At 37.4% G+C, this 230,686-nt stretch carries 240 protein-coding genes, 5 tRNA genes and 1 other RNA gene (2 of these 246 cut by a window edge); 106 read left to right on the plus strand and 140 right to left on the minus strand.

From position 1 onward, the window contains the following. The 13 genes from mog to galE all read left to right on the plus strand — a co-directional run. A protein-coding gene (mog, locus tag FIT79_RS05130) for a molybdopterin adenylyltransferase (protein ID WP_139875857.1) crosses the window boundary here: on the plus strand, window positions 1–107 show its 3' portion. The gene continues 469 nt to the left of window position 1, outside the view; the window shows 107 of its 576 coding nt (coding positions 470–576); the start codon falls outside the window, past its left edge; its stop codon occupies window positions 105–107. 2 nt (window positions 108–109) lie between these two features. Next, complete coding sequence (gene thiL / locus FIT79_RS05135; RefSeq protein ID WP_139875858.1) at window positions 110–1,054, plus strand: thiamine-phosphate kinase; 945 nt, start codon at window positions 110–112, stop codon at window positions 1,052–1,054. Beyond that, complete coding sequence (locus FIT79_RS05140) at window positions 1,047–1,514, plus strand: phosphatidylglycerophosphatase A family protein (RefSeq protein ID WP_223259625.1); 468 nt, start codon at window positions 1,047–1,049, stop codon at window positions 1,512–1,514. The genes thiL and FIT79_RS05140 overlap by 8 nt, the downstream gene beginning before the upstream one ends. After that, window positions 1,511–2,011 carry a CinA family protein gene (locus FIT79_RS05145; protein WP_139875860.1) on the plus strand — a complete coding sequence of 167 codons (501 nt, stop codon included), beginning with the start codon at window positions 1,511–1,513 and terminating at the stop codon, window positions 2,009–2,011. Before FIT79_RS05140 ends, FIT79_RS05145 begins: the two co-directional genes overlap by 4 nt. Window positions 2,012–2,056: 45 nt before the next feature. Continuing rightward, the gene (gene recA, locus FIT79_RS05150; protein ID WP_028818204.1) at window positions 2,057–3,091 is read left to right on the plus strand and encodes a recombinase RecA; all 1,035 of its coding nucleotides are present in this window, start codon (window positions 2,057–2,059) and stop codon (window positions 3,089–3,091) included. A 79-nt stretch (window positions 3,092–3,170) separates the two neighbouring features. Continuing rightward, window positions 3,171–3,554 (plus strand): regulatory protein RecX, encoded by a 384-nt coding sequence (locus FIT79_RS05155; RefSeq protein ID WP_223258071.1) that lies wholly within the window; start codon window positions 3,171–3,173, stop codon window positions 3,552–3,554. Window positions 3,555–3,561: 7 nt separating this feature from the next. Continuing rightward, window positions 3,562–6,216, plus strand: coding sequence for an alanine--tRNA ligase (gene alaS / locus FIT79_RS05160; protein WP_139875861.1), 2,655 nt, complete (start codon window positions 3,562–3,564; stop codon window positions 6,214–6,216). Between the two features lie 6 nt (window positions 6,217–6,222). Continuing rightward, a complete protein-coding gene (locus FIT79_RS05165; protein WP_139868253.1) occupies window positions 6,223–7,446 on the plus strand; it encodes an aspartate kinase in 1,224 nt (407 codons plus the stop codon). A gap of 49 nt (window positions 7,447–7,495) precedes the next feature. Then, a tRNA-Ser gene (locus FIT79_RS05170) sits at window positions 7,496–7,589 on the plus strand. 33 nt (window positions 7,590–7,622) lie between these two features. Next, window positions 7,623–7,699, plus strand: a tRNA-Arg gene (locus tag FIT79_RS05175). A gap of 27 nt (window positions 7,700–7,726) precedes the next feature. Then, window positions 7,727–7,803: transfer RNA gene (locus FIT79_RS05180), tRNA-Arg, on the plus strand. A 107-nt stretch (window positions 7,804–7,910) separates the two neighbouring features. Next, window positions 7,911–8,714: a glycosyltransferase family 2 protein gene (locus FIT79_RS05185; protein WP_139875862.1), complete on the plus strand. Its 804-nt coding sequence runs from the start codon at window positions 7,911–7,913 to the stop codon at window positions 8,712–8,714. Continuing rightward, on the plus strand, window positions 8,715–9,677 hold the full coding sequence (galE, locus tag FIT79_RS05190; RefSeq protein WP_139875863.1) for a UDP-glucose 4-epimerase GalE: 963 nt from the start codon (window positions 8,715–8,717) through the stop codon (window positions 9,675–9,677). It abuts the gene before it with no gap. 11 nt (window positions 9,678–9,688) lie between these two features. Here the strand turns inward: galE and FIT79_RS05195 are convergent. Then, window positions 9,689–9,764 (minus strand) — tRNA-Lys (locus tag FIT79_RS05195). Window positions 9,765–9,829: 65 nt separating this feature from the next. Further along, entirely contained in the window at window positions 9,830–11,185 is a 1,356-nt protein-coding gene (gene ffh, locus FIT79_RS05200) for a signal recognition particle protein (RefSeq protein WP_028818181.1), read from the minus strand. A gap of 74 nt (window positions 11,186–11,259) precedes the next feature. On the opposite strand from ffh, the gene FIT79_RS05205 reads away from it, so the two are divergent. Next, complete coding sequence (locus FIT79_RS05205) at window positions 11,260–12,063, plus strand: cytochrome C assembly family protein (RefSeq protein ID WP_139875864.1); 804 nt, start codon at window positions 11,260–11,262, stop codon at window positions 12,061–12,063. A 4-nt stretch (window positions 12,064–12,067) separates the two neighbouring features. Here FIT79_RS05205 and FIT79_RS05210 read toward each other — a convergent pair whose 3' ends face one another. The 3 genes from FIT79_RS05210 to pssA are packed head-to-tail and all read right to left on the minus strand — an operon-like array spanning window position 12,068 to window position 15,079. Continuing rightward, complete coding sequence (locus FIT79_RS05210; protein ID WP_139875865.1) at window positions 12,068–12,730, minus strand: histidinol-phosphatase; 663 nt, start codon at window positions 12,728–12,730, stop codon at window positions 12,068–12,070. Window positions 12,731–12,738: 8 nt separating this feature from the next. After that, window positions 12,739–14,289: a 2-isopropylmalate synthase gene (locus tag FIT79_RS05215; protein WP_139875866.1), complete on the minus strand. Its 1,551-nt coding sequence runs from the start codon at window positions 14,287–14,289 to the stop codon at window positions 12,739–12,741. Next, complete coding sequence (gene pssA, locus FIT79_RS05220; RefSeq protein ID WP_028818177.1) at window positions 14,267–15,079, minus strand: CDP-diacylglycerol--serine O-phosphatidyltransferase; 813 nt, start codon at window positions 15,077–15,079, stop codon at window positions 14,267–14,269. Before pssA ends, FIT79_RS05215 begins: the two co-directional genes overlap by 23 nt. Window positions 15,080–15,190: 111 nt before the next feature. Here pssA and tgt point away from each other — a divergent pair, with 111 nt between their 5' ends. From tgt to clpA, 7 genes are all read left to right on the plus strand, one after another. Further along, window positions 15,191–16,312 (plus strand): tRNA guanosine(34) transglycosylase Tgt, encoded by a 1,122-nt coding sequence (tgt, locus tag FIT79_RS05225; RefSeq protein WP_139875867.1) that lies wholly within the window; start codon window positions 15,191–15,193, stop codon window positions 16,310–16,312. Window positions 16,313–16,348: 36 nt separating this feature from the next. Next, window positions 16,349–16,663, plus strand: a complete 315-nt coding sequence (gene yajC / locus FIT79_RS05230) for a preprotein translocase subunit YajC (RefSeq protein ID WP_139875868.1) — start codon at window positions 16,349–16,351, stop codon at window positions 16,661–16,663. 27 nt (window positions 16,664–16,690) lie between these two features. Continuing rightward, entirely contained in the window at window positions 16,691–18,544 is a 1,854-nt protein-coding gene (gene secD / locus FIT79_RS05235) for a protein translocase subunit SecD (RefSeq protein WP_139875869.1), read from the plus strand. A gap of 2 nt (window positions 18,545–18,546) precedes the next feature. Next, on the plus strand, window positions 18,547–19,485 hold the full coding sequence (gene secF / locus FIT79_RS05240) for a protein translocase subunit SecF (RefSeq protein WP_139875870.1): 939 nt from the start codon (window positions 18,547–18,549) through the stop codon (window positions 19,483–19,485). 13 nt (window positions 19,486–19,498) lie between these two features. Beyond that, window positions 19,499–20,776 carry an HlyC/CorC family transporter gene (locus FIT79_RS05245; protein WP_139868266.1) on the plus strand — a complete coding sequence of 426 codons (1,278 nt, stop codon included), beginning with the start codon at window positions 19,499–19,501 and terminating at the stop codon, window positions 20,774–20,776. Window positions 20,777–20,851: 75 nt separating this feature from the next. Next, window positions 20,852–21,166: an ATP-dependent Clp protease adapter ClpS gene (gene clpS, locus FIT79_RS05250; protein ID WP_028818171.1), complete on the plus strand. Its 315-nt coding sequence runs from the start codon at window positions 20,852–20,854 to the stop codon at window positions 21,164–21,166. Window positions 21,167–21,175: 9 nt separating this feature from the next. Further along, window positions 21,176–23,443 (plus strand): ATP-dependent Clp protease ATP-binding subunit ClpA, encoded by a 2,268-nt coding sequence (gene clpA, locus FIT79_RS05255; RefSeq protein WP_139875871.1) that lies wholly within the window; start codon window positions 21,176–21,178, stop codon window positions 23,441–23,443. Here the strand turns inward: clpA and FIT79_RS05260 are convergent. Both FIT79_RS05260 and FIT79_RS05265 read right to left on the minus strand, forming a co-directional pair. Then, window positions 23,440–24,042 (minus strand): glutathione S-transferase, encoded by a 603-nt coding sequence (locus tag FIT79_RS05260; RefSeq protein ID WP_317615541.1) that lies wholly within the window; start codon window positions 24,040–24,042, stop codon window positions 23,440–23,442. The genes clpA and FIT79_RS05260 overlap by 4 nt on opposite strands. Then, window positions 24,042–25,055 carry a quinone-dependent dihydroorotate dehydrogenase gene (locus FIT79_RS05265; protein ID WP_139875872.1) on the minus strand — a complete coding sequence of 338 codons (1,014 nt, stop codon included), beginning with the start codon at window positions 25,053–25,055 and terminating at the stop codon, window positions 24,042–24,044. The genes FIT79_RS05260 and FIT79_RS05265 overlap by 1 nt, the downstream gene beginning before the upstream one ends. A gap of 46 nt (window positions 25,056–25,101) precedes the next feature. On the opposite strand from FIT79_RS05265, the gene FIT79_RS05270 reads away from it, so the two are divergent. Then, entirely contained in the window at window positions 25,102–26,253 is a 1,152-nt protein-coding gene (locus FIT79_RS05270; protein ID WP_139875873.1) for a JmjC domain-containing protein, read from the plus strand. 89 nt (window positions 26,254–26,342) lie between these two features. Further along, window positions 26,343–26,474: a hypothetical protein gene (locus FIT79_RS06760; protein WP_262981973.1), complete on the plus strand. Its 132-nt coding sequence runs from the start codon at window positions 26,343–26,345 to the stop codon at window positions 26,472–26,474. Window positions 26,475–26,527: 53 nt separating this feature from the next. Here the strand turns inward: FIT79_RS06760 and FIT79_RS05275 are convergent, their stop codons facing one another. Genes FIT79_RS05275 through dapA form a run of 3 tightly spaced genes read right to left on the minus strand, consistent with a single transcriptional unit; the run spans window position 26,528 to window position 29,453 of the window. Next, complete coding sequence (locus tag FIT79_RS05275) at window positions 26,528–27,298, minus strand: MBL fold metallo-hydrolase (RefSeq protein ID WP_139875874.1); 771 nt, start codon at window positions 27,296–27,298, stop codon at window positions 26,528–26,530. 2 nt (window positions 27,299–27,300) lie between these two features. Beyond that, on the minus strand, window positions 27,301–28,578 hold the full coding sequence (bamC, locus tag FIT79_RS05280; RefSeq protein WP_139875875.1) for an outer membrane protein assembly factor BamC: 1,278 nt from the start codon (window positions 28,576–28,578) through the stop codon (window positions 27,301–27,303). Next, window positions 28,575–29,453, minus strand: a complete 879-nt coding sequence (dapA, locus tag FIT79_RS05285; protein ID WP_139868278.1) for a 4-hydroxy-tetrahydrodipicolinate synthase — start codon at window positions 29,451–29,453, stop codon at window positions 28,575–28,577. The genes bamC and dapA overlap by 4 nt, the downstream gene beginning before the upstream one ends. 238 nt (window positions 29,454–29,691) lie before the next feature. Here dapA and rsxA point away from each other — a divergent pair, with 238 nt between their 5' ends. From rsxA to nth, 7 genes are read left to right on the plus strand one after another with little or no spacing between them, the layout of a single operon-like run. Beyond that, complete coding sequence (rsxA, locus tag FIT79_RS05290; protein ID WP_139875876.1) at window positions 29,692–30,273, plus strand: electron transport complex subunit RsxA; 582 nt, start codon at window positions 29,692–29,694, stop codon at window positions 30,271–30,273. Then, entirely contained in the window at window positions 30,273–30,830 is a 558-nt protein-coding gene (gene rsxB / locus FIT79_RS05295) for an electron transport complex subunit RsxB (protein ID WP_139868282.1), read from the plus strand. The genes rsxA and rsxB overlap by 1 nt, the downstream gene beginning before the upstream one ends. Window positions 30,831–30,840: 10 nt before the next feature. Continuing rightward, window positions 30,841–32,364: an electron transport complex subunit RsxC gene (rsxC, locus tag FIT79_RS05300; protein ID WP_139870600.1), complete on the plus strand. Its 1,524-nt coding sequence runs from the start codon at window positions 30,841–30,843 to the stop codon at window positions 32,362–32,364. A 1-nt stretch (window position 32,365) separates the two neighbouring features. After that, window positions 32,366–33,385, plus strand: a complete 1,020-nt coding sequence (locus tag FIT79_RS05305) for an RnfABCDGE type electron transport complex subunit D (RefSeq protein WP_139875877.1) — start codon at window positions 32,366–32,368, stop codon at window positions 33,383–33,385. Window positions 33,386–33,389: 4 nt separating this feature from the next. After that, complete coding sequence (gene rsxG / locus FIT79_RS05310; RefSeq protein ID WP_139875878.1) at window positions 33,390–34,013, plus strand: electron transport complex subunit RsxG; 624 nt, start codon at window positions 33,390–33,392, stop codon at window positions 34,011–34,013. Beyond that, entirely contained in the window at window positions 34,010–34,639 is a 630-nt protein-coding gene (locus FIT79_RS05315) for an electron transport complex subunit E (RefSeq protein ID WP_139875879.1), read from the plus strand. The genes rsxG and FIT79_RS05315 overlap by 4 nt, the downstream gene beginning before the upstream one ends. A gap of 10 nt (window positions 34,640–34,649) precedes the next feature. Beyond that, entirely contained in the window at window positions 34,650–35,285 is a 636-nt protein-coding gene (gene nth / locus FIT79_RS05320; protein ID WP_139875880.1) for an endonuclease III, read from the plus strand. Here the strand turns inward: nth and FIT79_RS05325 are convergent. The 3 genes from FIT79_RS05325 to FIT79_RS05335 are packed head-to-tail and all read right to left on the minus strand — an operon-like array spanning window position 35,282 to window position 39,071. Next, the gene (locus tag FIT79_RS05325; protein WP_223255703.1) at window positions 35,282–35,455 is read right to left on the minus strand and encodes a DUF1289 domain-containing protein; all 174 of its coding nucleotides are present in this window, start codon (window positions 35,453–35,455) and stop codon (window positions 35,282–35,284) included. The genes nth and FIT79_RS05325 overlap by 4 nt on opposite strands. A 19-nt stretch (window positions 35,456–35,474) precedes the next feature. Continuing rightward, window positions 35,475–38,144 carry a preprotein translocase subunit SecA gene (gene secA / locus FIT79_RS05330; RefSeq protein WP_139875881.1) on the minus strand — a complete coding sequence of 890 codons (2,670 nt, stop codon included), beginning with the start codon at window positions 38,142–38,144 and terminating at the stop codon, window positions 35,475–35,477. Window positions 38,145–38,180: 36 nt separating this feature from the next. Continuing rightward, window positions 38,181–39,071: a M23 family metallopeptidase gene (locus FIT79_RS05335; RefSeq protein ID WP_139868296.1), complete on the minus strand. Its 891-nt coding sequence runs from the start codon at window positions 39,069–39,071 to the stop codon at window positions 38,181–38,183. A 42-nt stretch (window positions 39,072–39,113) separates the two neighbouring features. Between FIT79_RS05335 and FIT79_RS05340 the strand changes: the two genes are divergently transcribed. The 3 genes from FIT79_RS05340 to FIT79_RS05350 all read left to right on the plus strand — a co-directional run bounded on the left by FIT79_RS05340 (window position 39,114) and on the right by FIT79_RS05350 (window position 42,471). Continuing rightward, the gene (locus tag FIT79_RS05340) at window positions 39,114–39,557 is read left to right on the plus strand and encodes a DciA family protein (protein ID WP_139870607.1); all 444 of its coding nucleotides are present in this window, start codon (window positions 39,114–39,116) and stop codon (window positions 39,555–39,557) included. Further along, window positions 39,547–40,344, plus strand: a complete 798-nt coding sequence (locus FIT79_RS05345) for a sulfite exporter TauE/SafE family protein (protein ID WP_139875882.1) — start codon at window positions 39,547–39,549, stop codon at window positions 40,342–40,344. Before FIT79_RS05340 ends, FIT79_RS05345 begins: the two co-directional genes overlap by 11 nt. A gap of 102 nt (window positions 40,345–40,446) precedes the next feature. Further along, the gene (locus FIT79_RS05350; RefSeq protein ID WP_139875883.1) at window positions 40,447–42,471 is read left to right on the plus strand and encodes a sodium-translocating pyrophosphatase; all 2,025 of its coding nucleotides are present in this window, start codon (window positions 40,447–40,449) and stop codon (window positions 42,469–42,471) included. Between the two features lie 54 nt (window positions 42,472–42,525). Here the strand turns inward: FIT79_RS05350 and FIT79_RS05355 are convergent, their stop codons facing one another. From FIT79_RS05355 to FIT79_RS05375, 5 genes are all read right to left on the minus strand, one after another. Next, on the minus strand, window positions 42,526–43,425 hold the full coding sequence (locus tag FIT79_RS05355) for a phosphoribosylaminoimidazolesuccinocarboxamide synthase (protein WP_139871993.1): 900 nt from the start codon (window positions 43,423–43,425) through the stop codon (window positions 42,526–42,528). Next, entirely contained in the window at window positions 43,426–44,601 is a 1,176-nt protein-coding gene (locus tag FIT79_RS05360; RefSeq protein ID WP_139875884.1) for a phosphoglycerate kinase, read from the minus strand. Window positions 44,602–44,611: 10 nt separating this feature from the next. Then, window positions 44,612–45,631 carry a type I glyceraldehyde-3-phosphate dehydrogenase gene (gene gap / locus FIT79_RS05365; RefSeq protein ID WP_139871996.1) on the minus strand — a complete coding sequence of 340 codons (1,020 nt, stop codon included), beginning with the start codon at window positions 45,629–45,631 and terminating at the stop codon, window positions 44,612–44,614. Between the two features lie 69 nt (window positions 45,632–45,700). Beyond that, window positions 45,701–47,692: a transketolase gene (gene tkt, locus FIT79_RS05370; RefSeq protein ID WP_139871998.1), complete on the minus strand. Its 1,992-nt coding sequence runs from the start codon at window positions 47,690–47,692 to the stop codon at window positions 45,701–45,703. Window positions 47,693–47,860: 168 nt separating this feature from the next. After that, entirely contained in the window at window positions 47,861–48,415 is a 555-nt protein-coding gene (locus tag FIT79_RS05375; protein ID WP_139875885.1) for a thioredoxin family protein, read from the minus strand. Window positions 48,416–48,458: 43 nt separating this feature from the next. On the opposite strand from FIT79_RS05375, the gene FIT79_RS05380 reads away from it, so the two are divergent. The 4 genes from FIT79_RS05380 (at window position 48,459) to FIT79_RS05395 (ending at window position 52,360) form a co-directional block, all read left to right on the plus strand. Continuing rightward, a complete protein-coding gene (locus tag FIT79_RS05380) occupies window positions 48,459–49,199 on the plus strand; it encodes a 16S rRNA (uracil(1498)-N(3))-methyltransferase (RefSeq protein ID WP_139874794.1) in 741 nt (246 codons plus the stop codon). Between the two features lie 68 nt (window positions 49,200–49,267). Beyond that, window positions 49,268–50,821 (plus strand): amino-acid N-acetyltransferase, encoded by a 1,554-nt coding sequence (gene argA / locus FIT79_RS05385; RefSeq protein ID WP_139875886.1) that lies wholly within the window; start codon window positions 49,268–49,270, stop codon window positions 50,819–50,821. A 27-nt stretch (window positions 50,822–50,848) separates the two neighbouring features. After that, window positions 50,849–51,733 (plus strand): acetylglutamate kinase, encoded by an 885-nt coding sequence (gene argB / locus FIT79_RS05390; protein ID WP_139868318.1) that lies wholly within the window; start codon window positions 50,849–50,851, stop codon window positions 51,731–51,733. Next, window positions 51,734–52,360, plus strand: a complete 627-nt coding sequence (locus FIT79_RS05395; protein WP_139875887.1) for a pyrimidine 5'-nucleotidase — start codon at window positions 51,734–51,736, stop codon at window positions 52,358–52,360. Here FIT79_RS05395 and FIT79_RS05400 read toward each other — a convergent pair. From FIT79_RS05400 to rnpB, 20 genes are all read right to left on the minus strand, one after another. Next, window positions 52,357–53,481: a tRNA nucleotidyltransferase/poly(A) polymerase-related protein gene (locus FIT79_RS05400; RefSeq protein WP_139875888.1), complete on the minus strand. Its 1,125-nt coding sequence runs from the start codon at window positions 53,479–53,481 to the stop codon at window positions 52,357–52,359. The genes FIT79_RS05395 and FIT79_RS05400 overlap by 4 nt on opposite strands. Then, on the minus strand, window positions 53,482–54,432 hold the full coding sequence (locus FIT79_RS05405) for a complex I NDUFA9 subunit family protein (protein WP_139868324.1): 951 nt from the start codon (window positions 54,430–54,432) through the stop codon (window positions 53,482–53,484). It lies immediately after the preceding gene. A gap of 165 nt (window positions 54,433–54,597) precedes the next feature. Continuing rightward, window positions 54,598–55,551 (minus strand): UDP-3-O-acyl-N-acetylglucosamine deacetylase, encoded by a 954-nt coding sequence (gene lpxC, locus FIT79_RS05410; protein ID WP_139875889.1) that lies wholly within the window; start codon window positions 55,549–55,551, stop codon window positions 54,598–54,600. 7 nt (window positions 55,552–55,558) lie between these two features. Then, entirely contained in the window at window positions 55,559–56,710 is a 1,152-nt protein-coding gene (gene ftsZ, locus FIT79_RS05415; protein WP_139870621.1) for a cell division protein FtsZ, read from the minus strand. Between the two features lie 16 nt (window positions 56,711–56,726). Next, window positions 56,727–57,965, minus strand: a complete 1,239-nt coding sequence (ftsA, locus tag FIT79_RS05420) for a cell division protein FtsA (RefSeq protein ID WP_139870622.1) — start codon at window positions 57,963–57,965, stop codon at window positions 56,727–56,729. Further along, window positions 57,962–58,696, minus strand: coding sequence for a cell division protein FtsQ/DivIB (locus tag FIT79_RS05425; RefSeq protein ID WP_139868332.1), 735 nt, complete (start codon window positions 58,694–58,696; stop codon window positions 57,962–57,964). Before FIT79_RS05425 ends, ftsA begins: the two co-directional genes overlap by 4 nt. Next, a complete protein-coding gene (locus FIT79_RS05430; protein ID WP_139870623.1) occupies window positions 58,686–59,591 on the minus strand; it encodes a D-alanine--D-alanine ligase in 906 nt (301 codons plus the stop codon). The genes FIT79_RS05425 and FIT79_RS05430 overlap by 11 nt, the downstream gene beginning before the upstream one ends. Beyond that, complete coding sequence (gene murB / locus FIT79_RS05435; RefSeq protein ID WP_262982042.1) at window positions 59,591–60,457, minus strand: UDP-N-acetylmuramate dehydrogenase; 867 nt, start codon at window positions 60,455–60,457, stop codon at window positions 59,591–59,593. Before murB ends, FIT79_RS05430 begins: the two co-directional genes overlap by 1 nt. A gap of 8 nt (window positions 60,458–60,465) precedes the next feature. Then, on the minus strand, window positions 60,466–61,857 hold the full coding sequence (gene murC / locus FIT79_RS05440) for a UDP-N-acetylmuramate--L-alanine ligase (protein WP_139875891.1): 1,392 nt from the start codon (window positions 61,855–61,857) through the stop codon (window positions 60,466–60,468). Next, window positions 61,854–62,927 carry an undecaprenyldiphospho-muramoylpentapeptide beta-N-acetylglucosaminyltransferase gene (gene murG / locus FIT79_RS05445; RefSeq protein ID WP_139868340.1) on the minus strand — a complete coding sequence of 358 codons (1,074 nt, stop codon included), beginning with the start codon at window positions 62,925–62,927 and terminating at the stop codon, window positions 61,854–61,856. Before murG ends, murC begins: the two co-directional genes overlap by 4 nt. A gap of 4 nt (window positions 62,928–62,931) precedes the next feature. Further along, a complete protein-coding gene (gene ftsW / locus FIT79_RS05450; RefSeq protein ID WP_139868342.1) occupies window positions 62,932–64,089 on the minus strand; it encodes a putative lipid II flippase FtsW in 1,158 nt (385 codons plus the stop codon). Continuing rightward, on the minus strand, window positions 64,086–65,435 hold the full coding sequence (gene murD / locus FIT79_RS05455; protein ID WP_139868344.1) for a UDP-N-acetylmuramoyl-L-alanine--D-glutamate ligase: 1,350 nt from the start codon (window positions 65,433–65,435) through the stop codon (window positions 64,086–64,088). Before murD ends, ftsW begins: the two co-directional genes overlap by 4 nt. Then, complete coding sequence (gene mraY, locus FIT79_RS05460; RefSeq protein ID WP_139870629.1) at window positions 65,432–66,535, minus strand: phospho-N-acetylmuramoyl-pentapeptide-transferase; 1,104 nt, start codon at window positions 66,533–66,535, stop codon at window positions 65,432–65,434. Before mraY ends, murD begins: the two co-directional genes overlap by 4 nt. 23 nt (window positions 66,536–66,558) lie before the next feature. Then, window positions 66,559–67,905 carry a UDP-N-acetylmuramoyl-tripeptide--D-alanyl-D-alanine ligase gene (locus FIT79_RS05465; protein WP_139875892.1) on the minus strand — a complete coding sequence of 449 codons (1,347 nt, stop codon included), beginning with the start codon at window positions 67,903–67,905 and terminating at the stop codon, window positions 66,559–66,561. After that, window positions 67,906–69,336 (minus strand): UDP-N-acetylmuramoyl-L-alanyl-D-glutamate--2,6-diaminopimelate ligase, encoded by a 1,431-nt coding sequence (locus tag FIT79_RS05470; RefSeq protein WP_139875893.1) that lies wholly within the window; start codon window positions 69,334–69,336, stop codon window positions 67,906–67,908. Then, window positions 69,333–71,078, minus strand: coding sequence for a peptidoglycan D,D-transpeptidase FtsI family protein (locus FIT79_RS05475; protein WP_223259388.1), 1,746 nt, complete (start codon window positions 71,076–71,078; stop codon window positions 69,333–69,335). The genes FIT79_RS05470 and FIT79_RS05475 overlap by 4 nt, the downstream gene beginning before the upstream one ends. After that, a complete protein-coding gene (gene ftsL / locus FIT79_RS05480) occupies window positions 71,075–71,338 on the minus strand; it encodes a cell division protein FtsL (protein WP_139868350.1) in 264 nt (87 codons plus the stop codon). Before ftsL ends, FIT79_RS05475 begins: the two co-directional genes overlap by 4 nt. Then, window positions 71,339–72,289: a 16S rRNA (cytosine(1402)-N(4))-methyltransferase RsmH gene (gene rsmH / locus FIT79_RS05485; protein WP_139872018.1), complete on the minus strand. Its 951-nt coding sequence runs from the start codon at window positions 72,287–72,289 to the stop codon at window positions 71,339–71,341. Window positions 72,290–72,313: 24 nt separating this feature from the next. Further along, window positions 72,314–72,760: a division/cell wall cluster transcriptional repressor MraZ gene (mraZ, locus tag FIT79_RS05490; protein WP_139875894.1), complete on the minus strand. Its 447-nt coding sequence runs from the start codon at window positions 72,758–72,760 to the stop codon at window positions 72,314–72,316. A 204-nt stretch (window positions 72,761–72,964) separates the two neighbouring features. Next, window positions 72,965–73,255, minus strand: an RNA gene (gene rnpB / locus FIT79_RS05495) — RNase P RNA component class A. A 263-nt stretch (window positions 73,256–73,518) separates the two neighbouring features. Between rnpB and FIT79_RS06785 the strand changes: the two genes are divergently transcribed. Next, a complete protein-coding gene (locus FIT79_RS06785; RefSeq protein WP_223259626.1) occupies window positions 73,519–73,674 on the plus strand; it encodes a helix-turn-helix domain-containing protein in 156 nt (51 codons plus the stop codon). 10 nt (window positions 73,675–73,684) lie between these two features. Here the strand turns inward: FIT79_RS06785 and pyrC are convergent, their stop codons facing one another. Then, window positions 73,685–74,722 (minus strand): dihydroorotase, encoded by a 1,038-nt coding sequence (gene pyrC / locus FIT79_RS05505; protein ID WP_139875895.1) that lies wholly within the window; start codon window positions 74,720–74,722, stop codon window positions 73,685–73,687. Further along, window positions 74,715–75,560: a 16S rRNA (cytidine(1402)-2'-O)-methyltransferase gene (gene rsmI / locus FIT79_RS05510; protein ID WP_139875896.1), complete on the minus strand. Its 846-nt coding sequence runs from the start codon at window positions 75,558–75,560 to the stop codon at window positions 74,715–74,717. Before rsmI ends, pyrC begins: the two co-directional genes overlap by 8 nt. Window positions 75,561–75,687: 127 nt before the next feature. Between rsmI and FIT79_RS05515 the strand changes: the two genes are divergently transcribed. The 5 genes from FIT79_RS05515 to FIT79_RS05535 all read left to right on the plus strand — a co-directional run bounded on the left by FIT79_RS05515 (window position 75,688) and on the right by FIT79_RS05535 (window position 80,077). Beyond that, entirely contained in the window at window positions 75,688–76,257 is a 570-nt protein-coding gene (locus FIT79_RS05515) for a BON domain-containing protein (RefSeq protein WP_139872024.1), read from the plus strand. A gap of 219 nt (window positions 76,258–76,476) precedes the next feature. Continuing rightward, window positions 76,477–76,803 carry a thioredoxin TrxA gene (gene trxA / locus FIT79_RS05520; protein WP_139872026.1) on the plus strand — a complete coding sequence of 109 codons (327 nt, stop codon included), beginning with the start codon at window positions 76,477–76,479 and terminating at the stop codon, window positions 76,801–76,803. Window positions 76,804–76,861: 58 nt separating this feature from the next. After that, the gene (gene rho / locus FIT79_RS05525) at window positions 76,862–78,121 is read left to right on the plus strand and encodes a transcription termination factor Rho (protein ID WP_139868366.1); all 1,260 of its coding nucleotides are present in this window, start codon (window positions 76,862–76,864) and stop codon (window positions 78,119–78,121) included. 73 nt (window positions 78,122–78,194) lie between these two features. Next, window positions 78,195–78,395, plus strand: coding sequence for a 50S ribosomal protein L31 (gene rpmE / locus FIT79_RS05530; protein ID WP_139868368.1), 201 nt, complete (start codon window positions 78,195–78,197; stop codon window positions 78,393–78,395). Window positions 78,396–78,445: 50 nt separating this feature from the next. Further along, the gene (locus FIT79_RS05535; protein ID WP_139875897.1) at window positions 78,446–80,077 is read left to right on the plus strand and encodes an ArnT family glycosyltransferase; all 1,632 of its coding nucleotides are present in this window, start codon (window positions 78,446–78,448) and stop codon (window positions 80,075–80,077) included. Window positions 80,078–80,081: 4 nt separating this feature from the next. Here FIT79_RS05535 and FIT79_RS05540 read toward each other — a convergent pair whose 3' ends face one another. From FIT79_RS05540 to FIT79_RS05560, 5 genes are read right to left on the minus strand one after another with little or no spacing between them, the layout of a single operon-like run. After that, window positions 80,082–80,294, minus strand: a complete 213-nt coding sequence (locus FIT79_RS05540) for a formate dehydrogenase subunit delta (protein WP_139875898.1) — start codon at window positions 80,292–80,294, stop codon at window positions 80,082–80,084. A 2-nt stretch (window positions 80,295–80,296) separates the two neighbouring features. Next, window positions 80,297–81,115: a formate dehydrogenase accessory sulfurtransferase FdhD gene (gene fdhD, locus FIT79_RS05545; protein WP_139875899.1), complete on the minus strand. Its 819-nt coding sequence runs from the start codon at window positions 81,113–81,115 to the stop codon at window positions 80,297–80,299. A 9-nt stretch (window positions 81,116–81,124) separates the two neighbouring features. Further along, entirely contained in the window at window positions 81,125–83,971 is a 2,847-nt protein-coding gene (gene fdhF / locus FIT79_RS05550; RefSeq protein ID WP_139875900.1) for a formate dehydrogenase subunit alpha, read from the minus strand. 39 nt (window positions 83,972–84,010) lie between these two features. Further along, window positions 84,011–85,564 carry a formate dehydrogenase beta subunit gene (locus tag FIT79_RS05555; RefSeq protein WP_139875901.1) on the minus strand — a complete coding sequence of 518 codons (1,554 nt, stop codon included), beginning with the start codon at window positions 85,562–85,564 and terminating at the stop codon, window positions 84,011–84,013. Next, complete coding sequence (locus FIT79_RS05560; protein ID WP_420886682.1) at window positions 85,561–85,977, minus strand: formate dehydrogenase subunit gamma; 417 nt, start codon at window positions 85,975–85,977, stop codon at window positions 85,561–85,563. The genes FIT79_RS05555 and FIT79_RS05560 overlap by 4 nt, the downstream gene beginning before the upstream one ends. A gap of 183 nt (window positions 85,978–86,160) precedes the next feature. Here FIT79_RS05560 and FIT79_RS05565 point away from each other — a divergent pair, with 183 nt between their 5' ends. The 7 genes from FIT79_RS05565 to lplT all read left to right on the plus strand — a co-directional run bounded on the left by FIT79_RS05565 (window position 86,161) and on the right by lplT (window position 94,292). Next, window positions 86,161–88,284 (plus strand): molybdopterin-containing oxidoreductase family protein, encoded by a 2,124-nt coding sequence (locus FIT79_RS05565; protein ID WP_139868382.1) that lies wholly within the window; start codon window positions 86,161–86,163, stop codon window positions 88,282–88,284. A gap of 11 nt (window positions 88,285–88,295) precedes the next feature. Beyond that, window positions 88,296–89,300 carry a GTP 3',8-cyclase MoaA gene (gene moaA / locus FIT79_RS05570; RefSeq protein ID WP_139868384.1) on the plus strand — a complete coding sequence of 335 codons (1,005 nt, stop codon included), beginning with the start codon at window positions 88,296–88,298 and terminating at the stop codon, window positions 89,298–89,300. 6 nt (window positions 89,301–89,306) lie between these two features. Continuing rightward, window positions 89,307–89,882 (plus strand): molybdenum cofactor guanylyltransferase MobA, encoded by a 576-nt coding sequence (gene mobA / locus FIT79_RS05575; protein WP_139868386.1) that lies wholly within the window; start codon window positions 89,307–89,309, stop codon window positions 89,880–89,882. Continuing rightward, the gene (moeA, locus tag FIT79_RS05580) at window positions 89,879–91,156 is read left to right on the plus strand and encodes a molybdopterin molybdotransferase MoeA (protein ID WP_139875902.1); all 1,278 of its coding nucleotides are present in this window, start codon (window positions 89,879–89,881) and stop codon (window positions 91,154–91,156) included. Before mobA ends, moeA begins: the two co-directional genes overlap by 4 nt. A gap of 103 nt (window positions 91,157–91,259) precedes the next feature. Continuing rightward, window positions 91,260–91,727, plus strand: a complete 468-nt coding sequence (locus FIT79_RS05585) for a peroxiredoxin (protein WP_028818053.1) — start codon at window positions 91,260–91,262, stop codon at window positions 91,725–91,727. A gap of 2 nt (window positions 91,728–91,729) precedes the next feature. After that, complete coding sequence (locus FIT79_RS05590; protein WP_139868390.1) at window positions 91,730–93,124, plus strand: PhoH family protein; 1,395 nt, start codon at window positions 91,730–91,732, stop codon at window positions 93,122–93,124. Beyond that, a complete protein-coding gene (gene lplT / locus FIT79_RS05595; protein WP_139868392.1) occupies window positions 93,105–94,292 on the plus strand; it encodes a lysophospholipid transporter LplT in 1,188 nt (395 codons plus the stop codon). The genes FIT79_RS05590 and lplT overlap by 20 nt, the downstream gene beginning before the upstream one ends. Here lplT and FIT79_RS05600 read toward each other — a convergent pair. The 4 genes from FIT79_RS05600 to FIT79_RS05615 all read right to left on the minus strand — a co-directional run bounded on the left by FIT79_RS05600 (window position 94,289) and on the right by FIT79_RS05615 (window position 99,210). Then, window positions 94,289–95,596 (minus strand): NAD(P)/FAD-dependent oxidoreductase, encoded by a 1,308-nt coding sequence (locus FIT79_RS05600; protein ID WP_139868394.1) that lies wholly within the window; start codon window positions 95,594–95,596, stop codon window positions 94,289–94,291. The genes lplT and FIT79_RS05600 overlap by 4 nt on opposite strands. A gap of 97 nt (window positions 95,597–95,693) precedes the next feature. Beyond that, entirely contained in the window at window positions 95,694–96,188 is a 495-nt protein-coding gene (locus tag FIT79_RS05605; RefSeq protein WP_139868396.1) for a c-type cytochrome, read from the minus strand. Window positions 96,189–96,345: 157 nt separating this feature from the next. Continuing rightward, on the minus strand, window positions 96,346–97,218 hold the full coding sequence (locus FIT79_RS05610) for a quinoprotein dehydrogenase-associated putative ABC transporter substrate-binding protein (RefSeq protein WP_223254716.1): 873 nt from the start codon (window positions 97,216–97,218) through the stop codon (window positions 96,346–96,348). A 117-nt stretch (window positions 97,219–97,335) separates the two neighbouring features. Next, the gene (locus FIT79_RS05615) at window positions 97,336–99,210 is read right to left on the minus strand and encodes a PQQ-dependent dehydrogenase, methanol/ethanol family (RefSeq protein ID WP_139868398.1); all 1,875 of its coding nucleotides are present in this window, start codon (window positions 99,208–99,210) and stop codon (window positions 97,336–97,338) included. A gap of 285 nt (window positions 99,211–99,495) precedes the next feature. Between FIT79_RS05615 and pip the strand changes: the two genes are divergently transcribed. Continuing rightward, window positions 99,496–100,461 carry a prolyl aminopeptidase gene (gene pip, locus FIT79_RS05620; RefSeq protein WP_139868400.1) on the plus strand — a complete coding sequence of 322 codons (966 nt, stop codon included), beginning with the start codon at window positions 99,496–99,498 and terminating at the stop codon, window positions 100,459–100,461. Beyond that, window positions 100,461–101,699, plus strand: a complete 1,239-nt coding sequence (locus FIT79_RS05625) for a YhjD/YihY/BrkB family envelope integrity protein (RefSeq protein WP_049814300.1) — start codon at window positions 100,461–100,463, stop codon at window positions 101,697–101,699. Before pip ends, FIT79_RS05625 begins: the two co-directional genes overlap by 1 nt. Here FIT79_RS05625 and FIT79_RS05630 read toward each other — a convergent pair. Both FIT79_RS05630 and FIT79_RS05635 read right to left on the minus strand, forming a co-directional pair. After that, window positions 101,696–103,279, minus strand: a complete 1,584-nt coding sequence (locus FIT79_RS05630; RefSeq protein ID WP_139868402.1) for a tetratricopeptide repeat protein — start codon at window positions 103,277–103,279, stop codon at window positions 101,696–101,698. The genes FIT79_RS05625 and FIT79_RS05630 overlap by 4 nt on opposite strands. Before the next feature lie 11 nt (window positions 103,280–103,290). Beyond that, window positions 103,291–103,809 carry a TIGR00645 family protein gene (locus FIT79_RS05635; protein ID WP_139875903.1) on the minus strand — a complete coding sequence of 173 codons (519 nt, stop codon included), beginning with the start codon at window positions 103,807–103,809 and terminating at the stop codon, window positions 103,291–103,293. A 127-nt stretch (window positions 103,810–103,936) separates the two neighbouring features. On the opposite strand from FIT79_RS05635, the gene FIT79_RS05640 reads away from it, so the two are divergent. Then, on the plus strand, window positions 103,937–104,869 hold the full coding sequence (locus FIT79_RS05640; RefSeq protein ID WP_139875904.1) for a helix-turn-helix domain-containing protein: 933 nt from the start codon (window positions 103,937–103,939) through the stop codon (window positions 104,867–104,869). 7 nt (window positions 104,870–104,876) lie between these two features. Here FIT79_RS05640 and FIT79_RS05645 read toward each other — a convergent pair whose 3' ends face one another. Beyond that, a complete protein-coding gene (locus FIT79_RS05645; RefSeq protein WP_139870653.1) occupies window positions 104,877–105,479 on the minus strand; it encodes a LexA family protein in 603 nt (200 codons plus the stop codon). Window positions 105,480–105,679: 200 nt separating this feature from the next. Here FIT79_RS05645 and FIT79_RS05650 point away from each other — a divergent pair, with 200 nt between their 5' ends. Continuing rightward, window positions 105,680–105,952 carry an HU family DNA-binding protein gene (locus FIT79_RS05650; RefSeq protein ID WP_028818039.1) on the plus strand — a complete coding sequence of 91 codons (273 nt, stop codon included), beginning with the start codon at window positions 105,680–105,682 and terminating at the stop codon, window positions 105,950–105,952. A 77-nt stretch (window positions 105,953–106,029) separates the two neighbouring features. Next, a complete protein-coding gene (gene clsB, locus FIT79_RS05655) occupies window positions 106,030–107,172 on the plus strand; it encodes a cardiolipin synthase ClsB (RefSeq protein WP_139875905.1) in 1,143 nt (380 codons plus the stop codon). Here the strand turns inward: clsB and FIT79_RS05660 are convergent. Further along, window positions 107,169–108,161, minus strand: a complete 993-nt coding sequence (locus FIT79_RS05660; RefSeq protein ID WP_139875906.1) for a pentapeptide repeat-containing protein — start codon at window positions 108,159–108,161, stop codon at window positions 107,169–107,171. The genes clsB and FIT79_RS05660 overlap by 4 nt on opposite strands. Before the next feature lie 15 nt (window positions 108,162–108,176). Between FIT79_RS05660 and FIT79_RS05665 the strand changes: the two genes are divergently transcribed. Further along, window positions 108,177–108,872: an SDR family oxidoreductase gene (locus tag FIT79_RS05665; RefSeq protein ID WP_139875907.1), complete on the plus strand. Its 696-nt coding sequence runs from the start codon at window positions 108,177–108,179 to the stop codon at window positions 108,870–108,872. Next, the gene (locus FIT79_RS05670; RefSeq protein ID WP_139875908.1) at window positions 108,866–109,492 is read left to right on the plus strand and encodes a DNA-3-methyladenine glycosylase family protein; all 627 of its coding nucleotides are present in this window, start codon (window positions 108,866–108,868) and stop codon (window positions 109,490–109,492) included. Before FIT79_RS05665 ends, FIT79_RS05670 begins: the two co-directional genes overlap by 7 nt. Here the strand turns inward: FIT79_RS05670 and FIT79_RS05675 are convergent. The 12 genes from FIT79_RS05675 to FIT79_RS05730 form a co-directional block, all read right to left on the minus strand. Next, window positions 109,489–111,108: an ArnT family glycosyltransferase gene (locus FIT79_RS05675; protein WP_139875909.1), complete on the minus strand. Its 1,620-nt coding sequence runs from the start codon at window positions 111,106–111,108 to the stop codon at window positions 109,489–109,491. The two genes, FIT79_RS05670 and FIT79_RS05675, sit on opposite strands and share 4 nt — an antisense overlap. 70 nt (window positions 111,109–111,178) lie before the next feature. After that, window positions 111,179–111,496, minus strand: a complete 318-nt coding sequence (locus FIT79_RS05680; RefSeq protein WP_139875910.1) for a PepSY domain-containing protein — start codon at window positions 111,494–111,496, stop codon at window positions 111,179–111,181. Between the two features lie 91 nt (window positions 111,497–111,587). Then, entirely contained in the window at window positions 111,588–112,346 is a 759-nt protein-coding gene (locus FIT79_RS05685) for a thiosulfate oxidation carrier protein SoxY (RefSeq protein WP_139875911.1), read from the minus strand. An 88-nt stretch (window positions 112,347–112,434) separates the two neighbouring features. Continuing rightward, window positions 112,435–113,634 carry an SAM-dependent methyltransferase gene (locus FIT79_RS05690; protein WP_139875912.1) on the minus strand — a complete coding sequence of 400 codons (1,200 nt, stop codon included), beginning with the start codon at window positions 113,632–113,634 and terminating at the stop codon, window positions 112,435–112,437. A gap of 16 nt (window positions 113,635–113,650) precedes the next feature. Further along, window positions 113,651–114,382: a DUF1365 domain-containing protein gene (locus tag FIT79_RS05695; RefSeq protein WP_139875913.1), complete on the minus strand. Its 732-nt coding sequence runs from the start codon at window positions 114,380–114,382 to the stop codon at window positions 113,651–113,653. Between the two features lie 2 nt (window positions 114,383–114,384). Then, a complete protein-coding gene (locus FIT79_RS05700; RefSeq protein WP_139875914.1) occupies window positions 114,385–115,629 on the minus strand; it encodes an NAD(P)/FAD-dependent oxidoreductase in 1,245 nt (414 codons plus the stop codon). Window positions 115,630–115,631: 2 nt separating this feature from the next. After that, complete coding sequence (locus tag FIT79_RS05705) at window positions 115,632–116,573, minus strand: acyl-CoA desaturase (RefSeq protein ID WP_139875915.1); 942 nt, start codon at window positions 116,571–116,573, stop codon at window positions 115,632–115,634. Between the two features lie 2 nt (window positions 116,574–116,575). Beyond that, a complete protein-coding gene (locus FIT79_RS05710) occupies window positions 116,576–117,043 on the minus strand; it encodes a lipocalin family protein (protein ID WP_223254718.1) in 468 nt (155 codons plus the stop codon). Between the two features lie 55 nt (window positions 117,044–117,098). Continuing rightward, entirely contained in the window at window positions 117,099–117,857 is a 759-nt protein-coding gene (locus FIT79_RS05715; RefSeq protein ID WP_139875917.1) for a DUF1295 domain-containing protein, read from the minus strand. Then, complete coding sequence (locus FIT79_RS05720) at window positions 117,854–118,360, minus strand: DUF2878 domain-containing protein (RefSeq protein ID WP_139875918.1); 507 nt, start codon at window positions 118,358–118,360, stop codon at window positions 117,854–117,856. The genes FIT79_RS05715 and FIT79_RS05720 overlap by 4 nt, the downstream gene beginning before the upstream one ends. Then, window positions 118,361–119,416, minus strand: coding sequence for an SAM-dependent methyltransferase (locus FIT79_RS05725; protein WP_139875919.1), 1,056 nt, complete (start codon window positions 119,414–119,416; stop codon window positions 118,361–118,363). Between the two features lie 37 nt (window positions 119,417–119,453). Next, window positions 119,454–120,458, minus strand: a complete 1,005-nt coding sequence (locus FIT79_RS05730) for a S1 family peptidase (RefSeq protein ID WP_139875920.1) — start codon at window positions 120,456–120,458, stop codon at window positions 119,454–119,456. A 51-nt stretch (window positions 120,459–120,509) separates the two neighbouring features. Here FIT79_RS05730 and FIT79_RS05735 point away from each other — a divergent pair, with 51 nt between their 5' ends. Together FIT79_RS05735 and FIT79_RS05740 are read left to right on the plus strand one after the other, a co-directional pair. Further along, on the plus strand, window positions 120,510–120,872 hold the full coding sequence (locus FIT79_RS05735) for a DUF2237 family protein (RefSeq protein ID WP_139875921.1): 363 nt from the start codon (window positions 120,510–120,512) through the stop codon (window positions 120,870–120,872). Between the two features lie 3 nt (window positions 120,873–120,875). Next, a complete protein-coding gene (locus tag FIT79_RS05740; RefSeq protein WP_139875922.1) occupies window positions 120,876–121,160 on the plus strand; it encodes a 4a-hydroxytetrahydrobiopterin dehydratase in 285 nt (94 codons plus the stop codon). A gap of 6 nt (window positions 121,161–121,166) precedes the next feature. On the opposite strand, the gene FIT79_RS05745 is transcribed toward FIT79_RS05740, so the two are convergent. Continuing rightward, window positions 121,167–121,691: a peroxiredoxin gene (locus tag FIT79_RS05745; RefSeq protein ID WP_139875923.1), complete on the minus strand. Its 525-nt coding sequence runs from the start codon at window positions 121,689–121,691 to the stop codon at window positions 121,167–121,169. Window positions 121,692–121,711: 20 nt separating this feature from the next. Then, on the minus strand, window positions 121,712–122,143 hold the full coding sequence (locus FIT79_RS05750; protein ID WP_139875924.1) for a hypothetical protein: 432 nt from the start codon (window positions 122,141–122,143) through the stop codon (window positions 121,712–121,714). A 69-nt stretch (window positions 122,144–122,212) separates the two neighbouring features. Here FIT79_RS05750 and FIT79_RS05755 point away from each other — a divergent pair, with 69 nt between their 5' ends. After that, the gene (locus FIT79_RS05755) at window positions 122,213–122,461 is read left to right on the plus strand and encodes a helix-turn-helix domain-containing protein (RefSeq protein WP_139875925.1); all 249 of its coding nucleotides are present in this window, start codon (window positions 122,213–122,215) and stop codon (window positions 122,459–122,461) included. A gap of 6 nt (window positions 122,462–122,467) precedes the next feature. On the opposite strand, the gene FIT79_RS05760 is transcribed toward FIT79_RS05755, so the two are convergent. From FIT79_RS05760 to rpsU, 6 genes are all read right to left on the minus strand, one after another. After that, on the minus strand, window positions 122,468–122,728 hold the full coding sequence (locus FIT79_RS05760) for a transcription initiation factor IIE subunit alpha family protein (RefSeq protein WP_028818020.1): 261 nt from the start codon (window positions 122,726–122,728) through the stop codon (window positions 122,468–122,470). Between the two features lie 39 nt (window positions 122,729–122,767). Beyond that, a tRNA-Ile gene (locus FIT79_RS05765) sits at window positions 122,768–122,844 on the minus strand. 14 nt (window positions 122,845–122,858) lie between these two features. Beyond that, the gene (gene rpoD, locus FIT79_RS05770) at window positions 122,859–124,754 is read right to left on the minus strand and encodes an RNA polymerase sigma factor RpoD (RefSeq protein ID WP_223259628.1); all 1,896 of its coding nucleotides are present in this window, start codon (window positions 124,752–124,754) and stop codon (window positions 122,859–122,861) included. Between the two features lie 154 nt (window positions 124,755–124,908). After that, window positions 124,909–126,660 (minus strand): DNA primase, encoded by a 1,752-nt coding sequence (dnaG, locus tag FIT79_RS05775; protein WP_139875927.1) that lies wholly within the window; start codon window positions 126,658–126,660, stop codon window positions 124,909–124,911. A 90-nt stretch (window positions 126,661–126,750) separates the two neighbouring features. Then, a complete protein-coding gene (locus FIT79_RS05780; RefSeq protein ID WP_139875928.1) occupies window positions 126,751–127,194 on the minus strand; it encodes a GatB/YqeY domain-containing protein in 444 nt (147 codons plus the stop codon). 9 nt (window positions 127,195–127,203) lie between these two features. Next, complete coding sequence (rpsU, locus tag FIT79_RS05785) at window positions 127,204–127,416, minus strand: 30S ribosomal protein S21 (RefSeq protein WP_028818016.1); 213 nt, start codon at window positions 127,414–127,416, stop codon at window positions 127,204–127,206. Between the two features lie 119 nt (window positions 127,417–127,535). On the opposite strand from rpsU, the gene tsaD reads away from it, so the two are divergent. After that, entirely contained in the window at window positions 127,536–128,534 is a 999-nt protein-coding gene (gene tsaD, locus FIT79_RS05790) for a tRNA (adenosine(37)-N6)-threonylcarbamoyltransferase complex transferase subunit TsaD (protein ID WP_139875929.1), read from the plus strand. A gap of 4 nt (window positions 128,535–128,538) precedes the next feature. On the opposite strand, the gene plsY is transcribed toward tsaD, so the two are convergent. Beyond that, window positions 128,539–129,129, minus strand: coding sequence for a glycerol-3-phosphate 1-O-acyltransferase PlsY (gene plsY / locus FIT79_RS05795; RefSeq protein ID WP_139875930.1), 591 nt, complete (start codon window positions 129,127–129,129; stop codon window positions 128,539–128,541). 52 nt (window positions 129,130–129,181) lie between these two features. Here plsY and FIT79_RS05800 point away from each other — a divergent pair, with 52 nt between their 5' ends. Next, window positions 129,182–129,544, plus strand: coding sequence for a dihydroneopterin aldolase (locus tag FIT79_RS05800; protein ID WP_139875931.1), 363 nt, complete (start codon window positions 129,182–129,184; stop codon window positions 129,542–129,544). On the opposite strand, the gene xerD is transcribed toward FIT79_RS05800, so the two are convergent. The 19 genes from xerD to FIT79_RS05895 all read right to left on the minus strand — a co-directional run bounded on the left by xerD (window position 129,541) and on the right by FIT79_RS05895 (window position 142,996). Further along, on the minus strand, window positions 129,541–130,467 hold the full coding sequence (gene xerD / locus FIT79_RS05805) for a site-specific tyrosine recombinase XerD (RefSeq protein WP_139875932.1): 927 nt from the start codon (window positions 130,465–130,467) through the stop codon (window positions 129,541–129,543). The genes FIT79_RS05800 and xerD overlap by 4 nt on opposite strands. Before the next feature lie 52 nt (window positions 130,468–130,519). Then, the gene (rplS, locus tag FIT79_RS05810) at window positions 130,520–130,966 is read right to left on the minus strand and encodes a 50S ribosomal protein L19 (RefSeq protein ID WP_223259629.1); all 447 of its coding nucleotides are present in this window, start codon (window positions 130,964–130,966) and stop codon (window positions 130,520–130,522) included. 16 nt (window positions 130,967–130,982) lie between these two features. After that, a complete protein-coding gene (gene trmD / locus FIT79_RS05815) occupies window positions 130,983–131,750 on the minus strand; it encodes a tRNA (guanosine(37)-N1)-methyltransferase TrmD (protein WP_139875933.1) in 768 nt (255 codons plus the stop codon). Then, window positions 131,751–132,230: a ribosome maturation factor RimM gene (gene rimM / locus FIT79_RS05820; RefSeq protein ID WP_189644852.1), complete on the minus strand. Its 480-nt coding sequence runs from the start codon at window positions 132,228–132,230 to the stop codon at window positions 131,751–131,753. 54 nt (window positions 132,231–132,284) lie between these two features. Beyond that, complete coding sequence (gene rpsP, locus FIT79_RS05825) at window positions 132,285–132,815, minus strand: 30S ribosomal protein S16 (protein ID WP_139875935.1); 531 nt, start codon at window positions 132,813–132,815, stop codon at window positions 132,285–132,287. A gap of 119 nt (window positions 132,816–132,934) precedes the next feature. Beyond that, window positions 132,935–133,606, minus strand: coding sequence for a 7-cyano-7-deazaguanine synthase QueC (gene queC, locus FIT79_RS05830; protein WP_139876101.1), 672 nt, complete (start codon window positions 133,604–133,606; stop codon window positions 132,935–132,937). After that, window positions 133,596–134,180, minus strand: coding sequence for a 7-carboxy-7-deazaguanine synthase QueE (gene queE / locus FIT79_RS05835; RefSeq protein WP_338140505.1), 585 nt, complete (start codon window positions 134,178–134,180; stop codon window positions 133,596–133,598). The genes queC and queE overlap by 11 nt, the downstream gene beginning before the upstream one ends. Before the next feature lie 97 nt (window positions 134,181–134,277). Then, window positions 134,278–135,054 (minus strand): tol-pal system protein YbgF, encoded by a 777-nt coding sequence (ybgF, locus tag FIT79_RS05840; RefSeq protein WP_139875937.1) that lies wholly within the window; start codon window positions 135,052–135,054, stop codon window positions 134,278–134,280. Between the two features lie 14 nt (window positions 135,055–135,068). Next, complete coding sequence (locus FIT79_RS05845) at window positions 135,069–135,560, minus strand: OmpA family protein (RefSeq protein WP_139875938.1); 492 nt, start codon at window positions 135,558–135,560, stop codon at window positions 135,069–135,071. Window positions 135,561–135,585: 25 nt separating this feature from the next. Then, a complete protein-coding gene (tolB, locus tag FIT79_RS05850) occupies window positions 135,586–136,890 on the minus strand; it encodes a Tol-Pal system beta propeller repeat protein TolB (RefSeq protein WP_189644853.1) in 1,305 nt (434 codons plus the stop codon). Beyond that, window positions 136,877–137,668, minus strand: a complete 792-nt coding sequence (locus tag FIT79_RS05855) for a TonB C-terminal domain-containing protein (RefSeq protein WP_223259630.1) — start codon at window positions 137,666–137,668, stop codon at window positions 136,877–136,879. Before FIT79_RS05855 ends, tolB begins: the two co-directional genes overlap by 14 nt. 8 nt (window positions 137,669–137,676) lie before the next feature. After that, on the minus strand, window positions 137,677–138,063 hold the full coding sequence (locus FIT79_RS05860) for a biopolymer transporter ExbD (protein ID WP_223259631.1): 387 nt from the start codon (window positions 138,061–138,063) through the stop codon (window positions 137,677–137,679). Between the two features lie 3 nt (window positions 138,064–138,066). Beyond that, the gene (gene tolQ / locus FIT79_RS05865) at window positions 138,067–138,738 is read right to left on the minus strand and encodes a protein TolQ (protein ID WP_028818002.1); all 672 of its coding nucleotides are present in this window, start codon (window positions 138,736–138,738) and stop codon (window positions 138,067–138,069) included. Continuing rightward, on the minus strand, window positions 138,735–139,145 hold the full coding sequence (gene ybgC, locus FIT79_RS05870; RefSeq protein WP_139875939.1) for a tol-pal system-associated acyl-CoA thioesterase: 411 nt from the start codon (window positions 139,143–139,145) through the stop codon (window positions 138,735–138,737). The genes tolQ and ybgC overlap by 4 nt, the downstream gene beginning before the upstream one ends. After that, window positions 139,133–140,170, minus strand: a complete 1,038-nt coding sequence (gene ruvB, locus FIT79_RS05875; protein WP_139875940.1) for a Holliday junction branch migration DNA helicase RuvB — start codon at window positions 140,168–140,170, stop codon at window positions 139,133–139,135. The genes ybgC and ruvB overlap by 13 nt, the downstream gene beginning before the upstream one ends. Before the next feature lie 9 nt (window positions 140,171–140,179). Beyond that, window positions 140,180–140,761: a Holliday junction branch migration protein RuvA gene (gene ruvA / locus FIT79_RS05880; RefSeq protein WP_139875941.1), complete on the minus strand. Its 582-nt coding sequence runs from the start codon at window positions 140,759–140,761 to the stop codon at window positions 140,180–140,182. Further along, the gene (ruvC, locus tag FIT79_RS05885) at window positions 140,758–141,306 is read right to left on the minus strand and encodes a crossover junction endodeoxyribonuclease RuvC (protein WP_420898283.1); all 549 of its coding nucleotides are present in this window, start codon (window positions 141,304–141,306) and stop codon (window positions 140,758–140,760) included. Before ruvC ends, ruvA begins: the two co-directional genes overlap by 4 nt. Before the next feature lie 8 nt (window positions 141,307–141,314). Beyond that, entirely contained in the window at window positions 141,315–142,040 is a 726-nt protein-coding gene (locus tag FIT79_RS05890) for a YebC/PmpR family DNA-binding transcriptional regulator (RefSeq protein WP_139875942.1), read from the minus strand. A gap of 2 nt (window positions 142,041–142,042) precedes the next feature. Continuing rightward, window positions 142,043–142,996: a DMT family transporter gene (locus tag FIT79_RS05895; protein ID WP_139875943.1), complete on the minus strand. Its 954-nt coding sequence runs from the start codon at window positions 142,994–142,996 to the stop codon at window positions 142,043–142,045. Between the two features lie 77 nt (window positions 142,997–143,073). Between FIT79_RS05895 and FIT79_RS05900 the strand changes: the two genes are divergently transcribed. After that, window positions 143,074–143,505, plus strand: a complete 432-nt coding sequence (locus tag FIT79_RS05900) for a CBS domain-containing protein (protein ID WP_139875944.1) — start codon at window positions 143,074–143,076, stop codon at window positions 143,503–143,505. A 190-nt stretch (window positions 143,506–143,695) separates the two neighbouring features. Here FIT79_RS05900 and FIT79_RS05905 read toward each other — a convergent pair whose 3' ends face one another. The 7 genes from FIT79_RS05905 to FIT79_RS05935 are packed head-to-tail and all read right to left on the minus strand — an operon-like array spanning window position 143,696 to window position 149,117. Next, window positions 143,696–144,115 carry a secondary thiamine-phosphate synthase enzyme YjbQ gene (locus FIT79_RS05905; RefSeq protein ID WP_139875945.1) on the minus strand — a complete coding sequence of 140 codons (420 nt, stop codon included), beginning with the start codon at window positions 144,113–144,115 and terminating at the stop codon, window positions 143,696–143,698. 26 nt (window positions 144,116–144,141) lie between these two features. Continuing rightward, a complete protein-coding gene (locus FIT79_RS05910; protein WP_139875946.1) occupies window positions 144,142–144,525 on the minus strand; it encodes a VOC family protein in 384 nt (127 codons plus the stop codon). A gap of 11 nt (window positions 144,526–144,536) precedes the next feature. Next, window positions 144,537–146,324 carry an aspartate--tRNA ligase gene (aspS, locus tag FIT79_RS05915; RefSeq protein WP_139876106.1) on the minus strand — a complete coding sequence of 596 codons (1,788 nt, stop codon included), beginning with the start codon at window positions 146,322–146,324 and terminating at the stop codon, window positions 144,537–144,539. A gap of 25 nt (window positions 146,325–146,349) precedes the next feature. Next, a complete protein-coding gene (locus FIT79_RS05920) occupies window positions 146,350–146,961 on the minus strand; it encodes a DUF502 domain-containing protein (RefSeq protein WP_139875947.1) in 612 nt (203 codons plus the stop codon). Between the two features lie 16 nt (window positions 146,962–146,977). Continuing rightward, window positions 146,978–147,232, minus strand: a complete 255-nt coding sequence (locus tag FIT79_RS05925) for an FmdB family zinc ribbon protein (RefSeq protein ID WP_139875948.1) — start codon at window positions 147,230–147,232, stop codon at window positions 146,978–146,980. 3 nt (window positions 147,233–147,235) lie between these two features. Continuing rightward, the gene (locus FIT79_RS05930) at window positions 147,236–147,727 is read right to left on the minus strand and encodes a single-stranded DNA-binding protein (protein ID WP_139875949.1); all 492 of its coding nucleotides are present in this window, start codon (window positions 147,725–147,727) and stop codon (window positions 147,236–147,238) included. After that, complete coding sequence (locus FIT79_RS05935) at window positions 147,714–149,117, minus strand: MFS transporter (RefSeq protein ID WP_223259632.1); 1,404 nt, start codon at window positions 149,115–149,117, stop codon at window positions 147,714–147,716. Before FIT79_RS05935 ends, FIT79_RS05930 begins: the two co-directional genes overlap by 14 nt. A 75-nt stretch (window positions 149,118–149,192) precedes the next feature. Here FIT79_RS05935 and uvrA point away from each other — a divergent pair, with 75 nt between their 5' ends. Further along, window positions 149,193–152,009, plus strand: coding sequence for an excinuclease ABC subunit UvrA (gene uvrA / locus FIT79_RS05940; protein WP_139875950.1), 2,817 nt, complete (start codon window positions 149,193–149,195; stop codon window positions 152,007–152,009). A 1-nt stretch (window position 152,010) separates the two neighbouring features. Here uvrA and mtgA read toward each other — a convergent pair whose 3' ends face one another. Then, window positions 152,011–152,730 carry a monofunctional biosynthetic peptidoglycan transglycosylase gene (mtgA, locus tag FIT79_RS05945; RefSeq protein WP_139875951.1) on the minus strand — a complete coding sequence of 240 codons (720 nt, stop codon included), beginning with the start codon at window positions 152,728–152,730 and terminating at the stop codon, window positions 152,011–152,013. Next, the gene (gene aroE, locus FIT79_RS05950) at window positions 152,731–153,564 is read right to left on the minus strand and encodes a shikimate dehydrogenase (RefSeq protein ID WP_139875952.1); all 834 of its coding nucleotides are present in this window, start codon (window positions 153,562–153,564) and stop codon (window positions 152,731–152,733) included. A 270-nt stretch (window positions 153,565–153,834) separates the two neighbouring features. Here aroE and glnA point away from each other — a divergent pair, with 270 nt between their 5' ends. The 3 genes from glnA (at window position 153,835) to ntrC (ending at window position 157,963) form a co-directional block, all read left to right on the plus strand. Next, entirely contained in the window at window positions 153,835–155,244 is a 1,410-nt protein-coding gene (glnA, locus tag FIT79_RS05955; RefSeq protein ID WP_139875953.1) for a type I glutamate--ammonia ligase, read from the plus strand. Window positions 155,245–155,465: 221 nt separating this feature from the next. Beyond that, a complete protein-coding gene (glnL, locus tag FIT79_RS05960) occupies window positions 155,466–156,578 on the plus strand; it encodes a nitrogen regulation protein NR(II) (RefSeq protein ID WP_139876108.1) in 1,113 nt (370 codons plus the stop codon). Further along, complete coding sequence (ntrC, locus tag FIT79_RS05965) at window positions 156,575–157,963, plus strand: nitrogen regulation protein NR(I) (protein ID WP_139875954.1); 1,389 nt, start codon at window positions 156,575–156,577, stop codon at window positions 157,961–157,963. Before glnL ends, ntrC begins: the two co-directional genes overlap by 4 nt. A 2-nt stretch (window positions 157,964–157,965) precedes the next feature. On the opposite strand, the gene FIT79_RS05970 is transcribed toward ntrC, so the two are convergent. The 7 genes from FIT79_RS05970 to FIT79_RS06000 form a co-directional block, all read right to left on the minus strand. Further along, entirely contained in the window at window positions 157,966–158,427 is a 462-nt protein-coding gene (locus FIT79_RS05970) for a hypothetical protein (protein ID WP_139875955.1), read from the minus strand. Window position 158,428: 1 nt separating this feature from the next. Further along, on the minus strand, window positions 158,429–159,109 hold the full coding sequence (locus tag FIT79_RS05975; RefSeq protein WP_139875956.1) for a glycosyltransferase: 681 nt from the start codon (window positions 159,107–159,109) through the stop codon (window positions 158,429–158,431). Continuing rightward, entirely contained in the window at window positions 159,102–161,429 is a 2,328-nt protein-coding gene (locus tag FIT79_RS05980; RefSeq protein ID WP_139875957.1) for a tetratricopeptide repeat protein, read from the minus strand. The genes FIT79_RS05975 and FIT79_RS05980 overlap by 8 nt, the downstream gene beginning before the upstream one ends. 70 nt (window positions 161,430–161,499) lie before the next feature. Beyond that, window positions 161,500–162,804, minus strand: coding sequence for a porin (locus tag FIT79_RS05985; RefSeq protein WP_223259633.1), 1,305 nt, complete (start codon window positions 162,802–162,804; stop codon window positions 161,500–161,502). A gap of 224 nt (window positions 162,805–163,028) precedes the next feature. Then, on the minus strand, window positions 163,029–164,144 hold the full coding sequence (locus FIT79_RS05990; RefSeq protein ID WP_139875959.1) for a deoxyguanosinetriphosphate triphosphohydrolase: 1,116 nt from the start codon (window positions 164,142–164,144) through the stop codon (window positions 163,029–163,031). After that, window positions 164,141–165,229, minus strand: coding sequence for a 3-dehydroquinate synthase (gene aroB / locus FIT79_RS05995; RefSeq protein WP_139875960.1), 1,089 nt, complete (start codon window positions 165,227–165,229; stop codon window positions 164,141–164,143). The genes FIT79_RS05990 and aroB overlap by 4 nt, the downstream gene beginning before the upstream one ends. A 4-nt stretch (window positions 165,230–165,233) precedes the next feature. After that, window positions 165,234–165,749 carry a shikimate kinase gene (locus FIT79_RS06000; RefSeq protein WP_139868534.1) on the minus strand — a complete coding sequence of 172 codons (516 nt, stop codon included), beginning with the start codon at window positions 165,747–165,749 and terminating at the stop codon, window positions 165,234–165,236. Window positions 165,750–165,886: 137 nt separating this feature from the next. Here FIT79_RS06000 and FIT79_RS06005 point away from each other — a divergent pair, with 137 nt between their 5' ends. From FIT79_RS06005 to FIT79_RS06025, 5 genes are read left to right on the plus strand one after another with little or no spacing between them, the layout of a single operon-like run. After that, complete coding sequence (locus FIT79_RS06005) at window positions 165,887–168,169, plus strand: penicillin-binding protein 1A (protein ID WP_139875961.1); 2,283 nt, start codon at window positions 165,887–165,889, stop codon at window positions 168,167–168,169. A 21-nt stretch (window positions 168,170–168,190) separates the two neighbouring features. Beyond that, on the plus strand, window positions 168,191–168,739 hold the full coding sequence (locus FIT79_RS06010; protein WP_139875962.1) for a hypothetical protein: 549 nt from the start codon (window positions 168,191–168,193) through the stop codon (window positions 168,737–168,739). Beyond that, window positions 168,736–169,287 carry a class I SAM-dependent methyltransferase gene (locus tag FIT79_RS06015; RefSeq protein ID WP_139875963.1) on the plus strand — a complete coding sequence of 184 codons (552 nt, stop codon included), beginning with the start codon at window positions 168,736–168,738 and terminating at the stop codon, window positions 169,285–169,287. Before FIT79_RS06010 ends, FIT79_RS06015 begins: the two co-directional genes overlap by 4 nt. Before the next feature lie 7 nt (window positions 169,288–169,294). Then, window positions 169,295–169,978 carry a class I SAM-dependent methyltransferase gene (locus tag FIT79_RS06020; RefSeq protein ID WP_139875964.1) on the plus strand — a complete coding sequence of 228 codons (684 nt, stop codon included), beginning with the start codon at window positions 169,295–169,297 and terminating at the stop codon, window positions 169,976–169,978. Beyond that, entirely contained in the window at window positions 169,978–170,961 is a 984-nt protein-coding gene (locus FIT79_RS06025) for a hypothetical protein (RefSeq protein WP_139875965.1), read from the plus strand. Before FIT79_RS06020 ends, FIT79_RS06025 begins: the two co-directional genes overlap by 1 nt. Here FIT79_RS06025 and hemB read toward each other — a convergent pair. The 6 genes from hemB to rpe are packed head-to-tail and all read right to left on the minus strand — an operon-like array spanning window position 170,958 to window position 176,495. Next, a complete protein-coding gene (hemB, locus tag FIT79_RS06030; protein ID WP_420898284.1) occupies window positions 170,958–171,917 on the minus strand; it encodes a porphobilinogen synthase in 960 nt (319 codons plus the stop codon). The two genes, FIT79_RS06025 and hemB, sit on opposite strands and share 4 nt — an antisense overlap. Window positions 171,918–171,949: 32 nt before the next feature. Next, window positions 171,950–172,741 carry an indole-3-glycerol phosphate synthase TrpC gene (gene trpC, locus FIT79_RS06035; RefSeq protein WP_139875967.1) on the minus strand — a complete coding sequence of 264 codons (792 nt, stop codon included), beginning with the start codon at window positions 172,739–172,741 and terminating at the stop codon, window positions 171,950–171,952. Next, window positions 172,734–173,711: an anthranilate phosphoribosyltransferase gene (gene trpD, locus FIT79_RS06040; RefSeq protein WP_223259663.1), complete on the minus strand. Its 978-nt coding sequence runs from the start codon at window positions 173,709–173,711 to the stop codon at window positions 172,734–172,736. Before trpD ends, trpC begins: the two co-directional genes overlap by 8 nt. A gap of 1 nt (window position 173,712) precedes the next feature. Then, window positions 173,713–174,282 carry an anthranilate synthase component II gene (locus FIT79_RS06045; protein WP_139875969.1) on the minus strand — a complete coding sequence of 190 codons (570 nt, stop codon included), beginning with the start codon at window positions 174,280–174,282 and terminating at the stop codon, window positions 173,713–173,715. A gap of 3 nt (window positions 174,283–174,285) precedes the next feature. Beyond that, the gene (trpE, locus tag FIT79_RS06050) at window positions 174,286–175,758 is read right to left on the minus strand and encodes an anthranilate synthase component I (protein WP_139875970.1); all 1,473 of its coding nucleotides are present in this window, start codon (window positions 175,756–175,758) and stop codon (window positions 174,286–174,288) included. Between the two features lie 38 nt (window positions 175,759–175,796). Beyond that, window positions 175,797–176,495 carry a ribulose-phosphate 3-epimerase gene (gene rpe, locus FIT79_RS06055; RefSeq protein ID WP_139868550.1) on the minus strand — a complete coding sequence of 233 codons (699 nt, stop codon included), beginning with the start codon at window positions 176,493–176,495 and terminating at the stop codon, window positions 175,797–175,799. A 101-nt stretch (window positions 176,496–176,596) separates the two neighbouring features. Here rpe and hemA point away from each other — a divergent pair, with 101 nt between their 5' ends. From hemA to prmC, 3 genes are read left to right on the plus strand one after another with little or no spacing between them, the layout of a single operon-like run. Continuing rightward, the gene (gene hemA, locus FIT79_RS06060) at window positions 176,597–177,841 is read left to right on the plus strand and encodes a glutamyl-tRNA reductase (RefSeq protein ID WP_139875971.1); all 1,245 of its coding nucleotides are present in this window, start codon (window positions 176,597–176,599) and stop codon (window positions 177,839–177,841) included. A gap of 5 nt (window positions 177,842–177,846) precedes the next feature. After that, window positions 177,847–178,926: a peptide chain release factor 1 gene (prfA, locus tag FIT79_RS06065; protein ID WP_139875972.1), complete on the plus strand. Its 1,080-nt coding sequence runs from the start codon at window positions 177,847–177,849 to the stop codon at window positions 178,924–178,926. Between the two features lie 3 nt (window positions 178,927–178,929). Beyond that, complete coding sequence (gene prmC / locus FIT79_RS06070; protein ID WP_139875973.1) at window positions 178,930–179,778, plus strand: peptide chain release factor N(5)-glutamine methyltransferase; 849 nt, start codon at window positions 178,930–178,932, stop codon at window positions 179,776–179,778. A gap of 34 nt (window positions 179,779–179,812) precedes the next feature. Here the strand turns inward: prmC and FIT79_RS06075 are convergent, their stop codons facing one another. Genes FIT79_RS06075 through FIT79_RS06085 form a run of 3 tightly spaced genes read right to left on the minus strand, consistent with a single transcriptional unit; the run spans window position 179,813 to window position 183,088 of the window. After that, window positions 179,813–180,808, minus strand: a complete 996-nt coding sequence (locus tag FIT79_RS06075; protein WP_139875974.1) for a tetratricopeptide repeat protein — start codon at window positions 180,806–180,808, stop codon at window positions 179,813–179,815. Beyond that, complete coding sequence (locus FIT79_RS06080) at window positions 180,792–181,517, minus strand: glycosyltransferase family protein (protein WP_139875975.1); 726 nt, start codon at window positions 181,515–181,517, stop codon at window positions 180,792–180,794. The genes FIT79_RS06075 and FIT79_RS06080 overlap by 17 nt, the downstream gene beginning before the upstream one ends. Beyond that, entirely contained in the window at window positions 181,514–183,088 is a 1,575-nt protein-coding gene (locus FIT79_RS06085; RefSeq protein ID WP_139875976.1) for an aminoglycoside phosphotransferase family protein, read from the minus strand. The genes FIT79_RS06080 and FIT79_RS06085 overlap by 4 nt, the downstream gene beginning before the upstream one ends. A gap of 107 nt (window positions 183,089–183,195) precedes the next feature. On the opposite strand from FIT79_RS06085, the gene metX reads away from it, so the two are divergent. The 3 genes from metX to FIT79_RS06100 are packed head-to-tail and all read left to right on the plus strand — an operon-like array spanning window position 183,196 to window position 186,149. Beyond that, window positions 183,196–184,326, plus strand: a complete 1,131-nt coding sequence (gene metX / locus FIT79_RS06090; RefSeq protein WP_139875977.1) for a homoserine O-succinyltransferase MetX — start codon at window positions 183,196–183,198, stop codon at window positions 184,324–184,326. Further along, window positions 184,323–184,913 carry a methionine biosynthesis protein MetW gene (metW, locus tag FIT79_RS06095; RefSeq protein ID WP_139875978.1) on the plus strand — a complete coding sequence of 197 codons (591 nt, stop codon included), beginning with the start codon at window positions 184,323–184,325 and terminating at the stop codon, window positions 184,911–184,913. Before metX ends, metW begins: the two co-directional genes overlap by 4 nt. A gap of 6 nt (window positions 184,914–184,919) precedes the next feature. Continuing rightward, the gene (locus tag FIT79_RS06100) at window positions 184,920–186,149 is read left to right on the plus strand and encodes an AmpG family muropeptide MFS transporter (protein ID WP_139875979.1); all 1,230 of its coding nucleotides are present in this window, start codon (window positions 184,920–184,922) and stop codon (window positions 186,147–186,149) included. Here the strand turns inward: FIT79_RS06100 and FIT79_RS06105 are convergent. Beyond that, on the minus strand, window positions 186,146–186,919 hold the full coding sequence (locus FIT79_RS06105) for an exodeoxyribonuclease III (RefSeq protein ID WP_139875980.1): 774 nt from the start codon (window positions 186,917–186,919) through the stop codon (window positions 186,146–186,148). The genes FIT79_RS06100 and FIT79_RS06105 overlap by 4 nt on opposite strands. 23 nt (window positions 186,920–186,942) lie before the next feature. Between FIT79_RS06105 and pyrE the strand changes: the two genes are divergently transcribed. Beyond that, on the plus strand, window positions 186,943–187,587 hold the full coding sequence (pyrE, locus tag FIT79_RS06110) for an orotate phosphoribosyltransferase (RefSeq protein WP_139875981.1): 645 nt from the start codon (window positions 186,943–186,945) through the stop codon (window positions 187,585–187,587). Here the strand turns inward: pyrE and gatB are convergent. From gatB to gatC, 3 genes are read right to left on the minus strand one after another with little or no spacing between them, the layout of a single operon-like run. Further along, window positions 187,584–189,014 (minus strand): Asp-tRNA(Asn)/Glu-tRNA(Gln) amidotransferase subunit GatB, encoded by a 1,431-nt coding sequence (gatB, locus tag FIT79_RS06115; protein ID WP_139875982.1) that lies wholly within the window; start codon window positions 189,012–189,014, stop codon window positions 187,584–187,586. The two genes, pyrE and gatB, sit on opposite strands and share 4 nt — an antisense overlap. Next, window positions 189,011–190,468 (minus strand): Asp-tRNA(Asn)/Glu-tRNA(Gln) amidotransferase subunit GatA, encoded by a 1,458-nt coding sequence (gene gatA / locus FIT79_RS06120; protein WP_139875983.1) that lies wholly within the window; start codon window positions 190,466–190,468, stop codon window positions 189,011–189,013. Before gatA ends, gatB begins: the two co-directional genes overlap by 4 nt. 2 nt (window positions 190,469–190,470) lie before the next feature. Next, on the minus strand, window positions 190,471–190,758 hold the full coding sequence (gene gatC, locus FIT79_RS06125) for an Asp-tRNA(Asn)/Glu-tRNA(Gln) amidotransferase subunit GatC (protein WP_139868572.1): 288 nt from the start codon (window positions 190,756–190,758) through the stop codon (window positions 190,471–190,473). Window positions 190,759–190,889: 131 nt separating this feature from the next. On the opposite strand from gatC, the gene FIT79_RS06130 reads away from it, so the two are divergent. From FIT79_RS06130 to lysA, 16 genes are read left to right on the plus strand one after another with little or no spacing between them, the layout of a single operon-like run. Next, window positions 190,890–191,951 carry a rod shape-determining protein gene (locus FIT79_RS06130; RefSeq protein ID WP_139868574.1) on the plus strand — a complete coding sequence of 354 codons (1,062 nt, stop codon included), beginning with the start codon at window positions 190,890–190,892 and terminating at the stop codon, window positions 191,949–191,951. Window positions 191,952–191,989: 38 nt separating this feature from the next. Further along, window positions 191,990–192,877, plus strand: a complete 888-nt coding sequence (gene mreC, locus FIT79_RS06135; protein ID WP_139875984.1) for a rod shape-determining protein MreC — start codon at window positions 191,990–191,992, stop codon at window positions 192,875–192,877. A gap of 10 nt (window positions 192,878–192,887) precedes the next feature. Then, window positions 192,888–193,325, plus strand: a complete 438-nt coding sequence (gene mreD / locus FIT79_RS06140; protein ID WP_190243286.1) for a rod shape-determining protein MreD — start codon at window positions 192,888–192,890, stop codon at window positions 193,323–193,325. A gap of 20 nt (window positions 193,326–193,345) precedes the next feature. Then, on the plus strand, window positions 193,346–195,253 hold the full coding sequence (gene mrdA / locus FIT79_RS06145) for a penicillin-binding protein 2 (RefSeq protein ID WP_139868579.1): 1,908 nt from the start codon (window positions 193,346–193,348) through the stop codon (window positions 195,251–195,253). Between the two features lie 12 nt (window positions 195,254–195,265). Next, on the plus strand, window positions 195,266–196,363 hold the full coding sequence (rodA, locus tag FIT79_RS06150; RefSeq protein WP_139868581.1) for a rod shape-determining protein RodA: 1,098 nt from the start codon (window positions 195,266–195,268) through the stop codon (window positions 196,361–196,363). After that, complete coding sequence (locus tag FIT79_RS06155) at window positions 196,363–197,268, plus strand: septal ring lytic transglycosylase RlpA family protein (protein ID WP_139875986.1); 906 nt, start codon at window positions 196,363–196,365, stop codon at window positions 197,266–197,268. The genes rodA and FIT79_RS06155 overlap by 1 nt, the downstream gene beginning before the upstream one ends. Beyond that, entirely contained in the window at window positions 197,269–197,547 is a 279-nt protein-coding gene (locus FIT79_RS06160) for an HP0495 family protein (RefSeq protein WP_139875987.1), read from the plus strand. A 4-nt stretch (window positions 197,548–197,551) separates the two neighbouring features. Then, window positions 197,552–198,166, plus strand: coding sequence for a lipoyl(octanoyl) transferase LipB (gene lipB, locus FIT79_RS06165; protein ID WP_139875988.1), 615 nt, complete (start codon window positions 197,552–197,554; stop codon window positions 198,164–198,166). Further along, entirely contained in the window at window positions 198,163–199,116 is a 954-nt protein-coding gene (gene lipA, locus FIT79_RS06170; protein ID WP_139875989.1) for a lipoyl synthase, read from the plus strand. The genes lipB and lipA overlap by 4 nt, the downstream gene beginning before the upstream one ends. Next, window positions 199,117–200,412, plus strand: a complete 1,296-nt coding sequence (gene gshA / locus FIT79_RS06175; protein ID WP_139868591.1) for a glutamate--cysteine ligase — start codon at window positions 199,117–199,119, stop codon at window positions 200,410–200,412. Between the two features lie 2 nt (window positions 200,413–200,414). Continuing rightward, complete coding sequence (gene gshB, locus FIT79_RS06180; protein WP_139875990.1) at window positions 200,415–201,335, plus strand: glutathione synthase; 921 nt, start codon at window positions 200,415–200,417, stop codon at window positions 201,333–201,335. Then, the gene (locus FIT79_RS06185) at window positions 201,322–202,371 is read left to right on the plus strand and encodes an FAD:protein FMN transferase (RefSeq protein ID WP_139875991.1); all 1,050 of its coding nucleotides are present in this window, start codon (window positions 201,322–201,324) and stop codon (window positions 202,369–202,371) included. The genes gshB and FIT79_RS06185 overlap by 14 nt, the downstream gene beginning before the upstream one ends. A gap of 28 nt (window positions 202,372–202,399) precedes the next feature. Next, window positions 202,400–202,729, plus strand: coding sequence for a NusG domain II-containing protein (locus tag FIT79_RS06190; RefSeq protein ID WP_223260787.1), 330 nt, complete (start codon window positions 202,400–202,402; stop codon window positions 202,727–202,729). Next, window positions 202,710–203,231 (plus strand): Gx transporter family protein, encoded by a 522-nt coding sequence (locus FIT79_RS06195; protein WP_139875993.1) that lies wholly within the window; start codon window positions 202,710–202,712, stop codon window positions 203,229–203,231. The genes FIT79_RS06190 and FIT79_RS06195 overlap by 20 nt, the downstream gene beginning before the upstream one ends. A 50-nt stretch (window positions 203,232–203,281) precedes the next feature. After that, complete coding sequence (lptM, locus tag FIT79_RS06750) at window positions 203,282–203,410, plus strand: LPS translocon maturation chaperone LptM (RefSeq protein ID WP_223254723.1); 129 nt, start codon at window positions 203,282–203,284, stop codon at window positions 203,408–203,410. A gap of 3 nt (window positions 203,411–203,413) precedes the next feature. Beyond that, a complete protein-coding gene (gene lysA / locus FIT79_RS06200) occupies window positions 203,414–204,670 on the plus strand; it encodes a diaminopimelate decarboxylase (protein WP_139875994.1) in 1,257 nt (418 codons plus the stop codon). On the opposite strand, the gene purU is transcribed toward lysA, so the two are convergent. Continuing rightward, window positions 204,667–205,521: a formyltetrahydrofolate deformylase gene (purU, locus tag FIT79_RS06205; RefSeq protein WP_139875995.1), complete on the minus strand. Its 855-nt coding sequence runs from the start codon at window positions 205,519–205,521 to the stop codon at window positions 204,667–204,669. The two genes, lysA and purU, sit on opposite strands and share 4 nt — an antisense overlap. A gap of 97 nt (window positions 205,522–205,618) precedes the next feature. On the opposite strand from purU, the gene ispH reads away from it, so the two are divergent. Genes ispH through FIT79_RS06225 form a run of 4 tightly spaced genes read left to right on the plus strand, consistent with a single transcriptional unit; the run spans window position 205,619 to window position 208,536 of the window. Continuing rightward, complete coding sequence (gene ispH, locus FIT79_RS06210; RefSeq protein ID WP_139875996.1) at window positions 205,619–206,560, plus strand: 4-hydroxy-3-methylbut-2-enyl diphosphate reductase; 942 nt, start codon at window positions 205,619–205,621, stop codon at window positions 206,558–206,560. A 2-nt stretch (window positions 206,561–206,562) separates the two neighbouring features. Beyond that, the gene (gene nudB, locus FIT79_RS06215; protein ID WP_139875997.1) at window positions 206,563–207,012 is read left to right on the plus strand and encodes a dihydroneopterin triphosphate diphosphatase; all 450 of its coding nucleotides are present in this window, start codon (window positions 206,563–206,565) and stop codon (window positions 207,010–207,012) included. A gap of 12 nt (window positions 207,013–207,024) precedes the next feature. Further along, window positions 207,025–208,122: a quinolinate synthase NadA gene (gene nadA, locus FIT79_RS06220; protein ID WP_139875998.1), complete on the plus strand. Its 1,098-nt coding sequence runs from the start codon at window positions 207,025–207,027 to the stop codon at window positions 208,120–208,122. After that, entirely contained in the window at window positions 208,123–208,536 is a 414-nt protein-coding gene (locus FIT79_RS06225; RefSeq protein WP_139875999.1) for an HIT family protein, read from the plus strand. Here the strand turns inward: FIT79_RS06225 and FIT79_RS06230 are convergent. The 5 genes from FIT79_RS06230 to FIT79_RS06250 form a co-directional block, all read right to left on the minus strand. Continuing rightward, the gene (locus FIT79_RS06230; RefSeq protein ID WP_139876000.1) at window positions 208,528–208,836 is read right to left on the minus strand and encodes a (2Fe-2S) ferredoxin domain-containing protein; all 309 of its coding nucleotides are present in this window, start codon (window positions 208,834–208,836) and stop codon (window positions 208,528–208,530) included. The genes FIT79_RS06225 and FIT79_RS06230 overlap by 9 nt on opposite strands. After that, a complete protein-coding gene (locus FIT79_RS06235) occupies window positions 208,837–209,706 on the minus strand; it encodes an energy transducer TonB (RefSeq protein WP_189644855.1) in 870 nt (289 codons plus the stop codon). Window positions 209,707–209,715: 9 nt separating this feature from the next. Continuing rightward, complete coding sequence (gene mpl, locus FIT79_RS06240; RefSeq protein ID WP_139876002.1) at window positions 209,716–211,080, minus strand: UDP-N-acetylmuramate:L-alanyl-gamma-D-glutamyl-meso-diaminopimelate ligase; 1,365 nt, start codon at window positions 211,078–211,080, stop codon at window positions 209,716–209,718. Window positions 211,081–211,087: 7 nt separating this feature from the next. After that, window positions 211,088–214,852, minus strand: coding sequence for a methionine synthase (gene metH, locus FIT79_RS06245; RefSeq protein ID WP_420898285.1), 3,765 nt, complete (start codon window positions 214,850–214,852; stop codon window positions 211,088–211,090). Window positions 214,853–214,932: 80 nt separating this feature from the next. Then, the gene (locus FIT79_RS06250) at window positions 214,933–215,169 is read right to left on the minus strand and encodes an accessory factor UbiK family protein (RefSeq protein WP_139868619.1); all 237 of its coding nucleotides are present in this window, start codon (window positions 215,167–215,169) and stop codon (window positions 214,933–214,935) included. Window positions 215,170–215,376: 207 nt separating this feature from the next. Between FIT79_RS06250 and FIT79_RS06255 the strand changes: the two genes are divergently transcribed. The 5 genes from FIT79_RS06255 (at window position 215,377) to pqqA (ending at window position 219,610) form a co-directional block, all read left to right on the plus strand. Next, complete coding sequence (locus tag FIT79_RS06255) at window positions 215,377–216,216, plus strand: TorF family putative porin (protein ID WP_139876004.1); 840 nt, start codon at window positions 215,377–215,379, stop codon at window positions 216,214–216,216. Window positions 216,217–216,288: 72 nt separating this feature from the next. After that, window positions 216,289–216,627, plus strand: a complete 339-nt coding sequence (locus FIT79_RS06260; protein ID WP_139876005.1) for a P-II family nitrogen regulator — start codon at window positions 216,289–216,291, stop codon at window positions 216,625–216,627. 16 nt (window positions 216,628–216,643) lie between these two features. Further along, window positions 216,644–218,134, plus strand: a complete 1,491-nt coding sequence (locus tag FIT79_RS06265; protein ID WP_139876006.1) for an ammonium transporter — start codon at window positions 216,644–216,646, stop codon at window positions 218,132–218,134. A gap of 92 nt (window positions 218,135–218,226) precedes the next feature. Next, a complete protein-coding gene (locus tag FIT79_RS06270; RefSeq protein WP_139876007.1) occupies window positions 218,227–219,426 on the plus strand; it encodes a hypothetical protein in 1,200 nt (399 codons plus the stop codon). A gap of 112 nt (window positions 219,427–219,538) precedes the next feature. Beyond that, window positions 219,539–219,610 (plus strand): pyrroloquinoline quinone precursor peptide PqqA, encoded by a 72-nt coding sequence (pqqA, locus tag FIT79_RS06275; RefSeq protein ID WP_012777389.1) that lies wholly within the window; start codon window positions 219,539–219,541, stop codon window positions 219,608–219,610. A 52-nt stretch (window positions 219,611–219,662) separates the two neighbouring features. Here pqqA and mltA read toward each other — a convergent pair whose 3' ends face one another. From mltA to thiS, 4 genes are read right to left on the minus strand one after another with little or no spacing between them, the layout of a single operon-like run. After that, window positions 219,663–220,916, minus strand: coding sequence for a murein transglycosylase A (gene mltA, locus FIT79_RS06280; protein ID WP_139876008.1), 1,254 nt, complete (start codon window positions 220,914–220,916; stop codon window positions 219,663–219,665). Continuing rightward, window positions 220,917–221,300: a Co2+/Mg2+ efflux protein ApaG gene (apaG, locus tag FIT79_RS06285; protein WP_139876009.1), complete on the minus strand. Its 384-nt coding sequence runs from the start codon at window positions 221,298–221,300 to the stop codon at window positions 220,917–220,919. A gap of 2 nt (window positions 221,301–221,302) precedes the next feature. Then, window positions 221,303–222,094, minus strand: coding sequence for a thiazole synthase (locus tag FIT79_RS06290; RefSeq protein WP_139876010.1), 792 nt, complete (start codon window positions 222,092–222,094; stop codon window positions 221,303–221,305). 1 nt (window position 222,095) lies between these two features. Continuing rightward, window positions 222,096–222,299, minus strand: coding sequence for a sulfur carrier protein ThiS (thiS, locus tag FIT79_RS06295; RefSeq protein ID WP_139868633.1), 204 nt, complete (start codon window positions 222,297–222,299; stop codon window positions 222,096–222,098). A gap of 108 nt (window positions 222,300–222,407) precedes the next feature. On the opposite strand from thiS, the gene FIT79_RS06730 reads away from it, so the two are divergent. Beyond that, the gene (locus tag FIT79_RS06730) at window positions 222,408–222,569 is read left to right on the plus strand and encodes a hypothetical protein (RefSeq protein WP_189644856.1); all 162 of its coding nucleotides are present in this window, start codon (window positions 222,408–222,410) and stop codon (window positions 222,567–222,569) included. Here the strand turns inward: FIT79_RS06730 and FIT79_RS06300 are convergent. From FIT79_RS06300 to FIT79_RS06325, 6 genes are all read right to left on the minus strand, one after another. Then, on the minus strand, window positions 222,566–223,303 hold the full coding sequence (locus FIT79_RS06300) for a dienelactone hydrolase family protein (RefSeq protein WP_139876011.1): 738 nt from the start codon (window positions 223,301–223,303) through the stop codon (window positions 222,566–222,568). The two genes, FIT79_RS06730 and FIT79_RS06300, sit on opposite strands and share 4 nt — an antisense overlap. An 83-nt stretch (window positions 223,304–223,386) precedes the next feature. Beyond that, window positions 223,387–223,590 (minus strand): hypothetical protein, encoded by a 204-nt coding sequence (locus tag FIT79_RS06305; RefSeq protein ID WP_139868637.1) that lies wholly within the window; start codon window positions 223,588–223,590, stop codon window positions 223,387–223,389. Between the two features lie 72 nt (window positions 223,591–223,662). Next, window positions 223,663–224,034, minus strand: coding sequence for a hypothetical protein (locus tag FIT79_RS06310; protein ID WP_139876012.1), 372 nt, complete (start codon window positions 224,032–224,034; stop codon window positions 223,663–223,665). After that, window positions 224,031–225,014, minus strand: a complete 984-nt coding sequence (locus FIT79_RS06315) for a S1 family peptidase (protein WP_139876013.1) — start codon at window positions 225,012–225,014, stop codon at window positions 224,031–224,033. Before FIT79_RS06315 ends, FIT79_RS06310 begins: the two co-directional genes overlap by 4 nt. Window positions 225,015–225,087: 73 nt before the next feature. Next, window positions 225,088–225,768, minus strand: coding sequence for a TSCPD domain-containing protein (locus tag FIT79_RS06320; protein WP_139876014.1), 681 nt, complete (start codon window positions 225,766–225,768; stop codon window positions 225,088–225,090). 24 nt (window positions 225,769–225,792) lie between these two features. Next, entirely contained in the window at window positions 225,793–227,955 is a 2,163-nt protein-coding gene (locus FIT79_RS06325; protein ID WP_139876015.1) for an adenosylcobalamin-dependent ribonucleoside-diphosphate reductase, read from the minus strand. Between the two features lie 254 nt (window positions 227,956–228,209). Here FIT79_RS06325 and FIT79_RS06330 point away from each other — a divergent pair, with 254 nt between their 5' ends. Further along, window positions 228,210–229,475, plus strand: a complete 1,266-nt coding sequence (locus FIT79_RS06330) for a 3-deoxy-D-manno-octulosonic acid transferase (RefSeq protein WP_139876016.1) — start codon at window positions 228,210–228,212, stop codon at window positions 229,473–229,475. Here FIT79_RS06330 and FIT79_RS06335 read toward each other — a convergent pair. Together FIT79_RS06335 and FIT79_RS06340 are read right to left on the minus strand one after the other, a co-directional pair. After that, window positions 229,465–230,010: an isochorismatase family protein gene (locus FIT79_RS06335; RefSeq protein WP_139876017.1), complete on the minus strand. Its 546-nt coding sequence runs from the start codon at window positions 230,008–230,010 to the stop codon at window positions 229,465–229,467. The two genes, FIT79_RS06330 and FIT79_RS06335, sit on opposite strands and share 11 nt — an antisense overlap. A 6-nt stretch (window positions 230,011–230,016) precedes the next feature. Next, window positions 230,017–230,686, minus strand: partial view of a protein-L-isoaspartate O-methyltransferase family protein gene (locus FIT79_RS06340; protein ID WP_223259634.1) — the 3' portion only. Its footprint extends 56 nt past the window's final position; 670 of the gene's 726 nt are visible here — the last part of the coding sequence; the start codon falls outside the window, past its right edge; it ends in the stop codon at window positions 230,017–230,019.

The raw sequence follows: 230,686 nt of genomic DNA on the forward strand, positions 1-230,686 counted from the left end.
TGCATGGCATTTTTGCGTCCGTGCCTTATTGTATTGATCTTTTAAATGGCTCTTTTATTGAAACACATCAAGATATCGTGAAGGCTTTTAGGCCTAAAACTAAATAATTATGTCCTCAGAGTTCGAAATTATTGATCAATACTTTAAGAAAAAAATGAAACAAACATTGCTGGGTGTGGGTGATGATGCAGCAATTATTCATATAAAAAAAAATCGTGAAATAGTTATTTCTTCGGACATGCTTGTAGAAAATGTTCACTTTCTAAAAAATACAAATCCAGCTCACTTAGGCTGGAAATCTCTTGCAGTTAATTTATCTGATATTGCAGCGATGGGCGCTATGCCTAAATGGGTGACTTTATCGATTTCGCTTCCAAAAATAAATCATGGCTGGCTGCAAGAATTCTCAAAAGGCTTTTTTAAATGCGCTGATCAATTTGGTATTGATCTTATTGGTGGTGATACTACAAAAGGTCCTCTTACAATTTCAATCACGATCATGGGCGAAGTTAAAAAAAATAAAAGTCTATTAAGGTCTGGTGCAAAAATAAATGACGATATATGGGTGACCGGCCAATTAGGGATGGCCTCCATGGGCTTGGCTAGTCTCCAGGGGAAGTTAAAGCTTGCTCCTTCTTTAAAAGTGAAATGTATAAAAGCGCTTGAAACGCCTTCACCTAAAGTTTTAATTGGCTCCCATTTATCTCGCTATGCGAATAGCTGTATTGATATTTCTGATGGCCTCATTCAAGACTTAAGCCATATCTTAAAAGCTTCAACTGTTGGCGCTAGTCTTTTACTTAATGAAATTCCATGTGATCAATTTATTCATTCATCAAAAAAATATCAATTTGCATTAAATGGTGGTGATGATTATGAATTACTATTTACAGCATCGAAAAAGCATAGGCTCTCTATAGAAAAAATTGCAAAAAAAACGAGTACAGCTATTAGCGTCATTGGTGTTATCACTCAGAACAAAACACTAAAAATCATGGATCAAAAAGCCAAATCTATATCATTCAATAAAAAAGGATTTGATCATTTTGCCTAATCTTAAATTTCTAATAAAGCATCCGTCATATTTTTTAGCTCTAGGTTTTGGTGCGGGACTTTCAAAAAGAGCGCCGGGCACGCTGGGGACGCTTGTAGGAATTCCTATTTATTTATGGGCATCGTCGTATAGCTTTTCCATACAGATGATGATGGCTTTCGTGTTTACAATTTTAGGCGTCTTTATTTGTAATCAAACAGCACTTGCACTTAAAGTTAAAGATCCAAGCGCTATTGTGTGGGATGAAATCTCCGCTTTCTTTTTAATGTTAATCATTGCGCAACCCCTTTTAAATGCTTTCAAAATTTTTGAGTTATTTGTGCTCTTTAGAATCTTTGATATTTGGAAGCCTTTTCCAATCAATTATCTAGATAAGCATGTGGGGGGCGGATTTGGTATCATGCTTGACGATTATGTTGCTGCATTTTTTGCACTACTTATTTATTTCTCAATTCAATGACGCAAACAATGATTCAAGATATCTGCCTTGAGCTTGGCAATGCGCTCACGAAAAAAAAATTTCGGATAGCGCTTGCTGAGTCATGCACCGGGGGGTTAGTTTGTCAGCACCTCACAAATATTCCTGGTAGCTCTGTCTGGTTTGACCGAGGATTCGTTACATATAGTAATGAATCAAAAATTGAATTACTTAAAGTCAGTCAAGATACGCTTTTAAAATTTGGTGCAGTCAGTAAAGAAGTTGCTTCCGAAATGGCATTAGGCGCTCTTAACGAGAGCCATGCTCAAATAGCTTTATCAATTACAGGCATTGCAGGTCCTTCAGGAGGGTCTATTGAGAAGCCTGTCGGTACTGTTTTCTTTGCTATCGCCCATCAAAATAAGATTATTTTTAATGCTTCAAAAGTCTTCCCTGGATCAAGGGAAAATATACGTGAATCTTCTTGTCTATTTGCCCTAAATCAGGTCTTAGCGCTTACTTTAAACCCCCAAGTATGAAATAATTATTAGTGATAAAAACATTTTAATTAAAGGCAAATTTAGATGGATGACAATAAAAGTAAGGCACTCGCTGCCGCATTAGCGCAGATCGAAAAACAATTCGGAAAAGGCTCCGTCATGAGGATGGATGATTCCGATGTTATCCAGGACATTCAATCCGTTTCAACAGGTTCCTTAGGTCTTGATATTGCGCTCGGCATAGGTGGCCTTCCTCGAGGACGTGTAGTTGAAATATACGGCCCAGAATCCTCAGGAAAGACGTCTTTAACACTCTCCGTCATTGCACAAATGCAAAAGCTTGGTGGTGTGGCTGCCTTTATTGATGCTGAACATGCACTTGATCCTCAATATGCTGCCAAATTAGGTGTCGTGGTTCCGGACTTACTCATATCCCAACCAGACACAGGCGAACAAGCCCTTGAAATTGCAGACATGCTTGTCCGCAGCGGTTCCGTGGATATTGTCGTCATTGACTCTGTAGCAGCATTAACACCACGTGCCGAAATTGAAGGTGAAATGGGCGACTCTCATATGGGTCTTCAAGCGCGTCTTATGTCACAAGCCTTAAGAAAATTAACCGGCAACATTAAAAAAACAAATACGCTTGTCATATTCATTAACCAAATTCGTATGAAGATTGGTGTAATGTTTGGCAACCCAGAAACGACGACGGGCGGTAATGCTTTGAAATTCTACGCATCTGTGAGGCTTGATATTCGTCGTATTGGTGCAATCAAAAAAGGCGATGAAGTCGTGGGCGCTGAAACAAGAGTTAAAGTGGTTAAAAATAAGGTGGCGCCTCCATTTAAACAGGCTGAATTTGATGTGCTTTATGGTGAAGGCATTTCAAGAGAAGGTGAAATTATTGAAATTGGTGCCCAATTAAATTTCATTGAAAAAGCAGGGTCATGGTATAGCTATAACGGTGAGAAAATTGGCCAAGGCAAAGACAACGCAAGAGAATTTTTAAAAGAAAATCCAAAAATTGCTCAAGAAATTGAAGATAAGATTAGGGCAAACTCATCAGCCCTCAACGAGGCGATGACTGCGCCGCAGGAAACAGACGAAACTGAGTAACACAAAAAACAATCCATTAGTTTTACTTAAAAAAAGAGCGCTGTATTACCTAGCAAAAAGAGAGTATTCACATCTCGAATTGAAATTGAAATTAAGTGAGTACGCTCATACGCTCGAATTTGATGAAGACGCACTAGATCTTTTTATATCATCTCTAGTGTCAGATGGATGGCTGTCTAATGAGCGGTATTGTGAACAATTTATTCATGCAAAAAAAAATAAATTCGGACGATATAAGATCATTCGAGAACTTGAAGAAAAAGGAATAGAGCAGGCACTGATAGAACAGTTCATAGGCCCTCTTAAAAACCAAGAATTATTATATGCAAAACAAGTGTGGCAAAAGAAATTTAAACTCCTCCCATCTTCTAAAGAAGAATGGTCAAAACAGGCTCGCTTTTTACAAAGTCGCGGGTTTGATGTTTCGCTTATAAAAAAAATATTGAATGCCAAGGAAGAATAGCTAGCGTATGTCAACTGCATCAAATCATCCATTTATTTCTAGCGAAGAAATTAGAAATACTTTCTTAGATTTTTTCAAGAACAAACAACATCAAATTGTAGCTTCAAGCTCATTAGTACCTGGAGAAGATCCTACTTTATTATTTACAAACGCAGGTATGAATCAATTCAAAGACGTGTTCTTAGGATTTGATAAACGTACATATGCCAGAGCGACTTCAAACCAAAAGTGTGTCAGAGCGGGCGGCAAACATAACGACTTAGAAAATGTAGGCTATACCGCGAGGCATCATACTTTTTTTGAAATGCTCGGCAATTTCAGCTTTGGTGATTACTTCAAAAAAGATGCGATCCAATATGCCTGGGAACTTCTCACGGAAATTTATAAAATCCCCAAAGAGAAACTCCTTGTAACTGTCTATAGTGAAGATGATGAAGCATACGATATCTGGGCTAAATCAATCGGCATTCATCCAGACAAAATCATTCGTATTGGTGATAACAAGGGCGCTAAGTATGCATCAGATAATTTTTGGATGATGGGTGATACGGGCCCATGTGGTCCATGTACTGAAATTTTTTATGACCACGGAAGCCATATCCCAGGTGGTCCGCCTGGATCTAAGGATGAAGACGGCGATCGATTCATTGAAATTTGGAATATTGTTTTTATGCAATATAACCGTGATGAAAAAGGTGTCATGCATGCATTACCAAAACCTTCAGTCGATACAGGTATGGGCTTAGAGAGAATATGCGCAGTCCTTCAGGGCGTTCATGCAAACTATGAAACCGATTTATTTGTGCCGTTGATTCAATCAGCTGCAACTATTACAAAAACTTCAGACATCCATCACCCCTCATTAAAAGTATTATCAGACCATATTCGCGCTTGCACATTTTTAATTTCAGATGGTGTGATTCCCGGTAACGAGGGTCGTGGCTACGTTCTAAGAAGAATTATCCGTAGAGCTATAAGACACGGCTACAAACTAGGTTGCAGACAGCCTTTCTTTCATAAATTAGTTGATGATGTGGTCCGCATGTTAGGTAAAGCATATCCTGATATCGAAAAAAATAAAAAAAATATTTCGTTGTCTCTCAAGCAAGAAGAAGAACGATTCTTTGAAACGATTGAAAATGGCATGAATATATTAGAAGAATCTATTCAAACGCTTGTTAAAAAAAATCAAAAAACTTTTGATGGTCAAATTGCTTTTAAGCTTCACGATACTTTTGGATTCCCTCTCGATCTAACCGCCGACATTTGTCGAGAGAAAAATATCTCCATCGATCAAAAAGGTTTTGATCAAGCGATGGAAGCCCAAAAGTCTTTGGCTCGATCTTCTAATAAATTCAAAATGAAGATAGATGTTGACTATAACGGTGACGCTACAAAATTTACTGGTTACGAAGCGATAGAGTGCAAGGCAAAAGTATTGGCTTTATTTAAAGATGATGAATCTAAGACAGAGCTTCTTAAAGGTGAATCTGGCATTGTCATACTTGATACCACACCCTTCTATGCAGAATCCGGTGGCCAAGTTGGCGATAAAGGTTTTATTAAAACCTCGAGTAGCTCTTTTAAAGTTGAAGGCACACTAAAAATTAAAGCCAAAATTTTTGTGCATTATGGTCTAGTTGAAACAAACAGCTTAAAAGTTTCTGATGAAGTCATAGCATCCGTTGAGAATGATTCAAGAAAAAATATTATGCGAAATCACTCAGCGACTCATTTGTTGCATAAAGGGCTTAAGAACACATTGGGCTCACATGTAGAACAAAAAGGTTCGCTTGTTGATGAATCGAAAACACGTTTTGACTTTTTACACCCCAAGGCTTTAACTTCTGATGAAATTAAATCTGTTGAGATGTTTGTGAACCAAGAAATACTAAACAATACAGATACGGAAGCCAAAACCATGCATCTCGATGATGCTAAAAAAAGTGGTGCCATGATGCTTTTTGGTGAAAAGTATGCTGACGAAGTCAGGGTGCTTAGTATTGGATCAAGTAAAGAACTTTGCGGCGGCACCCATGTAAAAAGAACTGGGGATATTGGTGCTTTCAAAATTATCTCTGAGACAGGTATTTCCTCTGGCATTCGACGCATTGAAGCGACTACAGGATTTAATGTGATTCATTATATGAATGAATATGTTTCAATCATTGATCGTTTAGCACACGATCTAAAAGTCCCCTCCTCCGAACTTCTCGGCAAAATTGATCAAATCCAAGATCTGATGAAAGAGCAAGAAAAAAGTATTCAACAACTCAAATCAAAAATTGCTTCTTCTGAAAGCGGTAACTTATCTAAAAAAGCTATCTCTGTAGGTGAAGTTAAAGTTGTGATGGAAAAACTAGGCGCTTCCGATGCACAAGCATTAAGAGAGACCATTGATAAACTTAAATCAGAACTCAAAAGTGCAGTTATAATTTTAAGTGGCGTTGATGAGGGCAAAGTAACCCTTGCAGTTGGCGTGACTCAGGATCTTGTGAACAAAATAAAAGCAGGCGAAATTGCAAGTGAGCTAGCCATTGCAATTGGTGGTAAAGGTGGCGGTAAGCCTGATCTTGCAATGGCTGGCGGATCAAAACCAGAACTGCTTGATCAAGCCTTTAATGATTGCTTAATTAAAATAAAGAAAATAATACTTATCTAAATATCTATGAGTTTAATTGTACAAAAATATGGTGGCACATCAGTTGGAACGCCAGAAAGAATTCGGGCTGTTGCAAGACGTGTCGCTCGATATAAATCGCTCGGACATCAAATCGTTGTCGTGGTATCTGCCATGTCTGGTGAAACGAATCGACTCATTGGCCTTGCTAAAGAAATTATGGCAGAACCTGATCCACGTGAGTTGGATGTCATGGTGTCTACAGGCGAGCAGGTCACTATTGGTATGACAACACTTGCTTTAATAGATCTTGGCATTAAAGCTAAAAGCTATACCGGTTCTCAAGTAAAAATTCTGACTGATGACGCTCATACGAAAGCTAGAATTTTGAAAATTGACCATCACAATATTCAAGAAGATTTAGATCAGGGTTATGTTGTGGTTGTTGCTGGATTCCAAGGTGTGGATGAACAAGGTAACATCACCACCCTCGGGCGCGGCGGTTCGGATACAACGGGTGTTGCGCTAGCCGCAGCTCTTAAAGCGGATGAATGCCAAATTTATACCGATGTGGATGGTATTTATACAACCGATCCTAGAGTTGTGCCTGAAGCTAAGAAATTAGATTCAATTACTTTTGAAGAGATGTTAGAAATGGCAAGTCTAGGATCAAAAGTACTTCAAATTAGATCAGTCGAATTTGCAGGTAAATACAAAGTTAAATTAAGAGTGTTATCAAGCTTTGAAGAAGAAGGTGACGGCACTTTAATTACATTTGAGGAAAAAAATAATATGGAAGATCCCATTATTTCAGGTATTGCTTTTAATCGCGATGAAGCCAAGGTAAGTATTCTTGGTGTGCCAGATAAGCCAGGTATTGCTTATCAAATATTAGGCCCTATTGCAGATGCCAATATCGATGTCGATATGATTATTCAAAATGTAGGCGCTGTTGGAACAACTGACTTTACATTTACAGTAAATAGAATTGATTTAAGCAAAGCCTTGGGTATTCTTAATGAAAAAGTTAAGGGTCACGTGGGCGCTAGAGAAGTAAATGGAAACGATAAAATTGCAAAGGTATCTATTGTAGGTGTTGGTATGCGCTCACACGTAGGTGTTGCAAGCCAAATGTTTAGAACATTGTCCGAAGAGGGCATTAATATCGACATGATCTCAACAAGCGAAATTAAAATTTCAGTGCTTATTGACGAGAAATATCTAGAGCTTGCAGTAAGGGCCCTTCACAAAGCATTTGGACTTGACGCATAAGTCCTAGAAATTGATTTTTAAAGCAATTTAGCGTATCGTTCGCGCTTCTGGAGAGCTGGCCGAGTGGTCGAAGGCACTTCCCTGCTAAGGAAGCATACGGGCTTAAACCTGTATCGAGGGTTCGAATCCCTCGCTCTCCGCCATTATTCAATATCATTAAGTTATAATGTCACCACGCGCCCGTAGCTCAGCTGGATAGAGTACTTGGCTACGAACCAAGGGGTCAGGAGTTCGAATCTCTTCGGGCGCGCCACTTTTATTTATCACTTTTACTATTTATGCGCCCGTAGCTCAGCTGGATAGAGTACTTGGCTTCGAACCAAGGGGTCAGGAGTTCGAATCTCTTCGGGCGCGCCAATTAAATATAGGAATATTTATACTAATAAATTAGCTATATAATTGAAAATCTAAAAAAGTGCATTTGGCTCAAAAAAAATCCCAATAGAATCTAAAAATCTATCGAAATGCAGAAATTAAAAGTTAGTTTAATTATTACAACCTATAATTGGCCAGAAGCGCTATTTCTTGTTTTAAAGTCTGTTAAAAACCAATTTATACTCCCAGACGAAATCATAGTCGCAGATGATGGGAGCTCCAAAGAAACGGCAAATGTTATTAAAGAATTTTCAAATAAATTTAAATTGAAAATAATCCATTCTTGGCAAGAAGATAAAGGATTTAGAGCAGCTATGTCTAGAAATAAAGCTATTGCTAAAGCCAAGAATGAATACATCATTATGATCGATGGCGATATGATCCTTCATCCAAATTTTATAAAAGATCACGTTTGCTTCGCAAGACATAACTCTTACGTTCAAGGTATGAGAGCAAAATTATCCGAAAAAAAATCAAATGACATTATGAAAACAAAAGATATTTATTTTGAAAATTTTGATAAAGGCCTGAAGAGTAAAAGATATAGTATTAGCAATAAATTTCTCTCATTTATATTTTCTGGCACTTGCTATTTTCATAAATTAAACATGCTTCAAACTTGTAATATGGCTTTTTATAGAAATGACGCCCTTAAGATTAATGGATTCAATGAAGATTTCACTGGCTGGGGTAGAGAAGATTCTGAATTTGGTGCACGCATGCTTCATGCACAAATTATTAGAAGAGATCTAAGATATGCTGCCGTGGCATACCATATTCACCATGAAGGAAATTCAAGAAAAATGTTAAATAAAAATCATGCAATTTATTTGAATACTTTACAAAAAAAATTAATTCGCTGCAAAAATGGTATTGATAAATACCTAAATTAAATGAAAAAAATATTAATTACTGGTGGCGCTGGCTATATAGGATCGCATACCTGCAAGCTTATTGCAAAAGCTGGCTATGAGCCTATATGCTTTGATAATTTATCAACTGGATATAAAGAGTTCGTAAAGTGGGGTCCATTTATTTTAGGAGATCTAAAAAACACCACTTTACTAAAGGAAACTTTTAAAAGATTTAAACCTAATGCGGTTATTCATTTTGCTGGCAGCTCCCTTGTTGGCGAGTCAGTTATCAATCCGCTTAAATACTTCGACAACAACGTAGGTAGCACCTTATCACTTTTGAATGCTATGAAGGATTTAAGCGTTAAAAATATTATTTTTTCTAGCACTTGCGCAACTTATGGAGCGGACAGCTTGGCACCGATAGACGAGTCTTTTCCACAAATTCCAATTAACCCTTATGGTATGAGTAAATTAATGATTGAAAGAATTCTAAAAAATCTTTCAGATACAAAAGAAATTTCACATATTTCTCTTCGTTACTTTAACGCAGCTGGAGCAGATAAAGATAGTGAAATTGGAGAGAGTCATAATCCTGAAACACACCTTATACCTTTAGCAATAAATTCTGCGCTCGGAGGTAAAGTGTTAAAAGTTTTTGGAAATGATTTTCCAACAAAAGATGGAACAGCAATTAGAGATTATATTCACGTAGAAGATTTAGCCTCCGCGCATATAAAAGCACTTGAATGTATTATCGATAGCGGTAAATCTGATTTTATTAATCTTGGAACTGGCAAGGGCCATTCAATTAAGGAGATTATATTGGGATTAAAAGATTTAGGCTTAAATCCCCATACAATTGACTCTCCAAGACGAGAAGGAGATCCAGCAGTTCTTGTAGCGAACGCAACCAAAGCAAAGCAAATTTTAAATTGGGAGCCTAGTTACAACATAAAAGAAATATTAGCGTCTGCCAAAGCTTGGCATTCTAGGAGTTAACTTAAATAAGATGGTGGGTCGGGCGGGATTCGAACCCACGACCAACGGATTAAAAGTCCGCTGCTCTACCGACTGAGCTACCGACCCAGAAGAAACAAAACACGTGATTATCCTTTATTGAGCCTAAATGGTCAACAATGGTTCATGGAAGATTAAGGTCTGAGGCCAGGTATTTTGCCAGCCATACCGCGCATCAGCTTACCCAAGCCGCCTTTTGAGAACATTTTCATCATCTTTTGCATCTCTTCAAACTGATTGAGGACTCGATTCACATCTTGGACTTGCACACCAGATCCCAAAGCAATTCTTTTCTTTCTTGTAGCTTTAATCAATTCCGGCTTTCTTCTTTCAAGAGGCGTCATTGAGCTAATAATGGCTTCTATTTGACGAAGAGATTTGTCGCCATCTTCAGGATTAATTTTAGATGCAGCGCTCGTAAATTGAGCGGGCATCTTATCCATTAATGCGCCTACGCCACCCATTTTTTTCATTTGTCCTATTTGATTTTTGAAATCTTCTAAATCGAAATTTTTCCCTGATTTAACTTTTTCTGCTAACTTCTCAGCTTCTTTAACATCTAATGTCTTCTGTGCATCTTCGACAAGACTTACAATGTCACCCATGCCAAGAATTCTTGATGCCATTCTTTCGGGGTGAAAAGGCTCAAGGCCATTAATTTTTTCGCTTGTCCCAATATATTTGATTGGCTTGCCAGTAACTTGACGCACAGATAAGGCTGCACCACCGCGTGTATCACTATCTAACTTCGTTAAAATTACACCTGTTAAAGGAAGTGCGTCACCAAAAGCTTTTGCAGTATTCACTGCATCCTGTCCCTGCATGGCATCGACCACAAATAAAGTTTCTATTGGATTTAATTTTTTATGCAGCGCTTTGATTTCATCCATCATTTCAACATCAATGCCTAAGCGCCCTGCTGTGTCAAAAATCACTACATCAAAGAAATGTTTTTTTGCGTAATCGATCGTCTCTGATGCAATCTTTAGTGGTTTCTGGGAGGGGTTTGAATCAAAACATTCAATATTTAAGCTTTTGGCAAGTGTTTTAAGTTGATCTATCGCTGCAGGACGATACACGTCAGCACTTGCAAGCAATACCTTTTTCTTTTTTTCGATAAGAAGCTTAGCAAGCTTGGCAGAAGTGGTTGTTTTGCCAGAACCCTGAAGACCTGCCATTAAAATAATAGCTGGGGGAGCAACATTTAGATCCAAGGAAACATTTTGATCGCCCATAAGGATCGTGAGTTCATCTTGGACAATTTTAATAATTGCTTGTCCTGGAGATAGGCTTTGCAATACTTCAACACCGAGGGCTTTTGTTTTAACGCGATCGATAAAATCTTTTACGACAGCCAAAGCAACGTCTGCTTCAATTAAAGCGATTCTAACTTCGCGCATCGCATCACTGATATTCTGCTCAGTAAATCTGGCTTGCCCGCGAATTGTTTTAATGACACTTTGTAGTCGGTCGGTTAGATTTTCTAACATGTGTTGATCCTGTTTTAAGTTAACTCTTCTTTATGTACATGGTATATTAAACTTTTAATTACGAATTAAAAATTATGGAAATTTGGCTACCTATTTTAATTGCTTGTGCGTGTTATCTCACGCCAAGTTTCTTACTATTTAAAAAACAAACGCCGGATAAAAAGCTTACTAATTTTAATGCGCTATTAATTGGTATTGGCTTATTAGCTCATTTTACAATTCTTAAAGCGAGTATTTCTTTTAATCCAATCAATCTAGGGTTTTCTAACGCCCTTATTGCAACCTCATTCTTTAGTATTTTGATTTTTTGGTTACTTAATTTTAATAAAAATTTTAATTATCTGCAGCCGTTTTTGCTTGTCCCATCAGCTTTTTTACTGATCATACATCCTTTATTTTTATCAAATCACTTTCTAACAACTGATTTATCACCATTATTTATTACACATATCGCGATCGCTTTATTGGCATATAGCCTATTTACATTTTCAGCTTATTTAGCCATATTCATTTTAATTTTCGAAAAAAAATTGCATCAAAAAAAGAAAATAGACATGCTCTTAAGTGGCTCCCAGCCATTAATTGAAATGGAAAATTTCCTTTTTAATATTAATAAAATTGGGTTTCTTTTATTGACCATAACACTTATAAGCGGAATTCTATTTTCGGAGCAAGTTTTTGGGACGCCACTTCAGTTTAACCACAAAACAGTTTTCTCAATATTAGCTTGGCTTATTTATGGACTTCTTTTGGCAGGTAAAAAGCTTTATGGATGGCGTGGAAGAAATTCTATCTACATTTCGCTAACAGCTTTTTTATTTCTTTTATTGTCTTATCTTGGAAGTAAATTCGTTTTAGAAATTATCCTTCATAGATAGCGAATCATCTCAATGAAATTTGAGGCCAGCCCTTAGATTTCGCATATACACTTAAAACATCATCTGAATCAACAGCCACAGGGTGTGTAACTTTTTGCATGAGCGGTAAGTCATTATGAGAGTCGCTATAGAAGTATGACTTTTCAAAGCTAGCTAATGATAAATTTTTGTTTTTAAGCCAGGCTTCTAGACGAGTCACCTTCCCTTCTTTAAAAGAAGGAAGCCCCGAGACTTTACCAGTAAATTCACCTTCTTTTTCTTCGGGATCAGTGCCTATCAAATTTTCAATGCCAAATAATTCAGCGATAGGTTTTGTAATAAAGCTGTTAGTGGCTGTAATAACAATGATCAGGTCACCCTCGTCCTGATGTCTTTTGACAAGTGCACGGGCCTTTTCAGTGATCATAGGTTTAATCACCTCTTCAACATATTTTTTTAGAAGTTGGTTAAGAACTGTCCTAGGATTCCTCGCAAGCGGCTTAAATTGAAACTCAACGAATGCGTATATATCTAGTGTGCCAGCTCTATAATCTGCGTAGAATTTCTCATTTTTTTCAGCATGAATCGCGCCATCAAGATAGCCTTCTTGAATAAGAAATCGACTCCAGTTGTAATCACTGTCTCCAGCTAAAATCGTATTGTCTAAATCGAAGAGTGCTAGATTCAAATTAACCTCTAAACCTGAGGATGGGCACGTTCTAATTTGGATTGGAGTTTATTTAATCCATTGATATAAGCTTTTGCAGATGCAATCACAATGTCTGTATCAGCACCTTGACCATTCACAATTCGACCGCCTTTTGCCAATCTCACGGTCACTTCACCTTGAGCATCCGTTCCGCTTGTGATGTTATTCACAGAATAAAGTTGAAGTTCTGAACCTGAGTTTGCAATTTTTTCGATAGCTTTAAATGTAGCATCCACAGGACCGCCGCCAGAAGATTCAGCCATCACCTCTTTGCCATTTTCGGAAATTTTAATGACCGCGTGAGGGGTTGTGCCTGTTTCTGACATTGTTTTTAAATGAATTAACTTATAATGCTCTATCGCTTCAGAGGTGTATTCTTCGCTCACAAGGGCATGAAGGTCTTCATCAAAAATTTCGGATTTTTTATCTGCTAAATCTTTAAATCTTGCAAATGCGGCATTAATAATATCTTCTGATTGAATGTCGATGCCCAATTCTTGGAGTCTTGTTTTAAATGCATTACGACCAGACAACTTTCCAAGTGAGATCTTATTTGCTCCCCAACCTACATCTTGCGCACGCATAATTTCATAGGTTTCTCTATGTTTTAAAACGCCGTCTTGATGGATGCCAGATTCATGCGCAAAAGCATTTGCACCTACAATCGCCTTATTGGGCTGAACAGGGTAGCCTGTAATTGTTGAAACCAATCTCGAAGTCGGCACAATTTGTGTGGTATCGATACTCGTAGTTAAATTAAATAGATCTTTTCTGGTTTTAACCGCCATCACGATTTCTTCTAGACTTGCATTGCCCGCTCTTTCGCCCAATCCATTAATCGTACATTCAACTTGTCTCGCGCCATTCATCACTGCTGCAAGTGAATTTGCAACTGCCATACCTAGATCATTATGACAATGGGTGGACCATATAACTTTTGAAGAGTTTTCAACTTGTTGAATGAGGGCCTTCATACGCTCGCCCCAAACACCTGGGATTGAATACCCAACCGTATCGGGCACGTTGATTGTTTTAGCGCCAACTTTAATCACAGCATTAAACACTTTAACAAGAAAATCCATTTCAGATCGCACCGCATCTTCAGCAGAAAACTCGACATCGTCGGTATATTCCAAAGACCATTTCACAGCCTGAACCGCCCGATCTAAGACTTCATCTTCTGACATACGGAGTTTATTTTCCATATGAATTTTGCTAGTCGCAATGAAGGTATGGATACGTCCTTTTTTTGCATGTTGAATAGCTTCGCCAGCTTTGCGAATATCATTTTCAACAGCGCGAGCTAATGAGCATACAGTCGACTCTTTAATGTTTTTTGCAACAGCGCTTATAGAGTTAAAGTCTCCAGGGCTTGCAGCTGCGAAGCCCGCCTCAATGACATCGACACCAAGTTTCTCAAGCTGCCTTGCAATACGCAACTTTTCTTCCTGTGTCATCGATGCACCAGGGCTCTGCTCCCCGTCCCTTAAGGTGGTATCAAAAATGATGAGTTTGTTATTTTGTATTTCTTGTTGCATTCACTATTGCCTTATTCTTAAATTTAAAATTTCTAATGAAATTGAAATAGCCTGACAAGAAGTAACAACCCACTATAATAAAAATAGCTTCAGGTGGGCTATAAGAAACTAATACAAATGCCAAAATGACCAATAGAATAGCGACGAATGGAACGCTATTTCTAAGATTAATATCTTTGCCACTATAGAATCTAATTTCACTTACCATGGAAAGTGCAATCACTATGGTGAGTGACCAAGAAACCCATTTCATTTTAATCATATTAAAAAAAATCTCGTTTCCACTAAAGCCATTTTCATTAGATACCCAGACAAAACTTACTAACAATGCTGCTGCTGCCGGGCTTGGTAATCCAAAAAAATATTTTTTTTCATCTCGGTCTAGTTTAACGTTGAAGCGCGCAAGTCTAAATGCTGCACAACAGCAATAAATAAAAGCTGCAATCCAGCCTAACTTACCTAACGGCTTTAATGTCCATACATATAAGATAAGTGCAGGTGCTACGCCAAATGACACCATGTCGGACAGACTATCGTATTCGGCTCCAAAAGCACTTTCAGTATGAGTGAGTCGCGCAATACGTCCATCTAAACCATCCATAATAATGGCAATAAATATCGCAATAGCAGCGAGCTCATATTTCCCATTCATCGCTTGAACGATAGAATAAAATCCGGAGAATAAAGCAGCCGTTGTAATAAAATTAGGAAGCAAATAAAAAGTGTGCTTACTTATTTTATTTCTTAATAAATCTTCTTTATTTTTTCCGATACTTTTTAACTTTTTCATGTGTTATTTTTAATTGGAAACTCAATCTTTTAGTATAACAAAGCTTTAACGATTTCATTAATTCTAATTTATACTCATTGACTTACCGCTATCGAGAACTACAAATTAAAGATGCAATTTAAGCTCATAAAAAAAGATGGTGAAGCTAGACGAGGTGAACTCAAGCTTCAACATGGCACCGTGCAAACACCGGTATTTATGCCTGTGGGTACCTATGGTGCTGTGAAATCTTTAAGCCCTCAAGATCTAGAATCCATTGGTTTTGAAATTATCCTAGGAAATACTTTTCATCTATGGCTTCGTCCAGGATTAGAAACAATTTCAGCCTTTAAAGGTTTGCATGATTTTATTCAATGGCATCGATCAATGCTGACAGATTCTGGTGGTTTTCAGGTGTGGAGTCTTGGCAAAATGAGAAAAATTACCGAGGAAGGTGTTGAGTTTAAATCGCCCATTAACGGTGATACTTGTTTCCTGAGTCCTGAAGAATCCATGCGAATTCAAAAAACACTTAACTCAGATATCGTCATGATCTTTGATGAGTGCACCCCCTATCCAGCATCACATGAGGAAGCAAAAGCATCTATGGAGCTAAGTTTAAAATGGGCCTATAGAAGTAAAGTAGCTCACGAAACAAATAAGAATGCTTTATTCGGCATCATTCAAGGAGGGATGTTCGAGGATCTTCGAGAGCACTCACTGGATGAGTTAAAAAAAATCAATTTCGATGGCTATGCCATTGGTGGATTATCCGTAGGCGAGCCTAAAGAAGAAATGCGCAAAGTGATTTCTTTTATCGCGCCTAAGATGCCAGAAGAAAAGCCACGCTATTTAATGGGGGTGGGTACCCCGGAAGATATTATCGAGGCCATTGCGCATGGTATTGATATGTTTGATTGTGTGATGCCAACAAGGAATGCCAGGAATGGCTGGCTCTTTACGAAGTATGGTGATTTAAAGCTTAAAAATACACAGTATAAAAATGATACGAATCCAATTGACAGTGATTGTGGGTGCTATACATGCCAAAACTATTCTCGCGCATACCTTCACCATCTTTTTAGAATTGGTGAAATGCTGGGTTCTCGCTTGAATACGATCCATAACCTGTCCTATTATCAAAAAATAATACAAGAAGCTAGGGTGGCTATTGAAAATGGAACATTTGAAACTTATAGAAAAATATTCCATCAAAACCGTCAGCAGGCATTCAATAAATGCCTGCTGTGTTAAAATTAACCTTTAAAATTAATTACCTGTAGGAATAAAATGTTTATAAGTTACGCATATGCCGCTGATGCGGCTCCCACTGATCTCATGAGCTTTTTGCCATTTATCATCATTTTTGTACTTTTTTACTTCATGTTAATTCGCCCACAAATGAAACAAGCAAAAGCCCATAAGCTTATGATTGATTCGCTCAAAAAAGACGATGAGATTGTGACCAATGGCGGCCTGCTTGGTAAAGTAGTCAAAATCAAAGATCAGTATGTCACTGTAGAAATTGCGGCGGGCACTCAAATTCATATCCAAAAGCAATCTGTCATCACCTTGCTGCCTAAAGGCACCATAAAATCTATCTAAATTCTGAAGTGATAGCTTAAGTTAAAAATGAATCAATACCCTAAATGGAAGTATGGCCTTGTCTTAATTGCAATTTTTATTGGCCTTATTTACTCCGTCCCTAATTTTTTTGGGGAATCGCCTGCAGTTCAAATCATGCCTCCTAAAACATCAGATAAATTAGATTTATCTATATTAGCTACGATTGAAGGTAGTTTAAAGCAAGCAAATCTTCCTGTTGAAGGCATTATCCAAGAACCCAATGGCATTAAAATTAAATTTGCAAATCCTGATAACCAGCTAAAAGCTAAAGATATTCTTCAAAATGCTCTAGGTACCAACTATGTGATTGCGCTTAACTTAGTATCTAAATCACCTTCATGGCTATCTAAAATTGGGGCTATCCCAATGTATTTAGGTTTGGATTTAAGAGGTGGCGTGCACTTTCTTCTTCAGGTCGACATGAAAGCTGCATCCGAGCAAGCGGCTGAAAGTAACCTAAATGATTTCCGCATGACTTTGAGAAAAGAACGTATTTCTTATATTGGTGCTTCAAGATTAAACGAAATTGTAAAGCTTGAATTCGACAATCAAGAAGATCGCGAAAAAGCTAAAAAACTTATCAAAGTGAATTATCCAAATTTAGTGGTCAATGAATCTTCATCGGGAAAAGATAAAGTGCTTGATATTAGTATGAGCGAAATGGGCAAGAAAAAAATTCAAGAATTTGCGCTCAAACAAAACTTACAAACACTTCATAACCGCATTAACGAACTTGGTGTTGCAGAACCTATTATTCAACAACAAGGTTTAGATCGAATCGTTGTGCAACTTCCGGGCGTTCAAGACACAGCAAAAGCTAAAGAAATTCTTGGCCGAACAGCGACACTCGAAATTAGATTAGTCGACGAAGATAAAACAGATATTGCTTCATTAGAAAGCGCACAAAAAGGAAATGCACCTTTTGGAGACGATCTTTTTAAAGATAGAGATGGCAGATCCATTCTTGTTAAGAAAAACGTATTGCTTACAGGTGAGAGAATTACTGATGCTGGGCCTGGCGTAGATCAACAATCAGGAAGGTCTGTTGTTCATGTCACACTGGACGGAAGAGGCTCAAATATATTTAAACAAGTCACACGAGAAAATGTAGGGAAGCGTTTAGCAATTCTTCTGGTCGAAAAAGGACAAACGGAAGTTGTAACAGCGCCAGTAATTCAACAAGAAATCGGTGGTGGTCGAGTACAAATTTCTGGCATGAATAGCCCGCAAGAGGCCACGGATATATCTCTTTTATTAAGAGCTGGGGCTCTGGCAGCGCCTATGCAAATTATTGAAGAGCGAACCGTAGGTCCAAGCATGGGTGAAGAAAATATTAAACGCGGTGTGCACTCTACCTTATGGGGTTTTGCAGCCATCTCTATCATGATGATCATTTACTACATGGCCTTTGGTGGTGTTTCTATTTTCGCGCTTGCTGTGAATTTATTATTACTAGTCGCTTTATTATCAATAATGCAAGCCACCCTAACACTTCCTGGACTAGCAGCGATTGCGTTGGCATTAGGTATGGCAATTGATGCAAACGTTCTCATTAATGAAAGAATCAGGGAAGAGCTTAGAAATGGCAACACGCCACAAGCAAGTATTCATGCTGGTTATGATCGAGCTTTTGATACTATCCTTGACTCTAATGTCACTACTTTAATTGCAGGTCTTGCCTTATTTATGTTTGGCACAGGTCCGATTAAAGGATTTGCGGTTGTTCACGTGTTAGGCATCTTAACTTCTATGTTCAGTGCCATTTTAGTTTCACGAGCGTTAGTAAATATTATTTATGGTTATCGTCGCAAAATTGACAAATTGTCTATTGGTCAAATTTACAAGCCACAAGAAGATTAATTATGGAATTATTTAGAATAAAAAAAGATATCCCCTTTATGAGTTACGGCCGACTAACCACGACCATTTCTCTCATTACATTTATTATCTCTATTGTCTTTCTGAGTTTTAAAGGTCTTAATCTTGGTGTAGATTTTACTGGTGGCACGCTTATGGAAGTAAGTTATAGCCATCCAGCCGATATCGATAAGATTCGTCAAGTCATGGATAAAATTGACCTTAAAGATACGACGGTACAAAATTTCGGCACAAGTAAAGATGTATTGATTCGCTTACCTATTCTGCAAGATCTATCTATCGCTCAATTGTCAGAAAAAGTATCCGCGGCACTTATTGAGAGTGATAAAGATACAAAAATACAAAGAGTAGAGTCTGTGGGATCACAAGTTGGGGAAGAGCTTTATGCAAATGGAGCACTTGCTCTCCTTCTCGTGTGCTTTGGAATTATTGCTTATCTCGCATTAAGATTTGAATGGCGTTTTGCAGTTGCTGCTGTGATTGCCAATATGCATGATGTCATTATTATTTTAGGCTTTTTTGCATTTTTCCAATGGGAATTTAACCTCACAGTCCTCGCGGCTATCCTTGCTGTCTTAGGCTATTCTGTGAATGAATCGGTTGTGGTTTTTGATCGCGTCAGAGAAAACTTTAAAAAGATGAGAAAAGCGAATGTAGTTGAAGTGATTGATAATGCAATCACAAGAACAATGTCTCGCACTGTGATTACCCATTTGATGACTCAAACGATGGTGTGCTCGATGTTATTTTTTGGCGGGGAAACACTTCATAATTTCGCTCTAGCATTAACTATAGGTATTTTATTCGGCATCTATTCATCAGTACTTGTCGCATGTCCAGTTGCAATGTGGCTTGGCGTATCTCAACGCAATCTCGGTCAAGTTCAACCTAAAGAAGATACGTCACAAGAAATCAATCCCTAAGTTTTTTTAAACTTTGAATACCCTTTCTATTAGTTACCAATTTGTCATTCTTGTAGCCTTACTCGCTATAGCTGCTTTTTTCTCGCTTGCTGAAACAAGCTTAATGACTCTCAACCGCTATCGATTAAAACACTTGGTGTCTCAAGGGGATCGTGCGGCCAAGCTCACACATAAACTACTCTCTTCCCCTGCAAAGCTTTTAGGCGTTATTCTGCTTTGTAAAGAATTTGCAAGCGCTGCATCTGCAATGATTGTCACTATTATTACAGTGCGCCTCTACGGAGAAGGACAAATAGCTCTTATGGCTGGAACTCTAGTGACCACATTCTTAATTCTTATTTTTGGTGAAGTATCTCCAAAGGTTATTGCAGCTTCCAAACCAGAAAGATTTGCATTTTTTAGTAGCTATATACTCTTCCCTCTTTTAAAAATTCTCTATCCGATAGTTGCTCTAGTTAACTTTTTTGTATTAAGTTTTGTAAAACTATTTAATGTGAAAATTGATTTGAATAATAATCTTCATGCAATATCGATGGATGAGTTAAGAAGTATTATTTCAGAAGCAGGTCAATTTATTCCGAATCAACATAGAAAAATCCTGCTGAATGTGTTTGAGCTTGAGCGCATTACAGTCGACGATATTATGATTCCGCATACTTCCGTTGAAACTATTGATTTTGACTTAATGGATGAAGAAATTATTCAGAAATTAGTCACTTTCCAACACAGCAGAATATTGGTAAAAACAAATTCACCTGACAGTATCATAGGACTGCTTAATACTCAGAAAATTATTAAACAACTTAATATTCATGATGCATTAAGTAAAATTACAAAGGATGATTTAAAGGCGCTCATTTCAGAACCATACTTCATTCCATCTGGCACACCTTTATATACTCAAATGCAGCACTTTCAAGATAAGCAAGAAAGAGTGGGTTTAATTGTAAATGAACATGGTGAATTTATTGGGCTAATAAGCCTTGAAGATATTCTAGAAGAAATTGTTGGCGAATTTAACCTAGATTTTCTTTCAAAATCATCTAAATTTAGTCAAGATGATGATGGGGGTTGGATTGTAGATGGTAGTGTAACAATTCGAACACTAAACAAAAAATTGAATCTTCAGTTTCCAATTGACGGCCCTAAGACATTAAATGGCTTGGTGTTAGAATACTTTGAAGATATCCCAGAACCGAATACAAGTTTCAAAATTGCAAACCATACTATGGAAGTTCTTCAGTCTCACGACCGAATTGTAAAGAGCATAAAAATCTATCCTCTGTCGTAATTTTTTAAAAATTCTCCTGAAGAATTGCTTGAGTTTTTATTTTTTTTAATCACAATAATAAATAGGGTTTAGCTCATGCCAAAAGTAAATGCAACTGAAGACCTAAAGCTTAGTCCAAAGAAAGCTAAGACTAAACTTCCAAGCATGTATAAAGTTATTATACTGAACGATGACTTTACGCCCATGGAATTCGTTGTGAATACAATTCAGCGTTTTTTTAATAAAAGTGTTGATGAGGCTACTCGTATAATGTTAAAAATACATACAGAGGGCTTGGGTGTTTGTGGAATATTCCCCGTAGATATTGCGGAAACAAAAATGAATCAGGTGCTAAACTATGCAAAAGAACACCAGCACCCTTTGCAATGTATTATTGAAAGAATTGATTAAATTTAAATTATGATAGCTCAAGAACTCGAAGTTAGCCTGCATATGGCATTTATGGATGCGAGACAAAAGCGTCATGAGCTTATTACGGTTGAGCATTTGCTTCTTGCTATGCTTGATAACCCTTCTGCAGCAGAAGTGCTTAAAGCCTGCGGTTCAAATATTGAAACACTCAGAAATGAATTAACCCAATATATCGACGATCATACGCCAACTATTTCTGGTGATGATGAAGTTGATACTCAGCCCACACTTGGATTTCAAAGAGTTATTCAAAGAGCAATGCTTCATGTTCAATCCTCTGGCAAAAAAGAAGTTAATGGAGCAAATGTATTAGTTGCAATCTATGGTGAAAAAGATTCGCATGCTGTTTACTTTCTTCACCAACAAGGGGTAACCCGACTTGATGTCGTTAATTTTATTGCACATGGCGTTTCTAAATTAAATGAAGGTGAAACTCATAAACCATCTGCCGAACAAGAGAATGATCAAGAATCATCCGCTAGCAAAGCACTAGAAACTTATGCTATTAATCTTAATAAAATGGTACTAGCGGGCAAAATTGACCCTTTGATTGGTCGTGATTCAGAAATTGAGCGCGTGATTCAAACTCTCTGTAGAAGAAGAAAAAATAATCCACTTCTCGTAGGTGAAGCTGGTGTTGGAAAAACTGCAATTGCTGAAGGACTCGCAAAAAGAATTGTCGACAAAGAAGTGCCTAGCATTTTAGAAGGCACAACAATATTCTCGCTTGATATGGGCACATTGTTAGCAGGCACAAAATACCGCGGCGACTTTGAGCAAAGACTTAAATCTGTGATGAAGCAACTCAATGAACATAAAGATGCTATTTTATTTATTGATGAAATTCACACGCTTATAGGGGCTGGATCTGCAAGCGGAGGCACGCTTGATGCATCTAACCTCCTTAAGCCTGCGCTATCGAATGGATCTATTAAATGTATTGGTGCGACGACATATCAGGAATATAGAACAGTCTTTGAAAAAGATCATGCGTTAGCAAGAAGATTTCAGAAAATTGATGTGAATGAACCAAGCATTCTTGATACGATCAATATTCTCAAAGGGCTTAAAACCAGATTTGAAAAACATCATAATGTAAAATATTCTGTTGCAGCAATTCATAGCGCTGCAGAACTTTCTGCAAAATATATTAATGATAGACATCTTCCTGATAAAGCAATTGATGTCATTGATGAAGCTGGCGCTGCTCAGAGAATACTTCCAAAAAATAAACAGAAGAAAGTAATCACTAATAAAGAAATTGAAGAGGTCATAGCTAAGATTGCTAAGATCCCTCCAAAAAATATTTCTAATGATGACAAGCATGCGCTAAAGAATCTAGAGCGTGATCTTAAAGCAGTTATCTTTGGGCAAGATAAAGCCATTGAAAATTTAGCTAGTGCTATAAAAATGACAAGAAGTGGATTGGGCGTTCCAAACAAACCTATAGGTAACTTTCTTTTTAGCGGACCAACAGGTGTTGGAAAAACTGAAGTAGCTCGCCAACTTGCTTACATTCTAGGTATTGAACTCGTTCGTATCGATATGAGTGAATATATGGAAAGGCATGCAGTTTCAAGACTTATAGGCGCTCCACCAGGCTACGTCGGATTCGAGCAAGGTGGTTTAATGACAGAAGCTGTTAATAAACAACCTTATTGTGTTCTTCTTCTTGATGAGATTGAAAAAGCACACCCTGATATCTTTAATATTCTCTTGCAAGTCATGGATCATGGATCTTTAACTGATAGCAATGGTAGAAAAACAGATTTCAGAAATGTGACCCTGATTATGACAACCAATGCTGGTGCAGAATCTATTTCTAAAACTTCTATGGGCTTTACCCAATCTAAAAAAATGGGTGACGAGCTAGCAGAAATTAAACGCTTATTTACGCCTGAATTTAGAAATAGACTTGATGCGACTGTATCATTTGCAGCCCTCGACCATGATGTCATTCTAAAAGTTGTTGATAAATTCCTTATGCAGCTTGAAGATCAATTACATGAGAAAAAAGTAGATGCAACTTTCACAGAAAATCTCAAATCATACCTAGCCAAAAACGGCTTTGATCCAAGTATGGGTGCTAGACCTATGTCACGCCTCATTCAAGATACAATTAGAAAAGCACTTGCAGATGAGTTACTGTTTGGTAAGCTCACTAATGGTGGTAATGTAATTATTGATATTGATAGCGATGACAAAGTGAAATTAATTTTCGAAGAAGAAAATAAAGCTATTCTTCAAGAATCTTAATCCTTCCTCATCACCTCTTGAAACATCCGGGTGTTTATTAAGTTGTGTAGCCATTTTTTTAATTCTTGATACTTAGAATTCAAAAACCAATCCTCATCTACCAACGAAAATTGTCTTACAAATGGAAAGATTGCCGCATCAGCAAGGCTTATTCGCTCTACCATTAAGTAATTATTAGATTGCAATTTATCGTTTAACAAATTCAAAAAAATTTCACATTCAGAACGATAGTATTCTTTTGAATGTTCCGGAAAGCGACCAGCATATTTATATCTATCTAAATTTTTCTTAAAATTAAAATCATTTTCATCAATAAGTTTTTGGCTAGCATTCTCATCATTTAAAAGCCAGCATTCTGGGTCATGTTGACTGAGGGCCCATAGCATAATTTCCAGGCTCTCTTCGATGACTGCGCCATCGATATCAACTAATACAGGGACTGTACCTTTGGGACTTAAAGCTAAAAATTCGCTTGATTTATGCTTGAGTGAAATTTCTATAGGCTCATAAGCGATCTTAGCTTGATACAAGGCCAGTCTTGATCGAATGGCATAAGGACAGCGCCTATATGTATATAACCTTGGTTTAATCAATATCATTAGCCAATGGAATGGCAAGCATCAAGAATGAGCTTTCTTCCTTGGTAAACTAGACCTGAATAGATTTGAACAAGCTCAGCACCTGCTTTTATTTTCTCAACTGCATCTTCTCCAGAAAATATACCCCCCACACCAATGATTGGAACTTCTCCTTGAAGCCTTGAATAAAGCTCGCGAATAATTGAGTTGGACAAATTAAATAAGGGCTTGCCTGACATGCCGCCGGCTTCTTTTCCATTAAAAAGGTCATTTACCGAATCTCTATTAACAGTTGTATTAGTCGCTATCACTCCATCAATTTTATTTTTGATGATGCTTTTCGATATTGCATCTAAATGCTTAAGGGTTAAATCAGGTGAAATTTTTAAAGCAATAGGAACATAGCGCCCATAATAATCATTCAATCTGGTTTGCTCTTGTTTAAGTTGTGCTAATAAAATATTAAGCGCTTTTGTTTCTTGCAGATCTCTTAAGTTTTTTGTATTGGGTGAGGAAATGTTGACTGCAATATAATTTGCATATTGATATACCTTTTTCATACATAAAATATAATCTTCTGCTGCTTTTTCTATGGGGGTATCAAAGTTCTTGCCAATATTAATTCCAAGAACACCTTTATATTTACTCAGTCTAATATTTTCAACTGCAGCATCTACGCCTATGTTATTAAAGCCAAATCGGTTGATAATGCCCTGAGCCTCCGGCAACCTAAATAATCGAGGTCTTGGATTGCCTGGTTGAGCTCTTGGGGTGATCGTTCCAACTTCAATAAAACCAAAACCTAATTTACCTAAGGCATCAATATGGCTTGCATTCTTATCTAGTCCTGCAGCTAATCCCACAGGGTTTTGAAAGGGGATGCCCATCACAGTTCTGAGCTTTGAAGGATGAGGGGCTTTTAAGAGGCCCAGTAAGCCCATTTTATTAGAAAGAGATAGTGCCTTAAGGGTTAAGTCATGCGAAAATTCTGCATCAAACTTAAATAATAGCGAACGAATTAATTGGTGGCTCATAACTCTGTTATTTTAACTTAGGAAGTTATAAGGCTAAATAAATATTATGCGATTAAATCCTAAAAATCATATTCTAGGAAAGATATCTAACGATGTCTTTCTTAAAAAATATTGGCAAAAAAAACCTCTTTTAATTAGGGGTGCCATTAAGAATTTTAAATCTCCAATTACAGAAAAAGATCTTTTTAAAATCGCGCAAAACGAAACCGCAATCTCTCGCCTAATTGAATACAAGCATGGTATTTGGCAAGTCAAATATGGCCCTTTTAAAAAATCAGATCTCCCTAAAAAAACCAATACATCTTGGACAATGCTTGTACAAAATATTAACCATCATGTTCCTTTTGCTGAGTCATTTTTAAATCTTTTTAAATTTATTCCTTATGCTCGTCTTGATGATTTAATGGTGAGCTTTGCTACAAAAAAAGGGAGTGTCGGCCCTCACTATGACTCTTATGATGTATTTCTATTTCAAGCACATGGCGAAAGAGAATGGAAAATTAGTGATCAAAAGAAATTTTCTTTAGATAAAAAATCGGCTATTAAAATAATTACTAATTTTAAGACTAAAAATACATGGGTACTTAAGCCAGGTGACATGCTGTATTTGCCGCCCAATGTAGGTCACTGGGGTATATCTCAAAGTGATGATTGCCTAACTTATTCTATTGGATTCAGAGCGCCTGGTACATTTGAGATCCAATCTAAATTTTTAGATTTTATTCAAGATAACCTCATTACAAATCAAAATGATCTTTATAAAGATCCGAATTTAAATCTTCAAAAAAATCCTGCTGAAATCAATTTAAATATGATAAAAAAAATTCAGCAGATTGTGAATCAATTGCGCTGGAATGCGAAATCAATTAATACTTTTATTGGTCAATTACTGACAGAGCCAATTGAAGGAGCTGTTTTCGAGACTTCTAAACCTTTAACACTTGAAATTTTTAAAAAAGATCTCATAAAAAAACCACTTAAACTTAACCCAAAAACAAGAATGCTTTTTATAAAAAATAATTTTTATATCAACGGTGAACTGATTGAGACTGATAAAAAGAGCGTCGTACATCTAAAGCAACTTGCAAATGACAGAGAAATATCAGTAAAGTCTACTTTGAACAAAAAGGATTTGAACGCTTTAGGGATAGTTTTGCTCCCCCTCTATCTCTCGGGATTTATTGATTTTATTGAATAATATTAACTATCCCGCTTATTTTGTTGTAGAATAATTGGTAGGGAGTCTTTCATAGGCCCCGAATTCAACATTAATTTTAAGGATTAAAAATGACACGTTCACTACTTATCGCTTTATTATTAGCTATTGGTTTAACTGCTTGCGGCAAAAAAGAAGAAGCTGCTCCTGCTGCTGATGCAGCTCCAGCTGCTGAAGCTGCTCCAGCTGCTGAAGCTAAGTAATAGATAATTAATCTATTGTTTTAATAAAAAAGCCGGTTTCTAACCGGCTTTTTTTATATCATCTGCCACGACGTTCCCTCAGCTTGAGTTGCAATCTTTATCCAGTCTCGTTCACATCCTATTTTTCCTACAATAGCTTCTTTCACTAAGTCCTCAGTATTATTTTTCTCACTTAGATGTGCGGCTACAAGATGCTTTAATTGTTTAAATTGAATTTTCCCCAGAATGTCCGCCGCTGTTTGATTGTCTAAATGACCCAGTTTGCCACTTATTCTTTTCTTTAGACTGTATGTATATTCGCTTGATTCAAGCAAGTTAAGATCATGATTAAATTCTATAATGAGGGCATCGAGCTGCTGAAGCATATTTTCAATATGAGGCGTTGAAGTGCCTGTGTCCGTTAAAATGCCTAATTTACGATTACCATCACTCAATGTAAATTGAGTCGGTTCTCTTGCATCATGAGGGACTGGAAAGGGTTGAATTGTAAAGTCTTCTATTTCAAATGCATTGTGGCTATCAATCATATGGAAATCAATTTCATAAGATTTAATCATATGTTTTTCACACATTTTGAAAGTTCCATAAGAAAGCCAAATGGGAATCTTAAATTTGTTGGCTAGTTTAAAAGCGCCTTTGACGTGATCTTCATGCTCATGCGTTAGCAGAATCCCTGTAATATTTTCAGGAGTCTCATTCAGTCGATCTAATCGAGATATGACATCTTGAATTGCAAAACCACAATCAACCATTAAAAGTGATTTGTTTTGCTTAACTACAAATGAATTGCCGGCACTTCCGCTACCTAAAGATGCGAATTGCATCTTTATTTCAATTGATCATAAAGAAGTGAGATGATTCGATTTGCGGTAGAAGAGTTATTTTTCTTGCCGTCCTGATACTCAATGATAACTTGAGAGCCCCCATTGTCTATAGAGAGGATCTTAATGCGGTATTGTTTTTCTGGATTAGTTTTTTCCTTCTCACTACCACCCCAGAATTTAAGCCTTTCAGACAATGGCTTTTCTTTAGTTTGGCTTGTATCTTTAGCTTGCTTATCTTTTTTATCGTCGTCACTCCAGAACATAAGGGAATCTATGACGCCTTTTTTCTTCTTAGGGCTGTCATCAATATCCACATCGGCATATTTTACAAAATAGATGCCGTTTGATCTGTCTTTATCTTCAATCACAAATCCAATAATGTCTAAAGCTAAGCCAACTCTGCGCCACGCGCGGTCAAATGGATCTTGAATTTCGAGAGAGGTGCTTCCATCCGCCTCTTTTTTGATTTCGGCTCTCTTTTGACTAACAGGTGCAGCAATAATTTCTTTTGCTCGCTTATCTGCTACGCCGAGTTTTACCATAAGCCTTCTTAAAAGCTCTGCATCCAATTCATCGTCTTTTGAATCTCCCTTAACTTCCGGTTGCGTCTTGGCTTCATTTCTATAACCATTTTCAACAACACCGTAAGGGGTTCTCACTCTTTCTTTTCCATCATCAGGAGCAGCATCGACACTTCGATGCGTCATATAGATCTCAGTAGTTCCCTCCTGCAGCCCCCTATCTAATCGAGTTCTAAATTTTTTACGATTAGCTGTACCTGATGCAAGCGAATCAAGCCATGCATCAAATCTATCTAATGCGCCTTTTTTATCCTCAACTTTTAGGTCTTCTTGCTTAATCCATTCAGTCTCCATAACCCCTGTTTCTGGATTTTCTTTTTTAACTGCAAACCCCATATCTAACCAAAAATCTCGGATCAATGGCCATATTTTCTCTGCAGGTGCATTAACGACGAGCCATCTTTGAGCGCCCGCTTTTACAATCTTCATACCCTCTGGATTAGGTAAAATTTTTGGCTGACCGTTATCTTGTACCTGGCCACTTTTAAATTCTGAATAGCTCGTAGAGCCTGGAATCGCATATGCATCATTAGTTGTAGCTGAAGTTAAATCAGGAGGCACTTCGAGTGGGCGAGATCTCCCAGTCGCTTTATAGTCAGGGGCGGTGACTTGTTCTACAAAAGGAATATTTTCGCAGCCATTCAAGAGTAAGAATAACGGTAGTGCATAGAGCCATTTACTTTGCGCGATTAATTTCATTGAATATGAGCTTCCTTCATAGCAGTTTGAATAATTTTGTGATGCTCTTGATTAAGTTCCACTAAAGGCAAACGAATGCCTTCTTTAATAAGGCCCATTATTTTAAGTGCCCATTTTACAGGGATTGGATTCGACTCTATAAATAGATTTGTGTGAAGAGAAAACAATTGCTGATTGATTTCGATGGCTTTTTCGTTCTGTTTAGACATGACACAAGCGTACATTTCATGCATTAATTTAGGGGCGACATTTGCTGTAACGGAAATAACGCCTTTGCCACCAAGAAGCATAAAGGACAGCGCGGTAGCATCATCGCCACTTAAGATTGAAAAATGGGAAGGCAATCTTTTAATAAGATCTATGCCCCGAGTCATATCTCCTGTTGCATCTTTAATGCCAACAATGTTTGGAATTTCGCTCAATTTTAATACTGTATCGTTTTGTAAATCACAGCCTGTTCTAGAAGGTACGTTATAAAGAATTTGATCAATGGCAACCTCATTAGCAATCTTAGTGAAGTGTTGCAAAAGCCCTGCCTGATTCGGTTTGTTGTAATAAGGTGTCACTAACAAACAAGCATCTGCACCCAGACGTTTTGCTTCTTTTGTGAGGTCTATAGCTTCCAGAGTTGAGTTTGCGCCCGTGCCCGCTATGACTGGAATCCTTTTATTGGCGTGCTTTACGGTCGTTTCAATAAGCTGGCAATGTTCTTCATAACTCACTGTGGGCGATTCGCCCGTTGTACCTACAATCACAATGCCATCTGTACCTTCATTAATATGAAAATCAATTAATCCATGAAGCGCTTGGATATCAAGACTTCCATCAGGAAACATTGGGGTAACAATTGCAACAATACTGCCTTGAGGTGACATGAGATTGGCTATTAATTAGTAAAGTCGCTATTTTAACTTAAATAGCTAAACACCAAAAAAATTGATCATTTATTATATATAAAATAGTTATATTGCTATAAAACTTTATTCTTTGAAGTAATATAGAATTATTGATATATTTCAACTGGGAAAAAGATCCTAAACTTCCAAAAGACATAATAGTCATAGTTCTTAGCTATAAATATTTTCTGCAATTTTAAACGTATAATTTAACTTTATGATTCAACACTATTTCTTAATCATCATTAGTACGGTATTAGTCAATAATATTGTGTTAGTAAAAATATTAGGGCTTTGCCCTTTTATGGGGGTATCTAAGAAACTAGAAACATCAGTCAGCATGTCTGCCGCCACAGCTTTTGTATTAACTATAGGCTCAATGACAAGCTGGGCAATTAATCATTACCTTCTTGAGCCAAATGATCTTGTCTACCTGAGAACGCTTTCATTTATTTTAGTCATTGCGGGTGTTGTCCAATTCACTGAAATGTTAATGGAAAAAAACTTTCCATTGCTTTATCAATTACTGGGTATTTTTCTACCCCTCATCACGACCAATTGTGCTGTATTAGGCATCCCTCTTTTGAATGCGCAATCAAGCCATACTCTTATAGAATCCGCATTATTTGGATTCGGCGGTGCTATTGGTTTTTCAATAGTGCTCATTCTATTTGCATCCATAAGAGAGCGTTTAGAAGGCGCTGAAATACCAGTGCCATTTAAAGGGACTGCAATAGCGCTTGTAACAGCCTCCATTATGAGTCTTGCATTTATGGGATTCGCGGGCTTGGATCGTTAATGGTTACCGCACTTCTTGTGATGATTTTTCTCGCCATCCTTTTAGGATTGGTCTTAGGTTATTCCGCCATTAGATTTAAAGTGGATGGCGATCCTATGGTTGCCAGAATTGACGCTATTCTTCCTCAGACACAATGTGGCCAATGTGGCTTCCCAGGTTGCAAACCATACGCCAATGCGATTGCTAAAGGCGAAGCTGATATTAACCAATGTCCTCCTGGAGGCGATGCTGGCGCTAAAGCTTTAGCAGAACTCATGGGGGTGGAGTTTAAACCGCTCAATCAAGAACATGGTGTTCAGAAACCAAAATCAGTTGCGCTTATCGATGAAGCTACTTGCATCGGATGCACCTTATGTATTCAAGCATGTCCAGTAGATGCTATCTTAGGTGCAGCAAAACAAATGCATACTATTATCGCAAGCGAATGCACCGGCTGCGAATTATGCTTACCTCCATGTCCAGTAGACTGCATTACCATGGAGCCTGTTCATGAGAATTCTGCATCATGGAAATGGAAATATCCTATCTATAATATTCAAAAAACTCAAAAGGCCTGATGGGTTTGTTATGCAATTAGAAAATATTTTTAAATTTAATGGTGGCGTTCATCCGGATGAAAACAAAACCGTATCAACTCGCCTTCCTATTGCAAAATTACCTATCCCAAAGAAATTAATACTTCCTTTAAGGCAGCATGTCGGTCATGTTGCAAAACTTAAAGTCAAACCCGGCGATCAAGTGCTTAAAGGTCAAATTATTGCCGAAGCTGATGGTAATATTTCCGCGGCGATTCATGCGCCCACATCTGGGAAGGTCGTAAAAATCAGTGAGGAAATACTCCCTCATCCATCCGGCCTGCCTGATTTTTGTATCACAATCGAACCAGACTTTAAAGACACATGGGTTGAAAAAAAACCAATCTCATGGAAAACACTCGACCGCAATAAATTAATTGAAGCGATTTCTCAGTCAGGAATTGTGGGTTTAGGTGGCGCAGTTTTTCCAACCCACATGAAATTAAAAATAAATCAAAGTCAGCTCATCAATACTTTAGTTATTAATGCTGCAGAGTGCGAACCATTCATCACTTGTGACGATATGTTAATGAGAGAAAGAGCTGATGAAATTATTCAAGGGTCATTAATTGCCCAAACGATCCTCGGCGCAAAAGAGTGTGTAGTCGGTATTGAAAATAATAAAACTGAAGCCTATGAAGCGCTAAAAAAAGCAGCTCAAAAAACGTCCATTGAAATTAAAGTGGTTCCAACACTTTATCCAAGCGGCGATGCAAAAAGACTCATTTATCTCTTAATGGGTATAGAAGTTCCAAAAGAAAAGCGCTCTGTAGATTTGGGTATTCAAGTATTTAATGTAGCTACGGTAGCAGCTATCTATAGATATCTTGAATTTGGGGAGCCATCTATCAGTCGAATTGTGACAATCACAGGGGCCGTTAAAGTACCTCAAAATTATGAAGCATTATTCGGAACACCTTTATCAGAACTCATAATTGCTGCAGGTGGTTCTCCGAACAAAACAAAAAAATTTATTATGGGTGGCCCTATGATGGGATTTGATTTGCCATCAATTCATGTGCCTGTTACTAAAGCGATGAATTGTGTTATCGAAAGTTCACCAGAATTATTCCCTGCGCCAAAACCTGTGATGCCATGTATTCGTTGTGCTCGATGTGCAGATGCCTGCCCAGTTAACTTACAGCCTCAAGAATTATATTGGTTTTCAAAATCTTCTCAGCTTGAAAAAGCCAGAGATTACAATTTATTCGATTGTATTGAATGTGGATGCTGTACTTATGTTTGCCCAAGTAATATTCCACTCGTACAATTTTATAGATATGCAAAAAGTGAAATTATTGCGCAAGATAAATCGAAAGAAGCTGCAAACACAGCCAGAGAAAGAAATGACTTTAGGCTTGCAAGAATAGAAAGGGAGAAAAAAGAACGTGCTGAAAGAAATGCACAAAAAGCCCTAGGAGCTCAGGAGAAGCAAGCTGATGATGAGAAAAAATCAACAATTGCTGCGGCTATGGATAGAGTTAAACAAACCCAACAAGAAAATATAAAAAACTAATATGGAAAATAGATCTCCTTACGTTGTTAATGCACCTTCAATCAGCATAATTATGCTTAAGGTTTTGCTTGCTCTCATTCCTGGTATAGCTTTGTATGTTTATGTTTTTGGTTTAGGCGTCATTATAAATATTCTTCTCGCATCTGTTACAGTCATATTGACTGAAAGTGCCATTCTTGCCATAAGAAAATTACCGATCAAACCGTTTATTCTAGATGGCAGCGGACTCGTCACTGCTTGGCTTCTCGCCCTCTCTATTCCATCCATAGCCCCTTGGTGGATTATTGTCTTAGGTACAATTCTTTGTATTATTTTTGGTAAGCATTTATACGGCGGACTCGGCTACAACTTATTTAATCCAGCTATGGTGGGATACGCAATCTTACTTATTTCATTTCCATCGATCATGACGCACTGGCAAATACCTTCCAATCTTATGATTGGTCATACAGACTGGTTGGATCAAATTAAAGTTATTTTTAATAGCAACTTATTGTCAAAAGAAACCTTCGATGCAATGAGCTCTGCGACTCCTCTTGATTACATTAAAACGCAACTGACTTTGAATCACCCTTTAGCAACGATTCAACAAGACAAAATATTTGGTTTTGTTGGTGGAAGAGGATTGGAGTTGATTAATTTAGGTTATCTTGCTGGTGGTCTTTATATGCTCAAAGAGAAAATTATTTCATGGCATTTACCTGTTGCTTTTTTATCCACCTTATTTGTTTCAGCTTTAGTATTTAACGTCATTTCACCTGATACATTTGCTTCCCCCCTGTTTCACATTATGAGCGGTGGAAGTATCCTCTGCGCTTTCTTTATTATCACCGATCCAGTAAGCGCCCCAACAACGCCTAAAGGAAAAATCTATTTTGGTATGGGCATAGCTTTATTAGTACTTATCATTCGACTTTTCGGTGGTTATCCAGAAGGGATTGCATTTGCGGTATTGTTTTTAAATATCTGTGTGCCTCTTATTGACAGCCTCACTCAACCAAGAATTTTCGGTCATAAATAAATATATGTTTAAAGATCACTTTAAGAAAATATCAATCACCGCAACAATTATGATTATCTTTTCTTTGGCAGCATCAACGGCTCTTAGTATTTTCTACTTTATGACAAAATCTCCAATTGAAGAAAGTGATGCAAAAGCAAAAAGAATTTTTTTAAACCAAGTAATTCCGGCGAATCTTTATGATAACAATCTTGTCAAAGATACAATCTCTATTGAGCCTAATCCCCTCCTCGGAAACAAAAAAAATATTGATGTTTATCGAGCAAAAAAAAATAATCAAGTGATTGCAGTGATTATTGAAACTATTGCGCCTGATGGCTACAGTGGCGAAATCAAAACACTTGTAGGTATTGATCAAGAAGATAAAATATTGGGTGTAAGAGTTATTACCCACAAAGAAACACCAGGCTTGGGGGATTATATTGAGATTGATAAAAGCCAGTGGATTAAAAATTTTGATTTCAAATCTTTAGATAAATTATCAGAAAAACAATGGGCCGTTAAAAAAGATGGTGGTGATTTTGACTATGTATCTGGGGCAACGATTACGTCTCGAGCTGTCGTTAAATCGACGTATAAATGTCTTCTTTACTCAAAAGAAAATAAAAAAAGGTTATTTGCATCATGAGCGATATTAAGAAAATTGCATTTGATGGATTTTGGAAGCAAAATCCCGGAGTAGTTCAACTGCTTGGACTATGCCCGACTCTTGCTGTCACAACTTCTTTGATCAATGGTTTAAGTCTTGGGATAGCAACAGCCCTGGTAATGGCTGCATCAAACGCCTCTGTTTCGCCGATTAGAAAATTTATACCCACTGAAATTAGAGTACCTGTTTTTATTCTTATCATAGCTTCACTTGTAACAATCATCGATTTCAGTATTCATGCTTATATTCATCCGCTTTACAAAGCTTTAGGCATTTTCATTCCTCTGATCGTTACAAACTGTATTGTATTAGCGCGCGTTGAATCTTTTGCAGCCAAGAATGAAACAGTCCCTTCTTTTTTTGATGGCCTTTTTATGGGCCTTGGTTTAGCTCTGGTGTTGGCACTTCTTGGTGGAATGAGGGAATTTTTTGGTAAAGGTACTTTATTTTCTGGTATTGATCTCATATTTGGCGCTTCTACCAGCAATTTAGTAATTCATTTTTTTAGTGATTACAACGGTTTTCTTTTGGCTATCTTACCTCCCGGAGCATTTATTGGGCTGGCTTGTCTCATCGCACTAAAAAATCGTATCGAAACACGTTAGTCCATTTCCTATGAACCCTCAAAAGCGATTTAAAATTTTTGAGGCGCTATCTAAAGCTACACCCCATCCTACGACAGAGCTTATTTACCAGACACCTTTCCAGCTTCTGATCGCAGTTATTTTATCTGCTCAAGCCACTGATAAATCAGTCAATAAAGCAACCTTGTTGTTGTTTAATAAAGCGCCTAATGCAAAACAACTTGCCCAAATGAAATTAAGCGATGTTGAGCTTTGTATAAAAACAATTGGGTTATATAAAACAAAAGCTAAAAACATACTTGAAACTGCGAAGATCATTGAAAAGGAATTTCAAGGTGAAGTACCTCAAGATCGATTAGCTCTTGAAGCGCTTCCTGGGGTAGGAAGAAAAACTGCGAACGTTATTTTAAATACTATCTTTAATGAGCCGACTATTGCAGTAGACACTCATATATTTAGGATTGCGAATCGCATTAACTTAGCACCAGGAGAAAATGTGCTTCAAGTAGAAAAAAAATTAATTAAATTAACGCCTAAAGAATTTTTGCAAGATGCGCATCATTTATTGATACTACACGGAAGATACACTTGTATTGCAAGACAACCAAAATGTGGTGTTTGCGTCATTTATGATTTATGCGAATATAAAAAAAAGCTTAAAAACTAAAACGAAATAAGCTTAATCTGTCTTTCAGATGCTAATTCAACAATCTCTTTTTTTTGTGTTTCATCTAACGCTATCCATTGAGCAATTTCATCTTGGCTTCTAAAACACCCTTCACAAAAATGGTGCTCTTTATTGATGAGACAAACGCCAATACAAGGAGATTCAGTCAACACAATTAACTTTCTTTGACTATTCTAAAGCGCCATGGCAATGTTTATATTTTTTATCGCTTCCGCATGGACATGGATCATTTCTACCCACTTTAGGTAACACGTCTTCTGTGTCAGCTTTTTTGCTCGATGACTTTTTAACTTCATCTTTATTTTTTTTATCAATCTCATTAACTTCATCTTCGTTCTTAATCTTCACGACCATCGTAATGCGAGTCACTTCAGACTTCACGGTATCTAGAAGATACCCAAATAATTCAAAAGCTTCTTTCTTGTATTCTTGTTTCGGATTTTTTTGTGCATAAGAACGTAAATGAATCCCTTGTCTTAAATGATCAAGTGAAGATAAATGCTCTCTCCAATGGTGATCTATACTTTGCAACATAACCGTTTTTTCAAAATGTCGAATGACATCCGCACCTACCAAAGATTCTTTTTCTTGATATTGTTTATTCGCAAGAGAAATAACTCTGTCATAAATGTCTTCAATATTAATCTGGGGTTCTTTTTCTATCCATCCTTGGATAGAAAGACTTAATCCGTAATCTGAGAATAAGACTTTTTCTAAGGAAGGAATATCCCACATGTCTTCCATGCTGCCTTGTGGAATATGACTCTGTGAAAGATTACGAAGAACGTCAGCTCTCATTGCTGAAACTGTTTCAGCAGTTTGATCTGAATCAAGCAATTCATTTCTTTGCTCATAAATCACTTTTCTTTGGTCATTTGCAACATCATCATATTCAAGCAACTGTTTCCTGATATCAAAATTACGACCCTCGACTTTTCTTTGTGCATTTTCAATAGCTTTTGTGACCCATGAATGTTCGATCGCTTCACCTTCTGGCATTTTTAGCTTTTCCATAATGGCTGACACGCGATCAGATGCAAATATTCTTAATAGCGAATCTTCTAATGATAAGTAGAAGCGACTCGAGCCAGGGTCTCCTTGTCTTCCTGCACGGCCTCTTAATTGATTATCTACACGTCTTGATTCATGTCTTTCAGTGCCGATAATATGAAGACCGCCTGCTTTAACCACTAAGCTGTTTTGTTCTTTCCATGCATCTCTAATGTCTTTAATTTCTTTTTCTTTTTTGCTTTCAGTTAATTTATCGTTTAATTTAATTTCATGAATATCAGCCTCGATACTTCCACCAAGTACAATATCTGTTCCGCGACCTGCCATATTCGTCGCAATAGTAATCATCCCAGGACGGCCTGCTTGCGCAATAATATGCGCTTCTTTTTCATGATGTTTTGCATTCAATACTTGATGCTTTAATTTTACTTTTGTAAGTAATGCTGAAATGAGCTCTGAATTTTCAATCGAAGTAGTTCCGACTAATACGGGCTGATCAATTTTTTGACATGCTTTAATATCTTCAATCACGGCAGCATATCTCTCTTGTGAGGTGCGATATACTTTATCCATCATATCTTTTCTTTGCGTGGTTCGATGCGGAGGAATAATGATGGTTTCTAGTCCGTAGATTTGATTAAATTCAAAAGCCTCAGTATCAGCTGTGCCTGTCATACCAGATAATTTCTCATACATCCTAAAATAATTTTGGAATGTAATAGAGGCTAGCGTTTGATTTTCTTTTTGTATCTCAACGCCTTCTTTTGCTTCAACAGCTTGATGAATACCTTCTGACCATCTGCGGCCAGGCATCATTCTTCCGCTAAACTCATCGACAATAATGATGCTATTGTCTTTCACCACGTAATGTTGATCTTTATTGAATAGGTTTCTAGCTTTTAATGATGCGTTGATATGGTGAACGAGCGAAATATTGGTTGCATCGTATAAGCTCGACTCCTCAGACAATAGACCTGCTTTAATTAATAGCTTCTCTACATTCTCATGACCACTCTCGGACAGAACTACTTGATGTGCTTTTTCATCTATCCAATAATCACCGCCTTCTTCTTCGGTTTTTTGTTTAGAAAGCTTTGCCACAACTAAATTAATTTTAGTATAAAGATCAACGTTATCTTCAGCCTGCCCTGAAATGATTAAAGGTGTCCGAGCCTCATCAATTAAAATTGAATCGACTTCATCTACTAAACCGTAATGTAACTTTCTCTGAACACGCTCTTCTTTTGAGAAGATCATATTATCTCTGAGATAGTCAAAACCAAATTCGTTGTTTGTGCCATAGGTAATGTCAGCCTCATAAGCTTTTTTCTTCTCTTCGCTTGAAATATTAGATAGATTAATACCTACTTCAAGACCTAAGAATCTATAAATCTGGCCCATCCATTCTGCATCTCTTTTAGCAAGATAATCATTGACAGTAATGACATGAACGCCCTTACCCAAAAGCGCATTAAGGTATATCGGTAAAGTTGCAACAAGCGTCTTACCTTCACCTGTTCGCATTTCTGAAATTTTTCCTTCATGAAGCGCCATGCCCCCAATGAGCTGAACATCGAAGTGTCTCATTTCTAATACGCGTCGACTTGTCTCTCTGACAACAGCAAAAGCCTCAATTAATAAATCATCTAACTTTTGTCCTTCGTTAAGCCGTTTTTTAAATTCAGTGGTCTTAGCTTTTAAAGCTGCATCACTAAGTTTTTTAGTTGCATCTTCTAGTGCATTTATTTGCTGGGCTTTTTTGCCATAATCTTTGAGAAGCCTGTCGTTTCTGCTTCCAAATAAATTCTTAACAAGGGTCTTTAACATAATGTGAATATTCTTAATCGAAATAATTTGAAATAATTAATATTGTAGATATTTTCGAGGATCTAAAGACTCACCATTCATTCTGATTTCATAATGAAGATGAGGGCCTGTCGACCTTCCAGTATTGCCTACTAATGCTACAACTTGATTCTTTTTAATGCGATCACCTTCTTTAACTAATAATTTAGACGCGTGCGCATATCTTGTTTCAAGGCCAGATCCATGAGAGATCCTAACCATATTGCCATACTCAGGCGTGACTTCAGCTGCTATCACTATGCCTGCAGCAGTTGCCTTAATGGGCTGGCCAGCGTCTGCACTAAAATCTAATCCTTCATGAAAAGCTCTCACACCTAAAAAAGGATCTACTCTCCAGCCATAGCTAGATGAATTAAAAGGTGCGTTAACCGGTGAAGCATTTGGCAAAGTATCTTTAAACACACTTTGTTTTAGATAAATAGCTTCTAAATTATTGTAGTGCTCTTCGTGTTTTTCAATATCGAGCGTTAACTTATCAATAAATGACTGAAGCTCAGCTTCTGAAAAATTCTTTCCAGGAACAAAAGGACCCCCTTGGCCAGATGATTTGATAGGGGCTGGTTTGGGAATTTTTTCATTTGTTTTTAATTTTTCTTTAGCAAAGTCTTGCAGTCTTTGAGATTGATTATCTATGCGCATCAATCGGGCCTGGAGCTCGCCAATTTGAGTTGCATAAACATCTAAATTCTTTTGAAAACTTCCCAAATTAAGGTCAAGCTTAAGGTTAATTAATGATTTTTTTTCTTCAACGTCGCCGTTATATTTTGAATCAAGCCAGCTAATCCCTTGAATGAAACCAATAAAGAACAAAAATAGTATGGCAATAAAAGTCACTAAATGGACACTTTTTGGCTTTGATGTACTATTTGTTACAAAGATAATTCGCATTGAAATCTAAAATTTAGCTTAAATAATAGATAATTATAACTTATGAAGCCCGTGAACAAGCTTTTGGAAAGTGAAGTATTTTCCTTGATTAGAGAGAAAAATCGCTCTATTTCTGGCTACCAAAAGCTATGGTCTATCAAAGCTCCAAGCAAACTAGCCCCTTTATCTCATGTCGGTGGGATTCAAGATGATGTTTTGACCATTTATGTTGAAAATAGTGGCATTGCGAGTAAATTAAAATTTATCGAGTCCACGCTGCTTAAGGACTTGAATGAAGGCATTAAAAAAGAAATCCCTTTTGCTAATCCCATTAAATCCTTAAAAATAAAATTAGTAATTAAAAACTCCAAAATCACCCCGCCTCGAGATAAAAGCTTTCCTGCTCAAGCTAAATTTGCCTTAGAAAATTTATTAAATAACCTCGAAGATTCGCCTTTAAGACATCGCCTTATTAAATTGATTAAACATCATACCAATGCTGACTGAAGCGATCATCCTTATCATTGCTGGAAGTATCGTCGGGATTTTATCAGGGCTCCTAGGTATTGGCGGCGGCCTTATCATCGTCCCCGTCCTGACCTTTGTCCTAGTTCATTTTCATCAACTTGCCTTTGATCAATCGATTTTAATGGCAATTGGGACATCACTCGCTTCCATTGTTTTTACAGGAGGGATGTCAAGCTTCTACCATACAAAACGAAATAATATGAAATGGTCGACAGCCGTTCCCTATATCCCTGGGGTTTTATTAGGCTCAACTATTATGGCTTTTGTCATGCCTCATTTAAATATCACACTTATTAAACATGTTTTTATTGCCTATACTTTTCTTGCTGCCTATGAGATTTTTAAGGCACCTATAATCAAAAGTGTTGTTCAATTGCCGTCGGTATTTCTTGCTAACATTTATGGATTTACCATCGCTTCTATCTCGACCGTTATTGGGATTGGAGGCGGAACAATGTTTGTACCTTATTTCATTTATCATAAAGTTAATCCACGGCTTGCTGTCGGACTTTCAAGCTCATTAGGCATATTTATCGGGTTAGGCGCTTCTTTTGGATTTATCAAAAATGGCCTACACGCTAGCCAGCTTCCTCAATTTAGTATCGGTTACATCTATCTACCTGGACTTATATTGATGACATCCTCAAGTCTCATTTTCGTTAGATTAGCAACAAAATGGATTCATCAAATTTCCGTTTTATCATTAAAAAAAATATTCGCTTGTTTATTATTTTTAATCGGCTTGTCAATGATTTTCGCAGGATAATTTGTAATTAAAATATCTAGTTTTCTAGTCACAAAGTTATTGAATGTGATAATTTATTAAATTAGTTTTTCATTTTAAGATTTCCAAAATTTAGGAGAATGTATGTCAGAACTTAACCTTATTATTGGCGCAGCACTATTGGCAATTCTTTATGGTGCAGTGATGAGCGCTTGGATATTTAAACTGCCTGCTGGCAATGCAAAAATGCAAGAAATTGCCCTGGCTATTCAAGAAGGGGCAAAGGCTTATCTCGCAAGACAATACAAAGCCATATCGATCGTAGGTGTCGTGCTAGCCATTTTAATTGGCATCTTTATTTCAAAAGATACTGCGTTAGGTTTTGTCGTAGGCGCTTTCCTATCGGGCGCTTGCGGGTTTATTGGCATGAATGTCTCAGTCAAAGCGAATGTCAGAACAGCACAAGCCGCCACAAAAGGCATCGTTCCAGCACTTGATGTAGCTTTCAAGGGTGGTGCTATCACGGGTTTATTAGTCGTTGGGCTTGGGCTTCTCGGAGTCACTGGATTTTATATGTACTTAGGCGGGGCTGACGCAACCAATTTAAATCCTCTTATTGGGCTCGCTTTTGGTTCCTCACTTATTTCAATTTTTGCCCGTTTAGGTGGTGGAATATTTACTAAGGGCGCCGATGTAGGTGCTGACTTGGTAGGTAAAGTTGAAGCTGGTATTCCAGAAGATGATCCAAGAAATCCTGCTGTGATTGCAGATAACGTCGGTGACAATGTGGGTGATTGCGCAGGTATGGCAGCAGATTTATTTGAAACTTATGCAGTAACTTTAATTGCAACCATGCTCCTTGGTGGTCTCGTGATTACAAATAGTGGCGCAAGCGGAATTATTTATCCGCTTCTATTGGGTGCAGCTTCTATCGTGACATCGATTGTTGGATGTTTCTTTGTAAGAGCAACGCCTAAAATGAAAAATGTAATGCCTGCTTTATATAAAGGTCTCATCGTTGCCGGTGGACTTTCACTTATAGCTTTCTACTATGTAACAAACTTTGTATTTCCTGAAGGCGTTTCAATCCAAAATGTAAATGTTTCATCTATGGCTTTATTCCAAGCATGTATCGTAGGCCTAGTGCTAACAGCAGCTTTAGTATGGATTACGGAATATTATACGGGCACAGATTATGAGCCAGTAAGACACGTTGCACGTGCTTCTAAAACTGGTCACGCAACAAATATTATTGCTGGCATTGGCATCTCAATGAAATCAACAGCCTTGCCTGTTATATCTGTTTGTATTGCAATTTTCGTATCTCATGATCTTGCAGGTCTTTATGGTGTCGCAGTTGCTGCTACATCCATGTTAAGTATGGCTGGTATTATTGTTGCATTAGATGCTTACGGTCCTATCACCGATAACGCAGGTGGCATTGCCGAAATGGCCGGCCTACCTAAAAGCGTTCGTGATGTGACTGATCCATTAGATGCTGTTGGCAATACAACTAAAGCAGTTACTAAAGGTTATGCAATTGGCTCAGCCGGTCTTGCAGCGCTTGTTCTTTTTGCAGACTACACACATAAATTAGAATCGGTAGGTATTGCAACTACATTTGATCTAAGTGACCCGTTAGTTATTATTGGATTAATTATTGGCGGTCTTATCCCTTACCTTTTTGCTGCGATGGCTATGGAAGCTGTAGGAAGAGCCGCAGGTGCAGTCGTTGAAGAAGTAAGACGTCAATTCAAAACGATTAAGGGCATTATGACTGGTAAAGGCAAACCTGATTATGCGCGCGCCGTAGATATGTTAACGACAGCAGCAATTAAAGAAATGATTGTGCCTTCACTGCTTCCTGTTGCAGTGCCAATTGTTGTAGGTTTAACTTTAGGTCCTAAAGCATTGGGCGGTCTTCTCATGGGAACGATTGTGACCGGTTTATTTGTAGCTATCTCGATGTGCACAGGTGGTGGTGCTTGGGATAATGCAAAAAAATACATTGAAGATGGTAACCATGGCGGTAAAGGTTCAGAAGCCCATAAAGCAGCCATTACAGGAGATACCGTAGGTGATCCTTACAAAGATACTGCTGGCCCAGCCATTAATCCGCTTATTAAAATTATAAATATAGTGGCTCTTCTTATTGTGCCGCTTCTTTAATTGTTAAATGAAAAAAGGCGCCTTAATCAAGGCGCCTTTTTTATTTCAGTCAATTTACTTTTTAATGTCTTGGCCTGTAAGTTTTTTAAAGGCTTCTAAATATTTTTGACTTGTTTTGTTAATAACATCTTCGGGTAATGAAGGGGGCGGCGGTGTTTTATTCCATCCGCTTTTTTCTAGCCAGTCCCTAATAAATTGCTTATCAAAACTTGGCTGAGAAGCGCCTTCGCGATATTGATCTAGCGGCCAAAACCGAGAAGAATCTGGCGTTAATATTTCATCAATAAGCACTAAACGATTTTGATCATCCAAACCAAATTCAAATTTAGTGTCTGCGATAATAATGCCCTTTGTGAGAGCGAAGTTTGATGCTTCTTGATATAACTTAATACTAATTTCTTGAATTTGGGATGCAATATCTTTTCCGACACGAGCTTCGCATTCCTCATATGAAATATTTTCATCGTGACTGCCAACTGCTTCTTTGCTAGAAGGTGTAAATATAGGCTCACTTAATTTTGCAGACTCTTTTAAACCTTTTGGAAGTTTTATGCCACACACTGATTGTGTTTTTTGATAATCTTTCCAGCCACTACCTGACAAATAACCTCGGACAATTGCTTCAATAGGTAACGCCTTCAATTTTCGCGCCACAATGGCGCGATTTTTTACTTGAATTACTTCATTTTCAGCTACGACGGTTTCCGGGGCAATACCAGACAAATGATTTGCAACGACAAAAGAGAGTTTATTAAACCAAAAATCAGCCATTTGTGTAAGAACAAATCCCTTAAATGGAATCGGCTCACTCATTACAACGTCAAATGCAGATAGTCGATCTGTTGTAACAATCAATAGATGTTTATCATCAATTTCATAAATATCTCTTACCTTGCCTTTATGAAGTAAAGGCAGACTCTTAATTGATGTCGCTATTAATTGATTTTCTGGCATTTAAAATCTTCTTTCTAAGATTTCAATTGCAGGAAGTTTTTTTCCTTCTGCAAACTCTAAAAATGCGCCACCTGCTGTTGAAATATATGAAATATCTTTTGCAACTTTAAATTTTTCAATTGCAGCAATAGTGTCACCGCCGCCTGCTAATGAAAATGCGGGCGAGTCTGCAATTGCTCGCGTCATTGTTTCAGTACCTTTTGCAAATTGAACGAATTCAAATACACCGATAGGACCGTTCCAAATGATAGTTTTAGCATTGTGAATACATTTCACAATTTCATCCACCGAGTCTTTTCCTAGATCAAAGATCATGTCATCTTTGCTAATGTCTTTAATATTTTTTGTGGTGGCTCTTTCATTTGCGTCTAATTTCTTACCACAAACAACATCGGAAATAATAGGCAGCGATGCACCACGCTTAGATAGTTTATCAATAATTTTTTTTGCTGCAGGTACGAGTTCTTCTTCGAACAAAGAGCTACCGACTTCAAAACCCATCGCTTTGATAAAAGTATTTGCAATTCCACCGCCGACAATAAGCTGATCAACTTTGTCAGACAATGTATCTAATATACTTAACTTAGATGAGACTTTACTACCGCCTACAATAGCAATCATAGGTCTTGAGGGGTTTAATAGGGCTTTTTCAAGGGCTTCTAGTTCAGCCAAAAATAAAATACCTGCACATGCAATATCTACGTGTTCTGCAATACCATAAGTTGATGCTTCTTTGCGATGTGCTGTCCCAAATGCATCCATGACAAAAATATCTGCGAGTGAAGCATATTTTTTTGCTAAAACTTCATCATTTCGTTTTTCGCCAATATTAAATCTACAATTCTCTAAAACTACTAGCTGGCCTGGAGCTGTATCAAAGGGAGTAATAGCCCAATCTGAAACAAGACGCACTGGATAATCAAGATGATTTTTTAAGAACTCTACTACGGGCTTTAACGAATCACTCTCATTAAATTTTCCCTCTTCAGGCCTGCCCAGGTGAGAGGTCACCATAACACTTGCGCCTTTTTGAAGTGCAAATGTAATGCTCGGAATCGAAGCTAGAATTCTTTTAGGGGAGGTAATTTTTCCATCTTGAATAGGGACATTCAAGTCAGAGCGAATAAAAACTCTTTTATCTTTAAGATTTAAATCGACTAGTTTTTTGATGTTCATTAATCAAATATTATTTGGCAGCAATCATAGCCAAAGCTGTATCAATCATTCGACAGCTAAAACCCCACTCATTGTCATACCATCCAAAAACTTTTACGAGCAATCCATCCTCACTCACTTTGGTGAGATTAGCATCAAAATGAGATGAGGCTTCCGTGTGATTGAAATCAACAGATACCAATGGCTCGTCATTGTAAATTAATATATCTTTTAATACGCCTTGGTTGGCCGCTTCTTTCATGATGCGATTTACTTCTTCTTTTGATGTCGCTTTTTTAGGTGTGAAAGTAAGCTCTACTAATGATACATTTAATGTGGGTACTCTAATTGCAATACCATCAAGCTTACCTTTTAATTCAGGTATGACTAATGCAACGCTCTCTGCGGCACCTGTTTTGGTAGGAATCATAGAGGCTGTTGCAGAACGCGCTCTTCTTAGATCTTTATGTTGATTGTCATTTAAATATTGGTCGTTTGTATATGAGTGAATGGTTGTCATAAGTCCTGTGACAATCCCCAGTTTTTCATGCAATGGTTTTACCATTGGCGCCAAGCCATTCGTTGTGCAAGAAGCATTAGAAACAATAAGGTCAGAAGCTTTTAAAGTGAGATGGTTTACGCCATAAACAATAGTTGCATCAACATCTTTATCTCCCGGGGAAGAAATCAATACTTTCTTAGCGCCTTGTTTCAAATGTATGTTGGATTTTTCTTTACTAGTAAAAGCGCCGGTACATTCCATAACCACGTCTACATTTAATTCGCCCCAAGGTAAGTCTTCAGGATTTCTTGTGCTATAAAATTTAATAACATCACCATTTATAATAATTTCATGGTCATTGGTTTTGATATCAGCATTAAATTTTCCATGCGCGCTATCGTATTTTAATAAATGAGCATTAGATGCTGCATCACCCCGACTCGAATTAATAGCAACTACTTTAATATCTTGATGATTTAACTCATAAATCGCTCTTAATATTAAACGGCCTATTCTTCCAAATCCTGTGATTGCTATCTTAACTGCCATAAAGATTTCCTCGGTAAAAAATAAGGCATCTCAAAATTGAGATGCCTTATTAAACTTACTCAATAATAATTACAGAATTGATTTAACAGTTGAAACAACATTTTCTACTGTAAATCCAAAGTGTTTAAATAATGCGCCGCCAGGAGCTGATTCGCCAAATGTATCGATACCAACAGCTGCGCCGTCTAAACCAATATATTTTCTCCAGAAGTCGGTCACACCCGCTTCAATCGATACACGTTTTACACCTTTAGTTAATACGCTATCTTTGTATGCCTGATCTTGGCGATCATATACATTTGTTGATGGCATAGAAACAACACGTGCTTTGATATTTTGCTCTTTTAATGCCGCTTGTGATTTCAATGCAAGATCGACTTCTGATCCAGTTGCTATCAGAATGATATCTGCCTTGCCGCCTTCAGCTTCTGATAATACATAAGCGCCTTTGCGAATTAAATCAATTTGCGCATCAGTTCTTTTTGTAAATGAAGTATTTTGTCTGCTTAATACTAAGCTTGTTGGGTTATGAATACTTTCCACTGCAACTACCCATGCTACTGCTGTTTCAGTTGAGTCTGCTGGTCTCCATACATCCATTCTAGGAATGTAACGAAGACCTGAGGTAGTTTCGATCGGTTGATGTGTTGGTCCGTCTTCACCTTGACCAATGGAGTCATGCGTTAAAACATAGATCACTCTTTGTTTCATAAGCGCTGCCATTCTCATGCCATTCTTCATATAGTCTGTAAATATATGGAAAGTGCCACCGAATGGAAGCACACCGCCATGAAGGGCCATGCCATTCATAATAGCTGCCATACCAAATTCACGTACGCCATAAGAAATATAATTGCCTGGTGTTTTGCCGCTTACATGCTGGAATGATGAACAGCTTGTTAAGTTAGACCCTGTTAAGTCTGCTGAACCACCAACAAATTCTGGCAATATTGGCGCAAGCGCAGCAATAGCGTTTTGTGAGGCTTTACGTGTCGCTAATACTTCAGCTTTTTCATTTACTGATTTAATCATGGCATCAGTTGATGCTTTCCAATTTTTTGGAAGATCGCCTTTCATGCGACGTTTAAATTCAGCAGCTAAATCTGGAAATTCTTTTTCATAAGCCGCGAATTTATCATTCCATGCTGCTTCAGCTTTAGCACCTTTATCTTTAGCGCTCCATCCTGCATATACGTCTTCAGGAATTACAAAAGGATCGTGCTTCCAACCAATGGCTTCTCTTGTAGCTGCGACTTCAGCATCACCTAATGCTGATCCATGACAATCATGTGATCCAGATTTATTAGGTGAGCCTTTGCCAATAATAGTTTTGCAACAAATTAATGATGGCTTGTCTGTTATTTTCTTTGCTGCTTCTACTGCTTTGTTAATGGCTTCAAAATCATGGCCATCTACATTTGGAATTACATGCCAACCATATGATTCGAAACGTTTAGCTGTATCGTCTGTATACCAACCTTCGATGTGGCCATCGATAGAAATTCCATTGTCATCCCAGAATGCAATTAAATTTCCAAGGCCCCATGTTCCTGCAAGGGCAGAAGCCTCATGAGAAACACCTTCCATCATGCAACCATCACCTAAAAATACATATGTGTGGTGATCTACAATTTTATGATTAGGTTTATTAAATTGGTTAGCGAGTAATTTTTCTGCCATTGCAAAACCTACCGCATTGCTTATGCCTTGTCCTAAAGGTCCTGTGGTTGTTTCTACACCTGGTGCATAACCGTATTCGGGGTGGCCTGCACATTTAGAATGAAGTTGACGAAATGTTTTGATTTCATCCATTGGCAAATCGTAACCTGTGAGATGAAGTAATGAATAAATCAACATCGAACCATGTCCATTTGAAAGAATAAAACGATCACGATTAGCCCAGTTTGGATTAGAAGGGTTATGTTGTAAATGATGATTCCATAAAACTTCGGCAATTTCAGCCATACCCATAGGCGCGCCTGGGTGACCTGAGTTTGCTTTTTGAACTGCATCCATTGATAACGCACGAATCGCGTTAGCTAAATCTTGACGTGTTGCCATTATTGCCTCCCGAAATTGACAGCATTACAAATATTTTTTAAGTATTTGCGTACTAAATGTAAAGTTAAAAAATTGATGTTATTTTTACCTAAATTATTGCTTAAATACCCCTTTTCAGCAAGGTGAATAGGGTCTTTTTGCCCCTTGATTATTTGAGCTAAATGCTTTTCATTCTCGCCATTTGATTGAGCAACCTATACTCGATTTTTGGTCAACAGGGCCTTGCTGGGTCTTAGCAACAAGAAGCATTGCCTCATATAAATCTCGCGTATTATTGGGTGGCGGCTCTCCTCGACCAGTTGCATCGAAGCGGCCACGATATTGCAGTTCTAGATTACGATTAAAACCAAAAAAATCAGGTGTACAAATAGCATTATAGGAACGCGCAGTTTCTTGATTGTGATCAATTGCGTAAGGAAAAGGAAAGTTAAATTGATGCGCAACGAGTTTCATATTCTCAAATGAATCTTCAGGATAATTCTCAGTGTCATTACTTTGAATGGCAACCGTTTCAATGCCGAGATCTTTTAGTGCTCGAACATCTTTCACCAGTCTTGACAAAATTGCTTTCACATATGGGCAGTGGTTACATATGAACATGATAAGCAAACCATTAGCCCCTTTTGATTTTTCTAGGTTCCAAAAGGTATCATCGACCCCCTGCAAATTAAAATCGATCGCTTTCCAACCAAAATCGCAAAGTGGAGTATTTAAACTAACCATGTTTTATGCCTTAATATAGCTTATCTTTTTAATAGAATTGAGTATGGAAGAAAATCGATTTTACCACTCCGAAAAGCTAGAACTCAAACATGTCGTTGAGTTAATTGCGCAGACACATATCCATGCTACAAAAGTTTTAAGATTAAAGGTGGGCGATCAATTCGCACTCTTTAATGGTGACGGTTATGATTATGTCGCAAAAGTAATTGAATTATCTAAGCATAAAACTTCTGTTGAGATTATCGATAGGTATCAAGTGAATCATGAGTCACCCTTAAAAATTACCCTCGCACAAGGTCTTGCAGCTGGAGATAAAATGGACTGGATTATTCAAAAAGCGGTTGAGCTTGGTATCCAATCCATACAGCCTCTATTGACTGAACGATCTATTGTTAAGCTTGACCGTGAAAGAGCAGATAAAAAACTTGAGCACTGGAGAACTGTTGCTATTTCAGCCTGCGAACAAACCGGGCGAAGTATCATTCCGGATATTTTAAGTCCGATTCACATAGTCCAATGGCTCAGTAATCAAAACCAAATAGCTAACAGTTTGAAGTTAATCCTTACGCCAGCGAAAGCTCAAAATATCAATCATTTAGAAAAACCTTCTTCTCCTGTTGTTTTTATGGTGGGACCTGAGGGCGGCTTTTCAGAAAAAGAAATGAATTTAGCTTTAAGTAGCTCATTCGTTCCAGTAAATTTTGGCAAGAGAGTTCTAAGAACGGAAACCGCCTCCGTCGTAGCACTATCGATTATGCAAAATTTATGGGGTGATTTTGCATAAAACGCAAAATTTTTGATTTTTTTATAAAAATACATGTAAAATATGCATTTTAAGCAAATTATAAACCTATGTCTCTTGGCGCAGCAATCAGAAAAAGAAGGAAGTCTCTAGGGTTCACCCTGCAGGCATTAGCAAAAAAAATTGCGAGCGACCCCGGTAATCTTTCTAGAATAGAAAGGGGCGAGCAAAATATAGGTGAAGCGCAATTATTAAAAATATGTGAAGCGCTTAATTGTGCCCCCTCCAGTCTTTTTCAAAATAACGTGCCTGCAAACAATATTCCAAAACTAGATAGCCAAACATTTGCAAGATGGTTTAGATTAGCGGCCCCGTATATCAATACTTTTAGCAATAAAACATTTGTTATTGCTTTTGGCGGGGAGCTTCTTGATGAAGATCAGTTTACCGCTCTCTCTCACGACATCAACTTATTAACTTGCTTAAATGTCAAAATTATCCTCGTTCATGGGGCAAGACCTCAAATCGACCAGAAGCTAAAAGAGAGAAAAATTTCAACTCAGCTTGTAAGAAATGTTCGAGTCACTGATGATTTAAGTATGGAAGCTGTTAAAGAAGCTAATGGTCTGATTAAGATCAATATTGAATCAACACTTTCTTCAAGTCTTTTAAACTCGCCTATGGCGGGTAGTGATATTAAAGTCTCTAGCGGAAATTTTATTACTGCAAAACCTTTGGGTGTAATTGATGGTATCGATATGCAACATACAGGGGAAGTAAGAAAAATTGACAGCGCTGCCATCAAGAAAAAATTAGACAACAAAGAATTAGTAGTGATCTCACCCATCGGTTATTCGCCTACAGGTGAAGTATTTAATCTCACAATGGAAGATGTAGCCCTCAAAACCTCTATAGCTTTAGAAGCGGATAAACTTATTCTTCTTATAGATTCCGATGGTATTTTTAATCTAAGGAATGAACTTCTGCATGAGATGACATTAGAAAAGGCAATTAATCTTTATAAAAGCACTTCAAAAAATAATCCAAAAAAACATGAGCTTATTAATATCAACTCCAATGAGTTAGATCTTCTTGAAATTGCTATTAAAGCTTCTGAAGCAGGTATAAATAAAATTCATCTCATTAATAGGCATATTGATGGTGCGATTCTGCAAGAATTATTTACAGATGAAGGTGTAGGAACAGTTATTACCGAAAAAGCTCTAGATACTATTAGGCCAGCTTCACATAACGACGTTAAAGGAATTCATAAGCTAATTAATCCACTGGAGGCTGGAGGGTATCTTGTTAAAAGAGGCAGAGAAAGAATTGATCATGAGATAGAAAACTTTTTAGTGATCGAGCATGATAATAAAATTATCGGTTGTGCAGCTTTATATTCTTATGATGACCATGTTGAATTTGCATGCTTTGCTATTAACAAAAATTACCAGTCTAAAGGCTTTGGGTCAAAGCTCTATAATTATTGCGAAGAACTTGCGCGACAAAGAAATTATAAATATCTATTTGCCTTAACAACAAGAACTGAGCATTGGTTCATTGAGAAAGGTTTTAAAGAAGAGAATATTCAAAAGCTTCCTAAAAAAAGAATAGAGTCTTATTTGCCACAAAGAAATTCAAAATTTTTTATTAAAAAGCTTTAAAATCATAAAAAAACTATAGGCATAAAAATGAGTCAAAATATCCAACCGGAACACAAAGCCAAAATATTAAGTGAGGCTTTACCGTACATCAAAAAATTCTTTGGCAAAACCATCGTCATTAAGTATGGTGGAAATGCCATGGTCGACGAAAATTTAAAGCAGTCATTTGCTAGCGACGTCGTACTTTTAAAATTAGTTGGCATGAACCCCGTTGTTGTTCATGGTGGCGGTCCTCAAATAGATGAACATCTCGATAAGCTTGGTAAAAAAGGTGAGTTTATTCAAGGCATGAGGGTAACTGATGCTGAAACTATGGACATAGTAGAAATGGTTTTAGGTGGCCAGGTGAATAAAGAGATTGTAAATCTCATCAATAGACATGGCGGAAAAGCGGTGGGTCTCACCGGCCAAGATGGAAATTTTATTCACGCTAAAAAACTCATTGTACAAAATGATACAGATCCTAACAAAACAATTGATCTTGGTCATGTAGGGGAAATTGCATCAATCAATCCTAGTATTATTAATTTTTTAGATGAGGGAGATTTTATTCCTGTCATAGCACCAATTGGAGTAGGAGCAAATGGAGAGACTTATAATATTAATGCCGATCTCGTCGCAGGAAAATTATCTGAAGTATTAAACGCTGAAAAATTAATCCTACTTACAAATACACCAGGTGTTCTAGACAAAAAAGGTTCACTTCTTACGGGATTAACACCGAATGAGATAGATAAGCTTGTAGAAGATGGAACATTATCAGGCGGTATGCTTCCTAAAATAAGTTCAGCCCTTGACGCTGCAAGAAGCGGAGTAAAAAGTGTTCATATAATTGATGGCAGGGTGCAGCACGCGCTTTTATTAGAAGTACTAACTGACGAGGGTGTAGGCACTTTAATTAAGGCAAAATAATTGTCAAAAATTTGGATTTTTGATTTAGATGACACGCTCCATGACGCAAGTTCTAAAATATTTCCACGCATTAATCAGTCTATGACTACATATGTAAGTCAAAAACTTAATATTAGCAATGATGCTGCACATGAAATTCGGGACCAATATTGGAAAGTCTATGGTGCGACTTTGAAGGGGCTCATGGGAATTCACGGTGTCGATCCAAAAGAATTTTTACTGAAAACACACGATGCATATGAACTTTCTAAATTCGTTAAGCAATCTCACGCCTTAAAAAATACTTTAAAGAAACTCAGGGGTAAAAAGATTGTTTTTACAAATGCCCCTCTCCATTATGCAATAGCAATTATTAAATCATTAAACATTGAAAAATATTTTTCAGCAATTTATAGCATTGAGTCAACGAAATATAATCCAAAACCTTCTCTCATTGCGTTTAGGAAAATTTTAAGGCATCTCGGAAAAAAGGCTTATCAATGCACAATGGTAGAAGATGATCTTGCTAATTTAAAAACAGCATACAAGATAGGCATGAAAACAATATTAGTCTCAAGACAGAATAAAAAAACAATTTTTGTAAATAAACGAATTACAAAAATTACTCAGCTTACTCAGTCAAGCTAGATAAGCTTGACCAATTCAGCAAGTCGCGCTTCATAAATAGCAGCCTTAATATCGACGCCACTTTTATTTTGGCTAATAGAGCCAAGATTTAATTTATTAAGGCGTTTCAAATACTTTTGTAATAATTTCAAAGCAGTCTGTGCTGTTTTTTTCTGACTTTGCTGGCCTTCGATATAAGCCTCGAAAATGCACATTACGTCTGGAAGAATGTCCGGATTCCTAAATAAATCCATTTTGTAGATCAAATCTAAAACTTGACGCGGTTTAAGTTTTTGAAATTGCTTCAATTCAGATAGATTAAATATTACCTTTTCTACTAATTTTTTTACGGCATTCGGTATAGAAAGTCTCATATAAATTTTGTCATTACATTTAGTGCTGACTTTTAAAGGGTAGGTATACATAAAAAATATGGCTGCTCTAATATCATTTGAGTATTTTTTTTTAGCTGCATACTCTAAACTTTTTTTAATTGAGTTTTTATTTTTTTGATAATCTAATTCTGGTAGTATTAATTTAAGAGCACCACATCGGTTAAGCACATCAAGCATCAAATAGGATTTTTTCTCTGTAAAACCAACTGAAAATTCATGCCAGACTCTTTCAGACGCTACAGTTTCGATTTCTTTATTTTTTACAATCTTCTTGAGCAATGCTTCTGTCTTGGGATGAATTTTAAACTTGTAAAATCGAGCAGAAAATCTGGCGATACGTAACACTCGAATTGGATCTTCCACAAAGGCAGGGCTCACATGGCGTAACACTCTATTTTTAATATCTTTCATGCCACCAAAGGGATCAACAAACTGTCCTTTTTTGTCTTTTGCTATCGCATTAATTGTAAGATCTCGTCGTTGCAGATCTTCTTCTAGCGTCACCTCTTTTGAAGCGTAAACTTTAAAACCCTTATACCCTTTTGAAACTTTACGCTCCGTTCTTGCCAATGCATATTCTTGATGTGTTTTAGGATGCAAGAAAACAGGGAAATCTTTGCCTACAGGCTTATAACCTAACTTCACCATTTCTTCTGAAGTCGATCCTACAACTACATAGTCTTTATCTTTAACAGATAAGCCCATAATTTGATCCCGAACAGCTCCACCTACAAGATATACTTTCATTTATCTTCCAGATTTACTTCTATAAACATCATATTTTGACCGCGCTAGAGGTCTATTTTTCTTATTACATAGGTAATGCTCTAAGCGCTCTAAAGAATATCGGTAAGAGATTGCGCGTTTTGGATTCACTACATTATCAACTTGCATAGATCTCCAATTGTCGCGCGTCAATATTTTAATTGGCATCATTTCCATACTTAAAGCAAATAGATATGAAAGGCTTCTATTGAGAGGGATGATTAGCCGAGTCAATTTCTCTGATCGAATAATAAGACGAATAATATCTTTAAGTGAATAAATATCAGGCCCACCAAGATCATAAATGTTGCCGTATGTCTTTTTATCAAAAAGTGTCTTAATTAGAATTTTTGATACATCCTCAATAAAAATGGGTTGAAATTTAGATTGAGGTGACAAAAGAACTATTCCTGGCAGCCACTTCACAAGAATTCTAAACATATTAATAAAGTTATCTTTTGCCCCGAAGATGATAGACGGTCTTAATATAGTTACGTTTAGATCTTTTTGTTTAAACAATTCAGACTCGCCAAGAGCTTTAGATTTAAGATATAAACTCGGAGCATTGCTACTTGCACCTAACGCGCTTACATGAAGCAATCGCTTAATACCTAAATCTTTCATGACTTTTGCCAAATGATCTGGCCAAATATGGTGAATATTCTCAAAAGTCTCTTTTTTAGACTGGTGAAGAATACCTAAAAGGTTAATTACAACATCTGTCTTTTTTAAATCTTTTTTTACTTGCGCAAGATTATCTAAATCCAAGTCAAATATTTGAACATATGGATTGACGGTCCATAATTTAATTTTTTCTTTATTTCTAGAGAATAATTTTAAATTGTGATTAGATTGGCTTAGAGCTAAAACGAGGCTGGACCCTAAAAATCCTGACGCTCCAAAAATTGCAATTGTTTTTTTTGAATTAGCCAATTCGAAATTAAAGCATTCTTAAGATAAATATAAGAATTAAAATTAATGTGACATTTGTAGTAAGTTTTAAATACTTCAAATATTTCTTATTCTTTGTATTTAGATACAAAAATGTAAATACAACTAATATTGCAAGCAATAAAAATATAAAAAGTCTTAAAATATTCATTGATAAACTCCTGCCATTTCTTGATTTAAAATTCCATTCTTAGAATTAGCATAACGCATTGCTAAATTAGAAGTCTTGGGATCTTGGCTATCTAATGTTGTTAAGCTCCAGCATTTCTTATTTGAAAGTAATGCAAGTAATAATTTGTTATTCAATTCATGGCCAGATTTGTATGCTTTGAAATTACCTATGATTGAGTAGCCTAACATGTATAAATCGCCGACAGCATCAAGTATTTTATGTCTCACAAACTCGTCGTTGTATCGTAATCCGTCTGTATTAATAATTTTGTACTCATCTAAGACAATCGCATTATCGAGTGAGCCACCTCTAGCTAAACCATTAGATCTTAAGTATTCAACTTCCTGCATAAATCCAAATGTACGTGCTCGACTAATTTCTGTGATATAGGATTCATCGTAAAAGTCCAAAGCGACTTTGTTGGTAGATGTATCAAACACGGGATGGGGAAAATCGATAGTAAAATCAATTTTAAATCCATCGTATGGCTCAAACCTCGCCCACTTGTCTTTATCTTTTACTTCAATTACATCGTTAATCAAGACAAATTTTTTCGCAGCATCTAGTTCTTTAAGCTTCGCTGTTTGAAGAAGATAAATAAACGGTATTGAGCTTCCATCCATAATGGGCACTTCAGGTCCATTCAGTTCAATAATAATGTTATCGACACCTGTGGCTGATAATGCAGACATTAAATGTTCAACGGTAGCTACACGCGAAGTATCTTGACCAATAGCTGAACACATTTTGGTATCTTTCACAGCATCAGGGCTTACTTTTATCTCATTACTTTTCTTTTGATCAACTCTTCTAAAGACAATGCCTTGATCCGCTTCGGCAGGCTTTAAAGTCATAGTCACTTTTTCACCATTATGAAGGCCGACACCAGAAGTCTGCACAGATTTTTGAATAGTTCTTTGTTTAATCATTGAGTACTTACTCGCCTTTTTTTCTCAAAAATGCAGGAATATCATATTCTTCCATACCTGACATTTTCATGATTTCAACTTGAGCCCTATTTTCATTAGAGCTAAATACATCTGGTTCGTCATCTAGAGATGGCTCTTCTTGGGTCGTGCTTTGTTTATTTTGCATCATAGATCTAGGTTCGATTCGGGGCATCCTTTGTTTTACGTTTTGAGCTAGTCCTGTCGCTACAACAGTAACTCGAATAGAGTCTCCCATTGCCTCGTCAATTACATTACCGACGATCACTGTGGAATCAATAGCTGCAAATTGCTTAATCGTTTCCATAACTTCATGGTATTCCTTGAGTGTAAATTTACTACTTGCAGAGATATTTACTAATACACCGCGCGCATTTACTAAATTCACATCCTCTAAAAGAGGACTTGCAACTGCAGCTTGAGAGGCTTTATATGCTCGATGTTCACCCTGAGCAACACCAGAACCAATCATCGCCATTCCCATTTCACTCATAACAGTTTTAACGTCAGCGAAATCAACATTTACCAACCCTGGGCTATTAATAATTTCTGAAATACCTGAAACCGCGTTATGGAGAACATCATTCGCTGCATTAAAGGCTTCTAAGAATGGGATGTGTTCACCTAAAACTTCCATTAACTTTTCATTTGGAATAACAATTAGAGAATCTACATGCTGAACTAATTCATTAATACCATCAGTAGCAATCGCTGTTCTTTTACCTTCAAATAAAAAAGGTTTAGTCACAACTGCAATAGTTAAAATACCTAATTCTTTTGCAATTTGTGCAATTACAGGTGCAGCGCCGGTACCAGTTCCGCCTCCCATCCCTGCTGTAATAAATAACATATCAGCACCTTTAATAGAGCTAATAATTTTTTCTTTATCATCAAGAGCGGCTTGTTTTCCAATTTCAGGCTTGGCCCCTGCGCCTAAACCTTTGGTCATCTCCTGACCAATCTGCAATATATGGCTTGCCCGACTTTTTTTCAGGGCTTGCATATCAGTGTTGGCACAGATGAATTCAACGCCTGTTAAATTCTTATCGATCATATGATCAATAGCATTTCCGCCACAGCCACCGACACCAATGACTTTTATGATGGCATTTTGTGACTTGCTATCAACAACTTCAAACATATCCTATCTCCAAGAATTAAAAGTTACCTTGAAACCAATTCTTCATTTTCATAAAGATTTGATTTATTGAATTACCATCAATTTGATCCATCATTTCTTTCTCTAACTGCCCCTTACCCATCAGTAACAACCCAATACCTGTTGAGTACCTTGGATTGTCGACAACTTCAGACAAACCGCCTACATTTCTGGGCGTGCCAATTCTGACCGGCATCCTAAATACACTTTCTCCAAGGTTGACCATACCTTTCATCAATGATGATCCGCCAGTAATCACAATTCCAGAAGCTATCATATCTTCCATACCGCTTCGTTTCAACTCGTGAGCTACAAGTTCATAAAGCTCAACTAGGCGAGCTTCAATGACCTCTGCCAATGAAAGTGTTGAGATAGTTTTAGATTCTTTTCCATCTACTACAGGAATTTCAATTTGCTCTGAAGCAGAAGCCAAGCTTCTTGCGGCGTAACCATGTTTGATTTTTATCTCTTCTGCTGATGGTAAAGGTGTTCTAAATGCTACTGCAATATCATTATTTATCTGATCACCTGCAATCGGAATCACAGCCGTATGTCGAATAGACCCATGTCTTAATACTGCGATATCAGTTGTACCTCCTCCAATATCAACCAAACAAACGCCCAATTCTTTTTCATCATCGGTAAGGACAGCCATGCTTGAAGCCAAAGGCTGAAGGACTAATTCAGACACTTCAAGCCCACAACGCTTAATACATTTAACAATATTTTGCGCGGCTGCAATCGCGCCTGTGACAATATGAACCTTCACTTCTAACTTCATACCGCTCATACCAAGTGGCTGTCTAACATCTTCCTGCCCATCAATCACATATTCTTGCGTCAATATGTGTAGAACTTGTTGATCGTTGGGGAGTGTAATAGCACATGCAGTTTCAATCACTTTATCAACGTCTAATTGAGAGACCTCAGCATCTTTAATTTTGACCATCCCATGAGAATTTATACTTTTTATATGGCTTCCTGCGATACCAGTATAAACATCGGCAATCTTACAATTTGCCATCAATTCCGCTTCTTCAATAGCTCTTTGAATCGCCTCCATAGTGGCATCAATATTAATGACCACACCCTTCTTTAATCCTTTTGAGCTATGTTGACCTAATCCGATCACATTCAATAAACCATCTGGTTGTAATTCAGCGACAATAGCCACAATTTTGGATGTTCCAATATCAAGCCCTACGATGAGATTTTTTTCTTCTTTTTGTTTGATCATATAAGCGGCCTCTCACCACTATCAATCTTTTGGATTGGTTCAGTAGATTTCTTAATAGCAAAACCATTTGGATATCTTAAGTCGGCAGAGCCAATTCGCTTAACTGAAGCCAAAATATTGTCGTACTGAGCCATAAAGCGAGATAGACTTTCTTCGACATTATCTTTACTTAAAATTATTTTCATATTATTAGTGGTTCTAATGTCCCAAGTGTACCGAGAAGATAGAGAGACTTGCGCAATTTTTAATTGTTTTTTATCTAAAATACTTTGCATTTTTTTATACTCCAGTGCTATATAGTTCTCGGTACCTTCTGGTCCAAAAAATAAAGGGAGGTCTTCATCAGATGCTCCATGAAAAATTTCACCATTCTCATTCACTAAGGCAATGGCTCCCCACCTTCCTATAACTTGATGCTCCTCGACAAACACTTCCAATCGATCAGGCCAGACTCTTTTTAAACTTACGTTTCTTATCCAAGGTAATTTTGTAAATGCCTCTTTAGTACTATATAAATCTAGTGAAAAAAAATTGCCTTTTACAAATCGGTCTGAAATCATACTTACCTGATCTTCATCAAGGTGCTGATATTGCCCTACTACCTTAATTTCTCTAATTGGAAATTTAGCAAAATGCATAAATTGGTAACTAATTAAAAAAAGTATCAAAATAATATTAAGTAAAAAAACTAAATTGCCTAACCAATAAATTTTTAAATAGTTATTTAACATGTGCGGTTTTTAATATCTTCAAAACTAATTGATCAAAATCTATGCCCATCTCCTTGGCAGCCATAGGAACTAAACTATGATTAGTCATTCCAGGAGACGTATTCACTTCTATAAAATAGTGATCACTTTTTTTATCCATCATAAAATCAACACGACCCCAGCTAGAGCACCCAATTGAGTTGAAGGCCGCCAAAGCTTCTTGAGCTATTAAAGCTTCTTTATTTTTTTCTATCCCTGAAGGGCAAATATATTGCGTGTCATCTTTAAGATATTTTGCTTCGTAATCATAAAACTCATTGCTTGGCTTAATCTTAATGACTGGAAGGGTTTGACCATCCACAATAGCCACTGTATATTCTTCGCCGTCCACAAATTTCTCAACGATTACATTTGCATCAATCCTCGATGTTTTTAAAAAAGCTTCTTTATATTGTTGTTCGTTTTTTATCTTATCAATACCTATACTTGAACCTTCATTTGATGGTTTAATAAAAAATGGTGATCCAATTGAATGAACGATTTCTGCATATAAGGTTTTCTCAGTTACCTGGAGAAAATCTGGTGTAGAAATGTTTAATGAACGCCATAATAATTTCGTTTTAAGTTTGTCCATTCCAATGGCAGAACTTAAGGAATCACTTCCGGTATATGCAACATTTTTCGACTTTAAAAAAGCTTGCATAGATCCATCTTCACCGCCTCTTCCGTGTAAGGCTATAAAAACTCTGTCGTAACTTTTAATATCTTCAATATCTCTAACTGAAGGATCAAAAGCTTCAGCATCAATGCCTAATCGGCTTAAAGCGCGAAATACAGCATCGCCACTGAGGAGTGAAACAGCTCTCTCATTAGAGTCTCCACCCATAAGCACTGCAACTTTTCCAAATTCATTCATCAACCTAGAAAGTCCCCTAAAATTTTAATTTCCCTTTCGAGCTTAATACCTTTTCTTTTAAAGACTTCGCATTCAACATAGTCAATAATATTTTCAATGTCTTTTGCAGACGCATTACCTAAATTAATAATAAAATTGGCATGTTTATCTGAAACTTCAGCATTGCCAACTCTAAAACCTTTTAATCCGCAGTCTTCAATGAGTTTTGCTGCAAAAGTATCTTTTGGATTTCTAAATGTTGAACCTGCTGTTGGCCAATTAAGGGGCTGAGTGTTTTTCCTATGATTAAGATATTCCTTGATCTTACCTTCTGGGTCGCCTGCCATATCTTTTTTAAAATTAAACCAGGCACCTACAAACCACTCTTTTGTATTTGGCTTAATTACTTCGCGGTAAGAAATTTTAAATTCATCTCTTAATCTTGTAACTATATTGCCATTATCATCAATCATATTTACCTGGGTCACATAATTCCATGTTTCAGAACCGTAGCATCCGGCATTCATCGCCAAGGCTCCTCCGACTGTGCCTGGAATGCCAGCAAAAAATTCTCCGCCAACGTAATGCTCTCTAGCAAGAGTTTTTGCAATTTTTGCGCAAGTATTACCTGCTTCTGCATACACGCCCTTATCAGTCATTTGAATTTCATTTAAAGCTGCATGCATTACAATAACCGTTCCCCGGATACCCCCATCTCTCACTAAAATATTTGATCCCAATCCAATAAAAGTGAGCGGCTTTAAATAGTGTTCATCTTTTAAGAAATTTTTTAAATCTTCTAAATTTTTAGGTATAAATAAAGCATCGGCAGCACCGCCTACCCGCCAACTGTTGTATTTGGTTAATGGCACATTTTTTAATATCATTGCATTCGTCATGACTTCACAATATTCAATATATCTTTCGTCACTCTTCCTATTGAGCCTGCGCCCATCACAATTAAGATGGAATCTTGTTCAATATGTTGAAGCGCTGTTTTAGCTAACTCTGCAATATCTTTTTCAAAAGAAACTTTTTTCATAATTTTATTCATACTATCCATGATCGCTATGGAACTTACCCCTGGAATTACTTTTTCGCCAGCCGAATAAATATCAGTGAGAAGTGTTTTATCTGCTTTTTGAAGCACCCTTACAAACTCATCAAAACAATCTCTCGTTCTGGTGTAGCGATGAGGCTGAAAAACAAGATAGATCGATTTACCTGGATATGCATCTCGCGCCGCGTCAAGGACTGCTTCAATTTCGACCGGGTGATGCCCATAATCATCAACCAGAGTAAAAGATTTTTTATCAAATATTAAATCTTTATAAGTCTCGAATCTTCGGCCTACACCTTTAAAATGCTTTAATGCATCGATTGTTTTTGAAATCGGTATCTCGAGCTCGTCTGCAAGTGCTATTGCTGCCAATGCATTTCTAACATAATGCTTGCCCGGTAGATTTAAAGTCATTGGTTTTTTAACAACATCAGTGTGTTTAATCGTCACTTTAAAATGCATTTTACCTGCATCTGCTAAAACTTCTTCAGCATGCACATCTGCATCATTTGATAAACCATAAGTTATGATAGGTCTAGAAATTTCAGGAAGTATAGATTTGATAACTGGATCATCGATACACACAATTACCACGCCATAAAAAGGTAATCGATGTATGAATTCTATATATGTTTTTTTAAGTTTTTCAAAATCATTGTCATATGTTTCCATATGATCTTGATCAATATTTGTCACGATAGAATATACAGGTGTCAAATGCAAAAATGATGCGTCTGACTCATCAGCTTCTACCACGATATACTCACCATTTCCTAATTTTGCATTTGCATTCAAGGAAGAAAGTCTTCCGCCAATTACATAAGTAGGATCCATTGAAGCTTCGGCCAAAATGGAAGCGATTAAACTCGTGGTGGTTGTTTTGCCATGAGTGCCGGCTACTGCAATACCTTTTTTAAAGCGCATTAATTCTGAAAGCATTTCTGCCCTAGGCATAATTGGTATTTTATTTGTAATAGCAGCTTTTAACTCTGGATTATCTTGATCGATTGCAGAAGAAATCACTAAAACATCAACATCTTTAATGTTGTCTGCTGCATGATTAATAAAAATCTTAATACCGATCTCTTTTAATCTTGAGGTTACTAGTGACTCCTGAATATCGGAGCCGGAAACAAAATAGCCTAGATTGTGCATCACTTCTGCAATGCCACTCATTCCTGAGCCGCCTATACCTACAAAATGAATTCGATTGATATTGTGTTTCATTTGTTAATTAGTCGCTCGCAGGCTTTATAAATAACTTCTTCAGGTTTAGTTGCTTTATTTTCCAATGCAGCTTTTGCCATTTTTAAGCATTCATTTCTTGTCATACTTTGAAGTATGCTTCTCAATGATTCGGTTGTGAGCTCCTCCTGAATTATAAGTCGTGCGGCCTTCTTATCACTTAAGTATTTTGCGTTATAAAACTGATGGTTATCTACTGCAAAAGGGAATGGCACTAATATACTAGGAATTCCTGCTGCCGAAAATTCAGAGACCGTGAGTGCGCCAGCTCTAGCTATGACAAGGTCTGCCCATTCATATAATTTTTCAATGTGATCCAAATAAGCCCTGCAATCGGCTTTAATTCCACTTTCCTTATAACTTGCTTTTAATTCTTCAAAGTGCTTCTCACCAGATTGATGAATAATCGCCGGTCTATTCTTAGGGCTGAGTTGTTTAACACTTAAAGGAATCGTATCGTTAAAAAATTTAGCTCCTAAACTACCGCCCACAACAAGAAGCCTCAAAGGGCCTTTTCTATTTTTAAATCTCTGGGCTGGCGGTTTAATTTGCCTAATGTTATCTCTCACTGGGTTGCCAATTTTTTGAGAGGCACGCATTAGTTTAATTGGAAATGCGGAATATATTTTTGTTGCGATTATTGCTAATAATCTATTAGTTAGGCCTGGGATAGAGTTTTGTTCATGCACAATGAGTGGCTTACCCATAAGCCTCGACATAAGACCACCCGGAAATGAAACATAGCCCCCCATAGCAATGGCCACATCCGGCTTTTCTTTTTCAATTACTTTTGCACATTGTATTAACGCAATCAAAAGCATAAATGGAAGCTTTACCCAATTTAACAGGCCCTTGCCTCTGACGCCTTTAATATCAATCATGGCTTTTTGATAAGGCTTTTTATCGATTAACTTGTTTTCCATGCCATGAGAAGTTCCAAGCCAAGTGATTGAGTATCCTTTAGCTTTCAAATAATCGGCAATCGCAATTCCAGGATAGATATGTCCTCCGGTTCCTCCTGCGATAATCAATATTTTTTTATTGGGTTTCACTAAGTTAAATTCCTCTTAAGCCTCTTCGATTTTCCCAATCAATTCTGAGTAATATCGCAAGCGCAATCATATTGGCCAAAATACCACTACCACCGTAAGAAAGGAGTGGCAAGGTTAACCCTTTTGTAGGAAGAAGCCCCATGTTGACACCCATGTTAATAATGCCTTGCGTACCAAACCAAATGCCAATACCTTGAGATAACAGAGCTGAGTAATAACTCTCATTAATAATAGCTTCTTTAGCAATACCAAAAGCTCTAATTACAAGCCATGAGAATAATCCAATGACAATAAGCACACCAAAGAAACCAAATTCTTCAGCTAATACAGCCAAAATAAAATCAGTGTGTGCTTCGGGCAAATAAAGTAATTTTTCGACACTACCACCTAACCCTACCCCAAAAAATTCGCCACGACCAAAAGCTATAAGAGCGTGAGATAACTGGTAACCTTTTCCATATGGGTCAGCCCATGGATTAAAAAAACCTACTAATCTTTGGTATCTATAGTCAGAGCTATAAATTAAGGCTGCCATACCAATAGGTGCAACAATGGAAAGGCCCATCAGTATTTTTTTGTCTATGCCACCTAAAATTAAGGTACACATTGCAATGACTAAGATTACAGCAAATGCTCCGAAATCTGGTTCAAGCAATAACAATGCTCCTAATAACATAATCACTGCTGCCATTGGAAGAAACCCTTTCAGAAAACTCCCAATTTCTTTTGATTTTCTTAAAACATAATCTGAAGCGTACATAGCAGTAAATAATTTCATAAATTCCGAGGGCTGCATATTAAATACAAATAATGAAATCCAACGCCTACTTCCATTCACAACATGGCCAATACCTGGAATGAGAACAAGAATAAGTAAGACCATGCCTGCCATAAATAAATAAGGCGACATCTTTTGCCACCAGCGAATAGGAATTTGGAAAATAATAAATCCGACAACAAATCCCAATGAAATATAAATTGATTGTCTTAATAAAAAAAAGTAATTTTGATGTTTAGTTAATTTGCTAGATTCAGCAAAAGAAATTGAGGATGAATAAACCATAATCAGGCCAATTGCAATTAATATTAATGAAACCCAGAAAAGGCCTTGATCAAAAGAAGGTTTATCTATTGTCGATTTATTAGAAAATTTATCGATCATGATTTATTTTTTAACTTACTCACGCAATCCTTAAAAACTTCACCGCGATGTACGTAATTTTTAAACATATCGGTACTTGCACATGCTGGAGAGAGAAGAACTACATCTCCCGCTTTAGCAAGCTCAAATGATTTGATAATTGCTGATTCAAGATTTTTTTCAATACTTGTTGGAATGGCCCCACCCTTAAATACTTCTTGTATTATTTTTGCGTCCTTACCAATCAAAGAAATATTTTTTACTTTATCCTTAGATGGGCCTATTAATGGCTTAAAATTTTGACTTTTGCCATCCCCTCCGGCAATCAGTAAGATTGGCTTGGACATGCTTTGAATAGCAGCAATCGTTGCTCCAACGTTTGTACCTTTTGAATCATTATAAAAATCAATACCTGATATAGAGTTAACATATTCGACTCGATGTGGGGGAGCGTTAAATTGACTTAGTACTTTTTTGATCACATCTTTTGAAATATTAAATGGCTCACAAAGAGCCAAAGCAGCCATTACATTTAGAATGTTATGTTCACCCTTAAGTTTAATGTCTTCTAAAGAAATAATTTCAGCGCTACCTTTTGCGATGAAATATTGGTTACCATTTTTTTTAATGCCATAATTTTTCTCGTCCAAATGAGTTCCGAATGTTAAAGAGCTTTCATTAATCTGAGATTTTAGATAATCGTCTTCTCTATTTAAGATAATATTTTTAGCATGATTAAATATCCTATACTTGGCTTTAGCATACTCTTCCATGGATCCGTATCGATCCATATGGTCTTCTGAAATATTTAAGACTGCAGCAGTTTCGAGCGCTAATGAATATGTCGATTCCAACTGATAGCTGGATAACTCAAGAACATATACCTCTGGCGCTTTTTGATTTAAAGTATTTAATATAGGGATCCCAATATTTCCTCCGACAATAGTTGATATGCCGGCCGCTTTTAATAAATCCCCAACAAGTGAAGTAACTGTCGTTTTGCCATTTGAACCTGTAATGCCAATCACTTTTGAACTCACAGATTTAACTTGCGCAAACATTTCAATATCACCAATTACAGGTATGCCTTGATTTAATGCCTTTTGAATATAACTTTCTTTCAACGACATACCTGGGCTAATGATAATTAATTCAACATCATGAATAATGGTATCGTTGAATTTTTTCCCGATCGTAAATTTAACGTCTTTAAATTTTTCTTTTATCGTCTCAAAATTATCAATTGTTGGCCTTGTATCAATAGCTTGAATATCGCATTCTTTGTTTGCTAAAAAATGTAGGGCGGACTGCCCTGTCTCTCCAAGACCAATCACCAAGACTTTCTTTTTATTAAAATTGATGCTCATCTAATTTTTAGCGATGAGATCCCAATTAATACAAGCATCATTGTTATGATCCAAAATCTAACAACGACCTGCGTTTCTTTCCAGCCTTTTTTCTCATAGTGATGGTGAAGTGGCGCCATAAGAAAAATTCGCTTACCAACACCATATTTAAATTTAGTATATTTAAAGTACATGACTTGAATAGCAACAGAAAAAGTCTCGACTACAAAAATACCGCCCATAATAAATAAAACAATCTCCTGTCTTACAATCACGGCAATTGTGCCAATAGCAGCGCCTAGAGCAAGTGCGCCTAAATCTCCCATGAATACTTCCGCAGGATAAGTGTTAAACCATAAAAATCCCAAACCAGCACCAGCCATTGCAGTGCAAAATATAGCCAACTCACCAGCACCGCTGATATAGGGAATGCCTAAATATTTAGCAATAACATAATTACCTGCAACATAAGCAAAAACCCCTAAAGCACTTGCAACTAATACAGCCGGCATAATTGCTAGGCCATCGAGGCCATCTGTAAGATTAACTGCATTGCTGCTCCCTACAATGACGATATAACTTAAAAGTATAAAAGCAGGTCCGCTCATCGTAAAACTTACATCCTTAAAAAATGGAAGAATAAGCGAAGTCTGTTCGGGTGTAACAGCGTTAGACCAAAGATATATAGATGCACCAAGGCCTATAATTGATTGCCACAAATATTTTTGCCCGGCACTCATACCATTCGGATCTTTATAAATAACTTTTTTTAAATCATCAATAAATCCAATAAGGCCAAAACCAAGCGTGACAATTAACAAAACCCAAATATAGTTGTTCCTTATGTCCGCCCAAAGTAATGTCGATACAATAATTGATACCAATATCAAGCCACCCCCCATTGTGGGTGTGCCTGTTTTAATTAAGTGATCTTTGGGGCCATCTGATCTAACAGCTTGTCCTATATTGAACTGATTAAGTTTCTTGATTAGCCAAGGGCCAAAAGCGAAAGAAATAACTAATGATGTGATTGTCGCCATCACAGCTCTTAATGTAATGTAATTAAATACATTAAACCCATGGATCTCTTTTGCTAAAAACTTAAATAATTCGAGCAACATAATTTTTATCTTTCTTAAAAATTTTAAGTAAGTGCATCTACAACCTCTTCCATTTTCATGAATCTAGAGCCTTTAACAAGCACACATGAATTCTTTTTTATCTTGGTTTTGATGTAATTTATAAGTGCTTTTTTATCCTCAAACCATTTTGCATTCCCTTTACAATGGTCTATAACGTGTTTCGTCAATTTTCCTGTTCCAACTACTTCTAATATTTTATTTTTTTTGATATAAGCCCCTATTGATTTATGGTACTCAACTTCTTTTTTTCCTAACTCGCCCATATCACCAATAATTAATATTTTTTCACAGTCTTGATTTGCAAGAACATCAATTGCAGCTCGCATTGAGGCAGGATTCGCATTGTAGGTATCATCAATCAAGATACAGCCACGAAGTCCTTTTTTGAGTTCCAATCTTCCATGTACTGACTTGATAGATTCAATACCTCGCTTAATAGCCTTTAAGGGAATTTTTAGTGCAATAGAAGCGGCAATGGCTGCTAATGCATTTTTTAAATTATGCTCGCCCTTTAATTTGACTTTAATTTCCACGATTCCTTTTGGTGTTTTAATTTGAGAAATGCCTTGAACCGTTTTCTTGACATATACATCGGATTTTGAAGTTAGTCCAAATGTCATAACTTTTTTACGAAGAGCAGCAGTCTTTAGTACGCTATAAAATTCATCTTCTCTATTTATAACTGCAATGCCATTCTTTTTGAGCCCTGAAAATATTTCTGATTTTGCTTTTGCAATACCTGCTTTTGAACCAAAAAATTCAATATGAGCCTCTCCTATATTTGTTATTACTGCGACATCAGGTTTTGCAATTTCACTTAAATATTTAATCTCGCCCTTATGATTCATACCCATCTCAACTACAGCAAATTTTTGAGTTTTTTTAATATTTAGTAAGGAAAGTGGAAGTCCTATATCATTATTGAAATTTCCTTTGCTCATCAGGACTTTTAATTTACTACCAACATAGCAAGAAATAATACTTCCAATCATTTCTTTAGTGGTGGTTTTACCATTACTTCCTGTGATAGCAACAAGAGGTATTTTAGATTGGGCTTTCCAATACTGAGCTATCTTGCCTAAAGCTTCTCGCCCATTTTTAACGATTATTTTATTTTCTAAATTTTTAACGTCTTTCGATACAATTGCAGCTAATGCGCCTTTTTTAATAGCAATTTCTGCAAAATTATCCCCGTCAAATTTTTCGCCTTTAATACCTAAAAATAAATCATTATTTTTAATATCATTACTATTGATAGAAATGTTTTTTATTGTTTTATGAAGCAAAGCGGTATCGCCATAATATCGGCCAGAAACAAGTTTTTTAATCTTATTTAAAGTAATTCGCATTCAGCTCGCCTTGTAAACTTTGAGCGCTTTTCTTGCACATGTTTGATCACTAAATGGATGCTTAATGCCTTTAATTTCTTGATAGGTTTCATGTCCCTTTCCAGCAATAAGGACGACGTCATCTTTTTTAGCATTCATAATTGCTTTTTCTATTGCCTTATGTCGATCAAATTCAATACGATAGGACCCTTTCATATGCTTGCTAATTTCTTTAATAATTTTTCCGGGACTTTCATTCCTTGGATTGTCTGACGTAATAAAATTAATATCAGCTAAGTTAGAAGCTATCTCTGCCATATCTTTTCTTTTTCCGGCATCTCTATCTCCTCCGCAACCAAATACACAGATAAGATTACCGTCAGTTTGATTTTTAAGAGTTTGCAGTACTTTTTTTAAAGCGTCTGGTGTGTGGGCATAATCAATAAAGATATTTGGGGTATTTTTAGATCTTAGTCTTTCCATTCTCCCTGGAACCTGAGATATATAACTTATTTGTTTCACAATTTTTTTTATTGAATTGCCAGATGCTATCAGTGAAGTAATTACTGCTAGTAAATTATATACATTAAACTCGCCTACCACAGGCGCTTCTACTTTGTATGTTTCTTTTTTATATGCAATTTGGAAACGTGTGCTCGAATTTGAATATTCAATGTGTGTCGCTTTAATATCGCCACTTTTTATTCCATAACTTAAAACTTTAGTTTTATTCTTTACAAGAAAATTTTTTAGTTTTTTTCCATAAGAATCATCGATATTAATAACTGCAACTTTCAAAGATGGGAATTCAAATAACTTCTTTTTTTCATTGAAATAATTCCGAAAGTTAAGATGGTAATCTAGATGGTCCCTTGATAAATTGGTAAAAACTGCAATATCGAAAAGAATTCCATTCACTCTCCCCTGAGACAATGCGTGAGATGAAACTTCCATTACAGCTGACTTTATTTTTTGATTTTTAAATTGTCTTAAAATACGATGATTTGATATCGCATCAGGCGTTGTATACGTATGTGATTTTAATTTTTTGTACCCAAACCCCAGCGTCCCTATGACGCCTGTTTTTTTGCCCAGGAGATTTTGTATTTCAGCTGTCCAGTACGCACAAGATGTTTTTCCGTTTGTGCCAGTGATACCTATAGTGAGTATTTGCTTCGAAGGCTTTTTAAAAAATGTATGGGCAATTTCACCTTCTTTATTTTTTAATTCTGATACAGCATAATGTTCTGTATGCCATGTTTTTTTCCATACAAAATTTTTCTTTTCATAAAGTATTATTTTCGCGCCTTTTTTAATAGCCGCTTCAATATAAGTTCTTCCATCATTATGCAGTCCAGGATAGGCTAAAAATAAAGAATTATTTTTTATATGCCTACTATCGTTTGATATATCAGAGAAGCGATGTCCAATTTTTTTTAACACACTCTTCATATCGTTTCTTTAATGTTTTTATTGTCTTGCGGTAAAACTTTATTTTGAGTTTTTATATCTTGTGGAATCTTTAATATCTTCATGACGTCAGCCATTACACTGCTAAAAACTGGAGCCGCTACTGCTCCTCCGTAATGACTTCCAATGCTTGGTTCATCTATCATCACTGCCATAATAATTCTTGGATTTGAAACTGGGGCTAGACCTACAAATGACCCTATATTTTTATTCTTTTCATAAGCGCCATTTGCTCCAATTTTTTCAGCGGTACCTGTCTTGCCTGCAACTCTATATCCTATAATTTTTGCATTACCTCCAGTACCCTCTTCCACAACTTGTTCCATCATTTCTACCATAGTTCTCGCTGTTTGCTTTGTGAATACTTTTGTACCCATAGGAATTTCATCTTTTTTGAATAATGTAACTGGCTTCATTTCCCCGTCGTTAGCAAAAACTGTATAAGATTGAGCCAATTGAAGAAGTGTTAAATTAATCCCATGTCCGAAAGATATAGTTGCCTGGTCTACTTTGCCCCAATTTTTATAATCACGAAGTCTTCCAGAGGCTTCCCCAGGAAACCCTGCCGAAGTTTGCATTCCAAACCCTACTTTATTTAAAGTAGACCACAAACTCTTGGGTGTTTGCATTAATCCAATTCTTGCTGCACCTACATTGGAAGACTTTGCAATCACTTCTGAAACTGTCATAAAAGGTTTGCTACCATCAGCATGAGCATCATGTATTGTGGCTGATCCAATTTTCATCAATCCTGATGAAATTTCTACCAATGAACTTGGATTAAGAATTCCAGCGTCTAACGCTGAAGACACTGTGAATGGTTTAATTGTTGACCCAGGCTCGAACACATCTGTCACTGCTCGATTTCTTGTGGGGCCGCCACCTTCCCTAAAATTATTAGGGTTATAAGAAGGAAGATTAGCCATAGCTAGCACCTCTCCCGTTTTTGCATCTAGCACTATAGCCGAGCCTGCTTTAGCTTTATGAATTTCGATTGATTTAGCTAATTCTCTATATGTTAAATATTGAATTCTTGCATCTATTGAAAGCTTTATGTCGTGCCCATCTTGCGGCAGTTTCACTTCCTGGAGATCATCCACAATCTTGCCAGCACGGTCTTTAATAACTTTTTTACTCCCGAGCTTACCGGAAAGAAATTTATTTTGAGAAAGCTCAATGCCTTCTTGCCCTATATTATCGAGATTAGTAAACCCAACTAAATTAGCAGTGATGTCAGCAGCCGGATAAAACCTCTTAAACTCTTTTTGAAAAAAGATTCCGGGTATTTTCAACGCTTGTAATCTTCTTGCATCTTCAGGCGAGATTTGTCTTTTGAGATATATAAATTCTTTTTTATTATTTAATAATTTTTGATCAACCTCATTCGCACTTAACTTAAGAATATTTTCTAATTCTAATTTTTGATCTTTAGTTATTTTGACATTTGGTGGATTTACCCAAACTGACTCTACCGGACTACTGATCGCTAAGATATCTCCATTCCTGTCGGTAATTTTTCCTCTATCTGCGTAAAGAGAAATTACTCGAGTGCTCGTAGCATTTCCTTTCGACTGTAAAAATTTTTTATCTAAACTTTGTAAATAGAATGCTCTAAAAATAAGCGTTAGGAATCCAGCTAAGAATAAAAGCAAAATTAATCTTCTTCGAATACCCGAGAGCTCAAAAAATGTTTTCTCAACTTTATTGTTGATAAATAAACTCAAGGCCGCTCCAATAAAATAATTTTTTTAGGTTCGGGGGTTTTCATTTTTAATGATTTTTTTGCAACTTCTTCGATTCTTCCGTGCATTGCCCAAGTGCTCTGCTCAAGTTGCAATTGGCTATACTCAGAATTTAGCTTTTTGCCAATCTCTTTTTGTTGATCAAGTTCAAAATAAAGCTTTCTTGATTGATGTTGTGAGTTTATTTTTGCAAGCGCCATAAGTAGGATTACAAAAAATAAAATAAAATTCACTTTTGTCATTTAATGCGCAGTCCTTTCAGCAACTCGCATAATTCCACTTCTTGCTCTTGGATTACGTTTTACCTCGGCTTCACTTGGCCTTATAGGTTTTGTCACAATATTCAATCGGGGTTTTGGTAACTCATCATTTCTAATTGGAAAATTAGGGGGTAAAGTATCTCTATTTTTTTCATCGTTAATAAATTGCTTCACTATTCTGTCTTCAAGCGAGTGGAAACTAATCACTACCATAATGCCGTCGGTTTTTAATAACTCTAAAATTTTAGGCAGCGCTTCTTTTAACTCTTCTAGCTCTCGATTTACATAGATTCTTAATGCTTGGAATGTTCTTGTTGCAGGATCTTGTCCAATTTCTTTTTTGGGCATATGGTCTGCGACAATTTTTGCAAGCTGTTTCGTTGTTTCAATCGAACCTACTTCATCTCTCTCTTTAATGATTGCGGTAGAAATTCTTCGCGCAAATTTCTCTTCGCCATATTCTTTTAAAATCTTTTCTAATTCTTTTTGTTCGATCTTTTTTAAAAGTTCAGCTGCTGTTATGCCCTTTGTTTGATCCATCCGCATATCCAGGTGCGCATTGAATCTAAAACTAAAACCACGATCGCCTTGATCAATTTGTGGTGACGAAATACCCAAATCAAGTAATACGCCATCTACTTTTGAAATGCCTTTAGCGGCTAAAACTTGATCGATTTCTGAAAAATGTGCGTGCACAATTTCGAATCTCGTATCTTTAATTTTCAAACCTTCTTCATATGCAGATTTATCTCGATCAATCGCGATTAATCTTCCTTCTTGATTTAACTTTTCTAGAATTAATTTGCTATGCCCGCCCCGCCCAAAGGTGCAATCTACATAAACACCATTTTTTTTTAAAACTAAATGCTCAACTGCTTCGCTTAAAAGGACAGTAATATGCTCATGATTAAAATTATGTTGTGCTTGATTCATGAGGCATTAAATTAAATTGCATCGTTAAAGTGAGAATCCCTCGAGTTCAATTGGCATACTTGTAGCTTCTTGTTCTGTGGCATTTTGTATTTGCAGATCCCAAGCTTCTTTATCCCAAAGCTCAAAATGACTTCCCTGTCCGACTAACATGGCTTGCCTCTCTACCTTTGCAAATTCTCTTAACACTTGAGAGAGGAGTAATCGGCCTGCTGTATCTAATGAAATGTCTTCTGCATAACCTACGAGCAATCTTTGTAACGCGCTCGATTTTTTATCAAAACTTGAAAGTGCCATGATCTTTGACTGGATAGGTTCCCAAGCAATCTGGGGGTAAATCAATAAACATCCATGGGGGTGAGCTGTAATGACTAAGTCACCTGAAGACTGGACGAGCAAATCTTCTCTATGCTTTGTCGGCATTGCAATTCTGCCTTTAGCATCAATATTCAAGAGATTAGCGCCTCTAAACATAATTCCCGACCTAATTATTTAATTCAAAAAAAGTGGGAAATTACTAAATACCCTTAGTTCTACTTAGAAATTTCCCACAAAAAACCACTTTTTTCCACTAATGACACTATAGATAATAAAAAAGAGCTCTGCAAGCTCTTTTTTGAAGGTTTTTTCATATATGACAAGGGTTTGGAAGAATAAAGCTAGGGATTTTTAAGAAAAAGTTGAAGCCAACCGATAAGCCGGGTTCTGTCGTGGACAGTCATTCATCTAGGCACATGATTACTCATGCACTCAAGCAGTCTACCCGGTAGCAACACGAGCCGTGCTATTACTACCCTATTTGACTTTGCTCCGAGTGGAGGTTACCGCGTTTCACCGTAACTAAATACGCTCGTCTCTGTGGCCCTATTCCTCGTTTCGCAACGTACGGCCGTTAGCCGTCACTCTGCTCTGTGGAGCCCGGACTTTCCTCTGCTTGAGTTAACAAGCAGCGACTGTCTAGTCAGCTTCGCATGGATTTTAACACACCTATAAAACGTCCCTTTCGGGTGTGTTCAATTGACGTGGGACGCAAGCTATATATTTGCTATTTAAAGTTTACAAAAAGCTATGTAACCCTTACTAGCATTTGGCTTCTTAAATTTTTGTAAACTAAAGATGGAAGACGGTTCTGGGATAGTCATTTAAGGTTGAGCCCATGTCAACAAAAACAAAAGCTTTCGGTCGAGCTTTAAAAAAAATTAGACTCAAAAAAAAAATTAACACAAGAAGGTTTGTCGCTTGAAGCTCAGCTCGCAAGGGTTTATATATCTGAACTCGAATATGGGAAGAAAACACCTTCCATTGAGACTGTATTTAAAATATCCAAAGCTTTAAATGTCAAGTGTTCTAAGTTAATGGATTTAACTGAAGAAGAATTCATTGGATAATCAAACTTATCTAATCAATTAAGCGCCAAGCAATTTTTCTTCCAGCATATAGCGGAACAATAGCTTCATCACCTACATTAATTTTTTCAGGAACAAGCCAGTCTTCTTTAACGAGATTAATTGACGATTTATTTCTTTCTAGTCCGTAGAAATCAGCTCCGTAGAAACTTGCAAAACCTTCTAATTTATCAAGCGCATTGAGCTCATCAAATACTGCAGCATAAAGCTCAATAGCGCTTGCCGCAGAAAAAATACCTGCGCAACCACAAGCATTTTCTTTTGTTGATTTTAAGTGAGGTGCGCTGTCGGTACCTAAAAAGAATTTGGCATTGCCTGATGACACTGCATTTAAAAGTGCTTGACGATGTGTCTCTCTTTTTAAAACGGGAAGACAATAATGATGCGGATTGATACCGCCTATAAACATATGATTTCTGTTTAATAAAAGATGTTGTGGTGTGATCGTAGCTGCCAGTTTTTTAGAGGTACTTAAAATAAAGTCGGCAGCATCTTTTGTAGTGATGTGTTCCAATACAATTCTCAAATTGGGGAATGTTTTATGTAGCCTTGATAAATGTTGATCAATGAATACTTTTTCACGATCAAAAATATCAACTGCTGAATCGACCACCTCACCATGAAGCAAAAGTGTTACATCTAATTTTTCCATGAGTTCAAAAATATCGTAACGATCATCAATGTTTCTAACACCCGAATCTGAATTAGTTGTGGCACCGGCTGGGTAGTATTTAATCCCTACAATGTTTTGATGCTCAGGAATTTTTTTAATTTCATCAGGTGAAGTGTTATCTGTGAGATATAAAGTCATGAGTGGCTGAAAGTGGGTATCACTTTTTAAAGCCTTTTTAATTCTTGATTCATATTGAATCGCTTGATCTACAGTCGTAATGGGCGGTTTTAAATTCGGCATCACGAGCGCCCTTGCAAATTGCTTCGCGGTATAAGGCACAACGGACGCCATAAGTGCATCATCTCTTAAGTGCACATGAAAATCATCCGGAGTAGTAATCGTTAAAGTTTTAGTCATCTTTTTTTATTTTTAAAGCTTCGTCATATAAATAATTTTTGTTGATACTTAATATTTCTACGCCTAATTTCACAGCTGCATTCGTCGGCATATGATTGAGTAATATTTTCAATATTCTATGCTGATCTTCGCTCAGTAATTCATTTTTTTCATGATGCATCGGGGATACCAAAATCACAAACTCACCTTTTTGAAAATTACTATCGCTTTCAATAATCTCTCTAACCTTTGAAACTTCGCCTCGATAAATACTTTCGAATGTTTTGGTGAGTTCTCGCGCCACCACAATATGATGTTTGTCCCCAAAAAAATCAGCCATATCATTCAAGGTTTTGATGATGCGGTGCGGTGCCTCATAAAAAATTATAGGGCATGTTTGCGTTTGAAGGTTTTCAAACGTCTTAATTCTTTGGCTGCTCGACGTCGGTAAAAATCCATAAAAATGAAAGCTTGTATGTTCCATCCCTGAAATTGAATAAGCCGCTGTGACTGCAGAAACGCCTGGAATAGGAATAACTTCAAAACCAGCAGCTGCAACCTCTTTGACGATAAGGCCACCAGGGTCGCTGATATTTGGGGTACCTGCATCTGATACCAACGCAATATGTTTACCGTCTCTTAAATATTCAATGATTTTTTGTGCGGAAGCTTTTTCGTTATGCTGATGAACTGCAAACTGTTTTTTTTCAATGGAAAAATGAGACAAAAGGCCTTGGGTATGTCTCGTATCTTCTGAAGCAATGAGATCTACTGATTTGAAAGTTTCTAGCGCTCTATAAGTAATGTCATTTAAATTGCCTATAGGTGTCGCTACTACATACAATATTCCACTCATCATCAACAGCCCAATTATTTTTAAAGCACTTAAAAAGCTCTTTTAAGTCGCTTACTCAAGACCTCTTTAAAAGAGATATAATCATTTTGTCACATATAAATGCTAAGTTAATAAAACTTTAGAGGAAACCATGCTTAAACATATCAAATTATTTTTTATTTCATTTGTCTTGTTGCAACTCTTGGGATGCCCTGCTGCCATTATTGGTGGAGGCGCTATAGGTATGGATACAATGGCTGATCGCAGAACGCCAGGCGTCATTCTTGAAGATTCTAATATTGAATTAAAGGCTTTTGCTGGCATTCAAAAACTCCAAGGTGACATTCATACAAATGTCACAAGCTATAACGCACATGTACTTGTATTAGGTCAGGTGCCGAGCGAGGAAATTAAATCAACCATTACAGCTCAGATTAAAGCGTTAGCTAACGTCAAATCGGTGATGAATGAGCTCACGATTGAGCCTGTGAATTCTTTATCAGCAAGAGCGGAAGATACTTTAATTACATCCAGTGTGAAGGCCCGATTTTTCAAAGAAAATAAGGTTTCACCTTTTTACGTCAAAGTCATAACTGAAAATAAGGTGGTCTATCTTATGGGTCTTTTGAACGAAAAAGAGGCCAAAGAAGCTGAAGAGATTGCGAAAAATACAAATAAAGTTATAAAAGTAGTGAAGCTTTTTGAATATATAAAAAATTAAGCAAAAAATTTCTGTCTTAAGTCTTTGAAAATAAAAGACTATTAAATAGCCTAAGACTATTCTATGCCAGGCCTTACGCGCCATTTGATTTAATTAAAGATGTTGTTATAATGTTTTTCATAAGTTTTTTCAAAAAATTCAAGTTAGTTCTAAATCCCAAAATAAATTGCCCGTAACGCTAGCTAGCTTAATTACAGAATTAATCCATTAAAGGTCATCATGAGCAAAAATATTATCCATTTGTCAGACGCAACATTCGAAACTGAAGTGCTTCAATCTACCCTTCCTGTTCTAGTTGACTACTGGGCAGAGTGGTGTGGTCCTTGCAAAATGATTGCACCTATTCTTGATGAAATATGCAAAGACTACGATGGTAAGTTAAAAATTGCTAAACTTAATATCGATGAAAATGCACAAACCCCAGCTAAGTTTGGCATCAGAGGCATTCCTACTTTAATGATTTTTAAAAATGGCAATGTCGAAGCGACTAAAGTTGGCGCCTTATCAAAATCCCAATTAACAACATTTATCGATAGCAATATCTAAAGCTTACCTCTCTCTTTAAAACCCCCCCCAACGTAAGACTAATCGGAAACCCCCAAACATGCATTTATCTGAATTAAAACACCTCCCCATTGCACAACTTGTAGAAATGGCGATCACGGACGAAATCGAAAATGCGAGTCGCATGAGAAAGCAAGATTTAATCTTTGCAATCCTAAAAAACAAAGCAAAAAAGGGAGATAGTATTTACGGGGATGGCACTTTAGAAGTATTGCAAGATGGGTTTGGATTCTTAAGATCACCCGACACATCTTACTTGGCAGGTCCTGATGATATTTATGTATCGCCTTCACAAATCCGTCGCTTCAATCTTCATACAGGAGACACCATTCAAGGTGAAATTAGAACACCTAAAGATGGAGAGCGTTACTTCGCACTTGTAAAAGTAGATGAAGTTAACAATGAAGCGCCAGAAAATACAAAAAATAAAATTCTTTTTGAAAACTTAACGCCCCTATTTCCAACTATACCTCTCACGCTTGAAAGAGATATTAACGGTGAGGAAAATATTACAAGTCGCGTGATTGATATGATTGCGCCGATTGGTAAAGGTCAACGTGGCTTGATTGTAGCGAGTCCTAAAAGTGGTAAGACTGTCATGATGCAAAATATCGCACATGCCATCACATCAAATCATCCTGACGTATCTTTAATTGTGCTTCTAATTGATGAGAGGCCAGAAGAAGTGACTGAAATGACGAGGTCTGTAAAAGGTGAAGTTGTTGCGTCAACATTCGACGAACCTGCAACACGTCACGTTCAAGTAGCTGAAATGGTTCTTGAAAAAGCGAAGCGTCTTGTTGAACACAAAAAAGACGTAGTGATCCTCTTGGATTCCATTACGCGATTGGCAAGAGCTTACAACACAGTCATCCCTTCATCCGGTAAAGTGCTTACCGGCGGTGTCGATGCCAATGCGCTTCAAAAACCAAAACGTTTCTTTGGGGCAGCCCGTAATATTGAAGAAGGTGGCTCGCTCACAATCCTTGCAACCGCTTTGATTGATACAGGCTCACGCATGGATGATGTGATTTACGAAGAATTCAAAGGTACCGGTAATATGGAAATTCATCTTGATCGTAAAATGGCTGAAAAACGACTCTACCCAGCAATTAATGTAAATAAATCAGGTACTCGTAAGGAAGAACTTCTTATCCCTAAAGATAATTTACAAAAAATATGGGTACTTAGAAAACTTCTCCACCCTATGGATGACTTGGAAGCGATGGAATTTTTGCTAGACAAGATTAAAGCCACTAAAAATAATAACGACTTCTTTGACAGTATGCGAAGGGGTTAAGACGTAAAATTGATTGATTTTTGGTCCTAAATCATTGATAATGCGGATCTATTGAACTAAAGTTGGAAAAATTATGAAAGCTGATACACACCCAAATTACGCTGAAATTAATATCACATGTAGCTGTGGTAATAAGTTCAAAACACAATCAACAGTTGGAAAAGATATGAACATTGAAGTTTGCTCACAATGTCATCCTTTCTATACAGGTAAACAAAAGATTTTAGATACTGCAGGCCGTGTTGAGAAATTCAAACAAAAATATGGCATGTAAGACATTATCCTTATATCAAAAGGCAGCATAGGCTGCCTTTTTTTTTAAATATGCGATTTCAACTCGAGCACGATTGGCAAGATAATATGGCTACCCCTCGCAGCCGATTAGGTGAGCGGGCCAAAATCCATTCCTTTGTCGTTTTATGTATTATTTGGGTATTTGCAGGACTTTTTGGTCATGCGCCCTGGAAAGGCTATGAGACGCAAAGTATCAGTGCGATTCATGCGGTACTGAATGGTCATATATTAGCGCCAATGGCTGCCAGTGAAGACATACTTATCAATCCACCCCTTTACTATTGGACAGGGGCCATCCTTGGCAAACTTCTCACACCCTTAATATCACTTCATGACGCGAGCAGAATGATTAATGCCTTGTGGATGGGTCTTACCATTTTAATGATAGGTATGTTGAATCGAGAGTTATGGGGTACCGGCTTTGGAAGACAAGCGGCTCTGATTTTTATAGGTTCAGTAGGTCTCATATTTAATGTGCATACGCTTATGCCTGGTATTGCCACATTAACAGGTCTTACCATGGCATTTTATGGTTTGGCTCTTTCTAAAAGACGCCCTTTTAGATCCGCCCTACTTTTAGGCTTTGGTTTAGGCATAAGTTTCTTATCAGGTGGGATCATGCCACTTCTTATTCTTATACTTTCAAGCCTTCTCTTACCTATGCTTTTTCAAGTATGGCGAACACGTCGTTATGCTCTAGTTCTCAGTTTAAGTCTTCTTGTGAGTCTACCCTTTCTAATAGTATGGCCAGTACTTCTATGGTGGTATCAACACGACATATTTATGAGATGGATTAATCATTTCCAATTATTTCAAACACAAAATTATATTTTTTATATCAAAAATCTTTCCTGGTTTGCTTGGCCAGCGCTCCCTCTTGCAGTCTGGGGCCTGTGGAAATTCAGAAGCAAGATATGGTCTCAAACTAAATTTCAATTACCAATTATCTTTTTTGTATCTGCATTAATTCTTACTTCTTCTTATGCAACAAAGAACCAAGCTTTCCTAATGCCGTTTCTAATTCCACTATCAACAATTGCAGCGGGTAGTATTGAAAATTTAAGAAGAGGTGCTGCAAGCGCACTTAACTGGTTTGGCATCATTTTATTTTCGACCATTATTTTTCTCATCTGGCTTGGATGGAATGCCATGCTCACAGGCTTCCCAAAAAAAACATACGAGCGTATGCAATTTTTAGCACAAACTAATGAATCACATTTCAATATTTTTATTTTAACCATTGCGATACTTTTGACGCTAGTTTGGATTTTTTCTTTGGTAAAAACAAGAATTACAAATCGTTCATGTACGACAAATTGGTCTATTGGCCTCACAGTGAGTTGGGCACTCCTGATGGCTTTATGGCTTCCATGGATTAATCATAAGAAAGATTTTAGTCCGCTTTTTTTATCCATGGGAAAAGTGATGCAAGATAAAGCTTGTCTCACGACTCACAACATTAATAACGCACAAATTGATTTGATTGATTATTATTTAAATATAAAGGCTAGCAGAGAAGGTGATCGAAGTAATTGCAATTACTTACTTATTTACCAATTACACAAAAAAGATCTTCCACCGATTAGTGAAAATTGGAAACTAGTATGGAATGAAAAACAACCAGGCGATAAAAATAATTACAAATTATTTTATAAAGAATAAATACTCAAAGATGCTTTTGGATTGCATCAATCACAATTACTTCTAAACCTTTTCCTGCATTTTTTGCAACATGCTCTTTAATTTGATTGCGCATAGGTGGCGCCCAGAATTTTGTTAAATGATTTGCAATTTCTTCTTTCGCTTTTTCCTGATCTGGGTAAGATTTAAAAAAAGAACCGATTTGATTGGCCATCGTGATAAGTTGATCAATGTTCATAATTAATTTTTTGTAACTCTTTCAGTAAAAGTATAAATCACATATTGAGGGGCTCTTGCAAAGCCAATCAAACATAGTCCATATTTTAACGCAGATCGAATTGCAAGTCCCGTGGGCGCTGATATTGCAATCAGCGTTGATGCACCTAGCATCACTGTTTTTTGAACCATCTCATAACTTGCTCGACTTGTAGTAATTACAAAACCTTTGCCATTAAAGCCTTTTTTTTGAAGGGCACCAATTAATTTATCCAAAGCATTATGTCGACCCACATCTTCGCGGACTAACTGAATTTCTCCTTGTTCATTTGCCCATGCGCATGCATGTGTAGCACCTGTTTTCTTTTGGAGTGATTGCGTTGTATGAAGTGCCTCGAGTGCTTTTATAATCGCAGTCTCTTTAATTGAAAAAGTGATATCTATCTTTTTTTCTGGCAATCTTAAAGCTTGATCTAAGTTTTCAGCCCCACATAAACCGCAACCAGTTCGGCCAAGAAGATTTCTACGTTTATCTTTTAATGATTGAAAACGAGCTGATGCAATTTCAATTTGAAGTTCAATACCTTTCGGCTGATGAATAATTTCAATTCCATAAATATCGCTTTTATTTTCAATAATACCTTCTGAAAAAGAAAATCCTAGAGCAAAATCTTCAAGGTCTGAGGGGGAGGCTAACATAACTGCATGTGATATGCCGTTATAGACAAATGCAATTGGCACTTCTTCTGCAATGTCATCTTTTTCAACTGTTTTTGAATTACTTTTTAAAACTTCATAAGTCTTAAAACTATGTTCTGTGTCAATAAAAAGGTCTTGTGCCACTTGTTAAATTTAATGAATTTTTAATTCTTTAGATTTACCTGCAAATTCAATTTGTTCTTCACTAAAATGTTGGTATTGCTTCTGCCAATCAGATAATTGTGTCACTTTATTTACCTGCACAGCTGTTACTTTAAATTCAGGGCAGTTTGTTGCCCAATCTGAATTATCAGTCGTGATCACATTAGCACCTGATTCGGGATGATGGAATGTGGTATAAATCACACCAGGTTGAACTCGCTCTGTAATTTGAGCCCTTAATACAGTCTCACCTGATCGACTCACAATACCAACCCAATCACCTGATTGAATACCTCTTTCTTCAGCGTCATGAGGGTGAATCTCAACTAAATCTTCTTCATGCCACGCTACATTCTTCGTTCTTCTAGTCTGTGCACCCACATTGTACTGAGAAAGTATTCTTCCCGTCGTTAGGATTAGTGGGTATTTCTGAGTCACTTTTTCTGAAGTAGGCACATATTCAGTAATAATAAATTTACCTTTGCCGCGCACGAATTCATCAATATGCATTGTCGGTGTGCCAAGAGGATGTTCATCATTGCAAGGCCATTGAATACTTCCTAATTCATCTAGCTTCTTATAACTTACACCTCTAAATGTTGGTGTGAGTCTTGCAATCTCATCCATGATGTCTGATGCATGGCTATAGTCCATTTTGTAACCTAAGGCATTAGAAAGCATCTGTGTGATCTCCCAATCTTCGTATCCATTTTTAGGAGGCATTACTTTTCTCACTCTAGAAATACGTCTTTCTGCATTTGTAAATGTGCCGTTCTTTTCTAAGAATGAAGAGCCTGGCAAAAATACATGCGCATACATGGCGGTTTCATTTAAAAATAAATCTTGCACAATCACGCACTCCATCGACTCCAATGCATGCGTTACATGTTGTGTATTAGGATCTGATTGAGCGATGTCTTCGCCTTCACAATAGAGCGCTTTAAATTGTCCGTCGATAGCGACATCTAACATATTAGGAATTCTTAAGCCAGGTTCATTTTGTAATTTCACGTCCCATGCTTTTTCAAATAAAGCCAAAGTCGCTTTGTCAGATACATGTCGGTAACCTGGGAATTCATGTGGAAACGATCCCATGTCGCAGGCGCCTTGAACATTATTTTGTCCTCTTAAAGGGTTAACCCCTACACCCTCTCGACCGATGTTGCCTGTCAACATAGCAAGATTAGCAATACCCATAACCATCGTTGAGCCTTGACTATGTTCAGTGACACCCAGTCCATAATAAATCGCGGCATTACCACCTTTAGCAAAAAGTTTTGCAGCGGCCCTTACATCTTTAGCATCTACGCCAGTAAATGCGCTCATCGCTTCAGGTGAATTTTCAGGTTTGGTAATAAAGTCTTTCCATGATTTAAATGCGTCATCTTCACAACGCGCTTTAATGAAAGAATCATCCATGAGTTTTTCAGTCACAATCACGTGGGCTAATGCATTTACGATAGCAACATTGGAACCAGGTTTAAGTTTTAAATGATAATCCGCTTTGATGTGAGGTGAGTTATCAACAAGATCAATAGCACGAGGATCGACAATGATAAGCTTCGCACCTTCTCGTAAACGTCTTTTCATTTGTGACGCGAATACAGGATGGCCGTCTGTTGGGTTAGCACCAATGATCATGATCACGTCCGAATGCATGACTGAGTCAAAATTTTGCGTCCCTGCAGACTCGCCAAGTGTTTGCTTGAGTCCATAGCCTGTGGGTGAATGACAGACGCGTGCGCATGTATCAACATTATTATTACCCAGTGCTGCACGGACTAATTTTTGCACTACATAAACTTCTTCGTTCGTACATCGTGAAGATGAAATAGCGCCTACTGAATCACGCCCATATTTTTTTTGAATGCGCTGAATTTCACTCGCTGCATAATTAATAGCCACATCCCATGTCACTTTTTCCCAAGGATCATGAATGCTTTTACGAATCATCGGTGTAGTGATGCGATCTTTATGTGTCGCATATCCCCAAGCAAACCTTCCCTTAACACAGGAATGTCCATGATTAGCACCACCATCTTTGTTGGGTGTCATACGAACTACTTCTTCACCTTTCATTTCTGCATGAAATGAACAGCCCACGCCACAATATGCACAAGTCGTTGTGACACTATGTTCTGGAACACCTGCCTCAATAATTGTATTTTCAATAAGGGTTGCTGTTGGGCATGCTTGCACGCATGCGCCGCATGAAACGCATTCTGAATCTTTAAAATCTTTATTACCTGCTGATACCTTGGAATCAAAACCCCGGCCTTGAATAGTCAGTGCAAATGTACCTTGAACTTCTTCACATGCTCTGACACATCTTGAACAAACAATGCATTTTGAAGGATCAAACGTAAAATAAGGATTTGAAGTGTCTTTAACGCTCTTTAAATGATTTTCACCTTCGTAGCCATAACGCACATCTCGAAGACCAACAGCGCCTGCCATGTCTTGTAATTCGCAATCACCGTTCGTAGCGCAAGTTAGACAATCCAAAGGATGATCTGAAATATAGAGCTCCATCACACCGCGCCTAATATCAGCGAGCTTAGGTGTTTGTGTATGTACTTTAATGCCTTCAGCAACAGGTGTTGTGCATGAAGCTGGATAGCCTCGACGACCTTCAATTTCAACTAAGCAAAGACGGCATGAACCAAAGGGCTCTAGACTATCTGTAGCACATAATTTAGGAACGGTAACACCGGATAAAGATGCTGCATGCATGACGGATGTGCCCTCAGGCACTGACACAGACACGCCGTCAATTATTAAATTAACAGTCTTATCTGAAATTCTTTTGGGTGTTCCAAAATCTTTTACATCATCCATATTTTATCTCTAAATAAATCACCAAATTACCCTATCAGTCTATGCCTTGAGCTCTTTTGCATCAACCCCAAAATCTTTAGGGAAATGATTTAAAGCACTCAATACTGGATAAGGCGTCATACCGCCCAGTGCACATAAAGAACCATTTAACATGGTATCTGAGAGGTCTCTGATTAATGCGACATGTTTTTTAACTTCTTGTCCATTGATGATGTGATCGATCACTTCGACACCGCGCGTGGATCCTATCCGACAAGGTGTACATTTTCCGCATGATTCGATAGCACAAAAATCAAATGCATAGCGCGCCATCTTTGCCATATTGACTGTCTCATCAAACGCTACAATGCCGCCATGTCCTAATACTGCCCAGATCTCAGAAAATTTTTCATAGTCAAGCGGAGTATCAAATTGAGACTCAGGCAAATAAGCACCCAAAGGTCCCCCTACTTGCACGGCCTTAATTGGCTTGCCTGACAAAGAGCCGCCACCAAAATCGTAAAGGAGCTCTCTTAAAGTAATACCGAATGCTTTTTCAATCAATCCCGTCTTTTTTAAATTGCCGGCAAGCTGAATCGGAAGTGTGCCTCTGGATTTGCCCATACCAAAGTCTTGATAATACTTAGCACCTTTAGCCAAAATAATAGGGATAGTAGCTAACGAAATCACATTATTCACAACGGTCGGTTTACCAAATAAACCTTCAATCGCAGGGAGTGGCGGCTTAAATCTAACCAACCCTCTCTTGCCTTCTAAGCTTTCTAAAAGTGAAGTTTCTTCACCACATATATATGCACCTGCCGCACGCCTTACTTCTAAATGAAAGGCTTTGCCAGATTTTAAAATATCGTCGCCTAAGTAGCCTGCGCCCTTGGCTATATCAATAGCTTGATTTAAAGTTTTTAGCGCATGAGGGTATTCAGAACGTAAATAGATATAGCCTTGTGAAGCTCCGACTGCAAGGCCGGCTATGATCATCCCTTCAATGAGCACGAAAGGATCGCCTTCCATAATCATGCGATCTGAATAGGTACCTGAGTCGCCTTCATCCGCATTACATACAATATATTTTTGTATCGCTTTAGTATCTAAAACTGTTTTCCATTTAATACCTGTAGGAAAAGCAGCGCCGCCTCGGCCTCGCAAACCAGAATCTGTCACTGTCTGAACAATCGCTTGTGGATTTAAATTTAGCGCATTCTTTAAGCCTTGAAATCCGTCATGCTCAATGTATTGATCAATACTGGTGGGCTCAGTAATGCCCATGCGCGCAAAAGTTAGGCGCTCTTGTTTTTTTAACCAATCGATTTCTGATACCAGGCCTAATGCAAGATGATGTTTACCACCATTAATAAAATCTGCATCAAATAATGACTTCGCGTCACTTGGATTAATGGGACCAAATCCTATACGGCCTTGAACTGTTTCGACTTCAACCAATGTTTCTAACCAAAACAATCCGCGCGAACTATTTCGTACGATTTGAATGTCTAGTTTTCTGGCTTGCGCTTCTTTTAATATAGCTTCTGCAACTTGATCTGCGCCAAGCGATAATGCGGTGGAATCTTTCGATACAAAAATTTTAATACTCATGATGCACGCTTTAAATCTGAAATAAGTTGATCTATTTTTTTACTGTCTACTCGGCCATAAACTTCTTCATCGATCATCACCGCAGGAGAGCATGCACAATTGCCTAAACAATAAATGGGCTCTAAAGTAATAGCGCCATCAGCGGTTGTTTCATGAAACTCGACACCGAGTTTATTTTTAATATGATTCTCAAGCGCTTCACTTCCCAAAGCCTGACAAGATTCTGCGCGACACACTTGAAGAATATGGCGGCCAGGTTTATGGGATCTAAAATGATGGTAAAAAGTCACAACGCCATGGACTTCTGCCACTGACAAACTAAGTCCTTTAGAGATTAAAGGATAGGCGATTTCTGGCACAAAACCTAAGTCATCCTGGATAGCGTGCAAAAGGGGCAATAAGGCGCCAGGCATAGACTGGTGCTCAAAAATATGCTGATTTATGATCTTAAGATCATTTGGATTTAAGACAAGGTCTTCCAACGATATCTCCAGATTTTTCTTGAGTGCTTGGCTCAAGAGCAAAATAAAATAGTATTATAAATTACCAGGATGATATTCACTTAAGTAATTTCATTATTGAAGGGGTGTTTAAAGATGGGAACACAAAAAGAAAGCAAATATTTTCATGGGGGCTGCCCTCATGACTGTCCTGACACTTGCTCAATGGTTTATGAGGTAGAAGACAATAAACTCATAGGCGTTAAAGGCAATGCGGATCATCCAATGACACGTGGTGGGCTGTGTGTGAAACTTCAAGATTATGAAAAACGCCACTACCATCCAGACCGCCTTCTATATCCTATGAAGCGAATCGGTCCAAAGGGAACAAAACAATTTCAAAGAATTTCCTGGGACGAAGCGCTCGATACCATAGTTAATAAATGGCAATCCATTATTAAAGAATTTGGTTCAGAAGCCATTATGCCAAACAGCTACTTAGGCAATCAAGGCTTGGTGCATGGCATGAACGGGGGAGACTCTTTCTTTGCTCGATTAGGAGCAACCGTTACTGAAAGAACATTCTGCGGAGAGGGTTCGGCCACGGCTTGGCTGCTTACCCTTGGCCCCACTGCAGGGGTCGATCCAGAGAGCTTTATTCATTCGAAATTTATTATTATTTGGGCTTGTAATTCGGTGAGCACCAATATTCACCATTGGCATATTGTTAAAGAAGCGCAAAAAAAAGGCTCAAAGGTTGTTGTCATTGATGCTTATGCTTCAAGAACGGCTAAAGAAGCAGATTGGCATATTTGTCCCAAGCCTGGCACTGACGGTGCTTTAGCGATGGCAATGATGCATGTGATTATTGAAGAAGGATTGGTGGATCAAGACTATGTAGACAAATATACAGTAGGCTTTCCAGAATTAGCAGAACTGGCAAAAAAGAGAAGTCCTGAGTGGGCAGAAGAAATCACGGGCGTCTCAGCGAATGATATTCGAAAATTAGCCCGAGAATATGCAACGACCCAACCATCAGCTATCAGAATTGGTGTAGCCCTTGAAAAAAGCTGGGGAGGCGGTCAAGCAATTAGAGCCGTTGCATCTCTTCCAGCACTTACTGGAGCTTGGCGTCACGTAGGTGGAGGCATCCTTCAATTCCCAGTATGGGAGCAGCCTTATAGATTTGATGTCATTTGCAGGCCTGACTTAATTCCAGAAGGCACACAAGTTGTTAATAACCTTCAGCTGGGCCGTGTTTTAACGGGCGAACAAAAACTAAAAGTGCCTATCAAGTCAATGATGTGCTGGAATACAAATCCCGTCACTCAATCAACGGAAAGCGAAAAAATCTTAGAGGGCTTGAAGCGCGAAGATCTATTTTTAGTTTCCGCAGAGCACTTTATTTCCGATACTGCAGCCTATGCTGATATTCTGCTTCCAGCATCCATGGGGGCAGAACAAGAAGATATCATTTTATCTTGGGGTCATTTATACCTCACCTACAATACAAAATGTATAGAATCCCCAGGTGAAGCCGTGCCAAATTATGAAATTTTCAGACGTCTTGCTAAAAGATTTGGTTTTGAAGAAGAATGTTTTAAATGGTCAGATACTGAATGTCTTCAACATTATATCGACTGGAATTCTCCGGCCTGTAAAGACATTGATTTGGATTATTTAAAAAAACATGGTTATGCGAGAATCAATGTGGGCACAAAAGATAATCGAGCGCCTCACAAGGAAGGAAAGTTTCCAACACCATCTGGCAAATGTGAATTTAGGATAGTCGGGGCTAAGAATTTTGTTGCTGGGCCTTTTAGGCAAATGTACGAAGCTTTTCAGCCAGGAGATGATATTCCTGAGCTGCCTGATTATGTGCCGTCCAAAGAAACAGCATCCGCAAATCCAGCTTTAGCTAAAAAATATCCATTAAATATTTTGGCGCCAAAAAGTCATGGCTTCATTAATTCGAGTTACGCCAATATCGAAAATAAGCTTAAGGCTCAAGGAGAGCAGTTTGTGATGATTCACCCATTGGATGCAGAAGAAAGGGGCATTAAAAATGGCGATCGAGCTAAAGTATTTAACGATCGAGGATTTTTTGAAGCTGTATCAAAGATAACAACCGATGTTAATAAAGGAATCGTAGTTACAACACTGGGCTATTGGAGACAACTAAATAATGGTGTCGTCAATTCAGTGAGCTCCAATGCTTTTGGTGATATGGGAAACTCACCAACTTCCCATGATTGCTTGGTCGAAGTTCAATTAGCTTAATTAAATTGACAATGCAGAGCCCTCCGCTTATGGGATTAACAGATCAATTTCATCGAAAGATTAATTATCTTCGATTATCTATTACCGATCGATGCGATTTTCGTTGTGTTTATTGTATGAGCGAAGATATGCAATTTTTACCTCGTGACGAAGTTCTTTCTCTTGAAGAATCTGCAAGAATTATAAAAATTTTTGCTTCTCTTGGTGTCACAAAAGTAAGGATTACGGGTGGTGAGCCTTTAGTTAGAAAAAATATTTCGTGGCTTTTTCATGAAATATCAACTATTAAACCTCTAAAAGAAATTGTCATTACAACGAATGGTAGTCAGCTAGCGCAGCATGCGCATATGCTTAAAATGTCGCAAGTTAAACGTATTAATATTAGCCTTGATAGTCTTGATCCCGTTCTTTTCAAAAAAATCACGCGCACGGGTGACTTAAATAAAGTACTGCTCGGTATTGATGAGGCCATCAAAGAAGGCTTTTCGAATCTCAAACTTAATTCCGTTTTAATGAAAGGGATTAATGATCACGAAGCCATCGATTTAGTTAACTTTGCATTGCATAAAAAGATGGATATTTCTTTTATTGAAGAAATGCCTTTGGGTGACATTGACCATAAAAGAAAAGATACTTTTGTCAGTAATAATGAAGTCTTAAAAAAATTACAGGCTCATTTTAATTTAATCCCCACCACTTTTTCTTCTGGCGGTCCTGCTAAATATTGGCAAATTGCAAATCAATCTTCTAAGATTGGTTTTATTTCTCCGCACAGTCATAATTTTTGCGACACGTGTAATCGCGTTAGAGTTTCATCTAAGGGCGAATTATTTTTATGCTTAGGGCAGGAAGAAAAAATTGAGCTCATGCCTCTTTTACGTCAGTATCCAAATGAAGACTGGCCAATTCAAAAAGCCATTATAGAGAGTATGGCGATCAAACCAGAAGCACACAACTTTAATCTTGATGCAACAAAACCTGCAGTTGTGCGATTTATGTCGCATACCGGAGGTTAAATTCAAATGAATAACTCAGCCACTGTAGTCATTTTAGCGGGTGGCCAATCAAAGCGGATGCAAGTTCAAAATAAAGCGATTATTTTATTTGAAGGTAAGCCCTTGATAGCTCATGTCATTGACCGCATGAAGATTCAGGCAAAATATACCGTCATCAACACACATCGAAATCAAAAGGATTATGAAATATTTCATTTGCCACTTATTGATGACATATTAGATGTCCAGGAGGGTCCGCTTTTAGGTATCTTAACCAGCCTTCAAGCAATCAAAACGGATTGGATACAATTTGTACCTTGCGATACGCCCTCCCTGCCAAGCAATCTCATTGCAATATTAATGAAAGCCGTCGAATCCGAGAAAACTTTAGTTGCAGTACCGGAAACGAGTGACGGTTTGCAGTCATCTTGTCTTTTATGTCACTCATCAACATTAAACAATCTTCAGATTTTTTTCAATCAAGGGGGCCGAAAAATTGAAGACTGGATTCGTCAGTTACCTTTTTCAATTGTGCCATTTAACGATGAGTCACAATTTTTAAATGTAAACACTCAAGAAGAATTGAAAAAAGCATATTCATGAAAAAAGATATACATTTAAGTGATTTAATTTCGGACTCTAGTATGGCGGGGGATTATGATCCTAATGCGATGTCTGTTGAAAAAGCCAAAGCTTGGATTGCTAATTTTTTAAATCCCATCGATCAAAAAGAAACAATACATATAAAAGATGCGCTTAATCGTATTCTTGCTGAACCTATTATCGCAACAATGAATGTACCTAATCATGACAATTCAGCAATGGATGGTTATGCGATAAATCTAGATTTACTTTCCGATAATGGTCCCTTCAAGCTCAAAGTCACGGGTAAACTTTTTGCAGGGAACGTCTTGGAAGGCAATGTAGAAGAAGCTGTGCGCATTATGACGGGCGCTACAATTCCTTCTGGATTAAATGCTGTGATTCCTCAAGAGCATGTTGAACTTAATGAAGGTGTTATTACATTCAAAACAAAACCTCAAATAAACCAAAACATTCGACACATGGGTGAAGATATTAAAAGTGGACAAATAGTTCATCAAAATGGTCGGCGCATAGAGCCCTGTGATTTAGGTCTATTTGCCTCATTAGGTATCGACTCGATTAGAGTTTACAGAAAAATTAAAGTGGCTTTTTTTTCAACGGGTGACGAAATCATTTCGCTCGGTAACCCCTTGTTACCTGGCCATGTGTATGACAGTAATCGCTACAGCCTGATTGGTCTATTAAAACGTCTTGATGTAGAAATGTTCGATCTTGGCATTATCCCTGATGACAAAAAAGTCATTGAGGATACATTGAACAAAGCGAGCAATATCGCTGATATCGTCATTACCACTGGAGGTGTTTCTGTGGGCGAAGCAGATTACATGAAAGACATTTTAAAAAAAATAGGCGAAATTTTATTTTGGAAAATTTCTATGAAGCCTGGAAGGCCTCTGGCTTTTGGGAAAATTGGTAAGTGTCATTATTTTGGACTTCCAGGGAATCCTGTGTCAACTATGGTCACTTTTTATCAATTTGTAAGAGAGGCTATTCTGACTTTATCAGGCCAAACACCCATCCCTAAAATACCACTTATTAAAGCAAAGCTTCTAGGGCCTATTAAAAAGATTCCCGGTCGAACGGAGTTTCAAAGGGGCATTTATGAGCAAGATAATCAAGGTATATTCAAAGTGAGTCCTTTAAAAGACCAAGGATCGGGAATCTTAAGATCTATGAGTGAAGCTAATTGCTTTATCCTCCTTCATGAAGATACCGCTCATTTAGAAAAAGAGACATGGGTGGATATTCAATTATTTGATAGTCTTATTTAAGCTTTAAAAACTAGAATTTTATTCTCACGAAAGTTCCTAAAACGTTTAAATATTTTTCTAAAATCCCGTCACTTTTTTATTAAAAATCGCTTAATATAGAGACGTGGAAATCAATAAAAAAGTACCCTCATTTAAACTTCTTGGCACCAGTGATCTTCAATTTAATCTATCGGATTACAAAGGTCGTTATCTCGTTATTTATTTTTACCCCAAAGATGCCACTCCAGGCTGCACCACGCAAGGCGTTGACTTTAGAGATGCTTATAAAAAATTTCAGGCGCTTGATACAGAGATATTTGGCATTTCTCGAGATACCTTAAAGTCTCACGAAAACTTTAAAGAAAAATTTACATTTCCCTTCGAACTTTTAAGTGATGAAGAGGAAAAAGCGTGCGAGTTATTCGGTGTCATAAAAATGAAAAATATGTATGGTAAACAGGTAAGAGGCATTGAACGAAGCACATTTGTAATTGATCCAGATGGTAAATTGATTCAGGCTTGGCGAGGTGTCAAAGTCGAAGGTCATGTCAAAGAAGTTTTGCAATTTATTAAACAACACAACTCTATTTAACTATGGCCAAAAAAAATAGTACAACCAAACTTTTTGTATTAGATACCAATGTATTAATGCACGACCCCTCAAGCATTTTCCGATTTGAAGAACATGATATTTACCTTCCTATGGTGACATTGGAAGAGTTGGACAATAATAAAAAAGGCGTCAGTGAAGTTGCTCGTAACGCAAGACAAACCAGTCGCAATTTAGAAGAGATTATAGGTACCAATGAAGAAAGCCTAGAAAAAGGTCGCTCGCTTGGGATTAAAGGTAACACTCACGTTACAGGAAAACTTTTTTTACAAACCACTGCACTCCCACATGATTTGCCAATGCTCGCTGGCAGTAAAGCCGACAATCAAATTTTAGGCGTCGTTGCCTACCTCAAAAACAAACACCCTGATCGCCAAGTTATTCTTGTTAGTAAAGATATTAATATCCGCATTAAAGCGAGGGCTCTTGGTATTGCTGCTGAAGATTATTTTAATGACAAGGTGCTTGAAGATACCGAGATGCTCTATACCGGCATCACAGAACTCCCTGAAGATTTTTGGGAGAAGCACAGCAAAGATATGGAATCATGGCAGGAAAATGGAAAAATGTTTTATCGACTGACTGGACCTATGTGTCTCAATTTCTCTGTGAATGAATTTATTTTTTACGAATTCGATAAACCCTTCCACGCTATCGTTAGAAAAATTTCTGGCAAAACAGCAACACTCGAAGTCATTAAAGATTTTATTAATGGCAAACATAATATCTGGGGTATTAACGCTAGAAATCGAGAACAAAATTTTGCATTAAATCTTCTCATGGATCCTGATATTGATTTTGTAACGCTCCTAGGTCAGGCAGGCACAGGTAAGACGCTTCTCACGCTTGCTGCAGGATTAGCGCAAACACTTGATAAAAAAATCTACAATGAAATTATTATGACACGTGTCACTGTTCCTGTAGGCGAAGATATCGGTTTCTTACCGGGAACCGAAGAAGAAAAGATGACACCATGGATGGGCGCATTAGAAGATAACTTAGATGTACTTAATAAAACAGATGAAGAAGCGGGGGAATGGGGAAGAGCTGCGACACAAGATCTAATTCGTTCACGCATCAAAGTGAAATCACTTAATTTTATGCGAGGCCGAACATTCCTTCACAAATACCTCATTATTGATGAAGCACAAAATCTAACGCCCAAACAAATGAAAACGCTTATTACGCGTGCAGGTCCAGGCACTAAAGTAGTATGTCTAGGCAATATTGCACAAATTGATACGCCTTATTTAACTGAAGGCAGCTCAGGCTTAACTTATGTAGTCGATCGCTTTAAAGGTTGGGATCATAATGGTCACATTACGCTTGTTCGTGGTGAACGTTCTCGCTTAGCTGATTATGCTGCTGAAACGCTTTAACTTAAAAGTTTCAAAAGGTTTTGTTCCTTTATTGATTGCACAATTTTTATCAGCGCTTGCTGATAATGCTCTTTTATTTGCAGCTATTGCATTGCTCGCGCAGCTTAATTCTCCTCAATGGCATCAGCCTCTCCTGCTTCAATTTTTTGTGATCTCTTACATTATTTTGGCGCCTTTTGTAGGTGGTATCGCAGATGCTTATCCCAAAGGTCGCGTCATGTTTTATTCCAATGCTATTAAATTTATTGGAAGTTTATCTATGTTGTTAGGTATGCAGCCTCTTTATGCATATGCGATTGTAGGTGTAGGTGCTGCGGCATACTCGCCTGCAAAGTATGGAATTTTGACTGAGCTTCTACCACCTAAAGAGCTTGTGATGGCCAATGGATGGATGGAAGGTTCAACAGTCTTTGCAATTATTTTAGGCTCTATTATTGGAGGTGCGCTCGCTCAATTTGACCCTCTAGTGGCCATCATTATAATTACAGGGCTTTATTTACTCGCTGCTGTTTTTAATCGTTATATTCCATTACTTCCTATCGATCATAAACTGACAAAAAAGAATCCTCTATTTATGATAAAAGATTTCTGGCATGCGTTTAAAGTATTATGGAAAGATCCTGAAGGTCAATTATCTCTTGCGGTGACTACGCTCTTCTGGGGAGCAGGAGCTTCATTAAGATTAATTGTCATTGCATGGGCAAGTTATGCATTGCAATTTAACTTAGAAGAGGCAACGCGCTTAACAGCTATGGTTGCTTTCGGAATTGCGATTGGATCAGTCATAGCAGCTCGCTATATCAGTCTTAAAGATTCAGTGCGAGTGCTGCCAGCTGGGATTCTTATGGGTGGCTTTGTGATGACTATGGTTGTAATTAATGATTGGCATATCGCAGGCCTGATATTTTTACTGATTGGCGCATTAAGTGGATTCTTTATTGTGCCATTAAATGCACTCCTTCAACATCGCGGTCATTTGCTTATTGGTGCAGGCCACTCGATTGCTGTGCAAAACTTTAATGAAAATATTGGGATTCTTTTATTAAGTGGTACTTACACTTGGATGGTAAGAGAAGAATTTTCAATCAATACCATTATTATTCTTTTGGGTTTATTTGTCAGCGTCACTATGCTGGCTATTTATAAACACTACAAAAAAATTATTTAGTGCAGTTTAACTTGGGCTTCCGTTCTGCGTGTAATGATGCGAGCGAGCGTTTGAAGCGCTGTACTCATAAATCCATGAAGTGCCATCAAATGCATTTTATAAAGTGATTGGTACATAAGTCTTGCAATAAATCCTTCAATGAACATTGATCCGCCCATTAACGAGCCCATCAAATTACCTACAGTTGAATACTCCCCCATATTCACAAGAGAGCCGTAATCTTTATAAATGTATTGCGGTAAATTCACTTTACCTTTGACGCGCATCTTCATTGACTTGAAAAGAAGCGACGCTTGCTGATGCGCTGCTTGCGCTCTTGGTGGCACAAATTGATCGGTGCCATCAATCGGGCACGCTGCACAATCTCCAAATGCAAAAATAGAATCATCTCTCGTTGTTTGAAGTGTTGTATGAACTAATAGTTGATTAATGCGATTCGTTTCCAATCCATCTATTTTTCTTAAGAAGTCAGGCGCTTTAACACCGGCCGCCCATACCACTAACGCTGAAGGAACAAATCGTTTAGTATGCGTCGTTACACCTTTTGCAGAAACCGAAGTTACACGCTCGCCCATATAAAGATGCACACGTAATTTACGTAATTCTAATTCTACAGAGTGTGATAATTTTTTGGGGAGTGCTGGAAGTAAGCGAGAGCTTGCTTCAATGATGGATATTTTAATATCACGATCAGGATTGACGCGATCAATGCCGTATGCAGTCATTTCACGTGTGGCTTTATGAAGTTCTGCTGCAAGCTCTACGCCTGTTGCGCCTGCACCTACAATGACCACTTCAAGTTGGCCTGGCTGAATCGCCTTCTTTTGTGTTTGTGCTTTTAAAATAGCATGGTGTAATTTTTGATGAAATACTTCAGCTTGCTCTTGTGTATCCAATGCAATCGAATGTTCCGCTGCACCCTTGATGCCAAAATCATTGGTAGTGCTGCCTACAGATATAATTAATGTGTCGTACTGAAAACTTCTTCTTGGAATAATTTCTTTACCGTCTTCATCGATGTAGGGTGCAATCGATACTTCCTTCTTATGTCGATTTAATCGATCCATGCGGCCTAAACGAAAACGAAAATGATGCCAATGTGCTTGTGCCATGTATTCCAATTCATGCTTATCAGGATTCATACTCCCCGCAGCAATCTCATGAAGAAGGGGTTTCCACACATGCGTTTTTGTGCAGTCGATAAGTGTAATTTCAGCCTTTTTCTTTTTACCAAGCGAATCACCAAGCTTTGTTGCAAGTTCTAGCCCGCCTGCACCGCCACCTACTATCACAATCTTATGCATTTCACTTCCTTAAATACAGACAATAAAAAACCACTACTGTAATTATACAGGAGTGGTTTTTTAATATTTTCCAGAAATTATCTAGATATTTTTTAAATTACTCGTTACCTGTAACACCGCCTGAACCTTGTGTACGAATCCAAGCAATCACTTTAAGCAGTTCATCAACTGTTACGCCATTTTTTGGATCTGTTGCATCCATAAGACCAATGCCTTTAGCGCCCATACCGCCATTTGTGCCCGCCCAAATTGTTTCGAACATACCTTTGTTTGTAGCGTCTTTAGGATATCGGAATGTTGGGCCGACTAAACCTGGGCCTACTTGACCCTTTGCATCGCCACCATGGCACTGAGTACATGAATAAAGTCCAAAAATCTTTTTGCCTTTTGCAGTCGCTTCAGCGTTACCCACATAAGAATTTTTACCTGTAGCTAAAAATTCTTTTGCTGCAGGTGTATCAAATAAACCAGAATCAATTTTTAATGCACTTCCATCTGTTGTTTTTACAAATGAAACATCAGCAGATGCGATACCTGCAATTGTCATCATAGAAACTAAAAGCGATGACATGAGTACTTTTTTTACTAACATAATTTCTCCTAAAAATTGCGTTAATTTTGAAGGGTGTTCGCTCCAAAATATAAATTCTAAAAAGCTGTTTTATCTTCCAAAAAATCTAAGAAAACATACAGTAATGTTACTCATTTTTTGTTATAAAGTCACCCTTTTAGAGTGACTTTTTTTAACTTTAATTACCTATCTTATCGCCCAGAACGACTGGCACATGAGGGATGCCGTAATCATCTAAAATCTTTAAAATTTTAGATTGATTTCGGTCAAGTGCGCCTTGAATCATTTCCATGCGGTCTTTATCTTTCTTTCTGACTGCGAGAGAAATATTAAATTCTGCCTTACCCTTTTGAGTATCAAATGAATTTCGTTCAGATTTAAACTCAGGAAGCGGAACAACCACTAAAGGCTCCTTGGCTTTTTTTGCATAGTAGCCTCCTAGAGGGCCCCATATAATAGCAACATCAATTTTTCCCGCGACTAAATCATCAATCATATGGCCTGGCGGTAAATTTAGATCTCTTTGTAATCGGTAAGGACGAGCATTCGCCATAAGATCATAATCGCGCAATGGAATGGTCGGTGGGCTTTCACCTACGATACCAATAATACCTTTTCTTAAGTCTTCCGAATTCCAATCTTTTATATTGTAGTTACTTGATTTTCGATACACGAATACATAGCCGGAGCGATAGTAAGGTTTGGAGGTTCGTAATGTATCTACATCTGATCCCATCCCAATAATCACATCACAGCGTTGCGCATTAATCGTGTTTCTTAAATAGCCCTGACGATCGAGCCAAAATTCATAAGTCAGTTCTTTACCTAAATCTTTTGCTAAAACTTCTGCAATTTTATTTTCAAAACCCTCGCCTTTTTGATTTGAGTAAGGCAAATTTTCTGGGTCAGCACACACTCTAAATTCTTTATCTGTAGGAGTTCGATATGGCATCCCAGGTAAACCATCTTCACGGTCTTGTCCTGCAGCAAACGCATTCCCTACAAATGCTAAATTCATTACATATAAAAACATTACTATTTTTTTAAACATTTTTTTTCCTTACCAGTTAAAAATCATGGGCCCTATAAAAAAACACCCCGCTCGAAAGCGGGGTGTTTATAGGACATACTAACTAACAGTTAGTTCTATAAAAAATCTTTCGATTAATTATAGGCTAAATACTGTTAAAGCACCGCCGCCAGGAGCAGCATTGTACTTAGTAAGTTCAGCATAACCACCAGCAGCGCCAAGAGCGTCTGTTGGGTTAGTTAAGCCAAGGTTCATTGCAACGCCAGCCCAACCACCGATGCCTGATAAAACGCCAACGTGTTGTTTGCCACCGTTTGTGTATGTGAATGCATTACCAATCACACCTGAACCAACTTGGAATTTCCAAAGTTCTTTACCTGTCTTAGCGTCAAGAGCTTTGAACCAACGATCAAGAGTTCCGTAGAACACTAAGTCTGAAGCAGTATTTAAAGAACCACCCCAAGCTGAGAACTTCTCTTTGTTGTACCAAGCTTTTTTGTTAGTCATTGGATCATAAGCAGCAAAGCCACCCATTACACCGTCTGGACCAGCAAACATCGTTAATGTTGCACCAACCCATGGTTGACCTGCTACATACTTAGACTCAACTGGTTCGTATGTCATACATACGTGGTTAAGTGGTGAGTAGATAAGGCCAGTCTTAGGTGAGTAAGATGCTGGTTGTTGATCTTTTGTACCCAATGCAGCTGGGCATACACCCTTAGCATTGTAGTCTTGGTGTGTAGAAGCTGTAGCTAACTTGTTAGGTACACCAGATTTTTTGTCAATGTCAGTTGCCCAGTTAACAAATGGATGTACTTTTTCTGCAGCAACTAAAACGCCGTTGTCAGCTTGCCATGTATAAGCAAAACCGTTACGGTCATGGTGCCATGCGTATGTCTTACCACCATTGTCAAATAAGATCACTTCGTTAATACCGTCGTAATCCCACTCGTCATGTGGAGTCATTTGCATACCCCAGCGTGCAACGCCAGTGTTTAAGTCACGAGCGAAAACAGTCATAGACCATTTATTGTCGCCTGGACGTACATCTGGATTCCAAACTGATGGGTTACCTGTACCGTAGTACACTAAGTTTGTTTTTGGATCATATGGCCACCAGCCCCAAACAGAGCCACCACCATGTTGCCAACCATCTTTAACTGCTTGTGGTTTCAACCATGTTTTAACGCCAAGATCTTTTTCACCGCCTTTTAACTTAGCAGTATCAATTTTCTTGAATGAACCGCCTTGTTTGTTACCACCATTAACGTCTTCGTAGACTGATAATGCTGAGTAAAGTGGTGTGTCTTTGTTAAAGTCTTTGCCGATTAATACTTCAGCATCAGGACCTGTTGAGTAAGCTTTCCAAGCTAACTTGCCGTCTAAAGTATAAGCTGCGATAAAGCAACGAACACCGAATTCAGCACCAGAACAACCTGTTAAAACTTTATCTTTAATTACGTGAGGAGCGTTTGTGTTTGTAGCACCAACTTTAGGGTCAGTGATTTTAGCGTCCCATAATTTTTTACCTGACTTAGCATCCAAAGCAACTAATGTACCGTCGTTTTGTTGTAAGAAGATTTTACCGTCGCCATAACCAAGACCACGTGAAACGTTGTCACAGCAGAGAACTGCTTGAACTGATGGATCTTGTTTTGGGAAGTAAGACCAAACGATTTTTTGATTGTCGTTTAAGTCAAGCGCGTAGATGTTATTTGGGAATGCTGTATGAACATACATCATGTTACCAATAACAACTGGAGAACCTTCGTGACCACGGTTTACACCGGTTGCGAATGTCCAAGCTGCTTTAAGGTTTTTTACGTTACCTTGGTTAATTTGAGTTAATTTGCTGTAAGCCTGATTTGAGTAGTCACCGCGTGGTGCTGCCCAGTTATCAGGATTAGCAATTGCTTTTTCTTGATCAGCAGCTGCTGAAGCAATCATTGGCATTGCCACTGATAGACCAGCTACTAAACCAAGAGCTAACTTGATTTTGTTAATTTTCATATAAATCTCCATAGTTTTTACTAAGGGTTTTAAAAGAAGTAAACTCTCTTGTCACTTTAAAATTTTAAAGTGTTTCGCTTTAAAGACTCTAAGGTGCTTCGAAGGCTTACTTTCAGCACAATTTGACTTGTGCTTGAATAGTAATATATGCCTCTTTTTTTTAAATTGCAACAATTTAGTTACAATTTGTTAACACTTTTTTGTGGCTTTTTTGACAAAAAACCTGATTTCAGCAATTTTTGTTAAAATAGCTAATAAAATCAATAAGAAAGACAAAAATTTCCTATGCCAACTGACTCTTTATATACCTTATATCCAGAGATATCCCCCTATCATGCCACTTGGATAGATCGGCCTCATGGGCACAAAGTTTATGTCGAGCTTTCAGGAAATCCTCATGGAAAACCGATTATTTTCCTCCATGGCGGGCCTGGAGGCGGTACTAACACAAAACAGCGCCAGTTTTTTGACCCTAAGCACTACCAAATCATTCTTTTTGATCAAAGAGGATGTGGTCAAAGTAAACCTTTAGGTGAAGTTAATGGCAATACCACGGCAGATCTTATATCTGACATGGAAGCCATTCGTGAACATCTTCATATTAAGCAATGGATTATTTTTGGCGGGTCCTGGGGCAGCGCTTTAGCGCTGGCATACGCCACTCAATACTCACAAACTGTCAAAGCACTTATATTGCGAGGCATCTTCTTAAGTCGGATAAGTGAACTTGATTGGTTTTTAGATGAGGTTAAAGCTTTTTTTCCGGAAGCACATCGAACGCTTCTTCATTACTTGCCAGAGCATCAACGTGATGATCTTATAAAAAATTATAGTGCGCTTGTATTTTCAAACGATATAAAAATAAGTGGATCTGCTTCTATTGCTTGGAATCGATTCGAAGGTGGTCTTTTAAAATTACTACCTCAAGTAGAAGAAAATAAAACGCACACCGATGAAGATATACAAAATGAAATTGCACGCGCACGCGTTCAACTTCATTACATCAAAGACAAATGTTTTATTGATGGGAAAAAAATATTAGAAGAAGTTAAAAAATTAAAAGATATTCCTACGACCATCATTCAAGGGCGCTACGATATGGTATGTCCGCCGATCACGGCTTACGAGCTTCATCAGCATATGCCTCATGCCGATTTTATTATGGTGCCTGATGCAGGACACTCTGCGTCTGAGACATCTATGACGCATGAACTCATCAAAGCTACAAATAGCTACAGAACATTATCGTAATGATCAAACTTCACCCTCTTTTTAAAAATCTTTATCAAAAAAAAGATGAATCACTTCCTGTTTTTATGATGAAAGAAACATTAGCAGGTTGTAAACGACACAATGTGTTTGGTTTAACTGCATCTCTTTCTTTTTTTTCTCTCTTTGCTTTAATCCCAATGATCCTTCTCATTTTCTTTTTCTTAAGTCATTGGTTAGTCAACTCAGAATTTGCATTAGGAAAATTAGCACTTCTCACCAGCAATCTTTTGCCGCAAATAAGTAAAAAAATTATGCTTGAAGTCTTCAAGATATCAAGCCATACCAAAGCATGGGGAATCTTAGGTACCCTTATTCTATTGTGGGCAGCTACACCTCTCACAAGTTCGCTTCGCGCCAGCCTTCTTATTATTTCAGCCACTGAAGAAAATCCATCATTTTTAAAAAGTAAGATTCGAGATATCGTCGCTATCATTGGCATTCTTTTTCTTTTCTTTCTTTTCACGCTATCAGGCATGATCATGCAAAAAACGGCCGTCTTTTTTAGTGAATATTTAAGCTTTGTTAATTCACAAATGATTTATTTTATGAGTTCATTTTCGTTTGTTGTTTTATCGCTGTCTCTTTTTAATCGATTTTTCTTCCCCATTAAGGTAGATGTAAAACATATTATTTTAGGTTCGTTACTGACAGCTTTTTTTTGGCTTCTGCTCCGCTCAACGTTCGATATCTTTTTATCTTTAAGTCATTCATACGGCACCTTCTTTGGCGGGATGCGCAATCTTTTCATTTCACTCATCTGGTTATATCTGAATATTGCCTCTTATTTAATCGGTGTGGAGTTGATGGCGACACTACACAAAAAAGACATGCTGTTATTAAAAAAATTATTTGATGACTCAATTCCCCTTTCAAGCTCTTTCATTCATTATCTTGCTTCACGTTACGGAAAAATATATAAGCAAAATGCAATGATTTTTGAGCAAGGTAATCGCGAACATAATGTGTATTTCATCGTTCAGGGATCAGTCAATTTAATTCAAGACGGTCGAGTGATACGCTCTTTAAAAGCGCATGAATATTTTGGTGAAATGGCAGTCTTAAATGAAACTCCAACCATTGCTTCCGCGATGTCAACGTCTAACGAATCTGAAATCATTGCGATTCCAAAAGTGCATCTTGAAATGATGCTCGCTGATGAACCTAAAGTAGCGATGAAATTTTTAAGAAAAATGTCTTTGCGATTGCAACAACGCTAAAAGTTTGCAGGTTTTAAATCAAAAGCAATACAAATTCTTTCTTCATTCGAACTAAAAGGTATCGTTCGATGAAAAACAGAAGATGGAAAGAAAACAACATCACCGACCTGAGGTAGGTATAGTTTTTTTTCAAAGTCATCATGCATTCTCGGATAATCATCACCATCAATACTTAATTCAATACCACCTTCATCAGGATGTTTTTTTTGTTGTGGAATCGATAAGTAAACAGCTCCGCTGATCCAGCCTTCCTCATGAATATGTGATGAAAGATGTCCGCCTGTTTGCATTTTGACAAACCAAGAACTACTAAACTCAATCGTTTTTGGAAAAGCCTTAATGAACATTGAATCTTCATGCTTATAGTGGTCATAGTATTTTTTAATAAGCAATGTAATTTCTTGTGCCAATCTTTTAAATGAAGGCTCTTTCCTTTTAAAAAGATTGCCTGATGACTGAGTGCCATTCACCAAACGACTTTGCATGCGCTCTGAAATATCAGCTTCATTAATATCATTTAAAAGAGATTGTAATAAATTGTCCTTGGGATCTTTTAATGCATCCACTTGACCGTGAAACGCAAAATGGAGTGGGTCTGGACAAAAATTATACTCATCTTTTTTATGAAAGTTTTTTGCAAAGTGGGTTGAGAGAGTTGCTAAAAGTGGGGAGGTATTTTTTTTAACCATCGCGACACTTAATTCTTTTTCGAAGATATCAAATTGTTTTGTCTTGTATAAACAATAGAGAGCTCGCTCTTCCCAGTCGTTTAATTGAGAGGCTTTATAAAACTCATAGGCATCCTGAAATTTTTTATTGTCATGAAGAAATGTTGCAAGATTGTAATTAGCGATTGGGTTTTCTGGGTCAATTGATACAGCTTCCCTTAACCAGCGATTTGCTTCCGCAATTTCGCCTTGGTGCCATAACGCATCACCGATGACTGAGCAAACTTCCGCATCCTGCGGATTCTTCTCCAACGCTTTTCGGTAAGATTGAATCGCCTCTTCCAAATGGCCTTGATTGCGATAGGCATTGCCTAAATTAAAATGACCTCGTGCGTGATCTTGGATTTTAAGTGACTGCTTAAAAGACTGAATGGCTTGATCAAATTCGCCCTGCACCAAATAGACAGCACCGACACTGCCATGTGCCTCATAGAATCCTGGCTCTAATTCGATCGCTCTTTGATAAGCACTTAAAGCTTTGTCAAATTCTGATTGGCTTTGGTATGCAATGCCAAGATTAAAGTAAGCTACGACTAGATCAGGTTTAATCTTTATTGCTTTTTGATAGTGAAGAATTGCATCTTCACTATCACCCATTTGGTATAAGACTGAACCTAAATTAAATTGCATCTCTGCAAATTGAGGTTGAATTTTTAAAATATTGCGATAACTCTCTGCCGCCTCTTTGAATTTTTTTTGTGCCTCTAGGGATACGCCTAAGACATTATGCAAAATTAGTTCTTGCGGAAAATCTTCCAATAAAGCTTTCGCTTTTTTTTCTGCTAAGGCGAATTGACTGGATTGGTGAAGTTGAATTAAATCATTCGCATCTGATGATTTAAAAAGCTTCATATCGATCTTGTTTAATGATGCGGTGTATCTTCTGCAATTTTATCCATAATCGCAAAAAGAACACCTGAAACAATAAAGGTGATATGAATCCCAACCATCCAAGCCATTTGCGTATTCGTTAATATCTGGCCTGGTGTAGATGCATGCATAAATGCTTTTAAAAGATCAATCGCTGAAATAGCTACAATCGAACCAATTAATTTAAGCTTTAGTCCTGAATAATCCACTTTACCCATCCAATGTGGTTTATCTTCATGGTTATCTACATCAATTTTAGATACAAAATTTTCATATCCGCTAAAAATAACCATAATGAGAAGATTGGCCACAAGCGTCATGTCAACTAAAGCAAGTATAGACAAAACGATTTCTCGTTCTGGCGTGTCAACAACTGTCATGACTATATGAAAAAATTCTTGTCCAAATTTTACAAACAAACATAAGAGACCACCTACTAAACCTAAATACATAGGTGCCAGTATCCAGCGACTCTTAAATACGACTTTCTCTAAAATTTCTTCAGTTTTCATGCAAGCTCCACAGGTTGGCGTTAATTGGATAAATCATATCATTACTCTGCTATCGATATCTGTGAGTAATGATTGAAAAAAACTATTATTAGGATACTATTTTATCTTTACTTTCGTAAGTCATGTAATGTCAAACGATTCAATTATTATTCATGGCCATCTTTTAAAAGAGGCGCGGGAAGATTTAAATCTTTCTGTGGAGGATGTCGCCCGTCAGTTAACTTTAAGTAGCAAACACATCACCTCGATGGAAGAAAATAAGACAGATGGGTTTGTATCTACTCCAATCAAACTAATTTCTGTCAGAAAATATATAGCCTTTCTTGAGTTAGATTTTGATGCGGTCGTTGAACATAAAAAAAATAAAACAAAGTCTTTGCTGCTCCCTGAGCCAGAAATTGACAAAGATGTTGTTGACGCAGAAGAGCCCTCTAATAAGAAAATACTTTTATTATTAAAAATAAAATTATTCTTTCTGTGGGCAAAAACGCACATTAAAGTGCGCTATATTTTTTACTTCATTACTTTTCTTTTTATTTCTAACTTTTTGATTGGCGTGTATCAGAAGTATGCTGTCGCTCACAAAAATTTTGAAGGGCGCGAAGTTGATTTGCCTAATTTAGAATCCCTTCCAAATGATATTGCGACTTATGAAATGAAACCTGGCGAGCAAAAATCAGAATCCTTTGAAGTGCTTCCTATACAAATCAAAAAAACAGAAGAAAATAAAAGAGATGTTAAGGATCTTGCAATTAAAATGTGTGATCAAATGGTTTCAAAACCAATCACACAAATATCATCCCCTACAGACCCTCTGAAACCTAGCGATTACTTTCACATTATCTCAAAAGGCCCACAAACGATTTGTATACTAGACAGCAAGGGCAAAGAAGATAAATATGTAATGACTGAAGGTCAAAAATTAACGTATCGAGGTGGAAAGCCTCCTTTTAAACTTGTGATGCATCCCGAACTTAGTGAAATTTTTTATGAGGGCTGGCTAGTTAAACTCAAACCTGAACAAAGTTATGTTCAACTGAATCCTAAAACTTATAATTGAAATAGACTTATTTAAATTTTCTAACAGCGCCTGTAACGACGCCCCATATTTGAAACTGAACCCCTTCTATAACTTCAATAGGGCTAAATGCTTCGTTTGCAGGTAGCAAGCGTGGGGAGCCATTTTTATTTTTAGCTAAAGTCTTGACGGTAAATTCACCGTCTAATGATGCCAATACAATATCGCCAATGGAAGCTTCTTGAGATCGATCTACAATCACGACATCATCGTCATGAATACCAGCGTTATCCATAGAATTTCCTTTAATACGCACAAAAAAGGTCGTATCAGCTTCTCGAATAAGATAATCATTAAGATCCATTCTTTTCTCAACATGATCATCTGCTTGTGACGGAAGCCCTGCAGGCACCTTATGCTCGAATAGAGGAATCTTAGTTTTGGTCATCGCCTCATTCACCAAATCAATCGATACCACATTAGAAATTTCTTGGATCTTTCTTTTGGCGTAAGCCTCTAGGATATTTGAAATCACAGCAGTTTGGCTTTCTGGCACTCTAAGTAAAGTCGTCTTCTCACCAAATTTTCCGGTGCCTGATTTTCGTCCAGCGCCTGGTCTTTTACCGCCTCGAATAGGAACAATTTTTTTCATTTGAATATTGTAACAAGAATCAAATGAAAAGAAAGCTTTATTTTGAATTAAGTAGATATCGACGGAACCCTTATCTATTGTGAAAAAAATTGAATATGACTGTTGACAAGGCTTAAAAATCAATGCAAAGTACGCCTAGACCTTCTATGACGCTGTCATTTCAATGGTCTTACATATCTTAATTTACATTTGGAGGAATTATGAATAAAGGCGAACTAATCGAAGCAGTTGCAAAAGCAGCAGGTTCAACAAAAGCAGACGCTGGTCGTGCGATTGATGCAACACTTGCAGCTATCACTAAAGCACTTAAAAAAGGTGACGTAGTAACGCTCATCGGTTTTGGTACTTTTAAAGTTTCTAAACGCGCTGCACGAGTTGGTCGTAACCCACAAACTGGTAAAGAACTTAAAATACCAGCACGTAAGGCTCCAACATTCAAAGCAGGTGCTGCGCTTAAAGCGGCAGTTAACTAAGCTTAGAATTAGTTATTCATATAAAAGCGCTTGGGTTTAAACCCAAGCGCTTTTTTTATGCCTTAAAATAAAGCGCTATGCCTTATTACATCAAAGGAAACAAAATTGAATTGCTTAAAAACGGCAAAGATTATTTTGCCGCTGTTATTCAATCCATCAAAAAAGCCCGAAAAAGTATTTTTATAGAGGCCTATATATTTAGCCATGATGTGACGGGTAAGAAAATCTTAACCGAGCTTAAAGAAGCTAGCCAAAAAGGGATTAAAGTTTATTTGCTTCTTGATGGATTCGGAAGCCGTGATCTCTCACAAAAAGTTATTAATGAAATCAAATCCTCTAAAATTCACTTCCTTTTTTACCATCCTAAAATTTCACCTTATCAAATGAAGCGTATTTCATTAAGACGACTTCATCGCAAAATGATTTTAATCGACCATGAAATCGCCTATATCGGAGGTATCAATATTATTGATGATATGCATGTGCCCAATGGCAAAGGACCACGCATTGACTATGCGGCGCAATTAAAAGGGCCTGTCGTTCATCTCATCAGTCTAAGTATGGTGAAACTTTGGAAAAGAGTGTCATGGTCACATTTAGAGAAATCATTTACTCCAAAAAATTTCCAAAAACAAATAGCGGAATATCCCAATGGTACAAAACTTAATTTTATTGAGCGTGATAATTTTCGCCACAGACAAGATATTGAAAAAGCTTATTTACATGCTATCGAAAATGCTCAAGACGAAATACTTATTGCAAATGCCTACTTTATTCCAGGCAAAAGATTTGAGAGGGCTTTAATTGCAGCGGCACATCGCGGTGTATCGGTAACGCTTCTCTTAAAAGGCGAAATAGATTATTTCTTATCGAACGCTACACGAGCCTTTTATGGAAAATTTTTAAAAGAAGGTATTACCATCTTTGAATACACAAAAAGTTTTATGCATAGCAAGGTGGCAGTGATTGATGGAACCTGGTCGACCATAGGATCTTCTAATATTGACCCTTTCAGCCTTTTGCTTGCCCGAGAAGCAAATATTTTTATTTGGGATAAATCTTTTGCATCTCAACTTAAGAAAAATATCGAAGAAGATATTCGATTGGGAGGTACTGAGATTCTCTTAAAAGACTGGGACAAATCACACTTAATTAAAAGAATAAAATCTCGTATTGCATATTTTATTATTCGAATAAGTTTAGGTATCGCTAATATTTAAGGCATACCGCAATCATGACATTTACCCTTGACCGTAGAAAAACCTTTTACTGTTGACAAACCCTTAACATTCGTAAAAATCGCGCCATCAACAATGGCATCAGTTAAATTTGCATTTGTAAGATCAGCCCCTGTTAAGTCTGCTTGACTCAGATCAGCGCGATACATATTCGTATTTTTTAAATTAGCCTCTCTTAAATCGCCAAATAAAAAACTCGCGATATTTAAATCGGCACCTTCAAAATTTGTTTTATAAAATTTACCACCCACTGAATCAAATTTCATTTGTCCCATCGGCTGATTGCCAACATCCAAACCAAATTGACCATTTTTGATGGTAGCACCTGACATATTGACTGCGCCCAGTGTGCCGATCATACGAGCCCTTGTTAAATTAGCACCCTTAAAATTAGTGTCGCCAAAAATTGCCTGAAAGATAGTTGCTTCAGTTAAGTTAGCCCCTGAAAAGTTTGCTTTTTCAAGGCGCGCTAAATTCAAATAAGCTCTTTGCATATTAGTATTCGCTAAATTTGCACCTATAAGATTAGCACCAAAGACACTCGTATTCAGCATTTTGCAGTGACTTAAGTCTAAGCCATTCATATCAAGATACCCTAAGTCTTTATTCGAAAAATCACAATCAGGACTTTTGATTTCTTTCAGTACATCCTCTTGAGATACCTTTTTACGATCAATTTCTTTATTTTTTTCGTAAAAAACTTCAGCTTTCTTAATAAAGTCATTTGGTGTTTTTAAAAAGATATCTTTACTTATCTCGCTTCCAAAGCAATAAACCTTACCTTGATAATTTGCATTGACTGAACAGTCAGTTTTAAGGAAATGTCCTTCAGATAAACTTAAGAGGCAGTAATTTCCGAACTCACCTGCGAAAACTAAATTTGTAATAAGGAGTAGAAATACTATCCAATATCTATTTAATAGCATGGCAATACATCCTAAAGATTTTGATTTATTATAAACCTTTATCATTTCAGATTTTTAATTATGTCAAATAATAGATATACGATTCTTATCACTGGTGCGAATAGGGGATTGGGCCTTGAATTCGTCAAACAGTATGCTATAGACGACTATGAAGTCATCGCATGCACAAGAAAGATCAATAAGAATGATGATCTTCATCGACTTCAAGCTTCTTTTGAAAATATTTCTATTCAAGCTCTTGATGTCGAAAATTTTCTGGCAATTGATCAACTTGCGAAAACATTAAAAAAACCTATTGATATTTTGATTAATAATGCGGGGCTTTACCCAAATAGCTCATTCGATGATATTGACTATGAAGCATGGCTTGATGCTTTCAAAATTAATACACTTGCTGCATTTAAAATGACAAAAGCTTTTCTTCCCCACCTTAAAAAAGGTGAATTAAAAAAAATAGCATCACTCACAAGCAAGATGGGAAGTATTGATGACAATGCAGGTGGTGGTGAATATCTTTATCGATCAAGCAAAACTGCACTTAATATGGTCATGAAAAGTTTATCGATTGATTTAAAACCCTATGACGTGAGTCTTATTACGCTTCATCCAGGATGGGTAAGAACAGATATGGGAGGAGCTAATGGTCTCATTGACGCTGAAGAAAGTGTGACTGGGATGAAACGTCAAATTGATAAACTTTCAATAAAGACTTCGGGCCAGTTTATTGCTTACGATGGCAAAAAAATTCCTTGGTAATAAAAACACTCTCAGATCTTCACATTAAAGAGTCTGTCGAGTTTTTATCTTCTCTCGATAAAGATTGGGAATGTTTAATAAAAAAAGTGGGGCCTTGTCATTTAAAAATATCATCAGAACTTTCTCCCTATGAGTCTCTTTTAAAAACTATTGCCTATCAACAGCTTCATGCCAAAGCGGCTGAAACGATTTTTAAAAGATTCTTATCGTTATTTAAAGGTAACTTTCCTAAAGCAGATGAGCTTATTAAGACCGATCCCATAATCATTCGTAGAAGTGGCTTTTCCCAAAAAAAAACAGAAACACTGCTCCTTATTGCTAAAGCTTCTTTGAATAAAATTATTCCTGAAGAAAAGGAAATTATGTATTTAAATGATGATGAAATTATTGAAAGGTTAACTTCCATTAAGGGCGTAGGCGTATGGACTGCACAAATGTTACTTATATTTCATTTGGGGAGGTTAGATGTTCTACCTATTCATGACCTTAGCATTAAGAAGGGCTTCCAAACTCTCAAAAGACTAAACACTCTCCCAAAACCAAAACTATTACTCATGACTGGTGAAATATGGAGACCTTACCGCACTATAGCTAGCTGGTATCTCTGGCGTGCAAATTAATGCTCAATACAAAGCTTCGGTTGTGGTTTACAAATGCGATTAACATCATTTGAGGAGAATATCGCAATATAACTTCCCCGATACCATGAACTATATTCGAGTTTCATTTTTTCAAAATCGGGCTCACCATCAAAAGTAATAATGACTCGCCCTTCTGGATGCTCTTTTGCCCAATTGAATAATTCGCTAGTAATTAAAACTTTTGGCGGGTTATTAAGTCTTCCAATAAAATCAAATTGTCCTGCATAATTGCCTAAGTATGCTAATGGCAAATGTTTATCTTCTATATTTTTTAATGTACGACTCACTTCTCGTAAATCATAAGCATTCCCTGTGTGGTAAATTACGCCCAAGAAAAGAATAGATGTAATCAGTAAATTTACTACAATTAATTTCCATAAAAATTCTAACTTTTCATTCGTCTTCCAAAAAAATAATATAAGAGCGCCTAATATCAAAATAAAGCTATTTTCAATTGGCAATGATCTCATCCAGGGAGCCATATCATGCATTCGATGCGTTACATTTAAATAATAAAATATGACGCCTAAAATTAATAATGGTAAAACAATCGCAGCATGGTCATACCATGCTATTTTTTTAATGCGATCAAATTCACTTGCAATCATTAAAGCTAACGCAGGATAAATAGGTAGCAAGTAATGCACCTGTTTGCCACTAATAAAACTAAACGCAATAAAAACTGGTAAAAACCAAGCAATAGAAAATCGAAGGCCTTCAGTCATTTTTCGAGAAGAGCGCTGAAATAATAATTTCCAAAAAGATGGCACAAAAAACCAAGGGAAAATAAGAATCGGCGCCATCGCCAAATACCACCATTGCGGCCTATTATGTGCAAATGAATTCACCATACGATTAGCAGTTTGACCCCAAAAAATATCATGCTGATATTGGGCTCCACCCGAAATGCCTGCTGGAATAGCCCAGCATAAAAGTATGGCAACGCTTATTAGAAAAGAAATTACAAAAGAGCGATACCATAATTTCCATTCCATATTTTTTTGATCACACCACCATGGGGCTAAAAGTGCAAGCGGCAGAAGCTGTAAAAGAATAGCGGGTCCTTTAGCCAATAACCCCCCTGCAAAAGCAATCACTAAATATAAGAAGCCTTGTGATTTTTTTTCTTTTAAGGAAATTACAAGACCGAATACGCCTAGACATGTGAAAAAAGTGAGCATCATATCAAACATGAGCGCTGAGGAATAGACAGTCCAAATAGTACTTGCTAGTAAAAGTATTGAAGCTGTATTGCCTACATAATTATTTTTTGCCCAAAACTTTTCTGCTATTTTTTTAACAAGAAAAATGGAGCCAAGTGAAAATAAAAATGGAATGATACGTGGCCACCAATCATTAACTCCAAAAATATACCAGCCTAAATTAATTAGCCAAAATAAAAGTGGTGGTTTGTGGCTGTAAGGTAAATGATTAAGATGTGGCACTAATAAATCGTGACGAAGCCACATATCCCAGGCGACAGATAAATAGCGCGTTTCATCTGGTGGGATATAATGACGACCAGCGACTGCAATTCCTAAAAGTAATGCAGCGATAGCTACAATGAAAAAATTAAAATGATTTTTGTTAAGCATAAATATATTTACTGCTTATTATAAAAGAAAAAAGCCACTTACAAAGTGGCTTTTCTAATTATAGAAAAAATTAACCTTTATCTATAGTGTCTTCAATGATTGTCGCTAATTCTGCATCACATTCAATTTCCCAACGTTTACCGTCAGCGCCCTGAATATCAATATCAAATATAGGTCGACCATCCTCTTTTTCCATTTCAATTTCTACAATTGCTCCAGGATGTTTTTCTAATGCAGTTTTTATGCAAGAACTCATTACTTCGTTATGTTTTTTTAAATCCAAAATCACTGGTCTATCATCATGCTTATAGTTATTGCCATAGAATAGAACTGCTCCGACGAGGCCTGCCACAATCACCAGGGCTAATATAGCTAAAGATTTTTTCAAAATACCCTCCTTAATTTAAATGCGTTGTAACGTTAAAACTAAAACCAAAAAACTGCAAACACAAAAGTTATAGCTTTTGATTTACATCAATTTATTTACCTATATATTGCTTACCCTGAGTGTCAACTGCAAGCACTTGAAGATTACCTTTAATTTTTGGGGAATCAAAAACAAAGAAAGGGTTTTCAGATGTGCTGCCACCACCAAATTCTGCACTCCATATTTCTTTTTCCTGATCTTTGACTACCACGCTTGATAAATGCCACTCAGGAAGAATAAAAAGTCCTGTGTAGTTACTTAAATTAGCCTGATATCCATTATGTTGGGGGTGTTTAATAAATACTGAAGCTCTCGTTTCAGTTTGTAATACTTTCATGGTACCCACTTCTTTTAATACCGCATCTGCATCATAAATCATCCCTGCTGAACAACCACCTGCTGATCGAATTGCAACCTGATTATAGAAGAACTTTCCCTCATCGTCCTCAGCAATCACATCAATATAACTGTCTTGCTCCATGCGGATATTAGTTTCAAAAGTGAAAGGTGCCACCTTAGGATGCATAGTTAAGGCTAGAGATCCAATGCCTGGTAATTGATGAGGATTACCTTCAACCACCACTGAAATATTTTTATATTTTTTATTTGCTGTAAATTTAAAAGGAACTTGGGTTCCGTCTAGCGCTCTTTTAGCGACATCGAATGTGATGTCATCTGATTTGGTTAAAGATTTACCTTTAAAGTATTTGTCTATAACACCATCTAGATGATTAGGTGTTTCAGCGTGAACGCCCAAAGGCGCGAAAGCGCTTACCAAGCTCAATAATATTGAAAAAACTATATTTTTCATCACTTTTACTTCCCTTAAAATTGCAACAAAATTTATCTAAATATAATGCTCTCAAATGCATAAAAGTACAAGAAAACAGACTTTTATATTATCCACGATATCCTGGTTTCACTAATTTAAGATGAATATCACTGATTACTTTTTCTTTGAATCCGCCTTCACAATAAGCCAGGTAAAAGTGCCACATTCGAATAAATACATCATCAAACCCTAAAGCCTTTACTTCTTTGATATTTGCAAAAAAAGCCTTTCTCCAGAAAGCCAGCGTTCTAGCGTAATGATCACCAATATCTTGAACATTATAAATTTTTAAATCTGAGGATTGCGTAATGCTATTTTGTAAAGCTGTCAAAGAGGGAATACAACTACCCGGGAAAATATATCTTTGAATAAAATCAACAGATCGCTTAGCTTTTTCATAGCGTTGATCTGCAATCGTAATGGTTTGTATGAATGCAATACCATTAGCTTTTAATAAATGAGCACATACTTCAAAATAAGTATCGTAATACTGATAACCCACAGCTTCTAGCATTTCAATAGATACTAATTTGTCATAACGGCCTTTTAAATGCCGATAATCTGAAAGTAACACGTTAATCTTATGCGTTAATTTTAAATCTTTAATTTTTTGTTTTACATAGAGATACTGTTGTTTTGAAATAGTTGTAGTCGTGACTTTGCATCCATAATTTTGTGCAGCATAAATAGCAAAACCTCCCCAGCCAGAACCAATTTCAATCACATGGTCATGAGAGGATAACTCAAGCCCTTGGCATACCTTTTCCAATTTATAAATGGATCCTTTATGAAGGGAGTCATGAGGATTTTTAAACACAGCGGATGAATACATCATGGTTGCATCTAAAAAAAGTGAGAAAAAGTTATTGCCCAAATCATAATGTTTAGAAATGTTAACGCGGCTTCCTTTAACTGAATTTTGATTTAAATAGTGGAGCGCTTTAAGCATTGGCTTTAAAAAAACATTAAATAAGCCTTCTAATTGATCCATTGCATTTTGATTGATAGCCATAATACGAACAAGCTGAGTTAAATCGTTTACAGACCAAAACTTTTGCATAAAAGCCTCGCTCACACCAATGGAGCCACCAAAAGCTAGCGCCCCGTAAAATCTGGGGTCATGTACGGTTATGTGAGCACTTAATTTTCCTTTATTTCCGAAAGAAAAACTTTTTCCTCCTTCTTGAATAGAGATATAGCCTATATCAATTTTCTTTAACTGATTAAAAACAAGGGATCTAGCTAAATGATGTAATGGATTTTTCATAGAAATAATTAAAAATTTATGGATGTGGAAAAAAAGTAATGCCTTTTACCTTTAAGCATAATGCTTGCCAATAAATAGATAGAATTGTTTTAAAAGTTTCAGGTGGGAATCTGAAAAGTAAAAAATTCAGTGATTGCTTTGTTAAAGGTTTTTTTTGCAGCTGCATAGATGCATTAAAAATAAATTCTTTCTCGCGGATGTTATTCATAGACACTTCTATCTTATCTCCTGGCTCTTTAAAGCTCCAGCGGTATTGAATATCCATTGGCATAAAAGGCGATACATGGAAATTCTTCCTAAATTCAAAAGTTTTGATTGGTGTCTTTACATTTCTGCAGTCATGGACATAAGCATGATTTTCATTCCAAGGTGTATTGGTAATATGCGACACAATAACTTCTAACTTATTTTTTGTATTAAAGCAGTAATAAAAACTCACTGGGTTAAAACAATATCCAAAATAACGTGGGCTCGTCAGTAAATATACTTTTCCATGATGATTAAAATTGAGCTCTTTTCTAATTTCATCCTGTATGGATTTTTTTAAGTTTATTTTTTTATTACCAAAGTAATCCGACCTTAAAAAGCAGCCAAAATTAAATTTGTTATAACTCCAAAAGAAGTTATCTGAAAACATAGTTTCTATATTGTCCAAATCCAGATACAGCAAACGAATTCGGTACTCGAATGTATGCTTTTTAGGCTTCGACCGCGAATGTTTGAGGGAACCTTCATAAATGGCATTCATTTCTAAAATCCATGTATCTCGTTAAACTGCTTAATCGCAACTAAAGCACTTTTGACACCGTCCTCGTGAAATCCATTCCCCCAATAAGCCCCAGCAAAGGAAGTGCGATTTATTCCTGAAATCAGATGATAATTTGATTGGGCCACTATACTTTGCAAGCTATATTGTGGGTGGGCGTAGGAAAGCTTTTTAATAATTTTCTTCTTATTAATTTTTTCTTGCGGATTTAATGTCACTAAAATCGGTACATTTGTAATTAGATTTTGCAATATATTCATATTGTATGTCAGAGACACAGGGGAATGAATATTTTGATTGATATGATAATTCCACGCCGCCCAAGCTAGCTTTCTTTTTGGCATAAAATTCTCGTCATAATGCAAGATGACTTCATTATCTGTGTAAGGTATTGCCTTTAAAATACTTTTTTCATCTTGAGTAGGGCTTTTAATTAATTTCAATGCTTCATCACTATGGCAAGCAAAAAATACCCAATCAAATTTTTCAGTTCGGTCTCGAAATTGAATAATCACATGGTCACTTTTTCTATCGATAGACTGTATTTTTTCATTGAGCTTAATTTTACTTGCAAAAGATGCAGTTAACTTTTTTACATAATTGACTGAACCACCCGTGATAGTTAGCCACTGGGGCCTATCATTGACATTCAACATGCCATGATTATCGAAAAACCGTACAAAAAATTTTGCGGGAAATTCCACCATGGTTTTATAGTTAGAGGACCATATAGCAGAGCCCATCGGCAATATATAATATTTTTTAAAAAAATCAGAGTAGGCTTCTTGATCAAGATACTCACCTAAACTTATTTCTTGATTGCTATTTAAAAGTAAAGTTGATTTTTTATTAAATCGAAGAATTTCTTTGATCATCTTATAAAATGTAGGACTTATAAGATTTTTTCTTTGCGCAAACAGTGTATTTAAATTTGTTCCATTATATTCAAAATCTTTTTGACTATCTTTGACACTAAAGCTCATAGCACTATTTTCATATGGCACATGAAGCTCATGTAATAAATTTAAAAAATGTGGGTAGGTTTTTTTATTAAAGACAATAAAACCTGTGTCTACATGAAACTTTTGATTAAATAAATCGATGTCATGGGTATGTGAGTGCCCACCTACTCTTGAGTTATTTTCAAATAGCGTAATGTGGTGATTCGAATTTAGATGATAAGCAAGTGTATTGCCAGAGATACCTGATCCTATAATTGCTATTTTCATAGCTAATGATGAAGATGTTCTATTTTTTTAGATTCTCGGATATTGTCAGAAATCGTGCGCACATCCCATATCACTCCCATCATTGCTAAAAATTTCAAAACGTAATAAGTTAAATCTATTTCCCACCAATAGAAACCTTGCCTTGCAGAGCCTGGATAGTGATGGTGATTATTATGCCAGCCTTCACCAAACGTCAAAATTGCAATAATAAAATTATTACGACTCGTATCTTTAGTTTCGTATCTTTTTTTTCCCCATTGGTGTGCCACTGAATTCACTAAAAAAGTGGCGTGATAAAGCATCACTGTAGAGAGTGAAAATCCCCAAATGAATAATTGGAATCCATTCGTATTTAATTGCGGCTCATATTGATTTAAGTAATGACCAGCAATAAATAAGCCAATCGACAATGCTAAAGGCATTAAAAGATCAAACCGATCAATGATTCGCAACTCTGGAAATCTTATGAGCTCTCGAATAAATTTCGTATTAGTCACGAAATTTGATTTAGTTAAAAACCATCCCATATGACTCCACAAAAAGCCGTGCTCTTTTGGTGAGTGCTTATCTTCAGAAGTATCTGAGTGCATATGATGACCGCGATGGTGCGCTGCCCACCAGAGAGGTCCTCTTTGAACTGCAGTAGCACCAATCATAGCGAAAAGAAGCTGAACGAAACGGGAGGTCTTAAAAGTTTTATGAGAAAAGTAACGGTGATAGAAACCTGTGATCGCGAACATGCGAATGGCAAAAAGAGAGATACATACTATAAAAGCAATCCAACTAAAACCTACGACGAAGATTAATAAACAAGACAAATGAAGAAGAATAAATGGAATAACTCTCATCCAATCAATCTCCTTGCCATTTGTAATTGATGCGTACTTTTCTTCAAGAAAAGAATTATCAAACCAAAAAAATAGTTTTTTAAAAAATTGACTCATTATTAATTTGAATGCTCAATCCAACGTAATTTCTTAATATCGTAACCATCATCTTCAATTTTTTTGACTAGGTTTTTTAGTGTATCTTGATCTATCTTTTTTTGGCGAGACATGATCCACACGTAATCCCGATCGTCTCTAGCAATAATCGTATTTTGGTAATTTTGATCTAAATAAACAATTTTATATTGTGCTTTGATAGGCCATATAAATTGCATGCCCCATAAGGCATTGCCAGACCCTTTCATCACAAAACCTTTAGGATGATATGTTTTAACAGGTCCTGACAAAGATCCCTCATTAAAAGTGAAGGTTGTGCCGATCGTACCGTCTTCGTTTAATTCGTATGACTCGATGGCATTAAATGCATTTTTTTCAATAAAGGTTGGAATGTGTGCAATAACAAACCATGGCCCCATAAATGACTTTAAGTTTACTTCAGGAACTGTTTTGATCGGGGCTTGAGTCATACATCCATTCAATAATAAAAAAAATGCTGCCAGTAGGGAATATTGATATCGCATATTATGCCTTCCAGAATCGAGGAATTAAAGTATTTACTTTTTTCTTGTAAGTTTGATACCCATCAAATTTTTTAACGAGATTAGCTTCAAGAAGTGTCACACCTGAAAATCTTAATATCAAAAAGGTCATAAGAAGTGGCGCTATCAAATTAAAATGAATCCCTGTGGCAAGGGTTGTCATAAAAAAGCCCCACCATACTAGAAGCTCACCAAAATAGTTTGGATGCCGACTAAATTTCCATAACCCCGATTGCAGGAGCTTTCCGTGATTTTTTATGTTGCTCTTAAATAGCATTAATTGATAATCGGCGACTGACTCATAAACAATCCCAAATAATGCTATTGAAAACCCTAATATATCGAACCAAATTAAAGGATGGTCATTTTCTATTGCAATAAAAAGAATCGATCCCACAATCCATGAAAGAATAGATTGGAGTCCAAAAATAATATAGGCACTTTTATTTCTAAAATTGGGTTCGTTATTTTTTCGAATTTTTAAGTAACGCGCATCTTCTGATTTTCCCCAATTTCTTATCGTAAGATAAATCGAAAGGCGAGCCCCCCACAGAAAAACTAACAAAAGAACCAGAGCAGATCTTAATGACGGTGTAAATGCTGTGTAAAAATAAATCGCATTAAGGACAAAAAATAAACCCCACATGATATCAACATGAGTCACATTATTTTTTTTAAGGCTTATAAGCCAGCCAAGGTATGCAAATAAGACATTAATAATTAATGCATTTAAATAGATCATGTGCGAAATCCATTCCACTTTCCTGCAATAAGCAAACAAACTGGGGTTAAGATCGCCCAGCCAAGTGCTAGCGCATATATTGAAAAATGATTTGTAAGTTGAACCGCATTTAACTGCTCTGCCGCAAAGTAAGCTACAGGGCCGCCGATAAATCCAAATAAAACAGCTAGTACCCTATTAGATTTAAGCCAGCTCAAGGAGAGATTGAGTGTGGTTGCAAATAATCCCCACATAGCGACAATCCAAACAGGTACGAGAGTATCAAAGAATTGATTCTGATAGGTTACTAAATTTGTAATTAATAGTAACTGATCGAATATCGAGCCCAATAGCATGATGATAAATAGCAGCATAGTGGCCTCTTTTTTTCGCGAGGCTTGCATAATATGAGCCAATAAAATCAAAGCTACGACCATCATAGATAAAGGTAGCTTTTGATTGGCAGCTCCCCATACCGAGATAAACCAGCCCAGCTGAAAAAGTACAAAATTAATTAATTTCATTTATTTCTTTGGTCTCTCAAATTGATAATGCGTAACCCACCACTCCTGGCCATCACGATATCCAAATAATTCAGCGCAGGCCATATAAAAAATACGCCACCGATTAAACCATTGCGTCGCATGTTGATTGCCATATGTTTTTCTAAGAATAGGATAAATGTCTGATTTCTTCTTATCCATATTATCTAACCATGCATTGGCTGTCTTTTCATAATGGGTTCCATCCCAGCACCATTTTTGATTCAGTTTTAAATGCTCTTGAAAATGTAACGGCAGATCATCACTTGGCATCATTCCGCCTGAAAAGAAAAATTTGCTCATCCAGTCATCTTTATCTTTAACTTCAAATGCATAAGGTGTATGTTGATGGACAAAAATATGCATAAAGAATTTTCCACCGGGCTTTAACCAATCATGAAGCATTCGATAAAGCTTTCTATGATTTCGCATATGCTCGAACATTTCAATTGAGACAATCCGATCAAAAGCTTTTGGAATCTTAAAATTTTTAGGTTGGAATCGATTCATATCACATGTGATGACATGGATATTATTAAGCTTTCTTTTTTTCGCCTCAGTCTCAATAAAAACCCTTTGACTGTTTGAATTAGATACCGCAAATATTCGACTTTTCGGATACTTCTGAGCCATAAAAAGCGTTAAAGATCCCCAGCCACATCCAAGCTCTAAAATAGTTTGTCCATTTTTTAAATCGGCATGTTTGGCACTGATATTCAGCGCATTAAATTCTGCATCATCTAAATGATTCGTTTGGCTATCCCAATAGCAACTACTATATTTTTTATGTTTACCTAAACAAAAATCAAAAAAAGAAGACGGCACTTCATAGTGTTGTTTGTTTGCAAGATGGGGAACTAAAGCGATAGGGGATTCATCCATGCTTTTCAAAAACACACTTTTTAAATCTTGTGATTTTTCTGCATCTTGATTGCTGATTTCATCAAGGCGTTTCTTTAGAAGCTGTCTGATTCCAAAGCGGATGAGTGAGTCTGGGAGGAACCCTTTTTCAGAAAGTAATAGAGCTTGTTTTAACATAATGAAATATTTTATTAAAGTTTATAGATACGAAATCTTACTTTAACTTATCTAATTTATTCAAAATAACTTCTGCGAGACTTGTATTTAATTGATTGACCTTTTTTTGAATGTTTTGTAGCGCTACTAAATCCTTTTCAGATTCAGCAATGTCTGCTAACCCCATCATGGCATCCACATGTCTTGGATTTATTCTTTCAGCCTTGGAAAATGCTTCTTTAGCAGCTTTAAGATCTTTTTTTCCTTGGCCAGCTAGCCCCAAAAAATACCAAGCATCAGATGAATTCGGCTCTTCTTTAATCCACAAATCTGAAATGGACTTTAGCGCATCCCACTCTTTATTTTGGTAAGGAATCACCACTTTCATAAAATAAGGCTTTTGATCGAATGGCATAGCCCAAAAAGGAATATCTAAAGTTTTAAGTGATTTAGCATCAGGCTCCTTCATAAGCTTTTTAATCCACTCTACCGGCAAACTGTAAAAGAATCCTTGAGGCCCTGGGCTTTTAAATGTCGTAATCCCGATTAAATTATATTTTTCATCAAATAGGCCACCCCCGCTTGAACCAAGAGCAAAGGCCGCATCTGACCTAATAATGACACTACTATCTAAGCGATGCATCGCCTTAACGGAGCCATAAGATGGCTGTGGCACATTACTCCCGTTTGGATAGCTCACACTAAATACATCTTCTTCATATTGGAGTGTTTGGCTATCGCGAAGAGGGACTGGCGTAAATGGTAATTCTTCAAACTTTAATAAACATAAATCATGTTTCCAATCAGCCTTAAATGCTATTGGCTTATATGCATTATCGTATTTAGAAATATTGGCGCCCAATGTATTCGCTATCACATGGCAGTCAGTTGCAACATATTCCTTACTTACAACAACACCTGTTCCAGTACCTGAGGAGCCATCGGGAAAATCAACATTAACAACTACAATTGAATTATTAAGCTCTAATAATTTTTCAAAAGTGGGGATTGCTTCTGCTTGTGTCGCAATGAGCAATAAAAATAAACTTATCGTATGTTTCATAGTCTATGTGACTCTAAGATTTAAATATCGTTCATAGTGGTGTCTTAAAAAATGACAATTAAAAATGTTCTCGGCACAAAATTAGAAGTGTGCAACCTAAACCCTATCACAGGATTCACCAGAAATGGATGTTGTGAGACAGGCCCCGAAGATATCGGCCAGCACACGGTATGCGCAGAAGTTACCCAAGAATTCCTCCAGTTCTCTCAATTAAAAGGTAATGACTTAATGACCCCAAGGCCTGAATATGAATTTATGGGACTTAAAAAGGGAGATCGTTGGTGTTTATGTGCCAACCGATGGCTTGAGGCTCTAGAAGAAGGTATCGCACCTCCTGTCGTTTTAGAGGCCACACATGAAAAAGCTTTAGAAATTATTGATCTTGCAGAACTCAAATACCACCAAATAAGGTAATCTATGGCTTACAACGCAAAAGAAATAGAAGATAAATTAACGCTTAAATGTACGTCCTGGTCTTATATTTTTCCTTCAATTGAAAGAAAATTCTTAACGCAGAATTTTGATGAGTCAATTCGCATAGCGAATGAAATTGCAAAAATTGCGAACCAATTAAATCATCATCCAGAACTCGTATTTAAACATAATGAACTGATCATCAGAACTCATACCCACAGCGCGTCAGGCATTACAGATAAAGATTTTGAATTAGCGGAAAAAATTGATCAATTACTCTTGGTTTAATTTTTTTTATTTAAGTACTTTTAAATCCTCAATAATTTCTTGGCTATGTTTTGAGGTATCTACGCTCAGATAAATTTTTGCAATCTTGCCTTGTGGGCTAATTAGATACGTATATCTTTTAGCAAGCTTAATCACTAAGAAGTTGTTTAATGCGCCGTAGCTATTGGCAACATCCCCTGAGGTATCTGACAAAAGAGGAAAAGGTAAATTATATTTTTCAGCAAATTTCTTATGAGAAAAGCTATCATCAATACTTACACCAATGACTTTAGCGCCTAAAGCCTCTAGCGTTTTAAAATCATCTCTAAACTGACAAGCTTCCTTAGTACATCCAGGCGTATCATCCTTCGGATAAAAATATAGAACAACCCATTTGCCCTTGAAGTCAAACAAACTGACTTGATTGCCTTGGCTATCTGGAAGTGTAAAAGTTGGTGCGTCATCACCAATCTTTAAAATAGGTGCTGCCATCACATTTGCTCTAAGCAAATAAAATACGAGAGCAATACCAATTAAAATGAAAATCTTCATATAAATATATTAACCTTTAATTAACGAATCGTCTTAATAAGCTCCAAAAGCTTTGTGGTCATTTTAATGAGTGTCTCTTTTAAAACTTTTGCCTGATCGGCTATGATAGATTGACTCCTATCATCTGCATCTGATGCCTGAAGATCTTCAATGTAAAAAAGACGGCTATCAAGCTTCAACCATAAAATCAGAACCATGATTCTTTCTTGGTTTGGAAATGACAATCCTTTAAGCCATTTTCTTGCAGACTCTTGGGAAATATGAAGTGAGGTTTTTTTACATTGTTTATTAAACTGAGTCGCAAAATAAAACGCAGAAATACTTTTAGATTTGTATTTAAGTCTCAATGCTTTGTTAAGTTCAGCTGAAAATAATTTATGTGTATTCATATTTAGCAAATTAAGTAGTACATCTAATTTCTCGCCCCCCCCAATTCCACCTATAAGTTGCATTTATAAAGGCTTTGCAACTTCCACTTCAAACTATGTCATCTAAGAATGACAGAATTATTTTTTAAAATAATGCATAGTGACAAAGTGAACAGACTTTCCAAAATAGACAGTACCTTCGGTATCATTCTTCGAAAAAAAAGGCTTAGCAAAAAACTCACGCAAGAAGCCTTGTCAATTGAATCTAGTCTTTCTCGAGCTTATATCAGCGAGTTAGAAATGGGCCATAAAGACCCAAGTCTCTATACGATATTTAAGTTAGCTACCGCTTTAAAAATTAAACCTTCCACAATTATCGACGAAGTCGAGCGTCAGATTTAATTCAAATTACTGAGGTGGTGCAGCAGGTGCTTTTCTACCTGGCGCTGCTGGCGGTGTGTAGCCTGCGATACGACACTGAATACCTTCAACAAGTTTACCTTTGGCGCCATGTTGAATAATGGTACATGTCTGAATTAAATTCTTGCTTTGTAATTCTGAAATAGTTTTTCTTAATTCTTTTAAATCAATCCCTGTATCTTTTACGATCTCGTGATCAATTTTTTGTCCGTGTTTTTGTAAATATTTTAATACCACTTCTTTTGTCATATTGTTACCTTTCTTTTTACTTACTTTTTAATTCTAATTTGGTGGGCCCACCTGGACTCGAACCAGGGACCAAAGGATTATGAGTCCTCTGCTCTAACCAACTGAGCTATAGGCCCTCTGATAGATTAATTTATTCTTTTCCGTTTTCTAAAAAGCTACGTAATCTTTCTGAGCGTGTTGGATGTCTCAATTTTCTCAAAGCCTTCGCTTCAATCTGTCGAATACGCTCACGCGTGACATCAAACTGTTTACCCACTTCTTCTAACGTATGATCTGTATTCATTTCAATACCAAAACGCATACGTAAGACCTTAGCTTCGCGTGGTGTCAGAGACTCTAAAATTTCTGCTGTCACATCACGCAGTGATCCGTATACAGCTGCATCAATCGGGGTTAATGTTGCTGCATCTTCAATAAAGTCACCAAGATGAGAATCTTCATCATCACCAATCGGTGTTTCCATCGAAATAGGCTCTTTAGAAATTTTTAAAATCTTACGAATCTTATCTTCAGGCATTTCCATTTTTTCAGCGAGTACTGATGGGTCAGGTTCAGCACCTGTGGATTGTAAAATTTGTCGTGAGATACGATTCATCTTATTAATCGTTTCAATCATATGCACTGGAATACGAATTGTTCTTGCTTGGTCGGCGATAGAACGCGTAATCGCTTGTCGAATCCACCAAGTCGCATATGTTGAAAATTTATAGCCACGACGATATTCAAATTTATCGACGGCTTTCATCAAACCAATATTACCTTCTTGAATGAGGTCTAAGAATTGAAGGCCACGGTTGGTGTATTTTTTTGCAATCGAAATCACAAGACGTAAGTTAGCTTCAATCATTTCGCGTTTTGCACGACGAGCTCTTGCTTCACCTGTCGTCATTTGCTTATTGATTTCTTTTAAATCTTTAATCGATAAACCTGCTTCTTTTTCAATCGCAATCAATTGATCTTGCTGGTCTACGATGGAATGCTTAAAGCGTTCTAATTTTGCGTTATAAGCTTTATCTAATTTTAATTCATCGACAAGCCAATTGAGATTCGTTTCATTACCGGGAAAGCTCTTAATAAAATGTGTGCGAGGCATGCCTGATTTTTCGACACAGAAGTCCATCAATTTTCTTTCGTGTATACGAATTTGATTCACGCGATTTCTAACGGAGTCACAAAGAGCTTCTACTTGTTTGGCTGAAAATCTAAATTCCATGAGTTCTTTTAAAACAGATTCATGAAGTTTTTTATACGCAGGATCGTCAATATCTTTTTTAAGACGAATATCATTCATCTTCTGATTAGTTTTCCTAATCGCAGCAAAACGCGTTAAAACTTCTTCACGTAATTTGGCAAGTGCTTCAGCTGAAATCGCAGCGGCTTTGGCGCCATCTGCATCATCATCTTCTTCTGCATCAATATCTTCTTCGACTTCCTCTTCGGCTTCAGCAGCCACGATCGGCGCTTCGACTTCTACATCGATTAAACCATCTACCACTTCATCGACACTTAATTCATTGGATTCAACTTTATCAACCATCGCAAGAAGTTCAGTGATAGTTGTAGGACAGGCTGCAATTGCTTGCACCATGTGTTTTAAACCGTCTTCAATGCGCTTTGCAATTTCAATTTCGCCCTCACGCGTTAATAGATCGACAGTTCCCATTTCACGCATGTACATGCGCACAGGATCGGTTGTTCTTCCAAATTCAGAATCCACAGTAGCAAGGGCTTGCTCAGCCTCTTCAGCCGCTTCTTCATCTGTCACAGGAGGTGGCACATCTGCCATGAGGAGCGCTTCTGCATCAGGCGCTTGTTCATACACCATGATCCCCATATCGTTGATCATGCTCACAATGCCTTCAATTTGTTCTGACTCTTGAATTTCGTCAGGTAAGTGATCGTTGATTTCAGCGAAAGTTACATAGCCTCGCTCTTTACCAAGGACGATTAAGGTTTTAAGACGGGCACGTCGCTCTTCGATAGCCTGAGGATTTGCGTCATTCGCATTTCCATAGAAATCTTTCATTTTGGGGTTCTTTTTTTGCGACGGGTCTTTTTTTGGTCTGGCCATGCTCTACCTCTTCTTGTTAGGGCTTATTTTGCCTTATAAATCAACAAAATATAAATAAACGCGTAACCTTCAAGTGTACCAAAAAGGGCCTTTTTGGTCAATGAAAGGCTTAAGTTTTAGGGGGTGTTTTGGGTCTTTGGGTAAGCGTTTTAAGGTGTTCTTTTTCTTCATTTGTTAAGCTACTTAAAGGTTTGTCTTTCAAAGCGCTAAAATGAGCCTTCGTTTTAGACGCTTTTCCCTGCTCAAGGAGAGTTTTTCTCGCCCCCTCAATTTCAGACTCAAAATGGATCTGATCATCAAAGTGTGTAAGCTCCTCATTGACTAAGTCCATCACCACATTATCTACTTGTGATTTAAGACCATGAAGGATTGAAGAAGGTTTCGATTCAGGTTGATTTAAGGCAATTTCTAAGACTTTTTTAAGTAAATCATCTTCAAAAGATTCTGTTTGAGCCAACGCTAAATCTTCGCTCATGGCCAGCTGGGGCTTTAAGATGAGAAGCAAAATAAATTGACGTTTGACTGATGCTGGAAGCTTTCCCTTTGTTTTAGCATAGGATTTATTGGCTTGAAATTGAGGCTGTGCCACATGAAGCAATTGATCTATTTCTTTATCATTCAAATGAAGTAATTCCGCAAAACGTTTACGTAAAAGTAAGCTTAATTTAGGTGCTGTGATCTCTTTTAAGATAGGCTCTGCTTCATTTAAAAATTTCACTTTATCTTCTTGAGTCGCTAAATGATTTTTTTCAGTTAATTGCTGGATTAAGTATTGCGACAAAGGCATCGCTTCTTGCATCATCGATTCAAAAGCTTCTTTGCTATGCAATCGAATAAAGCTATCAGGATCATGTTCTTCAGGTAAAAATAAAAATTTCAAAACAACTTTATCATTCAGGCTCGGAAGTGCATTCATCATGGCGCGCCAAGCTGCGGCTTGTCCTGCATTATCACCATCAAAACAAAAAATAATCGTATCAGTTTGACGCATTAACTTTTTAATATGGAATGCAGATGTGGCGGTACCCAATGTTGCAACCGCATGCGTTACACCAAATTGTGCGAGACCTACGACATCCATATAACCTTCTACTACGAGGACACAACCTTTTTCGCGAATCGATCGACGCGCTGCAAAAAGGCCGTAGAGCTCTTGGCTCTTTTGGAAGAGTGGTGTTTCAGGTGAGTTGTAATATTTAGGCGTATCCTCGGGATTGATCACTCGCCCACCGAATCCAATAATTTCGCCTTTCATATTATGAATAGGAAACATGATGCGATCACGGAAACGATCATAGCGTTTACCTTGATCGTTCTTTAAGACGAGACCCGCAATATTAAGCGCTTCATCATCGTATTTTTTAAAAACGCTTTCTAAATTTTGCCAACCTTCGGGGGCATATCCTAATTGAAATGTTTTTGCGATTTGCCCTGTAAGTCCACGTTTTTTCAAATACTCAATCGCACGTTCTGATTTTTTTAACGCACTTTGATAATACTGAGACGCGAGCTCTAGAGCTTCACCAAGCGCTAAATTTTTTTCTTTAACTTCGGGTGAAATTCTTTGTGAATCTTGGGGCACAGTTAAACCAACTGACTTAGCAAGATCTTCTACCGCATCCACGAAGCTCATGCCTTGATATTCGATTAAGAAACTTAAAGCTGAGCCATGTGCGCCACAGCCAAAGCAATGGTAAAACTGTTTTGAAGGGCTTACCGTAAATGAAGGCGACTTCTCTTGGTGAAAAGGACAGCAAGCCACATAGTTACTACCGGCTTTTTTTAAAGGTACACTTTTATCAATCACATCGATCACATCGACACGATTTAAAAGTTCTTGGATGAACGACTCTGGAATCATATGCGTTTAATCATAGCTTAAAAATAAAAAGGAGCCTTAAGCCCCTTCATCATTTTTTTAAATTTTTATATTGAGTTTTTTGGGAGACTATCAACCAAGCTTTTGTTTGATGAGGGCGGATAATTTACCCATATCTGCTCGACCCACCACTTGAGGTTTGACGATCGCCATTACTTGACCCATCTCTTTAATGCTTGTGGCGTTTGCGGCCTTAATCGCAGCATCTAAAATGGCACTCACTTCTTCGTCACTTAGCGCTTGCGGAAGATAGCTTTGTAAGATTACCACCTCAGCTTTTTCAGCATCAGCTAAATCTTGTCTTTTTGCAGACTCGTAGGCTTCAATGGAATCACGACGTTGCTTTAACATTTTTTCAATGACAGCCATAACATCTTGATCCGTCAATTCAATACGCTCATCGACTTCACGCTGTTTAATAGCTGATTGAAGAAGTCTAATTGTGCCAAGACGAACGACGTCTTTAGCGCGCATAGCATCCTTCATGTCCTCAGTAATTTTTACTTTTAAGGACATCTTAAAAAATTAGAATAATTTTGGGGGGAGCATTTGATTGCGAAGACGACGGTACTGACGCTTCACTGCCGCAGCAGCTTTACGTTTACGTTCCCAAGTTGGCTTCTCATAGAACTCACGCGCACGTAAGTCGTTGATAAGACCGGTCTTCTCAATTAAGCGCTTGAAACGACGAAGTGCTACGTCGAATGGCTCGTTTTCTTTTACACGTACTGTTGACATTAAACTCTCTTATTTTAAATAATGCGTTTTTGTGTGTTTTCCCAAAATGGAATTTCGGAAAAGTCCGTTATTTTAATGCTAATCTACTCATTTATCAATCTTTTTTGAGCCTTAAACCCATGCTGGTACTTGGTATTGAAACCTCCTGTGATGAGACTGGACTCGCCCTTTTTGACAATGAAAAAGGTCTTTTAGGTCATATCCTTCATTCTCAGGTCGACCTTCATGAAGCTTATGGCGGCGTAGTCCCTGAGTTAGCTTCCCGTGACCATATTAGGCTTATTTTGCCCTTGCTTGAAAGTCTTTTTAAAAAGACAGGGGTTAAAAAAGAAGATGTGGATGCCATTGCTTATACACAAGGCCCTGGCTTATCTGGAGCTTTATTGGTTGGAAGTTCGCTCGCTGAAGCCCTAGCCTTTGCACTTCAAATCCCTACGATTCCGATTCATCATTTAGAGGGACATTTATTAGCGCCCTTATTGGAAAAAGATCCGCCCACTTTTCCTTTTTTAGCCCTTTTAGTTTCTGGGGGTCATACGCAAATTATCCATGTGAAAAAAATCGATCAATATGAAATTATTGGTGACACTTTAGATGATGCCGCAGGAGAGGCTTTTGATAAAACAGCACAATTATTAGACTTAGGTTACCCAGGCGGATTGGCTTTGTCACTTTTAGCTGAAAAAGGAAAGTCTCGTTTTGATTTACCGAGACCGCTCATGCATAGCAAAGATTTAAATTTTAGTTTTAGTGGATTAAAAACGGCAGTGTTGCATTTAATCCGCGCACAAGAAAATTTAACAGATGAAATCAAAGCTGATATTGCTTTTGCATTCCAGGAAGCGATCACTGACGTCTTAAGCAAAAAATGTCTCGCAGGGCTCGATCAAACACACTTGAAACATCTCGTCGTCTCAGGTGGCGTGGGTGCGAATAAGCAATTACGTGAAAAATTAAAAACTGAATTATCTAAAAAAAATTATGAAGTTTTTTTTCCGCGCTTAGAATTCTGCACAGACAATGGCGCCATGATTGCATTTGCAGGTGCGATGCGATTAGAAACTTCCTTAAAACGTGATCTTAGTTTTATAGTTAAACCCAGATGGCAACTCGCTTAAAAAATTATTTCTTATCTCTAAAACTTGATTCGGTGCCATTGATTAAGCGTTTAATATTATCAATGTGACGAAGAATTAAAATCAGTGCAATGATGGACGATGCAATCAATTGATAAAAATCAATTGCATAAAAAAATCCCATCACAGGAGACAGGCTTCCTGCAATGATGGCCGCCAAAGATGAATAACGCCAGATGCTAAACACAGCGAACCATATAGCCAATACAGTCAATCCCATTACCCAAGAAAACATAAAGAGAATACCTGCAGCCGTTGCAACTCCCTTACCCCCTTTGAAGTCATAATAAATAGGAAAAATATGTCCTATGAGTGTGGCAATTGCAACAAGTGCCACCATCAATGGAGACAATTCAAAATATTGCGCTAAGCCGACCGTCAAAGAACCTTTAAGAGCATCACCTAGAAGCGTTAATAAAGCGGCTAATTTTTTTCCTGTTCGTAACACATTCGTGGCGCCTGGATTTTTTGAGCCTATCGTGCGAGGATCAGGCAAAGAAAATAAATGACTCATCACGATGCCAAATGAAATAGCGCCAATGAGATAACTAAAAAGAATGTAAATCACGTTCATCATTTGAAAATCACTTTATAATGAAACCTCTATTTTACAATTTTTTGGAGCGCTCATGACGGCCCCACTTATTTTTATAGAAGAGATGAAAGTTGAAACCATTATTGGTGTCTCGGATTGGGAACTCGCAATGCCTCAAATATTGGTGATTGATCTTGAAATGGCTTTGCCACAATTAGCCTCAACGACTTCTGATTTAATTGGAGATACAATTGATTACGGCATCGTTGCTGAGCGCATTAAATCCATCACATCAAGTCACACATTTAAACTCTTAGAGCCTTTAGCTCATCTCATTATTGAAACATTAGAAAAAGAATTTAAGTCTCCCTGGATGAAGCTTAAAATTTCAAAACCTCAGATTTTGCCGCAAGTGAAAGCTGTCGGTGTCATCTTTGAAAAAGGAAGTCGCCCTTAACCTCTCGGGTGATGTGTTTCGTGAAGTTTTTTTAAACGCTCGCGTGCCACATGTGTATAAATTTGTGTCGTTGAAATATCTGCATGCCCCAATAACATTTGAACGACTCTTAAATCTGCGCCGTGATTAAGTAGATGTGTGGCAAATGCATGTCGTAAGACATGTGGTGACAATGTTTTTTGAATGCCTGCGATCAATGCATAGCGTTTAATTAAATGCCAAAATGATTGTCGCGTCATCAATTCTCCACGTTGTGTGACAAACAAATCGTCCGACACATGCTGATTAAGAATATGGGGTCTTGCTTCTTTTAAATAACGATCAATCCATTCGACAGCCACTTCTCCCATAGGGACTAATCTTGTTTTGCTGCCTTTACCTGTGACGCGAATCACACCATCACTTAAACTCACTTCAGTCACTCTTAGACTAATAAGTTCAGTCACACGCAAACCACAGGCATAAAGAAGTTCTAACATCGCGCGATCTCGAAGACCTAAGGGTGTTTCAATTTGAGGGGCTTTTAAAAGAGATTCGACCTCAGTTTCATTTAAACTTTTAGGAAGTGATTTCGGTAACTTTGGGGCTTCCACATGAAGGGTAGGATCTTCATTGATATGACGTTCGCGTAAGTGATATCGATAGAAACGTCTCAGTGTTGCGATCAGCCTTGAAATACTTCTTGCTTTGACATGACTAAATTTATTAGCGAGATAAGCTTGAATATCACTTTGATGAGCCTCTAATAATATTTTCTTAATACTCTTATTTAGAAATTCGGAGAACTGCATTAAATCAAAACGATAACTCTCCAAAGTATTTTTGGCTAAACCATCTTCAAGCCATAGGTGATCAATAAATTGATCGATGACTTTTTTTTCTTCATCAGAAATAACAATGGGATCTCGTATTTTCTTCGCCATAGAAAAAGATTAACACAAATAAAAAAGCCCCGCTTTAACGGGGCTTTTTAAATTACTCAGCTGCCTTATCGGGAGCCGCCTCAGGCGCTGCCGCCTTCGGTGTTTCTGTTTTTGGAATATCTTGAATAATTTCTTTTTCGCGTGCATCTAATTTTTCACGGATACGCGCAGATTTACCTGAACGCTCACGCAAGTAATAAAGTTTTGCACGACGTACATCACCGCGACGTTTTAATTCGATCGATGCGATGAGTGGAGAATAAGTTTGGAATGTACGTTCAACACCTTCACCTGATGAAATCTTTCTCACAGTGAATGCTGAATTAAGGCCACGATTTCTTTTTGAAATCACAACACCTTCGTAAAGCTGTACACGTTTTCTTGTACCTTCGACTACATTTACACCCACTACGACTGTATCGCCTGGTGCAAAGCTAGGGATGGTTTTACCTAGACGAGCAATTTCTTCTTGCTCTAATAATTGAATAATATCTACCATAATCCGTTCCTTTTAGTTATATAGAGTCTTGTTCCTGCTTATCAATTTCTTGAAGCAGCCGAGTCTCTTCTTTAGTCAACAGCCTTGCGGCCAACAAATCAGGTCGTCTGACCTTGGTTAACGCTAACGATTGCTGAAATCGCCAGGCGCTAATTCTAGCATGGTTACCCGACAATAATACATCCGGCACCTTGGATCCTTCGAACACCTCAGGCCTCGTATAGTGAGGGCAATCAAGTAAGCCATTCACAAACGAATCCTCAATGGCTGAGTTATCATCACCTAACACCCCTGGTAGTTGCCTAATAATGGCATCCATCACCACCATGGTGGGTAATTCCCCGCCACTTAATACGTAGTCGCCAATTGAAATTTCTTCATCGACACTACTTTCAATCAACCGCTCATCAACCCCTTCATAACGACTTGCCAAAAAAATGAGTCCTGAAGTTTTTGATAATTCCATTACTTTTTGATGTGTGAGTGGCAATCCTCTTGGGGATAAATGAATCACTCGCACATCGTGAATACCTTTATTCATTTGCGCTTTTTTTGCCGCATCAATCGCCTTCTTTAAAGGCTCAATCATCATCAGCATGCCAGGACCGCCGCCATAAGGCCTATCATCTACCGTACGATGTGTGTCACTCGTAAAATCTCTTGGATTCCATAATGTTAAATCTACAAACGCTTCATGAAATGCGCGAGAGGTAATACCGAAATCCTTTAATGCTTGAAACATCTCAGGAAAAAGTGTCACCACATCAAAAGATAAAGGTTTCATTTAAAAATCTTTATCCCAGTCGACTTCAATTTCTTTTTTTTCCATATCCACATTTAAAATTACATGCGGAATAAAAGGGATTAAATACTCTTTGTCGCCCCTAACGACTAAGACATCGTTCGCTCCTGTTTCCAGAAAAGTTTGAACAACACCTAAATGTTCTTGTTTCTGATTGATGACGGCATGTCCCATCAAATCATTCCAGTAATATTCGCCCTTTTCTAAGGCGGGTAACTCATGCTTGGGTATTAAAATTGTTTTATTTCTTAACCCAAATGCTGCATCTCGATCATCGATATTTACTAACTTAGCAACGATACTATTGCCGTGTATTTTGGATGTTTCGATCGGATAACTTATGGATGATTTTTCATCCCCAATAAGCCACTCTTTTTTGTTCAGAAGTTGATTGATATCTACCGTGAAGGGCTGGATCTTGATCCAACCTTTGACACCATATGGCCCACTGATGCGTGCCATGATAAATTTTTCTCTCTCACTCATATCACTTGTATCAACAAGTGAATCAAAACATTAAGCGCTTTCAGCTGGTGGTTCAGTCGCCTCAGCTGGAGCTGCTTCAGGAGCTGCGGCTTCTACTGGGGCCGCTTCTGGAGCTGCCTCAACTGGAGCTGCTTCGGCTGTTACTTCTGGAGCTGCTGCTGCAGGCGCTGCTGCAGCTTCTGCTGCCTTCGCTTTTTCTTCTGCTTCTTTAGCTTCCATCGCTGCTTTTAATTCTTCTGCTTTCTTAGCGGCTTCTTTAGCTTTTCTCAACTCTACTTTATCTGCGTCTTTTTTCTTTAAAGCCACGATTGCTTCTGGGCCTTTTGCATGCAGTTTAACTAAACGGTGAACTGAATCTGAGAGAAGTGCGCCATGACCTTTCCAATGTGTCACACGTTCGTTATCAATACGAAGTGCTTCGGTGCCAATCTTAGCCATTGGGTTATAAAAACCAATACGCTCAATAAAGCGTCCGTCGCGGCGATTTCTTGAATCTGCCACTACTACATTGTAAAATGGGGTCTTTTTTGAACCGCCTCTAGAAAGTCGAATAATTACCATAATTTACACTCTTCAATTAGTTAAAAATTTTCTTAAGAAAGGGGCGGATTTTACGCTATTTTTGGCATATTTGGCAAGCATAATCACTTTAAAGACAAGAATTTAAGGCTTCTTTTCGTCTATTGGTAAGAGGTGGGATCTTCAATTCCGGCCGCTTTAAAGCCGTTTTGCCTTAAACGACACGAATCACAGACGCCACATGCATGACCAACTTGATCAGCCTGATAGCACGAGACAGTTAAACCGTAATCCACACCTAATTTCATACCCTGAAGAATAATGGCTTCTTTAGATAGATGAATCAACGGAGTGTGAAGTTGAATATTTTGGCCTTCTACAGCAGATTTAGTCGCTAAATTAGCCATTTTCTGAAATTGCTCAATGTATTCGGGCCTGCAATCAGGGTAACCTGAATAGTCGACGGCATTAACCCCTATAAAAATATCATGCGCACCGATGACTTCTGCCCAACCTAGCGCCAAAGTGAGCATTAAAGTATTACGCGCAGGAACATAGGTAATCGGAATATGAGAAGTTAATTCAGTCGGCATTTTTAAATCAGGATTGGTAAGTGCAGAAGTAAGCATCCAACTTAAATCCATCTCAACCGTTTTATGATCTTTCACTTTAAATTGCATAGCAATTTTTTTAGCCGCAGCGAGTTCCGCAATATGGCGCTGGTGATAATTGACACTCAAGGCATAACATTCATAACCTTCTTTTTTCGCAATCGCTAACGTGGTGGCTGAATCGAGGCCCCCTGATAAAAGAACTACGGCTTTAGACACCAGGTTTTTCTCCCCAAAGGAGTTTATGTAATTGAATTTGCATGCGCACATGCAGTTGATCTTTCAAAATCCAATCTCCTAAATCAGTGACATCTAATTTTTGATAGACAGGGGAAAATAAGACGCTACATTTTTGTGTGAGTTTATATTGATCAAGTATTTTTTTAGCCCAGTCATAATCTTCACGACTACAAAGTACAAACTTAATTTCATCTTTTGAACTAATCATATCTAAATTTTCCCAGTGATTTTTTTTCTCTTCACCTGACTCGGGCGTTTTGATATCTAAAATAATTTTAATGCGCGGATCCACTTCTTTAATAGAAAGTCCGCCGCCACTTTCAATCGACACCTCGTAATTGTTATCAGCCAAAGTTTTAAGAAGGTGGATTACTTCTTTTTGTGCCAGTGGTTCCCCACCTGTCACTGTGACATAGCGCGTATCATATTTTTTGATGGATGCCATGATGTCCTCGATATTCATCATCGATCCACCTTGAAAAGCGTAAGCCGTGTCGCAATAATGGCATCGCATCGGACAGCCACTTAAGCGAATAAAGATTGTAGGTAATCCCATACGGGAAGATTCACCTTGCAGTGAATAAAAAATTTCAAAGATTTTAAGTTGTGTCACGTTAAGAATTTAAGGCTAAAGAAATTAAGATGTAAAAATTTTAGGGCTTGATACTTTCTAAAACTTTTAAGCGCTTTTGTGCATTTTGAACTACATCACTCTTAGGAAATTTTTTAATTAAATCCTTCAAGCTTTTTTTTGCTTCAGGGATAAGTGCTAATTGAATTTGTGCATTGGCTAAACCTAATAAAGCTTCTGGATTTTTTGCAAAATCAGGATGCTGATCGAGTAATTTTTGATAAGTACCAATCGTTGCTTTATAATTTTTTAAATTAAATTGTGCATTAGCTAAACTATATTTAGCATCCGGTAATAATGCACTGTTGGGGAATTGCTTAATAAAATCAGTAAAGGCTTGGAAAGCTTCTTTATTTTTCATGCCGTCTAAAAGTGCGCTTGCTTGATCGTAAACCTCTTGATCCGAAGGCGCTTTGACCTCAGGAGTTGCGGGTATTTCTGGAACTTTATTAGACGGGGGAGCGTTACTTCCGGCTGACTTTTCTTCAATTCTTCGAAGTCTGCCATCCAAATCTTGATAAAGATCTTTCTGACGTTGTTCAACCGTAGCATTTAAATGACGTAACGTTTCCATATCACCACGTAATTTAGAAACATCTTGTTTCAATAATTCGATTTGATTCAACATGTCGTTGAGGCTGCCACTTTTAATGACAGCCTCAAGATTGACAATACGCGTTTCCAACTCAGTTTCTTTTAATTGCATCTCTTGAAGTTTTTTTCTAGCGTCCGTATCTTCAAAGAGTGCAGCATGTAAAGGTGCGACAAATAAACATGCTAAAAGAATAAGTTTTTTCATTAAAGCTTAGCTATTTACTCTTTTTCGTAAGAGATATCGACGCGACGATCTTTTCCATAGCATGCGTCATCTTTACAATTTGTATCCGCACGCTCTTCGCCGAAACTTACTGTTTCGATTTGTGCATCTTGCGCGCCTAATACATTCATAGATTTCTTAACCGACACAGAGCGTTTTTGGCCAAGTGAAACGTTGTATTCACGTGAGCCACGATCATCCGTATTACCAGTTAACGTCATTTTGGCTTTTGGATGTGACGCCACATATTTAGCATGCGCTGCTAAGAGGTCTTTATATTCAGCTTTCACCGCATCTTTATCATAGTCAAAGTAGATGCTACGTTTAGATAAGATGTTATTTGGATCACGCAAGCTTGCTAAATCGAGATCTTTTTCATCGTCAGATGCAGAAGGGCCAGCAGGCTTTGATACATCAACAATCGGTGTTGAGCTACAGCCTATCAAAAATAATGATAGTAATGATGCAAGAAATAGTGACTTTTTCATTTTCCAAATCTCCAGTTAAGTTAATTTATTTTACAAAAGGCGCCCATGCGGGCTCTCTAATATCATCAGCATTAATATTAAATGATTGACGAACCACACCATCAATCGATACGGTAGAAAGTTCGCCCGATCCGTTTATCTTATGTGCATATAGTATCACATGCCCATTCGGTGAAAACTTAGGCGCTTCATCAAAAGGACCATCGGTAATTTTCGTAATTTGTCCTGTTTGTAGATCGTGTAAAACCACTCTAAATCGACCTTCATCTTGCGTCACATAAGAAAGCATTTTGGCATCGGGGGAGACGTTAGGATTTAAATTTTGGTTACCCTCAAACGACACACGCTGTGCCTCACCTCCATTTGATGAGACTTTATAAATTTGTGGGCGACCGCCGCGATCGGATGTGAAATAAATCAAACGTCCGTCATGCGACCAAACTGGCTCAGTATCAATGTGCGTGCTTTGGATAAGTGGTTTTAAATTAGATCCATCAGCATCAATGAGATAAATTTGTGAGTTTGCGTTATAGGTTAGAACAATGGCCAAACGTCTACCATCAGGTGACCATGAGGGGGAGCTATTATTACCTTTAAAATTAGCTAAGACCGTTCTTTGTCCTGTCACTAAAGACTGAATATAGATAATAGGTTTTTTCTTTTCAAAAGATACGTAAGCAATTTTTGTGGCATCTGGCGACCATCTCGCAGAGATAATAGGCTGAGGAGAACCCACTACCGACTGCACATTAAATCCATCTGCATCAGCCACATTTAAAGAGTAGCGGCCTTTATTTTTTGTGATGTACGAAATTTTGGTACTAAAGACTCCCGGGATGCCAGTTAACTTTTCATAAATGGTGTCAGAAATTTTATGGGCGATGGCACGGTATTGTGCTACTGGACCTGAATATTCCATAGTGGTTAAAATCGTTTTTTTATTGGTATCAACTAAAAACCAATTCACCTTCATACGGTTATTGGTGATCTCTACCTGGCCTAGGGTCATCACTTGTGCTTCAATGGCACTCATTTCCGAATAATTTATTTCGCTTAGAGCTGAGGGTTTGTTGATCAAACCATCTACATTTAAAGATCTAAAAAATCCCGAGCGATAAAGATCTGCTGCGATGATTTGATGCATGCGACTATTGGCTTTATCACTCACTATTTCTTTATAAGGCATAACTGCAATATTAATTTGCTTAGTTCCACCTCCAGAAATCTCAATCGTTTCAATCGCAAATGCACTAGAAGATATGAAGACAAACAAAATTAGAGCAATAAATGTTTTGAATGTTTTTAACATAAGTAAATTATATTTTTTCATTGGGTCTGAAGTTAAGTTTTAAATTTTTAAATTTCGAAAATAAATCGGTATCTGTGGGTACCGGTAATGGTTGTGATTGAAAAATAGCACGCTCGACCGATTCATCACATACCGGAATACCACTTGATTTTAACATTTTAGGGTTACCAATCAATTCTCCTGTAGGCATTAATCCAATTTCAAACTGAAGCTCCACAGGGTTTGAACCACATAACTGCTTATTCACATTCTGTTGAATTTTTCTTTGAATCAATAGTTTATATTTATCCATTTCACCTAATTTAGCACCCCCTTGGGTAGGATTAGCATTTGATTGTTTCACGTCTTCATGACGATTTAATGAAGGCTTTGATTTATCTTGTAATAATTCTTGTTGAAGTTTAGCCAATTGATCTTGCTTTAAAAGCTCTTCCTGAATTTTTTTCAAATCATCTTTCTTTTTTTGATCTTCTAATTTTTTACGATCCTCTTCTTCTTTTTTTTGTTTCAAGCTAATTTCGGCCTTATCGCTTGTCAGTGATTTAATAATTTCTTCTACCCTAGATGGTTTAGCCACAGGCTTTGGCGGTTCTGGCTCAATCTTTTTTTCAACAGGGGGCGTGTCAACTGCCTTAACACTTGGTACAGGGATTGAATCCCATAATTCCACTTCAGCTACTTGGGGTAGCTTTACTCTCCATTCAAAACTGACAATCATGATCGCGACTAAAATAATATGGACACTTGCTGCATAGACCGCAGCTCTTCTTGCTATGATTTTTTCTTGAGGTCTAATCACGTCTAAATTTATTTTTGTGGCTTAAGAAGTAAGCCCACTTTAGATACATTATTTTGTTTTAAGAGATCCATGATACTTATGACTTCATCGTATTTCACATTCTTGTCAGCGGCAATCACAAGTGCTCGATCAGGCGTTGTTTTAATTAAAGACTGCACGTGGCTTAATAATCGATCGCGCGTATAACTCTCGCCCTCAATCTCAATGGTGCTATTAAGTTTTATGGTAATCACGATGGGTGCTCCTGTTTGTTTTAATGTTTCACCTACTTCAGGAAGCTCCACGACACCTGGATTCGTCATGGGGGCTGTTACCATAAAAATAACAAGTAAAACTAAAGTTACATCAATGTAGGGCACCACATTGATCTGATTCATTAAGCGACGTTTACGCATCACTTATCCTTTTCTTTGTAGGATGTTGACAAACTCTTCCATGAAACTTTCATATCTCACCGATAAACGATCCACTGAAGTTGCAAAACGGTTATAGGCAATGACTGCAGGAATCGCTGCAAATAAACCAATCGCTGTTGCGATTAATGCCTCTGCAATACCAGGGGCTACTTGAGTGAGCGTTGCTTGCGCCACATTGGCGAGTCCTCTGAAGGCATTCATGATGCCCCATACCGTTCCAAATAAACCAATGTAAGGACTTACCGATCCTACCGATGCTAGAAAAGGTAAATGGGCGTCTAAAAAATCAAGTTCACGATTGTAAGTGGCGCGCATAGCACGTCGCACTCCTTCAATCACGTCACTCATATCACTTTTTGATGTCTTATGACGATTAAATTCTTTATAGCCTGCTTCAAAAATTGTTGCTAGGCCTTGATTCTTAATACGGCCACTATGAATGCTGTCATGAAGTTTATTAAGATCCCCACTTGTCCAGAATGTATTTTCAAATTCATCCACTGCGAGTTCTGCGCTCTTTAATACAGAGACTTTAATAAAGATATACCACCAAGAAAATCCAGAAGCTGCTAATAAAATTAACATGACGAGCTGAACAGGAATGGTTGCCCCTGTAATCAAACTTAAAAAAGATAAATCATTCACTACATTCATAAAGACTCCATAATTTCTTTAACGGTGGATGGGATTCTGACGGGTTTAAATTTTTCACTATCAATACAAGCAATATCGACACTTGCATCAATTAACATTTCATTTTCACGATAAATCATTTGTCTAAATTCAATTTTGCTAGACCCTATATCTTTAAGCTCACTCTTAACGATCAAATCATCATTAAAACGCGCAGGAAGTTTGTATTGAATATCGATGCGATGCACCACAAACATAATATGGTCATGATGTTTTAAATGGTGTTGGTCAATGCCAACACTTCTCAACCATTCCGTTCTAGCGCGCTCCATAAATTTTAAATAGTTAGAGTGATAAACGACCCCCCCACTATCGGTGTCTTCGAAATAAATACGCACAGGCAACGAAAAAGTTTTTATTCCTGCCATAAGGTATCAGTGGGTTCTTGTGAAGGTGGTTTCATACCAAAGTGAAGATACGTCGCATTTGTCACGACACGTCCGCGCGGGGTTCGCATGAGGTAACCTTGTTGAATAAGATAGGGTTCTAATACATCTTCAATGGTTTCCCGCTCTTCACCAATCGCTGCGGCTAAATTATCAATACCCACAGGACCACCATTAAATTTTTCTAGAATAGCTTGGAGGAGTTTTCGATCCATGACGTCTAACCCTAATAAATCCACATCCAACATCTTGAGTGCATCATCTGCAATTGACGCTGTAATTTTCCCATTGGATTTGACTTGTGCGAAATCACGCACACGTCTTAATAAACGGTTTGCAATACGAGGTGTGCCTCGTGAACGTTTTGCAATTTCTAATGAGCCTGAAGGATCAATATCAGCTTCTAAAAGACTGGATGAGCGATCAACAATTTTTGCTAATTCCGTTTCGCTATAAAATTCTAATCGAGAGACAATACCAAAACGATCACGGAGCGGATTGGTGAGCATGCCTGCTCGTGTGGTCGCACCCACTAATGTAAAAGGTGGCAAATCAAGTCGCACCGATCTAGCCGATGGACCCTCACCAATCATAATATCAAGTCGGTAATCTTCCATCGCGGGATATAAGATTTCTTCGATGACAGGGGATAAGCGATGAATCTCATCAATAAATAAAACGTCATTGGGTTCTAAATTGGTAAGAAGGGCTGCGAGGTCGCCTGCTTTTTCTAAAACAGGACCTGATGTTTGGCGAAGATTCACACCCATCTCTTTTGCAATGATATGAGCTAAAGTCGTTTTACCTAAACCGGGAGGTCCAAAAAGTAATACATGATCAAGTGCTTCGTTTCTATTTTTAGCCGCCGAAATAAAAATCTCTAATTGGCTTCTGACTTTTTCTTGGCCAACATATTCTTGAAGTTCTTTAGGGCGAAGTGCGCGCTCAATTGATTCCTCAACAGGCTCATTCACGGTACTTGCTACAAAACGATCAGATTCAATCATGCGTCTTCATTAGCCTTTAGATAAATATTTTAAAGCTTGTTTAATGCCATCATTCACAGTGAGATTTATATCTAAACTTTTGACTGCATTTAAAGATTCGCGTTCATTGTAGCCTAATGCAATGAGCGCATTGAGAACATCTTGGCTGATCGATGTGATACCAGAACCCTTAATACTTAGCGCTGAATCAAGTGTGAATTTATCTTTTAATTCCAACAGTAAACGTTCGGCTGTTTTTTTACCAATACCGGGTACACGGGTTAAGAGTCCTGCTTCTTGAAGTGACACGGCTTGAATCAATTCATCAATGGATAAGCCACTTAAAATAGCAAGTGCGGACTTAGCTCCAATACCATTCACTTTCAAAAGCTGTCTAAACATTAAACGTTCTTGGTTGGTACCAAAACCAAATAGAAGTTGCGCATCTTCACGCACGACAAAGTGCGTGAGTAATGTGACTTTTTCTCCTGCTTGAGGCAGTAAATAAAAAGTACTCATAGGGACTTCGCATTCATAGCCCACACCATTGCAATCAATTAAAGCCAAGGGTGGTGTTTTATCTAAAAGAATGCCGGAAATTCTTCCTATCATACGAGCCTACCTTTTTTCATCCGGTAACTTAAAGCATCCATACTTTGCAATTGGTTATAAGCATTTGCATGACACATCGCACATGCAAGCGCATCTGCAGAATCGGCTTGCGGTAATTCGGGCAATTTTAAAAATCGTTTGACCATTTCTTGCACCTGCTCTTTTTTGGCATGTCCTGAACCTACTACTGATTTTTTAACTTGCAATGCTGTGTATTCATAGACAGGTAATTTTTTGATGACTGCAGCGCTGATGGCAGCTCCTCGAGCTTGACCCAGTAAAAGCGTGGATTGTGGATTTACGTTCACAAACACTTTTTCAATAGCGACTTGTTTTGGTTTATATTCATCGATCACTTCGAAGAGCCCTTCTAAAATAATTTGAATACGCTCAGGCAAACTATCACGCGCATCAACTTTTGCACTGACGGTTTTTATTACACCACTTCCAAGATAACGAATCTTGTCACCACTTTTTTCCACAACACCGAATCCTGTTATTCTTAGACCAGGATCAATCCCAAGGATGATAATAGGATCACTCAATGATGTATTTAATCTTCAATCACTGCGGTGGTATAAACTTCCTGCACATCATCTAAGTCATCAAGCGTATCTAGAATTTTTTGCATTCTAATACCATCATCTCCACTCAAAGCATTTTCTAATGTAGGTCTCATCGCGACTTCGGCCAATTCTATTTTTAAACCGGCATTTAAAAGCGCTTCTTTAACCTGAATAAATTCTTGAGAAGGGGTAATCACTTCAATACTCCCATCCTCATCATTGATAATATCTTCAGCACCTGCTTCTAGGGCTACTTCCATGACTTTATTTTCATCTGTGCCGGGGGCAAAAAAGATGCGTCCACAATGTTTAAATAAAAAAGCCACAGATCCATCGGTACCTAAATTGCCGCCATGTTTAGTGAGTGCATGTCTCACATCAGCGACAGCTCTCTGTTTATTATCTGTTAAGCAATCAATAATTATGGCAGCCCCACCAATGCCGTAACCTTCATATCTTACTTCTTCGTAACTCACACCTTCTAATTCACCGGTACCTTTTTTAATGGCACGCGTGATATTGTCTTGTGGCATATTTTCTTCTTTAGCCAGTGCCACAGCAGCTCTCAATCTCGGATTGAAGTTCACTTCTCCACCGGCGAGTCTTGCTGACACTGTAATTTCTTTGATAATTTTTGTGAATACTTTTCCGCGCTTAGCGTCTTGGCGACCCTTGCGATGTTGAATATTCGCCCATTTGGAATGTCCTGCCATGCTTAACCCTTTCTATGCCTTGATTTTATCATGGGTTCATTTTTAAGCCATGGCTGAACAAGCCCTTCTTGGTGCCTTTTAATACGGTCATAAGAAATCATTAAAAGAGATATGCCAATGAAGAACATACCTACAAATTCAAAAGGTTTAATGAATTCATGAAGCTCAATCGATGATGTTATGACCGCAATAACGGGGCAGACTGTCGTAGTCATGGTGGCTATGCCTGCTGATAAATGTCTTAATGCATATAACCATAATAACCATGCAATGGCATTCCCAAAGACTGAGTTATAGATGAGTGCGCCTATAAAGTAACTATTCCATTCAATCGAAGTCGTATGCGTCATTAAGGCGAAGATGACAATAGGTATTGAGCCAAAAAGCATTTGCCATGCAGTCAAGGAAATAAGATCAAGATCAGGGGATCGAGCCTGAAGTTTTTTAGCCAAGATCACGGCAAGTGCCCATGAAATCCCAGATACAATCGCTAACACCATACTGAATAAATCGGTGCCTAAATGAAGCGGGTCTAAAATAAATAAAATGCCCATCAATGAAAAGAAAGCTGCAGGCCATTGCCAACCACTTAGTTTTTCGCCTAAAAGTGGCCACGCCAAAAGCATGGTCCAAAAAGGCATCGTATAAGTAAGCACCGCTGTTTTGCCGGCACCACCTTCGACCAAAGCCCATACTAAAAGTCCTGTGAAACCAGCCGTTTGAAGGAGGCCCAAAACAATTAGGCTTGGAATTTCTTGAATTTTGAAAGGTTTTTTTAAGATAAGCATCACGATGAATAAACAAAGTGCGCCTAGGATAGTTCTGAGCGCTGCAAAATCAAAAGGGCCTGCAAAATGGAGGGCATTTTTCATCACTACCCAGTTATAACCCCAGATAAGGCACAAAAGCATGAGAGCTAAGAAAGCCATCAGGCCTTGATTTTTTTTAAGAAGCATTTTTATACTTGTTTAATATAGTGACATTATTATAAAGTGTATCTTTAAGATCTTAAGCTTTTCGAAAGAGGTGTCTTATGAAAACAGCCGCTCAACTTATTGCTGATAAAAAGCATAAAGAAGTCATTAGTATTGCCCCCAACCGTCCCGTGATTGATGCACTGATTATCTTAGCTGAATATAAGATTGGTGCTCTCATTGTGATGGACCAAGACAAAATGGTCGGTATTTTTTCAGAACGTGATTACGCGCGTGAAGTTGTTCTTAAAGGTAAGTCATCTAAAGTCACTGCCATTCAAGAAGTGATGACTAAAAATGTATTAGTGGGACAAAGTAAAGATACCTTTGAAAAAGCGATGACGCTTATGACCGAAAATCATATTCGTCACTTGCCGATCACGGATGGCCAAAAGGTCATTGGTATGTTGTCTTTGGGTGATGTAGCTAAAGAAATGATTGTGTATCAAAAAAACCTAATCAAAGAGCTAGAAGCTTACGTCAAACAATAATTACCCCTTAAAAATTGGGTTCGTTTTGTAAAATAGTTATTTAACTTCTAAAAAGCATGCTGGTGAAGAAAACAAAAACAACGTCGGTTCTCTAGGCGCGATCTTATTCTTCTAAGATTCATTTCTTAGTAGTTTAGAAACTAAAAAGCACCCTTCGGGGTGCTTTTTTTATGTTTTGAATTTAATCTATTTATTCACCAATAATCTTAACAAGGACTCTTTTTTTTCGTCGCCCATCAAATTCACCGTAAAAAATTTGTTCCCAGGGTCCAAAATCAAGCTTGCCAGAAGTTACAGCTACAACCACTTCACGACCCATAATTTGTCGCTTGATATGCGCATCTGCATTGTCTTCGCCTGTATCGTTATGACGATAGTGATTAACAGGCTCATGAGGGGCTATCGCCTCTAGCCATTCCTTATAGTCATGATGTAAACCCGATTCGTCATCATTAATAAACACACTTGCCGTGATATGCATAGCATTTACTAGAACAAGACCTTCTTTAATACCGCTTTCAGACAAACATTCTCTGATATCAGGCGTGATATTTGTGAAATGCATTCGGGACGGCGCATTAAACCAAAGTTCTTTTCGGTAGCTTTTCATAATGAAATATCCTTATAAAAAAAAGATTAGCGATCTTCGCCCTCAAAATTAAGCTCTACACGATTACCCGCGGGATCGCGTAAAAATATTTGATGGGCTCTCATATCAGGGATTGGTTTCTCTTCAAAAGAAATATTGAACGATTTAAGTTTTTTTAAAACTTCTTGATAGCTGGCAGTCTTAAATGCAACATGATCAAAAGAAGATTTTTGTGAGGAGCGACCATCTCCTTCTTTGGGTGTAATGAGATGAAGGACATCTTTATCTCCTATATATAACCAAAAGCCAAAGCGTTCGAATGCTGGCCTAAATCCTTCAGTTAAACCAACAACATCACAGTAAAAATCTCTTAACTGAATCACCAAATCTTTTTCTGCAACAAGCTGAATGTGATTGATGGATAAAATCATGAACTTATTTTTTAGGTTGTAGTTTGTGGTGTACGAAGACGAATATGAAGTTCGCGAAGTTGTTTTTCATCAACCACGTTAGGCGCTTTAGTAAGTAAACATTGAGCGCGTTGTGTTTTAGGGAAAGCTATCACATCACGAATTGATTCAGCGCCTGCTAATAATGTGACGAGTCGATCAAGACCAAATGCTAGACCACCATGAGGGGGTGCGCCATATTGAAGAGCATCAAGAAGGAATCCAAATTTTTCTTTAGCTTCTTCTTTTGAAATTTTCAAAGCATCAAATACCTTAGATTGAATTTTTTCTTCATGAATACGAATGGAGCCGCCACCTACTTCCCAACCATTGATGACCATGTCGTAGGCTTTAGATAAACATTTGCCAGGATCAGTCGCTAGTAAGTCTTCATGGCCTTCTTTAGGCGCTGTAAAAGGATGGTGAATTGCGACCCATCGATCTGTTTCTTCATCGTGCTCAAACATTGGAAAATCAACAATCCATAAAGGTGCCCATGCTCTTCCATCGACATGATTTTTTTCATGGCCAATTTTAAGGCGCAATGCGCCAAGAGCCTCATTTACAACTTTTTCTTTGTCAGCACCAAAGAAAACAATGTCGCCATTTTGCGCTCCCGTTTTTTCAATGATAGATTTCAAAGCATTGACATGAATATTTTTAACGATTGGACTCTGAAGACCTGTTTCATTCAATTCATTGATATCGTTGATCTTGATGTAAGCTAAACCTTTAGCTCCATAGATTTTGACAAATTCTGTATAAGCATCAATTTCAGAGCGTGTAATGGCAGATCCATTTGGAACTCTTAGTGCTGCAACACGACCACCTTTCATGGTGGCTGCCGATGAGAATACTTTAAAATCGACATCTTTCATAACATCAGTCAATTCAGTAATTTCTAATGTCACACGCATATCAGGTTTGTCTGAGCCATATTTATGCATTGCTTCTTGATAAGTCATACGTTGGAATTGAGATGGCAAATCAATCGAAGCCACTTTTTTATACATCTCACGAATCATGGTTTCAACGATCGTCATAATATCTTCTTCAGACATAAACGAAGTTTCAATATCGACTTGTGTAAACTCAGGCTGGCGATCTGCTCTTAAATCTTCATCGCGGAAACATTTTGTGATTTGGAAGTAGCGATCAAAACCTGACACCATAAGGAGCTGTTTAAATAATTGAGGGGACTGAGGGAGTGCAAAAAATTCTCCCGCATGCACACGAGATGGCACAAGATAGTCACGCGCACCTTCAGGCGTGCTGCGAGTGAGCATCGGTGTTTCAATTTCCATAAATCCGTTTTCGTCTAAGAAGTCACGTAACACTTTAGCTACACGATAGCGAAGACGTAAGTTATTTTGCATCATCGGACGACGTAAATCCATAAAGCGATATTCAAGACGAATCATTTCTGAAATGGAATCGTCATCCAACATAAATGGTGGCGTTAATGAGGGATTTAAAATTTCAATCGTGGATGCTAACATTTCCACTTCGCCTGTCGGAATATTTAAATTGACTGTGCCTTCTGGGCGAGCTCTTACTTTACATACGACCTTTAATACGAATTCATTACGAATTGACTCTGCAGTGGCAAATGTTTCCTTGGTATCAGGATCGATCACAATTTGTGCAATACCTTCACGGTCGCGAAGGTCAATAAAGATAACACCGCCATGGTCACGACGACGATGAGCCCAGCCACATAAAGTTACAGTCTCGCCAATATGTGTTTTATTTAAATCACCACAGTAATGCGTTCGCATCATTCTTAAAGTCTCTTTAGATAAATTTTTAATTAATTTTTTTTGTTTTTTTACTTGGGGGCACAACACCCATTGAGATAACATATTTCAACGCCTGATCCACACTAATATCAAGTTCCACAATATCTTTTTTAGCGACCATCAGAAAAAATCCTGAAGTGGGATTGGGTGTAGTAGGGACATAAACACTCACATACTTACCTTTTAAATGTTTTGAAATATCGGGGCTAGGCTCACCTGTTAAAAATGCAATTGTCCGGGTATCTCGATTAGGATAATGAATGAGTACTGCTTTATTAAAAGCGCGACCTGACTCTGAAAACAAAGTATCGGATACTTGCTTGATACTTGAGTAAATAGAATTCACAAACGGAAGTCTTGATAACAATAATTCCCATAGCTTTAAAAATTGACGACCAAATAAATTAGAGGCTAGAAGTCCAATACCTAGAATGACAGCTACTGTTAAAACGACACCTATACCTGGAATATCGAACCCAAAAAGATTTTTTGGTTGGTAATCGTAAGGCAACCAAATAAGTGTTTGATCTAGGAAGTGGATAAGAGAAGTAATCACCCATATCGTAATCGCTAAAGGGACAAGAACAAGTAAGCCTGTGAAAAAATAACGTTTAAACATAATGTAAATTAATTATTTAAGTTGAAGATGCAGTCGCATCTTTTTTGGTTTCAGTTTTTGTATCAGCTTTTGCTGAACTTTCTTTTGCTTTATTTTTAAAATCTGTAACATACCATCCAGAGCCTGTAAGCTGGAAGCTTGGTGCTGAGACTTGTTTTTTAAAAGTCTCTTTTTTGCACTCAGGGCATTCCATCAAAATCGGATCTGAAATTTTACGAAGTAATTCTTTCGAACATCTGCAAGCTTCACATGTGAAATCAAAAATAGGCATGAATTAAAAAGGAATGTCGTCTTCAAAATCATCAAAGTTTGTCGCAGCGGCTGCCTGCGGTGCGCCACTTGTTCTTTGCGGAGCTTGATTAAATTCATCATTACTTTGCGATGCGGTTTGACTTGGCGTGCTCGATGAACCAGTTGATGAGCCTCCACCGCTATCGCGACCACCTAACATTTGCATACTCTCTGCGATGATTTCCGTGGTGTAGCGATCTTGGCCTTCTTTCGTTTGCCATTTGCGTGTTTGGAGTCTACCTTCAATAAATACAGGACGACCTTTTTTTAAATATTCACCTGCGATCTCAGCTAACTTTCGATACATGACAATGTTATGCCACTCGGTGCGTTCTTGCTTTTCACCGTTCTTATCTTTCCAGTTGTCTGTTGTTGCAATACTAAAATTGCACACTGCGTCGCCGTTCGGCATAAATCGCACTTCAGGATCCTTGCCTAAATTACCCATCAAAATAACTTTATTAACTGACGCCATGTTTTCCTCCTAGTAACCGAATAATTGATGCTTCATGAATCGTTTCGTGCTTGTTGACTTTGAGCATGACCTTGCCTTCTTCAAGCAAGATGATGACGTCACGCACACCTTGTATTTTTTTTAATTGTTGTTGCACTATTCCTAATTGTTTAGGGCTTTTGAGTAATGATTTATTTTTAATCATAAACATTAAGGTTTTAATCGCAGGCGGTGCTTTCATCGATAATGCAAAGCCTACCCACAACGTCATTAAAATGGCACAAAATGAAAACACTGAAAAACTGCCACCAAAATCCGCTAAAAATCCACCTAATAAACCACCAAAAAAGACACCTAATGACTGACACGTATTATACACCCCAATCGCCGTCCCTTTAGCGCTTGGCGGGGCAATTTTGCTTATCAAACTAGGCAGACTTGCCTCTAAGACATTGAAAGCTACAAAGTAGACAAAAAGGGATGCAACTAGACCCCAAAAAATGTTAATTAAAATACCAAACATCAGTTGGGCAATGAGCATCAGAAAAATAGAACTGATAAATACGAGTTTTGATTTATTGAATTTTTCACTCGCGATAATGATAGGCACCATAAAGACGAAAGAACTTAGGAGAACAGGCAAATAAACTTTCCAATGCTGATTGACATCCATACCACCTGAAGTGGCCAGTGCGACCGGCACCACTATAAACATCGCCATTTGTGCTGCATGAAGCGCAAAGATCCCAAAATTTAAACGTGAGAGTTCTTTATTTTTTAGAATGGATTTAAAGGAAGGTGCGGGTTCTTTTAATGTTTTAACGGTATTGACAGTTAACGGTGTGGGCACCACAAAACGTACAACTAAAATAGCTGATAATGATAAAAAACCTGTCAGCATAAAAATACCGGGCACCCCTATCAGACGATTAAGAACAGGAGCTCCCATCAAAGATAAGGCAAAAGTAATACCAATCGTAGCCCCGATCATAGCCATCGCTTTGGTGCGATGCTCATCCCTTGTTAGGTCTGCCACAAGCGCTGTAATTGCAGCCGAAATAGCTCCAGCCCCTTGAATTGCACGGCCTAAAATAATGATATTGATATCGTCTGAATAACCTGAAACAAATGAGCCTAAAGCGAATAAAAGTAAGCCAATATAGATAATGTTTTTCCGTCCATAACGGTCGGACAGCATGCCGAAAGGCAATTGAAAGAGGGCTTGCGTGAGACCGTAAGCCCCTAACGCAAGACCTACTTGAAAAGCTGAGGGGCTCCCTGGCAAGCCTTCTGCATAAATCGCAAAAATAGGTAGGATTAAAAACATACCTAACATTCTTAGGCCATAAATCGATGCCAGACTAAGACTGGATCTAATCTCGAGCGGGGTCATGCCTTGTTCTATCTTCATAAACTTGAATTAGATATTTCTTATTTTCGAATAATTTCGTATATTAACAGGTTACCTTTAAAAAGCTTAAGCTACATGGATACGATCAAGATTCGCGGGGCTAGAACCCATAACTTAAAAAATATTTCACTTGATTTACCCCGTAATAAATTGATTGTGATTACAGGTCTATCCGGTTCCGGCAAATCATCCTTGGCTTTTGATACGCTATATGCCGAAGGTCAGCGTCGATACGTTGAGTCTTTATCGGCTTATGCACGTCAATTTTTAGAGCGCATGAATAAACCGGATGTCGATTTAATTGAAGGTTTATCCCCTGCGATTTCGATTGAACAAAAATCAACTTCGCATAATCCTCGATCAACGGTTGGCACAGTCACTGAAATCCATGACTACTTAAGATTGCTCTATGCAAGAGCAGGTGAGCCTGAATGTCCCACGCACGCGCACACATTGGAATCACAAACGGTATCTGAAATGGTGGATACATTACTAGCACTCCCCAATGACACAAAAATTATGTTGTTAGCTCCCATCGTTAATAGTAGAAAGGGTGAACAACAAGATTTATTTGAAGATTTGAAAGCGCAAGGTTTTATTCGTTTGCGTATTGATGGTGAGATTTATGAAATCGATGCTCTGCCAAAACTCACCAAAACTAAAAAACATCAAGTTGATGTGGTGGTCGATCGCATTAAAATTAATCCTGAGATTAAGCAGCGGATGACAGAGTCGACTGAAACTGCATTAAGACTAGCCGAAGGCAAGATGATTGCGATTGAAATGGATACCAATAAATCACATCTCTTCTCAGCTAAATTTGCGTGTCCTTTATGCGATTACTCTTTGGAAGAATTAGAGCCACGTATTTTCTCGTTTAATAATCCGATGGGGGCTTGTCCTGAGTGTGACGGGCTTGGCAATATTAATTTCTTTGATCCCAAGCGCGTGGTAGCTTTCCCACATTTGTCGCTAGCTTCAGGAGCTATTAAAGGTTGGGATAAGCGTAATCAATTTTATTTCCAACTTCTGCAATCCTTAAGTGAGCACTACAAATTTGATTTAGAAACAGTGTTTGAAGAGTTGTCAGAAAAAATTCAAGACGTCATTTTGAATGGGAGCGGTAGCGAGCAGATTAGTTTTTCATACCTTAATGAACGCGGTCAAATTAATAAAAAAATGCATAGCTTTGAAGGCATCTTAAATAATTTAAAACGTCGTTATCACGAAACGGATTCAGGTACTGTTCGAGATGAACTCGCAAAATATTTGAATATGCAAACCTGTCCTGCATGCGAAGGTTCACGTTTAAGAATCGAAGCAAGACATGTCAAAGTGGGTAAAAAAAATATTCACGAAATATGTCATACCCCCTTAAAAGAAACGGTGCATTTTTTTGAATCTCTAAAATTAAAGGGAGCAAAAAAAACTATCGCTGAAAAAATCATTTATGAAATTACCAGTCGCTTAAAATTTTTAGTTAATGTCGGTTTGGATTATTTATCGCTTTCTCGATCAGCCGAAACCTTGTCAGGTGGTGAGGCACAACGTATTCGTTTAGCCTCACAAATCGGTAGTGGTTTAACAGGCGTCATGTATGTGCTCGATGAACCATCCATTGGTCTTCATCAGCGTGACAACGATCGTTTACTTGAAACCTTAAAAAGATTGCGTGATTTAGGCAATACTGTGATCGTCGTTGAGCACGATCAAGATGCAATTATGACTGCTGATCATGTCGTCGATATCGGTCCAGGTGCAGGTGAACATGGTGGCTATATAGTGGCTGAAGGTACACCTAAGATGATTGCCAAACATCCCAAATCACTCACAGGTCAATACATCAGTGGTCGTAAAGAAATCAAATATAAAAATAAACGAGTATTGCCACGCACTTTAAAATGGTTAGAGTTAAAAGGTGCTAAGGGAAATAATTTAAAAAATGTACATTTAAAATTACCGATTGGTCTCCTCACTTGTGTTACAGGCGTGTCAGGTAGTGGTAAGTCATCTCTCATCAATGACACGCTATATCGTGCCGTCGCACATCATTTATATGGAAGCCATACGGAGCCCGCTGAACATGCATCGATTAAAGGCTTAGATTTTTTTGATAAGGTCGTTGATGTTGACCAAAGCCCGATTGGAAGAACGCCCAGATCTAATCCTGCGACATACACAGGACTCTTTACACCCACGCGAGAACTTTTTGCACAATTGAATGAAAGCCGAAACCGAGGTTATGGCCCAGGCCGTTTCTCATTTAACGTCAAAGGCGGTCGATGCGAAGCTTGTGAGGGGGACGGGGTGATTAAAGTTGAAATGCATTTCTTACCTGATGTCTATGTGCCTTGTGATATTTGCCAAGGTAAACGTTATAACCGTGAAACTTTGGAGATTCAATTTAAAGGTAAAAATATTCATGACGTGTTATCAATGACGGTTGAACAAGCCCATCAATTTTTTAATGCAATTCCTGCGGTTGAAAAAAAATTACGTACTCTCATTGAAGTAGGTTTGGGTTATATCACTCTAGGTCAAAATGCGACGACACTTTCGGGCGGCGAAGCGCAGCGTGTTAAATTAGCCTTAGAGCTTTCAAAACGTGATACAGGCCGCACGCTTTATATTTTAGATGAGCCCACCACCGGACTTCATTTTGCTGATATTCAACTATTACTTGATGTGATTCATAAGCTTCGTGATGCAGGTAATACCATTGTCATCATTGAACATAATTTAGATGTGATTAAAACTGCAGATTGGGTGATTGATTTAGGCCCTGAAGGTGGTGATGGTGGTGGTGAAATTATTTCAGAAGGCACACCTGAAGAGGTTGCTAACAATAAAAAGAGTTACACGGGTAAATATCTAAAACCTTACCTAAAATAAATTACGGTACTTGAATCGCACTCATTCGGGATAAGATAATCCCGCTTCGCTCAATTAATCCTGAAGCATCTTGATGACGCTCATAATATTTAGGATTAGGAATCATAGAGGCTAACTTAGCCGACTGAAAACTATTGAGATCTTTTGCATGGGAGGAAAAATAACGAAGGGATGCGGCTTCAATGCCATACACATTATTTCCCCACTCGATCACATTCAAATAAATTTCTAAGATTCTTTGTTTACTTAAAATCGTTTCAAGCATCAGCGTGATAATTGTTTCTTCTGCTTTTCGCCAAGGCGTTCTTTGGTTAGATAAGAATAAATTTTTAGCAAGCTGCTGGCTAATGGTGGAGCCTCCCGCTACAATTTTTTTGCGTCGTTTATTTTTTTCATAAGCTTTTTCAATGCCTTCCCAATCAAAACCTTCATGGTCAATAAACTTAGCATCTTCGGCTGCAATCACGGCTTGTTTAATATTAATTGAGATTTGGTTGTAATTCACCCATTGATGACGAAGTGTTGCTTTTTCATCTTTCTCTTGAAGATGTTCGAGTCTTCTTTCCATAAAAGCACTTTCACCTGGATTTATAACCGTCCATAAAATAATGTGAAATAAAATCCAGAGCTGATAGAAAAAAAACAAAAGAAATAAGACGGATGCAATCTTTCCTTTAAAAGAGCGATGGTTCCAAAATAAATTTTTTAATCTTTGCGGCAATTAAAGCGCTCTTAAAGATTCAATCACAGATTTTGTTTGAGGCTTAATATGATGCCAAATAAAAAAAGCTTCCGCGGCTTGTTCAACCAACATACCTAGACCATCTGATACTTTAGATCCTCGTGATTTAGCTTGCTTAATAAAAGATGTTTCTTTGCCATACATCATGTCGTAGGCTAAGGAGCCTTTATGAAAAACTTTTGGATCCATATGTAGAGCATCATCGCTTAAGCTCGCTGAAGTTGCATTGATGATGACATCAAAATATTGATGCGGACATTTTGGAATTTCAATCACGTTTAAATGCACATTAAAACTTTTTGCATGCACATCCATTTTTTTTTGAATCACGTTTGATTTTTCAATGGTTCGATTGGTAAGCGTTAATTCAGACGGTTTTTTTTCTAGCATAGAATAAATCACACCTTCTGCAGCACCGCCCGCACCAATGAGTAAAATTTTCTTATTTTTTAAATGTGTATCAAGATTTTGTTCGAGGTCTCTTACTAATCCTATGCCATCTGTATTATGGCCAATCATTTCACCTTGTTTAAATTCGAGCGTGTTAACTGCTTCAGCGATTCTAGCGTGACTAGAATGTGTGGTTGCTAATTGGTATGCTTCTTTTTTAAAAGGCAATGTGACATTTACCCCGCTTAATTTTTGTGCGATGAGTTTATGCATTGTATTTGTAAACTGATCGCGAGGTGAAAGGATAGCTTCGTAAGCAATATGAAGCCCATTTTCTTTAGCAAACGCTGCATGAATTTGAGGAGATAGGCTGTGATGAATTGGATTACCAATCACAGCAAAATGTTTTTTAAGATCAGTCATGGAGCGCTATCACATCGATTTTGATTAAGGTTTTGAGTATAAGTGTTTTTTAAAAAACTGCCATCAAACTCATTTATGCACTTTATAAGTGCATAAAACTCATATATGCATTTTTTTGGTGCAATTTTTGGCTTTCACCTTTTAAATCTCGAACAATAACAGTGTCTTATATCATTATTAGATTGGCACAATTTATGCTTACTATTAATATGTTGAAATGCATTAATGAACAACAGTTTGAATCACAATTGAAGCTTTTAGGAGAATGAAATGGCAATCGCTGATGTAATGAAAAAGATTAAAGATAACAACGTTAAATTCGTGGACTTTAGATTCACGGATACGAGAGGCAAAGAACAGCACGTCAGCGTGCCTGTCTCAGCTTTTGATGCAGATAAATTTAAACAAGGTCACGCATTCGATGGTTCATCGATTTCAGGTTGGAAAGGCATTCAAGCCTCCGACATGTTGCTGATGCCAGATCCAGATACAGCTAACATCGATCCATTCATGGAAGAGCCAACCTTGATCCTGACATGCGATGTCGTAGATCCAACAGACGGTAAAGGTTATGAGCGCTGTCCACGAAGCTTAGCGCGTCGTGCAGAAGCTTATTTAAAATCCACAGGCATAGGTGACACAGCTTACTTTGGTCCTGAACCAGAATTCTTTATTTTTGACTCCATCACTTGGTCTCAAGGTATGGAAGGATGTCACGTTAAAATTAACTCAGAAGAAGGTGCATGGGACTCAGCCACTCAACACGAAGGCGGCAATACTGGTCACCGTCCAGGTGTTAAAGGCGGTTACTTCCCAGTACCACCCGTGGACTCACTTCAAGATGTGCGTTCAGCAATGTCGATTACATTAGAAGCGATGGGCGTTCCCGTTGAAGTACATCACCATGAAGTCGCCACTGCAGGCCAATGTGAAATCGGTACTAAATTTAGTACACTCACACAGCGAGCAGATTGGACTCAACTACTTAAATACGTGGTGTTAAACACTGCACATAACTATGGCAAAACAGCAACATTCATGCCAAAACCTATCGTAGGTGATAACGGTTCAGGTATGCATGTGCATCAATCGATTTGGAAAGATGGTAAAAATTTATTTGCAGGTTCTGGCTACGCAGGTTTAAGTGAGCTCGCATTGTTCTATATTGGTGGTGTGATTAAACATGCGCGTGCACTCAATGCGATTACTAATCCAGGTACGAACTCATATAAACGTTTAGTGCCAGGCTTTGAGGCTCCAGTGAAATTAGCTTACTCTGCGAAGAACCGCTCAGCATCGATTCGTATTCCATTCGTGGAAGGTGACAAAGCCCGTCGTATCGAAGCGCGATTCCCTGATCCAATAGCGAATCCATATCTTGCATTCAGCGCATTGATGATGGCAGGTCTAGATGGTATTCAAAATAAGATTCACCCAGGTGAACCCGCTACAAAAGACTTGTACCATTTAACACCTGAAGAAGATGCACAAGTGCCGACGGTATGTTCATCGCTTGAACAAGCGCTTGAGTATTTAGATAAAGATCGCGAGTTCTTAACACGCGGCGGTGTATTTACCGATGACTGGATCAATAGTTACATCGATCTTAAGATGGAAGAAGTCACTAAGATGCGCATGACACCGCATCCAATTGAATTTGGCATGTATTACAGCTGCTAATTCGTTTGATGTTATTAAAAAGACGGCTTTGATAGCCGTCTTTTTTTGTACCTACATTTTGCCTAAATACATTTATGCACTATTTTAGTGCATTACCGCTTAATATTCTTTACAATATCCTCATACATCCTAGTAAGCAAGCCTTAAGACCATCTGTCAAAGTTGGCTCGAGTTTTGCTTGTTATATAAATGAAAATGGAAAGTTCATGAAAAAAACCACGATGCCATCCTTAACCCCAGAACTTAAGGGGATTGAACACTTAGCAAGTGCGGTATTGCTATGTGATATTGAAGGTCATATTTTGTATATGAATCCATCGGCAGAAATTTTATTTGGACTCAGCGCTAAACATATTTACAAGATGGCGCTAGACGAAGCATTTCCAAATTCTGACATTTTAAAATTAGCCATCAGCCAAGCTTTAAATAGTGATACACCTTATCGCGAACATGAGTTTTTAATTACCACTTTAAAACATCAATCCTATTCTGTGACATGCACCATTACACCCATTCAAACTGAGCCGATTCGATATATTCTTGAGTTCCAACAAATGGATCAGCAATTAAGAATCGCAAAAGAAGAACGCATGTTGATTCAACAACAAGCGAACTCAGAATTGATTCGTAATTTAGCGCATGAAATTAGAAACCCGTTGGGAGGTTTGAGAGGAGCTGCACAACTTTTAGAACATGAACTCCCTGATGTTTCATTAAAAGAATATACACAAGTTATTATTAAAGAAGCGGATCGATTGCAGTCGCTGATGGATCGACTGCTCGTTCCTCATCAAAAACCCAAATATGAACCGACAAATATTCATGAGGTTTTGGAGCGTGTTCGAAGTTTATTGTTAGCCGAATCCCCTGATGAAATAAAAATTCAACGTGATTACGATACGAGCCTGCCTGATATTATTGGCGACCGCGAAAAATTAATTCAGGCAGTTCTTAATATTGCCCGCAATGCCGTGCAAGCCATGCATGAAAAACAACAACAAGGTTTAATCATTTTTAAAACGAGAGCTGAACGACAAATCATGCTCGCTAAAAAACGATACCGTGTTGGTATTAAACTTGACATCATTGATAACGGACCTGGCATTCCTGCAGGTATTCGCGACAAAATATTTTATCCACTCGTCTCCGGACGCGAAGGTGGCTCAGGACTCGGTCTATCGCTCGCGCAAACATATGTAAGTCAGCACCAGGGCATGATTGAGTGTAAGAGTGAAACAGGGCAAACAACATTCACGATTTTATTGCCGATTAAAGATTTAGATACAAAAGAAATTTCTATTCACAATCAAGAATCACAAGGACCTTCACTATGAAAGCAATTTGGATTATCGATGATGACAAATCCATTCGATGGGTATTTGAAAAAGCACTTGCACGAACTGACTTAAATTTTAAAACATTTAGTTCGATTAAAGAGGCACTTGCCGCCATCAAAGATGAAGAGCCGCAAGTGATTGTGAGTGACATTAGAATGCCGCAAGGCTCAGGCTTAGAACTCCTTCAAGTGATTAAAGAAAAGTTTGCGCATATACCTGTCATCATCATGACAGCTTATTCTGATTTAGAAAGTGCGGTCGCTGCATTTCAAGGAGGAGCCTTTGAATACTTAGCCAAACCCTTTGATGTGGATCAAGCGATTGAAATTATTCATCGTGCGATTGATGAATCTTTAAAGCAAACGAATCAAGAAGTCTTGTTTGAAAACTCAACTGAGATGATTGGGCATGCACCATCCATGCAAGAAGTTTTTCGTGCGATCGGACGACTGAGTCGTTCTCATGCCACGGTTCTCATTAATGGTGAATCAGGAAGTGGCAAAGAACTGGTTGCAAGTGCCCTTCATAAACATTCCCCTCGTGCAGATAAACCTTTTATCGCAATTAATACAGCAGCGATTCCAAAAGACTTATTGGAGTCTGAACTCTTCGGGCATGAGCGTGGTGCATTTACTGGAGCGCAAGCTTTACGAAAAGGTCGTTTTGAACAAGCGGATGGCGGCACACTTTTCTTGGATGAAATTGGAGATATGCCAGCTGACCTTCAAACAAGACTTTTACGTGTATTAAGTGATGGTCAGTTTTATCGAGTCGGTGGACATAATCCAATTAAAGTGAATGTCAGAGTCATTGCAGCAACACACCAAGATATGGAAGAGCGTGTTAAAGCAGGCCTCTTCCGTGAAGATTTATTTCATAGACTTAATGTCATTCGTTTACGATTACCAGCACTCCGTGAGCGTGCAGAAAACGTTCCAGATTTAGCCCGCCATTTTTTACAACAAAGTGCACAGCAATTAGGTGTGGAAACAAAAATTTTATCTGAAGACACTTTAAATTATTTATCGCATCTTCATTGGAGTGGTAATGTGCGTCAGCTTGAAAATGTGTGTCATTGGTTAACGGTCATGGCACCAGGTCAAAATATTGATGTCAAAGATTTGCCGCCTGAACTCAAAAATAATGATATGTATAAAGAAGTGACAGCTAATTGGAAAGATGCACTCAAACAAGAAGTGCAATTAGCATTGAACAAAAATCAGAAAGATATTCTGACTCACTTAAATAAAACATTCGAAAAGATTTTAATTGAAGAAGCGCTTTTGTTTACAAAAGGAAGACGCATTGAGGCTGCTGAAATGTTAGGCTTAGGTAGAAACACCTTAACCCGAAAAGTCAAAGAATTAAAAATCGAAAAATAATTTTAATTTTTTGAGTCAGGCGTTGCTTGATTTTGTACTTTAGGGGCAACCGTCATTACAATCATTGATTTGGCAGCTAATGGCCCACCTTCAGTAATTTCTATAGTAAGTGTTCGAGTGCTCCCCGTAAATACCAAAATACTTAACTTAGCCTTAGTCGATGAAACAAGTTGCCAGCCATATTTTGGGTATTCGCTTGTAAAGAAAGCGCTTGCTCCTAGAGGCTCAATACTTGATGATAATTCAATACGTCCCGCCCAGTTATCACCCTCACCTAAAATTAAGGATTTATCTGGTGAGATGCGCGCATCTTTAGGAAGTGGCATTTGATTAAAAAATAAAGTTTCTACCTTTTTAATATCATCAAAGCGTTTGCTTAAATCGCCTAAATTATCTGTATTTGCACAGCTCAAAATGACTAAGGAAAGAAAGCTCACTAAAATAAAATTAACAGTTTTATTCATCTTATTTTCCAATGCCATCTTTTACCCTCTTATAAGTGTTATACCAAATATCTGCCATGTCTGTATTTTCATATTCTTTAAAACAAGGTGTGCCTAATGTATAGTGAATTAATTTCGCTTCATTATTTTCTGGGTACTCAATCGCAAGCCAATTCCATTCTTTAGGTAGATCGCCAATTTCATAATCATTTAACCAAGAAAAACGATGTAAATACTTACCAGTTTGATTTTGAATAAATTCGGGAGTTAAAATTTTATGTTTTGGATGCGAGCAGTTCCAGAGTATTAAACTAGACCAATTTTTCCTTGGATAATTTTCATTTTTATTTCCCAAATATTTAGTATGTGCTTTTGTTTCATAGTCATGCTTAACCACCATAAGGGCTTTCGACGGATCTTTCAAATTCCAAAGCTCTTTAATATCTGATTGGCAAATCATGTCCCCATCAGCGAAAATTGCCCAACCTTCGAAATTATTTAAATAAGGAGCAAGAAATCTTGAATAGATAAAATCATTGCTTTGATCAGTATGTGTTTCTTTGTAATTTTTTAAATTGTTAATCGCCAGGGGAATAAAAGACACGGGTATTGATGCATTTTCAATTACACTTTGACAAAAAGTATGATATGCAACAGACTCTCTTTGATCAAAACCCACAACAATTTTTATTATTTCATTCATTAAATTTTTCTCTAATTTTATTGGCTATTTCAGTTACAGGAATCTCCCAATCGCTGTTTTTAACTTGTTGCATTTGATGCACTTTAGGATACCATAAACTCTTCGATTCATTGATATGCCAATACCATATTTTTCCTCTAGCAAAAGGTACTATAACGTAAGTTTCTTTGCCAATTGATCCCGCGATGTGAGCTGTCACATTACTTGAAGTAACAACAAAATCACATGCATTTATAAGTGATGCGAGGCCATCTATATCTTCTGTATTATCAATTTCGCTTATATTTTTAATAATAATATTATAATTTTTTTCTAAATTAAAAATTTCATCAGCAGTATCGCCATATTGTAAATTTACAAACTCTATATTTCTTATTCTCAACAGGGGAAGAAAATCAACTAGTGTCAAAGACTTATCTTGACCAATATTTTTATTTGAACTCTTCCAAGAGATCCCACATACAAACTTAGATGCATTATCAAAGCACTTTTTTAAACCCTTAGATTTGATCTGGTCTGGCTTTAAATATCCAATAGCTTGTCTTGAAAAAGATTTTTCATCATTTCGAAAAAAGTTACCGATACTACCTATAGGGAAAAATAAATCAAAATCAATTTTTTCAACTGGAGTTTTAGAAGAAATAAAATCAATTGAATCAAATGATCGATCGCACCATTCAATTAATCTAGGATCTACCATCACAATTAATTTATTATATTTTAATGTTATTGCATTATAAAATTCTTTTAATAAGCTTAGATAAAGAATTTCATCTCCGAGTCCATGCTCCGCAACAAGAAGTATCTTTTTATTTTCACAATCAAAATTAGTTAATCTTTGTTTTTTTAATAAATTGATATTATTTATAATTTTATTATTGTACAGTTGTGTTTCAAATCTCTTTTCATAATGCTGCCATCCATTTACAAAATCTTTTGTTTTGAGATAGTCCATTGCAGCATTCATACAGGCCTCTGGAAAATTTTTTTTAAATTGAATTGCTTTTTCATAATCTCTTATAGATTTCTCATAATCGCCTATATTTGAATAGACTGAAGCCCTGTTATTATAAGCAATTCCATAATTTGGCCTAAGAGCGATTGCAATTTCACAATCATTTAAAGCATCTTTAAATTTTTTTAACTCTACTAATGTTGCAGCTCGATTTGCAAATATTTCTGGATTTTTGGGATCTAAAACTTCCGCCTTATTATAATCATCAATAGCTTTTTCATATTCCCTCACAGCATGAAAGCAAGCTGCTCTGCTTATCAAAGCATCTATGTAATCACTATCTAATCTTAACGCGATATTAAAATTCTGTATTGCTTCAATGTCTCTTCTTATGGCATGAAGAGCTATGCCTAAATTACAATATGCGACTTTAAAATCTTGCTTAATTTTTACTGCGGAAGTGAAATCATTAATCGCATTTTCATATTTCTCTAATTTATTGTAAATTGCCCCTCTTGTGTTATACGCCTCTGGATAATCCGGAATAATAGCGATTGCTTTATTAACTTCTTCTAATGCTAGATTGTATTTTTCCATCCCAATGTATATCACAGCTTTATTATTATAAGGATCAGGCAAGTGAGGGTTTAATTGAATTGCCTTTTCATAATCTTGAATTGCGTCCTCAATTCTCCCTTTTTTGGATAACAATACCCCTCTCGAATTATAAGCGTCATATGCTGATGGAAAGAGTCTAATTACTGTATCGTAATTTTGAATTGCTTTATCATAGCTTTCAAGATTTTCATTTGTTATAGCTCTTAATAAATAAGCGTCTAAATATTTAGGATTTAATTTAATTGCATTGTTTATGTCTGAAAGAGCTTCAATATGTCTTCCTAAAATATTAAATACTATGGCTCTATTATTGAAAGCAAAATAAGATGATGGGTCTAAATTTATGGCTTGAGTATAGCTTTCTAACGCCTTGTCATATTGCGATAATTGTCGTAAAGCTCTTCCACGATTGTAATAAATTTCAGGTACATTTGAATTAAGTTTTATTGCTAAATCAAAATGTTCAATAGCTTTCGCTGGATTGCCAGTATCCACAAAAGCCTTTCCAATGTTTATATGCACTGCTAATTGATTTGGATTTGCTTTAATGGATTTTTCTAGGAATAAAATTCCAGATTCAAATCTTTCATTTTGAAATTCAATTAAAGCTAAATTATTTAAGGCCTCGGGAAGATTCGGGGCGACTTTGATAATTTCCAAATAAATTTCTTTTGCCTCATTTAATTTATTTTCATGGCAAAAACCTTGCGCTTTTTCTAGTTTCTTATGTAACAAACTTGTTTTCATTTTTTATTAAGTATAAAAAAACGGCATTCTTTTGGAATGCCGTTTTATTGTAACAACTAAGAACTTAATCTTAGAAGAACAAGATCGCACCTAATGAACCGGTATTGTTCTTGTTTTCTTGACCAGCATGGTTTTCTGATTTTAAGTGTGAATATTCAGCTACTAAGTTTAAGCTCTTAGTAAGTGGGTGATAGATACCACCTGTCCACATTTCATTCTCTTTAACAACCAAACCTGATGCCAAAGCTACGTTAGCACCTGTTGCTAGTGTTTCACCAGAAGCTAAATCAAGTTTACTTGTGCCCCAGCTAATACCAACTTTAGTTTTTGTTGGCAATGCATAAGTTGCTTGAACATAACCACCGTTTGAATCACGTGAGTTACCATTTGTAGCATAACCGTCCCACATTTGACCTGTCGTACCAATACCACGACCACCATAGTAGTAACCAGTCAAGCCAAAGCCAGCAACATTAACATTTGCACCGATATCACCAGCATAAGCTACTGAATCATTAACAGTTACACCTGCTCCTAAGTCAGAAACCTTATTAGCAATACCTGAAACCCAGATCTTACCTGTTACATCATTTGCAGCAAAACTATATGAAGCTTTACCTTCGTATGCTGTTTGTGCTGAACGATTTGAAGAAGCTGCACTGTAGAATGTTGCTGCAGTAGTTGTTGTAACAACTGAAATTGCAGAAGCTGCAGAAGTTACAGCTGTTGTAGTTGTTGAGGCTGCATTTTTAGTACCTGTAGCACGATTTGCGCCCCAGTTTTGTGTTAAACCAACAGTAGCTTGGAAGCCACTGAAATTTGGAGTTGTGTAAGCAATTTGTGATTTCCAGTCTGCATAAAGATAACCAGCACCGATACGTCCGAGTGTTGTATTGTTACCTGCTGATGTAGGAGCGCCAACGCCAAGTAAAGTCATATCGCTAAGAATTGCATCAGAAGCGAAAATACCTAAATCTTTACCAACCTTGATAGAACCCCATGATTTGTCGCCAAATGTTAAATAAGCTTGACGATTATTTTGTGTACCAGAGCTTAGTGCGCCAGTTTCAGATGAACCTGGTTGAATGCTGATTAAGAATGCTACATCCAAATCATTTTGGCGAGTTGTACCACCAATTGATAAGAAGTTAGGTAATAAGCCTGTGGTAATATTTGAAGCACTGCCAGTTGGGTTTGTGTTTGCAATACCAGTTAAACCACCAGCAACAGTGTTTCTTACTTCTTGTTTGCTGTAAGTTGCAAATGAGTTAACGTTACCACTGATGTCAACTGTCCAATCACCCGCTGGAATTATAATACCAGCATTAGCTAATGAAGCTGATGCTAAAACTGCACCTGCTACGGCTAATTTCATTTTATTAATTTTCATAGATTTCTCCGTTAGTTTTTTTTAAAACCTCATCAATTGCTTGATGAGAAAGTTCGCGAACTTTCCCAATGAATATAAAGCCTCATTAAGAAGGTTACGAGAATTATGCGTCATCAAACTGAGCTACCGCAAGTATTTTTAGTGTTTTTTACGACATTTGTGAAGCTTTATAGGTTTTTGTTGCAAATTTACAACAAAATTAATTTAACCTATTGATTTATAAGTAATTTTTCATGCTCACGAATCGCATAGCGATCCGTCATGCCGGCAATATAGTCCGCAATGACCCGCGGTTTTTCCTCTCGCCCGATGGATTGATAGTCTGAAGGGATTAAGTTTAAGTTGTCCATATATACCTTAAATAGACCCTCAATGGTCTTTACTGCCTTATCTGTCATCTCAGTTACCTTAGGATGAAGGTATAAAGACTTCCTTAAGAACTGTTTTAACTCAAGCTGTTTTTCTGCCATCTCGGTCGAAAAATCAATCATGGGACCATTAAGCCTTACCTCATCTACGGTTTTTGGTTTTGATACCTTTATATAGGAGAGACTCGTGCGACATAAATCATCCACCAAACTATGGATCATTCGGCGGATGGTTTCATGAACAAGTCTTTTTTGAGGTAAATCGGGATAAAGGGCTTTGACCTTTAAAGCATGCTCTTTAAAAAGGGAGACTTCCATCAATTGATCAATCGTTAAAAGTCCTGAACGAATACCGTCATCAATATCGTGATTGTTATAAGCGATCTCATCCGCAAAATTTGCAATCTGTCCCTCGAGTGTTGTTTCTGTTTTATCTAAAAATCTTTGACCCACATCACCTAACTTTTCTGCATTTTTAATAGAACAGTGTTTTAAGATGCCTTCCCTTGTTTCAAAGGTGAGATTCAGTCCATCAAATTCGGCATATCTTTGCTCTAAAAGATCAACGACACGAAGCGACTGAAGATTATGTTCGAAGCCACCATATTCTTTCATGCAACGGTTTAAGGCATCTTGTCCTGCATGGCCAAAAGGTGTGTGGCCTAAATCGTGAGCTAAAGCTATGGCTTCTGCTAAATCTTCATGGAGGTTTAGGGTTCTTGCAATACTTCTTGCAATTTGAGCGACTTCCAAGCTGTGCGTTAAACGGGTTCTAAATAAATCACCTTCATGATTCACGAACACTTGGGTTTTGTATTCAAGACGACGAAAAGCGGTGGAGTGAATCACGCGATCTCGATCGCGCTGAAAATCATTTCTTAAAGTTGAGGTTTCTTCTATAAAACGTCGGCCGCGAGATTGTTCTGGATGTGCAGCATAAGGTGCCAACTTCATCATGCTAAAAAATTTGAAGTTTGAAGTGTGGTCTTTAAATGTTTCGTATCGTAATCACTTGTGATCACAGAGTCGCCAATACCTTTTTGTAATACCAATCTAATTTTGCCATCTACGACTTTCTTATCCATGCTCATGAGTTCCATATATTGATCCTCACTTATTTTTGGGGGATCAGTTGGAAGTTTTGCTTCTTTTAAAAGTTTAATGATGCGAGTAAATTCTTCGCCCTTTACCCAGCCCATGAGTTTTGATAAATGAGCTGCCATCACCATACCGGTTGCCACTGCTTCGCCATGAAGCCAAACACCATAGCCCATTGCATTTTCAATGGCATGTCCAAACGTATGTCCAAGATTTAATGTAGCTCTCACACCTGATTCATGTTCGTCCATCTCCACCACATCCGCTTTGTTTTGACATGAACGCTCTATAGCTTCAATCAAAAGAGATGAATTTAATTTCATAAGGCCTTCAATATTTTTTTCAAGCCAATTAAAAAATGTCTCATCACGAATGAGCCCATACTTAATCACTTCTGCCATACCTGCTGAAAATTCTCGTGAGGGTAATGTTTTTAAAGTATCGATATCTGCAATCACGCATTGCGGCTGATAAAAAGCACCAATCATATTTTTACCCATGGGATGATTAATCCCTGTTTTGCCACCGACTGAAGAATCCACTTGAGATAAAAGTGTAGTTGGAATTTGTATAAAAGGTACGCCCCTTAAATAAGTCGCTGCGGCATAGCCTGTCATATCGCCTATGACGCCACCTCCTAATGCAATGAGTGTGACCGTGCGTTCACATTTTTCTTTTAAAAGTGCATCGTAAATAAGATTTAAGGTTTCTTGGTTTTTATAAGATTCGCCATCGGGCAAAATAATTGGAAACGCTTTAATGCCATGCCCTTTTAAAAGGGATAACAATGGATCAAGATATAAAGGTGCGACCGTGGTATTAGTGACAATCGCCACATGCTTTTGTTTTAAGTGAGATTCGATGAGTTTAATTTGAGACAGCAAGCCCTCTCCAATATAAATAGGATAGGATCGATTCTCTAATTGAATATTTAGTGTTTGCATGTGTCTAACTTAATAATGACTCAATTTTATTAATAATCGTTTGTGTTTTTTGTTGTCCAGTGTCGACGACGAATGACGCCACATTTAAATATAAAGGATGTCTATCTTTATATAATTGATTTAATGTATCTAGCATATTGCCTTGTTGTAAAAGTGGCCGATCTTTATCGTAAGCCATACGTTTTGCTAAGTGTTGAGGCTTGGCATTTAAATATATAACCTTACCTCTTTCTTTTAAAAGCGCGCGATTTTCTGCACTTAATATCGCACCCCCACCTGTCGCTAAAATAATATCTTTTTTACTCGATAACTCATCAATCATTTGCGTTTCTCTTTTGCGAAAACCTTCTTCACCCTCGAGTTCAAAAATCACCGAGACCTTAACACCCAACTTTTTTTCAATTTCATGATCGGTATCGTAAAAAGTTTTTTTAAGTTTTTTGGCTAACAATTTACCTATGGTCGTTTTACCTGCGCCCATAAGTCCTACAAAAAAAATATTGTCATTAATCGTTGCCATGACGAACTAGCTTTATATTCAAGAATACTGATTATTTTAAGGGATTAATGAAGTTCTGGTTCGAATTGCCTACAAATAATCTTCAACACCTTTTATAATAAGACTCATTAACCCCTCTTAAATCGCAAAAAAGACTTATGGCAAAACCTACTTTCATAAAACGTCTCATGTTGTGGTTTTTTATAAGCTTGGCAGCCATCGGAGCATTAATTGCTTTAACCATTGCCTTAGTTATACCCTCATTACCCTCTCTCGAATCGCTGACCGAATACCGTCCTAAACTACCTTTAAGAGTCTATAGCTCAGACGGGTTCCTCATGGCTGAGTTTGGTGAAGAACGTCGCGCCTTTATTAAAATTCGTAATGTGCCTAAAAAAATGAAGAATGCTATTTTGGCAATTGAAGACCGTCGTTTCTATCAACACAAAGGGGTTGATGCTGTCGGTGTTGGACGTGCGATTGTCAAAAATTTAGCAGGTGCCTCACATGAGGGAGCGAGTACGATCACGATGCAAGTCGCACGTAATTTTTTTCTTTCATCTGATAAAACTTTAAGACGAAAAATTAGTGAAGTTTTTCTTTCCTATAAAATTGAAAAAAATTTAAATAAAGATCAAATTTTAGAGCTTTATATTAATCAAATTTATTTAGGTCAACGTGCCTACGGTTTTGGAGCAGCAGCTCTCGTCTATTATGGCAAGCCTCTAGAAAAACTCACTTTGGCTGAATGTGCGCTTTTAGCAGGCCTGCCGAAAGCTCCTTCTAATTACAATCCATTTACCAATCCAAAACGTGCCATTCAACGCCAACGTGAAGTCTTAAAAAATATGTTGCGTTATGAATTTATTGATCAAAAAGCTTTTGAAGAAGCGATGAACCAAACGCTTCATTTCAAGGAGTCGCGACAATCCAGAGATTTAATAGCTGATCATGCATCTGAAATGGTAAGACAAGTGCTTTATGATCAATATAAAGATGATATCTACACAAGTGGTATTAAGGTTTACACCACCATTAAGAAAGCCAACCAAGAGGCGGCTAATGAAGCAGTATTAAGAGGCATTTTAGATTACGATCGTCGTCATGAATATCGAGGCCCTGAAAAAACGATTGATTTGGAAGGTAAAAAATTCGAAGATCAAAAAACTAAGATTTCAGACACGCTTGATGGCATAGAAGAATACAACGGATTTATTCCAGCCGTGGTTATTAAAGCTGAATCTAAATATGTTCAAGCTTTCACTAAAAAAGGAGATATGGTTGATATTAAAAATGATGGTTTAGCCCTCATTCAAAAAACCTTGAGTGACAAAGATCCTAAAAATAGAAAAATTAAACCAGGCGTTATTATTCGTGTGATTCAAAAAAATAAACAATGGGAGGTAGTACAACTTCCTAAGGTAGAAGCGGCATTAGTCTCAATGGATCCTCAAACAGGGGCCATTACAGCCCTCGTTGGCGGCTTTGATTTCAATCGAAATAAATATAACCATGTCACTCAAGCGAAACGCCAGCCTGGATCAACTTTCAAGCCCTTCATTTATTCTGCAGCCTTGGAAAAAGGTATTACACCTGCCACTATTGTGAATGATGCGCCACTTCATTTCTCAGCAGCTGAAACAGGAAGTGGAATGGATTGGGATCCACAAAATTATGATAATGATTTTGATGGACATATCAGACTTCGTAATGGTTTAGCAAAATCTAAAAACTTAGTTGCTATTCGGGTACTAAAAGCAATTGGTGCGCCTTATGCACAAGACTATGCATCACGCTTTGGTTTTGACCCTGCAAATCATCCTGCTTACTTATCGATGGGCTTAGGTGTCGGCTCTGCCACACTTATCGAAATGGTGACTGCATATGGTGTATTTGCAAATGGAGGTTATCTTAAAAAACCTTACCTCATAGAAAAGATGGTTGATAGTCAGGGTCAAGTCATCGATCAAACCAATACAATGTTTCAAAATGAAGAAACACCGCGTGTCATTGATCCTAGAAATTCATTTATCATGACGACCCTTTTACAAGACGTAGTCAATAAAGGAACAGCTCAAAAAGCTAAGGCATTAGGTCGATCAGATATTGCAGGCAAAACAGGCACCACAAATAATCAAGTAGATGCTTGGTTTGCAGGCTATACGCCTTCGCAAGTCGCCATTGCATGGATTGGATTTGATCAGCCTAAATCATTAGGTAAAGATGAAACAGGCTCTCAGGCTGCCCTTCCTATATGGATTAAATATATGCAGACCGCCCTCAAAGATGTTCCTATACAAAATTATGCGATGCCTGATGGTGTCATGATTCGCAAAATTAAATCAGATACAGGTACACCGGCTTATGAAAATGAAGAAGGCGTGAATGAGTATTTCTACTTAGAATTTCCACCACATAATGAGATACATCTCCTCAATTAATTTTTAAAAAAAGTGTTTCATATGGCAAGACAAAGTAAACATATTCGATTTCAGGTGGCTCATAAAGCTGCGCAAATGATGGTCGAAGAAGGAATTAGCGATTATGCATTTGCAAAACGTAAAGCGGCTAATTTTTTTGGGCTGATGGATGGCGATGTCTTGCCTTCAAATAATGAAATTAATGATGCTATTAAAGAACATCAAGCGATTTTTTTAAATAAAGAGCATGAGGGGCGTCTCAAAGCATTAAGACTTGAAGCATTAAATCTAATGAAAAAATTAAGTGCTTTTAACCCTCATTTAATAGGCGGAATATTAGATGGCGCAATCGGACGGTACCCTAAAACTCATATTGAACTATATGCTGATTCCATGAAAGAGATTGAGTTTTTTTTACTCAATCTTGGTATACCATACGAAACGCGAGATCTAAAATTAAAAAAAATTCCAATATTAATTATTGCTGGCTCTCAAGGGCCTATTGAACTTATGATCTTTGATATTGGATCTTTGAAATTTAAAAGAAATAGTGGGTCCATAAAATATATAGAGAGGTTAATTTTGGCATGATTAAATTAAATTTAGGTTGTGGGGATAAAATTATCCCAGAGTACATAAATGTTGATATTGATTCAGAAAGATATTCTGATAAAAAACCTGATATCTTGTGTGATATTAAAAAATTAACCTTTAATGATAATTACGCCGATGAAATACTCTCTGTTCATGTTATAGAACATTTCTGGAGATGGGAGGCTTTGGATGTTTTAAAAGAATGGGTTAGGGTATTAAAGCCTGGCGGAAAAATGATTATTGAATGCCCTAATTTGAAATCCGCATGTGAAGAGTTTTTAAAAAATCCTGATGCTTTTTCTGGTCCAGGAGCAGAAGGGCAAAGAACTATGTGGGTTTTTTATGGCGACCCAAAATGGAAAGATCCTTTGATGGTTCACAGATGGGGATACACCCCAAATTCTCTTGGAAGATTAATGCATGAGGCTGGTTTAATTAATCTAAGACAAGAGGCAGCACAATTCAAGCTTAAAGAGCCTCGCGATATGAGAATCGTTGGGGAAAAAAGTGGTTTAATTAACTATACTTTAAATTATAAGGTTTAATTAAAAAATGAAATTTTCAGACGCTTTTAACGCACCAAGAAACTTTACTTCTGAAAAATGGGAGCATTATTTTGAAATTTATGATCATCTTTTGGGCCATTTATATGGATCCAAAGTTAATTTTCTTGAGATTGGCGTTCAAAATGGAGGGTCATTGGAAATAGCGCAAAATCTTTTCTCAAAAGAATCTAAAATTATAGGGCTTGATATAGATCCAAGATGTAAAATTCTTGAAACTGTGGTTGCTGATCATATATTAATTGGATCACAAATAGACGACCATGTTTTGCAGAAAATATTCGAACTAACTCCTCATTTAAATATTATTATTGATGATGGCTCTCACATTCAATCCCACATGATTTTAACTTTCTTAAAGCTTTTTTCTCATTTAGCCCAAGGTGGAATATATATCATTGAAGATACTCATACAAACTATAGCCATGAGCATCAAGAAAGCTTTCTAGGCATTGGTCTCTATGATTACTTTAAAGGACTTTCAGAAAGGCTAAATATAGATTTCATAAATCCTCAGCACAGAAAAGAACGCTTTAAATTACCTCGTGACTTACGCCCTGAAGTTAAAACATACCCAGATATAATAAATGAAATATTCTCAATTGAATTTTTTAATAGCATTATTGCAATACGAAAAAAAATGAAGGTTGAGCCTTTAAGAATCAGAAAATAATGAAAACTATTCATTGGTTTGTGCCATACGAGAATCCGCAATTAGAATTGATAAAAAATTCAAATTTGGCAAGCATTCGCCTAAGACTTTCAGCTTTCTTAAATCAAAAAATTTATACGGTAACTTTTGGAGACTTAATCATTGAAAACCCTGATTTCATTGTTATAGGAAAAATTGGAGGGTCATCAGACAATTACAGAGAAAATTTATGGTTAGATCAAATTAACAAAAAAAAAGAAAATGGTACAAAAATTATATTAGATTACACAGATAATCATCTTAACTTCAAGTCTTCCATGTCTTCTTTTTATAGTAAATCTCTTCTATATATTGATGCTGCAATTGCATCTTCCGCTTTTTTATCAAATGAATTAAAGCAAAAAACTGAAGTTCCTGTAGAAATAATTCCTGATGTCATTGAAATAGAAATCTTAAAACCGAGATCAAAAGAATCTAATTTTAAAAAAATTTTTTGGTTTGGTCATGCTTCAAATATTAATTATTTAATTAAATTCATAAATACTTTGAACAAATTAGAAAATAAAATCGCACTTTATGTATTATCTAACGAACAAGGTTTAGATATTTTTAATAAAAATCAAATTAATATTTCTAAGAATTTATCTATACACTTGGGAATATGGTCTATTGATGCAATGATAAATACTGCAAAATTTTGCGATTTAGCTATTATCCCCTCAGATCCAAATGACCCAAAAAAAGCTGGCGTAAGCTCAAACAGACTTATTACTGCTTTGGCACTTGGACTCCCGACAGCAGCTGATGGAATGGAATCTTACAAGGAATTCAGTAAATATTTTACAGATATTCGCTCAGAAAAATTTATTGATTTACTGCAAAATCCAAATTTTTTTCATGATCAAGTTTTAGAGGCTCAAGAGAATATAATCCCCAGTTTTACTTATGAAGCTATCAATCAAAAATGGGTAAGTTTTTTTTCAGGTTTACAACAAGTTAGCTAATCTTTTAGCCAGCTTGCAACTTCCATCGCGTAATAACTTAATATTCCATCAGCACCTGCTCGCTTAAAAGCTAAAAGAGATTCTATCACAACCGCTTTTTCATCCAGCCAACCATTTTGCGAAGCGGCTTTCAGCATCGCGTATTCACCACTTACTTGATAAGCATAAGTCGGCACGCCAAATTTAGTTTTAACTCGATAGACAATATCAAGATATGGCATGCCAGGTTTCACCATCACCATGTCAGCACCTTCGTTAATGTCGAGTTCAACTTCGACTAAAGCTTCATCGGTATTCGCTGGATCCATTTGATAGCTATTTTTGTCAGACTTACCTAAATTTTGAGATGATCCCACTGCGTCTCTAAAGGGCCCATAAAATGAAGAAGCATATTTTGCTGAGTACGCTAAAATTTTTGTATGAATAAATCCTTCTTTTTCTAAAGCCTCGCGAATTTTGCCGATGCGGCCATCCATCATATCGGACGGTGCCACAATATCAGCCCCAGCTTTAGCATGACTTAAAGCCTGTTTGATTAAGACTTCCACTGTTTCATCGTTCAGGACATAACCTGACGCATTAATCAACCCATCCTGGCCATGACTTGTATAAGGATCGAGTGCTACATCTGTAATGACGCCAAGTTGGGGTACATGTTGTTTTAATAGCCCTACCACTCTTGGAATAAGGCCTTTTGGGTTATAAGCTTCTTTCGCATCTTCTGTTTTTAAGTACGCATCAATCACTGGAAATAATGCAATCGCAGGAATACCTAATTTGAAACATTCTTTTGCGATATCAATAATAAGATCAGCACTTTGACGTTTAATGCCTGGCATGGATGGAATCGCTTCTTCTTTTTGATGTCCCTCCATCACAAATACGGGGTAAATTAAATCATCTGTTCGCAAATGATGTTCACGCATCAATCGACGCGAGAATTCATCTTTACGCATTCGTCTGGGTCTATTCGAATTTTCCATAATATTTAAAATTGAAATAAATTTTTTAAAGAGTGGCCTGGATCAGATTCTCGCATAAAAGCTTCACCGATGAGAAAGGTATTCACATGATGATCTTTCATCAACTTCACATCATCTGATGTAAAGATCCCTGACTCAGTCACAATAATTTTGTCAGCACTGATATTTTTTAATAAATCAAAAGTGGTTGTGAGCGAAACATCGAACGTTTTTAAATTCCGATTGTTAATACCTAGAAGTCTTGTCTTTAATTGCAATCCCAGATCGAGCTCTTCTTGATTATGTACTTCGACTAATACATTCATGCCTAAAGTGTGTGCAATTTCTTCTAGCTCTTGCATTATGTCTAAACGAAGTGCTGCGACAATAAGTAAAATACAATCAGCACCCATGGCACGCGCTTCATAAATTTGATAAGGATCTACCATAAAATCTTTGCGTAATATGGGAAGGCTACATGCAGCTTTTGCTTCTTTTAAAAAATTGGCATGGCCTTGAAAATATTTTTGGTCAGTGAGAACAGATAAACAAGTCGCCCCACCTTTTTCATAAGAGATTGCAATCTCTTTCGGATTAAAATTTTCTCGGATGACACCTTTAGATGGGCTCGCTTTTTTAATTTCAGCAATTACAGCCGCTTTATTTTTTGAGAGTTGTGTTTCAATGGCTTTTATAAAACCTCTAGGTTGAGGAGAATTTTTCACTTCATCTTTAAGTTGATTCAGTGATTTAATTTTTTGTGATTCTTTAATTTCTTCAAATTTAGTGGCAATGATCGTATCAAGAATATTAGCCATGTGACGCCACCTTGAGTGCTTCTAATTTTTTTAATGCTAAACCTTGGTCAATCACTGATGCAGCTTTTGCAATACCTTCTTTTAAAGTTGAAGAAATACCACTGATATAAATAGCTGCTCCTGCGTTAAGAATTGTAATGTTGCGATGAGGACCTTGACTGCCATTTAGCACATCAAGCATCATAGCCTTTGATGCTTCCGCATTTTCTACTTGTATCGTTTTAAGATCTGCTACATCCAATCCAAAATCAGAAGGCTGAATAGTATAAGTTGTGATCGTTTTATTTTTTAACTCTGTAACAGTGGTTCGACTTGATATTGAAATTTCATCCATACCATCTTCACCATGCACCACCATGACATGTTCACTTCCTAGTTTTGATAACACCTCTGCCATAGTTTGTGTGAGCGACTTATCGTAAACACCCAATACTTGATGCGTTGCCAATGCTGGATTTGCTAGAGGCCCTAAAACATTAAAAATGGTTCTGATGCCTAATTTTTTTCGAACCGGTGCTGCATATCGCATCGCTGGATGAAAGTTGGGTGCAAACATAAAAGCAATACCAATCTCATTCACAAGCGACGCCACTTTGTCTGCTGTTAAATTGACATTCACACCTAGGGCTTCTAATACATCAGCACTACCGCATTTAGATGATACTGAGCGGCCGCCATGTTTCGCCACTTTCACACCCGCACTTGCGGCTACAATCGCGCTCAAGGTAGACACATTAAATGTTTGAATGCCGTCCCCTCCTGTGCCACAGGTATCGACTAAATGTGTTTTATCCTGAATCACTACTTGCTTTGAAAATTGACGCATCACCGTTGCTGCGTCAAAAATATTTTCTGCAGTCACACCTTTTTCATTTAAAGCTAAAACATAAGATTCAATAATGTCGTCACTTAGGACACCTGACATTAAAGACTGCATAAAGTCTCTCACAGATAATTCTTTTGAGTTCATGTTAGCCATATGCTTTTAAAAAATTATTTAATAGATCGTGTCCATGTTCAGTGAGCACTGATTCAGGATGGAATTGAACGCCTTCGATCGGAAGTGTCTTATGACGGACCCCCATAATTTCTTCATCATCGGTCCATGCCGTTACTTCTAAACAACTAGGTAATGTTGCACGCTCAATCACAAGGGAATGATAACGTGTCGCTGTGAATGGATTTTTTAAGTCTTTAAATACCCCTTGATCTATATGATGAATTTTTGAAGTTTTGCCATGCATCAATGTTTTAGCATGAATAATTTTTCCCCCAAATGCTTGGCCAATCGTTTGATGGCCTAAGCAAACACCTAGAATGGGAATCTCCCCTTTGAATGTATTGACCACCTCTAAAGAAACACCTGCCTCATTGGGGGTGCATGGGCCAGGAGACAACACAATATACTGAGGATTCTTTTTTTTGATTTCATCAATCGTAATCTCATCATTGCGATACACTTCAACTTCTTGTTTGAGCTCAGCTAAATACTGAACAAGGTTATAAGTAAATGAATCGTAGTTATCAATCATGAGTAACATAATTTATTTTCCTGATTGCACAATTTCAGCGGCACGTAATACGGCTTTCGCTTTGTTTTGTGTTTCAACCCATTCGTTATGTGGAATAGAGTCGGCCACAATACCTGCTCCCGCTTGTACGTAAAGCATTTTATTTTTTATTACCCCTGTTCTAATGGCGATGGCCACATCCATATCACCATCAAAACCTAAATAACCCACAGCGCCGGCATAAATACCGCGCTTACTAGGTTCTAGTTCATGAATAATTTCCATCGCACGAACTTTAGGCGCACCACTCACTGTGCCTGCTGGGAAAGTTGCTTTCAAAACATCCATGGCATGTATATTGGGTTTTAATCTGCCTTCTACATTAGACACAATGTGCATGACATGTGAATAACGTTCAATGGTCATATTGTCCGTGACTTTCACAGAGCCTGATTGAGAGACACGTCCAATATCATTACGACCTAAATCCATGAGTTGCACATGTTCTGCACATTCTTTAGGGTCGGCTAATAATTCTTTTTCTAATTTCAAATCTTCTTCTTCAGTTTTGCCGCGAGGCCGCGTGCCTGCAATAGGTCTTACCGTCACTGTTTCATCTTCAAGTCTCACTAAAATTTCAGGGGACGCACCCACCACATGATGATCCTCCATATGGTAATAAAACATGTAGGGGGAGGGATTTAACGTTCGAAGCGATTCGTAAAGCGCTAATGGGGGAGCTTCAAATTTTTGCGACATTCTTTGCGATAACACAACTTGCATAATGTCGCCTTCAAAAATATAAGACTTTGCTTTTTCAACAGCTTTTTTAAATGCTTCTTCGCCAAACTCTGACTCTGCTTCTGTGAGATTTAATGTTTGAAGCGGCTCTATCTTAATTGACTGATGCAGTTGATCATAAAGTTTATCTAATCTTGCAACACCTAAAACATAAGCATCTTTAATAGACGGATCCGCATAGCTCACAATAAAAATCTTTTTTGCTACATTATCGACCACAATAAGTTCATCAGATAGCATTAATAAAATATCAGGCACACCTAACGTGTCTTTTGTTTTTTTATGTTTTAGTCGAGCTTCAATATATTGAATCGTCTCATACCCGAAATAACCCGCTAACCCCCCTGCAAATCGAGGTAACTCTAAATCGTGAGGCACTTTAAATTGGCTTAGATAATTTTGAATAAAATTGAGTGGATTTTGCGTGGTTTCTTTTTCAATGAGTTTATTCTGATCAATCACTTCAATCACATCTCCACGAATGACAATTCTTTTTTGAGAGGGAAGCCCAATAATTGAATAACGACCAAAGCGTTCGCCTCCTTCAACCGATTCCAAAAGATATGAAAAGGGAAGATTAGCTAACTTCTGATAAATCGATAAAGGTGTTTCATGACCCACATCAAAAGATTTAACTAAAGGAATGAAGTTAAAACCTTCAGCCTTGTAGCTATTAAATTTGTCTGATGTGATTAAGGTGGTCATGATAGAAACGCACGAACATTTGTTGGCGCGTTTTTAAATTAAACAGTTGCGAGTGATGCGCGTAATGATTTCACCACAGTATCGTAACGATTAGGGTCAGTATCTTTACCAGCACCAAAAATAGCAGAGCCTGCAACAAAAGTATCAGCCCCGGCTTTTGCAATTTCTGCGATGTTATTAGCGTTCACGCCTCCATCAACTTCTAACCAAATTTGACGACCTGTTTTTTCATAATAGGCATCAATTTTTTGACGTGCGATTCTAAGTTTATTAAGTGTCTCAGGAATGAATTTTTGACCGCCGAACCCTGGATTCACAGACATTAAAAGTATCATATCGATTTTATCCATCACGTGATCAAGGTAATCAAGTGGGGTCGCTGGGTTAAACACTAATCCTGATTTGCATCCTGAGTCGCGCACCAATGAAAGACTTCGATCAATATGCTCCGAGCCTTCAGGATGGAAAGTAATGATATTAGCCCCTGCTTTTGCAAAGTCAGGAATAATGCGGTCTACCGGTTTTACCATCAAATGCACATCAATAATGGCATCCGTAACTGGACGAATGGCTTCGCAAACTAAAGGGCCAATCGTTAAATTAGGTACGTAATGATTGTCCATCACATCAAAGTGAACGATATCAGTTCCTGATTTAATGACGTCGGCAATTTCTTGGCCAAGTTTCGCGAAATTCGCTGAAAGAATACTGGGGGCAATTCTAAATGTTTTATCCATATTTCTAGTGATCCCAAATGAAAGTTGAGTGAGATATTGTAAAATAGCTATTTTAACTCTTAAATGGCGTGAAGCTAAAGCGTCGGATTAAGAATATTCACATGCAGCTTTATACCGTAGGCATTAACCACACCACAGCCCCCATTGCGATCCGCGAAAAAGTCGCTTTTGATCCAGATCATTTAAGCCAAGCCTTACTTGACCTTATGGAGCATAAAGTGAGCGAAGCAGCTATTTTATCTACCTGCAACCGCAGTGAAATCTACGCCAAAGCTCGCGACCCTAAAATCATCATCAATTGGCTTTGTAAATATCACGGTATCAAATTAAAAATCATTGAATCCCATCTTTATGTCTATGAAAACCAAGAAGCCATTCAACATGCATTTCGTGTGGCTTCAGGTTTAGATAGCATGGTGTTAGGTGAGCCACAAATTTTAGGCCAAATGAAGCAGGCCATTAAAACCGCTGAAAATACAGGTTCGTTAGGCGTTCTCCTCAATAAGCTTTTTCAAAAAACATTCTCGGTAGCCAAAGAAGTCCGAACCAAAACAGATATCGGTATGAGCTCAATTTCTATGGCAGCCGCATCTATCAAGCTTGCAGAAAGTATTTTTGGAGATTTAAAAACCTCAAAAGTACTTCTGATTGGTGCAGGTGAAATGATTGAACTTTGCGCTGAGCATATTAAAAATAGACGTCCTAAATCCATGACGGTCGCGAATCGGTCTCTTGATCGAGGCTTGGCTTTAGCTAAAAAAATTAAGGGTGATGCCTGTCTTATTTCTGAACTCTATGATCGTCTTCATGAGTTCGATATTGTTTTAAGCTCTACTGCAAGCCAATTACCTATTGTGGGCTTAGGCATGGTGGAGCGCGCTCTTAAAACAAGACGAAATCGACCTATATTTATGGTTGATCTTGCGGTGCCCCGTGATATTGAACCTGAGGTAGGGGAGCTTAGTGATGTTTATCTTTATACCGTCGATGATTTATCTCACCTCATTGAAGAAGGCTTAACCAATCGCCAGTCTGCAGCCATTGAAGCTCAAAAAATGATTGATCATCACGTAAAAGATTTCACGCAGTGGTTTAAAACGCGTACTATCGTGCCTACGATTAAAGCGCTTCGTGACCATGCTGAAAGTTATCGCATCACTGAACTTAAAAAAGCACAAAAACTTCTAAAACAAGGCATGAAGCCAGAAGAAGTTTTAGACGTGCTAAGTAAGGCTTTAGCCAATAAGTTTGTTCATCACCCAAGCCAGGCCCTGAACCAAGCTAAAGGCGAGGAACATGAGCTGCTCACCAAAACATTAAAGAAAATTTACCCACTTAAAGATTAAATGCCATGAAGCCTTCCATGCAAAAAAAATTAGCAGCATTAAGTGATCGCATTCAGGAGCTTAATACCTTATTAAGTTCTGAAACGATTACCAATGACATGGATCATTATCGGAAAATCACGAAAGAACATTCAGATATCACACCTATAGTAAATGAATATCATGCCTACAAAAAAAATGAAGATAATTTAAATGAAGCACAAAGTATGCTTTCTGACCCTGAGATGAAAGAATTTGCCCAAGAAGAAATTGAGCAATGCAAATTAAAACTTGTCACGATTGAAGATAACTTACAAAAATTATTACTACCAAAAGACCCAAGTGATGAAAAAAATATTTTCTTAGAAATTCGTGCTGGCACTGGTGGTGACGAATCGGCTTTATTCGCAGGTGATTTATTCAGGATGTATTCAAGATATACGGAACGCCAGGGTTGGAAAATGGAAATTGTCTCGTCGAGCGAATCTGAAGTCGGTGGTTACAAAGAAATTATCATGAAAATAATTGGGCAGGGGGCATATTCAAAGTTGAAATTTGAATCAGGCGGTCACCGTGTGCAACGTGTGCCTGATACAGAAACACAAGGTCGAATTCATACTTCGGCTTGCACGGTTGCCGTATTACCTGAAGCCGATGAAATTAGTGATGTAATCATTAATCCAGCCGAAATTAGACTAGATACCTATCGTGCATCAGGTGCAGGTGGCCAACATATTAATAAAACCGATTCAGCTGTCCGCATTACACACTTACCTACTGGGATTGTGGTGGAATGCCAAGACGATAGGTCACAGCATCGAAATAAAGCGCAAGCAATGAGTGTTTTAGCGGCGCGTATTCGTGATGCACAAATTCGCGAACAACAATCTAAATTAGCATCGGATCGTAGATCTCTCATCGGGAGTGGTGATAGAAGCGAACGTATTCGCACCTACAATTATCCTCAAGGACGCATTACCGATCATCGTATTAATTTAACGCTCTATAAAATTGAAGCGATTACCGATGGCGATATGGAAGAACTCATCAATGTATTATCTAATGAGCACCAAGCTGATCTTCTTGCAGGTTTTGCAGAGGATTAAAATGTGGTAGCGCTTCGTGATGTATTAAAAAATACTGAAAGTAAACTCCATCAAAATATTGCTTATTCGCTGGATGAAGCAAAACTCGAAGCTCGTTTTATTGTGGAATATGTCTTAAAGATTAGTCAAAAAGAAATAATTCAAGAAAATAGACAGCCTATTAATAGAGAAGATCAAGCGCAAATTCAAAGCATCATGGACAAAAGAATATCTGGCATCCCACTTCCATACCTTTTAGGTGAATGGTCTTTTTATGGAAGAACATTTAAAGTCAATCGGAATGTGCTTATTCCGAGAGCGGATACTGAAATACTCATTGAAAAAGTGCTCTCAAAAATAAATAAGCGCGACACATTCAATATGCTCGATTTAGGATGTGGGACCGGAATTATTGGTATCACATTAGCCCTTGAAAGACCGCTTTCAAAAGTGATGCTCATTGATCAATCTGAAGATGCTTTAAAAAATACAAAAGAAAACCTTGCACTTCATCAAGCGCTCAATATAACCATTCAAAAAAGTGATTGGTTTGGTACTTTAGCCAAAACAAAATTTGATGTCATTGTAAGTAACCCACCTTATCTAGAAGACAATGATCCTCACTTATTAGAAGATTTAAAGCATGAACCTATCCATGCTCTGATCTCAGGCCCAACTGGAATGACAGCGATAGCGCATATTATTGAACATGCTAAAAATCATATGAATAGAGATGCCTGGCTTTTCATAGAACATGGATACGATCAGCAGCATGAGACTAGAAAACTTTTTGAATTAAACAACTTTAAGAATATTGAAGTATATTTTGATATCCATAATATACCTAGAGTAAGCGTCGGGCAAAATATTTAAATTAATAAAATAACGAGCATTTATTTAAAGTAATTTAAAAAACTACTATACCAACTTTTATTTTTTTAATTTTATTAATCAAATCTAGAGATTCGTAATGATCGGGATTCTGTTTAATAATTTCTTTAAAAATTTTTTCAGCAAGAGCAAGTTTGCCTTTTTTATATAATGCCAAGCCCTCTAAGAATGAAGCGAGAATATGTATATCTTCTAATTTTACTAATTCTGGCAGATCAATTTTTAAAGAAGGCTTCACTCCCCATTGCCTAAAAATATGAGATTGCGTATAAAAATATTTATTATATTTCTCTCCCCGCCAAAGGCATGATTGATGAAGATTAATGCTAAAAGGAAACAAATTTTCATTTGTATATTTTATGCAAAAATAACTCGCTAATAAATCATCTATAACAATTTGATGTTTTTCTAACTCTCTAAGGAAACTATATTGTTTGAGTATTACGCTATAATGAAATTTTGGAGAAATAGATTCTTTATTCATCAAAATATTCGAGCAAAATGCCAATAATTTTTCTGCTGGTGAAGCATAGTAAAAATCTGCAAATTTTCCCGAAGAATATAAATGAGGCACATTAATAAATGGATTTTTTAAAGATAATTCTGAGATTAATAAATTGAGATTCAATAATAAGTCTGATCTAATTTTTAAAATATAAGAATTAGAAAATTCAGATTTTTCTTTAAGCTTTTCTAAAAAAAAGTTGAGGCTAAAAAATTGTAGGAATTCTGGCTTTATTCCCACGGGCTCTTTGACACTTAATACTTTTAAATTTACAGCGCGTGTCTTTGCTAGTCCATTTATATTTTCAAAGTCTTTTTCCCAAGCAATATAATATATTTCTATATTTAGATTTTTCGCCAATCTAGAATATTCAATAATATTTTTCGTTGAATCAAATTCAACAGTTGATCTCTTTGACCTGTGGATGTTTTTTTCTATATTACCCGTTGAACCATGCGATATTAAAGGCCCAGATAAAACCAGAATTAATTTAAAGTCCTTCTTCATCACCTATTCTTTTTTTTAAAATTTCATAATCAAATGGAACTCCACAATGCTCAATATTTTTCTCGCTAACCACCCTATATTTCACAAGCAATCCACTCTGAATCATCGAATTAAAAAGAGGTGCAATGTATATTTCTTTTTCATAATCATTTTCAGTAACAAATTGATTGTAAGCATTAATAAAATAACTAGCTTTTGCAAAGCCATAAATACCATTCGAACACAAATCTGAAATTCTTTCTTTTTCTGTTGTTCTAGTTACGCTAAAATTTTTTCCTGCTTCTATGAATGACCAATTGCTTCCTTCGGCTCGAAAAACCTCTAAAAAACCATCGCCAAATTCGCTATTTCTTGGCCAAATAAAATCGTATCTTATTGTATCAATATTAAAAATAATAATTTGTTCATCTAAATTTACCCCTTCAAGAGCAATAAAAACCGTTTCCGCTTGCCCTTTTGTGTCTTGCTCAAATTCGATAACCTTATAATTCAATACTCCTAATTTACGAACTTCGTTTTCGACAAATATTTTTGAATTAAAATTATTTTTTACAATAAATAGAAAGCGCTCTTTTCTAAAATATTTTTTAAAAGATTTTACCGATTCTGAAAATACCGTACTTTTACCTAGGGGTAATTGGTATTTCGGAACTAAGTAACCTTCGTTGAAAAAACGACTACTTTTCCCAAGCATTGGAATAATTATCATTTTTCAGAAACTATAAAAAATTCTTTATATACTCTTAATGCATTTGCTATCAATGCAAATTGCAATTTCCTATTTTCATTATGCAATGGAAGCATAGACAAAAACAATAATATTGTTATATGCATAACATCTTTAGCTTTTAAAAATTGAATAAATTTGAATTGTTTAAAACATTCAATAATTTCTATCGTTCTAGCATCTGCATGAATATGAAATTTAAAATTAATTTTTTTTTCAGAAAAATCAAGGTCTAATTGATATGCTTCGGCAATAATAAAATCGTAAAGTCCAACTACAGAATGAGTTAATTTCGCTATGTCATACCTTAAATCTCCATATAAATAAAAATTATTTTTATAATCCAAAGCCCTCGGATCAATAACTTTGATTCGAGAAGAGCGGGAGTCAAACATTATATTGCTTAGGCAAAAATCACCATGTAAATACCCTGGTATAATTTTTTTAATGTCATTTTTGCTTAGACAGTCATTTAAAATTTCACCTATAGATCCTATTTTTTCTCCATTAAGTGACAATTCAGAATTTATTGTTATTTCATAATTTCTCGAAAAAAAATCTGCTAGCCTATCTTCTGTTTTATTCTTTAATAAGAATAATGAATCTTTTCTAATTTTATCTATAATTTTTTTTTCAAAGTTATAACTAGATAACTTTATAAGCAAATTGTTACATAAATTAAAAATATTTTTCCAGGCAAATACTGGTTTTAAGCCATGAACAAATATTTCATTCAGCCCTGGAATATGCAAATATTCCATTGAATATTCTGCTTCATTGGATTTGTTTTTATACTCTAATAAATTTGGTGTATAAATTTTTAATTCATTTGGAATTTCTTTAAACCACTCATATTCAGCATTCATTTTCATTTTATTTTTGCTGCTTTTGATAATTATCCCGTCTTTTATTTCTAATTTATTAAAATACCTGTGGGTCTTCATTATTTTTCTATTGTTGAAATATGTATTTACGTGGCCAAAATCATACCAACCAAAAACTTTAATATGCTGTATTGACATTTCCAGATCATAATCTTTGACTGATTTTATAAAATCCATCTTGGACTCAATAAGATATTTTTGTAAAAGGCTTATCTTAGAAAATGAAAAAAAACCACACCAAATTAATTCATTATCCTGACCAGATGATTCAATTTCCCATAAATAATCGAAATTTGTTTCAGAAGTGGCAATACAGTCCAATCTGTTTGGGATATCCAAGAGCAAAGTATCGCCATACAATATCCTAAAAGGTCTATTTTCAGGCTTCATTTCTATCAAAGATCTAAAAATAGAATCTCCCAAACTTATATCACTTGGATTCCTTATGATTTGAATTTTTTTTCTTTCAAAAAAAATTTCATCTTTGATAGGTAATATGAAATCATCTGGTAAAGATATAAATATATCTTCATTGAATGTTAATTTTAAATTCTCAATTTGGGCTTCAAATAATCTTTTATTGCCAACAGGCAAAAACGTTGGTGGTAGCCTTCCAAATTCACTTTGAAATTCATTTTCAATGTATGCTGCTGAAGAAATTAGAATCATTTAATCGTTTATAGTAACTTATTGTTTTTGGGTGTTAATTTTAAAGTCTATATCAATTTAAGTCATTTTAATAATTTACAAGCCTATTGGTAGGTATAATTTTAAATATGAATAAAAATTCAGTCGGTCTTGTCAAAGCAAAGCTTGCCCAATTTACAAAACCACTTAAATTAACGAGCGGTAAAAAATTACCGAGCTATGAACTCGCCTACGAAACATACGGTAAATTAAACGTTAAAAAAAATAATGCAGTACTTGTATGTCATGCATTGTCTGGCAACCATCATGTTGCAGGACGTTATAAAAAAGATGATAAATATCCAGGCTGGTGGGATAACCTCATTGGTCCTGGACGACCTCTTGATACCAGCCGCTTCTTTGTCATTGGTGTGAATAATCTAGGCGGCTGCCACGGCAGTAGCGGATCTAAAAGCATCAACCCTAAAACAAAAAAAACATGGGGCTCTGATTTTCCAATTGTCACTGTGGAAGATTGGGTCAATGCTCAAGCAGCACTCATGGATCAATTAGGTATTGAAAGCCTAGCCGCTGTGATTGGTGGAAGCTTAGGTGGCATGCAAGCGATTCAATGGACACTTTCTTATCCTAAACGCGTGCGTCATGCCATTGTGATTGCAGCAGCACCTAATCTCACTGCGCAAAATGTTGCTTTTAATGAAGTCGCAAGACAAGCGATTATTACTGATCCTGATTTTTATAATGGGGACTATTACCTTTTTAAAAAGAAACCTAAGCGCGGACTTCGTATTGCCAGAATGTTAGGCCATATTACTTATCTATCCGATGATGCCATGGGAATGAAATTTGGCCGTAAACTTAAAAATAAAAATATTGAATATTCTTTTGATGTGAATTTTGAAATGGAATCTTATTTACATCATCAAGGTGATAAATTTGCCGAGGAATTTGATGCGAATACCTATTTAAGAATGACGCGTGCACTTGATTATTTTGATCCTGCAAAAGATTATCAAGGTAATTTATCTAAAGCATTTAAAAAAGTAGAGGCTGAATTTTTAGTGGTTTCATTTACGAGTGATTGGCGATTCTCCCCTCAACGCTCAAAAGAAATTGTGAAAGCACTTTTAGATAATGAATTGACAGTCAGTTATGCCGAAGTCACCGCACAACATGGACATGACGCTTTCCTCATGTCTGATCCTCATTATCACGGTATTCTCACAACGTACTTTAAAAAGATTGCGAATCAATTATGAGCGCACAATTTAGACAAGACTTTGCGGTCATTGCCAATTGGATTCCATTTGGTGCCAAAGTGCTCGACTTAGGTTGTGAAGATGGATCGCTTTTAAAATTCCTAGAAGGCTCTTTAGAAGTTAAAGGGTATGGCATTGAAAAAGATGATGCGCATTGGCTTAATACTTTAAAACAAGGCTTAAACGTTATTCAAATGGACTTGGAAGCAGGGCTCTCTGGCTTTGAATCTCAATCGTTTGATGTTGTCGTCTTATCTCAAACATTACAAGCAATGCATAACACTGAAAAAATTGTGCATGAAATGTTAAGGGTCGGCAAAGAAGCGATTGTCACATTTCCTAACTTTGGCTATTGGCGACATCGCATTCAACTGATGAGAGGTCAAATGCCTGTTTCTAAAACTTTGCCATATGAGTGGTATAACACACCTAATATTCACTTATGTACGATTAAAGACTTTGATGAATTTTGTATTAAAAATAAAATTGGCGTGAAAGAACGCCTCATCCTGACGAAAGGCAAACCTATTCATGTGATGCCAAATCTCATGGGTGCATTAGCGATGTATCGTCTCGTTTCAAAATAATCTTTGATGCAACTTCGGAATCGATTCTGGCAAGACATCTTTTCCAAAAAAATGTTGGTATGCATTTTTACTGGATTTAGTTCAGGCCTTCCCCTTTATATTCTGATCAGTTTACTGCCGGCATGGTTAAGATCCCATCAGTTGGATTTAAAAGCCATTGGATTATTTGCACTCATTCAACTCCCCTATACATGGAAGTTTCTTTGGGCACCTTTCTTTGATCGATTTACTTGGGTAATGGGTCGACGTCGCGGATGGTTATTCTTTTTTCAATGTTTACTTTTAATAAGCATTCCCTTATTAGGTTTTTATAATCCTGAAACCGATCTCACGATGGTTGTTTTAATTGCATCGTTGATTGCTTTTTTAAGTGCAAGTCAGGATGTAGTAATTGATGCTTATCGACGTGAACTTTTACTTGATAAAGAATTAGGGTTAGGTAATGCCATTCATGTGAATGCATATAAAATTGCGAGTCTGGTTCCAGGATCTTTATCTCTCATCTTGGCAGATCATATGGACTGGCAAAGGGTATTCATCATTACAAGTCTCTTTATGTTGCCAGGACTTCTTTTAACATTTCTCATTAGAGAACCCAAAGTACTCAAAATAAAAAAACAAGATTTAACCACTTCACTCCTTTTACCTTTTCAAGAATTTATAGGTCGGCATGGCTTAAAAAGCGCTTTAACCATTCTTCTTTTTATTTTCTTTTACAAATTAGGGGATAGTATGGCGACCGCTTTAGCGACGCCTTTTTATTTGGATTTGGGATTTAGTAAAACTGAAATTGGTTTAATCGCAAAAAATGCAGGCTTATGGCCAAGTGTCATTGGTGGACTTTTAGGTGGCATTTGGATGATGAGAATGGGCATCAACCGTGCTTTATGGTTTTTTGGTTTTCTTCAAATGATTAGTATTTTAGGTTTTGCATGGCTCGCTCATATAGGTTACAGCCCAGAATGGCTAGCCCTTGTAGTAGGCTTTGAAGCTTTTGGTGTAGGTTTAGGGACGACAGCTTTTGTGGCTTTCATTGCCAAAACGACGCATCCACTTTATACCGCAACACAGTTTGCACTTTTCACAAGTTTGGCAGCGATTCCTCGAACACTTGTAAATGCATCGACAGGCTATCTACAAAATATTTTTGGTTGGGAGCATTTTTTTATACTTTGTTTCTTCCTTGCGATCCCTGGCATGGCTTTACTTTACAAAATCGCACCGATTAAAAATTAAAGCTTATAGTCAATAATAAGTGGTGCGTGATCGCTAAATTTTTCATCTTTGTAAATGGAAGCTTCTACAATCTGATCTTCTAAAGAAGGGTGTGCGATTTGATAGTCAAGACGCCATCCAACATTCTTAGCATAGGCTTCGCCTCGATTACTCCACCAAGTATAAGAAGCATCTGTCGAATCAGGATAAAGCTTACGGTACGTATCTACCCAGCCTACACCTTCAAATAAATCCGTCATCCATTGACGCTCTTCAGGCAGAAAACCTGAATTTTTTTTATTACCTTTATAGTTTTTTAAATCAATTTCTTTATGTACAATATTGATATCTCCACAAAGAATCATCGGCAAATTTTCTGACCTACGTTTTTTTAAATAAGGTAATAAATAATCCAAGACTTCGAATTTAAATGTTTGTCGTTCTTCACCACTTGAACCTGAAGGTAAGTAAATTGAAACCACACTTAAATTGTCATACATAAGTTCGAGATAGCGGCCCTCAGAATCAAAAAGTGGGAGACCTATTTCTCGAATAATTTTTATAGGTTTTCTTTTAGTATAAATACCGACACCGCTATAACCTTTTTTTTCTGCAAAACTAAAATAGCTCGTATAGTCGCCATATTGTTTCATGTCGTCAGTTAAATCACTTTCATGTGCTTTGATTTCTTGCACACAAATAAAATCTGCTGCTTGTGAATCAAGCCATGAAAAAACGCCTTTATTAGAGGCGGATCGAATTCCATTCATGTTTAGCGTTATAATTCTCATAATTCATCTCTACCGATTTATCTATGGATCATTCAAGTCAAGAGTTTATCGAATTTGCCCTAAAAAAACAGGTTTTACAGTTTGGTCAATTTAAAACAAAAGCTGGTCGCTTAAGTCCTTACTTTTTCAATACTGGTCTTTTTAATGACGGTGAGAGCCTAATGAAGCTCGGTATGTTTTACGCTAAATCCATTGAAAGCTCCCATATTCCCTTTGATATGCTTTATGGTCCTGCTTACAAAGGTATTCCTTTGGTCACATCAATTGTGATTGCTTTTGCGAGTCTAGGTCGCAATGTGCCCTTCGCATTCAATCGCAAAGAAAAAAAAGATCATGGCGAAGGTGGTGTCATTATTGGAACGCCACTAAAAGGACGCGTGCTTATTGTCGATGATGTCATCTCTGCGGGCACTTCGGTGAATGAATCCGTGAATCTTATTTTAGAAGAAGGGGCTCAGCCATCAGGTATTGCGATTTCGATTGATCGAGAAGAAAAAGGTAGTGGAGCACTTTCAGCTGTCGAAGAAATTAAAGCAACGCATCATTTACCTGTCTGCCATCTCACTTCTTTAAAAGAAATTATGCGCTATATTGAATCAAATACAACTTACACATCCCATATGGATGCGATGCGCACCTATCAAAAAGAATATGGGATTAAAACTTAACTTAATTTTTGACGAAGAAGTTCGTTGACCTGACCTGGGTTGGCTTTACCTTTAGAGGCTTTCATAATTTGACCTACCAACGCATTAAACGCTTTTTCTTTACCTGATCGATACTCATCCACCATCGCTTGATTATTCTTTAAAACCTCATCAATCATCGTTTCAATAAGTCCGCTATCTGAAACTTGTTTTAATCCTTCAGATTCAATCAACGCATCAATCTCAAGTTCTGGATTCACCCATAATTTTTCAAAAAGTTGCTTAGCGCCATTATTTGAAATCGTACCATCTTGAATACGTTTTAAAAGTAAACTTAAGACAGTGGGTTTTATCGGTGAATTTTCAATGGATAAATTATGCTCATTCAATTTAGAGAATAATTGGCCTAAGATCCAATTTGCAATTTGTTTAGGTTCAGCACCTTCTTTTAAGGTAGCAAAAAAATAATCTGCGACATGCTTATCACTTGTAATACCTGCGGCATCATAAGATGACAATTGGTAATCATACTCTAATCTCGCCTTCATAAGATGAGGCAATTCAGTCATGCTTTCTTTAATCTGATTGATTTTTTCATCAGTAATTTCTAATGGCAAAAGATCGGGATCTGGGAAATAGCGGTAATCATTCGCTTCTTCTTTAGAGCGCATTGCTTTTGTTTCGCCTGTTTCAGGATTAAAGAGGACGGTGGCTTGTTGAATCGACTTACCTTCTTCTAGCATTTCAATTTGCCATTGCGTTTCGTAATGAATGGCTTGTTCAATAAATTTAAATGAATTTAAATTTTTAATTTCGCGACGTGTACCTAATTTACTTTCACCCTTGCGCTTTACTGAAACGTTAATGTCGCAACGAAAACTTCCTTCTTGCATATTGCCATCACAAATACCAATCCATTGAACAAGTTCATGTAATTTTTTTGCATAAGTGACTGCTTCAGAAGCTGAAGTCATATCAGGCTCAGACACAATTTCTAAAAGTGGCGTGCCTGCACGATTCAAATCAATGCCAGTGCCATTTTCAACCGCACCATGTGATGATTTTCCAGCATCTTCCTCTAGATGCGCACGCGTAATGCGTACTGTTTTTTTAATCTCGCCTACTTCAATTTCAAGCGATCCTTTGCCAACCACAGGTAATTCATATTGACTGATTTGGTATCCCTTAGGCAAATCTGGATAAAAATAATTTTTACGAGCGAAAATAGATCTTGATGCTATTTCAGCATTCGTTGCTAATCCAAATTTAATAGCACATTGGACTGCCTCATGATTTAAGACAGGGAGTGTTCCTGGCAGTGCAATCGATAACACGCAAGCTTGCGTATTGGGTTCCGCTCCAAATGCAGTCGATGCGCCTGAAAAAATTTTAGTTTTGGTTTGAAGTTGTACATGCGTTTCAATACCAATCACAACATCCCAACTCATGAAAGCGCTCCTTCGGGAATGGCTTTATGCCAATCAGTTGCTTTTTGGAATTGATGCGCTACATTTAACATACGTGCTTCATCAAAATAATTACCAATAATTTGTAAGCCTACTGGTAGTTTATTAACAAAGCCTGCAGGAATACTCATCCCCGGAAGCCCTGCAAGGTTGGTTGCAATGGTGTAAATATCTTGCAGATACATTGTCACTGGATCATCAATTTTTTCATTTGCTTTAAAAGCAGTCGATGGTGCAGTAGGTCCCATAATGACATCGCATGATTGAAAAGCTTTTTTAAAGTCTTCAGAAATAAGATGGCGTATTTGTTGCGCCTTTAAATAATATGCATCGTAATAACCTGCACTTAATACATAAGTACCTATTAAGATACGACGTTTCACTTCTTCCCCAAATCCTTCTTGGCGAGTCTTAGAATACATATCCATTAAATCATCATATTGACTTGTGCGATGACCATAACGGACACCGTCGTAACGCGATAAATTACTTGATGCTTCAGCAGGTGCTAAAACATAATAGACAGGGATTGATAGATTGGTATTAGGCAAGCTCACATCTACAATCGTGGCACCTAATTTTTTGTATTGATTAATCGCGGCTTCAATCAACTTTGCAACGTCGCCGTCCAAACCTTCAGCAAAATATTCTTTAGGCAATCCAATTTTTAAGCCCTCAATCGGCTGATCAATATTTTTTGTGTAATCTTCTTTTTTGTGATCAATCGATGTAGAGTCTTTGGGGTCAAAGCCTGCCATCACATTCAACATCATGGCGCAGTCTTCGGATGATTTTGCCATCGGGCCTGCTTGATCTAGACTTGATGCAAACGCAATCATGCCGTAGCGAGACACTAATCCATAAGTTGGTTTTAAACCTGTGAGTCCACATAAGGAAGCTGGCTGCCTAATAGAACCTCCTGTATCTGTTGCCGTCGCTCCAGGGCACATGCGAGAAGCAATCGCCGCTGCACTCCCCCCCGAACTTCCTCCGGGAACTCGTGAGAGATCCCAAGGGTTTTTAACAGCACCAAAAAAAGATGTTTCATTCGACGAGCCCATGGCGAATTCATCCATGTTAGTTTTGCCTAGATTAACTGCGCCCGCCTCGTTAAATTTCTTCACGACTGTGGCGTCATAAGGCGCTATAAAATTATGAAGCATCTTGGAACCGCAAGTGGTAAGCCAGTCTTCTGCACAAAAAATATCTTTTTGCGCAATAGGGACACCCGTGAGGGCATCTCCCTCACCTTTTTGAATTCTTTCATCTGCAAGCTTAGCTTGGGCTATCGACCGATTTTCATCGACTGTAATAAACGCATTAATCTCGGGGTTCTTTTTTTTAATACTGGCAAGATAGTCTGTCGTGATTTCGACACTTGATGTTTTCTTCTCTCTCAAAAGGCTTGAGAGCTCTTTAATGCTCCAGTCTTGCATGATTATTCAATCACCTGAGGCACAATATATAAGCCACCACTCACTTCTGGCGCTATTTTTTGTAATTTTTCTCTTTGATTTGTTTCTGTGACAATATCTTCACGGAGTCTTTGAGTGACCGATTGGCTGTGAGACATAGGGGAAATGTTAGTCGTATCCACCTTTTTCATATCTTCAATAAGATTTAATATGCCCGATAATTTTTTAATCGTCGCATCCGCCTCTTCTTCCGTAATTTTGATGCGTGCTAAATGGGCAATTTTTTTGATTTCGTCATGTGTAATCGACATACAAATAGAATTCCTGTTTTTCTAGAGAAAAGCTGTTAATTTATTGATCAATATCATGTATTATACCCTGATTCTATTGACCTTTCTTGGGTTTGAAGCGCCACTTTTTTAAAGAAATTCTAACGATAAACATGCTTAAAAAAATATTCAGTTTTGATCAATTTATGGCGAATGATATTGCCATCGACTTGGGCACTGCAAACACACTGATCTACATTCGAGGTAAAGGCATTGTCTTAGACGAGCCTTCTGTTGTAGCGATTCGTCATGAAGATGGTCCTAATGGCCCGTATAGCAAAAAATCTTTATTAGCGGTCGGCATCGAAGCTAAAACGATGCTGGGTCGATCACCTCAAAATATTCAAGCGATTCGTCCAATGAAAGATGGCGTGATTGCTGACTTCAATATTACTGAAGACATGATTAAGTTTTTTATTGCAAAAGTGCATGACACAAGATGGTTTGTGCCAAGCCCACGCATTATTATTTGTGTCCCTTACGGCGCAACTCAAGTGGAGCGAAGAGCTATTAGAGAATCTGCCGAAAGAGCAGGCGCTAAGCAAGTGTTTCTCATTGAAGAACCTATGGCAGCCGCCATTGGTGCAGGACTTCCTATCAGTGAAGCGACAGGATCCATGGTGATTGACGTGGGTGGTGGCACGACTGAAGTTGGTATTATTTCATTAGGCGGTATTGTGTACGCTAAATCTGAACGTGTGGGTGGCGATAAAATTGATCAAGCTATTATTGATTACTTGAGACGAAATTATGGCACACTGATTTCTGATCCTACGGCTGAAATGATTAAGAAAAAAATTGGTACTGCATTCCCGATGTCTGAAATTTTAGAGCTCGAAGTGACAGGTCGAAATCTTGCTGAAGGACTTCCTCGTCGCCTCAAAATTAATAGCAATGAAATTCTAGAAGCCCTACAAGAGCCTTTAAATGCCATTGTGAGTGCTGTGAAATCTGCACTTGAACAAACACCGCCAGAATTGGGTGCTGATATTGCTGATAATGGTATGGTATTAACTGGCGGTGGTGCTCTATTAAGAAATCTCGATCGCTTACTTATGGAAGAAACAGGCATTCCTGTTGTAACTGCGGATGACCCTCTCACTTGCGTTGCAAGAGGCTGTGGCAAAGCACTTGAATCACTCGATCAATTCTCGACCGTATTTGCTCACGAATAATTTTTGTTTTTTGCTACTTCATTAATAGTTAAAGCTTAATGATTAAATCTCATCAACGTTCATCTAAGCTTTTCAATAAAGGCCCTTCACTTTTATCCAAATTATTGTTACTCATATTCATATCGATTGTATTGATGGGTGTGGATTTTCGTTTTCATTATTTAAAAAATATTAGGCAAGCAACGAATGTATTCACCAAGCCTTTTCATTCATTGCTGAATTTACCAAGTGATCTATATCATTTCACAACAGCATACTTTTCCAATCAATCTCGTTTGCTTCATGAAAATGAAACACTAAAACTGAATATAGATAGCCTGAAGGCTGATCTTCAACGTTTAGATTTTATAGATCAAGAAAATAATCAATTAAAAAATTTACTCGACGTAAAAAATGCGTATAAATTTAAAACTGAAGCTGTCAGTATTATTTATTCCCGCTTTGATCCCTTTAGTCAAAAAATTATTATAGATGGCGGACTTAATAAAGACTTTCAAGCAGGTCAGCCTGTCGTTAATGCATTAGGTCTTGTAGGACAAATCAGCAGTGTTTTTCCTGAAACAAGCGAGGTGACCCTTATTGTTGATAAAAAAATGTCTGTGCCTATTCAAATACAAAGAAACGGTTTAAGAGCGATTACGAACGGGAATGGGCAAAACGAAACGATTTCAATTCCTTACTTACCCAATAGTGTCGACATCATTAAAGGAGATATTTTAAAAACATCAGGGATTGATACAATCTACCCGGAGGGCATTACCGTCGCAGAAGTATTAGAGATTATTAATGATCCTAAGCTGCCTTTTGCAAAAATTATTTGTAAACCTATGTCGGCGATTCGTAATCACAGCCATGTCCTTGTGGTGACGCCCATTAACAAAATTGCAAATCATCTAGCGACCCCAAAAAATGATCAAAAAAAATAAATTATTTTTTATGTCTTTAATCATCGCAGCGATGATTAATCTCATACATATTAATATTTTTAATACTGATTTAACGCCAGATTTTATTCTGCTTACTCTCATATTCTGGTTTTTTAAAAATCCTAATGCAGTGTATATCTCAACATTTTGGCTCGTAGGGCTCATCACGGATATTTTTATGGGTGATCTTCTAGGACAGCATGCTCTCACCTATGCATCTTGTTATTTTATTGCGCAATATTTTATAAATAAAATCATGCTTAACAATAAGCATCAAAAATTACTTTATATTTTCTTAATATTTTTAAGCGCGCAAATTATCATGTTGATCATTAATCTCACGCACGATCTTCACTATCCAGGACTAAGTTATTATCTTCAAAGTATCACAGCCGTTTTCATATGGCATGCGCTCTCTAAATTTAGATTTTTTAAATTAGATCGCTAAAGACATAAGGCCATCTTAAGATGTCTTATACTAAAAATAGTCAAAATATTTATAAGTCGCGCTATTTATTTAAGCAAAGATTAGCGCTGCTTACAGCTTTGATATCCATTGCTTTTTTAGCTATCGTCGGGCGCTTTTTTTATCTTCAAATTTTTAAATATGATTTTTACAGAGGCTTATCAGAAAATAATCGTATTGCTGTGATTCCAAATGTTCCAAATCGAGGCCTTATACTCGATCGTAATGGTATTGTCATGGCAGACAACTATTTTGTTTACAGTCTAGAAATTACGCCTTCTAAAGTCAGCAATCTCAACAAAACTATTGATAATTTAAAACCTATCGTCGAATTTAGTGCCAGCGATTTAAAACAATTCAAAAAAATTTTAAAAGAGAGTTCTTCTCTAGATAGTATTCCTATCAAAACGCATCTATCAGAAACTGAAGCGGCGAGATTTGCTGCAAATAAATTACAATTTGAAGGGGTAGAAATTAGATCCAGGTTGTTTAGGCGCTATCCTAAAGGAGCTTTCGCGTCTCATCTTATTGGTCATATTAATAGAATCAATGAGGAGGATAAAGAGGTCATTAAGAAATTAGGCTGGCAACAAAACTATAAAGGCACTGACTCCATAGGCAAGCTTGGTATTGAAAAATACTATGAAGCTAAGCTTCATGGCACCACTGGATTCCAAGAAGTTGAAATTGATGCCAATGGAAATTCAATTCGTATTTTAAATAGTACGCCTTCTATTGAGGGTGACGCCATTACATTGTCGATCGATTCAAACCTACAAGAGATTGCTGAAAATGCATTTAATAAATACCGGGGTGCGCTCGTCGCTTTAAATCCGAAAAATGGTGAAGTGCTTGCATTTGTAAGCCGTCCTAATTTTGATCCCAATCAATTTGTAGGTGGTATTGATGTAGATGAATGGAAGGTGCTGAATGAGTCATTAGATAAGCCTATGCTTAATCGTGCGATTAATGGTTTATATCCTCCAGGATCTACCATCAAACCTTTTGTCGCATTAGCTGCGTTGGAAAATGATATTCGTAAACCGCCTTTTAATATTAAGGACCCAGGCTTCTTCACACTTCCTAACTCTGGCCATACTTACAAAGACTGGAAACCCTACGGGCATGGTGTTGTGGATATCGTAATGGCAATTACTATCTCATGCGATACATTTTTTTATGGGCTAGGTATCGAATTAGGCATTAAAAAATTATCTGAATTTCTATCTCGCTTTGGCTTTGGTGAGACGACTCACATTGATATGTTTGGTGAAAATGCCGGCTTATTACCTTCACCTGAATGGAAACAGAAACGATATAAACAACCTTGGTATTTAGGTGAAACTGTCATTACCAGTATTGGTCAAGGCTATACGCTCGTCACACCTATGCAGCTCGCTCAGGCAGTAGCAACAATCGCCAATGGCGGATTGATTGTGCAGCCAAGGCTTATCCAATCGATTAAAAATAATCAAACTGGCAAAATAGAAACGTTTAAAAATAAAATTGTTCGAGAACTACATTTCAAACCTGAGAATTTAGCGCTCGTCAAAGAAGGTATGATGAACGTAACGCAACCCGGTGGCACTGCTGCAAGCGTTGGTGCTGGGGCGTCATATAAAATGGCAGCTAAAACAGGGACCGCCCAAGTTGTTGAGATGAAGCGAAATCAAAAATATGATCCTAATCGCATGAATGAAAGACATAGGGACCATGCACTTTTTATTGCCTATGCACCTGCTGAAGATCCTACGATTGCAGTTGCAATTATTGTTGAGAATGGTGGTCATGGTGGATCAACCGCGGGACCGATTGCAAGAAAATTGATGGATTATCATTTGCTCAAAAAAATAGCTGTAAGCAAAGAAGATAATAAAGCAGCCTCACTTGAATCTGAATATCACGATTAAAATAAGATCACTATGTTAGAACGTTTATTCCTTCGACTACAAAAAAATATTGACTCTGTTTTAATGGTCTTTATTAGCTCAGCTTTAGTGGTGGGTCTTTTTACACTTTATAGCGCTTCAGGGCGAAATATTATCCTGGTGCTTAATCAGCTTTTTTATATTGGGCTGGGTTTTATATTGCTTTGGGTCACAGCGAAGATACATCCTAAATATTTTCAGAAATTAGCACTTCCTATTTATATCGTAGGTTTGTTGCTTCTTTTTGGTGTCATGTTTTTTGGGCAATCGAGTCATGGAGCTAAACGCTGGTTAAATTTAGGTATCTTTAAAATGCAGCCTTCAGAAATTATGCGAATTGCCGTGCCTATTGCCATGGCTTGGTATCTTTCTAAACGAGAAAATAAACGGCACGCGATCGATTATGTCATTGCCTCACTTTTTTTTATTTTGCCCGTCATCCTTATTATCAATCAGCCTGATTTGGGCACAGGACTCTTAATTGCCGCATCAGGTTTTTATATTCTTTTTTTAGCAGGCTTAAATTGGAAATTTATTATAGGAGGTAGTATCGGTCTTTTTTCATTAACGCCTTTCATTTGGACGCATTTACATGATTACCAGAAAAATCGATTGCTCATTTTATTAGATCCAAGCCAAGACCCATTGGGCTCAGGCTATCACACGATTCAATCTTCTATTGCCATGGGTTCAGGAGGGCTTATTGGTAAAGGTTGGCTTAATGGCACACAAGGTCAACTTGATTTCTTACCTGAACGAACCACCGATTTTATTTTTGCAGTCTTTAGTGAAGAGTTTGGTCTTTTAGGCAATTTATTACTCTTAGGTCTTTATGGACTCATTATTGGTCGGAGCCTCATGATTGCCTCACAAGCCAAAAATACATTTACACGACTTCTAGCCGCTAACATTGGACTTACTTTCTTTACCTATATCTTTATTAATATTGCGATGGTAAGTGGCATCATGCCCGTGGTGGGCGTGCCTTTGCCTCTCATTAGTTTTGGTGGCACATCTATGACGATTATTTTAATTAGCTTTGGTATATTAATGAGTGTGCATTCACATAAAGAACTTGTAGGATCATCTTAATGTTTAGAGTCTATTTTCTTAGTTTTCTCTTCCTTTCTCTCTTAACAGGTTGTGCAAGTGTTCCTTCTTTCAAGAATGATTCCCTGCCCGTACCTTTAAAAAAAGGTGGGGGCTATTACCTCGATGATGGTCCAGGTGATAATCTTCCTGGAGATATTGATGCGATTCCTGATGCAGTACCAAAAGTAGAGCCCTTTCATGGGCGTGCGAATCAACCTTATATTGCACTCGATAGCAAATATGTCCCGATGACTTCTTTCTATCCATATAAAGAGCAAGGTGTCGCTTCTTGGTATGGTAAGCGCTATCACGGCAAAAAAACATCGATCGGTGAAGTCTATGACATGTATGGCATGACGGGCGCTCACACTACACTCCCTATTCCATGTTATGTGCGAGTCACAAATACTGAAAATAATAAAAGCGTGATTGTCAGAATCAATGATCGCGGTCCATTTAAAAAAAATCGTGTCATCGATTTATCATTTGCCGCAGCTTACAAATTAAGATTGTCTGACAAAGGCAGTGGTCCAGTAGAAGTGGAGCTTATTGACCCAAGACAATTTAGTGCGCTGAAAAAAACGTCTGATCTCATTAATGAAAAAATAAAAGAAAAAGATGCGGTAGTCACTCAAACAAAGCTAGCTGAAGTTCCAATATCAAACGAACCTCTTTATATTCAAGCAGGGGCTTTTAAAAATGAAAAAAATGCAGATCTCTTATTAAAACAACTTTCAGATATGGGGCTAGAAAATACACCACCATTTAAAAAACAATTTTCAGAAGATTTATTTCATGTGGTCATTGGGCCTTTTAATTCCAAGGATGAGGCAAATAACATCGCAAATCTTATTAAAGCAAAAATAAAAATTAGTATTTTTGTAGTGACTAAAGAAAAGAATTAAATGTCTGGTAATCATATGCCACAAGAAACCTTGATTGAATTTCCATGTCATTTTCCGATTAAAGTGATGGGAGAAGTCCATGATGAATTTACATCTACGGTCATTGAAATCATTAAACAAAAAAACAGTAGTTTTGATCCGAGTACAATCGAGATGAAAGGAAGCAGTGAAGGTCGTTATATCAGTCTTACATGCTTTGTTTATGTCACAAACAAGCCAGAATTAGATGACATCTACCGATCACTTTCAACGCACCCGATGATTAAATTCGTTCTCTAGATTTATGTCGATCGATGTGAAATATCTTGGTATCACGCCTTATGAATCTACATGGAATAAAATGAAAATTTTTACTTCCAATAGAGTTGACTCCACACAAGATGAAATATGGATTACGGAACATGAAGCTATTTATACGCTGGGTTTAAATCGAAAAGATTTTATAAAGCCTTTAAGAAGTGATATTTCAGTTCTTCCTGTTGACCGAGGCGGAAAAATTACTTATCACGGCCGAGGTCAGCTCATTATTTACCCACTTATCGATCTTAAGCGCTATCAACTCACCATTAGATCTTTTGTGACTTTAATCGAAAAAAGTATTGTGAATTTTTTATCCCGTCGCGATATCAAAGCTAATGCTAAAATAGAAGCCCCTGGAGTCTATATTGAAAATAAAAAAATTGCTTCATTGGGATTGCGTATCAAAAATCATGCTTCATATCATGGTTTAAGCATGAATATTGATATGGATTTGTCTCCTTTTGAAGCGATTGATCCTTGTGGCTTTAAAAACTTACAAATGACACAATTAAAAACATTTACAAATGATGTATCGATTGAAGCTATAGGCTTCGAAATTGCGAATGATATTAAACATCAGCTACTCAATTTAAAATGATAAAACCTAATATTTCAAAACCCATAGGTGTCAAAGAAATTAATTTTGAGAAAACTTCCAAGATTCCTATCAAAATTATTGAAGCACCTATCAAAGCCAAACCGCATTGGATCAAAATGCAGCTGCCTCAAAGCCAGCGATTTAATGAAATTAAGTCAATTTTAAGAAAAAATAATCTTCATAGCGTTTGTGAAGAAGCCAGTTGCCCCAATATCGGCGAATGCTTTAGTCAAGGCACTGCTACATTTATGATTCTTGGCGATCTTTGTACAAGACGCTGCCCATTTTGTGATGTTGGACATGGCAGACCTTTGCCCCCTGATGCAGATGAACCCAAAAAATTAGCCCAAACTATTCACGAGCTTAATTTGAAATACGTTGTGATTACAAGTGTAGATCGTGATGATCTGCGCGATGGCGGTGCGCAACATTTTGTCGATTGCATTAAAGAGATTCGTAGCAGTTCACCCAACATTAAAATCGAAATTTTAGTGCCCGACTTTAGAGGTCGCCTTGATAAAGCGCTCGATATTTTAAGCTTGATGCCACCTGATGTGTTTAATCACAACCTTGAGACCATTCCACGACTTTATAAAAAAGTACGTCCAGGTTCAGACTATCAGCACTCACTTAATTTACTATTAAATTTTAAATTGAAGTTTCCTAACATCCCGACGAAGTCAGGACTTATGTTGGGGCTGGGCGAAACAAATAGTGAAATCATTGAAGTGATGAAAGATTTAAGATCGCACAAAGTTGAAATGCTGACCCTTGGACAATATTTACAGCCAAGCGCTCATCATCTCCCTGTGGATCGTTACGTGGATCCAAAAGAATTTGATGCTTTAAAAGAAGAAGCGGAACACATGTTATTTTCATCCGTAGCTAGTGCGCCCATGGTTAGAAGCAGTTATCACGCAGATATTCAAGCACATGAGGCTCAAAACTAAATGGTTCCCCATTTAAAAACCGCCCTCACAGGGCCGCTTCTTTCATTAGAAAAGCATCTCATTCATGAAATGGCAAATATTGAACATTGGTTTCGCATTCAATGGCTAGAGCATGCTGCTCCCTTTTACGCATCTGTTGATTTAAGAAATGCAGGATTTAAACTAGCGCCGGTCGACACTAACCTTTTCCCAGGAGGATTTAATAATTTAAATCCGGACTTTTTATCACTCTCTGTTCAAGCGGCGATGGTGGCAGTTGAAAAAGTTTGTCCTGAAGCCCATCGCCTTTTAATTATTCCTGAAAATCACACACGAAATATTTATTACTTAAAAAATTTATTTGAATTACAAAATATATTAAGAAAATCAGGCCTAGAAGTTCGCATTGGTAGTTTAGATACAAGCATTTCAGAACCTACAACCATTGCAGTTGAAAATAATAAGTCTTTACTTATAGAGCCTTTAAAGCGCATCAAAAATAGATTAGTACTTGAAAATAAGACACTCGGTAATTTTGATGCATGCGCCATATTATTAAATAATGATTTATCGGCTGGTATTCCTGATATCTTAAGAAATATTGAGCAAAATTTAATACCCCCTCTTCATGCAGGATGGGCATCACGCAGAAAATCTCAACACTTTAAAGCTTACGACGATGTCGTGAAATCATTCGCTGAATTTATTAAGGTAGATCCCTGGCTTATAAACCCTTATTTCGATCATGCAAGTGGTATTGATTTTCATGCAAGACAAGGCGAAGATGAACTTGCGACAAAAGTAGAGCAAATCTTAAATAAGATTCAATCAAAATATAAAGAGTATAAAATTGAGCATGAGCCCTTTGTGATTGTTAAAGCGGATGCTGGGACTTATGGTATGGGTATTATGACAGTGAAACATGGCGACGAATTAAGAAATTTAAATCGAAAATCGCGCAATAAAATGTCTGTTGTAAAAGAGGGCTTGGAAGTTTCAGAAGTGATTATTCAAGAAGGCGTCTATTCTGAAGAATGTATTAACGAAGCAGTCGCAGAGCCTGTCGTTTACATGATAGATCATTTTGTTATTGGTGGTTTTTATCGTGTGCACACCACGCGTGGTAAAGATGAAAATCTTAATGCGCCTGGTATGCATTTTGTACCTTTAGCCTTCGAAACTTCTTGCTCAACACCTGAGATAGATGAGTCGCCACTTTCAACACCCAATCGATTCTATGCTTATGGTGTAATCGCAAGATTAGCGCTTCTTGCAGCAGCCATTGAACTCGAAACGCATGATCCAATGAATCAATAATTATGCCTATTCTCTTTATAATCGACCCGCCTCATTCCTTAAATTTAAAAAAGGATTCGACCTTTGCCTTAATGAAAGAGGCCATTAAACAAAATCATGAAGTTTATTTTTGTTTACAACATGACTTATATATAGATGCCAACCAATTGTTTTGTAGAACGTATCGCTTTGAAGTAAATATTTTTCCGAATCATGCAAAAACTTATGAAACACATCCTGTTTCATTTTTTAATGCGCTCTTTATGAGAAAAGATCCGCCAGTGGACCAAGCTTATCTGCATACAACTTTCTTATTAGATATTGCCGAAAAATCAAATGTGAAAGTATTTAATAAACCTTCTTCTATCAGAAGTTGGAATGAAAAAATATCTATACTCCAGTTTGATGAACTCATACCTAAAACCTTAGTCACAGCGAATCCAGAAATTGTCAAGCAGTTTTTTAGAGATCATGGCGATATCATTTTGAAGCCACTTGATGGTATGGGTGGAAAAAATATTTTCCGCGTCAGTGAGTTTGAAAAAAATCTGAATGTAATTCTAGAAATTATGACCAATCATGGCCATCAAATGATTATGGCCCAGCAATATATTCCAGAAATTAAATTAGGTGATAAACGTATTGTGATTATTGAAGGAAAACCTTTTCCCCATGCGTTGGCTCGCATTCCCATGGAAGGCGAAACGCGAGGCAATTTGGCATCAGGCGGCCAAGGTGTCGCACAAGCTCTATCAAAAAGAGATTTAGAAATTGCTACAATCGTAGGCAAAAAACTATTGAGTGAAGGTCTTCATTTTGTAGGCATTGATGTCATTGGTAATTTTTTAACAGAAATTAATGTGACAAGCCCAACCGGTATCGTTGAACTTTTTGAACAAACAAAGCAAAACCCTGCAGAACTTATTATCAATGCGCTTCATTAAGTTTTTTTTTATTCTTTTAGGTTTTGCTTTTCTTCAGTCTTGCTCCCATCCCTCCTTATACCAATCTAAGCATTATGTATTTGGAACTATTGTAGATATTTCTATTTATGGTGAAAAAGAAGAAAAAGCAGAAGAAGCCGCCAAAGCAGTTCTTGAAGAATTTACAAGACTTCATAACTCCCTTCATGCTTGGAAAAAAAGCGATCTTACCAATCTCAATGAATCTATTTCAAAAAATAAGTCTTATAGAAACGCCTCTTCAGAACTTATTGAGATCATAAAAAATGCAAGAGAGCTAGAAGTCACTTCCAATCATCTCTTTAATCCAGCAATAGGCGAGCTCATCAATTATTGGGGATTCCATCAAGATGAATTTACTCCAATCCATCCAAATGAATCAAAAATAAAAAGCCTCGTTGAAAGAAGGCCTTCTTTAAACCACCTTCAGATTTCAGGCACAACTATCACGAGCTCAAATCCACATGTAAAAATTGATCTTGGTGGATATGCAAAAGGGTATGCACTTGATCGAGCAAGTAAAATTATCCGAGAGCATCATATTAAAAACGCACTCATCAATATTGGCGGGAATATTATGGCAATCGGTCAACATGGCAGTAAACCGTGGCGTGTTGGCATACAAGATCCTAGAGGAGCACAAGCGATAGCAAAAGTTGATTTGCCAGACGGATGGGCCATCGGGACATCAGGCGACTATCAAAGATATTTTATAAATGAAGGTAAGCGCTATTGCCATCTTATTAACCCCTTTACAGGGTATCCAGTCGAAGGCATCTATTCTGTAACTGTTCTGATCGAGCCATCACAAAGTGCCGGTACTTTATCCGACGTTTTATCTAAGCCGCTTTTTATCAGCAAGAAAGAAAATAGAAAAGATATGGCAAAAAAACTTGGGATCTATCACTACTTAATTATTGAAGAAAAACACATATCGATGACTAAAACAATGGCAGATAAAATTCAATTTTTAAATCCTCTTACCCAAAAGAATAATCAAATTGAAATTACCCGCTAAATTTTTTCTTGGCGATAGCCTTATTATATTGGTAAGTATTATCTTTATAATTTTCGCTTTTAAGACTTTCTGGCATTTTGAAACAGGGAGTGTCGTACAAGTAAATTTTCAAGGAAAAACATATGGAAACTTTAGTCTATTTCAAGATAAAAAAATTAGCCTGATTGGCCATGAGGGTAAAAGTATGATTGAAATTAAAGATGGACGGGCTCGTTTTAAATCAGCGCCATGTAAAAATCAATATTGTATTCAACAAGGCTGGATTAGTTACACAGGACAAATGCTGATCTGTATTCCTAATGAAGTGAGCATTGAAATTTTAGGTAAAACGAAAGCTTATGACTCGCTCAATTATTAAAATCAAAACGACGTTGATAGATCATCAAATCGCGCAATTAAGTGCGATTGCGATTGGTCTAAGCCTAATTGAATCGGTGTTGCCATCCCCCATGCCAGGAGTAAAACCTGGTATAGCTAACATCATCACGCTTTATGCTATCTATCGCTTTAATTTTAAAACAGCCATGTGGGTGAGTATCCTAAGGGTCTTTGCCACAAGCCTTATATTAGGTCAATTTTTAAGCCCTACCTTTATGCTGAGTTTGACCGGGTCAATGTTGAGTCTTTTGACTTTATATTTTGTAATTAAATTACCATCTAAATTTTTTAGCCCCGTAGGCCTCTCCGTCCTCTCTTCTTTTGCACATATTGCAGGTCAGCTTATGCTTGTTCGTTTATGGCTTATCCCTCATGCCAGCATCTATTATTTAATACCTATATATAGTGCGGCTGCACTTTTATTCGGATGCATCAACGGGTGGATTACCTATCGATTACTTAAACAGCACAATTCCATATAACACTTCCAGATAATGCTAAAATAAACAAAGTCAAAAAAGGTATAGACATCATGAAAAAATATCTATGTATTTATATAAGTGCTTTATTACTTCTTAACTTAGTAGGATGCGGTACCAAAGGAGGCTTATATATCCCCGAAAAAAAATATCCGCAAGATACAGCGCCTGAAAAAAAATAAATAATGGGCCAAACGTCATTCATTCATTCTAACAATGGTGTGCTTTTTGCAGAAGGCGTTTCTCTTGAATCCATTGCAAAGCAATTTAGTACGCCCACTTATATTTATTCGAAGAATACACTCATTCAAACTTTTGAGTCTTTTAAAAAAGGACTGCTTAAGACAGATCACCTTATATGTTTTGCAGTGAAATCTAATTCTAATATTGCGATTCTTAATCTTTTTGCCGGACTAGGTGCAGGATTTGATATTGTGTCAGGCGGCGAACTTGAGCGTGTCATATTTGCCGGTGGCGATCCACAAAAAATTGTATTTTCAGGTGTGGGTAAAACTGAGTCTGAAATTTCGGCCGCTTTAAAAGCCAATATATTATGTTTCAATGTGGAATCTCGAAGCGAGCTTATGCGCATTCAAGGTGTTGCAGAAAAAATAAATATCAAAGCACCTATCTCGATCCGAGTAAATCCTGATGTTGATGCCAAAACTCACCCCTATATTTCAACTGGACTAAAAGACAACAAATTTGGTGTCGATTTTAATCAAGCACTCTCGCTATATCTTGAAGCAAAAAGTATGAGTCATATTGATATCAAAGGTATTGATTGTCATATTGGCTCACAAATTACAGAACTAAAACCTTTTGTGGATGCACTGGATCGAGTCCTTTCGCTTGTAGATCAACTTAAAAAAAATAATATTCATTTAAGTCATGTCGATATTGGTGGGGGTATTGGAATTTGCTATCAAGATGAGTCGCCGCCTGACTTTGAAATCTACACAAAAGAAATCTTAAATAAGATTAAAGACCTTAATATCAAAATTATTTTCGAACCTGGTCGAGCACTTGTCGGTAATGCAGGTGTACTTTTATCTAAAGTGGAATATTTAAAACAAAATGATATCAAGCATTTTGCTATCATTGACGCGGCCATGAATGATCTCATGCGACCTACCTTATATGATGCTTATCATGAAATTAAAGTAGTTCGCGAACATGATGCGAAACCTCAATCGTTTGATGTTGTAGGTCCTGTATGTGAAAGTGGCGACTTTATTGCAAAAAATAGATTATTAAAATTAAAAGAAAATGATCTCATTTGCATAATGTCGGCTGGGGCTTATGGCATGAGTATGAGTTCAAACTACAATTCACGTGGACGCGCTGCTGAAGTCATGGTGGATCAAGATAAGCTTTATGAAATTAGAACACGTGAAAAATCGAGCGACTTATTTAAGCTCGAAAAGAAGCTACCGCTTTAATCAAAAATAACGGTTTTATTCGAATAAATAAGAATACGATTCTCTATGTGCCATCGCACAGCTTTAGATAAAACGATACGCTCTAAATCTCTACCTTTTTGAATGAGATCTTCGACTTGGTCGCGATGTGAAATGCGATCGATATCTTGCTCAATGATAGGGCCCTCATCTAAGACTTCGGTGACATAGTGGCTCGTGGCCCCAATCAATTTAACACCTCGCTCAAAAGCTCGATGATAAGGCCTTGCACCAATAAAAGCAGGCAAGAAAGAGTGGTGAATGTTAATCACGCGCTGTGGGTAACGTTTTACAAAGTCTTCGCTTAAGATTTGCATGTACCGAGCAAGCACTATGAAATCGACTTGAAATTTATCAAATAATGCAAATTGCTCTGCTTCAGCTTCTTTCTTTTTATCTTTCTCAACTGGGATATGAAAAAAGGGAATGCCATAAAATTCAGCGAGTTTTTGTGAGTCTAAATGATTACTAATAATGAGAGGAATTTCACATTGAAGCTCGTTATTTTTATAGCGATGAAGCAAATCTGCCAAACAATGATCGTATTGCGACACCATAATCGCCATGCGAAGCTTGTCTTTGGAGAGCTTTAATTCCCATGTCATCTTATATGTTTTAGCGATACCCTGAAAAGCTTCCGCAAAAGAGGCTTCATCTAAAGAAAAGTCTTTTAGATCCCATTCAACCCGCATAAGGAAAAGACTATTTTCCGCATCTTGATGTTGGTCGGCATGCAAAATATTTGCATTATGTTGATATAAAAAATCTGCGATAGCTGCCACAATACCTTTAGTATCTGGACAAGTAATTAATAAGGTCGCTGAATTTTTCATAGGATTAAGTGTCAATTTTGAATAAAACGAATTATACATGGACAATCAGGAATAAAATAATAGGCTGTCATTATCAAAACCCCTAAAATATCAATCTATGACAGATAAAATCAATATTCTTTTAGCCAACCCCCGTGGCTTTTGTGCGGGTGTTGATCGTGCCATTCAAATCGTAGAAGAAGCTCTTATACAATATGGCAAGCCTATCTATGTGAGGCACGAAGTTGTCCATAATCAATATGTGATCAATGATTTAAAAACAAAGGGTGCTGTTTTTATTGAAGATCTGAATGATGTGCCGAAGGGTGCGCATGTGATTTTTAGTGCGCATGGCATTTCAAAAGCTATTCGTGAAGAAGCTAAGTTACGTGAGCTTATTCCTATCGATGCGACCTGCCCATTGGTTACCAAAGTCCATGTTGAAGTAAACAAAATGCTTAATCAAGGTATGGATATCATTATGATCGGACACAAAGGCCATCCTGAAGTAGAAGGCACGATGGGTCAAATTGAAAAACATCAGTCAAACCGAAAAATGTATTTAATCGAAACCGTTGAAGATATCAAAAATTTGATTGTGGATCGTCCAGATAAACTTGCCTATGTGACTCAAACGACACTTTCAATTGACGATACGAAAGTAATAATCGACACATTAAAAATAAAATACCCAAGTATTCAGGGACCAAAAAGTGATGACATTTGCTATGCCACGCAAAATAGACAAGATGCAGTCAAGGAAATAAGTAGTCTTTGCGATCTTATTATTATTGTGGGCTCCAGTAATAGCTCTAATTCAAATCGCCTTAAAGAGCTAGCTCTCAGAGAAGGGGTGGAATCCTATATGATTGATCATGAAGATTTACTTCAATCATCTTGGCTAATTAATAAAAAAAATATTGGCATTTCCGCTGGGGCTTCCGCACCTGAGATAAATGTTAAAAATATTGTAAATAAAATTGAATCGCTTACAAAAGCTTCTATCACTGAACTTCCAGGTATCGAAGAAAGTATCATTTTTAAATTGCCTAAGATTTAAATATGTCTTTCAAAAAACCCATTTCATCTCTTGTATTAATTTACACAGAAGATTTTAAAGTGCTTCTTATGGAGCGCGCTGACAAGAAAGCCTTCTGGCAATCCGTGACAGGAAGTTTAGAAGCAAATGAAACGCCAAGTGAGGCTGCAGCAAGAGAGGTATTTGAAGAAACTGGGATTAATGTAAATCAATATTCACTTGAAGACTGGCACCTATCTCACGTCTATGAAATTTATGCTCATTGGCGATATCGTTATGCCCCTGATGTCACACACAATACAGAATACATTTTTGGTCTTAAAGTGCCAGCTCCGATACCTATTCAATTATCAGCAGACGAACATGTGCAATACCTATGGTTAGATTGGAAAGAAGCCATGGATAAAGTTTTCTCTTGGACTAATGTCGAAGCTATTAAAAAATTAGCCGAAATTCATCAACTAAAACTGTAAAATAGATAGTCTATGCAACTCGCTCAAATTAAATTTAATACGTTTGAATCTATCAGCGATGAAGATTGCGAACAAAGAATTATTGCAGCCAAAAACAAACTTGGTAAAAATTTAGTCATTTTAGGTCATCACTATCAGCATGAATCGGTTTATAGACATGCAGACTATACAGGCGATTCACTTAAACTTTCTCGTGTCGTTGAGTCACTTGATGCTAAGTATATTGTATTTTTAGGCGTGCACTTCATGGCAGAAGTCGCCAATATTTTATCAAGGCCTGATCAGGTTACCATTCTCCCAGACTTAGCTGCGGGTTGCTCCATGGCAGACATGGCCAATTTAAGCAAAGTAGAAAGAAGTTATCGAGAGCTCTCAAAAGTACTTTCATTTGATGAAGTTGTCACTCCTGTCACTTATATTAATTCTGCAGCCGATCTTAAAGCTTTTTGTGGTGAACATGGTGGTATTGTTTGCACTTCAACGAATGCAACAAAAATTATTGAATGGTCATTTAAACAGCGGGAAAAAGTTTTATTTTTTCCAGATCAAAATTTGGGTCGTTGGAGTGGTCACAAAATGGGCATTTCTTTAGATGAGATGCCGGTTTGGGATCCAGATCTCCCACTTGGAGGACTCACTGAAGCAGAGATTAAAAAAGCTAAAATCTTTTTATGGAAAGGTCATTGTGCAGTTCATCAAATGTTTCGCCTTCAAAATATTGAGCGCTTTAGACAGGAGCATCCGGATGGTAAAGTCATCTCTCATCCTGAATGCCCTTTTGAAGTCTGTGCTCATTCGGATTATGTCGGTTCGACAGAATATATTTTAAAAACTGTCACAGAAGCTCCTAAAGGCTCTAAATGGTTAGTAGGTACTGAACTTAATTTAGTCAATCGTCTTGCAAATCAAATGAAAGCTGAAGATAAGCTTGTGCAATTTATGTCACATGTTATTTGTGAATGTTCAACCATGGCACGAATTGATCCTCAACATCTTGCATGGTGCTTAGAAAATATTGTAAATAATGAGCCTGTCAATATCATTAAGGTGCCTGAAGATGAGGCGAAGTTAGCCAAACTTACTCTCGATCGTATGCTTCAGGTGTCATAAATGACGTCATGCACGATTTGTAATCTTATTGAAGGTGAAATTATCTGGAGTGATGATAAGCTTCGCATAGTCCTCATAGACGATAAAGGTTACAGAGGTTATTGTCGTGTTGAATTCATTCATCATATAAAAGAAATGACGGATTTAGATGAAGCGCTGCAATTGAGAATCATGCGCTGCGTGTTTAAAGTTGAAGAGGCTTTAAGAAAAATCTTTCACCCTGAAAAAATTAACTTAGCAAGCTTAGGCAATAAAACACCACATATTCACTGGCATGTCATCCCTCGTTTTAAAGAGGATTCGCACTTTCCAAATTCGCATTGGGGAGAAAAGCTAAGAGAAGGTTTACATCAACCGATATCAACAGAAGAAAAAAAAGACCTGATTAAACTATTAAATCAATCCTTAAGCTAATAAGCGCGTTACTATTTTTCCTTGCTGAATGTGGCTTTCGATAATTTCATCAATATCTTGTTCATCTATAAAGCGATACCAAGTAGCTTCGGGATAAATGACAAGTAAAGGTCCCTCGCCACATCGATCAAAACATCCTGCTCGGTTAATTCTCACTTTAGATTCGCCATTTAAATCAAACGATTTAATTTTTGATTTCATGTACATGAACATTTTTTCAGCTCCTTTGTCAGAGCAACACGCTTCGCCATCCTCGCGCTGATTTAGACAAAAGAAAATATGATGTTTGTAATAATTCATTTATTGGGATGACAAGGTGTCGTCTTTCGTAAAAGTCCATGTTCTTGTAATGCTCAAAATATCTACTTCCTTTCTAATATCTTCAGGAAATGTAGCATAGGGAGCACCTAATTCCACAATCTTTTTTGCTGCGTCATCTAGTATTTTAAATCCTGAACTTTGATTAATCTCAATATTATCAATTCTTCCATCAGGCTTTAAAGATACTGTCATCCTTAGTTGGCCTGAGAATTTTTTTTCGCGTGCTTCTTCTGGATAATTCATATTACCCAAGGTCTCTACTTTTTGTCTCCATGCTTCTGCATAAAGCGCATATTTATATTCTTTGGTACGAGCGCCAATATATTTTCGTCTAGGTTGTTTCTCAAAATTAGAGATTTGATTTGAAAGAGCTGCATCTGATGCACTAATTTCACTTGCACTTGCCAGGACCTCTTCTTTGCTAATCGATTTATTAATAACTTTTGACTCTTTAGGCTGCTGAACTGCTTTGGGCTCATTCAATACTTGTGCGTCTTTTTTTACAATCTTTTCTTGTGACGAGCTTGACGCCTTTCCAACCGCTGACTGATCACCACGATTATTTAATTGAAATGTATTTTTATTTTCAGTGATTATTGGTAGTGGTGTTTTTTTATGGGCATCTTTTTCTGTATTACCCCCTTTATTTGAATTGCTTTGTGCTAAAACGTCTGCATCTTCTTGGTGATTGTCTTTAGAATTTGTTAAAACCACTTCAATCTGGGAGAGTTGGTTCTTAAATGGTTTAATTGGTTTAAAGTGAATGAGCTGGATGGCAAGAAAATGCAGCACAAAGGATAAGAGAATTGAAAGCTTAAGAATATTATTCTTGTATATGCTTTCATCCATAGTCATAAATTAAACTACTCCCTTTAATAAGATTTGATGAATGCCATTGAAACTACCGTTACTCATGACGAGAACATGATCGCCTGATTTTATCTCTTTTAAAATAGTGTCTACAAAAATTTTCATATCATGCCCTACAAATGATTTATTTTTTATAGGTGCCAAAGCCTCTTCAGCATTCCAAGTTAATTTTTCACCATAACAAAATACTTGGTCTGCATCTTTTAAACTTTCAGGCAGTGCACTTTTCATTGTGCCTAATTTCATTGTGTTAGATCTAGGCTCCAAGACTGCGATGATTCTTGCTTTCCCTACTTTAGCTCGTAATCCTGCAAGCGTTGTTGATATCGCTGCTGGATGATGCGCAAAATCATCATATATTGTAATACCGTTTTTTATACCAATACATTCCATTCTACGTTTTACATTTTTAAAAGTTTGCAAAGCCTCTATCGCATCTTTTAATGTCACACCGACATGGTGCGATGCCGCAATCGCAGCTAATGCATTCATACGATTATGATGACCTAAAAGATCCCATGATAAAGTGCCCACCAATTTACCAAGATTTAAGACTTCAAAAGATTGATCTTGATTGACCTTGCCAATCGATAAGCCTTGTGGACTTCCAATATAAGCTTTTTCAGACCAACAGCCTTTATTCATGACTCTTTTTAAACTGTCTTCTTCATCATTAATAATTACGCGTCCGATACTGGGCACCATACGTACCATATGATGAAATTGCGTTTCAATCGCATGAAGGTCTGGAAAAATGTCTGCGTGATCATACTCAAGATTATTAAGTATCGCAGTCTTCGGATGGTAATGAACAAATTTAGAGCGTTTATCAAAAAAAGCTGTGTCATATTCATCTGCTTCAATCACAAAGAAGGGTGAAGTTTCATTCGAATCATTTTTTTGTGGCAAACGTGCTGAAACATCAAAGTTGAGTGGCACGCCACCAATAAGAAATCCGGGCGCATAACCATTAAATTCTAAAATCCATGCAAGCATGGATGATGTTGTCGTTTTGCCATGTGTCCCTGCAACTGCAAGCACCCATTTATCTTTTAAAATGGCTTCGTAAAGCCATTGCGGTCCTGATATATATGGCAAGCCTCGATTCATAATTTCTTCCATCAGAGGATTGCCACGAGACACCACATTACCAATTACATAAAGATCTGGCTTGAGTTCAGTTTGTTTTTTATCAAAACCTTCAATGAGTTCAATACCAACACTTTGTAATTGGGTGCTCATAGGTGGGTATACATTCGTATCGCAACCCGTCACGCGATAACCTGAAGCTTTGGCTAAGGACGCCACGCCACCCATAAATGTTCCACAAATGCCTAAGATATGAATATGCATTTTTTTCTTATAAATTAGGTGCTAACCATTTTTTCAAAAATTCAACTGATACATCTCGACGCTTAGCCATATCTTTTAATTGATCATCCCCAATTTTGTCGACACTAAAGTAATGTGCTTCTGGATGTGCAAAATAAAAACCTGACACGGAAGCTGCAGGTGACATTGCAAACGAATCGGTCAGATGCATATCAATTTCATCTAATCTTAAGTGTGTAAAAATATCTTTTTTAACTGTGTGGTCTGGGCATGCGGGATATCCGGGTGCAGGACGAATACCTTGATAAGCTTCTTTAATGAGGGCTTCTTTATCTATATTTTCGTCTATCACATAACCCCACAAATCTTTTCTAACACGCTCATGCATATATTCTGCAAAGGCTTCAGCTAAACGGTCAGCTAATGATTTAAACATGATGCTACTGTAATCATCATTTTTATCTTTAAATTCTTTTTCATATTTTTCCATGCCTAACCCGCTCGTCACTGCGAAGACACCTATGTAATCTTTTATACCTGAGGATTTAGGCGCAATAAAATCCGATAAGCACTGATTGGGCTTTTGTAAATTATCTACTGTTGGTTTTTCAGATTGCTGTCTTAAGCCATAATATGTAAATAAAGTTTTAGTGCGTGACTCATCTTCATAAATTTCGATGTCATCATCAACACTATTCGCTGGATAAAAAGCCACCACACCATTAGCCACGAGCGCTCGGTTATTGATGAGTTTTGTGAGCATAGTTTGTGCTTCATTGAAAACTTGTGTCGCACTTTTTCCCACAATAGGATCATTTAATATCGCCGGATAAAAGCCAACCAAATCCCAGGTCTGAAAGAATGGGCTCCAATCGATATAGGGAGCGATTAAGCTTAAATCAATATTTTTAAATACACGTTTACCTATAAATTTTGGGGCCTTAGGTGTATACGTTTTATCAAATTGAAGTTTTGATTTATTGAGCCTTGCTGCTTCAAGCGATAATAATTTAACGCCTTTTTTATTGGCATGCTGATCTCTTGCACGCGCATAATCTTTTTCAATATCAAAAATATATTGATCTTTTTGTTCAGGTGTCAAAAGAGATTGCATGACAGCTACAGACCTCGATGCATCAGGCACATAAATCACGGGTCCATCATAATGCGGCGCAATTTTAACAGCTGTATGAGCGCGTGATGTTGTCGCACCGCCAATCAGAAGAGGTGTTTTTAATCCTCTAAAGTGAGGATCACGCTGCATTTCTTTTGCGACATGTGTCATTTCTTCTAATGATGGTGTAATGAGTCCTGACAAACCAATAATATCGACATTCTCTTTTTTAGCCATTTCTAAAATTTCAGAGCATGGCACCATCACGCCCATATTAATAACTTCAAAGTTATTGCATTGCAAGACAACTGATACAATATTTTTACCAATGTCATGCACATCGCCTTTGACTGTGGCAATAAGCATCTTGCCTTTAGGTTTGGAGACGATACCTGTTCTTTTTTCTTCTAATTTTTTTTCTTCTTCGATAAAAGGAACAAGATGTGCTACAGCTTGCTTCATCACGCGCGCTGATTTCACCACCTGTGGTAAAAACATTTTGCCTTGTGCAAATAAATCGCCCACAACATTCATGCCATCCATCAAAGGACCTTCAATCACATGAATCGGTCTTCCATTTTTTTGCATGGCTTCTAACCTTGCTTCTTCAGTATCTTCTACAATATAATCTGTAATACCGTGGACCAACGCATATGCAAGTCTTTTATTAACAGTAATTGGCTCCGTTTCTGTGCCTCGCCAATTAAGTGTTTGAACTTCTTTTTTACTTCCTTTTAAAGTGCCTGCAATTTCGATCATTCTTTCTGTGGCATCAATTCTTCGATTAAGCACAACGTCTTCGACACGCTCTTTAAGTTCAGGATCAAGATCGTCATAAACACCCATCATGCCTGCATTGACAATCCCCATCGATAGTCCAGCTTTGATCGCATGATATAAAAAGACCGTGTGAATCGCTTCGCGAGCTGCATCATTACCTCTAAAACTGAAACTGACGTTGGATACACCGCCTGAAATTTTTGCATGAGGGAGATTTTCTTTAATCCATCTTGTGGCATTAATAAAATCTACTGCATAATTATCGTGTTCTTCAATACCTGTTGCGATCGCAAAAATATTGGGATCGAAAATAATATCTTCGGGTGGAAAATTTATTTTTGAAATTAATAAGTCATAAGCGCGTTTACAAATTTCTGTTTTTCTTTCGAATGTGTCCGCTTGTCCTTTTTCATCAAAGGCCATCACGATCACAGCTGTACCATATCGTCGACATAATGTGGCTTGGCGAATAAATTCAGCCTCACCTTCTTTCAACGAAATTGAATTTACAATCGCTTTACCTTGAACACATTGAAGACCTGCTTCAATAACATCCCATTTAGAGGAATCAATCATGATGGGGATACGCGCAATATCTGGTTCGGATGCGACGAGATTTAAGAAATGCTTCATGGCTTTTACAGCATCAAGCATGCCTTCATCCATATTGATATCAATAATTTGCGCTCCATTTTCAACTTGCTGGCGCGCTACTGATAAAGCTTCGTCATATTTTTCGTTAATGATTAAATTCGCAAATACTTTTGAACCTGTCACATTGGTTCGCTCACCCACGTTCACAAATAATGAATCGTCTTTAATTAAAAAGGATTCGAGACCTGAAAGTCTTGTAACTGTTTCAACAGTTGGCACTTCTCTAGGTTTAATATTTTTTATTTCATCTGCAATGGCTTTGATATGTTCAGGCGTGGTGCCACAACAACCCCCTGCAATATTCACAAAACCACTTGTTGCGAACTCTTTAATTAAAGATGAGGTATCTTTAGGCTTCTCATCAAAGCCTGTGTCCGACATTGGATTTGGTAAGCCTGCATTAGGATAAATACAAATATAGGTATCTGCAATATTAGATAATTCTTCTGCATAGGGCCTCATGAGCGCCGCGCCTAATGCGCAATTAAGACCAATCGTCATCGGTTTTGCATGGCGTACTGAATTCCAAAATGCAGCGACTGTTTGGCCAGATAAAATTCGGCCTGATGCATCAGTCACGGTACCTGACAACATAATCGGTAGACGCATTTTATTTTCTTCGAAATAGGTTTCGATCGCAAAAAGAGCGGCTTTGCAATTTAACGTATCAAAAATTGTTTCAACTAAAAGAATATCCACGTCACCTTCAACCAACGCTTTCACTTGATTGAAATAACTATTTTTTAATTCTTTAAACGTAATGTTCCGGGCTGCAGGATCATTCACGTCTGGTGAGATCGATGCAGTTTTGGGTGTCGGACCAACAGCGCCTGCTACAAATCTTGGTTTATCTTTCGTTGAAAATTTTTCGACCGCTTGGCGCGCTAATTTGGCAGACGCTACGTTCATTTCATAAGCCAAATCTGACATTGCATAATCATCTTGCGCTATTTCTGTTGCACCAAAAGTATTAGTTTCGATGATGTCAGAACCTGCTTCTAAGTAAGCTTCGTGAATACTTTGAATAATTTGAGGTTGAGTGAGGCTTAATAACTCGTTATTACCTTTAAGAAATAATTCACGTTTACCTTCTGGCCCTGAAAATTTTGCAAAACGACCTTCTTGACCACCGCGGTAATCTTCCTCGGTGAGTTTATGTTGTTGGATCATGGTGCCCATTGCGCCATCCAACAATAAAATACGCTCGGCTAAGAGTTTTCTCAGTATTTTTTCTTGATCAGTCATGAAGTCCTGTGGCATTGAATTTTTAAAGATGTATTAGGCATGATTAATAGCCTAGAGTGTAGCAAGAAACCAAAAGGTCATTATTTTTTACGCGCTTCAATCTCAGAGAGTTTCTTTTCTAGTTCTTCTAATTTTTGACGTGTACGTTTTAGAACTTCCGTTTGAACATCAAACTCTTCGCGAGTTACAAGCTCCATTTTAGTGAACATGCCCTTTAATAGTGCATCGATATTCTTTTCGATGTCAGGCAAGGGTGAATCCTTTACTATCTCTCTGATTTTATTAGATATTTCGTTTAATTTTTCATTATTTAACATGATAAATTTCCTTTTGATTCAAGAGTTTATCAGATTTAAACCCACATTAAGTGCATAGAGTCTTAGTGCTATCTAAGGTGGTATTTACTAACTCATTGATTTTAATATAATAAACAAGTTGGCACAGTAATTGCTTATATTATTGTGTGAATATAAAAATAACTAATCACATTATTTTCAGGAAATTTTTACTAAGGAGTTTTAAAAATGCGTAAATTGCTTATTACAACAGCAGTATTAGGAGCTCTTGCAGCACCTTCATTTGTTTTTGCAGCTGAGGCTGCACCTGCACCTGATTTAACAGTTGCATATAACGTTGGTCTCTATAGCCAATACATTTTCCGTGGCTTAACTCAAACAGATCGCAAACCAGCCTTACAAGGTGGCGTTGATTTAACACATTCAAGCGGCTTTTATTTGGGTGCTTGGGGTTCAAATATTGACTGGTTAAGATCATCTTACGGACCAACCGGAACTGTAAATGATACTTATTACACAAAAGGCGGTAATTTAGAAGTTGACTTGTATGGTGGTTTTAGAACTGAACTGGGCAAGTCTGGAGTTGGTATCGATGTTGGGGTGCTTCAATATTGGTATCCAGGCACTCTTAGAAGTGGCTGGGCAAAAGCTAACACCACTGAGCTTTATGGCGCATTGAGTTACGGATGGTTACAAGCGAAACTTTCTGGTGTTGTTTCAGAGGCAGCTTGGGGCTGGGGAAAATCATCAACTGCTGCCCAAGAAGATGCTCGTGGAACTTATTATGCTGAACTTAATGCAACCATCCCTGTTGGAGAATTAGTGGGTGGAGACGTTCTTAAAGGTGTAACAGTTTTAGCGCATTACGCTCGACAAGACTTTCAAGGCAACTTAAATGAGCCAGCAAGTTACAACGACTGGAAACTTGGCTTACAAAAATCATTTGAAAGTGGAGTTAATGTAGGTGCATATTACACAGACACTAATGCTGATAGAGCAAGCTGGACTTATGCAGGTAAAAATATCGGTGATGCAACTGGTACAGCTTACATCCAAAAAACGTTCTAAAAGCAGTTGTTAAGATTAGGGCCTAAGGCCAAGGCCCTTTCTTGATTTTTTTAAACCTCAAGGGGAATTAACATGAAATTTGTAACAGCAATCATCAAGCCATTTAAGCTAGATGAAGTTCGTGAAGCCCTCTCCTCCATTGGAGTTCAGGGAATCACAGTGACCGAAGTCAAAGGATTTGGTCGTCAAAAAGGCCATACGGAACTTTATCGCGGCGCCGAATACGTCATCGACTTTTTACCTAAAGTAAAAATCGAAGCAGCCATCCCAAATAAATTACTCAAACGCGCAGTCGAAGCGATTCAAAAATCAGCGCTCACCGGCAAAATTGGTGACGGCAAAATTTTTGTGATGGAACTCGAAGAAGTTTATCGCATACGAACCGGTGAAGCCGGGGAGGAAGCTCTTTAACCAGAGGAATAAAATTATGAAAAAATTATTATCAACTTTCGCATTAATTAGCTTCTTATGCCTAAACTTTTTAGGGATGACAAGTGTAAGTTTTGCTGATGAAGCAATTTCAGTAAAAGCGAGTGATGCTGTAACTTTAGTTGCAGATGCAACACCTGCTGAAAAACCTGTTGAAGCAAAAGATGAGCCTCCTGCACCGACACCGAATAAAGGTGACACTGCATGGATGATCATGGCTACAATTCTGGTGACCTTAATGGTGATTCCAGGTTTAGCACTCTTCTATGGTGGCTTAGTCAGATCAAAAAATATGTTATCTGTACTCATGCAAACTTTCGTAGTGTTTTCTCTCATGGGTGTTTTATGGGCGATCTACGGATACAGCGTTGCATTTACAGGCGGCAGTCCATTTTATGGTGGCTTCAGTAAGTTATTTTTAAGTGGTATCACACCAGACTCAGTAGGCGCTACTTTTAGCAAAGGTGTAGTGATTCCTGAATTTATCTTTGTAGCTTTCCAATTAACTTTCGCAGCGATTACGCCCGCTTTAATTATTGGTGCATTTGCTGAGCGCATGAAATTTTCGGCTGTACTTTTATTCTTAATCATCTGGTTTACATTTGCTTATTTACCGATGGCACACATGGTGTGGTATTGGGACGGCCCAGATGCAATCACTGATGCTAAATCATTAGAAACTGTGATTGGAAATGCAGGCTGGTTATGGGCTAAAGGTGCACTCGATTTTGCAGGTGGTACAGTGGTTCATATTAATGCTGGTATCGCAGCCCTTGTAGCCGCTCTCATGGTAGGTAAAAGAATTGGTTATGGCAAAGAAGCCATGCCTCCGCATAGCCTTACATTAACTATGGTGGGTGCATCTTTACTATGGGTAGGTTGGTTCGGTTTCAATGCAGGTTCAAATCTTGAAGCGACAGGATTAGCAGCATTAGCTTTTGTAAATACTATGCTTGCAACGGCTGCTGCAACACTTTCCTGGATCGCATTTGAATGGATCTTAAAATCAAAACCATCTATGTTAGGTGCAGCATCAGGCGCAGTTGCTGGTCTCGTAGCGATTACTCCGGCATGCGGATTTGTGGGCCCAATAGGCGCGCTTATTATCGGTGCAGGTGTATCTCCAATCTGCTTATTCTTTGTATCTAAAGTTAAAAAGGCTTTTGGTTACGACGATACACTTGATGTATTTGGTGTACACGGCGTGGGTGGTATCTTCGGTGCAATTATGACCGGTGTATTCGTAAGCCCAGCATTAGGTGGTACGGGTGTTTATGATTATGTTGCAAATAAAGTAGGCGAGTTTGATATGCATACGCAAGTCATGTCTCAACTATGGGCAGTGGGTACAGCCGTTGTTGTATCAGCAACTGTATCTTATGTTGCGTTAAAACTTATCGATATGACGATTGGTTTACGTGTGAAATCAGATGCTGAGCGTGAAGGCTTAGACATTGCTGAGCACGGTGAACAGGCATATCACAAATAAAATATCCTGAAAGTAGTGACTTCTCAAGGGCGCTTTTTAAGCGCCCTTTTTTTATACATAAAATTTAATCGCTTAAAGTTATAATAGAGACCATGTTTAAAAAGTTTTCTTTTTTCAATCGCGCATTTCTTAGAAATGCTTTTTTACTTATTTTAAGTCCCAAACTTTTTTTTAATCACGGGCACATTCCACCAAAGAACCATAAAATCCCAAATCGCTTTTTTGGATTAAGCCTTACCATTGAAGATTTAATTGAGGACCCCATAGGTGTCGTTGAAATGTGTCGTCAGCATAAAATTCGTGATGTAACGCTTCTTATTCCATCCAATCGTATCAGTGAATTTAGTGCAACATTTATGGACGACCTCATTGGGCACGATATTAAATTTAATCTCAAGCTAGTACTGATTGATGAGGAAGATATCTATCTGGAATGGCGGGAGATTTTAGATCTTACATTGCTAGGCTATCAAGCTCACATTGCATCCATTGAAATCGAAATGACGAGCTTTACTCAGAAAGCATTACATACGTTCTTAAATATTTGGACTATGACGTTTAACATTGCGAGACTGAAAAAAATTAAAGTTGCAGGCCCTTCTATTCCTTCGTTTAGCCCTTTCTTTAATGACATGGTATTTAAGCTTTTAAAAGACAAATATCAACTACCTGATATTCATACGATCAATTTAACGAATGAAATGGATAAAGAGCCCGAGCTCATTTATTCAAATTTCTTGATTCCTAAGTTAGGTAAACTTTTTAAATTCAATCTCATAAAAAAATTAGCACTCGTTCAAAGAATTGCCGAAAGTTTTAACATCAAAACTATTTATGGAACAATTGAATTAAAGCGTCATGAAATTACTTCTTATACGCTGCGAGCGATTTCTTTACTGATTGCCTCAGGCCGACTCACTAAACTCTATGTGCCCTATAGAAATGCAGAAGGTGTTCTTTTTCTAGTCGATCGCATGGAGGGCATGACTTATCTGGGCTCTTTATTTCATGATGCATCTTTTGAAATTCATCACTTTAAAAATGAAAAAGAGCAAATGCATGCCATATGGGCACGGGACGATAAGAGCTTAAATCCAGAGAATTTTTATCATATTGAAGATATCTACTCTGCCAAAATCTTTGATAGTCATGGTGACATCATTGATCGTAATGAATTCAAAATTACAGATACGCCCATTTACCTTGTCTGGAGATCGATGGACCCCATTACCTTCATTGATACACCAAAAGCCTTAGATCTTAATGTCACCAATATCATGGCTCTATCATGAAAATCATGAGGTCTAATTCATTACCTATTCTGTGTATTTCATTTAGATTCGGCCTATAGTTCATTCAATGCATCTTGAATGCAGATTGTTTAACACTCATAGGAGAAATATTATGTGGACAACTCCAGCAGCTACAGAAATGCGTTTTGGCTTTGAAGTGACTATGTACGTAATGAACAAGTAATTGTTCGTTAACTACGGTTACTTAAAAAAGGAAGCTTTATAGCTTCCTTTTTTTATTTGGAAGCTTCCTCAATGCGATTGCGTTTCATGGCATATTCTTGGGTCGCGATTGGGAATACATAATCCTTAGGGAGTAATGCCCAGATTTTTCCCTGTTGTTTCATTGAGCCTGCTTTCCGTCCAGCATCATCCCCAGTGCCCCAATAGAAATCTGCACGAACACCACCTCGAATTGCCCCGCCTGTGTCTTGAGCAACCATCAAGCGATCGAGGGGCTCATTCGTATTAGGCTGAGTTGTGGATAAGAAAATAGGTGCGCCTAATGGAATAAATTTAGGATCGATCGCAACACTTCGCTCAGCTTCAATCGATATCCCTAAAGCACCGATCGGTCCTGGCAAGTCATTTGGTAATTTTCTAAAAAATACATAACTCGCATTAACATTTAAAAAATCTTTAAGTTTAACGATGTTTTTTTTCGCCCAATTTTTAATGCCTTCCATCGAAGCCTCGGCCATAGTGATTTCTTTTTTCTGAATGAGCACTGAACCAATCGCTTTAAATGGATATCCATTTTGGTCGGCATAACCAATTTGCATGGCTTCTCCATTATCAAAATGAATAATGCCTGATCCTTGAATCTCTAAAAAGAAGGCCTCCACAGGGTCTTCTACCCAAACAATTTCATTGCCTGCTAAAGGGCTGCCTTTTCCATCAATCTCAGCTCTTGATAAATAAGGTACTAATTTGTTTCCCACTAATTTTCCACGCAAACGTTTTGATTTAAGTTCTGGATACACCTCACTTAAATCTACAGTAATTAAATCTTTAGGCGTTGTGTAAAGTGGGATTTTGTAATGTGATGTTTTAACCTTGCTGCCTTTTAAGATAGGCTGATAATAACCAGTGATGATGCCGGTTTCGGAGCCATCCATATTACTTGCAGTATAGACATTAAAATAGTTTTTAAAATAGTTTTTAATATTTTCATCGCTTGGCTCTTTCATATCATCCGCAAGATCGCATACTTTTTTCCAAGCATCTTTTTGTTTTAATGCAGAACAGCTTCTAAGCCATGCCGTCCAAGCAGGGAGTAAATTGTCACTTTCAAATGAAGATTCAATCGCACTCCAATCTGATTTTTTTAAGAGTCCATAATCAGGAATTTTTGCGAGATCTTCTTTTTCAGTTTTAATTTTTGGGCAGTCACAATTAGATTTTGTAACAGAAACTTTTTCTCCCTTATACGGGGTACCTGCACATGAGACAAGAAATAAAGTAAGTAAGAATAAAATGAAATGTCTCATTTAATGGAGCGTCCTTGGCATCGATAAAATAAACATAGGAATTTCAGCATCAAATGAAGTGCCATCTTCGGATACCATCTGATAGCTGCCATGCATGGAGCCTACAGGTGTATTAAGCTCAGTCCCACTTGTATAAGTATAGGATTCATGCGGCTTAATAAGGGGTTGTTCACCGACCACACCTAAACCTTTCACTTCAAAAGTTTCTTCATTGGCATCTGTAATAATCCAATGACGGCTCACAAGCTGAGCTGGAACTAGTCCATCATTGCTGATTGTAACGGTGTAATTAAAAAAATAACGGTTATGCTCAATACTAGATTTTTCTTCTACAAAATGGGTTTCAACATTAATACGAATCGCATGTAATTTTGTAGATCCCATGATTAGGAAATCATGCCTTGCGACGGGGAGCTAGGTGATGCTGAATATAATTTCTTAGCCATTCGTCCTGCAAGATATGCTTCGCGCCCAGCTTCAATAGCTTTTTTCATAGCACTTGCCATCATGATTGGATCATTCGCACTTGCAATTGCTGTATTCATAAGGACGCCTTCGCAACCTAATTCCATGGCAATCGCAGCATCTGAAGCGGTACCAACGCCTGCATCGACTAAAACAGGGACTTTTGCATGCTCAATAATAATTTGTAAATTCCATGGATTTAAAATCCCCATGCCAGAACCAATGAGAGAAGCTAAAGGCATGATGGCACAGCAACCAATATTTTCAAGTTCTTTTGCCACAATCGGATCATCTGACGTGTATACCATCACATCAAAACCTTCTTTGATCAAAACTCCTGCAGCTTTTAAAGTTTCAATTACATTGGGATAAAGTGTTTTAGGGTCGCCTAAGACTTCTAACTTTACAAGCGTATGGCCATCTAATAATTCACGCGCCAAACGAAGCGTTCTTACTGCATCATCGGCTGAATAACAACCTGCCGTATTAGGAAGATAAGTAAACCGATCGGGCGGGACAAAATCAAGAAGGGAGGGTTCGCCTTCATTTTGACCAATATTAGTTCGACGAATCGCAACTGTAATAATTTCAGCGCCACTCGCATCAATTGCGAGTCTTGTTTCCTCAAAATTTTTATACTTTCCAGTGCCAACCAATAGTCTTGATTGGTAACTTTTGCCCGCGATAAAAAGTGAATCTTTTTTTTGTGTCATCTTAACCACCGCCTACCGCGCCGACAATTTCTAGTTGGTCGCCATCTTGGAGCGTGATTTTTTGAAATTCAGATTTTGAAATAATCATGCCATTCTTTTCAATTGCAATACGTTTACCCAAAAGATTAAGTTGCATGACTAATCCTTCGATTGTCATCGAAGTGTCATCAAAAGATTTTATATTACCGTTAATTTTAAGATTCATAGATGTATCTTTATTCATCAAACATTGAATTTTTAAATAAATTTAGAGTCGTAATTCTATGGAACACAATTCCATGGAATTAAATACAATCCCAAAAGGAAAAGCTATATGCAAAATTATAATACAGATTCGCTGAATACGTTGCCTCAGAACAAAGACGAGACAGATCATTTGATCTCATTGGAAAAGAAAACCGCGCCGATTGAATTAACTATCGATGAAAAGCTTCGTCGTAAACGTTGGCTCGAGTCAATCTCAGATTGCGTTTAAGCAAGTTTACGTTGGAAAAGTTTTAAAGCTAAGTCGTAACCTAAGAGTGCTAATTCAGGATCGTAGCGTTCACCTTCGTCACGCATAAAGGCATGCTGGCCATTAAACTCATGCCACGTAAATACTAATTTAGCTTCAACCATTTTCTCATAAACGGCTTTACGTCCTTGTTCTGGAATATGGTTGTCTTGTTTACCCCAAATCATAAGAAGCTCGCCCTTGATGTCTTTTAAGCGATCCATAGAATGCTGATTAGGTTTATTTGGAATCACATGGGTATGCAAGTCTGTTGCATAAAAACATGCCGTTGCTTCAATTTCGGGTTGAAGTGCCGCTCTAAAAGCTAAGTGCCCACCAATACAAAAACCCATAGCTCCAATAGAGCCTGAAAACCAAGGTTGTTTTTTAATCCATGCAATCATCGCTTGATTATCTGCGTCATAACCTTCAACGTCTTTTGCTGATTTGTCCGCATTACCCTTGTCTCGTCCTGCATCGTCATAAGCTAGTACCGTCCCAATTGGGTTTAACTCATGAAAAACTTCAGGTACCAAAACGGTGAATCCATGACCTGCAATGATTTTAGCTGCCCGTTCAATCGGGCCTGTTTGCTGAAAAATTTCTGAATAAAAGAGAATCGCGGGGGTCTTTTTATGCGTGACAGGTTTATGCACATAAGTACGCATAATGCCTGTAGGGGTATTTAAATCAACGAATTCTGATTGAATTAACATGCTTCATCCTAAGCTTCATAAGGGGTTAATAGAAAAACGGAAGCCCTTATTTTACTTCATTCAAAGCGAGTTTAAACTGAATTTTAGTACTCTGAACTTCGGCCTGTCGAGTAATTTAAAGGAGCGTCATTTTGCCATTCACCACAATCCACGCATTGATGATCTTCCATGGTGGGACAATATTGCAAATGAATTGCCTGGCACTTAAAACAACTCGAAGCTTTCTGATGGCGATCATGAATCTCCGCAGATACTTTGTCACTTCCAAGACCATACTTATTATCCATAAGACTCTCCCTTAAAAAATCAAATGGTGATAAACCTTTAATGTACGCCTCGTTTTTATGAAGCGCAAGTAGCTATTTTAACTTTTGTATCTGACATTTTTGATAGGTTAAAACATCACCCTCTTTAATAAAAGTCTCAGGATCATTAATCTCTAAAGTGGTCGACTCATTGGTATAAGTATTTTTTAGGGCGTCTACTTGTTTTAAGCCAAATTCACGATTCGGGAAAATAATCCACATTTCTTTACCCCCTTCGAGTGCTTTTATATAAAACTTTTTATTTTTTTCGCACTGATACAAAGAAGCGCCTTGGGGAGCAGTTGAGAGTTCACGATAATCACCGTTAAGCGCAGGTAAATTTACCTCAGGCATCTTTATGCTGCCACAGCTTGAAACTAAGGATGACAAAAATAATATGGTGATTTTTTTAAACATCTTTTTCATTGGGATTCTTTCAATAAGGATTCGTCTAATTGACTTAGTAGTATTTCAATTGCATGCGCTTCATGATCGTCATGATTGAGTTTCGCTAACCTTAACAAATAAAGTTGTGCTTGTGCATGACGTGGATTTTTTTTAACCACATCACTCAATTGTTTTTTGGCCGTCTCAAAATCTTTTAATTCAAAATATGCTATCGCATTACTAAAAATCGCTTCGCTCGATTGTGGCTCGCTTTTAAGCCAAAGCGCTGTAATAGTTTTTAATCGTTCCCATTGACCTTCACGGGCTGCATCGTAAGACTGCATAAAATAGGGTCTTTTATCAAATGGAGCATCCCAAAAAGGGAGTTCAGTTTGAGCTGTAAGTTGTATATCTTTACCTTGATGCAACAAACGCTTAATCCACTCTACAGGAATACTATAATAATAAGCATGTCGTCCTGGACTTTTAAATGTAGTCAGTCCTATCAAACGACCGTCGTCATCAAAAAGACCACCACCGGATGCCCCCATCGCAAAACCTGCGGAAGACTGAATAATATTTTCACTATCTAAGGCATATAAGCCTTTAATGCTACCAAAAGACATAATTGGCTTCACGGCATTGCCTCCAAAGCTTTTAGAAAATACTGATTGTTCATAAGTGAGTTTTTGTGTATCGCCAAGCGCTGCTGGCTTTACATCTAAAAATTTAAATTGAAGAATACATAAATCGTGGCGCCAATCTGCTTTCATGCTCACAGGGGAGAAAGCCTCACCTAACTTGCCAATTTGGACTCCTTGCGCATTGGCCACTACATGACAATTGGTTGCTACTTGATTTTCAGCAACCACAATACCGGAACCTACTCCATGATTGCCTTTTTGATCAATTACATGCACCTTCACCACTGAGGGTGACACAGCAAAAGTTGCTTCATCAGAAGGCGCTGCAAGAACTATATGAGAAATTAAAAATAAGAAAAAAACTATTCTATGCATGATATGAGGGCTTTCAATTGAATTTCTTGCATAGATAAGGAACTAAGCTTCTTAGTTCCTTAAAGACAAAACTTTAACCACATTTACTATCACCACAACTTAAGCATGTAAGACATCCGTCCATCATGATGACTGCTTTCGTTTGGCATTTGCTACAAAGTTGTGAGCCTTTTGGATATCCTGTGCTATCAATTTCTTCAGAATGTTTTTCCATGTATTCAGCACGCTTTTCCTCCATCAATTTTTTTTGATGTTCATCAGGCAATGCTTTTTTAAGCATACCAATATCGATTAAATGTTGTTCAACCACTTCTCCAATTTCAGCCACTAAACTCGGCACGTACTTACCGCCTTTTTTAAAGTAGCCGCCATTAGGATCAAATACGCTATGAAGCTCTTCGACCAAGAATGTCAAATCGCCACCTTTTCTAAAAACAGCAGACATCACACGCGTCAAACCTACAATCCATTGGAAGTGATCCATGTTTTTTGAGTTAATGAAAATTTCAAAAGGCCTGCGATGTTCTTGCGGTGTGCCTTCATTCATGATGATGTCATTGATTGTGATATAAAGTGCGTGCTCAGTCACAGGTGTTTTCACTTTATAAGTGGAGCCTGTAATTTTTTCAGGACGGCCTAGAGGCTCGCCTAGTTGCACAACGTTTTGGTTTTCTTTCTGGGTTAGCGCATTCGCTTTATCTTCTTCAGAAACAACGTTATAACCTACGATTTTTTTTTCAATTTTAATTGCCATTATTTTCCTTTAATTTCTTAAGTCTTAGAACTTACCGTAATAACCTTCTTTTAACGCATCGTAAAGATTCGCTGCTGAATGGGTCTCGCCATCATATTCAATTTCTTCGTTACCCTTCACTTCAACTTGAGAGCCATCGTCTAAAGTAAATTTATAAGTGGTGTTCTCTAAATCTTTTTCTGTCACTAATACGCCTTGGAAAGCCTCTGGATTAAATCTAAATGTTGTACAACCTTTAAGGCCTTTATCATATGCGTATAAATAAATATTTTTAAAATCCTCATAATCATAATCCGTTGGGACATTGATGGTTTTAGAAATCGAACTATCAATCCACTTTTGTGAGGCCGCTTGAATATCGACGTGTGCTTTGGCTTGAATCGTTGAAGAATCTAAAAAGTAATCCGGTAATTTTTCATCTTCTTCTTCAGAAAATGGCATTGCCTTTGAATTAATTAATTCGCGATACGCTAATAATTCGTAAGAATAGACGTCCACTTTTTCTTTTGATTTCTTGCCTTCACGAATCACGTTACGACTGTAATGGTGTGCAAAAGAAGGTTCAATACCGTTACTTGCATTATTAGCTAAAGATAATGAAATCGTACCTGTCGGTGCGATTGAACTATGGTGCGTGAAACGCACACCTTGTTTAGCAATCTTGTTGCGTAGGCCTTCAGGGAATTGCTGCATATAGCGACTATATTTACCAAGCAACACTTTGCCTTTCACTTTAGCACCTACTTTAATACCATCAGCTGCCATCTCTGGACGCTTAGCTAACATGTCGGCTGTCACTACAAACTCTTCTTCCATAATAGGGGCTGCACCTTTTTCATCGGCTAAATCAATCCCTGCTTCCCAACCCACCTCAGCCAAAATACGGCTCACTTCTTCAGTGAATTTCAAAGAAGCATCATCACCGTATTTCATCTTAAGCATCGTGAGTGATGAACCCAAGCCTAAATAACCCATACCATGACGACGTTTACGCATAATTTCTTTACGTTGCTCTTCTAAAGGAAGACCATTAATTTCAACTACGTTATCTAACATGCGTGTAAAGATCGCAATCACTTCTTTATATTCAGCCCAATCAAAAAATGCTTCATCAGTGAAAGGTTTTTTAACAAATTTTGTTAAGTTTACGGAACCTAATAAACAAGCACCATAAGGCGGGAGCGGTTGCTCGCCACATGGGTTGGTCGCACGAATGTTTTCGCAGAACCAGTTGTTATTCATCTCGTTCACGCGATCAATCAAAATAAAACCAGGCTCAGCAAAATCGTAAGTAGATGACATAATGATGTCCCACAAACGTCTTGCTTTAATCGTTTTGTAAACTCGACATGCCACTTTACCTGCGTCAATGCCCTCAGCCTTAGTGAGGTATTTACCTTTGACAGGCCACTCTCTCCAAACCACTTGGCTTTCGTCATTCACATTTAAACCATCCACGATAGATTCTTTTTCTGTGACAGGGAATGCGACTTTCCAATCGCTGTCTGCCTTGACTGCTTCCATAAATTCTTTAGTGATTAAGCATGAAAGATTAAATTGACGGAGTCGACCGTTTTCACGTTTTGCTTTAATAAAGTCAGTGACATCTGGGTGAGCAATATCGAAAGTTGCCATTTGTGCACCGCGACGTCCACCAGCAGATGATACGGTGAAACACATCTTGTCGTAGATATCCATAAACGAAAGTGGGCCGCTAGTATAAGCCCCTGCGCCGGCTACAAAAGCACCTTTAGGTCTTAAGGTCGAAAATTCATAGCCAATACCACAACCTGCTTTTAAGGTGAGTCCTGCTTCATGCACTTTATCTAAAATGCCAGACATACTATCTTCTACGATGCCAGATACCGTGCAATTAATTGTTGAAGTTGCTGGCTTATGCTCCAAGGCACCCGCATTCGAAGTAATTCGACCTGCTGGGATAGCGCCGTGTCTTAAAGCCCATAGGAATTTTTCATACCATTCTTCTCTTTTAGCTGGAATTTCAACATCCGCTAGAGCTCTTGCCACACGTATAAAGGAATCATCGATATTTTTATCAACGTGCTCGCCCTGTTTTGATTTCAAACGATACTTTTTGTCCCAGATATCGAGTGAAACATCTTGAATCGGTATTTCGTGGTCTTGATGGTCACTTAATGTGGGCTTTGGACGAACAGCTTTGAGCATGAATTTCCCCTGAATTATTCTTTATTTACTAAATTTGGTGCTAGATGGTATTTTTGCCTAAAACCACAACATATAGTGGTTTTTTAAACATATTATCCATGACCTAGTAGTCCGTCAATTGAAATATATGCACAAATTTAGGGCAAAAGTTAACCCCCATTTTTCGAGTTTAATTTTTAAAACTTAAGCAAGACCTTTCTTTAAAAATAAATTAAACACAAGTTCATCAAGATGGTTTATGCGAAAATATCGGCATGATTCGCTTTTTCTATAGTCTTTTAGTCTATTTTCTTCTCCCATTCACCTGCTTTAAGCTGATTTACCGAGGTTTTAGGCAGCCTGACTACCTAAAATATTGGAGCGAGCGATATGGTTTTTATAGCGCTTCTACAAAACAAATCTGGAGTAAACGAAAAATACTTTGGATTCATGCTGTTTCTGTAGGCGAAACAAAAGCTGCCATTCCATTGATTAAACTTTTTTTAAAAAAATATCCGCGTCATTATTTGCTCATCACGCATGGCACGCCGACAGGGCGAGCGACTTCAATTGATATTAAAGATTCTCGAATTAACCGTATCTATCTTCCTTTTGATACGCCGGGTGCCACAAAAAGATTTTTAAATACCTTTAAACCAGAAATCGGACTCTTACTTGAAACAGAGCTTTGGTTTAATTTGATTCATCAGACTTTTCAACAATCTATTCCACTTTATTTAGTGAATGCGCGTTTGTCTGAAAAATCTTTTCAACTTTATAAAAGAATTTCGTTTCTTGTGAAGCCATCGCTTCAAGAACTAAAAAGTATACTCGCGCAAACAAGGAACGATGCAAAACGCTTTGAAGCGCTTGGCGCAAAAAACGTTGAAGTGATGGGTAATTTAAAATTTGATGTAGCTCCTCCGCGTGATACAAATAAACAAAGTGCAGCACTCAAAAAACACTTACATTTAAAACATCAGTTAGTACTTTTGATTTCAAGTTCAAGACAAGATGAAGAAGAGATTATTTTGCAGAGCTTATTAAAGCTTCAATATAAAAATCTCGTCACAATTTTTGTGCCGCGACATCCGCAACGTTTTAAAGAGGTTGAGCTGATGTTAAAAAAATATCGTGTGTCATTTATTAAGCGCAGTGACAAAAAAATCAAAAATAAACCTTACCAATTTATTTTAGGCGACTCTATGGGTGAGATGTACAGTTATTACAACATAGCGAATATTGCACTCATGGGTGGCACAATATTGCCTTATGGCGGACAGAATCTTATTGAATCCATGGCTATGAGGGTGCCTGTAATTTTAGGTCCTCATACCTATAACTTTTATGATGTATCGAATGAAGCTATTCGCAAAGGTGCAGGATTGAGAATTCAAACATTGGATGAATTAGAAAAAGTATTACCTCACATGCTTAAATCTTCCTCTCAGTTAAAAATGAAGAAAGCCTGTGGAGAAATCATGCTTGCGCATCAGGGTGTAACATTAAAAATCGTAAATGAAATTAAATCTATGATTTAATAAGTTTGGCGATCGCTTTAAATTGATCGCCGTCAGCCACGCGCAACCATTCAAAAATCACGGACTCTATATTCGTAATCACAATACCTTCAGATCTTAATCGCGCGATCGCGTTTTGGTGATGAAGGCTCGATCTTGAGAGTGTTGCATCTTCCGCCACAAAGACTTCTTTGCCTGCCGCTTTTAAAGCTAATGCTGTTTGCAAAATACAAATATGTGTTTCTAATCCGCATAAAATAATTTGTGGTCTTGATTTCACTAAAGCACTTTTAAATTTAGATTCATCAAGGCATGAGAATACCTTTTTTTCGATGGCAGGATGGGGTAATAATGATTTTAACTTTTTGACTGTGGCGCCTAAGCCTTTCGGATATTGCTCCGTATAAAGACAAGGCACTTCTAAAATTTTTGCTGCTTGAATGAGAATGCTTGATGTATCAATAACTTTTTTAATTTCACTTTTAGGCATGACATCCACAAGCTTGTCTTGGATATCAATTACCACCACTTGACTTAAAAGTTGATCATTAATCATTAGAAATTAAAATACAAATGTATTTTCATGTTTCACTTGCAAAGAAGGCACAACCGTTTCAAATAAAATTTCCTCTTCAAAATCTTGATCGTTCAATCTTGTAATTAAAGTTGCATGCATCGAGGGTGCTTCTCCTAAAATGACTAAGAGCCTTCCATTCACATTTAATTGATTTCGAATACTTAACGGTAGATGAGGTAGTGAGCCTGCAAATAAAATAGCATCATAAGGTTGATTTTTTAACCAGCCCAATGAGCCATCACCAGTTACAAATTCAATATTGTTAAGTTTTATGTTTTGACAGTTTTGTTTAGCAAGTTTTGTGAAATAAGGATTGATGTCGACTGATACCACACTTTTAACTAAACTTGCGGTCAGTGCTGAGAGGTAGCCGCTTCCAGAGCCCACCACTAAGACATGCTCTTTTTTTTGAAGTGATAAAGATTGAATGAGTCTTGCTTCTAATTTAGGCGCCAACATGCATACATCCTCATACAAAGGAATTTCAGTATCCGCAAAAGCTACCCCTTGATATTCAGTCGGTACAAATTTTTCACGCGGTACTTGGTGAAGCAAATTAAGCACCTCGGGATCTAAGACTTCCCAGGTCCGGATTTGCTGCTCAATCATATTAAAGCGATGTTGTTCAATGGCATTCATTGTCATGTTCACATTA

It is taken from the genome of Candidatus Methylopumilus universalis (assembly GCF_006365315.1).
GTDB lineage: Bacteria > Pseudomonadota > Gammaproteobacteria > Burkholderiales > Methylophilaceae > Methylopumilus > Methylopumilus universalis.

Coding starts and splice junctions, on each gene's coding strand:
- FIT79_RS05845 (WP_139875938.1), bottom strand. CDS start 135,560: ATGAAAAAGTCACTATTTCTTGCATCATTACTATCATTATTTTTGATA.
- FIT79_RS06000 (WP_139868534.1), bottom strand. CDS start 165,749: ATGGCAACGATTAATGACAATATTTTTTTTGTAGGACTTATGGGCGCA.
- FIT79_RS05430 (WP_139870623.1), bottom strand. CDS start 59,591: ATGAATGAATTTGGAAAAGTTGCAGTGCTTATGGGTGGAGACTCTAAT.
- lpxC (WP_139875889.1), bottom strand. CDS start 55,551: ATGATTAAACAAAGAACTATTCAAAAATCTGTGCAGACTTCTGGTGTC.
- FIT79_RS05975 (WP_139875956.1), bottom strand. CDS start 159,109: ATGAATGAAATAATAAAAATTGTTGTGGGTTTTGATCAAAGAGAGTCT.
- FIT79_RS05690 (WP_139875912.1), bottom strand. CDS start 113,634: ATGAAAAATCCATTACATCATTTAGCTAGATCCCTTGTTTTTAATCAG.
- FIT79_RS06325 (WP_139876015.1), bottom strand. CDS start 227,955: ATGCTCAAAGCTGTTCGTCCAAAGCCCACATTAAGTGACCATCAAGAC.
- FIT79_RS06255 (WP_139876004.1), top strand. CDS start 215,377: ATGCGTAAATTGCTTATTACAACAGCAGTATTAGGAGCTCTTGCAGCA.
- FIT79_RS05715 (WP_139875917.1), bottom strand. CDS start 117,857: ATGATCTATTTAAATGCATTAATTATTAATGTCTTATTTGCATACCTT.
- ybgF (WP_139875937.1), bottom strand. CDS start 135,054: ATGAAAAAACTTATTCTTTTAGCATGTTTATTTGTCGCACCTTTACAT.
- secD (WP_139875869.1), top strand. CDS start 16,691: ATGAATCAATACCCTAAATGGAAGTATGGCCTTGTCTTAATTGCAATT.
- rpsU (WP_028818016.1), bottom strand. CDS start 127,416: ATGTCAACAGTACGTGTAAAAGAAAACGAGCCATTCGACGTAGCACTT.
- FIT79_RS06300 (WP_139876011.1), bottom strand. CDS start 223,303: ATGTTAATTCAATCAGAATTCGTTGATTTAAATACCCCTACAGGCATT.
- FIT79_RS05675 (WP_139875909.1), bottom strand. CDS start 111,108: ATGCTTAACAAAAATCATTTTAATTTTTTCATTGTAGCTATCGCTGCA.
- alaS (WP_139875861.1), top strand. CDS start 3,562: ATGTCAACTGCATCAAATCATCCATTTATTTCTAGCGAAGAAATTAGA.
- FIT79_RS06045 (WP_139875969.1), bottom strand. CDS start 174,282: ATGTTACTCATGATTGATAACTACGATTCATTTACTTATAACCTTGTT.
- moeA (WP_139875902.1), top strand. CDS start 89,879: ATGAAAAAAGATATACATTTAAGTGATTTAATTTCGGACTCTAGTATG.
- gatA (WP_139875983.1), bottom strand. CDS start 190,468: ATGCAAGACTGGAGCATTAAAGAGCTCTCAAGCCTTTTGAGAGAGAAG.
- trpD (WP_223259663.1), bottom strand. CDS start 173,711: ATGAACTCAAAAGAATTATCTGTGAGAGACTTTATGCAGTCTTTAATG.
- lptM (WP_223254723.1), top strand. CDS start 203,282: ATGAAAAAATATCTATGTATTTATATAAGTGCTTTATTACTTCTTAAC.
- glnL (WP_139876108.1), top strand. CDS start 155,466: ATGCCATCCTTAACCCCAGAACTTAAGGGGATTGAACACTTAGCAAGT.
- FIT79_RS05380 (WP_139874794.1), top strand. CDS start 48,459: ATGGAAGAAAATCGATTTTACCACTCCGAAAAGCTAGAACTCAAACAT.
- clpS (WP_028818171.1), top strand. CDS start 20,852: ATGCCAAAAGTAAATGCAACTGAAGACCTAAAGCTTAGTCCAAAGAAA.
- FIT79_RS05350 (WP_139875883.1), top strand. CDS start 40,447: ATGTCAGAACTTAACCTTATTATTGGCGCAGCACTATTGGCAATTCTT.
- murC (WP_139875891.1), bottom strand. CDS start 61,857: ATGAAACACAATATCAATCGAATTCATTTTGTAGGTATAGGCGGCTCA.
- FIT79_RS05185 (WP_139875862.1), top strand. CDS start 7,911: ATGCAGAAATTAAAAGTTAGTTTAATTATTACAACCTATAATTGGCCA.
- FIT79_RS06250 (WP_139868619.1), bottom strand. CDS start 215,169: ATGTTAAATAATGAAAAATTAAACGAAATATCTAATAAAATCAGAGAG.
- FIT79_RS05760 (WP_028818020.1), bottom strand. CDS start 122,728: ATGACAAAAGAAGTGGTATTAAAATATTTACAAAAACACGGACAAAAA.
- FIT79_RS06270 (WP_139876007.1), top strand. CDS start 218,227: ATGTTTAAAAAGTTTTCTTTTTTCAATCGCGCATTTCTTAGAAATGCT.
- mobA (WP_139868386.1), top strand. CDS start 89,307: ATGAATAACTCAGCCACTGTAGTCATTTTAGCGGGTGGCCAATCAAAG.
- FIT79_RS05565 (WP_139868382.1), top strand. CDS start 86,161: ATGGGAACACAAAAAGAAAGCAAATATTTTCATGGGGGCTGCCCTCAT.
- FIT79_RS05265 (WP_139875872.1), bottom strand. CDS start 25,055: ATGAGCCACCAATTAATTCGTTCGCTATTATTTAAGTTTGATGCAGAA.
- FIT79_RS05275 (WP_139875874.1), bottom strand. CDS start 27,298: ATGCAATTCGCATCTTTAGGTAGCGGAAGTGCCGGCAATTCATTTGTA.
- mpl (WP_139876002.1), bottom strand. CDS start 211,080: ATGCATATTCATATCTTAGGCATTTGTGGAACATTTATGGGTGGCGTG.
- FIT79_RS05615 (WP_139868398.1), bottom strand. CDS start 99,210: ATGAAAATTAACAAAATCAAGTTAGCTCTTGGTTTAGTAGCTGGTCTA.
- rpe (WP_139868550.1), bottom strand. CDS start 176,495: ATGGATAAAACATTTAGAATTGCCCCCAGTATTCTTTCAGCGAATTTC.
- FIT79_RS05725 (WP_139875919.1), bottom strand. CDS start 119,416: ATGTTAAAACAAGCTCTATTACTTTCTGAAAAAGGGTTCCTCCCAGAC.
- FIT79_RS05605 (WP_139868396.1), bottom strand. CDS start 96,188: ATGTTAGTAAAAAAAGTACTCATGTCATCGCTTTTAGTTTCTATGATG.
- FIT79_RS06760 (WP_262981973.1), top strand. CDS start 26,343: ATGACACGTTCACTACTTATCGCTTTATTATTAGCTATTGGTTTAACT.
- ybgC (WP_139875939.1), bottom strand. CDS start 139,145: ATGGCAGGAATAAAAACTTTTTCGTTGCCTGTGCGTATTTATTTCGAA.
- rho (WP_139868366.1), top strand. CDS start 76,862: ATGCATTTATCTGAATTAAAACACCTCCCCATTGCACAACTTGTAGAA.
- ffh (WP_028818181.1), bottom strand. CDS start 11,185: ATGTTAGAAAATCTAACCGACCGACTACAAAGTGTCATTAAAACAATT.
- mraZ (WP_139875894.1), bottom strand. CDS start 72,760: ATGTTTAGAGGCGCTAATCTCTTGAATATTGATGCTAAAGGCAGAATT.
- tolB (WP_189644853.1), bottom strand. CDS start 136,890: ATGAAAAAATATAATTTACTTATGTTAAAAACATTCAAAACATTTATT.
- argA (WP_139875886.1), top strand. CDS start 49,268: ATGTCTCTTGGCGCAGCAATCAGAAAAAGAAGGAAGTCTCTAGGGTTC.
- trmD (WP_139875933.1), bottom strand. CDS start 131,750: ATGAAACCTTTATCTTTTGATGTGGTGACACTTTTTCCTGAGATGTTT.
- gatB (WP_139875982.1), bottom strand. CDS start 189,014: ATGAGTTGGGATGTTGTGATTGGTATTGAAACGCATGTACAACTTCAA.
- FIT79_RS06335 (WP_139876017.1), bottom strand. CDS start 230,010: ATGATTAATGATCAACTTTTAAGTCAAGTGGTGGTAATTGATATCCAA.
- plsY (WP_139875930.1), bottom strand. CDS start 129,129: ATGATGAACGTGATTTACATTCTTTTTAGTTATCTCATTGGCGCTATT.
- FIT79_RS05910 (WP_139875946.1), bottom strand. CDS start 144,525: ATGATTTTATCCATCAATCACATTCAGCTTGTTGCAGAAAAAGATTTG.
- dnaG (WP_139875927.1), bottom strand. CDS start 126,660: ATGATTCCAGAGTCGTTCATCCAAGAACTTTTAAATCGTGTCGATGTG.
- mltA (WP_139876008.1), bottom strand. CDS start 220,916: ATGAGACATTTCATTTTATTCTTACTTACTTTATTTCTTGTCTCATGT.
- FIT79_RS05970 (WP_139875955.1), bottom strand. CDS start 158,427: ATGAATAAAACTGTTAATTTTATTTTAGTGAGCTTTCTTTCCTTAGTC.
- tgt (WP_139875867.1), top strand. CDS start 15,191: ATGCAATTTAAGCTCATAAAAAAAGATGGTGAAGCTAGACGAGGTGAA.
- FIT79_RS06015 (WP_139875963.1), top strand. CDS start 168,736: ATGATTAAATTAAATTTAGGTTGTGGGGATAAAATTATCCCAGAGTAC.
- FIT79_RS05470 (WP_139875893.1), bottom strand. CDS start 69,336: ATGAAGAGTGTGTTAAAAAAAATTGGACATCGCTTCTCTGATATATCA.
- pyrC (WP_139875895.1), bottom strand. CDS start 74,722: ATGACTAAAACTTTAACGATTACTACTCCGGATGATTTTCATGTGCAC.
- aspS (WP_139876106.1), bottom strand. CDS start 146,324: ATGATGCGAACGCATTACTGTGGTGATTTAAATAAAACACATATTGGC.
- rsmI (WP_139875896.1), bottom strand. CDS start 75,560: ATGATGAGTGGAATATTGTATGTAGTAGCGACACCTATAGGCAATTTA.
- FIT79_RS05625 (WP_049814300.1), top strand. CDS start 100,461: ATGATCAAACTTCACCCTCTTTTTAAAAATCTTTATCAAAAAAAAGAT.
- recA (WP_028818204.1), top strand. CDS start 2,057: ATGGATGACAATAAAAGTAAGGCACTCGCTGCCGCATTAGCGCAGATC.
- FIT79_RS05360 (WP_139875884.1), bottom strand. CDS start 44,601: ATGAACATCAAAAAACTAGTCGATTTAAATCTTAAAGATAAAAGAGTT.
- moaA (WP_139868384.1), top strand. CDS start 88,296: ATGCAGAGCCCTCCGCTTATGGGATTAACAGATCAATTTCATCGAAAG.
- FIT79_RS05925 (WP_139875948.1), bottom strand. CDS start 147,232: ATGCCTATTTTTGATTTCACATGTGAAGCTTGCAGATGTTCGAAAGAA.
- FIT79_RS05985 (WP_223259633.1), bottom strand. CDS start 162,804: ATGAAATTAGCCGTAGCAGGTGCAGTTTTAGCATCAGCTTCATTAGCT.
- murD (WP_139868344.1), bottom strand. CDS start 65,435: ATGAGCATCAATTTTAATAAAAAGAAAGTCTTGGTGATTGGTCTTGGA.
- FIT79_RS05335 (WP_139868296.1), bottom strand. CDS start 39,071: ATGCGAATTATCTTTGTAACAAATAGTACATCAAAGCCAAAAAGTGTC.
- secF (WP_139875870.1), top strand. CDS start 18,547: ATGGAATTATTTAGAATAAAAAAAGATATCCCCTTTATGAGTTACGGC.
- FIT79_RS05305 (WP_139875877.1), top strand. CDS start 32,366: ATGGAAAATAGATCTCCTTACGTTGTTAATGCACCTTCAATCAGCATA.
- lipB (WP_139875988.1), top strand. CDS start 197,552: ATGTCGATCGATGTGAAATATCTTGGTATCACGCCTTATGAATCTACA.
- FIT79_RS06020 (WP_139875964.1), top strand. CDS start 169,295: ATGAAATTTTCAGACGCTTTTAACGCACCAAGAAACTTTACTTCTGAA.
- FIT79_RS05740 (WP_139875922.1), top strand. CDS start 120,876: ATGGCTTACAACGCAAAAGAAATAGAAGATAAATTAACGCTTAAATGT.
- FIT79_RS05735 (WP_139875921.1), top strand. CDS start 120,510: ATGACAATTAAAAATGTTCTCGGCACAAAATTAGAAGTGTGCAACCTA.
- nth (WP_139875880.1), top strand. CDS start 34,650: ATGAACCCTCAAAAGCGATTTAAAATTTTTGAGGCGCTATCTAAAGCT.
- aroB (WP_139875960.1), bottom strand. CDS start 165,229: ATGCAAACACTAAATATTCAATTAGAGAATCGATCCTATCCTATTTAT.
- purU (WP_139875995.1), bottom strand. CDS start 205,521: ATGAAAAATTCAGCGACCTTATTAATTACTTGTCCAGATACTAAAGGT.
- FIT79_RS06225 (WP_139875999.1), top strand. CDS start 208,123: ATGACGTCATGCACGATTTGTAATCTTATTGAAGGTGAAATTATCTGG.
- FIT79_RS05860 (WP_223259631.1), bottom strand. CDS start 138,063: ATGCGTAAACGTCGCTTAATGAATCAGATCAATGTGGTGCCCTACATT.
- gshB (WP_139875990.1), top strand. CDS start 200,415: ATGCCTATTCTCTTTATAATCGACCCGCCTCATTCCTTAAATTTAAAA.
- FIT79_RS06025 (WP_139875965.1), top strand. CDS start 169,978: ATGAAAACTATTCATTGGTTTGTGCCATACGAGAATCCGCAATTAGAA.
- rsxB (WP_139868282.1), top strand. CDS start 30,273: ATGGTTACCGCACTTCTTGTGATGATTTTTCTCGCCATCCTTTTAGGA.
- FIT79_RS06185 (WP_139875991.1), top strand. CDS start 201,322: ATGCGCTTCATTAAGTTTTTTTTTATTCTTTTAGGTTTTGCTTTTCTT.
- ntrC (WP_139875954.1), top strand. CDS start 156,575: ATGAAAGCAATTTGGATTATCGATGATGACAAATCCATTCGATGGGTA.
- FIT79_RS05270 (WP_139875873.1), top strand. CDS start 25,102: ATGCGATTAAATCCTAAAAATCATATTCTAGGAAAGATATCTAACGAT.
- FIT79_RS05730 (WP_139875920.1), bottom strand. CDS start 120,458: ATGAAACATACGATAAGTTTATTTTTATTGCTCATTGCGACACAAGCA.
- clpA (WP_139875871.1), top strand. CDS start 21,176: ATGATAGCTCAAGAACTCGAAGTTAGCCTGCATATGGCATTTATGGAT.
- FIT79_RS06260 (WP_139876005.1), top strand. CDS start 216,289: ATGAAATTTGTAACAGCAATCATCAAGCCATTTAAGCTAGATGAAGTT.
- FIT79_RS06320 (WP_139876014.1), bottom strand. CDS start 225,768: ATGGCAATTAAAATTGAAAAAAAAATCGTAGGTTATAACGTTGTTTCT.
- FIT79_RS05780 (WP_139875928.1), bottom strand. CDS start 127,194: ATGTCCTTAAAAGTAAAAATTACTGAGGACATGAAGGATGCTATGCGC.
- FIT79_RS05750 (WP_139875924.1), bottom strand. CDS start 122,143: ATGCAACTTATAGGTGGAATTGGGGGGGGCGAGAAATTAGATGTACTA.
- FIT79_RS05535 (WP_139875897.1), top strand. CDS start 78,446: ATGCGATTTCAACTCGAGCACGATTGGCAAGATAATATGGCTACCCCT.
- pssA (WP_028818177.1), bottom strand. CDS start 15,079: ATGAAAAAGTTAAAAAGTATCGGAAAAAATAAAGAAGATTTATTAAGA.
- FIT79_RS06230 (WP_139876000.1), bottom strand. CDS start 208,836: ATGAATTATTACAAACATCATATTTTCTTTTGTCTAAATCAGCGCGAG.
- FIT79_RS05990 (WP_139875959.1), bottom strand. CDS start 164,144: ATGATGAAGTTGGCACCTTATGCTGCACATCCAGAACAATCTCGCGGC.
- ispH (WP_139875996.1), top strand. CDS start 205,619: ATGACAGATAAAATCAATATTCTTTTAGCCAACCCCCGTGGCTTTTGT.
- FIT79_RS05905 (WP_139875945.1), bottom strand. CDS start 144,115: ATGAAAAGCTACCGAAAAGAACTTTGGTTTAATGCGCCGTCCCGAATG.
- clsB (WP_139875905.1), top strand. CDS start 106,030: ATGCCTTATTACATCAAAGGAAACAAAATTGAATTGCTTAAAAACGGC.
- FIT79_RS05920 (WP_139875947.1), bottom strand. CDS start 146,961: ATGTTTAAACGTTATTTTTTCACAGGCTTACTTGTTCTTGTCCCTTTA.
- FIT79_RS06265 (WP_139876006.1), top strand. CDS start 216,644: ATGAAAAAATTATTATCAACTTTCGCATTAATTAGCTTCTTATGCCTA.
- FIT79_RS05260 (WP_317615541.1), bottom strand. CDS start 24,042: ATGATATTGATTAAACCAAGGTTATATACATATAGGCGCTGTCCTTAT.
- FIT79_RS05205 (WP_139875864.1), top strand. CDS start 11,260: ATGGAAATTTGGCTACCTATTTTAATTGCTTGTGCGTGTTATCTCACG.
- dapA (WP_139868278.1), bottom strand. CDS start 29,453: ATGTCACCTCAAGGCAGTATTGTTGCAATTGTTACCCCAATGTTTCCT.
- aroE (WP_139875952.1), bottom strand. CDS start 153,564: ATGACTGATCTTAAAAAACATTTTGCTGTGATTGGTAATCCAATTCAT.
- FIT79_RS06130 (WP_139868574.1), top strand. CDS start 190,890: ATGCTTAAAAAAATATTCAGTTTTGATCAATTTATGGCGAATGATATT.
- FIT79_RS06080 (WP_139875975.1), bottom strand. CDS start 181,517: ATGATAATTATTCCAATGCTTGGGAAAAGTAGTCGTTTTTTCAACGAA.
- mraY (WP_139870629.1), bottom strand. CDS start 66,535: ATGTTGCTCGAATTATTTAAGTTTTTAGCAAAAGAGATCCATGGGTTT.
- rpsP (WP_139875935.1), bottom strand. CDS start 132,815: ATGGTAATTATTCGACTTTCTAGAGGCGGTTCAAAAAAGACCCCATTT.
- FIT79_RS05630 (WP_139868402.1), bottom strand. CDS start 103,279: ATGAAGCTTTTTAAATCATCAGATGCGAATGATTTAATTCAACTTCAC.
- fdhF (WP_139875900.1), bottom strand. CDS start 83,971: ATGGATGATGTAAAAGATTTTGGAACACCCAAAAGAATTTCAGATAAG.
- lysA (WP_139875994.1), top strand. CDS start 203,414: ATGGGCCAAACGTCATTCATTCATTCTAACAATGGTGTGCTTTTTGCA.
- pyrE (WP_139875981.1), top strand. CDS start 186,943: ATGGATCATTCAAGTCAAGAGTTTATCGAATTTGCCCTAAAAAAACAG.
- FIT79_RS05705 (WP_139875915.1), bottom strand. CDS start 116,573: ATGAGTCAATTTTTTAAAAAACTATTTTTTTGGTTTGATAATTCTTTT.
- FIT79_RS05375 (WP_139875885.1), bottom strand. CDS start 48,415: ATGGTTAGTTTAAATACTCCACTTTGCGATTTTGGTTGGAAAGCGATC.
- FIT79_RS05980 (WP_139875957.1), bottom strand. CDS start 161,429: ATGAAAACAAGTTTGTTACATAAGAAACTAGAAAAAGCGCAAGGTTTT.
- FIT79_RS05540 (WP_139875898.1), bottom strand. CDS start 80,294: ATGAACATTGATCAACTTATCACGATGGCCAATCAAATCGGTTCTTTT.
- rsxA (WP_139875876.1), top strand. CDS start 29,692: ATGATTCAACACTATTTCTTAATCATCATTAGTACGGTATTAGTCAAT.
- FIT79_RS06075 (WP_139875974.1), bottom strand. CDS start 180,808: ATGAAGAAGGACTTTAAATTAATTCTGGTTTTATCTGGGCCTTTAATA.
- FIT79_RS05895 (WP_139875943.1), bottom strand. CDS start 142,996: ATGCTTCTTAAAAAAAATCAAGGCCTGATGGCTTTCTTAGCTCTCATG.
- FIT79_RS05935 (WP_223259632.1), bottom strand. CDS start 149,117: ATGAAGATAGAACAAGGCATGACCCCGCTCGAGATTAGATCCAGTCTT.
- hemA (WP_139875971.1), top strand. CDS start 176,597: ATGCAGCTTTATACCGTAGGCATTAACCACACCACAGCCCCCATTGCG.
- FIT79_RS06235 (WP_189644855.1), bottom strand. CDS start 209,706: ATGGATGAAAGCATATACAAGAATAATATTCTTAAGCTTTCAATTCTC.
- gap (WP_139871996.1), bottom strand. CDS start 45,631: ATGGCAGTTAAGATAGCAATCACAGGATTTGGAAGAATAGGCCGTTTA.
- FIT79_RS05560 (WP_420886682.1), bottom strand. CDS start 85,977: ATGCCTGGCGCCTTATTGCCCCTTTTGCACGCTATCCAGGATGACTTA.
- FIT79_RS05745 (WP_139875923.1), bottom strand. CDS start 121,691: ATGAAGATTTTCATTTTAATTGGTATTGCTCTCGTATTTTATTTGCTT.
- rplS (WP_223259629.1), bottom strand. CDS start 130,966: ATGGTAGATATTATTCAATTATTAGAGCAAGAAGAAATTGCTCGTCTA.
- FIT79_RS05755 (WP_139875925.1), top strand. CDS start 122,213: ATGCATAGTGACAAAGTGAACAGACTTTCCAAAATAGACAGTACCTTC.
- bamC (WP_139875875.1), bottom strand. CDS start 28,578: ATGAAATTAATCGCGCAAAGTAAATGGCTCTATGCACTACCGTTATTC.
- FIT79_RS05700 (WP_139875914.1), bottom strand. CDS start 115,629: ATGAAAATAGCAATTATAGGATCAGGTATCTCTGGCAATACACTTGCT.
- uvrA (WP_139875950.1), top strand. CDS start 149,193: ATGGATACGATCAAGATTCGCGGGGCTAGAACCCATAACTTAAAAAAT.
- FIT79_RS05900 (WP_139875944.1), top strand. CDS start 143,074: ATGAAAACAGCCGCTCAACTTATTGCTGATAAAAAGCATAAAGAAGTC.
- FIT79_RS06160 (WP_139875987.1), top strand. CDS start 197,269: ATGTCTGGTAATCATATGCCACAAGAAACCTTGATTGAATTTCCATGT.
- mrdA (WP_139868579.1), top strand. CDS start 193,346: ATGTCTTATACTAAAAATAGTCAAAATATTTATAAGTCGCGCTATTTA.
- rsxC (WP_139870600.1), top strand. CDS start 30,841: ATGCAATTAGAAAATATTTTTAAATTTAATGGTGGCGTTCATCCGGAT.
- rodA (WP_139868581.1), top strand. CDS start 195,266: ATGTTAGAACGTTTATTCCTTCGACTACAAAAAAATATTGACTCTGTT.
- trpE (WP_139875970.1), bottom strand. CDS start 175,758: ATGACCACCTTAATCACATCAGACAAATTTAATAGCTACAAGGCTGAA.
- tolQ (WP_028818002.1), bottom strand. CDS start 138,738: ATGAATGTAGTGAATGATTTATCTTTTTTAAGTTTGATTACAGGGGCA.
- FIT79_RS05345 (WP_139875882.1), top strand. CDS start 39,547: ATGCTGACTGAAGCGATCATCCTTATCATTGCTGGAAGTATCGTCGGG.
- FIT79_RS05710 (WP_223254718.1), bottom strand. CDS start 117,043: ATGACTCAAGCCCCGATCAAAACAGTTCCTGAAGTAAACTTAAAGTCA.
- thiL (WP_139875858.1), top strand. CDS start 110: ATGTCCTCAGAGTTCGAAATTATTGATCAATACTTTAAGAAAAAAATG.
- ftsL (WP_139868350.1), bottom strand. CDS start 71,338: ATGACAAAAGTGAATTTTATTTTATTTTTTGTAATCCTACTTATGGCG.
- FIT79_RS06195 (WP_139875993.1), top strand. CDS start 202,710: ATGACTCGCTCAATTATTAAAATCAAAACGACGTTGATAGATCATCAA.
- FIT79_RS05610 (WP_223254716.1), bottom strand. CDS start 97,218: ATGTTTAAAAAAATAGTAATGTTTTTATATGTAATGAATTTAGCATTT.
- FIT79_RS05215 (WP_139875866.1), bottom strand. CDS start 14,289: ATGCAACAAGAAATACAAAATAACAAACTCATCATTTTTGATACCACC.
- rpmE (WP_139868368.1), top strand. CDS start 78,195: ATGAAAGCTGATACACACCCAAATTACGCTGAAATTAATATCACATGT.
- FIT79_RS06305 (WP_139868637.1), bottom strand. CDS start 223,590: ATGGATAATAAGTATGGTCTTGGAAGTGACAAAGTATCTGCGGAGATT.
- yajC (WP_139875868.1), top strand. CDS start 16,349: ATGTTTATAAGTTACGCATATGCCGCTGATGCGGCTCCCACTGATCTC.
- FIT79_RS05145 (WP_139875860.1), top strand. CDS start 1,511: ATGACGCAAACAATGATTCAAGATATCTGCCTTGAGCTTGGCAATGCG.
- mreD (WP_190243286.1), top strand. CDS start 192,888: ATGTCTTTAATCATCGCAGCGATGATTAATCTCATACATATTAATATT.
- FIT79_RS05400 (WP_139875888.1), bottom strand. CDS start 53,481: ATGAAAGTATATCTTGTAGGTGGAGCTGTTCGGGATCAAATTATGGGC.
- FIT79_RS05665 (WP_139875907.1), top strand. CDS start 108,177: ATGTCAAATAATAGATATACGATTCTTATCACTGGTGCGAATAGGGGA.
- FIT79_RS06010 (WP_139875962.1), top strand. CDS start 168,191: ATGGCAAGACAAAGTAAACATATTCGATTTCAGGTGGCTCATAAAGCT.
- gshA (WP_139868591.1), top strand. CDS start 199,117: ATGGTTCCCCATTTAAAAACCGCCCTCACAGGGCCGCTTCTTTCATTA.
- FIT79_RS05315 (WP_139875879.1), top strand. CDS start 34,010: ATGAGCGATATTAAGAAAATTGCATTTGATGGATTTTGGAAGCAAAAT.
- FIT79_RS05635 (WP_139875903.1), bottom strand. CDS start 103,809: ATGAAAACTGAAGAAATTTTAGAGAAAGTCGTATTTAAGAGTCGCTGG.
- FIT79_RS06310 (WP_139876012.1), bottom strand. CDS start 224,034: ATGAAAAAGATGTTTAAAAAAATCACCATATTATTTTTGTCATCCTTA.
- ftsW (WP_139868342.1), bottom strand. CDS start 64,089: ATGATCGATAAATTTTCTAATAAATCGACAATAGATAAACCTTCTTTT.
- FIT79_RS05600 (WP_139868394.1), bottom strand. CDS start 95,596: ATGCATAAGATTGTGATAGTAGGTGGCGGTGCAGGCGGGCTAGAACTT.
- metX (WP_139875977.1), top strand. CDS start 183,196: ATGAATAAAAATTCAGTCGGTCTTGTCAAAGCAAAGCTTGCCCAATTT.
- murB (WP_262982042.1), bottom strand. CDS start 60,457: ATGATATTAAAAAATGTGCCATTAACCAAATACAACAGTTGGCGGGTA.
- galE (WP_139875863.1), top strand. CDS start 8,715: ATGAAAAAAATATTAATTACTGGTGGCGCTGGCTATATAGGATCGCAT.
- FIT79_RS06330 (WP_139876016.1), top strand. CDS start 228,210: ATGATTCGCTTTTTCTATAGTCTTTTAGTCTATTTTCTTCTCCCATTC.
- FIT79_RS06290 (WP_139876010.1), bottom strand. CDS start 222,094: ATGACACAAAAAAAAGATTCACTTTTTATCGCGGGCAAAAGTTACCAA.
- rimM (WP_189644852.1), bottom strand. CDS start 132,230: ATGGCACGCATCAGTGGGCCATATGGTGTCAAAGGTTGGATCAAGATC.
- lipA (WP_139875989.1), top strand. CDS start 198,163: ATGATAAAACCTAATATTTCAAAACCCATAGGTGTCAAAGAAATTAAT.
- pip (WP_139868400.1), top strand. CDS start 99,496: ATGCCAACTGACTCTTTATATACCTTATATCCAGAGATATCCCCCTAT.
- nadA (WP_139875998.1), top strand. CDS start 207,025: ATGCAACTCGCTCAAATTAAATTTAATACGTTTGAATCTATCAGCGAT.
- rpoD (WP_223259628.1), bottom strand. CDS start 124,754: ATGAAAGATTTCTATGGAAATGCGAATGACGCAAATCCTCAGGCTATC.
- FIT79_RS05695 (WP_139875913.1), bottom strand. CDS start 114,382: ATGAATGCCATTTATGAAGGTTCCCTCAAACATTCGCGGTCGAAGCCT.
- hemB (WP_420898284.1), bottom strand. CDS start 171,917: ATGCGTAAAGATGAATTCTCGCGTCGATTGATGCGTGAACATCATTTG.
- thiS (WP_139868633.1), bottom strand. CDS start 222,299: ATGAATCTTAAAATTAACGGTAATATAAAATCTTTTGATGACACTTCG.
- FIT79_RS05515 (WP_139872024.1), top strand. CDS start 75,688: ATGCTTAAACATATCAAATTATTTTTTATTTCATTTGTCTTGTTGCAA.
- FIT79_RS05650 (WP_028818039.1), top strand. CDS start 105,680: ATGAATAAAGGCGAACTAATCGAAGCAGTTGCAAAAGCAGCAGGTTCA.
- ruvB (WP_139875940.1), bottom strand. CDS start 140,170: ATGATTGAATCTGATCGTTTTGTAGCAAGTACCGTGAATGAGCCTGTT.
- FIT79_RS05800 (WP_139875931.1), top strand. CDS start 129,182: ATGACGGCCCCACTTATTTTTATAGAAGAGATGAAAGTTGAAACCATT.
- FIT79_RS05465 (WP_139875892.1), bottom strand. CDS start 67,905: ATGCGAATTACTTTAAATAAGATTAAAAAACTTGTTTCTGGCCGATAT.
- FIT79_RS06085 (WP_139875976.1), bottom strand. CDS start 183,088: ATGATTCTAATTTCTTCAGCAGCATACATTGAAAATGAATTTCAAAGT.
- nudB (WP_139875997.1), top strand. CDS start 206,563: ATGTCTTTCAAAAAACCCATTTCATCTCTTGTATTAATTTACACAGAA.
- mreC (WP_139875984.1), top strand. CDS start 191,990: ATGATTAAATCTCATCAACGTTCATCTAAGCTTTTCAATAAAGGCCCT.
- FIT79_RS05685 (WP_139875911.1), bottom strand. CDS start 112,346: ATGAAAAATATAGTTTTTTCAATATTATTGAGCTTGGTAAGCGCTTTC.
- trpC (WP_139875967.1), bottom strand. CDS start 172,741: ATGGCTAATATTCTTGATACGATCATTGCCACTAAATTTGAAGAAATT.
- xerD (WP_139875932.1), bottom strand. CDS start 130,467: ATGGCGAAGAAAATACGAGATCCCATTGTTATTTCTGATGAAGAAAAA.
- rsmH (WP_139872018.1), bottom strand. CDS start 72,289: ATGAATCAAGCACAACATAATTTTAATCATGAGCATATTACTGTCCTT.
- metW (WP_139875978.1), top strand. CDS start 184,323: ATGAGCGCACAATTTAGACAAGACTTTGCGGTCATTGCCAATTGGATT.
- FIT79_RS06105 (WP_139875980.1), bottom strand. CDS start 186,919: ATGAGAATTATAACGCTAAACATGAATGGAATTCGATCCGCCTCTAAT.
- FIT79_RS05890 (WP_139875942.1), bottom strand. CDS start 142,040: ATGGCAGGACATTCCAAATGGGCGAATATTCAACATCGCAAGGGTCGC.
- FIT79_RS05165 (WP_139868253.1), top strand. CDS start 6,223: ATGAGTTTAATTGTACAAAAATATGGTGGCACATCAGTTGGAACGCCA.
- FIT79_RS05555 (WP_139875901.1), bottom strand. CDS start 85,564: ATGAGTATTAAAATTTTTGTATCGAAAGATTCCACCGCATTATCGCTT.
- trxA (WP_139872026.1), top strand. CDS start 76,477: ATGAGCAAAAATATTATCCATTTGTCAGACGCAACATTCGAAACTGAA.
- FIT79_RS05425 (WP_139868332.1), bottom strand. CDS start 58,696: ATGTTAAATAACTATTTAAAAATTTATTGGTTAGGCAATTTAGTTTTT.
- ruvA (WP_139875941.1), bottom strand. CDS start 140,761: ATGATAGGAAGAATTTCCGGCATTCTTTTAGATAAAACACCACCCTTG.
- FIT79_RS06100 (WP_139875979.1), top strand. CDS start 184,920: ATGCAACTTCGGAATCGATTCTGGCAAGACATCTTTTCCAAAAAAATG.
- FIT79_RS05590 (WP_139868390.1), top strand. CDS start 91,730: ATGGCCAAAAAAAATAGTACAACCAAACTTTTTGTATTAGATACCAAT.
- ftsZ (WP_139870621.1), bottom strand. CDS start 56,710: ATGTTTGAAGTTGTTGATAGCAAGTCACAAAATGCCATCATAAAAGTC.
- prfA (WP_139875972.1), top strand. CDS start 177,847: ATGAAGCCTTCCATGCAAAAAAAATTAGCAGCATTAAGTGATCGCATT.
- FIT79_RS05660 (WP_139875906.1), bottom strand. CDS start 108,161: ATGATAAAGGTTTATAATAAATCAAAATCTTTAGGATGTATTGCCATG.
- FIT79_RS05645 (WP_139870653.1), bottom strand. CDS start 105,479: ATGAAAAAAATTGTTCCTATTCGAGGCGGTAAAAGACCAGGCGCTGGA.
- FIT79_RS05340 (WP_139870607.1), top strand. CDS start 39,114: ATGAAGCCCGTGAACAAGCTTTTGGAAAGTGAAGTATTTTCCTTGATT.
- FIT79_RS05640 (WP_139875904.1), top strand. CDS start 103,937: ATGTCAAACGATTCAATTATTATTCATGGCCATCTTTTAAAAGAGGCG.
- FIT79_RS05355 (WP_139871993.1), bottom strand. CDS start 43,425: ATGCCAGAAAATCAATTAATAGCGACATCAATTAAGAGTCTGCCTTTA.
- FIT79_RS06730 (WP_189644856.1), top strand. CDS start 222,408: ATGCAAAATTATAATACAGATTCGCTGAATACGTTGCCTCAGAACAAA.
- FIT79_RS06315 (WP_139876013.1), bottom strand. CDS start 225,014: ATGCATAGAATAGTTTTTTTCTTATTTTTAATTTCTCATATAGTTCTT.
- rsxG (WP_139875878.1), top strand. CDS start 33,390: ATGTTTAAAGATCACTTTAAGAAAATATCAATCACCGCAACAATTATG.
- argB (WP_139868318.1), top strand. CDS start 50,849: ATGAGTCAAAATATCCAACCGGAACACAAAGCCAAAATATTAAGTGAG.
- tsaD (WP_139875929.1), top strand. CDS start 127,536: ATGCTGGTACTTGGTATTGAAACCTCCTGTGATGAGACTGGACTCGCC.
- FIT79_RS05720 (WP_139875918.1), bottom strand. CDS start 118,360: ATGAAATTAATTAATTTTGTACTTTTTCAGCTGGGCTGGTTTATCTCG.
- gatC (WP_139868572.1), bottom strand. CDS start 190,758: ATGTCGATTACACATGACGAAATCAAAAAAATTGCCCATTTAGCACGC.
- FIT79_RS05930 (WP_139875949.1), bottom strand. CDS start 147,727: ATGGCGTCAGTTAATAAAGTTATTTTGATGGGTAATTTAGGCAAGGAT.
- secA (WP_139875881.1), bottom strand. CDS start 38,144: ATGTTAAAGACCCTTGTTAAGAATTTATTTGGAAGCAGAAACGACAGG.
- queE (WP_338140505.1), bottom strand. CDS start 134,180: ATGGGATTACCTACAATCTTTATTCGCTTAAGTGGCTGTCCGATGCGA.
- glnA (WP_139875953.1), top strand. CDS start 153,835: ATGGCAATCGCTGATGTAATGAAAAAGATTAAAGATAACAACGTTAAA.
- apaG (WP_139876009.1), bottom strand. CDS start 221,300: ATGGGATCTACAAAATTACATGCGATTCGTATTAATGTTGAAACCCAT.
- tkt (WP_139871998.1), bottom strand. CDS start 47,692: ATGGCAACACGTCAAGATTTAGCTAACGCGATTCGTGCGTTATCAATG.
- ftsA (WP_139870622.1), bottom strand. CDS start 57,965: ATGATCAAACAAAAAGAAGAAAAAAATCTCATCGTAGGGCTTGATATT.
- metH (WP_420898285.1), bottom strand. CDS start 214,852: ATGACTGATCAAGAAAAAATACTGAGAAAACTCTTAGCCGAGCGTATT.
- FIT79_RS06005 (WP_139875961.1), top strand. CDS start 165,887: ATGGCAAAACCTACTTTCATAAAACGTCTCATGTTGTGGTTTTTTATA.
- FIT79_RS06155 (WP_139875986.1), top strand. CDS start 196,363: ATGTTTAGAGTCTATTTTCTTAGTTTTCTCTTCCTTTCTCTCTTAACA.
- lplT (WP_139868392.1), top strand. CDS start 93,105: ATGCTGCTGAAACGCTTTAACTTAAAAGTTTCAAAAGGTTTTGTTCCT.